Here is a 230686-nt window from a genome sequence, read left to right as displayed (position 1 = left end):
TTGGCTTCCGTCACTGGTCCTTGGCCTATTGCGACACCTGCTGCTTGGTTACTAAGCCAAGCTCTTAAAGATGTTGCTTGGCAAATACAAGCTAGTAGAGATTTAGCGAGTCGTAGCAAACGCTTTGAACAAGAGATTAAGCCTTTAATAAATCAGTTCTTTAGCTCCCTATCTTTGCCCGTTCGCTGGCAGCAAAGTGAACTTTTTTATACCTTGTTTAGTGATGAAGCAGAGGTCTTGTTTGAGTGGTTACAAGCTTTGTCCATACATGTGCGTTTGGGTGATGCTTGGATAAGGTTTGCCTTACCAGCTGATGCTGAGTTCGATTTAATTAACACGCGTGTTCAGCAAGCTTTATTAAATGGACAAGCTCAAAGTGCCAGCCAAGTGGAGGAAGTAGAGTGAAGTATTTAGTCATTGGTGGTGTGCGCAGTGGCAAGAGCGCTCATGGACAAATTTTAGCGCAAAATTTAGCAGATGCTGAAGCTAGAGAAGTGGTTTATCTAGCAACGGCTCAAGCGCTAGACAAGGGGATGCAGGAGCGCATTGAAAAGCATCAAAATAGCCGACCTGAACATTGGTTGCTGGTGGAGGAAAGTTTTGATCTTGCTTCCGTGCTACTTGCTCCAGAAAATCAAAATAAGGTGATTTTAATTGAATGCATGACACTCTGGCTAACCAACTTGATTTGCCTAGAAGATGATATTGCTTTTGATAAGCATAAGTCCGCGTTTTTAGAGGCGATTCATACTAGCAAGGCGAAACTTGTTTGTATTACAAGTGAGGTAGGTGCTGGCATTATGCCTATGAATTCCATGGCGCGACGCTTTGGTGATGAAGCTGGCTTATTAAATCAAGAGTTAGCTCGCCTAAGTGAACAGGTAGAGCTTGTCTGCGCTGGCTTGCCGTTAAAGCTCAAATGAGGCTTTAAAAGAATACAAATTAGCCAGCCAATTGGGTAGAATGCGCTCTTCATTTTATGAGGTGAAATGAAAACTTATTTCCCTTAATTGACAACCTAGATTGGTAGGAGCTAAGCATGAACCCGTATTCAAAAGATTACCCAGTGTCTTGGGATGAACTACACCGTAATGCTAGAGCATTGGCTTGGCGCTTATTAGAGCAAGGACCTTGGAAAGGCATTATTGCCATTACCCGAGGAGGTTTAGTGCCTGCTGCAATTATTTGTCGTGAACTGGATGTACGTCTAATCGATACTCTTTGTATCGCAAGTTATGACTCTTCTGGTAAGGAAGCTAACGAACAAGGTGAGCTGACAATCTTGAAAGGGGTTGAAGGTGATGGTGAAGGCATGCTGCTAATTGACGACCTAGTGGATACGGGTCGTACTGCACAAGTGGTGAGAGAGATGCTACCAAAAGCACACTTTGCCACTATTTTTGCTAAACCTGCTGGTAAACCACTGGTTGATACCTTTGTGACCGAAGTGAGCCAAGATACTTGGATTCGCTTTCCTTGGGATATGGAATACACCTTTTCAACACCTCTTGCGGATAGAAACGCGTAATATTCTGCATATTTAAACTTTCTTAGAGCCTCCTTTAGTTTCTTGTATTTTTTGATCTCGTAACTGAGTGTAAACAAAAGAGACTAAATGAGGCATCTTTCAGCTAGACTTCTACTCACCAAGACGATTAAACTGCTATTAGGTTTAAATTCTAATGGTCTTACCCTTTTTCTTTGACATTTTTTAACCTTCTTTTTTCTTCTACAAAAGGATTGATTATGTTACGTACAATCGTAAAGCTTGTGGTGTTGAGTGGTGTGTTATTAACCCTACCCATGCCTTCTTGGGCCGCTTCGATTGCGAGAGCGCAATTTACTAATGATGTTATTGAGCGTGAACCAATTGATAAGATTGGGCCTACTATCCAAGTTCAATATGGTGGTATTCAGAAGGTTTATTTTTATACAGATTTAAGAGATATGTCTGGTGATCAGGTTGTCCACCGTTGGACATTAGACGGTGATGTTATGGCTGAAATCCCGTTCAATATTGGCGGTGATCGCTGGCGTGTTTGGTCAAGTAAACGTTTATTGCCAGGTTTTGATGGCACTTGGGCGGTTGATATAGTGCAAAATGGCAGTGTGATTGAATCCCATTCATTTGAGTATATCGATTAGTTAACTTATTGTGTTGTTTCTCTATCAAGTAAGAGTCTAATAAGGCTCTATTAAAGGAATTTCATGCCCCATATACGTGTTAGAGGAATGGCATTTGAGGATCTTGAGTATATCTCTGAGCCTCTTATTAAAGCCATTTCTCATTATCTTAATATACCCGCTTCACACTTCACATTAGAGTATCAAGCTACCACCTATTTAGCTGCTGGTGGCGCGAGTACCGCTTACCCATTTTTTGATGTTTCATGGTTCGAACGCACCCAAGAGCAGAAAGAAGAGGTAGCACGTATTATTACCGAATTAGTGACACCTAATATTGCCTCAGATACCGATATTTGTGTGCTGTTTCATACGATGCAATCGGATGATTACTTCTACAAAAAAGGCACAACTTCTTAGAAATTGTGCCTTTTCTGATGAGAGGAAAAACGAGATTAAGCTTTTTGGAAGTCGTAAACAGACCCAAGTTGCATGATCTGAGTGAGCTCATCTAAAGCGGTACGTGTTTCGATTAATAGTTGAGGATCAGCAAGATCCGCTTCTAATAAACTGTCACGATAATGACTATCTACCCAAGTATTCAAACGATTAAATAGATCGTCATTCATCAAGCAAGACTGATTGACTGCCGCTCTTTCTGCTTCGTTTAAAACGACACGCAGACGCAAACATGCAGGACCACCACCATTACTCATACTTTGTTTAAGGTCGTAAACTTGTACTTCGTTAATTGGGCTAGGGCCTGCTTTTAACGCTTCAAGGTAAGCCCAAACATTGGAATTGTTTTGACATTCACCTGGTACGATAATAATCATATCGTCAGTACCACGGCTGATTAACTGGCTATTAAATAGGTAAGATTTAACACAGTCTTCAACACTGACTTCACTGCTTTTTACTTCAACAAAGTGTAGTTTGCCTGCTTTACCTGCCCACGCAGCTTCTAAATCTTGACGCATTTGCGCGCTCGAAAGGAAGGCTTCTTCATGGTAGAAGTGCACGTTACGGTTACCCACAGCAATCACGTCATTGTGGAATACACCCGCATCGATGACAGCAGGGTTTTGCTGAGCATAAACAGTATTTGTCGTATTTAAACCGTGGCGACGTACCACAGCTTGAGACGCTTCAAGCGTGTGTCTTGCAGGGAAGCGGCTTGGCTTTACTGCTGCAGCATTGAAAGCTTCTTGACCATAAACAAAGAACTCAACCCCTTGATTGCCATACTCATCACAAAAACGCGTGTGGTTAGCGGCACCTTCATCACCAAAGTGATCCATGCTAGGCAAGGCTTTGTGGTGAGCAAAGTGCTTATCGCCAGGGAAAGTCGCCTGCAAAATAGCGCCTGTTACAGGGTGCTCAATAGCACGGTGGAACTTGTTCACCAAGTTTGCAGGTGAAAAGTGAATTCTACCATCAGCGCTGTCGGCACTGGGTGATACCGTTGCCGCATTGGCTGTCCACATGCAAGAGGCAGAACTGACACCGGCTAATAGGTGAGGCGCTTCTTTGGCTGCTTGTGCCAAAATCTGAGCATCAGTGCCTGTAAAGCCAAGTGATTTTAGTGTCGGAATATGAGGTCGTTCATGAGGAGCAAGTACACCCTGAACAAAGCCCATATCTGCCAAAGCTTTCATTTTTACCAAGCCCTGTTTAGCCGCCGCTTTTGGGTTAGAGGCTTGAGCCTGATTGTTTAAAGAGGCCACATTACCAAATGATAAACCGCCATAGTTGTGAGTTGGCCCCACTAGACCATCAAAATTTGCTTCAATTGCCGACATGCTAATTACCTTTGCTTAATTCTTTTCTGTGTTTAATAACACTTGTTTGTTATGTCTTATCTGTCAAACCTGCACTGCCCTTAAAGGGCAATGCCTGGTACAAGTTTCTCTGGCACGGTCAGCGCATCTACTTCAATACTTGAAACTGGGTAAGAGCAGTAATCAGCCGCATAATATGCACTTGATCTGTGGTTACCACTGGCACCCGTTCCACCAAATGGCGCAGTACCCGCAGCACCTGTTGTTTGACGGTTCCAGTTGATGATGCCAGCACGAGAGTGCTGTAAGAACCACTCATATTCAGCTTTATCATCAGACAAAATACCGGCAGATAGACCAAATTTAGTGGCATTCGCTAAGCTCATTGCCTGATCCATATCCTCATAACGTACAACAGTTAGTAGCGGGCCGAAGTACTCTTCATCAGGTAGTTCACCTTTAGCGGCAAGCTCAGTGACATCTAAAATACCTGGAGAGATAAAGCCTGTATTCTCTTCACCACGCTCAGCTTTTAAGAGTGTGCTAGCACCAAGGCTAACTAAACGAGCAAAGGCTGTCGCTATATTGTCAGCCGCTTGAACAGAAACCAATGGCCCCATGAAAGGTTGGTCTTCAGCGTCAAAACGATCAATTTTCAAGCCTTTAGTGACCTCAACTAGCTTAGCTAGAATTGCTTCACCGTGCGCATTGTTTGGTACTAGAAGGCGACGTGCACAAGTACAACGTTGGCCTGCAGATAGGAAAGCAGACTGAACGATTTCATGAATGACAGCATCTAGGTCTTGGGTTTTATCAGATACAAGCAGTGGGTTATTACCACCCATTTCTAAGGCTAGGATCTTACCTGGGTGACCTGCATATGCTTTATGTAGAATATGTCCTACTTCTGGGCTACCTGTGAAGAATAGGCCATCAAGCTCATCATGGTTCGCTAGCGCAATACTGGTTTCTTTTTCACCTTGTACTAGGTTAAGTACGCCATCAGGTAGGCCAGCAGATTGCCATAGTTGGATGATCAAATCTGACACCGCTGGTGTCTGCTCACTTGGCTTAAGCACTATGGTATTACCAGCGATGAGAGCGGGTACGATATGACCATTTGGCAGATGCGCAGGGAAGTTGTAAGGGCCAAATACAGCAACAACACCGTGTGGTCTATGGCGTAGGTGAGCACTTACATTAGAACCGCCGATTGCTGGCATAGCCGTTTCTTTTGAGCCAGTACGTTCGTGGTAAGACTTCTCAGAAATACCCACTTTACCTATGGTTGTCGCAACTTCTGTTTTTGTTTCCCAAAAAGGCTTACCTGTTTCGCGGCTGATCAATGTCGCCAAAAGGTCTGTGTTCTCTTTTACTTTCTCAGCAAATTTTTTAATGATATCTAAACGGTATTCAAGGCTTGAATTTGCCCATGCTGGAAACGCTTTACGGGCTGCTTTAAGTGCTGCATCTACTTGTTCTGGACCTGCTGCTTTTGCTTCCCATACTAGGCTGGCATCGGCTGGATCAATCGATTGAAAAGCATTACCTGTACCTGCAACCCATTGGCCATTGATAAAGTGTTCTTGTTTCATAGTCATTATCTTAATCCTTATAAATTGTTATGGTTTAGCAGGAGACAGCTCGACAATACGAACGGCTTCTTTGTTATTAACACATAGATGTTCAGCTTCTTCTTGGCTCAGTGTTAGTGTGCTTCCAGGGGTGCTGTTGCGTTGAATCAAAATACAACGGAAGTCAGCTAACTTAGAGTTAGATACTAGGTAGTAGGTGCCTTCTTTTTCTTGTGCTTCATCTGTAATTGTCGCTAGACATAGACGACTCTCGCGTACAGCACGAATGTTTGGAACATGGGCTTCAACGGTTGGGCCACCATCAAAGATGTCTACATAGTTCTCGTAGCAGAAGCCTTCTTGCTGTAGCAAACGTAAAGCAGGCGCTGTTTTATGGTGTACTTGGCCTAGGCAGTCTTGCGCTTCTTGACTTAAGAAAGCGGTGTAAACTGGGTTACTTGGCATCAATTCAGCGATAAATTGTTTGCTACCTAGTGAGGTAAGCTCATCTGCCTTTTTAAAATCAAGGGAGAAGAAATGACGACCCAAAGACTCCCAAAGTGGTGAGCGGCCTTCGTCATCACTGACACCACGCATTTCGGCGAAAATCTTGTTAGTAAAGCGCTCAGGGAATTGTGCTAAGAACAAGAAGCGTGCTTTAGATAGCAGTTGGCCATTTTTAGAATGACGGTAGCCTTCTTCTAAAAACAAGGTGCAGATTTCACTCAAACCTGTGTAGTCATTGTTTAATACCAAGGTTGGCATTATGTTGTGCACACCAAGTTCACGTGAAGAGTGAACCAGTTTACCTAGGTGGTAGCTGTAGAAAGGCTCGTCTAGGCCGACGGTTGCTAACAGTCCACTGGTACCCACGATAGCACCAGTTTCAGTATCTTCTAGAACAAACAAGTAACTCTCGTCTGTTGGACCTTCAATGGTCTCTTTAGCAAATGATTGGTTCGATACTTCGATTTTATTTTTCAGAATCGCTTCATCAGGTACTAGAGAAGTAAAACCAACACCAGTTTTATCTGCAAGCTGGTATAGGGAATCTAGCTCTGTTTTAGCGATTGGGCGTATGACCATCATAAGATTAGGCCTCTATAAATTTAATCATGGGTTAAAAAGGGATTCGGTAAATTTTTTTATCTAAAGAAACTTTATTAAATCGGTACCCAGTGCACTTCATCTCCTTCCTTCATTTGCAAGGTTTGTTGCACCTTTGAAGAGATAGAGAGTGACTCGGTATCTTTTTGGTAATTGGCGTTTGCCAGAGTTACCTTGAATTCTTCTAGTTCACCACTGGCTATTATGTGTAAGGATGAATCATTTTTTATGACATCCGTGTTAAAGCCAGTGGACTGACTGTTACTTATGGTTCTTAAGTCGCTAGCTCTTGCTTCAACACTTGGGCCGGCGTCAAAAATGTCCACATAACCTTTAAAGCTGAATCCTTCTTCTAAAAGTATGTCGCTAGTTTTTTCTGAATCTTCATGTACAACACCTATTACCTGCTGTGCAGCATCTGGCAAGGTAGGGACATAAATTGGGTATCTTGGCATTAGATCAGCGATGAAGTGTTTATTACTCACACCGGATAAATAATCGGCTTTTTGAAAGTCCATGCTAAAGAAGTACTTGCCTAGTGAGTCCCAAAATGGAGAGTAGCCTGCTTGATCACTTTCACCTCTTAGCTCAACAAATAGCTTGGAAGTGAAACGCTCTTGGTGTTGTGCAATGAAAAGCAAACGAGCACGAGATAAAAGCGACATGGTTTCATGCGTTTGGTGCTGCTGGTCAACAATCAATGCGACTAGGCGGCTTGTTCCACTATAGTCGTGGCATAAAAAGAGAGCCGGAATACGATTGTGGATTTGTAATTGCGGTGAGGCATGGACAACTTCGTCAATACGGTAGCTGTAAAATGGGGCATCTGTTCCCACCATGGCATCGATACCGCAGACACCTACAATTTCATCATTACTGGTGTTTACCAACACAAAGCAGTAGGATTCTTCGCCCGGTTGTACCACCTCTTGTTGCATAGAACGACGTGAGGACGCTATTTTGTCATTGAGTCTGTCACGATTAGCCGGAAAATTGGTGATTCCAATACCCGCTTGTTGCGCTAATCTTTCTAATGCTGGTAAATCAGCAAAGTCGACTGGACGAACTAGGTACATAAATTTTCCTTATTGTGAAAAACAAGATCAATAGGGTAAAAGAGCAGATTAGTTATTTTATTATTGATGAAATGGCTGAAGTAAAGAAGATGGCTAATTTTGTTTTTGCGACAAAATTTTCTTAAAAAGGGACTTTTTTTGTCTTAAATACATAATTAATTGCTGAAATATAAATTAGAAGAGATTGAAAAGCATGAGTGCAGAGATTAAAGCAGGCATTTATCGTCATTATAAAGGCGCCGAGTATAAAGTGGATAAGGTGGTAAAACACAGTGAGACAGAAGAGTCACTGGTGATTTATCAGGCACTTTATGGTGATTATGGTTGGTGGGCTCGCCCTTTATCCATGTTTGTAGAAAGCGTGGAAGTGGGTGGTGAAGAGATACCACGCTTTCATTGGATTAGAGAGCTAGAAGACGAGAGCCAAGATTAACTTGTTATGAGTGACAAGGATGTCGCTTGTTAAGGAACCTGCGATTAAGTCACCTCTTCTCAGTCTGCTCTTCTAAGGTATATGGGAAAACGTATCACGCAAGGAGTTATTTTGACGTAATGTAGGTACCTTTCGAGAAGTGACAACACAGGGTGCTACTTTTTCTGAAATGCCGTTTAGGTATTCTTCAAAGACCCGAAGGGCGTGGTCTAAAAGCCCTATCTTTATGTTGAGAACCTTATCAATAGAATCACTATTAAGTTGCGCTCCTCGCCATAAATCTAGCGGCTTTTATCCACACGCTGAGGCGGAGGACTTATTCGCAGGTTCCTTAATTATCTCCTTCGGCTTTTTTTGAGAAAGTCTCACTCCCAAAATAATGAATATGATACCTAGCCCTTGCAGAACATAAGGGAAAAGCTTATCTAGACTAGCACTAAATACAATATCTAATAATACTCCCGTCACCATCTGCCCACTAATGACAAGTAGTGCCGCCTTCATCGCCCCTAGCTGATTTAAAACATAACTATTGAGTGCCACATAAAAAGCACCAATGACACCGCCTAAAAATAAATACCAGGTTTCCTTGTGCCATGCTGGTGTTAGGCTACTCAACTCAGTATCTAGGCAAATAAGAATCAAGCTTAAAAATAGAAAGCCAAAAATATGGTTATAAAATGATGCCTTAAATGGCCCTTTATGTAGGCTTAATTGGCCATTGAGGCTGCGACTTAAACCAATGCAGAGACCATTAGTTAAGGCTAAGAGGATCAATAAACTCATAAAGAATTACCTGCAAAAATGATGAGCATACTGCCGCTTAAAATGAGGAAAATTACTTTTACATCGTGCCAACCAAGCCGCCTTTTTGGGCTATTGAATAGGCCAAAACTATCCACTATTAAACTAAATAGAATTTGCCCTAATAAGGCCAAGGATAAAGTGCCAGCAAGGCCTAATTCGGAATTCACAGTAACAGCTGCAAGCATGACTGTCATAGCGCCAGGCAAACCACCTAAGTAACTGTACCATTTAGCTTTTTCGTCTTTTATTGCGCCTGCATTAAGCTTTTTTGTGCCAATGATTAGCAATATAGCGTATGCACAAAAAGCCCCTAATCCATGAGCAATCCATGATGCCTCAAGGGGGGAATTGAGTAAGGCAAGCTGTGAATTTAACTGGATCATGAGCGCTAGAAGGGCACCCGAAAATAACGCTATCGTAGCGTAAGAGTATGTTTTGTTCACCTTGTTACATCCTATGTTTGAATAGGTGAATTGTAAGTGGATTAGTAAGGTAGGATAAGCCAGAAAAGAGATAACTTACTGTTGCCATTTGGGAAACAGTAAGTCGAATTTTATATAAATTGTTAAATGTCCCTCATCATAAATATAGGGGCTTTTATCCACACGCTGAGGTGGGAGGGTTTATTCGCAGGTTCCCTAGTTAGATATGCTTTATCAGCTTGTTAATCATCCAAGGTGAGTTCTTCATATGGTTGGCAATTTTCTCTCTTAGCCATTTGTGAGACAAATCATTGTTGTTTCTTTCATGCCAACACATTTGCACTGGGTGCTGATTATCGTATGGGTCTAACTTAACTATGTCTTCTGGAAGAGGCATGAGCTTAATATCATCTCCTCTACCTGAGCTCGCCATAAAATCCATCATTAGATTGGCGGTTGCATAACCTGTTACCAAGGTCATACCATTTTTGATTGCCTTCATGGCGGCCAACAAGCTCTCCGTTTCTAGGTTTGGCATGATATCAAACCCTTGCTGCTGTAACTTTTGTAGAGTGATGGAAGGGCTCATAGCATGGCGCTGAATATGGTGCGAAGCTAACGGGTAATTCACTAAGTCTTCCGTTTCAAACTTATCCTTATGGAAAAGAGGGTGAGTTCGGCTAATTAAGATACAGCCTTCAATATGGCCAATTAACTTTGAGCGCACATTATTGGGGGTGCCGTTAATCATACCTATGCCCAAATCAACCGTAGACTGGTTTAGCTCATAAAAACTTTGTGTACCCCAATTGGAAATGGAAAGCTTAACATTGGGGGCTTCGTTATATATTTCAGATAACAGAGGCTCAATAAAACTGGCAAGCACACTTTCGTGAATATGCAGGCAAAAATGCCTGTGTAATTCAGATAAGTCTAACTTAGGTGGGCTTGTTAGAGAGGAAAGCGAATGCAGTATCGGTTCAATTTGTAAATGTAATTCAGATGCCCGGGCGGTCGGGCTAAGACCATAAGCTTGGCGAGAGAAAAGTGCATCATTAAAAACAGAGCGAAGTTTCTGCAAACTTTTACTTAAGGCGGGTTGAGTGACACCTAGACGTTCTGCTGCTCTAGATACGCTGCCTTCTTCAATAATGGTATGAAAAGCGACAAGGAGTTTAATATCTAGTTGTAATAATTCATCAGTACGCATGGCTTTCTCTTGTTTCAGCTTTAAATTAATCAGCTTTAAAAAGGTGACAATAATAGGTGGATATAAGAAGCCCAATAAGCCGTCATTGAATGCTTATTGGGCTATATCAGTCAGAATAAAGTGACTGTCTTATATAGCGCTTAAATCAGATGATTAAAGCTCTTTCATAGGACGATACTTCACTCGGAACAACATGACATAGAAAACAGGGACTGCAATCAGAGTCAAAATAGTGGCAAAGCCTAAACCGAATGAGATAACCACAGCCATACCTTCAAAGAAGGCGTCGGACAGTAGCGGAATCATACCCAAGATAGTTGTGATAGCTGCCATACAAACAGGTCTAACACGACTCACGGCTGAATGGAAAACCGCTTTATAGGTTTCAACGCCTTGGCCTAGTTCCACATTGATCTGGTCGGCCAAGACTATCCCGTTTTTGACAATCATGCCTGAGAGACTCAAGAAGCCTAATAGAGACATGAAGCCAAATGCTGTATTCATCGCCAGTAAGCCTGATGACACACCAATTAAGGCTAGAGGCACGCAGAACCAAATAACCAGCGGCACACGGACCGAGTTAAACAGAAGCACCGTGATGATGAACATGAATAGATAGCCCATAGGTAAAGCGGTAAAGATATTCGCTTGCGCATCGGTACTATTTTCATATTCGCCACCCCACTCTAGGGTATAACCTGGAGGTAGTGGAATTGCTTCTATTGGGGCACGGACACGGCCAAATACAGCCATGGCAGTTTCGCCACCTAATATCTTGTTATCAGACATAACGGTAATGGTACGTTTACGGTCATGACGCTTAATGATCGGATCTTCCCAAATCACATCAAAGCCTTTCACCAAGCTCGTTAGCGTGATGTAAGCGCCAGTGGCTGGGCTATAGATTTGTAGATCACGGATCTGATCAATTGAGCGACGCTCATTCTCAGGCGCTTTTTGTACGATAGGCAAGATATCTGCACCATCGCGATAGAGCCCAATACGTGAACCGTTAAAGTTAGCTAGTAGCACCTGATCTAGGTCGGCTTTACTAATACCAAGACGACGGGCTTGTTCTTCATCAAACTGAGGTCTTAGTACTTTAGTGCGTTGACGCCAGTCATCCTTGATATTTTCAAGGCCACCATCAGCACGGTAGATTTCTTTAATTTGCTCACTGATGCTACGTAGCACTTTTGGATCTGGGCCTGTGATACGAGCTTCAATTTTCGAACCAGAGCCAGGTCCGAGTTCAAGGCGTTGTAGCTTAGCTTCAACATCAGGGAACTCATCTTTCATTATGTAATAAGTACGTTCAATTAAGTCAGGAATGACTTCGGCATTGTCTGTACGAATAATGAATTGTGCATAACTAGAATTAGACTGCTCTTGGTTATATGTCAGGATAAAGCGTGGCACGCCTTGTCCTGTAGTCGAAGTAATAGTGCTAACACCATCTTCTTTCAATAGGCGCTGTTCTATGTTTTTTGTTAGCTCATAGCTGGCATCAATATGAGTACCAGAAGGGCCCTCAACATCTAGATAGAACATAGCTGTTGTAGAAGGTGGGAAGAAAGATTGCTTCACGAATTGAAAGGCCCAACCTGCTGTCATTAAGCTTGCAATTAAAAGCAGAACCGTTAACCAGCGATAGTGCAATGCTTTATCTAACAACCACTTATAAGCGACAAAGAAAGCACCCTTGTATGGATCTTCGCCTTCCGCTTCACCTTCTTTGATTTCTTCTTTAAAGAATAAGTCGCAGAAGAATGGGGTTAGCGTAACGGCTGTCACCCAACTTAAGAAAAGCGAAATAAGGAGTACATAGAAAAGAGAGCCAACAAACTCACCAACAGAGTCTGGCGACAGACCAATTGGTGCAAACGCTGTAATCGCAATAATGGTTGCGCCTAACAGGGGCCATTTAGTTTGGTTTACAACAGACGAAGCCGCTTCTAGTTTAGACATGCCACGTTTAAGGCCTATCAAGACTCCCTCAGTCACCACTATGGCGTTATCCACCAGCATACCTAAGGCAATAATCAAACCACCAAGCGAGATACGTTGTAGGTTAATGGAGAAGTACTCCATTATGATAAAGGTACCTAAAATGGTTAATAACAAGATTAAACCAATCAAAATGCCTGACTTAATACCCATAAATACAAGCAGTACTAAGACAACGATACCCACAGCTTCGGCTAGGTTAAGTAGGAAGTTACTAACAGAGCGTTCTACTTCTTTCGATTGGAAATAAACCGTATCTAGGTTAATACCAATAGGCTGTTGGTATTTCAGCTCATCGATACGTGCTTCGATAGATTTACCCGCTTCAACCACGTTTACCCCAGAGGCAAATGAAATGCCTAACAATAATGAGGTATGGCCATTGAAGTTAATTGGGTTAGTTTGTGGGTCTACATATTCACGTTTAATGGTGGCAATGTCGCTTAGACGAATCATTTCACCAGAAGTAGGTGTGCCAACGATTAGGTTCTCAAGCTCAGAAATGTCTTGGAATTCACCTGTCGGGCTAATACGAATATATTCGTCACCCACACGCACAGAGCCTGCGTTAGATACAGTATTTTGTGTGCTTAATAGGTTTGCTAGGCTAGAAGGGTCGATACCCATAGTTGCTAAGCGAGTACGTGAAATCTCAATTGTGATCTGTTCACTCTGCTCACCAGCCACCTGAACTTTACTCACACCATCGACAAGTACAAGCTCACGTTTGAGATAATCTATGTAGGTTTCAAGATCCTTGTAAGGATAGCCTTCACCATTAACCGCCAGCATAACCCCGTATACATCACCAAAGTCATCTACGACAACGGGTGTGGTAACACCTGTCGGGAAGTTGCCTTCAATATCAGAAACGGTTTTACGCACTTCATCCCAAATCTGCTTTAGCTCTTGCTTACGATAGGTTTCTTTGATCGTAAGCGTGACTTGTGAATAGCCAGATTTTGTGGTGGATTTAATCTCATCCACATAGGCTAAATTTTGCAGTGCTATCTCAATAGGATAGGTGACTTCTTCTTCAACCTGCTCTGGTGATGCACCCGGATAGTGGGTAATGATAAGCGCATCTTTGATAGTGAATTCAGGATCTTCTAGCTGACCTAAACCTGTGAAGGCAATCACACCCCCAACAAGCAAGATCAGGGTCAGCATCCAGCTGGTGACCTTACGTTCGATAAAATAAGCTGCGATATTCACTTATAGACCTCGCTCTCTAACCCAAGGACGAACCTTAGTTTCACTGGTCAGGCTGTGAACACCTGCTGCAATAACTTGCTCACCTTCTTCAAGGCCAGACATTATGACAATCTGATCGCCCTGTAGAGAGCCGACTTCTACTTTACGCATTACCGCTCTTTGGTTGGCATCATCATAAACCCATACTTTCTGTTCAGGTTGACCACCTGCCGCTGTGGTTTCGAAAATGGCTTCAACCGGTAATAGAATATTACGAGTTTGGTTAATCAGCAGGCCTAGGTCGATCACGACATCAGCTGTCATACCGGGTAATAATCTCGCTGAGTCATCTGCTTCACGCTCAATACCCATGGTGATTTCATAGGTCTTGGTTTCGTCATCTGGCGTGGTGTTGTATTCCTTGTAATGAGCTTTATAAACCTTGTCGTTCAACACATTGATGATGACATCAGGTTTGTAGTTAACCGCACTTGCTTGAATATTTGCGATTAAGCTTTCAGGAATAAAGAACTCAAGATCAATTGTCTTGTTGTCTTGAATATGGATCAGACTTTGAGTGGCACTGATATATTGGAAGTTCTCAGTTTCAACATCGGCAATCACGCCATCAAAAGGAGCGTATAAGCGAGTATATGCCAAGTTGTTTTTCGCTCTTTGCAAAGCGTTCTCTGCTTGATCTAGGCTAGCGCGACTTGCTTCATAGCTGGCACGGCTGCTCACTCTCTTCTCATAAGTTGCTTTGTTACGATCAAACTCGGATTTTGCAAAACGGTGATCCGCTTTAGCAAGCTCAAGGTCTAGCTCGAAATCTGTTGGGTCAAGTGCTGCGAGTAGTTGGCCTTTCTTAACTTCTTGGCCTGAAGTGACGGCTAATTCATTTAGCTGACCACCAACACGAAAGGCTAAATCTGCCTCATTACTTGCTTTTAATTCAGCTGGGAAGCTACGAATGTTTTCAGCTAGGTTTGAGGTTACCGTAACCAATTTAACTGGGCGTACAACCGCTTCAGCTACTTGGTTGGTTTCTTGTTCTGGGGAGCAGGCACTTATCAATAAGCTTGTGGCTAGGATTGCGCCAGTGCTAAATAATTTAAGAGAAGAAGAGGTCATTCAGTACTCCAATGTACTTGTTAAAGTGAACTAAGTTCAACTGTCAAAGTCTAAGTTGGCGAAATTTTATAACCAGATATTCCATATTAGAATATATGAAAGCATATGAATGATAGTCTTAAAATTCATATCTCTCAAAGGATTGATAAAAAATACCATATATCTTTGCTGTTAATATTCGACTGACAAAGATCAAACTGTTTATTGGAGTACTTTTAACTTATTGATTTTTAATTTAATTTGTTGGTTATTTCAAGTTTTAACTCTGACAAATATGTCTCTAAAACTAGGTTGCTTGATGCCCCTTTTCGAGTAATTGCAGAGAATCCAGTATCAAAGTTGAATTGTGAATCTAATAAGGAGCGCATTTTTCCGTCTTTAACCCAGACATCTGCCACATGATCTGGGAGATAACCTATGTAATTTCCTGTGAGAATTAAAAAAGCAATGCCTTCCCTGTCAGTAGCTGTTGCTGTTGCATTGAGTTGCTGTAATTTTGCTTTAATTTCAGGGGTTTGCGCATATGCAGGCACGACTGCGTCGAGTTTGAAAATATCTTCTTTGGTGATTTCTTTGTCTTCTAGGGCAAACAAAGGGTGGCTGTTGCTACAGTATAATTGAGAGTTTTCCCTGTATAAGGGCAGATATTCCAAACCGGCCAATAATCTAAGGTCTGGCACCATGCCTATGTGCAAACTACCGTCTAAAACGCCTTTTTCTATGTCATTTGGCGGTATCATGCTGATATTAATGGTTATATCTGGTCCTTTTTGTTTCAAATTACTGACCGAGTTGGTGATAACCATGCGTGGCATTGTGACTAGGTTGTCGGTAATTCCTATGTTGAGATCCCCTTTTAGCTTTTCATGTAGGCCATTTATCTGGGTTCTAAAGTCTTCAATAGAGGAGAGGAGCTGTAAGGTGTATTGATATACCTTGCTGCCTTCTTCGGTTAGGGAAAAGCCAGAGCGCCCTCTTTGACACAAACGAAAGCCTAAGCGAGTTTCTAAATCTGCCATAGAGATACTAATTGCAGCTCGGCTTATATTGAGTTCGACTTCTGCGGCTGAAAAGCCGCCGGATTCCACTACGGTTTTATAAATCCTCAATAAGCGTAAATCTGCATCACTGACTTGCCCTTTAAACTGTTTCACCTTGCCTCCCCTTATTCTTGTTTTATGGATTAAACCCTAATGGGGCAGAGTCAAGGCTGACCTAACTTGTCCCTGCATTTGGTCCAATAAAATGGTTAGCAAATGCTTAACTAAGGTTTAATAGATGAGAATTTATTTAATTTATTGTGACAGGCAAAGTCTGTCAATAAGATTTCTAATTCGGTCGTAACCAATGCACAAAAGCAGTATTTACGACACTTCAAATATAGGGGAAGCAAATGAGCTTGGTCGGACATTTAATTAATGGCAAGTCACGTGATGATGCGAAACGCACTCAAGATGTATATAACCCAGCTTCTGGAGAAGTTAGCAAGCAGGTTGCGCTAGCAAGTAAAGAAACCGTTGAAGAAGCGATTGCCGCAGCGAAAGCGGCTTATCCAGAATGGCGTAATACCCCTGCCATCAAACGTGCCAGAGTCATGTTTAAGTTTAAGCAATTGCTAGAAGATAATGCAGACACTATCTGTGCCTTGATCGGTGAAGAGCATGGCAAGATCTCCCATGATGCAGCAGGTGAGTTGCAACGTGGTATCGAGAATGTTGAATACGCCTGTGGCGCACCTGAGTTACTAAAAGGCGAACACAGTAAGAATGTTGGTCCTAATATCGATTCTTGGAGTGAGTTTCAACCGCTAGGTGTTGTTGCCGGTATTACGCCTTTTAACTTCCCTGTGATGGTGCCTTTATGGATGTTCCCTATGGCACTTGTTTGCGGTAATACCTTTGTACTTAAACCATCCGAAAGAGACCCAAGCGCTACCTTGTATATTGGCCAACTATTGCAAGAAGCGGGTTTGCCTGATGGTGTGTTTAACGTGGTTAACGGTGATAAAGAAGCGGTTGATACCTTACTTGAACACAAAGACGTAAAAGCGGTGAGTTTTGTTGGTTCTACCCCAATTGCTGAATACATTTATACCCAAGCCAATGCACATGGTAAACGTTGCCAAGCACTAGGCGGCGCGAAAAACCACGCTATCGTGATGCCAGATGCAGACATGGATAATGTGGTTAGCCAATTATTAGGCGCGGCTTTTGGTTCTTCTGGCGAACGTTGCATGGCTTTATCTGTTGCGGTTGCTGTCGGCGACCAAGCGGCAGATGCTTTAGTCACTAAGATGCAAGACGCCATGAAAAACTTAAAAGTCGGTGCAGCAACGGATGCCAATAATGATTTTGGCCCTGTAATCACTAAAGCACATCAAGAGAAGGTGTGCGGTTATATCTCTAGCGCTGAAGAACAAGGCGCTAAAGTGGTTGTCGATGGTCGTAATGTGGCGGTTGAAGGCTATGACCAAGGCTTCTTTGTCGGTGGCACCCTAATTGATAATGTCACCACTGAAATGCAGAGCTATCAAGAAGAGATCTTCGGCCCTGTGCTTCAAGTAGTGCGTGTGAATAGCATGCAAGAAGCCATGGACATGATAGACGATCATGAATACGGCAATGGTACTTGTATCTTTACCCGTGATGGCGAAGCGGCGCGTTATTTCTCAGATAACATCGAAGTGGGCATGGTAGGTATCAATGTGCCGCTACCTGTGCCAGTGGCTTACCATAGTTTTGGCGGTTGGAAGCGTTCTTTGTTTGGTGATCTACACGCTTATGGTCCTGATGCGGTGCGTTTTTATACTAAGCGTAAGACCATTACTCAGCGCTGGCCTTCGGCTGGTGTGCGTGAAGGCGCGCATTTCTCTTTCCCTTCTTAGAATTGGCTTAATAGTGAATCACGAAAGCCCCTAGGTCGTGATTCACAATGAGATAACGCTTAGTCAACCCTTAAGAAAAACGAGAAAAGTGAGACTTAGTTCGTTATATCAACTCAAACCATGACACTCTTTAATGAGTGCATGGTTTTTTTTGTGCCTAAGATATTAAGCTGTAAAATGCTGTTCACCCGCAAACTAGCCTAATAAACATGCAATTATTATGGAGCTTAGGGGTTATTCTTATGTATGTTAATGACATGGCTCTTTTATTAGGCTTTACTTTAGCGCGACACTAGAATGAATCTAGTATCCAATATCTTAGTTAAGACACCTTTAAAAGTTGTGAAAAGGATTAAGTGAATGAATTATCGTCGATTTGTTGTTGGTTTTAAGCAAATCAGCCTCTTGCTAGCCATGCTTGTATTAGCGGGTTGTGCTGGTATGGATGGACCAACCCAAAAGGCAGGGATAGCTAATCGAGATAATACGCAACTTGAAATTTATATTGAAAAGGATGTGGCATTTATATCTGGTGTATTGGGCTCTGATTTACCAGAACAGCTGAGTAACATGGTGCGCCAAAGCCCTAATATTCAAACGTTAGTCTTGGTAGATATTCCAGGCTCTATCGACCAAGAAGCAACTATGCAGGCTGCTCGACTTATTCGCCGCTTAGGCCTAAACACCATGATTGCAAGGACAGGCTATGTGCTCTCTGGTGGTGTTGATCTGTTTTTAGGTGGAGTAAAACGTAATATAGGCCCGGGTGCTGGTGTTGGTGTGCATTCATGGTATGACCAACTAGGAATAGAACCAGAAGAGCTGAACCTTGCCGACCCTATCCATGCGACGTATGTGAACTTTTACCTAGAAATGGGTGTGCCTGAACGCTTTTATTGGTTTTCTTTAGATGCTGCCCCCGCTGAGCGTATATACTTTATGTCACCAGAAGAAATTTATGATTTCCAGTTAGCTACAGATTAGCGCAGCGCATTTCACGGCTTAATGATCGTCTGATAAATTAAAATAATAGGAGACGAAAATGGAACAGATAGAATTGTTTCATGTGCAAAGTCCCTGTCGAGGCATTTGCCAATCAAGCAATAAAGGCTTTTGCAAAGGTTGCCTGCGAAGCCGAGAAGAACGCTTTCATTGGCATGAAATGCCAGATGAAGATAAGCGCAAAGTGCTGACCTTGTGTAAGAACAGATGGCAAAGGCTACTCAAAGCAAAGCAAGAAAGGCTGGCGGCAGAATCTCAGGCCAGTTTACCTTATGGTATGCTAGCGGATGATGGCCCAGAAGCTGAGCCATCGGGAGATCTTTTTGGGTTTGTCGCTAAAGACGCAGCTGAAAAAGTCCCTGTAAAAGAGTAACGCTATTTCTTAGCGCTCGAAAATGGCATCTAGTGCTTCTGAAAGCCTATCAACGCCTATTACTTCCATTCCCTCAATTTTCTTCTTCGGACAATTCCCTTTAGGCACAACCGCTTTAATAAAGCCGTGTTTAGCGGCTTCGATAATACGCTCCTGACCTGAAGGTACTGGGCGAATTTCTCCAGATAAACCTACTTCACCTAATACTACAAGATTGTCAGGTAAGGCTTGGTCTCTAAAGCTAGAAACAACTGCAGCAATAGCAGCAAGGTCACCACTGGTTTCCATGACTTTAACGCCACCAACCACGTTTAAATAGACATCTTGGTCTGAGGTTAATAGGCCTCCATGCTTGTGTAATACAGCAAGTAGCATGGCCAATCGATTGTGATCAAAGCCGACTGTGACGCGTTTAGGGTTACTAAAGGCGGAATCATCAACCAAGGCTTGCAGCTCAACCAAAAGAGGGCGAGTCCCCTCCCAAACCACCATTACCAAGCTACCTGCCGCTGGCTGTTTAGAACGGTTCAAGAAAATAGAGCTTGGGTTTTTTACTTCTCTAAGGCCATTTTCTAACATGGCAAACACACCTAACTCATTTACCGCGCCAAAACGGTTCTTCATGCCGCGCAAGGTTCTAAAACGAGAGTCTTCAGAACCTTCTAATAAGACAGAACAATCCACCATATGCTCAAGTACCTTCGGGCCTGCCAAGGTGCCGTCTTTGGTTACGTGGCCTACTAACAAAACCGCTGTTTGAGTTTGTTTAGCGAATCGAGTTAATACGGCCGCGCTTTCTCTTACTTGAGAGACACTACCGGGTGCTGATTCCACCCCATCAAGGTGCATCACCTGAATCGAGTCGATAACGATTATTTTAGGTAACATCTGCTGTGCCACCTGCATGATGGATTCAACATTGGTTTCAGATAGCATTTTCAGGTTTTGGGTTGGCAGTCCGAGACGTTTAGCACGCATGGCAACCTGCTGTAGAGATTCCTCACCTGTTACATAAAGAGCGGCTTGCTGTTGTGCTAGATAACACATGGTTTGCAATAACAGGGTACTTTTACCAGCACCTGGGTGACCACCGATTAGCACCACACCACCTGGCACTAAACCGCCACCTAGTACACGGTCAAATTCACTGGCACCAGAGCTGAATCTAGGCACATCACTTAAGTCGATATCTGCAAGGTCTTGAATCCCTGTCGTCGCACCAGCATAGCCACTGAGTTTGGCATCCTGTGTGGCGGCGACACGAGCTGACGTCTTAGAAGAGGTTAGCTTGATTTCAGATAAGGAGTTCCAAGCTTTACAGGCTTGGCATTGGCCCTGCCATTTAGCGTAATCAGTGCCGCACTCAGTGCAAACAAAGGCAGTTTTGGCTTTAGCCATCTTGGTTCTCCATAAAATTCGCGGGCGGACACAGGATATCTAGTTGTCCTCTTGAAAGGCTATTTTAGGGAAAAGAATTTGATAAGCAATTAACTGTATAAAAAAACAGTAATTTAATTAAAAATTAGAAGAGGTTGTCTGTTTTTTGATTCAACCTCTGTTAATGAATTTTAAACCGCCAAATACTGTTTGATTAAGTCATCACTGAGCTCAGACATCTTATCGCTACACACAATGCGACCTTTCTCCATGAGTCTAAATTCTTGGCCCACACGGCGGGCAAATCCCAGTTTTTGTTCTACTAGGATAACCGTCAAGCCTTCTTCTTGATTGAGTTTTAAAATCACATCACCAATTTGCTGCACAATATTAGGCTGAATCCCTTCGTTAGGTTCATCCAGAATCAGTACTTTTGGGTCCAAAACTAAGGCTCTGCCTATAGCGAGCTGTTGTTGCTGGCCACCGGATAAATCACCACCACGCCTGTGTAGCATGTCCTTTAAAGCGGGGAAGAGTTCGAAGATCTTTTCAGGAATCTGCTTAAGTTTATCTTTTCTTACTGGCAAGCCAATTTTGAGATTTTCTTCCACTGTTAACATGGGGAAAATGTCGCGACCTTGGGGCACATAACCTATACCTGAAAAGGCTCTTTTTTCGGCGCTTTTGGTATGTAATGCCTCAGGTTTATCTTGCTCCCCTAATAAAATTTCACCAGAACTAATCGGCAATAATCCCATTAAGGCTTTAAGCAAGGTGGTTTTACCTACGCCATTTCGCCCCATGATACAGGTGATACTGCCCGCTTTAATCTCTAGGTTAAGGTCCCACAAAATCTGGCTTGAAGCATAATGTTGATTGATATTTTGCATTGATATCATGCTTTTTCTTCCTTGTTGTTAATTAAGCTGACTTTGCTGATGTTAGGGGCAGAGATGGTTTTCTTTGTGGCTGGTGGCGTGGGTGTGGCAGCTTCTTCACCTAGGTAGACTTCAATGACTTCTGGGTTAGATTGCACTTCTTGCATGCTGCCTTCTGCCAAAACGCTGCCTTGGTGTAATACGGTCACTTTATTGGCAATACTGCGCACAAATTCCATATCATGCTCCACCACAATGACGGTTCGCTCGCCTGCTAATGAGGTGAGTAATTCAGCGGTACGTTCGGTTTCCTGCGGTGTCATACCTGCTACAGGTTCATCTACAAGCAAGAGCCTAGGCTCTGAGACAAGTAACATACCTATCTCTAACCATTGTTTTTGCCCGTGAGAGAGCGCGCCTGCTAGCTGATAAGCTTGCTTAGACAAACCAATAATACTGAGTACATGTTGTATTTTATCTAGCTGTAACGGCGTGAGTTTGGCCCAGAGTGTGGGTAACACAGACTTATTGGCTTTAAGTGAAAGCTCTAAGTTATCAAACACACTTTGTTGTTCAAACACGGTAGGTTTTTGAAATTTACGGCCTATACCAAGATTGGCAATACTGGCTTCATCCTGTTTGAGCAGATCAATGTTTTGGCCAAAGAAAACTTGCCCAGAATCACATTGCGTTTTGCCTGTAATGACATCCATCAAGGTGCTTTTACCTGCGCCATTAGCGCCAATTAAGCAGCGTAACTCCCCTTTATTAATATAAAGGTTGAGTTCGTTTAAGGCTTTAAAACCATCAAAGCTTAGATTTAACCCTTCGATGTAAAGGAGGATGTCCTTATCAATATTGACCTTAGATTCATCAGGCAAGAGAAAAGGCCAGACCTGATCTCGACGTAAGCCTGAGCGAATAGCCTGAAAAGGGGCGTTCAACTTGGCTTCAAAGCGTTTTAAATCGCTAAACTGGTTGGCGTTGTTTTGGCTCATGATGACACTCCTGTCTTCATTTCATCCTTTGCTTCTGGTACTGGTTTGTTGATTTTTGCTTGGATTGTCTCCCACAGTCCCATGAGCCCTTTTGGCAAATAAAGCGTGACTAGAACAAACAAGCCACCTAATGCGAATAACCAAGCTTCAGGGAAAAGGGCAGTAAAACGGGTTTTGGCATAGTTGATAATAAGGGCACCAATAATCGCGCCAATCAAGGTGCCACGACCGCCGACAGCCACCCAAATCACTATTTCGATCGAGTTAATCGGCGAGAATTCCCCAGGGTTGATAATGCCAACCTGTGGCACATAAAGCGCTCCAGCTATGCCTGCAATAATGGCAGAATAAACGAATAACCAAACTTTATAGCGTTCAGTTCGATAGCCAATAAAACGTGCTCGGCTTTCTCCATCACGTATCGCTAGAATGACTTTGCCCATACGTGAGTTCATTAAGTATTGGCTAATGATGAAAATAACGGCTAACAAAAAGGCCGTAATAGCAAAGAGAGATACTCGGGTTGAATCCGCTTGTAAATCAAAGCCTAAAATTTCTTTAAAATCTGTCAGGCCATTGTTCCCACCAAAGCCCATTTCATTTCTAAAGAATGCCAGTAACAAAGCATAAGTCAGGGCTTGGGTCATAATAGATAAATACACGCCTGTCACACGGGAGCGAAATGCCAACCAACCAAAGATGAAGGCTAATAACCCAGGAATGACAACGGCCATTAAGATGGCAAACCAAAACTGATCCATACCTTGCCAAAACCAAGGTAAGGTTTTCCAATCAAGAAAGACCATAAAGTCAGGTAAGACAGGGTCACCATAGACACCTCGATCACCTATTTGGCGCATCAAGTACATCCCCATGGCATAACCTCCAAGCGCAAAAAAGGCTCCATGACCTAGACTTAAAATACCGCAATAACCCCAGATAATATCCACTGCTAAGGCCAGCATGGCATAGCATAAATACTTACCTAACAAGGTTATAGTGTGAGTACTCACATACAAAGCAGAGCTTTCTGGTAAGAGTAAGTTAGCGCCACAGGCTAACAAGGTGCTGATTACGAGAATAGCGACAAAAGGCAGTGTTTTTTGCCCTGGCTGTTGGCGTGAATCAAGCTTGTTTTTACCTTGTCCAAATAAGGTATTTATCAATGTCATTCTGCTGCCCTCCCTTTTTGAGGGAAGAGACCTTTAGGGCGCTTCTGAATAAAGAGGATGATAAAGACCAAGACAATAATGGCGGCTAAAACAGCACCTGTCACAGGCTCTAAAAACTTGGTCGCGATGCCTAAGGAGAAGGCCGCTACTAAGGTACCAAATAAGTTACCTACGCCACCAAAGACCACCACCATAAAGGAGTCGATAATATAGGCTTGGCCTAAATTTGGGCCTACGTTGGTCAGTTGAGATAGGGCCACTCCGGCAATGCCAGCAATGCCTGAGCCTAAGCCAAAGGTCATGGCATCTACCCAGCCCGTTTTGACGCCCATGGCTTTTGCCATATTACGGTTTTGAGAAACCGCTCTCACATTCAAACCTAAGGAGGTTTTGCGTAGTAGAGTGAGTAGGGCAAAGAAGACAATTAAGGCAAATGCGAGTATGTATAAGCGGTTGAGAGTGAGCGAAAGAATCGGGTTGATTTCTAATGAGCCAGTCATCCAGCTGGGACTAAAAACTTGTCTATTAAGCGGACTAAAAACAGAACGCACTAGCTGTTGCAAAATAAGGCTAATACCAAAGGTAGCCAGTAAGGTTTCAAGAGGTCGGCCATGTAGGTGGCGTATAACACCCCTTTCTATAATGACGCCCATTAAACCCGACACCATGAAAGCCGCAGGAATAGCGACCCAAAGTGAATAATCGATATGGTTTGGCATGAGTAACTGCACCACATAAGTAGTGTAAGCCCCAAGCATGATCATTTCTCCATGGGCCATATTAATGACACCCATGACACCAAAGGTAATGGCAAGACCAATAGAGGCCAGTAAGAGTACTGAACCAAGACTTAAGCCGAAAAACAGCTGATCCACGAGTTCATATCGATTAGTGCTATGTTCTATTTCTTTTAGAGCATCAAACGCAGCTTGTTTAACGGCCGGATCAGGGCTTGTCTCAGCGACTGTTGTGAGTTGGTTTTTAACCGGGATTTCAAGGCGTGAGGCGAGTTGTTCTATGGCTTTAATTTGCAGTGCGGCTGACTCAGATTGCTTGAGTTGGTAGAGGTTAAGGGCAACATCTAATAAGTCGATGACCTTGTTGTCTGTTTCGAGTGCTCGTCTTTTCTCAATTGTTACTTGTAGGTTTGTCTCTAGGTTGCTTAATAAGCTCTGTAGCGCCGCGGCTCTTATTTTTGCGTCAGGATGGCTTAATTCAAGTTCGGCAATCGCGCTTCTCAGATAACGGCGTACGCTATTGTTGAGTTTGACTTTTTTGACAAGTTTTTTCGTTAAGTGAGGTAAGGCGGTAGCGCTTTCTAATTCAAAATAGTGTTTTTCTTTCCCTATCTTTTGCATTTGGATCAGGTGTTTACCTGACCTAACATAATACAAGCGTCCTTCTAAAAGGGTTTTAAATATAGGGAGAGCGGTTTGGGCTTGGCTACTTTTAATTTGGTCTAACAGCGGGTTCATTTGTTTTAGTTTTACTTGGGTTAACGCGACAAGTAATTCAGTGTCTGATTTCGCCTTAGCAGATTGGCTATCATTGGCAACGGCATAAACTGAAAAAAAAGCAAAACTAAAACAGGCTATTAAACCGTAAATGAGGTTCTGGAACTGCTTCAAAAAATCACTCCTTTGAAAAAGTGAAGAGAGTAAAAAAGGCCACAAGCCCACCGCAGATGGTGGTTTAAGGGCTTGTGGCTTAAAAAGCATGAATTAGGCGTTAGCCAGCATCATGACTGCTCATGCCTGTTGGTAAATTTATAGTGTCTTACCTGAGCAGGTTTTAGTTTGGACATTGTAATTGCCGCACTTAAGTGGGGCTGTCCAGTCGGAAATAAGATCTTTTGAGCCGGGTAAAAAGTCAGACCATGCGTCCCCTGCAACGGTACTGTCTGTTTCCCACACAACCTCAAATTGACCATCATCTTGGATTTCACCAATGAGTACGGGCTTGCTCAAATGATGGTTTTTATTCATTAGCGCAGTACCCCCAGTTAGGTTACTTGCTTCTTGGCCTATCATGGCTTGTTCAACTGCATTCACATCTGTTGTGCCCGCTTCTGTCACGGCATTCGCCCACATGTTAAAGCCAATATAAGTGGCTTCCATTGGGTCGTTGGTGACACGTTCTGGGTTCTTCGTGAAGGCACGCCAAAGCTCGATAAACTCATCGTTAGAATCTGTCTCGACACTTTGGAAGTAGTTCCAAGCGGCTAGGTGTCCTACTAATGGTGTGGTATCCAAGCCAGAAAGCTCTTCTTCACCCACGGAGAATGCCACTACCGGAATGTCTTCTGAGTTAAGGCCCTGATTACCTAGTTCTTTATAGAAAGGGAGGTTGGCATCGCCATTGATAGTGGAGACAACCGCGGTTTTCTTACCTTGGCTACCAAACTTCTTAATATCAGACACGATCGACTGCCAATCAGAGTGACCAAATGGCGTGTAGTTGATCATGATGTCTTCTTTGGCAACCCCAAGGCTAGTCAAATAAGCTTCTAGTATTTTGTTAGTGGTTCTTGGGTAAACGTAATCGGTGCCAGCTAATACCCAACGTTCAACTTCCAATTCATCTTTCAAGTAATTAACGGCTGGAATGGCTTGCTGGTTAGGTGATGCGCCTGTGTAAAATACATTTTTAGAGGACTCTTCCCCTTCGTATTGAACCGGGTAAAACATCAAACCATTTAGCTCTTCGATAACAGGTAATACGGATTTTCGAGAAACAGAAGTCCAGCCACCAAAGATGACATCCACTTCAGCTTCTGTGAGAAGCTCGCGTGCTTTCTCCGCAAATAAAGGCCAATTTGAAGCCGGGTCTACCACCACAGCTTCAAGCTTCTTACCCAATAAACCGCCTTTTTTATTTTGCTCTTCTACCATCATGAGCACTGTGTCTTTCAGCGTGGTTTCACTGATAGCCATGGTGCCAGATAAGGAGTGAAGTACGCCGACCTTGATGGTATCGCTTGCTAATGCATTGATCGAAAAAACACTAGAAGCAACTAAGGTTAAACTTGTGATTAGGTTTTTAACTTGCATGAGTAATACGTCCTAAGTAATTAAAAGGAAAAGAAAAACTACGTTTTAAAGCTAATAGAAGAGAGGTTAAAGCCCACCCATGAAAGCTGGGCTTTAACTTTTGTGCTTTGTGCTTTGTGCTTTTGTGAAGAGTAACCCTAATGAGGCAGAGTCACTCTAAACACATGTTGAGACTTAACTTGAGAAGCGATTAGTTCTTTGTGAACTCTGGGTAAGCTTCCATACCACATTCAGATAGATCAACACCTTCGTATTCTTCTTCCTCTGTGACACGGATACCGATAACCGCTTTGATAACGAACCAAACCACTAGGCTAGTACCAAATACCCAAGTGAAGATAGTGGCTGCACCAATTAGCTGAGCACCAAAGGTAACGCCGTCGTTTGTTAGAGGCACTGCTAGAAGACCCCAAAGACCTGCTACACCGTGAACTGAGATAGCACCAACTGGATCATCAATTTTCAGCTTATCTAGCGTCAGAATAGAGACAACAACAATCAAACCACCGACTGCACCAATCAAGGTTGCACCGAGTGCTGTAGGAGTATCAGGACCGGCTGTGATAGCAACTAGACCTGCTAATGCACCGTTTAACAGCATGGTTAAATCCGCTTTGCCGAATAAAATACGTGCTAGTAACATGGCTGCAACAGCGCCACCAGCAGCCGCTGTATTGGTATTAAGGAAAACCATGGCAACAGAGTTTGCACTCGCAATATCGCCAAGCTTAAGTACAGAACCACCGTTAAAGCCGAACCAACCCATCCATAGGATGAATGTACCTAGTGTTGCAAGTGGTAGGTTCGCACCAGGAATCGCTCGTACTTCACCTTTAGGGCCATACTTACCTTTACGAGCGCCTAGTACCAATACACCCGCTAATGCTGCTGCAGCACCTGCCATGTGTACAATGCCTGAGCCTGCAAAGTCAGTGAAGCCGATGTCGCCAAGGCTATAAAGACCGAATACAGAACCGCCACCCCAAGTCCAGTTACCTTCCATAGGGTAGATAACACCTGTCATAACAACAGCGAAAGCGAGGAATGCCCAAAGCTTCATACGTTCAGCCACAGCACCAGAGACAATTGACATAGCGGTTGCAACGAATACGACTTGGAAGAAGAAGTCAGAAGCGCCTGAGTAGATAGAGCCGCCTTCAAAGCCATCTTCACGGCCTGAGAAGTCACCTAGTGTGGCATCTACATCTACATTTTGAATACCTGATAAGAATATGTCGCCGCCGTACATGATGGCGTAACCGCAAACCAGATACATAATGCAAGAGATAGCAAATAACGCGACGTTTTTAGTTAGAATTTCTGTGGTGTTTTTTGAGCGGACTAGGCCTGCTTCTAACATGGCAAAGCCTGCTGCCATCCACATAACGAGTGCACCACAGACTAAGAAGTAAAAAGTGTCCATGGCATATTGTAAATGAAATATTTGATCTTGCATGTTTCGCCCCCCTAAAGGCTAATATAAGACTGCTAAAGATGATGCGCGGCGGTTTAAACCGCTTCTTCGCCAGTTTCGCCAGTACGAATACGGACAGCTTGTTCTAGATTTACAATGAAGATTTTGCCGTCACCAATCTTGCCTGTGTTGGCTGCATTAGTGATGGACTCAACAACTTGATCAACAATGTCGTCGGAAATCGCGAGTTCGATTTTTACTTTAGGAAGGAAGTCCACAACATACTCTGCACCTCGGTACAATTCTGTATGGCCCTTTTGACGTCCGAAGCCTTTTACTTCAGTTACTGTGATACCTTGAACCCCGATATCAGATAATGCTTCGCGAACATCGTCTAACTTGAATGGTTTAATGATGGCGGTGATAAGCTTCATAGCGTCACGCTCCTTTTTATTATTTAAAATTCGATTTGATGACTGAAAATGTTGATGGTCTATATTCAACATGTGTGCCATGTTGAGAAACTTGTTGTTTTTCAATATATTACGAAGTTTTTGCTTTTGCTTTTTGAAAATCATGAAAACTTCACTAGGATTCTTGGGTGTTATAGGGGCGTTTAAAAAAAGCACTGCTCTAATCTGGTGCTAAGGGTTATTTAGTATTTTAAAAATACTTAAAAAATAGGGTTAACCTCATGAAAAGCATCAGAATATTAAGATATGCACACTTATCGGGCAGTGTTTAATAAGAGGATAAAGTGACGTTAACTTGGGAATAAGTGGTAAACTTATGCACATATTCTTAGCACAAGCGAAAAATACCTTGTGCATAACAGGCTTGAACAATTAAAGGTATGAAGGAGAAGGTCGTGATCGATGATTTTATTAAGCAAGTAGGAAGCACCCTAGGGGAAACCGCTTCACAACTTAGCAAGTTACCGAGCAAAGAAATCCAAGCTCAAGTACAGCAACTTGCTAAATCGACATTAGACAAAATGGACCTTGTTTCCCGTGAAGATTTCGAGATTCAAGCGGCTATGTTGGCAAAATACAGAGACCGTGTGATTGAGCTAGAAGAAAGAATGAAGAAACTAGAAGAGCAGCTGCAAGACAAGTAATAGTGTCAGTCTCACAAAAAAGTGATCTTAGAATGGTTAAGATCACTTTTTAAAAATATCTTATATAGCTTGTAGAGATTAAAGAAGATTTTGAATTGAGCGGTAAATTTCCATCGCTTCAGCTCGGGTGTAATTGCCGGCTGCTGCATTTCTTCCTATTGTACTAGTGACACGGATAGCCTCATCAGAAGGCTCGTCTTCAGGTTCGTTACCATTTAGCAAACTAATGTCATCCTGCCTATTTTGTTCACGCATCTGCATAAACTTAGCCTTATCTGACAGAGACACCTCGTCTCGATTCGCTTGGCCGATACCATAAGCTATCTTCTCACTAGGCTGCTGTCTAGGTGAGAAATATTGATTCATTGAACTTGATGAAGAGTTAATTTCCATAACGCAACCTCAGGGTACACTTTTTAAGTATCGAACCTAATTGACTAAAAAACAACCAAAGAATGTCGATTAATAGTCTATTCTGGTTAAAAAACAAGCAAGAAAGTGTGTCTTAGCCAAAAAAATACCGATATGCATAAAACATATCGGTATTTTTAGTCATCAGTTTTAAGCTTTAAACGGCTTGTCCTTGTTTTGCTAAGAATTATTCTGCTAACAGCATTTGTATTGCCGCTTCATACTCTGCCACTCTCGCTTCTTGGAAGCCGACATGTTGAGCTCTAAGGCGACCTTCTTTGTCGATTAAATAGCTGGTGGGCATTCCTATTACGTTAAAAGCGTCAGGTAGTTGAGCATCTTCATCAAGTAAAACGGGAAAGTTCGCTGGAATCTTGGTTAAGAAACCAAGTGCCAGTTCAGGGCGTAAATCCAGATTAATTGCCACCACTTCAAAACCTTGGTCCTGATATTTTGCCTGCATTTCGTTCATCCAAGGGAAAGATGCACGACAAGGACCACACCAAGATGCCCAAAAATCCACTAATAGCGTCTTACCTTTATAGTCAACTAAGCGCATGCTCTTTTCAGTGAGTTTTGCGTCGGTCACTAAAGGTAAAGATACCTCCGCTTTAGGAGCCATAGGCGCGTCTGCTGCTGCAAAAACATCTGCTTTAGAAGGCGTTGCATGTAACAGCAAAAAAGCGAGTAAAGAGGTAGGTAATACTTGGTTAAATATGTTGCGTATCTTAGCGGTTAAAATCATACATACTCATTTACTGTTAATTAATTCACAAACTGTACTTTTACTATGATCCAGAATTATAAAATTAGTGCCCGAATACTGATATATATTTTATGCATTAAATTTTATTGAAACTAAATTAAGCTGTTGAATAAGTGAAACTGAACTAGCCTATTTAATGAGACTAAAAAATTTTATGAATTTAGAACTATTTCAACAATTGTCGTTTTTAGAATATTAATCTGTCTATTTGCGTCGATTAATAAAGCGAAACTGTAAAAAAATGTAGTGAGAAGACGGGAAAATAACGAAACTATTGATTAGCCTCCTTGCCTTTGTCAGACTTTTTATATCTCAAATAGATACCTGTTATTTAGGTACTTATATCCGCATTAGTTTATCTGTTAGGACTGCTTACTATGGATCATAGGAAGATTTACTTTAGGCCTGCCACGACTGAAGACGCAGAAAATATAGGTCTCTTAGTCATTTTATTAACCATTGAATTAAGTGATCTGACCAAAACAAAACGCATTGATATTAATATAGAAAGCACCTCTAATCGTTGTTATGAAATGATTAGAGCTGGCCAATATTTTGCCATTTTAGGCTTTGTAGATGGCGTACTCTCTGCTGTCGCTACCCTAAGTGAATCCTACTCTCTCAACGGAGGAGGGCAGGTTGGCATGATCCAAGAGTTCTATGTTTCACCTGTTGTCAGATCCACTGGAATAGGGGCTAAACTGATGGAAGAAGTGAAGCAGTACGGGCAACAAAAAGGCTGGTCTTGTATTGATTTCTCTGCCCCTAGAATTTCAAAGCTAAAAGAAAATCTGGGCTTTTATGAAGGCGCAGGTTTTGATGTATTGCACGCTTATAGAATGCGTCACCAAATCCAATCAATTGATTAGAGAAAAATAAATATCCTTTCTTAATTTATCTACAAATACACATGGATTGTGTTTCTGATTTAACTAAATCATTTAGATAAACCTGTATGACATTCACTATAAATTTTGTGAATTATGTGGCTAATATTTCATCATATATAATCGCCAGTTATAAAAATAAAGACGATTTCTTTGTGTTATATCAATAAGTTTAATAGCGCTTTGTCGTGGATCTAGTGGCTTTTGTCGCTATTACAATCAAGCAAATCAACTATTTAGTTAAGTATGGATAGCGCAGAAATTGATTATGGATATTATTTTAATTGCAGGTAGATAGATGACAGCTCAATCCCCACAAGAATATCGCTTTTCTGAGCAAGATAGGCTTATTTCAGCCACAGATACAAAAGGCTATATCGTTTATTGTAACGATGCTTTTGCTGCTGTCAGCGGTTATGAAAGAGAAGAATTGATAGGCCAACCACATAATCTAATTCGTCATGCAGATATGCCTAAAGCTGCTTTTGCTGAAATGTGGCGTACCCTTAAAGAGGGAAAAGTCTGGATGGGCTTGGTTAAGAATAAGCGTAAAAATGGTGATTATTATTGGGTAAGTGCCTTTGTGACGCCTGTTTACGAAGGCGATAAAGTTGTGGGTTATGAGTCCGTTCGTATTAATGCCAGTGAAGCAGAAAAGGCTCGAGCGACAAAAGTTTATAAAAGATTAAGTCAAGGTAAAGCCGCTCGCAGCCTGTTGCACAGCCTACAAATGGGATTGGCAAAAAGCTTACCTATGCTAGTGCCAGGTTTGGCCAGTGCTGGGCTTTTATATACAACTTCAGGTACAGGAGCGGCTGGCATTGCACTTGCTGGAACCTTGATCGCGAGCGTTTGGCAGGGGCTTAAAGCTAAATCTCAGTGGCAGCAATTATGTGACATGAACCAAGGTACTTATAGCAACGCTTTAGTCGCGCAAACCTACTTTGATGAAAGCGGTCACCAAGCCAGAGCCAAATTGGCTTTTGCCTGTGAAATTGCCCGTAATCGCACCTCTTTAACTCGTATAGAAGATTCAGCGGCAGGATTGGGCAAGATAGCCCACGAAGCGAAAGATCAGGTTAATCAAACCAATGTTGCCATTTACCAGCAAAACACAGCCACTCAAGAAGTCGCCAGTGCCATTGATCAAATGGCGAGCGCCATCGAAGAAATCACCAATATAGTGCAAAGCAATACGGTTAATGCCCAAGGCGCGTTGACGCATGTTGATACGGGGAGTCAGTTGGCAACCGATGCACTGCAAGTCATAGATAAACTTAGCCAATCCGTAGAAGACATCGCGATAACCATTAAAGAGTTAGCGCAATCCACAGAAGAAATTGGCGAAGCGGCAGATCTCATTTCTATGATTGCTGACCAAACTAATTTACTGGCATTAAATGCAGCCATTGAGGCTGCGAGAGCCGGCGAGCATGGCCGAGGCTTTAGTGTGGTGGCGGATGAAGTACGGTCTTTATCTCTTAAAACCAGAGAATCCACAGAGAAAATACATGAAGTTATTCAAGTACTTTCATCACGAGCACAAAGTGCTGTCACGGTTTCTCAGCAAGGTGAAGAAGTTGCCAAGCAAGGTGTCAGCATAGTGGGTGAAACACGTTCTTCTCTAAACCAAATTAATGGCGCAGTGAAAGAAATTTTGGATATGACATTGCAAATCTCAGCCTCGGTTGAAGAGCAAAGTGCCATGACAGATCACATCAACCAACAGGTAACTGATATCTCTAATGGGGCGAATCACACCAAAGGTATTGCCGAACAGACTTTAGCTTCTGGGGTTGAGTTGGAAGAAACCGTGGGTAATGTGCACTCTATTATTAGACGTTTCTCGACGCACTAGCTAAGGAACCTGCGATTAAGTCACCTCTTTTCAGTCTTTTCAGAAAAAGCGTCAAGCAAGGCGTCACTTTGACGTAATGTAGGCACCTTTCGAAAAGGGACAACACAGGGTGGCGCTTTTTCTGAAAGACCCAAAGGGCGTGTTTTAAAAGCCCTATCTTTACGTTGAGGGCCTTATCAATAGAATAACTATTAAGTTACGCTCCTCGCCATAAATCTAGGCGCTTTTATCCATACGCTGAGGGGGAGGACTTATTCACAGGTTCCTTAAATACACATACCTATTCATGTAAAAGGCACTAGATTGATCCAATCTAGTGCCTTTTTTCTTTTCTATCTTCTTTGTTATGACCTTGTCTGTCGCTTAGCTTGGATACTAAACGTGATTAGCAAGCCCTAAGGTTTGTGGGTAAGGTGCAAAGTATCTTTGCTGGCGTAAGTAGTCATTACCAAATTGTTCTATGTAGTGCTGTAGCAGAGTTAAAGGTGTAACAAGGGGCAGTTGCCCAGCTTGATACTGCTTAATCGTTCTTAAAATACTTTGCTTAGCACTTTTTGATAGCTGACGTTTAAAGTAGCCAAACACATGGAATAAGGTATTCACATGGCCTTTTCTAGGGGCCGGTCTCGATAATGCTTTCATAAACAGAGTAAAATACTCATTCACAAGTGATGCGAGTTGGTCTTTTTTAGCATTGGCTAACAGCTGCCCTAGTTGCTTATAAAGTACTTGGTTTTGAGAAAGTAGAATGTACTTATAACTGGCATGAAAACGCATCAAATTATTTAAGCTAGGTTGCTCCAGCACTTCTTTACGGAAATTGTGATGCGCGTAGACCCTCAATATAAAATTTTCGTACAAGTGGGCATCATTCAATCTGCCTTCTTCTTCAATTGGCATGAGAGGATAGGCTTCTTGCAAGGCTGCGGCAAATAAACCTTGGCTCATCTCACGCTTAGGCATGCCATTTTCCTGATATACCTTGATACGAGACATGCCACAGCTTGGTGAGTTTTTCATTAAGATGTAACCATCAAGTTGGTCAAAGCTGTTTAGTGCAGGGGTAAAACCATCGACTAGCTGCTGAGTAACATCTGAATCTGGGTCCGTGCTATAGCTTAACTTCACTGCTTTGTTTTCATCTTCTTGTAAGCGCATGGTTGGTCTTGGTGTACTAAAGCCCGCAGCGACTTCAGGACAAAAGGTCATGTAATTAAAATGCTCGCTCAAAGTATTAAGGCAAAGTTTTGATTGGGTATGGCCGCCGTTAAAGCGAACATTATGTCCTGCTAAGCAAGCGCTTAGACCTAGAGTAATCTCATGCTCTTGTGGGTGTTCAAGGGTCAAGGTTGGAATGATGTTGGAATCTGTCATCTTCTACTCCTAAGTATAAAAACTTGTACAAGAATTAATTTTATATAACTAATTTTTGTACAAGTTTGAACAATAGGCAAGAAAAAACTTGTACAAAAAAATATTTTGTACGCTTTTTAAGTTCAAGAAGACTTACTTAAGCTCGTTTAAATCCCAATCATATTCATAACTGATAGAGCCTTTATAGGCTCTTAATTTATCACCTAGGGCCTTGTCAGAATAACCAATGAGATGAGTCAATAGATCCAGGCGAGTGACACCAAAATCTTCTCTATACCATTTATAAATAGTGGATAGGACAAGTTCGCCATCCTCGTCAAAGCTTACTCCTCTTGCATGGTTGATGTAATTTCTCGCACCTTCAGCCAACTGAGTTTGGGCATTAGAGCTGGTATAAGCTGTGGCACTTAAATTAGGGCAACTGATAGAGGCACAATTGAGAGCATAATGCAGGCTGGCTTGATTATAAATGGGTCTGAGAATCCTATGTTCTATGTCATTTAAAGAGACTTCAATGTCATTAATCAGTAATACCTTGTCATCCCATGGACCTGAGCTGAACCAAGACTTACCCAGCTTTCGAATGCTCTTAACAGGGTAATTATCCAATATCAAAGACACAGTTTTAGCATTGTAGAGGTTGATCCAATAGGCCATTTGCTGCTTTTTACTCAGCTCACTTGGGTTTAACTCAACTAAGTATTGGATGTACTCATTCAGCACCTTCTTGTCGCGCTGATTTACTTTGCCATAAGACATATATGACTGATCTTTATCGTCAAAAATCAGATACTTATCTAAAAACTGCTGCCAAGCTTTATGTTCTACCGAGATATTTGAGTCGATAGAAAATGCTGTCCATCTAGGATCAAGATCCTTACTTGGGGCAGCATTTACGAGAAAACTTTGGGCATACACAAGAAGGAAGAAAAGCAACATGACAGGGGGAGAAGAGAGGCTTTTAAAACCAGTTACGAGAAAATGTATTTGGGCTTTGCTCTCAGGGCGGAGGGGGGACATTGTTCAAACTCCTGTTTTATTTGGTAACACTTAAGGTTTACGAAATCACAATTCATTTGAACTAAGGATAGGCAGATAAGTTCCATTTATTTTTGTATGAAAAGCGAACAAATCGAATTTTGTTTTTATATCTTGTACAAAAAAGGTTTGCGTATAGATAAAACTTGTACAAGAATTAGACTTGTATCATCTAGAAGTAAGATGACCCTTAAACAAGAGAAAAAGACCCTATGAAAGACACTGTAAACATTGATGACCTGTTTCCCATTCGTGAATTGAGTGCAAGAACTCAAGTGAATACTGTGACAATAAGAGCATGGGAACGTCGTTATGGTTTATTAACACCTCAGCGAACTGATAAAGGCCATAGGTTATACAGTGAGCAAGATGTGATACGGGTTGAAAAAATCTTAGCCTTGATAGCCAGAGGTGTGTCAGTAGGCAAGGTAAAAGCCATGCTCAAACAAGAGCCAGACTTATCTGATAAACAAGATATGACCTTATGGCAGCATGCAATTACTCAAATCAACATGGTTAGTCAGACCTTTCACCCCCATCAGCTAGAACATCTCATTGCTGACTATTTTGTAAATTACCCTGTGTCTGTTTGTCGTCAAAATTTGTTTGAGCCTGTGTTGCTGACATTACAAAAAGATTCGGCTAAAAATCAGGCCCAAGCGAGTTTTATTGAAAGTGAGTTATTGGCGTACACCTTGAGGCGTCTTAAAAATAGCCATGGAGATAAATCAAAAGGTAAGGGAGAGCAAAAAAACCTTATGCTGACATATGGAGATAATACGGCGATTTGGCCACTCTTATTCTTATGTTTGGAGCTAGATGATGCTCACTATGACGTACAACTTATCAATCAAAGCATTAGTTTAGAAAGCTTTGTAGAAATCAGTCAAAACACAGATAAAGATGTCTCTGTTTTTTATCAGGATGGCCTATGGCGTGATGATCAAACCGCCTTAGCGCAAAAGGCCCTTGTAGAGGATGAAAACTTAGTTATCTGTGGTACAGCAGCTATAATTTCTCAAGTAACGGGAGACCATCAGGTGTTTTCTGCTTTGTCAGAATTTGGCCAATATCTGCTAAAAAAATAGCGCTCTCACGAGAGTTTCAAGCCTGAAAAAGGTAAGGATAGGACTTCAGCAAGGACGTAAATTATTCAGCAAAAGGCTAGCCGACATCTTGATTGGGCATGCCTTTTAAGAGGTGCAATATGAAAATCTTAATGACAGGTGGAACCGGCCTAATAGGTTCTCGATTTATTAATGAATTCGAACAGCATGAATATACCGTTTTTACGCGATCGCCCTATCAAGCAAAGCAGGACTTACCGCCACAAACCAAGATCATTAATGATTTATCCAAGCTGTCTGACCTGAACGAATTTGATGCTGTTATCAATCTTGCTGGCGAGCCCATCATAGACAAACGTTGGTCACAAAGGCAAAAAGGTATGATTTGCCAAAGCCGTTGGCATACAACGGATAAATTAGTGAAGCTGTTTGCTCAGAGTGATAACCCACCGGAGGTTTTTTTAAGCGGCTCAGCAGTGGGTATTTATGGTAATCACTATGATAGATTCCTGCCAGAAACTCAAACGACCTTCTCTAAGGACTTTGCCAGTCGCCTGTGTCAGCGTTGGGAGAAAATCTCTCAAGAAGCCTCCGAGCATACTCGGGTAGTGAATCTACGTACGGGTATCGTTCTGGATGGGAAAGGTGGTGCACTAGGTAAGATGCTACCTATTTTCAAATGTAACCTTGGGGGCAAAATTGGGGATGGTCAGCAGTTTATGCCATGGATACATATTCATGACATGATAAATGCTATGTCCTTTTTACTAAGTCATAAAAACTGTGAAGGGCCGTTCAACCTTACCAGCCCTCATGCTGTCACTAACTATCAATTTACCGAAGAGCTAGCTCATATATTGGATAAGAGAGCTTACTTGCCGATGCCAAAGGCGATTTTAAAAGTCGTTATGGGTGAGGCGTCGGCCTTATTGTTAGATAGCCAAAGAGTGGTGCCAGAGAAGCTGATTGAAGCAGGGTTTCATTTTGACTTCCCAGAAATTGAAGAAGCCTTTGCCGATCTTTTAATGCCGCATCCGGTTTATAGCTAAAGGCTTTAAATATGCTAGTTCATATCATCTTGGCCTAACTTTATAAGGTTAGGCCAAGATAAAAGATGAGAAAGACGGATAAAGTAAAAGCGGCGAGGAAAGGGGAAGTTAAGGTTAAATCTGTCGATTGGCCGCAGTCTTCACATGCGTGGTATAAAGGGTAAGGCCAGTAAAGGCCAAGCCACCGACAAGGTTACCCAAAACAGTCGGCAACTCATTCCAGATAATATAATCCATAAATGAAAAGTCACCACCCATAATTAAGCCAAAGGGAAACAAAAACATGTTGACCACTGAATGCTCAAAACCCATGTAAAAGAAAAGGAAGATAGGCATCCACATGGCGATCACCTTACCACTGACATTGGTGGATATCATGGCGCCAACAACGCCTAGAGACACCATCCAGTTGCATAACATGCCGCGAATAAAGATAGTCATCCAACCTGCAAAACCATGTTCGGCATAACCTAGGGTTCGAGCCTCGCCAATACTGGCGGCTTTATCACCAACTGGTCCTGGTTCTATGTTAAAGCCATAGGTGAATATATAGGCCATCAAAAAAGCGACAGTTAAGGCGCCCGCAAAATTACCAATAAAAACCAAGCCCCAATTACGTAACACCCCTTTTGCTGTGATGCCTTTACGTTTATCAAGTAAGGCAAGCGGCGCTAAAACAAAGACGCCTGTTAACAGGTCGAACCCCATAAGGTAAAGCATGCAAAAACCAACAGGGAAGAGCAAAGCACCAAGTAAAAACTGCCCTGTTTGTACCGCAATACTAATGGCGAAAATGGCGGCTAGCGCCAAGATGGCTCCCGCCATAAAGGCGCGGATAATGGTATCTCGGGTGGACATTAGGACTTTAGATTCGCCCGCATCGACCATTTTTTTGGTAAATTCAGAGGGCGCTAAATAAGACATGCTGATCTCTCTATAATCGATAAAGTCTAATATCGAACCATTGAAATTGCCTTCATTAGGCGCAGGCTCAGATGTTCTTTATCAAGGATGTGTCATTAGTGAGTTATTCTAGAAGTGTTCTTTGAGCATTTACGGTCCGCTTAGTTTTTAATGAACGAGTAAACCGTAAATGACAAAGACATTATGATGGTTTAGACAAGCGTGCGTCGTTAGAAAGGCACGTCTGAATCTGAGTAACCATTACCTGTGTTTGAGTTATAGCCTTGATCTTGGTTTTGGTCGTAAGCTTGAAAGCCATTATCTTGGCTAGCATTCTGGATGTAATCTTGGCCTTGGTTTGGGTTAAAACCTTGACCACCAGGCGCTTCGATACGCCAAGCTTGTAGGCTAGTGAAGCACTTTTCTGGCTTACCTTGAGCAGCCCAAAGACGGCCATTTAGATTGAAATGTACATTAATTTCATCACCAATCTGGTATTGATCCATCAAGGCACACTTGTCTTTAATCAACTCTAAGGCAACATAATTTGGGTAAGCTGGATTCTCACCTTCGCCCGTTAGCTGGATCACAAACTCACGCTTGGTAAAACCGTTTTGACCGTATTCAGTCGTTGCGCCTATGCTGTGGATTGTTCCTTGGGCTTCGAAACTTTTAGACATAATCAGTACCTATAAACTTGCTTTAAAAACTTGTCAGCAGCATAGCATTTTTGAAGGAGGTTTTCTGGCTAAAGCCAAGATAAAAGCAAAAACCTTATCTGCTTTTATCTTGGTGTCACATCATGATGAATATGACAAAGGGGTTGGCAACAAAGCTTTAGTGATTAGCCAAACCAGTTAGTCGAGAAAATCGAGAGTGAGTAACAAACGTTTTTCACCGATTTCCACCGCAGGTGATCTATGTACTAGCCCTGCATTTTCATTACCCGGCCATAACTCGCCCTTTAACAGGGCAACATCACCCTCTGTTAACTGCTGAATATCTTCTTGGCTTTGATAAAGGCCAGATTGGTCACGGGCATCTTTAACCGCTCTTACACCCAAGGCAGAACGGTTAATTAAGCTATGAGGCAACCACTGAGTTGCAACACCCTTATAAGTCGTTACCAAGCGGCAAGGCACTCTATCTACATGGAATCTAGGGCACATGGCGCTATCCAAAATGGTTAAACGTAACCCAGCTCTTTCCAAATCAAATAAGCAGCAGAACATCTCAACAAGTTCAGCAATATTCTGACTCAATGGTAAGACATCATCCGTATTACCCAAGGCTTTATGTATCGTGTCTAAGGCGAGTTCTGGTGTGATTGCCATATTACGTTTATAGCCATCTTTCTCACTCAGAAAAGCATCAATCGCTTGTTGCAGTGCTGCATCTGAATCCCTTTGCCAAACCACCATGTTGGTATCTTGCTGGTAGACTTCTGTCAGTATGTCTGGCGCTTGCCCGACAATGAATTTGCCTTGCACTTGTTCCTTTAGTGCGTTTTCTTGTGCTTGCTCGTCGATAAGATTTTCTTCAAGGTACTCATCTTCACGGCTTTTTAAGGCTAATGCGCTCATTAATTCTCCTCCCAAGCTGGGAAAGGGTCTTTTAAACTGGCCCAATACGCTTTACCTTCGACTATCTCATCATCAGATAATAAGCAGTTATCTAGCGCTGTGATCATGGCTGTTTGGTTCAAACCTTGGCCAATAAAAGCCAGCTCTTGGCGCATATCACCAAAAGGTTCACACCAGTGCTCATTAATGGCTGCTAGGCTAGCTTCGTCTGTTGGCCAGTTAGACTTAGGTACCGCCTTCCAAAACATGCCAGCAAACCCATAACGAGCGATACCGCCAGCTTGGCTCCATTGGCCAGCAAACTCAGGGCGTGTTGCCAACCAGAAATACCCTTTAGAACGCAGTAACTTACCGTAGTCTTTCGTGTTGTGTAGGAAGTTATAAAATTTTTCAGGATGGAAAGGGCGGCGGGCTACATAACTAAAGCTTCCAATACCATATTCTTCAGTTTCTGGTACATGCTCACCGCGCATTTCTATCAACCAACCTGGTGCTTGTTGCGCACGTTCGAAGTTAAATAGGCCAGTTTCCAATACTTTTTCAATGTCCACTTGGCCGTTTTCAATAGGGACGACTTCGGCAAAAGTATTGAGCGATTTCAGAATCGCCTTAAGCTTCTTCATGTTCTCGCTGGAGACAAGGTCTGATTTACTCACCAAGATAATGTCGGCAAACTCTACCTGTTCAACCAACAAGTCCGCGACACTGCGATCATCATCTTCACCTAAGGATTCGCCTTTATCTTGCAGATACTGGGCTTCTTCGTAATCCTTCATAAAGTTAACCGCATCGACTACAGTGACCATAGTATCTAGGGTCGCCACATCAGAAAGAGACACACCGTCTTCATCCGCAAAGGTGAAGGTCTCAGCTACAGGTAAAGGCTCGGAAATGCCTGTGGATTCGATTACCAAGTAGTCAAAGCGACCATCTTTGGCAAGCTCAGTCACTTCTAATAATAAGTCTTCACGCAGGGTGCAGCAGATACAACCATTGCTCATCTCAACCAGCTTTTCTTCGCTGCGATTTAACGAGACTTCGTTTTGAATGATGTTGGCATCGATATTGATCTCACTCATATCATTCACGATAACCGCTACCTTCTTACCTTGGCGATTATTTAAAATATGGCTAAGTACCGTGGTCTTTCCTGCCCCTAGAAAACCGGATAAAACGGTTACAGGCAATTTTTTTGGATGTGTCATAGGATACTCTGGCTAAAAATCGGTTTATGAGAAAAACGGAATTAAAGAAATGTTATAACATAACATTTGCAAAATAAACTAAGGGAAGCAAAACAGCATGGATAGCGTCAAGACTTGTTAGTCAGAGTCTCAAATAGTGAGACTGAAGGCTTATTAGGAAAGGGATAAATTGCAGGCATAAAAAAACCACCTATTAAGGTGGTTTTGGCTATTAAAATAACAGGTTCTCTAGATAGAAGTTGTCTGCTTCATAAGTTAGGAGGTGACTTTAGTTACCATAAAAAGATCGCCATTGGCTTTTTCAATAATATTAAAACTATCGTTATTAAGTTGCTTTAAACGGCTACGCAATGCTCGTTTATAATGATTATAGGGTTCTGCTAGTTCATGCATTTCTTTTCTTTGGCACAAAAGAAGATAGCTCATGGAGGACACACGTCTTGCGTCTGATAGTAAAGAATGAACGTCAAGCCAGTTAACTTTTTCTGACGAAAGCCATCGAGTTACTTCAATAATTTTATCAATTTTCTGATTAATATATTTTATAGCTGATTGTTGATCGACGACACTTTTGTGTTTCCAAATGGGTGAGTTATGGGCGATGTCATTCCTTACTTCACGTAAAGAAGAGATATGGTGTTGGATGGTTGAATTGGTTTGTCCTTTAGGTAAGTTTGGAAAAACCATAGGGATGCATTGTGGCCAGAGCGCTTGATTATTACCATTAATTGAAAAGCACTCTCTTAATAAGTTATCCCAAAAACCGAAATCCATTTTAGCCACAAGTAAATCGTGTCTTGTTAACCCTTTAGGGGTGCTCTTTTTGCCGAGCTTCTTTTTTACTCTTACGATTTCTGATTTATGCCAGTTAATATTATCTTGGTCTCTTTTTTCTAACTTCCAACTCTTTCTTTTCTTCGTATGAAGTTTGTCATACCAGTCGGGTGCAATGGTTTTTGTTGCACTGTTATGGATAGCGTTTCTCAGAGCCACTTCTAATGTACTTAGTAAAGGTTGCAAGCTTGCAGCCACTTTTACTGACCATATATAGGCACCGTGAAGTTCTACAGGTGTTCTTGTCTGGAACACTTTTTTGTATGTTGAAAGCCGTTGGCTTGGAAGTACAGTTGAAAGAGCTGTGTATGAAATTGTGCTCGGCATTGTCTTGACCATCCTTGGTTGACAGTGGTAGTTGCTTTAATTAGTATAATTGATACAGCTTGTAGATGACCACTGTTTCAAGCCACTACATTAGCAGCCGTTTATCGGAGAAAAGCCTCGTCCTTTGGATGGGGCTTTTCATTTTGTGAAGGATCAATAGTGTCGATTAGCTGCCAATCTATTGATGGCCTTTTTGAAATGAATGGTATCTGTACCTACTTTTTACCTCCTATCACAAGAATCCTATTTTTTTATGCTGTAATCGTATCGAATGTATAAGGACTTTTATCATTTACCTTAGAGTGCCTCATGATTATTGTTGCATGTTGTTTTTATCTAAAAAGGTTGCAATAAGTTCATAGTCTTTTTCATGGCTTCTCTCAACGCTATCGCTAACGTCCAAGACTAAAGGGTGTGTTGTACCTTTTTCTAATGAATCAATAATATCCATTGTTATAATATCACCACAGCCTTTATTTTTAAGCTCAAGATAAAAAGAAGATATAGTTTCACCAAGGTTAGTTATGTTGATTTGAATTTGAGTAAAAGTTAGAGATTTAAACGCATATTCTTTATATTCTAATATTAAATTTTGTTCAGAAATGTTGTGATATTTAGAGTCCTGTTCTTTCATTTTAATTTCCTTTTAATTAATTTTGGTTTAGCTTTTTTACTTTAATAATGATTTTTAGAGCTAATTTCTCTGTAAGATTTACATAATCGGATGCCTTGACCACACAACGCGGCCGATTATGCGAAGTGTGTTTAGGTCGGATGATGGAATGACAATATCACCATAATATTTGTTATCTGAGGTGATAGCTTGCGAGGAAGTTAAATCTTGCTTAAGTTCATGTAGGTTCATCGTGCGTTTCCTTCACTTTCTATCCCTTCTTTTTTCTCTCTCGATTAGGGCTATTTATACGCCTCTCACTCTTGAATATCAATTCACCAAATTATTGTTTTGAAAGCTTATTTATTAGATTTTATAGACTAAATTTCATGTGTTAAAGAGGTTGTTTATAAGTTTAATTGGCGCGGTTTTAGTAACTGCGCCAACTAATTGAAAGTGTCTTACTTTAAAAATAAGCAACCTATGAATTGCTTTTTAAGTCTAAGTTTATAAAAAGCAACTCATATGTTGTTGTATTAGTTTAAAGCAACTAATATGTTTCATTATATTAAAAAAGCAACTTATGTGTTTACTATGATTAAGTCACTATTAGAGCAACTCAAAGAAAGGCGTTTAGCCCTAGGATTAAAGCAAACAGATATGCTGCTACGTGTGGGTGTATCTAGGCAGCAATATCAACGCTTAGAGTCCAAAGGGAACCCTCGACTCGATACTTTAGAGCTTATCGCAAAAGGTTTTAATAGTGAGCTGATGCTCATCCCTAAGGAAAAGCGCAATGCGGTACTTGCTGTGTTAAACGAAGCAGAATCGTCAAAGGCGGGAGCGATTAACGCCGAGCCAATTAATATGCAAGATAAAGGCGAAAAAACCTTATCTGATGATCCATGGCAAGGGTTGTTAGGGGACGACTCATGAGCAATAACATGAATGTGCTAGAGCTTACTTTTCAGGGTGAGCTAGTTGGTTATGTGGCTGGTTATCAAAACGGTCTCAATGTATTGAGCTTTGCTGATGAGTTTAAGCATAATCCAAATCGTCCAACATTTAGTTTAACAACTCACCCTGACTTTCCTCGCTCTGAACCATTCTTATCAGAAGGCCATGCTAAAAATCAGCGCCTTTATCCCATTCTGTCCAACTTATTACCTGAAGGTGCATTGAGAGAGTTAATTGCTCAGGGATTGAAAATTCACCCTGATAATGAGTTTCAGATTCTATCTTATCTTGGTGATGATTTACCGGGTGCTATAGTCGCAAGGCCTATGACGCCAGATGAGGTGCCTGACAGTCTATTATCCAAACATAAAAATGCGAAAGCAGTCGCATTTGAGCAAGACTTTTTTGCCATGCAAGGTCGTGAGAATAAGTTCTCACTTGCTGGTGTACAGATGAAGTTTTCCATGAAAGAAAAGGATGGTCGCTATAACTTATCCCAAGGTGATGCATTGGGTGATTGGATTATTAAAACCCCTTCGACCAAACATAAGGATGTGCCATTAAATGAATATACGGCAATGATGTTAACGTCACTTGTCGGTGTTGATGTACCTGATATGAAGCTGGTTGAGCTCGATAAACTTGATAATCTTCCACAAATCAATTTACCCAATGAAAAATTCGCTTTTGCAATTAAACGCTTTGACCGAAATACGCTGCTAACTGATAGACAGGATGAGCGTGTACATATGGAAGACTTTGCTCAAATTTTGGTTAAGTATCCCCATGAAAAATACAAAGCGGGTAATTATGAGCAAATAGCGCGCGTGCTTTATAACTTTTCAGGTAATGCGATTGCTGATGTTCAGCAATTTGCGAGACGACTGCTTGTTAATATACTGCTTGCTAATGGTGATGCACATCTGAAAAATCGGACATACCTTGGCGTTTAATTAAGCCTCACTTAGATGACACCTTGCAAAAAGCCAAACAACTCTGGCCTCAAGCGATGCAAGATTTACCTATGAGAGAAGAGCATAAAGAAAAACTAAAGCAGCATTGGGGTAATTTACATCAGGACTTTAGGTTCTAGTTAGCTAAACAGCTAAACAGCTAAACAGCTAAACAGCTAAACAGCTAAACAGCTAAACAGCTAAAAGAGATAAATCTCAGGTATAAAAAAAAGCCGCTAATAAGCGACTTCTTTTGTGTTGTCAGAATTAACTAGTTAAATTCTGGTCAACATTACAATCGATTTTCAATAAACCATTCGAAAATCAACCACTTAAGTGGTGGAGACGGCGGGGATCGAACCTTATGTTAAATTCAATAAAATCAGTAAGTTACTGATATATAAGACATGTTTTTAGGGTTCTATTGCCTTCTTTTACCTTATTTTCCATCTAGTGTGTGTCGGATGTGTGTCTATTTTACTTTAATGAAGCTTCGTAGCTTGCTTAAAATGATCGCATATGGAAGTAATGATATAAAAGAAAGCAATGCTGCTGCTAAATTCGAAAAATCATAACTACTATCAAATAGAGAAGTATTATAAGGAAGAGTGTTGATACATATTAAAGGAAGTAATATTCCAAATAACGCTGATAATTGAATGCAGTAATATATGTGTTGAAAATTAATCTTACTATCTTGGCTGTCATATAAAAAATTAAATTTATTTGTTTTTTCCACCAAAGCTTCAAATTCAGGTATTAATTTAGCTCTTGTTTCCTGCAATGTTCGGTTTATGATTGTTCGCATATCATTGAATTCTTTTTTGTAAACAGTATCTGGCTCCGTACTTTTTCTTATGAAATTGTCATAATCTTTTTTGAAGTCTTTAGTGATAATATTGAAATAATATTGAAAGTTTTCAAAGTTTAATATTATTGATTCGAATTCTTTTTTAAGGTTTTTTATATCTTTGTTTGTTGTTAAGGGAAGCTTCTCTATTGAATTAATGTTAATGAATTTTAGAAAAATAGAGCCAGTTTCTAATAAGTTAATGAACTCAAGTTCCATTTCAATGATTTCTGATTCTGAAGGTTTTTCTACTATTAATGAACGACTTAGTTCTGCATGCTTTCTATGTAAATTTGAAATGTAATCTTCACCATGATCCGATTCTTCAGATTTCATATGATCAAAAATTTTATATTCAGATAGTTTTGTTTTTAAACTTCCAAACTCAGACTCTATAGTGATTCTAAGATCATTAATTCTATCAGTGTAAAAAAAGTAGTTAGCTAAGATATAAGTAGTTAATAACCCTACACCGCCTAAATTTATCGTTATTAAAGCTATAAAAGTTCCGTTTTCTTCCATGTTATTTCCTAGCTGTTTCTGATAGTGGATTCAGCCTTGTGGCTTCTTCCAGAAAGTCGGGCGATAGGTGAGAGTATCGCATTGTCATTTTAATATCACTGTGGCCAAGTACCTTTTGTAAAGTCAGTATGTTGCCTCCATTCATCATGAAATGGCTGGCAAAGGTATGACGCAATACGTGGGCGGCTTGGCCTTTGGGTAGTTCGATTGTAGTGCGTTTAAGGGCGCGTCGAAAGCTGGATATAGAGGCTGTAAATATCTGGTTCCCCTTGGTGCCTTTGGCGTGTTCTTTTATCTCATTATAAAGCGCTTCAGTGATAGGTACGCTTCTGTTTTTTCCGCTCTTGGTGTCGGTAAAATGCACCTTCTTATTACGTACTCTTTGCACGGTTAGCCCTTCTGCTTCGCTCCATCTAGCCCCTGTCGATAATGATATTTTAGTGATCAGGTAAACGTGCGGGTTATCGCATTTTTTCGTTTCGTCTAGTAGCTCGTTTATCTGATCATGGGTGAGAAAGGCCAGTTCATTTTCTGGCACTTTCACATTATCAATATTAACAAGTGGGTTAGGATAGTGGATCTCTTCGGCTTTGATCAGCACGTTAAACATGGATGAGAGATAACCTAATTCATTATTTAACGTTTTTGGGCTGATACCGTCCTTTGATCGAGTGGCGCGCCAGCGAGTGTAGTCTAACTTGGTAAGGTTAGAGCCTGCGGGGTCTCCGAGCATTTCCGCCATGCTTAATAACTTAGCTTTACGGCGAGTACCATCACGTAAAAAGTGACCATGGGAGTTATCCCAAAGCTCGACCAGTTCAGACACACGGCGCATATCTTTAGGCTTTTCTAACCAAGGTTTAGAATCAGAGTTAGTCTCGTACTGGGCAATAGTATGGCGTTCGAACCTGTCGCATTCTCCCTTAGTGGGGAATATGCGCTTGTATGTTCGACTACCACGGCCAGCAACTCGAAAACGGACTTCATAACCAGTTGGGACTCTTTTAATGGTCATGCATTAACTCTTTTGACATTAAGTTCACCATTTAACATTGAGAAATATGCGACGAAATAAACCCCAGAAACATCTAGATAAATCGAAATAGAAATATTGACTTTCCATTTAATTAAATCTTTATCTAAATAATGAACTTCATAATCTGGGAAAAGTGTAGTTCTGTCGTCTTTATTTAAATCTCCAATATTTTTGGCTTTATTTTTATATTCATCAATATTAATTTTGATATTTGTTAGTAAAGTAATAGTTTGAAACTTATTGCATGAGTCAATAGTCTCATTTGTTGGCATGTTTTTTTCTTTATCTATTGTTTCTATATTTCTTATATCACCACCTATATTTCTAATGCTAATAATTATTATTGAATTACCATTTAGCTTAGCTTCTACTTTATCAAAGTAAGGCTTTTTACTTCGCTCTAGAGTGGCTTCTTTTTTATTGTGAATCTCTTTTTGAAAATTGAAATTATCTTTAGTAAGTTCAACGTTTTGCTTAAATTCATTAACCTGTAATTCTAAGGCTTTCCTTGAATATTCCAGCTCATCTGCCTGCTTTTCTAAACTTTTTCTATTAAGCCTTAGCTCCGAGTGCTGCATTTGATAGCCGATAATTAGCCAAAAGAAAGCTACAGGGCCAAATACGCCAGCAAGAAAGTCTCCTACTTCATTAAAGTTTTTAGCACCTTTCATCCATGTAATTGTTTCAAATCCTAGAGTCTGATATAAAAAGCTGAAATAACCAAAAGTACCTAATATGCCAATAGTTGATAAATTGTAATGGCGTTTATAAAAACCTTTTAACCAACTAAAAAAATAAGTAATGCATAGTAAAATACTTCTAAAACAATAGTTTACCCAATTAATAACCTGATTCATGAATCCCTTCCCTCTATTTTTAAATCATCGGATGCCCAGACCACACGACACGGCCAATTATGCGCAATGTGTTTAGGTCGGATGATGGGATAACAATATCCCCATAATTTTTGTTGTCTGAGGTAATGGCCACTGTGCCGTTTAGTTGTTTTTGAACACGCTTAACAAACAATTCACCATCGTAGTTGATGACATAAATCCCGCCGTCACTTGTTACAGAGTTCATGGTTTTATCTATTACAAGAGAGTCACCGCTGTAGATGGTTGGCTCCATGGAATCGCCACGGGCATACATGGCAATAAGGTCTGTAGGATTGATGCCTGATCGACGCAACCAAGACTCTTTAAAAGATAGGTGCTGGTCGATTGTTTCTGCTTCGATCAGCGTGCCTTGTCCTGCACTCGCTTCGATACTGTATTGAGGTACATGAAAATAGCCGTCATCTTCTGAAACTACTTGAATTTTTCCTTCTTTGGGTTCGCCTTTGCCTGTCAGAATCCAGTCCATTGAAAATCCAAATTGACGAGAAATATTATATATCTCTTTATAAGGAGCCATATTTCTTTTCTTCCAATTGGCTACAGTTGCTGGCCCAGTTTGTAAAAGCCTTGCAAGCTCAGCAGGGTTCTTACAATCAGTAGCGATAAGCATGCGCTCAATTATCTTAACTGCATCAATTTCCATATAACGTCCTTAAATATATAAATTTGGGAATCCTTTTCTTGACTAAAGAATTTATTTTATCTAGGATTCCCAAATAAGATTCCCAAAAGGGATAAAAAGTTAAATATCGGTATAAAACACTACATATCAGGGAAGTATAAGAATATGAAAGATACAAAACCAGACGTTACTCCACAAAACATGAAGATTAGGACTAAAGATGGAGTCCTAATTGAAGTGGAAGCGCCTTACTGCACACCTAAGGAATGGGCTAATAGAACAAAGATGACTGAAAGGGAAGTTAGAGAGGCTCTTTATGATGGTCATATTTCACGTTTTCAGCACTCACCTAGAGGCAAGCTTTTTGTCAATGTCTTAGCTGAAACTCAAAAGGTTTTAGATACCCCCGCTTGGAAATAATGGACGCGTTAAAAACAAAGGAAGTGACATGTTTAACCACGAAAATGAAAAACGTTTTTTTAAGATGCTTGATCTTGCCCCAGAACTGAAAAGGTTCTGGGATGAGAAAGAAGGCAGTATGAAGCCTAAGTCAGTGACAAGTGAACTTAAGATGGCAGATAAAAAAGAGTCAGCTTTGTTTCGCTTTTTTATCTCTGTCTGGATGGGTAATTCCGATTACGCTGATTTTGATTTTATTGAATGCGTTAAGTTGATGGATGATCGTGAAATAAAGATTGTCCGTAAATGGCTCGTTGATCCCTTCTTTTGTTAGGTGGTCAACATGATTCAAACTACTCCAACCCCTGATTGCCTTAAATGGCGTGCCGATCTTTTAGACGGTGTAAGCCCTCAAGACGTGGGCTTTTTACACTCGCGTCTTGACGAGTTAGACCAAAAGAAAGGTTATGTTGCTTCGAACTCTTGGTTACGTGGTGCCATTGACCGCTTTAAGCTTATTGCTCGCGTAGATCAAACCGGAATGCGTAACTGTGTTCTCAAAGAGGCAGAACGCAGGCAGAAACGAGACAACCAAGAAACTGCTATGGCTTGGTTAAATACTGTTGTTAATCGTCTTAAGTTTTGCGAGGAATGGATAACTGATTTAACAGGCGACAAATTAACAACGTGGGCAAATGAAAAAAGCCGTCGTTTTGAAATGTCAGCTAAGGGTTTATTAGTCGGCCAGTTTGAACACTTCTTCGATTTCATCAAGCGTGAAGCTGAGTCAGTTAATGCCCTGTTTGATAAATGGGACGATGACGATTCAGTGCATGCGCTTATGCTTCGTATGTGCACCCCAGAATGGTGGATAAGACAGGCTAAACGCCATTACCGTGTGGTTGAAAACATTCGCCGTGAATGTGGCCAAGTCTGCAATCAAGAATCTCCCTATGTTTCCCGCTGGGGTATCAATCGCTTTCGTAAGCAAAAGCAAATGAACCGTGCTTTTCTCGAAAGCTATGAAGCGGTTAACCAGCATGAACAAACCTTCTTATTATCTGAGCTAGCAGCTAAGAGCATTTCAAACCCTGCTCATACCAAAGCAGAACTAGCAGTAAGAATTAAAGGGCTTCAATACTTGGCTGTGCAATGTGGTCATATCGGTTGGTTTCTAACTATGACATGCCCGTCTAAATATCATGCTGTTCACAAAAAAACAGGTCATAGGAACAAAAAGTTTTACGACTTTGGGTGCCCTTCTCCTAGAGATGCTCAAATGTATTTAAACAAGCAGTGGGCAAAAATCAGAGCGGCTTGTAAGCGTGAATCTATTCACTTCTATGGCTTAAGAGCTGTTGAACCTCACCATGACGGCACACCTCACTGGCACCTCATTATTTTTATAGATAGCAAGCAGAGCGATAGGTTTTTAGAGATTGCTGAAAAGTATGCTTTTGAGGTAGACGGGGACGAATCAGGCGCAAGTGAAAGCCGCTTTGATAAGAAGTTCTTAGACCCTGAAAAAGGCGGTGCTATTGCTTACGTTGTTAAATACATCGCTAAGAATATCGACGGCGTAGACGCAAACGGACAAAGCGTAGGCATTGATGACGAAACAGGTCTCGACCTTGTTAAAACTGCGGAACGTACTCAGGCATGGAAAAGCCGTCACGGTATCAGACAATTTCAATTTTTAGGCTCTTCATCTGTGACAGTCTGGCGTGAAATTCGACGCTTAAAAGACTCAATACCTAAAACCTTCATTGATATTTATAACGCTGCCAAGACTAACGACTGGAAGCGTTACACCGAGCTAATGGGCATAGGTAAGCAGCAAGCTTTAAGACCATTTTATGAGCAAGGTGAAAGTAACCAATTTGGCGAGCCCACGACAAAAGTGAAAGGGCTTGTTTCTGTTGTCGCTGAGTTTCTACCTACACGTATGTATGAGTGGACGATTCAGCGGGTTGGCTCTTGTTCTAGCTCTTCGCTTTTAGGAGCGGCGCAGCCGTTCCCTAGGACTCGTGTCAATAACTGTACGGGGGGCAATTTTAGCCCCCCAAATTATCATTAAACATACATAAGGAAATCAAAATGGATCGTATTGAAAAGATAGAAAAGGGACTTGCTCAAATAGGGAAGAATATTAGAACCAATGAAACGTTGGGCGGCTTCGCTATGGGTAAGAAAGTTGAATTAGCAGAACAAAGCACCCGTTTAGCTTATGCGGTGCTAACTGCTGTTGTGGATGAATTAAAGGATTTAAAAGCCAATGAAAAACACTAGTAAAGCAGTCGTAATTGGTGAGCTTGTTTGTCAGTGTGGCCGTTGTTCTTATGTTGAGCAAACCAAGCGCAAAGGGGACTTTTTACAGGTGCGTTGTAGTCACTGTGGTGTGGATCAACGTGCTGGTAAGACTATCCAAGCTCATTGGAGAGAGACAATGAAACCAGTGGGACACTATCAAGATAGTAAGACTGTCGCGGCCTATGGTGCGGATACTGTTGAGCCTGTTGTTGATACTAAACCCGTTACTATTCCTGATAGTACCGCGAATAGTATGGAACCTATCCAAGAGCCAACACCAGAACCCGCCGCAAAGCCAGCAACGGTAAGGCGCGAGACTATTAAATCTAAGCAGAAATATAGCAACTTTAGCCCATGGGTGGGCTTGAGTGTATTGGTCGCTACTATCGGCGCGGCTGCGATAGGTTCCGAATTACTAAAAGCGAGGGGTTAAGCATGATTGATGAAATGGACGTACACACAGACGAACTATTAGACGATGAAGATAGTTTAAGCCTTGATTCACTTATTACTGAAGCTGAAGAAGAAGCCGCGCAAGAGCAAGCATTAGAGAATGCTGAGTCCGAAGAAGATGAAGCGGAACGTTTAGCCCGTGCTGATCGTCTGGCTGGCCGTTTTAATAGTGGTCTTTGGTGGTCACTTTCTAAAGTTTACCCTGCTGCTACTGTGCCAGAGGAGAAAATCGAAGAAGGCAAAGAGGCCTTGGTTCCACTTGCTGAAAAGTATGGTGAATCTATGCCTGATTGGGTTGATGACTTTATGGAAAAGCCAGAAATCAAAGCAGGGCTGTATGTTGGTGCGGCTATCATGGCGGCGCGTTCTTCTCACATTTTAGCTCTTGAAGCCGCACAGGAAGAAGCTGAAAAAGCGCAAGGGGGCGAACTTGGCCAAGAACGCTAATAAAGCCTTACCTAATGCTCACCGTTTTATCACCGCCATCACTGGCGGGGGTAAAACTCAGGCCATTATGAACCTGATTAAGTCGTCTAAAAGGGCGGCTTTTTGGGACCCTGACAAAGACCATAATTGTAAGCACTTCACAGACAAACAAGCCTTTTTAAAAGCCTTGCAAGGCGTCATGGCTAAGGGTGGTCGTATTGGTTGGGCGGGGGATGATGACGAAGCCACTTTTGAATGGTTTATGATGGCAATATGGGCCGCGCTTGATGGTACTAAACTGCTTGATGTAATTGTGGAAGAAGCCGCAGATGTAGGCCTTAAACAGACTATGCCAAAGTGGACGGGCAAGGTTTGGCGCAGGGCGCGAAAGTATGGGGGCATACTTACTGTGGGCACTCAGCGAGTGCAAGAAGTACCAAAGGCGTTTATTACTCAGGCTGGCGTTACTTATATTGGCATCCAGAAAGCTAATGATCAGCACTATATTAAGCGCCAAACAGGGCTTGCACCTCAAAAAATGGGTGCTCTTGAGCCTCTTAACTTTTACAAAATGGAGGGAAACGACACTGAAAAAGTTAAGTTCAAGTATATCGGGTGATGTTTTTTCATCTTTTTTTAGCTAATTCGATACTATCCCATAGTATCGAATAGTATACGGATACTATCAGACCACTTTTCCCCCCGTTGACAGCGATAGTATCCAACCCTCTACAGTTCCCCTGCAAATTACATAAACGTTTCCACAGGGGAAAAACATTGAATCAAACACTTACTAAGGTCAAAAGCTCTGTTGACTGGAAAACAGTTACATCTGTTGCCGTTGGCTTAATTGCTTTTGGTACTGCGGTTTATGCCGTGAAGAAATCAGGCAAGACGGGTAAAAAAGTCGCTGCTGTAGTAACGGGGGGTTAATCCATGCGCCATATGTATGAAGAATTAAACCCGTTTTCAGGTGAGCTTCAAAAAGGCAAACGCTTGTCTTTAACGCTACCAGCAAACACGGTTTTTAGAACCTTCTTGTTAATGACAAATATCCCGCCTGAATACATTGAAGCAATTGAACTTGCAAATGGTTCGGACGTGCCTTTTTCATTATCTGCTGATGAAATTTTGATGATGGAGCGACATAACAAACGCGCTGTTATTGAAAATATCATTCCATTTCACATCGCTGATATTTCCGCGAATACATTGCCAGGGCAAGACAGTTTAGAGCGTCCGAGCCATGCAAATGATGCTCATGAATTACGTGTTCGTTTGTCGTCTGCTTTGCCTGCTAGCAATGATTACTACCTTCGCGCTAATGCAAAATTCGCTTCGCCTTTGTCCATTCAACGAGATGGTGCTGGCAATATTATTTTTGATGGTGGTAATCCTGCTCTAGCCCAAAAAGTGCGAGTGAATGAGCGCCGTTTCGAGCGTCATACCATCAACAATGTGAGCAAAGGCACTATTGTTTTTGACAAGCTTTTACGCGGGCCAAAACTGCGAACTTTGTACATCAAGGGTGATGTTTCAAAAATCGAGATGGAAGCTCGAAAAGGTGGAACCGTGGTTAAGCGCATGGAAATCGAGCGCGATGTTATCGAGTTTATCCAGCAATCGGAATACGACTTAGCACCACAAGACGGTTATTTCATTTTTAACCCTGTCGGCTCTGGCTTTATGTCTGATGCGTTAAACACCTCTTATGACTCACTCCAGTTCAAGCTCTATCACGACTCTGATAACCAGACGATTGATATCTTGGCTGATGTTGATGCGCAGGTGGGCTAATGAGTAGTTGGTGGGATGACATAACAGAAAAAGTAACTTCTAGATCTATTGATTTAGTGGATGGTTATGCTGAGCGAGAAGTTGAGCGCGTCTCTCATGAACCTGATAACTCGGCAAACATGCCAACTCAAACAGCCACCGCTAGTGCTGTGAAATACAACGCAACTGCTGCAACCAATGCAGTACAAAATCAAGCTGATGCGGCCAATGCTGCTAACGCAAGTTTTATGGATAAATACGGTAAATGGCTAGCGATTGGCGGCGGTACTGTTGTTGCTCTGGGAACGCTCATCTTTGTATCCAAAGGGGGTAAATAATGGATCCTGCTAGTGCTGCTGCAATAGGAAGTATGGGCGGCTTAGACATGGGCGGCGGCTCGATTGATGCGGGTGCATCATCAAGTAACCGTGGCGGTAATAACCAAGTAGGTGGAACTGTCTTTGGTAATTACAACCCTGCGGCTAGTTCTGCTGCTTCACAGGCTTGGGTGCCATGGGCGGTTGTTGGTGCTGTTGCATTAGGTGCGTTATTCATTTTTAAGGGGGCGAAATGATTGAAATTACTCGCTGTGCTTGGGATGAAAACACACCTGATAAGTTGCGCGGTGCATGTGGTGAATGGGCTGATATAACACGCTCAAATGTTGAAAAAGGAATTGAACAACTTCACCACATCACAGGGAGCAATGTTGATGTTTGGGCTGTTACTCGGGGAGAAGTAGCAGCCCATGGAAGTGAGTTAGTCATTTGTTATGTGGGTGGCAAGGGAATGCGTGAAGCAGGTTTTGCATTAAAAAATGCAGCTATCAAACAAGGCTTTAAAACGATTCGTTACCACACTACCGAACCTGCAATTCATCGTTTGTATCAAATGTATGGCTTTGCAGGGGAAGAAGTTGAGCGTGTTTACCGTCTGTCGCTAGGAGGTGGGCATGGGTAAGGGAAACAGCTCTAACTCAACGACTAATAACACAACTAATTACAACCTTCAGGGCGTGCAAGGCCAAGCTGTTATTGCGGGAAATGGTAACACTGTAACCACGACTGACCATGGAGCGGTGCAAGCGGGTTTAACTGTTGCTAGCCAAGCTATCACAAGTAATCAAGCCGTCAATCTAGCGAGCATGGATCATGTTGTTAGCATGGCAAAAGATGCGAATTTGAGTATTCAAAATACTGCCAAATATGCAGTTGATGAAGTGGGCAGTGCTTGGTCTTCATCGTCAAAAATGGCTGTGGAAGAAGCAAATAGCGCGGCGGCTTTAGTCGTTAGAGAAAGTGCTGCTAATGCTGATCGTGTAGAGCGTATGGCAGCGGCGGTTTCAACAAATGGTCAGAACTTAATGGCTGAGAATAATTTGAAGGTGTTGTATGTGGTTGGTGGTGTTAGTGCTGCGGCGGTTGTGGGCTTTGCTTTTTTAGCGAGGTCTAAAAAATGAAACATGAACTTAGGCTAAAAGCGGGTGAACGTTGGGATGTTTCAGCGACTGGGCAGTATATCGGTTATGTCAGTGGTGCGGGTGAAATTGAGATTGAAATAGATGGTGAGCCTCATCACTTGGATGTAAACGAGGTGTATCAATCTAATGACCAATTTAGAAATTTCACGGTAAGAAATGCCACTAATGCGACAGGTGATTTTGTCATTAAAACAGGCTTAGGCAAGTTGTACATGGCTGGGGATGGGCAACTAACAGAAGTGTTAGGCATCCGTGAAACAGTCAAAACACAAATGCTAAATCCTGAAGACATCCACGCGCCCATTGTTGAAAAGCTTGGTGCTTTGATGAGCTCGGTTTTTAACATTCGACAGATCACAGAAACGCTAAAAACTCAGATCACGAATGTGGTGAATATCCGCGAAATTACAGAGACATTAAAAACTCAAATTACTGGCGTGGTAAATATCCGTGAAATAACGGAAACCTTAAGCACTGAAGAACAACCCGCTTCAAGTTTGGCAACCAGTCAAAAGACATTTTCAGCGGGTGAAAGCTTCACCATTCAAGCGAATGAAAATCGCCGTGATATCACCATATTAGCGGCAGAAGAAAACACAGGTGTCGTTACCGTTGGCGGTATCCCGCTCAACTCAGGCGAGTACATCACATTTAACAATTTTACTGGTGTCGTGCCGTGTATGGCGGTGGCAGCAGACAATATTTTAATTACAGAGGTAATCAAATGAAAGTAGGGAAGCAGTCGGTAAAAAATGATCTAGAAGCACTAGATCAAAAGATTGATCAGAAGTTTGAAGAAGCGAAACAAGTCAATGTAGAAATCGTTTCAAATCTAGCAAATGGATCAGTTTCGTCAGGTGAGTTAATGGATCAGCGACCCGATGGGATTTATCAGTTGATCGGTACAGGGGGCGGTTCAATAGAAAATGCTACTCAAATTGGAATGGAAGGTACGAATGAAACTAATGGCGTAGGAATGTTTATGTCGGGTAGTGCTACTTCTTCAGCCGTTATGCTGTTTATCTCTTGGAGCGGTAAAACTTACGCGGTTTCAAAACGTAACGGTGTTAATTACCCAAGTGAGTTGCTATCGACAAAAAACACCATTGTGGATGCTAATGGTTTTATCAAAACCGCCTAATAACTAATCAATTTTTAAGGAATGAAAATGGCAACTCTAAGAACAACTGCGGCAATTAATTTAAAAGCTGACGGCTCCATTAAAGACGCTACTCAAGCACAAATCACAGCATCAAAAATTGAACTAGGTGTATATCAAGTAAGCGGTGTTGTTGGTCTAGCTTCTGAAGGCTGGCAATCAACAATCAAAGAAAATGCTAACGGTGAAAAGACTATTTCATTAGTTTCTGAAGCAAATGAAAGTGGTGTTCTGGTGCGTACTTACGAGCGCGGCACCACTAACCCTGTCGATATTATCGACTGCCTTACCTTGCGCTTTGATTTAGATGTCGAAGTCGTTGAACCAACTGAAACAGCCGAGTAATGAAAGGGGGAAAGTGGGTAATGATCGGTAGCCTTGCCGCCGTTGCCCTCTATTTTATGACTAGAACAAAATGGACACCTCCGAGCAGTGCTGAGCCTTATCTAGCTGACATTATGGCGGCTGAGTATCGTCATAACATGCCTAAGTACCTGTTAGCGCGTTTGCTCTACCAAGAGAGCCGATATCGTCAGGATATTATTACTGGCGAAACGGTAAGTGGTGCGGGTGCTGTTGGTATAGCGCAAATTGTCCCGCGCTGGCATAAGAATGTTGATCCTAGAAACCCAATCGAAAGCATTCATTATGCAGCTCAATATCTAACGAGCTTGAATGAACGTTTTAACTCTTGGGAAACTGCATTAGCAGCTTATAACTGGGGGCCGACTGCGGTAAATAACGCAATGAAAGAACACGGTTCTAAATGGCTTAAAAATGCCCCAACTGAAACGCAAAATTATGTTTCTGAAATCTGGGGAGACGTGGCCTGATGGCAGCGTTTAATAACAAGCAGTTTTACATTCTGCTTGGTGTAGCGGCGGTTGGCGGCTTTGTGCTTTATCAATCAGCACGTAAAGCCGCCACCGAAGTGATAGAGACAACTAAGGAAGTCGGGGAAGCTTCAGTGTTCTTGGGTGAATATTACTTAGAGCAAGCCTCTGACTATGTTAGCAGTGCATTAACGCTTGATGAGTTTGACTCTAAATATCGTCACAAAATGGACAATATGAATGACGAACAATATCAACGTTGGAAAACAGCCGTTCAGGCTGGCGAAATTCAAAATCATTTTAAGGAATAATATGAAAAAGTTTTTTACGGGAAAGTTAGTTAAGTTTATAGCGAGTGCTGCTGTTACTAGTGCATTGATTTATGTTGGTGTACCTGCACCAGTAGCAACTCAGGCAGGTAACACTGTGGGTGAGCAAGCGGTCGAATTGGTGAATTAATGGATTTGGAAATGCTTAATCAACTCACTGGAACAGGGGCTAATAGCTCAGTTATATTACTAAGCTATATTCTCTGGAATTATCATGTACGCATAAAGAGATTAGAGGATCTCAAATGATTTTATTATGAACCTTTTGGAGCTAATACAAACTTTATTAATGTCCAAGCCACACCATCTCTAATTAAGAATTTAGCTTCTTTTTTACTGCACTTTCCTGTATTTAATCCTTGTGATATGGGAATTGATTCCTCTTGTGGTTGGGGAAGTTTGAACATTGGTTGGATCGATAAAATTCTATCGCTTTTTATTAGCTCTGTTTTCCTATCTTGATAAATAACAAACGTATATTTATCGAAAGAGCCGAGTAATGAGACACAATCAATTATATTGTTTGCCTTATCGATGGCTATTTTTTGTGGAATGATCTTGTTGTTGTTAAATCTTTCCTGATCTATTTTGGCTCGTAATCTTCCTACTTCACCAAGTAGCAGTAGCAGTATTATAATTAGTAATAATGCAATACAAGTAGAGAGTAATGTTAAGAGAACATTGATAATAGTATTTGGTTTAGATTTGATTCTTATTTTGGGTAGTGGAGTTTGGTTTGGTGGAATCCATGACTTTCTCCAGTTTCTCAATATAATTATTAAGCAAACAGCTACCAGCATGATAAAAATGCTTAGGTTCATTAGCCTTAGGAGCTTTTGTGAGGCAAATTGCCAAATTATACCATTTGAAACAAGTTGAGATGCATCTATAAGAAAGTTATCAAAGTAAGCATTAAAAGAGTTGATGGAAAAAAACCATGCGGCAATTAATCCAATTACAATTATAGTTCCTGAGTACTCTAAGAGTTTTACAAAAAAACTTATTTTTCTATCATTGTTATCCATAACATCATCTCAGAATTATCCATAAAAAAAGGAACCGATAGGTTCCTTTTTTTACACACTCGGTGTGTCGAATGTGTGTCGGGCTTATTTTTAAGTCTTAAAAATCCTTAAAAATCAACCGCTTAAGTGGTGGAGACGGCGGGGATCGAACCCGCGTCCGCCAATCCTCTGCCATCGGCTCTACATGCATAGTCTCTTCTATTTTTTGACCATTAACCGCCCGAAGGACAGGGTATTAACGGCGAGCCTACTTGATCTTAGAACCTTATCCCTAGGCGGGGCATCGGTTAGCATCTCGTAATTTATGATACTGCGGAGTCTCAGGCTACAAGCAACCGGAGGGCAGCACACTAGCAGGGGTTTAGGCTGCTAAAGCGTAGTTTTCGTCGTTTGCGACTATATATTTGATGCGGGGGATTTACGAGATCACGCATCACTCTCGACATGCACCTCAGGGTTTGTAACCGGCGTCGAAACCATGTCGTCCCCAAAGATGGGCGAATTTTAACGGAATCTATTTGATTTCGCTAGTTTTCTTTTTGGACTTAAGGGCTGGTTGGAGGGCTTCTGTATGCTTTTTAGTCGGTTTCCTTGCTTCTTACGCATTCTTTTTGTGCGCTTTCTTGCTCTTCCTTAACACGCTTGCGCGCTTCAGAGTTTTTTAAGAGCACTAAAAAAAACAAAACCCGCTAAGCCTAGGACAAAGCGGGTTGATGAATCAGCAAGATGCTTGCTTAGCGTGTGCTGTGTTTCATCATGCGTTCTTTATCACGAGCCCAGTCACGGTCACGGGTAGTATCACGCTTGTCTATGTCTTTCTTACCTGTTGCCAGAGCAATTTCGACTTTAATGTGGTTACCTTTCCAGTACAGGGCGGTGGCCACACAGGCTTTACCTTTTTGCTCTGTTACTTGGATAAGCTTGTCGATTTCTTTTTTGTTCAATAATAGCTTTCTATCACGTGTCGGTTCGCACACAACATGGGTAGAGGCTGTCATTAAAGGTGTGATTAGTGTGTTAAGCAGCCAAGCTTCGCCATTGCGTAAAAATACGTGCGAGTCGACTAGCTGTGCTTTCCCTGCGCGAAGACTCTTCACTTCCCAGCCAGTCAGGCAGATTCCTGCCTCGAACTTTTGCTCGATGAAGTAGTCGTGGCGGGCCCTTTTATTTAAGGCAATAGTGCCGCTGGTGTTGGATTTCTTCTTTGCTTTACTCATGGCGAGAAATTATACGGTCGAAATTGGGAAAATCCTATGCTTTTCTTGAGCTCAAGTCATTAATGTTAGAGAATTCGCGCTCGAATCTGTTTTTTATGGTTCGGCTCACTAATCGCTGGGTTTTTGTTGCTTATACTGAGTGTGTATGCTGAAACTGGCATTTATTTTATGATGTTTGTATTTCTGTAAAAGAGCAGGTGTTATGCCGAAAAATCGGTGTCTTCAAGGTATTTGGGCGAGCCCATGGGTGTTTATCTTTGCCGCAGCGGGTTCGGCTGTTGGTTTAGGGAACTTGTGGAAGTTTCCTTATATGATGGGTGAAAATGGTGGTGGTGCCTTTTTGTTTGTCTATATCTTATGCCTCTTGTTAGTAGGTTTACCTGTCTTGATTGCCGAAGTGGCATTGGGGCGTACGGTAAGATCTAACCCAATCGATACTGTTAATGATCTAAGTGAAAGACATATCGTCGCCAAAGCTTGGGTCGGCTTACCTTGGCTTGCAGGTGTGGTGGGCTTTTTAGTTTTCAGTTTTTACAGTGTTATCGCTGGTTGGTGCGTCTCTTATTTCAGGCGTGCGATTACGGGCGAGTTTAATGACATTACCTTGCCTAAATCTCAATTTATTTTTGACGAGATGCTAGCCAAGCCAGAAGAAATGGCGATTTGGAATAGTGTCTTTTTAGTGCTGGTTATTTTGGCTGTGGGCCAATCTGTAACCCGAGGCTTGGCTAAGCTCGTTAAATTCCTTTTGCCTGTTTTGGTTATTCTGCTTATCACCTTGTCTTTTTACTCTCTACAAGTGGGTGATGTACCGCAAACCATGGATTTCTTGTTTGGTTGGAAATGGTCTGATATCACTTTTGATGTGGTGTTGGCGGCGGTTGGACATGCTTTCTTTAGCTTAAGTGTCGGTATGGGTGCCATGTTTGCCTATGGCGCTTATATGAGCAAACACATGTCGATTGCTCGCGCATGTTCTATCGTGGTTGGATTAGACCTATTGGTTGCCCTGTTAGCCGGCCTTATTATCTTCCCGCTGGTCTTCTCCTATGAATTGAATGTGGCATCTGGCCCGAGTTTGACCTTTGTTTCCTTACCTATCGTATTTGGTGCCATTCAAGGCGGGCAGTTATTAGGTGGTTTGTTCTTCACCTTGATGATTATCGCAGCGCTAACATCCGCTATCTCAATGCTAGAGCTCTTTATTGCTTGGCTACATGAACGTTTTTCTATGGATAGGTTCAAAGCAGCAACCTTGTCAGTCACGGCTGCTTGGTTTTTAGGCCTTGCTGTTATCCTGTCATTTAATGATTGGTCTCATTACACCCTAATGGACATGAATTTATTCGAATTATTAGATGCGCTAACCAGCTTAGTGCTCTTACCTGTGAGCGCCATTTTATTGACCGTGCTAGTCGCTTGGTTTATTCCGCAAAATATGTGGGAGAAAGAGTTAATTACCCGTAATGCTAAGCATTTTGCTTGGTGGTATGTGACCCTTAAATATATCAGCTTGCCGGCTATGCTTTTGATCGCGGTAACTGGTTGGTTAGGAGCTTGAGTGTGACCCGTATTGAAAGATCAGCCTATGTCGCTTTTACGGCCGAGCAAATGTTCGACCTAGTAAATGATGTTCAGGCTTATCCTTTGTTTTTACCTGGCTGTAATAGCGCCAGTGTGATTTCACAAACAGAAGAAGAAATAGTGGCTTCTCTTGAAGTCAGTAAAGGCCCAGTTAAACAAAGTTTCACGACTCGCAATGTCTTAGTTAAAAATGAGCGTATTGAAATGAACTTGGTAAAGGGGCCTTTTAAAAAGTTACATGGGGTATGGCATTTTAGTGACTTGTCAGAAGGCAATTGCAAAATATCCCTCACAATCGATTTTGAATTAAGCGGCATGCTGAAGTTTGCTTTTGGTGGTGTTTTTAGCCAAGTGGCAGGCTCCATGGTAGATTCCTTTAGTAAGCGTGCAAAGGTGGTATACGGTGAATAAAACTATGCTTCGTGTGGAAGTGGCTTATGCCATGCCAGACAAACAAAAGATCGTGGTATTAGACGTAGAAGAGGGAACATCCGTTAAGGATGTGGTAATGCAGTCTAACATTGAAACCTTTTTTCCTGAGCTAGATAAAGCTAATGCTAAGCTAGGAATTTTTGGTAAAGCAGTGCGCAAACCAGAAGAACAAGAAATTAAGCAAGGTGAGCGTGTTGAGATTTACCGTGAGTTAACGGTTGACCCGAAAAGAGCCAGAGCAAACCGCGCAGCGAAAGGTTCGGAATAGTAATAAGCTTAAGAGGTTGGCAGTGATAGTGAGACTTATTCTCTTAAAACACTGGCAAGTTAGCTAAGAAGAACTAGCCTCTTGAGTAGGCTTGGTAAGAAAGTTGGATGAGACTGCATCTAGGGTTAGGCTAAGCAAGCCCAACCCAAAGCAAGAGGCTGGTAACTTAAAGGCCTTGTATCTCAATAAGTCTGCCTTGATCAAAGAACAAAACAAGTTCTGTGACTTCACTTTCAATGGTTGTTTCGTTGGCGTCGATGACACTAAAAACATATAACCATTCGTTAGGCTTGTAGAGGTCTCGTATCATGGGTGACCCAACCAAGTATTTTACTTGTGACTCTGTCATGCCAAGTTCTAACTGATTGACTTGTTGTAACTCTAGTACATTACCTTGGGCAACAGGTACCTTGTAGGCAGGTGGAAGTAGCCCACAAGCAGTCAAACTAAAAATACTAATTAATACGATAAAAAATTTATTCATTTGAATGATCCTAATTTAGATGTAGTAATGATAAAGTAAATGCAAATAAGGTTCGAATAGAGAATTACCTATGACTAGCGAAAATCAAGAATTAAAGAAAGCCGGACTCAAAGTCACCCTGCCTAGGGTAAAGATTTTGCAAATTTTGGAAAGCGCAGGTGAGCGCCACATGAGTGCGGACGATGTTTACCGTACCTTGTTGGAACAAGGCGAAGATGTGGGTCTTGCCACTGTTTACCGTGTATTGACCCAATTTGAGAATGCAGGCCTTGTTGTGCGTCATCATTTTGAAGCAGGCACAGCTGTTTTTGAAATCGCCAAAGGCGAGCACCACGACCATATGGTGTGCATGGATTCAGGTAAAGTCATTGAATTTTACGATCCTATTATTGAAAAACGCCAAAAAGAAATTGCTGCAGAGCATGGTTATGAAATCGAAGATCATAACCTAGTACTTTATGTACGCCCTAAAGACTAGGTCTTAGTCTTTTAACTTGGGGATAAGTTCACTAGTTATACCCAGGTAAAGCGTTAAGTTAAGAATATAGTGCGCCAGTCAAAGGATTGAGCTTGTTCGCCGTTGGGCAGATGGCGGATGAGGACTCATTAAAAGCCTCAGAAGATGCTCTCTTCTGGGGCTTTTTGCTTTCTGGCTTATGAGCTCGCTGTACATTGTCAAACGTCTCCTCAAAATACTCTCTGGCTTATGAGCTTGCTAATACTTCGTTAAACACTTCCTCAAAATGCTCATTTATAATTATAAACTCCGCTTTTTCGTTGGCGTTTGCCTCGTCTTAGCTTCGCTCATTGCGCCAGTGTAGGGTAAGTGAGGAACCTTTTGTTGAAACCTGATTCGACTTAGCTTCGATCGTTGCGCCAGTGTAGGGCGAAGGATAAGTGAGGCACCTTTTTGTTTAAACTTGATTCGTCTTAGCGTCGCTCATGGTGCCAGCAGGGCTGGGTGACTAGGTCATCAATTAAACTGATTCGTTATTGTGCAAGGTAGGAAGAAGGTAAATGTGTGATGAGGTTTAGTGAACAGGAAAAAGAAAGCATTCACTGAAAAGGGGTGTCAGTGAATGCTATGAAAGGTGTGCTTTGTTTGCTGTTTGTAGAAAGCTGGGCTTCTACTATTGCAGCTGGACATTGTTGAGCATTTCTCTGGCGTGAGCGAGCGTTTGTTCTGTAAGCTCAATACCGCCAAGTAGTCGGGCTATTTCTGTGGCTCTTTGATTTTCTCTAAGTTGTTGTACTTGAGAGCTGGTTTGTTTGTCTCTTACTTGTTTACTGACCATGAGGTGTTGGTTTCCTTGAGCGGCAACTTGGGCAAGGTGAGTCACGCAGAATACCTGTCCACGGGCGCCAACAGCGCGTAGCATACGACCGACCACTTCGGCGACACCGCCACTGATACCCACATCGACCTCATCAAAGATCAGAGTGGGTATGGTCGAGGTTTGAGCGGTAACAACCTGTATACCTAAGCTGATACGTGACAGCTCACCACCAGAGGCGACTTTACGAATAGCTTGTGCTGGTTGGCCTGGGTTGGAAGCTATCATGTATTCGATTTCTTCAAAGCCATTAGCGCTGACTTGTTCAAGAGGGCGACAATCAATATGGAAGCGAGCATGGGGCATGCCGAGTCCTCGTATCTGCCCTTCTACTTGTTTAGCGAGCTTGTCTTTTGCCTTAATACGTTTTTCTGTGAGTAAGGTGGCGAGATTAGTGAGGCTTTGATAAGCCTGCTCTTCTCTTTCTTGCAATTGTTCTAGGTTATCGCCATTACCGTTTAGCTTGTCTAATTCAAACTTGATATCAGCCGCGAGTTGCAGCAATTGCTCTGGTAATACCTTGTGCTTTCTCGCTGTGTCATAAATAAGCGTTAAACGCAATTCCACTTCCATTAAACGGCTAGGGTCTTGTTCTAGAGTGTCTTGATAAGACTGCAAACTGTCACTGGCTTCTTCTACTTGAATAATGGCTTCGTTCATTAGTTCTATAGATGTTGCTAATGTTTCAGGAGTGGGTTGTATCTTGGTGGCGCTTTGCAGGGCTTGATGTAGCATGCTGCGTACATTGTTGGTGTCATGTTCACTGAGAATCTGCAAGGCAAGGTAAGATTCTTGCTGTGCTTCGGCTATGTTGGATAAGAAGGCTTGCTCTTCTTCTAGTTCTTCAATTTCTTTCTCTTTTAATGCTAGTTGATCCATTTCTTGCTGTTGATAAGACAATAGCTGAATACGCGCTTCTTGATCGCTAGAACGGTTTTGACGCTCGGCTAACTCTTCTTTTAAGGCACGCCAATCCTGATAAGCCTGCTTTACTTTTTGAGTAAGTCCTGTGAGTTTGCCGAATTCATCTACCTGTAGACGTTGGGCAGATTTTTTCAAAAGAGATTGATGCTCATGTTGGCCATGAATATTAATAAGTTGAGAACTGACAAATTTAAGATCAGTTAGAGAACAAGGTCGGCCATTAATATAAGACTTAGAGCGACCTTCTTTCGTTACAACGCGACGTAGTATGCAATGTTGGTCGTGATCGGATGCACCTGTTTCTAAGTCATGCTCTTCTAGCCAGTTAATCACATTTGGATAGGCTTGAATGTCGAATGTTGCACTTATGTCTGCCTTGTTTTCACCATGCCTAACTACGCGGCTGTCTGTGCGTGCACCCAAGCAAAGTGATAGGGCATCAACCATAATAGATTTACCCGCACCTGTTTCCCCTGAAATTACCGTCATGCCCTGCTTTAGTTCTAATTCTAGAGACTCAACAATGGCAAAATTTTTAATCGCAATACTGGTTAACATGGGTCTCTCCTTGTTTAAAGCGGGTCGGTTAGGCGGATTTTGGCCTTGAATTTCAGATTTCTGCATTAAATTTGTACAAAGCATGTGTATTTATACAGTAGTTTTTGTTTTTTTGCCAAGAGAAGTAAAAATTAAAATAAGTTCATTTCTCCCTAAAATTTATGCGGTTTTACTATTGAAAGCTTTTTGAACGACCCCATATAGCTTTCAGATTAAAAAAACTTCTGTTATTTGGAAGTGAAATTAGAGCATTTATTTTAGTAATTCATCTTTATATACGGAGCAGAACGTGAGCGGTGAAGTAGATAATCAAGCCCAAGAAGGCGTGCTAGAAACAGCAGCAGAATTAGACGAAGTCTTACAAGAAGACCAAGTAGAAAACGTCCAAGAAGAGAATGCTGAACTAGTCGCAGCGTTAGCAAAAGTTGAAGAATATAAAGAAGCAGCATTACGTTCACATGCTGACGCACAAAACGTACGTCGCCGTGCCGAGCAAGATGTACAAAAAGCACATAAGTTTGGCTTAGAGAAATTTGCAAAAGACATTATCACTGTTGCAGATAACCTAGAGCGTGCTTTGGCATCTGCGGATAGCGATAACGATGCAATGCGTGAAGGTGTTGAACTAACGCTTAAATCTCTTCAAGAAACACTAACGCGCTTTGAAGTGATCGCACTTGATCCACATGGCGAACCTTTCAACCCAGAATTCCACCAAGCTATGACTATGGTGCCGAATCCTGAGATGGAACCAAACACTGTAATGGACGTAATCCAGAAGGGTTATACCCTACATGGACGCTTAATTCGTCCAGCTATGGTAGTGGTTTCTAGCGCGGCATAAAAAACTGTCAAAAAAATGACAGTATTTGCTTGAAATGCTCTAAAGCGTACCCAAATACAGAATTAACAACGAACAACTGAATTTAAAAATTTTACTGGAGAAGACAAACCATGGGCAAAATCATTGGTATCGACTTAGGAACAACAAACTCTTGTGTATCTGTTCTAGACAACGGCACTGCACGTGTAATCGAAAACGCTGAAGGCGATCGTACTACCCCATCAATTGTGGCTTACGCTGAAGACGGCGAAGTATTAGTGGGTCAGTCTGCAAAACGTCAAGCGGTAACAAACCCAACAAATACACTTTTCGCTGTTAAGCGTTTGATCGGTCGTCGTTTTAAAGATGACGTCGTTCAAAAAGACATCTCTATGGTGCCTTACAAAATTCTAGCGGCTGAAAACGGCGACGCTTGGGTTGAAGCGAAAGGTGAAGCGAAAGCGCCACCACAAATCTCTGCTGAAGTTTTGAAAAAAATGAAGAAAACAGCAGAAGACTTCCTAGGTGAAGGCGTATCAGAAGCAGTAATCACTGTACCTGCTTACTTCAACGACTCTCAGCGTCAAGCAACTAAAGATGCTGGTAAAATTGCTGGTCTAGAAGTTAAACGTATTATCAACGAACCAACTGCTGCTGCTTTGGCTTACGGCCTAGACAAGAGCACAGGTGATTCTACTATCGCTGTATACGACTTAGGTGGTGGTACTTTCGATATCTCTATCATCGAAATCGCTGATGTTGATGGCGAGAAGCAATTCGAAGTATTGGCAACAAATGGTGATACTTTCCTAGGTGGTGAAGATTTCGATATGCGTGTTATCGAGTTCTTGGCAGACGAGTTCAAAAAGCAGTCTGGCATCGATCTACACAACGATCCACTAGCGCTACAACGTTTGAAAGAAGCGGGTGAAAAAGCAAAAGTTGAGCTTTCTTCTGCAACTCAAACAGAAGTTAACCTACCTTACATCACTGCTGATGCAACAGGTCCTAAGCACTTAAACGTTAAGCTAACTCGTTCTAAGCTTGAGTCTCTAGTTGAAGAGCTAGTTGTTAACTCTCTTGCTCCAGTTCGCCAAGCGCTTAAAGATGCTGACTTAGAAGCGTCTGAAATCGACGAAGTTATCTTGGTTGGTGGTCAAACACGTATGCCATTGGTACAAACTAAAGTAACTGAATACTTCGGTAAAGAGCCACGTAAAGACGTGAACCCTGACGAAGCGGTTGCTATGGGTGCTTCTATCCAAGGTGCGGTACTAGCGGGTGATGTTAAAGACGTTCTACTACTAGACGTAACACCACTATCTTTGGGTATCGAGACTATGGGTGGCGTGATGACTGCTCTAATCGAGAAGAACACAACTATCCCAACTAAGAAATCTCAAGTTTTCTCAACAGCAGAAGACAACCAAAGCGCGGTAACTATCCACGCAGTACAGGGTGAGCGTAAACAAGCAGCGCAAAACAAATCTCTAGGTCGTTTTGACTTGGCTGAGATTCCACCAGCGCCACGTGGTGTGCCTCAAATCGAAGTTAGCTTCGACATCGATGCCAACGGTATCTTGAGTGTATCTGCTAAAGATAAAGCAACTGGTAAAGAGCAATCTATCGTCATCAAAGCCTCTTCTGGTCTAAGTGATGAAGAAGTAGAACAAATGGTTCAAGACGCTGAAGCGAATGCTGAAGAAGATCGCAAGTTCGAAGAGCTTGTACAAGTTCGCAACACAGCTGACGGAATGATCCACGCAACTCGTAAAACTTTGACTGATGCTGGCGACCAAGCAACTGCAGAAGAAAAAGAAGCAATCGAGAAAGCCATTGCTGATCTTGAAGAAGCATTGACTGCTAACGACAAAGACGAAATCGAAGCGAAAACAACTGCTTTGACTGAAGTATCTGGTTCTTTGGCTCAAAAAATGTACGAAAGTGCACAAGCTAATGAAGCAGCAGCTGGTGCAGCTGGCGCAGAAGAAGCCGCTCAGCCTCAAGACGATGCTGTAGATGCTGAATTTGAAGAAGTTAAAGACGAGAAAAAATAAGCCTGATACTAGACCTTTTAAGGACTAAATCGCGCTTTTGCAAAACACGGTCCTGTTACCGTGTTTTGCTGTTTTAACTTCTCTCAAAATGTTAATGATTGACCTTACTGCCCAGGAAATCCTGTTATGAGCAAAAGAGACTATTATGAGGTGCTTGGCGTCGAGCGTGGCGCAGATAAAAAGGAGATAAAGAAGAAATATCGCTCCTTAGCTAACAAGTACCACCCAGATAAAAACCCAGATAACGAAGAAGCACTCGAAAAATTTAAAGAGATTGCTGAAGCTTATGAAATCTTATCTTCGGAAGAAAAACGTGATGCCTATGACCGCTTCGGTCATGAAGGTGTAAGCGGCCAAGGTGGATTCGGTGGCGGTGGTCAAGGAGGCTTCAGCGATATCTTTGGTGATGTCTTTGGCGACATTTTTGGCGGTCAAGGTGGTGGTGGAAGCCGAGCACGTCGTGGTTCTGATTTAAGATACACGCTTGAGCTTGATCTTGAGCAAGCTGTTTGGGGTTGTGAAGAAAAGATTCGCATTCCAACACTAGTTGATTGTAAGCCATGTGACGGTACTGGTGCTAAGAAAGGTACTAAACCTAAGACGTGTCAGACCTGTAATGGTCAAGGCCAAGTGCGCATGTCGCAAGGCTTCTTCTCTGTACAACAGACTTGTCCTACCTGTCATGGTCAAGGTCAGGTTATCTCTGATCCTTGTACTAGTTGTCGTGGTCAAGGTCGTGTACAAGAGTACAAGACTCTGTCTGTTAAGATTCCTGCTGGTGTGGATACAGGTGACCGTATTCGTTTATCAGGTGAAGGTGAAGCGGGGGATCATGGGGCACCGTCTGGCGACTTGTTTGTACAGGTTTCGGTAAGACAGCATGCTATCTTCGAACGTGATGGTGCAAACTTGCATTGTGACGTGCCAATTAGCTTTGCAACGGCTGCATTAGGTGGCGAAATTGATGTTCCTACTTTAGATGGCCGTGTGCGCCTTAAAGTAACGCCTGAGTGTCAAACAGGTAAGTTGTTCCGTCTACGTAACAAAGGCGTTAAGCCTGTTCGTGGTGGCGCTGTTGGTGATTTGATCTGTCGTGTGACAGTGGAAACCCCCGTTAAACTGACTGAACGTCAAAAAGAATTGTTAAAAGAGTTGGAAGACACTATGTCTGATGGTGAAGAGCACTCTCATTCACCTAAGCAAAAGTCTTGGTTTGACGGTGTGAAAAACTTCTTTGATGACATCAAGAAGTAAGCATTAGCTCACGACAAACAAGCTCTCACAAAACCCGCTGTCTTTTTAGGTAGCGGGTTTTTTTATGCTCAAATCTCAAACTTTAATTTGAGCTGGAGAGGGGTATGTCGACATTAGCTGCTTTGTAACGCTTGCCTGTTCATAGGATAAATAGCGATGGATTGTATAGAGTTGTGAATACAATGCTGGGTAACGAACGAGGTGAGAGCTACGAAGGGAAGGAGTAGTACGTTGTGATTTGGTGTTTTTCAGGCAATAAAAAAGGAAGCCTAAGCCTCCTTTTTTATTCAGTGATTGCTTACTAGTTATTTTCTAACATGTAATCAATTGCACTTTTGATTTCGTCATCGCTACAGTCAGCACATGTACCACGAGCTGGCATGGCATTAAGACCGTTTAACGCGTTGCTTAGTAGAGATGCTTCACCTTTAGCTACACGAGGAGCCCAGTCATCAGCAGAACCGAATTTAGGCGCGCCAGCTACACCGATAGAGTGACAAGCTACGCAGAAAGTACCGTAAATAGATTCACCATCACGTGGGCCGTCAGAACCACCTGCAGCCGCTGCAGAAGCAACTTCACATTCTTCACCAGCAATACAAACTTGGCCAATAGGGGTAATACGTGCTGCAATTTCTTCTGAACTTTGGCCGTAAGCGCTAACAGTTGAGCTTAAAAGAGCAGAGAAGGTCGCAACACTTAGCAAAGCTAAGACCTTGCGGCTAAGAAAATTGGTTAACAAACTCACAATGGTTTCCCTCAATCAGAAATAGTGTACTTAAGAAATAATGTATTTATAGGTACATAAACGGAGGCAAGTATAGCGATAAAATGATCTGCTTGGAATAAAGCCTGTATTAGATTTGTGCAAAAGAGGTCATATATCAAAGAAAAGTATCTGAATTCTCAGCTATTATTAATGTATAACGGAAATGAGAATCATTCCATCTATTTTATCTTATCTCATTACCTTTTGTTACAGGGATTTGCTTAGGGAGAAGCTGACACCAGTGTTATAAAAATACTGAACCATGTTTCGTTTTAAGTAGTCGAAAGGCGATATATGTCATCTTTTTTAAGTACACTCAATCAAAAAGTTATATTGGCAGCCTTACTTTGCCTTCTGCCAAGCATTTTTATCTCCTTCAATAATGTGTGGAATACCTATAACACACAGCTATCAAAACTAAGGGGTGACACGGATTTCTTTGCGGAACAGATGATGAACCTCCAGCGTCAGCAGATTAACCGTGCTGAAAGCTATTTAAAGTCATTAGCGAACACTCCTGAGATTCTTTCTGGCCATACTCAAACCTGCCAAAACTTTTTAGCTCAGCAAGTTGAGTTAAACGATCTATTTTCCAATATAGGCTCGCCTCTGGTAACAGGCGAATTAACCTGTAATGGCACACCTTTAAATCGAGTGGTGAATGTAAAAGACAGGCCTTATATTCAAAAAGCCATTCAGCAAGCAAGTTTCTCTATTAGTAAGTTAATAGAAGACAGGGCAACCCATGCTTTAAGTATTAACCTTGCTCAGCCAGTATTTGATAAAACATCCGGTGAAATTACTCGTCTAGTGGTTGGGGTTTTACCTTTTGAGTGGTGGCAAAACCTGTTAAATGATGCCAATCATGAAAATCTGATGAGCTTTATTACTGATAAAGGCGGAAATGTTATCGCGCGTTTTGGGGAGAGATCCCCATTATTAGGCCAAACTTTTAATCCGGATTCAGACTTCAATAAGGACTTTGTTTTAGTCGAAAAACAGTTTGTTAGGGGAAATGCTAATCAGGATTTATCTTTAGCCTTTTGGGTGGCATTACCTAAACAGCAGGCTTATCAAGAGGCCAAAGGTGCGTTTATAAAAAGTGTTTTAATCATAATGATTGGCTTGCTTGTGTCAGGTCTTATTCTCGTTTTCTCGGCCAAGTTTTTATTTATCCGTCCTGTTTCGTCTTTATTAGACGAATTTGATTCCGGCACAAATTCTCACTCTTCAATTATGGGGATAGAAGATCTGGATGAAAGTATTAAACAAATTGCGTTAAGGCAGCAGCAAACTAAGCAGAACTTATCCTCTACTGAGCAGGAACTTATTCAGGCTTATCATAAGCAAGATATGATCTTAAAAAGCGTTTCAGTTGGTATCGTGGAATTAGATAAAGCGTTAAATGTTTTATCATTTAGTCGTCGTTGTCAGTCTTATTATCGTGTTTTAGAAAAAGATATTAAAAATTGTCACCTAGATGCTTTAAATGAATTAACTTATTTTTATCAGGTGAATGATTTCCAATCTATTTATCAAGCTTTAGAAGAGCAGAATAAAGATGTCATCGAAGTGATTAGTCGCACTGATCGTAAAATGACTCAATACAGTGATGCTAGCACCATGTACTTTAAATGGGCGATCAGTCGAGTGAACTTTGAAGGTTCTGAAGCCCACTGGGTTGCTGTGGTTGAAGACATGACAGAGCATCAACTCAAGCAGGAAAACTTAGCAGAAAGAGCCTCCACGGACTGGCTAACCAAGTTGCCAAATCGCTATGCCATTATGAAGATGATAGATGACGCTATCAGGCGAGATTCAAACACTGGTTTTACCTTGGCTTTATTTGATTTAAATGGCTTCAAACTTATTAATGATAGCTTTGGCCATGATGTAGGTGATGCGCTCATTATTGCCTTATCTCAACGGATGGAAAGCTTACTACTTGATGATGAACATATAGGTCGTTTAGGGGGAGACGAATTTTTGCTCTACCTACCAAGACGACAAGCAATCAATCGTATCCAGTTTTTACAGCATTGCTTTTTTGAACCGATTGAAGTCATGGAGCGTACCTTTAACTGTAGCGCCAGCGCAGGTATTTCGGTTTATCCTAAAAATGGCAATGATGCCCTTGGTTTGATTCGTTGTGCTGATTTAGCCATGTATGAAGCGAAGCAAAGTACCAAAAATGACAGTGTTTATTATGATACTGAGCTAGAGAAAAAAAGTATCAAGCGCTATGAAATTGAAAGTGCGATCCGTTATGCCTTATCCAATAACGAGTTTAAGCTACATTATCAACCTGTGGTGAATCCGACAAATAATGAAATTCTGAGTGTCGAGGCTTTAATTCGTTGGCACTCATTAAGCCAGGGAACCATCTCACCTGCTGTCTTTATTCCTATTGCAGAAGAATCTGGTTATATCAACCTGATTGGTCACTTTGTCCTTGAGCAGGTTCTGGAAGATTTGCCTCAGCTTAAACAGATTTATGGTGAGAAGGTTTGCATCAATATGAACCTTTCGCCTCATCAATTAAAAGATGCCATTTTAATTGAAAGGCTGACGACACTTGCTGAGCAAGAAGAGAAGGTGAACTCTTTAATCTTAGAAATTACCGAAAGCACCCTGGTTGATGAAGAGGCTGTGCTTTGCTTAAGACAGTTGCAAATATTAGGTTACAAGATTGCCTTGGATGATTTTGGTACAGGCTTCTCAAGTTTGAGCCATATTGCCAAGATGCCAATTCATATTCTGAAAATAGATCAAAGTTTTATTTCACAATCCAAACATTCTGATCGAGACCTTATATTGTTAAAAAATATTATTACCATGGCGCGAGATTTGGAATTAAAAATTATTGCTGAAGGTGTGGAATATAGTGACCAAGCAAATCAGCTAATTGAGTTTGGTTGTTTCCATATGCAGGGTTATTTGTATGCTAGGCCTAAACCCCTTGAGGAATTGGATTTGAACTGTATGAAGGGCACAGAAAATTAATTAAGTGAGGTTTGAGATCAAACAAATAGGATAAATAAACTGTCATCACTTTTTGGTGATTTTTTATTGTTTTAAATTTGCAGTGACTTTGATAGTTTTGAACATGATTGAGCTGAACAAGGATTAGCTTAATTGCATATGGGATATTAACTTTGCTAATGTAATGCATCTTTTAAGCGGTAGGAGACCCAATAAGTGCAGCTAAACTCTAAGGTAAGTAAAAAAATATTACTCGCATTATTAGTTTGTGTATTACCTGGAGTTATTCTTTCATTTAATAATGTTTGGCGTACTTATCAGTCTCATTTACAAAGCCTTAATGGCGATGCTAACTTCTTTGCCGATCAACTTATCGTGCAGCAAACCGCCAAAATACAGCAGGCTAAGTACTTTCTGACAGAGTTAAGTCAGTTCCCCGAAATTCAAAACCCACATTACTCTGGCTGTAAGGTACTGCTCGAACGGCAACTTCATCTTATCCCTATTTTTACCAGTATTGGTGTACCTACTCCAACTGGTGAGCTAATTTGTAGTGCCAGTTTAGATGGTGACCTTAATTTTTCAGCTAACAAACCTTATTTTGAAAATGCCATTCGTTATCGTAATCTCACCATCAGTAATTTAGACCGAGATGGGATTGATCACGAGCTGCATATCCACATGGCCTACCCCATTGAAGATAAAAAAGGCAATGACCTCTTGGGGGTTGCTGTTGGCTCCATGTCCTTTTCATGGTGGCAGGAAAGCTTAGCCGAATTTGAAAAAACAAATGGCCAAGTTCTTGCCTTTATTACCGATGAAAGCAATAAGGTAGTGGCAAGTTACGGGGAGTTCGCGCCGAGTGAAGGTGATGAGCTACCCAAGCAATATCAAGCATCTTACAAGCAAGATTACGACCTACTTGATGGCGCCTTGCAAAGTGTTGATATATCAGACAACCATTATATTTTTGCCCAACGTAACCTTATTAGAGCCAATGAGAACTCAGAATTGTCTCTGACATTTTGGGTCGCTTTACCAAGTGAAAAAGGCTACCAAGCCGCTCTGCATGATCTGGTGAGTGATATTACGCTAATCCTGATAGGCCTTATGGTGTCTTGCTTTCTGCTTTGGATGTTTGCGCGTTTTATCATAATGAACCCAATGGCGAGCTTATTGGCTGAGTTTTCAAACAAGTCCTCAGACAAGGGTAAACAGCTTTCTATTCATCAACTTGATGACAGTATCAGACAGATTCTCAAGCAGCAAAAAAATACCGCCAAGCATTTATCCGTCACAGAACAGCAATTGATACTGGCTTATCAAAAACAGGATCTCATCCTAAACAGCGCCTCTGTCGGTATTATTGAGTTTGATCAAGATATTCAGATTCTGTCTTATTCGCAGCGTTGTCAGGAATTCTTCCAAGTCACAGAAGAGCAAATACAACATAGCCACTTATCCGCTTTAGCTATGTATGCAGGTAGCCGCCAATGTAATGAGTTTGACCCCTTATTAGAACGTTTTGACAGTCATGGGGATAAAGACTTTATCTTGGTAACCAAGAGTTTGCGTGGCCGACAGCAAGAACCAGAAGAACTCTATTTTAAATGGCATCTAACTCGGGTTGAATCTGAAGCGTCTCAAACAAAATGGGTCGCGGTTATTGAGGATGCCACAGAGCAAGAAAATGTGAAGCGCTCACTCTCAGAAAGAGCTAGTCATGACTGGCTAACCAAGTTACCTAATCGTTATTCAGCGATGGGCTCCATCGAAGACTCAATTAAATCGCCTTATGTAGATCAGTTCTATCTTGTCTTATTTGACCTAAATGGCTTCAAACTCATTAATGATACCTTTGGACATGATGTGGGTGATGCCCTGCTAATTGGCTTGTCGGAGAGAATGAACTCACTGTTAGAACCAAACGAGCGTTTAGCTCGTTTTGGTGGTGATGAGTTTTTACTCTTTATCCCTGGCCAACAGTTATTGTCACGAATTAACTTTCTACATAAAGAGATCTTTGCCTCTATCAGAATTCAAAATAGAGATTTCCATTGTGCTGCCAGTGCCGGTATCGCGGTTTATCCAAAAGATGGTACAGATACCATGACCTTGATAAAACGTGCTGACCTTGCCATGTACGAAGCTAAGCATAAGCAGTCGATTGATTGCGTGTGCTATCGCCCTGAAATGGAAAACCAAGGGGTCGAAAGGTATGAGATGGAAAGCGCATTACGCTATGCCTATGATCATGATGAATTTAGTTTGAATTATCAGCCCGTGGTGAACCCTGGTCAAAAGCGTATTATGAGCGTTGAGGCGCTGATTCGTTGGCAATCTGCTTCTAAAGGCTGGGTTGGGCCAGATAAATTTATCACTGTGGCAGAAGAGATGGGCTTGATAAACCAGATTGGTTTATGGGTGATAAAGCAAGCACTGTCTGATCTTGAAGAGGTTAAGCGCATCTTTGGAGAAGAGGTCTGCATCAATGTAAACCTTTCTCCCCATCAACTTAAAAACTCAGCGTTAACTAATGAGCTTGTGGCATTAGCCGAACAAAAACCTAGCCTGATGAATAATCTCATCTTAGAAGTGACAGAAAACGTATTAATTAATGATGCGTCTGTAGATCGCATTTATAAATTGCGTAAAGCAGGTTATCGCATTGCGCTAGATGACTTTGGTACTGGCTTCTCAAGCTTGAGTCACATTGCCCGAATGCCAATTGATATCTTAAAAATTGACCAAAGTTTTATTGCTCGATTTGATGACAGTGAAAGGGACAGACTGCTGCTTAAAAACATAGTGGCGATGGCGAAAGATTTAGACCTTCACATAGTTGCAGAAGGCATAGAAAGTGAGCATCAGGCGAACCAGTTAGCTGATATGGGTTGTCCAAATATGCAGGGTTATTTCTTCTCTAAACCGAAAGCACTCAATGACTTCGAAGCAAGCTTTGCTTTGGGTTACTCACTTGATTCGGTTGAGCAAGGTACGTCGACTGCCCAGAGCAAAAAAGTTACACAAACGATTGAAGGTGAAGTGGAAGTTGTGGATTAAGTGCTCAAACCTAGCCGTTTAAACTGGGCTGTTTTTAGCCAGAGCTTTAAGGTTAAATGGATCTCTCAACCCTTTGTACCTTATTAGGCGATAAAATTAACCATGACTGATTCTACACATCTAGTGTGCCAAGCGTGCTTAGCCGTCAACCGTATTCCAAGCTCACGCCTTGCTGACTCTCCAAAATGCGGTAAGTGCCAGACTCCTATCTTTAATGCTAAGCCTATTGATTTAACCGCAGAAAATTACCAAAAACATTTACAGCGTAACGATGTGCCTGTACTCGTGGATTTTTGGGCGCCCTGGTGTGGTCCTTGTAAAATGATGGGGCCGCAATTTGAGCAGGCTGCAGGTCAATTAGAGCCTAAGGTTCGTCTTGCTAAAGTGAATACAGAAGCCGAGCAACAGCTAGGTGCTCAGTTGAATATTCGTAGTATTCCGACCTTGATTATTTTTAAAGGTGGCAAAGAAATCGCACGTCACTCCGGCGCTATGGTTGCTGCAGACATTATCAAGTGGACGCTAAGCTATACGGGTTAAAAACTGAATGAAATAACAAACCTAGCCAAAATGAGTGGTGCTTCTCATAAGCAGCCACTCATTTGAGAAATGACTGAATAAGTTCTGGTAACTATTAGATATTTCATTAAAATACCCTGCACTTAAGCTCATTCTCATTTAGAGTTTAACTGCACCATGCGCCCGTAGCTCAGCTGGATAGAGCGTCGCCCTCCGGAGGCGAAGGCCGGAGGTTCGAATCCTCTCGGGCGTGCCATTTTCTTAGATACAACCTTTTCCCAGCGTTTACTTTTTTAATACCTTTAGAATTAATTCAGTCAGCTCATGTAAATATTGGGTATTTGCACGATTCTTGGTGATTATCATGCGCCAATAAATCATGCTGCCGAGTAAGTCTAATATCATCTCAATATTAGTATCTTGGCTAATCTCATTGCGCTCGATCGCTCTTTGAATGAGCGTTTCACCACTTTGCCTTCTTTGTATTTGTACATTGCCTCTTATCGCTTGTGTGAGGGTTGGGTTACGTCCCATTTCAGCATGTAAATCAGGTAGGATTCGTTTAATCTTCCTATGTCTCAGTAAACGTCTAAGTTGCTTAAGTAACTGAAAAATATCTTCTTTTAAACTTCCCGTGTCGGGGATGTATATGAGGTCAGTACCTACTTTATTGACTAACTCAGTGACCAACTCGAATTTTGAAGGCCAGCGTCTATAGATGGCTGCTTTACCGACACCCGCTCTTTTCGCGACAGATTCAAGTGAAATAGAGGCATAACCTTTCTCTACCCATTCTTCGAATAGTGCTTTTTCTATGGCTAACGTAACGGACTCTTGTTTTAGCGCTGCACCACTTAGTTTTCGTTTTTTATCATCGATACTCTTGCGTTCCATCGTAAATTCACTATAGTTTATTTAATTCAATGATACGCAATCGTTCCGACGTAATGCAAGGGGAATAAAATGAAACATACTGAGCAAGTCATAGATGGCTTTTCTAGCATGCTGAAAAAAGCATTGGGTACCAAGTTAGACCCAAGCGCTAACCATTTTTTGGATATGGTGTCTGATGATATTGAAATGGAATTCCCATATGCCCATGAAGGCTGTATCAAGCGTATAAATGGGCGCTCTGACTTAGAGCGTTATCTCACAAAGGTCGCGAGTTTGATTCAGTTTGAATCTATGGGTGAGCCATTAGTTCATCATACGTTAAATGAAAATACCGTCATTATTGAATTTACCTGTAAAGGAGTAGGGGTCAAAACAGGTAATCCATACGATCAAAGCTACATTTCTGTCATTACCTTGGAACAAGGCAGAATTAAACGTTATCAGGATTACTGGAACCCACTCATCGTAGCTTCTGCATTGGGTGATGTAAGCGAACTAAGTGATATTGGAGGTGATTTAAAATGACAGTATTAGTGACAGGGGGAACAGGAAAAACAGGTAGCAGGATAGCGCAACGCCTTATCGCATTAGATCAAGATGTACGAGTTGCTTCCCGCTCAAATAGCGCTTTTAAAGGAGCGCAAAGTGTTCAGTTTGATTGGTACGATGATCGAACGTTTGCTGAGGCTGTGGAAGGTGTGCAGAGTGTCTATCTACTTGCCCCTGCGAATGAACCAGAGCCATTAGAGGCTATGAAACCTTTTATTGACTATATGCTTGCTTATGGCGTCAAGCGCTTTGTTTTACTAAGTGCTTCATCTTTGCCTAAAGGTGGTGTCATGATGGGAGCCGTGCATGCTTATCTCGAAGACGTTGCGCCTGAGTGGGCTGTTTTAAGGCCTACATGGTTTATGCAAAACTTTTCTGAACAACAGCACCTGTATACGATTAATGATGACTGTTGTTTTTATTCAGCGACAGGTGATGGGAGAGTGCCTTTTATTGATGTGAACGACATTGCAAATGTTGCGGTGGAGGCTTTAATCAGTGATGAAGCTTTGAACCGTGATCTGATTTTAACTGGCCCACGTGCGTTGACTTATGATGAAGTCGCAATGATCATTTCAAAGGTAAGTGGTAAGCAAATAATGCATGTAAAACTCTCGGAGAGTGCTTTAATAGAGCGCTTTGAGCATAACGGCATGGCTCAAATTTACGCTCAAGCATTAGCTAAAATGGATACAGGCATTTCGCAAGGGTCTGAAAACAATGTGACAAACGAAGTGGCTAATTTGACTCAGATAGCACCAAATAGCTTTGATGTATTCGCTCAATCTGTTGCTAAAGTGTGGCAATAGGTTTGCACTCTTTTATAGCAAAAAATGTACTTTTTGTTGGCTGAATAGGGTTTTTTCTAAACCGCTTAGCCTGGTTTTAGGATGATAAAAAAGTACTTTTTTGCTTACTTTGTTGCAGATATAGCTAAAATATCTCTTCGTATAATTTAATAGTCTAAAGCTGAAAATGACCGCAAAATGCCTTTCAGTCAAGCTAGTGTTATTTCTCTCCTTGCCCTTATTCATCTGGCTTGAATCTGCTATCTTACTCTTCTGAATTAACTGCTTGTTACTCATGATGATTTCTATGTCTTAGAGTCACTGAATACTTGGCTTTAAGTCAATTTTGACGCGTATTTTTAATACGAGAGAAGCGATATTTTGAGCATAAAATACAGGTGATGAACGAACCAAAATCTAGCATCGAAGAGCATCTTTTTGGTGCGAGTTAGAAAAAAATATTGAACATCCGAAACGTTTTGGTTTATATTTATCCAAATCGTTTCGGATTGATTTGAAACGAAAGAGGTTGAGATGGAAAAGAAAAAGAAGAAAGCCACATTAAAATCAATTGCACAGCATTTGAATATTTCAGTAACAACCGTGTCTAGGGCGTTGTCTGGATACAATGATGTGAATGCGCAAACTCGTCAGCAAATTCAAGAAGCCGCAGATCTCTTGGGTTATGTGCCGAACTTAGCGGCCCGTAGATTAGTGACGGGTAAAAGCGATGCAATTGGTATTTTATTGCCTGTTTCCTATGGAGACATGCGAGATCACTTCTTGAGCCATTTTTTATTGCACTTTGGTCAATCTCTTTACGCACACAATCCGAATTTAGATTTAATTGTTTCCTATGCCCCAGAAGGGGAGAAGGAGCTGGCAACATACCAACGCTTTATTGATAGTCAGAGAGTAGATGCTTTTGTCGTTCTTAGGTCTCGCATGGATGACGCTAGGGTCGAGTTATTAAAAGAGCAAAAAGTGCCATTTGTTACCCATGGTCGTACTCAATGTTCTGATGATCATAACTGGATAGATACAGATGCCAGAGCAGGTTTTGACCTTGCGACACAAAGCTTGATTGATAAAGGTCATCAAAGAATCACCTTATTGAACTTGCCAGAAAGAATGTTTACTTCTCACTTGCGAGTGGAAGGGTATGAAGATGCGATTGCACGTGCTGGATTAGAATCAAGCATACATACCATGGAAATGAATGATGAGATCCCTTACCAAGTCGCCTTAGATTTATTAAAAGCGGACAAGGCGCCGACAGGCTTTGTTTGTGCCTCAGATGTGATTGCTCATCAGGTGGTTAAAGCGGCGAAAGAGCTTGGTATTGATCCTTGTAAAGATATTCAAATTATTGGTTGTGATGATCTTCCCCTCTCACATTTAGGGGATCCAACTATCTCTACTTTGAGAACTTCTCTGGATGATCATAGCCAGGCCATTATTAAAATTTTGCAATCGGAATTGAATGGTCAGATTTTTATTCCGAGAAATAAGTTAATCAATTACGAATTAGTAGAACGCCAAACCAGCAATCAAGCATTTTCGCCTGATGGCTAGTCTGAATCTGGCTTTAACCTGAGTTAGGGCCTTTAAAAAGTCGCTTGTGCGATTTAAAGAAATGATAGGACTTTAAAAATGATAAAAAAAATAATTTTGCCAATCTTATTAGGATCTTCCATTGCTTCGGCAAGTGAGGTCGTTTTTTATTCGACTCAAGCCAATCCCTTGAAAGAAGCGGATGCCATGCGAAATGATGTACTCATCAATTTTGATGGTGACGTGAAATTCCTTCCACAAGAAGCCGGGCCATTCTTTTCTCGTATCGAAGCTGAATCTCGTTCCAACTCAGTTTCTTTGGGTGTATTAGGTGCACTGCATGGCCAGTTCCCTCAAATCCAAGGATCACTAGATTCCATTGATGATGTACTAGCCAGCGTGCCAAAAATTAAAGCCAACAACACCATGAGTGAACTGGGTAAGTTGGGCGCTAGCGAACAAAAATATATCCCTTGGATGCAAGCAACCTACATAATGGCGGCGAACAAAAAAGCCCTACCTTATTTACCAAAAGGGGCTGATGTTAACGCTTTAACCTATGATGAGCTTGCGACTTGGGCTGCTAATATTAAAGAAGCAACAGGTAAAGCGAAACTTGGTTTTCCTGCGGGTGAAAAAGGCCTGATGCACCGCTTCTTACAAGGTTATTTATACCCTTCATTTACTAACTCTGTTGTGACTGATTTCCGTGGCGACGATGCTAAAGCTATGTGGCAATGGTTCCGTGATCTTTGGCAAGATGTTAACCCAAGATCAACGGCTTATAACTTGATGCAAGAGCCGTTACTGACTGAAGAAGTTTGGATTGCCTTCGATCATACCGCACGTTTAAAAGATGCATTTGACCAAAGGCCAGATGACTTTATCGCTTTCCCAGCCCCTTCTGCTAAAGCTGGCCGTGGTTTCATGCCTGTTATTGCAGGTCTAGCGATTCCTAAAGGAACGCCAGATAGAGCGGCTTCTGCTGAATTGATTAAGTACCTGTCTGAGCCAGAAGTGCAAATCAGAACCCTTAGAGCAACCGGTTTCTATCCTATCGCTGACGTTGAGCTACCGGCTGACCTGCCTGCCAATGTAAGAATTGCAGGTAAAGCGATTGCCACTCAAGCGGGTTCACCAGATGCCTTGCCATCTATGCTTCCTGTTGGTTTAGGTGATCTAAGTGGTAAGTTTAGTAAAACCTATAAAGATACCTTCCAACAAATCGTTTTGCGTAATGCCAACATAGACAAGATCCTTGATCGTCAGGCGACAGTCTTGAAAACCATCATGGTAAGTGCCAACGCACCTTGCTGGGCACCAGACAAGCCAAGTAATGGTGTATGTCCAGTTAACTGATTTCTTAAGTAAGTTGCGATTCTCGTCTCACATTTAAATTGTTTTCTCCTCATGTTGAGGCGGGAAGGACTTTTTGCACCTTCCTTAAGTGTTTAAATAGATTTCAGGATGCCCTATGAATAGTAAGACATACCCTTATTTGCTGATTGCTCCGAGTATCTTATTTTTACTCGCTTTCTTTATTTACCCTTTTATCGAAGTCTTTTTACAGGCCTTCACCACCAGTGATGGTGAGCTAGGTTTGGCAAACTTCGATACCATTTTTAATGACTTTAATTTCTTACCTTCATTAAGCAATACCCTGATCCTTGCATTAGTGGTAGTACCGACTCAGCTATGTATGGCGGTTGGTATGTCTTTAATGATCTCTAAGATGAAAAAGGGACGCGATACCGTACTTTATATCTGGACCATCCCGCTTGGTATTTCAGATTTGGCGGCGGGTATCGTTTGGTTAGCCTTGCTTGATCAGAACGGTTTCCTGAATAGTTTCTTATTCTCTGTTGGTATTATTGATGGGCCAGAGAGTTGGCTTAACTACAATAATCCTGTGGCTATCTTTGCCGCCATAGTGTTTGCCGAAATCTGGCGTGCGACAGCGATTCTGCTAGTCATCATTGTTTCCGGTATTGGTCTGATTCCGAAAGAATACTATGAAGCAGCAGAAATCTTTGGTGCTAATGCCTGGGTGCGTTTATGGAAAGTAACCCTACCTCTATTAAGACCTAGTCTACAAACGGCTTTGATTCTACGGACCTTGTTAGCCTTCGAAGTCTTTGCCGTTGTCATGCTACTAGGCGGAACCAATATGCCTGTCTTGATGGGTGAAGCCTTCAACTGGGCGTTTGAATATCGAGATGCGGGTGCTGCTGCCGCTTATGCTGTGGTGATTTTGGGCTTATCGATTGTTTTCACTTTGTTTTATCTAAAAGTATTACATGTGCCTAAGGAGGCCCAAGTATGAGCCAGTTTGAGCAAGATGCATTGTTAGAAAAAGAAATGCTTGCCGCAAATAAACGCAAAAAAGCTTGGCGTTGGTTATTTATCAGTGGCACTGCTTTTATGGTGTCTTGGATAGTATTTCCGATTTACCTCTTGGTTGTTAGCGCATTAAGTTCTGCTGAAGTGGTAAATGGTTGGCCAAAGGCATTTGTGCCTGAGTTCGACATGGAAACCATGGCCTTCTTTATGAACTACTACGGTGTGCTAGATGCCTTAAAGAACTCCTTGATCGCTGCCGTTTTCACCATGGTGATTTCGATTGGATTAGGTACACCTGCGGGTTATGCCTTGGCTCGTTTTGAGTTTCGCGGAAAGAACACATTTAGGTTACTTATCCTATTAACCCGTGCTTTCCCTATGCCTTTGCTGGCATTACCTCTGGCCGTTATTTTTATCAATATTGGCCTTGATGACACCTTGTTTGGTTTATCTCTGGTACACGCCGCTTTGGCCTTGCCATTTGCCGTTTTGATTACTTCAAGTTTGTTTATGGGGATTCCCGTTGAGCTTGAAGAGGCGGCTTGGGTATTAGGTTGTAACCGCTGGCAAGCGTTTGTCAAAGTCGTTATGCCTTTGGCGCTACCGGGTCTGACTGCGTCTGCTGTCTTTGCCTTTGTTATTTCTTGGAATGAGGTGTTCGCCGCGGCGGTATTGACCATCAATAACCAAACACTGACGGCTTTCTTGGTACAAAGTTTGTCTTCCTCTCCCGCAGAAGTGAAGTTCGCAGGGGGGCTGATTTTGATCGTACCGGCCATTCTCTTCTTATTCGTTGTTAGAAAGTATTTATTCAGTATGTGGGGGATCGCAAACCGCTAAATGAACCGCTTTTTACCATATTGATATGTATTTTTAGGAATGACTTATGACAGCAATAGCAATTGAAAATGTTAAAAAATCCTTCGGTGATGCGCATATATTAAAGTCGGTATCACTTGAGATTAAGCATCAGGAATTTACCGTTCTATTAGGCCCGTCTGGTTGTGGTAAATCCACCCTGTTGCGCATTATTGCAGGGCTTGAGAGCCAAGACACAGGCACGATAAAAATCGGTGATCGTGTCGTTTCTCACCTGCCTCCTAAAGCACGAAATGTAGCTATGGTGTTCCAGAACTATGCGGTTTTTCCTCACATGACAGTGTTTGAAAACATTGCATTTGGTCTGAGAATGAAAAAAGCACCAGAGGCCAAAGTAAAAGCCAATGTTGAAAAGTTTGCATCACTTATGCACATAGATCACCTGCTTGAACGTTATTCTGGCCAACTATCCGGTGGCCAAAGGCAGCGTGTTGCTGTGGCCCGTGCTCTTGCAGTAGAACCTGATGTTCTCTTGATGGATGAGCCTTTATCTAACCTAGATGCACTTTTACGTTTGCAGATGCGTGCCGAGCTTAAATCTGTTTTGGCGGCATCAAAAACCACCACGGTTTATGTTACCCATGATCAGGTAGAAGCCATGAGTTTGGCCGATCGAATCGCTGTCATGAATGCCGGTCGTATTGATCAATATGATCTACCCGATGAAATTTACACAAATCCAGCGACAGAATATGTAGGTAGCTTTATTGGTAACCCGCCGATGAACTTTATCTCACCTGAATTTCAAATTGGCGATGTGCCAGCAGGTGCGACTCAGCTAGGCATTCGTCCAGAAGATTTTAACGTCTCTACCATAGCTCAAGATAATTACTGGCCAATCAAGGTACTAACCAAAGAGAGGCTGGGTTCTCACCAGCAGCTTTCTGCTGAATTAAATGGCCAGCTTTTTCGGGTAAACATTGCCAATGAAATCGATGTGGAAAGTGGCAATACCCTTTATTTACAACCTAAAGACGATAAGAAACGTTGGTATACAGAAAGTGGGAAGATCATTCTATGAGTCAAACTGAGCAGTTAATTAGCGAAGCTAAGCGCGTCCTTAAAGAAAATGACCTTGGCGGTTATACAGTACCAACGAAAGGTTTGTATCCTTTCCAATGGAACTGGGATGCTGGCATCACAGCATTAGGCTGGTTGCACATTGATGAGAAAAGGGCATGGGCTGAGTTTGAAACCTTGTTTAAAGGCCAGTGGGAAAATGGCATGGTGCCTCATGTTGTATTCCATCAAGATTCAGATGATTACTTTCCAGGGCCAGACCAATGGGGTGTTGTTGGTAACCCGCCAAGTACCTCTATTTCACAACCGCCATTATTAGCGACTATGGTCCGTATGATTTATGAGCAAAGTCAGGATAAAGACTTGGCTCAAGCAAAATTAGACACGCTGCTACCTGGTCTAATCCGTTATCACCTATGGTGGTACCGTGAGCGTGATCCAGAGTCAACCGGTCTAGTATCAAGCTATCACCCATGGGAATCTGGCATGGATAATAGCCCTGCCTGGGACGATATCTTAGAGCGAGTACCACAAGCGACTCGTAGTTATCAAAGACGCGATTTAAGCCATGTTGATAGCAACCAGCGTCCTGTTAAAGCTGAATACGATAGATATGTTTACCTAGTGGACTTTTTTAAAGATAAGAAGTTTGACTATCAGACGATCCATGATGAATGCCCCTTCCATACAAAGGATGTGAGCTTAAACTCGGTTTTACAAAGAGCGACGAAAGACTTAATACACCTAAATGGCTTGGCTACTGAGCCAGTTAATCTAGATGAAATCATTCGTGGTGCTAATAAAGCTGATGTACAAATTCAGGCTTTGTGGGATGCAGAAAGACATCAATTTTTGAATAAAGATTATGCTGAGAATGCACCTATTCCAGTAAAAACCTCAGCAGGCTTTATGCCTCTTTATGGTCATAGTGCGACCCCAGAGCAAGCTAGCATTATGGCTGAGGAGATCAAGCTTTGGTTAGAAAAAGGGCCAAAAGGCTTGGCTTCGACTTATCCTGGCGAAGCCGTGTTTGATGCCAAACGTTACTGGCGTGGCCCTTCTTGGTTGCACATTAACTGGATGATTGCCGATGGCTTATCTCATTACGGTCATCATGATGTAGCAGCATTATTACAACAGGCGTCTCGTTCTATTATTGAGCAATCAGGTTACTGGGAGTATTTTGACCCAGAAACAGGTGAAGGTTGTGGTGGTTCAAACTTCTCTTGGACAGCGGCAATTGCTCTTCATTGGTTAGTTTGACCTTGACCAAAGGCCCTGACCAATCGCGGTTGGGGCTTTTTTATATCGCTAGTAGGTAAGAAAGTGGTAAATCCAGAGAGTTTTTTAAAGGCGTTATTTAATCAGGCAGTGAAAACAGCCCACCCTGATACACACTTGGCTTCGGCCTTATCAAGTTTAGATAAAACCAGTCAGGGCAGAACCATCATATTAGGTGCGGGTAAAGGTGCTGCGGCGATGGCGGCAATTGCTGAAAACTACTTTGAAGGGCAGGTTGAAGGCTTAGTGGTAACGCCTTATCAGCATGGTTGCCCTACCAAAATCGTTGAAGTGGTTGAAGCCGCTCATCCTGTACCAGATGATGCTGGGCAAGAAGTAGCACGCAGAATCTTGGCTCTAGTGGCAGACCTTAAACCAGAAGATAGAGTTATCTTTCTTGTCTCTGGCGGTGGCTCTGCATTATTAGTTTTACCTGCTGATGGCATCGATTTAAAAGAGAAGAAGCGCATTAATAAGCAGCTTCTTTACTCGGGTGCCAGCATTGATGAAATTAACTGTGTACGTAAAAAACTCTCTCAAGTTAAAGGTGGCCGTTTAGCGCTACATTGTGCCCCTGCGACTGTTCATACCTTCGCTATTTCTGATGTGCCAGGAGACTCTCCTAGTGTGATTGCTTCCGGTCCGACAGTGGAAGATGACACCAGTATCGAAGCGGCACTTGAGGTGCTAGCGCGCTATAACATTCATGTTTCCAGTGCTGTGACGGCTTACCTTGAACAACAAGATAAACTGGATTATCGACACTTACCTAAGCGCAATAGCTTTGAGATTATCAGTACCCCGCAAATGTCTTTAGATGCAGCCGCAGAGTTTGCTTTATCTCAGGGTATTACGCCTTTGATTTTAGGCGATCTTGAAGGTGAATCCAGTGATGTTGCTAAAGTGCATGGAGGGATTGCTAGACAAGTCTTACATTATGCTCAGCCAATCAAACCACCTTGTGTCATTATCTCTGGTGGCGAAACCACGGTAACGGTAAAAGGCCGTGGCCGTGGTGGTCGTAATGCGGAATTTTTATTAGCGCTTACCTTAGACCTTAAAGGCAAAAAAGGCGTATCTGCGATTGCTTGTGATACGGACGGAATCGACGGGTCTGAAGATAATGCCGGCGCTATCATGCTGGCTAACACCTATGACAAGGCTTTGAGCAAGCAGTTGAACCCTAGAGCCTATTTAGAAAATAATGATGGTTATAGCTTCTTTGACGCTTTAGATGCCTTAATCGTGACTGGGCCTACTAGAACGAATGTAAATGATTTTCGCGCTATCTTGATTCAAGCCTAAGCAAAAGCTTTTCATCAAAGACACTGAATCAAAAAACACGCTATTAAAGAGATGGCCTTGCTCTATTTGCTGCCCTAAATAAGCAAGGTTATTTCTTTTATCCTTTCTGTATTTCACATTTCTTCTTATTCTTCTCTTTCAAGGATTCGCTGTAATCTTGGACGGCTAATTTGCAGTATTTCACAAGCCTTGCCCTTGTGATTATTTACCTGAGAGAGTACCTGTTTCACATGAGTGTATTCTATCTGCTGCAAGCTACTGTCTTGCGTATCTGGGTGAGCTTGGTAAGTATTTTCTGACAGTGTGTCATCTTGTTTATGTTCGCGTTTTTGTCTGAGTTTCTGTTCTATATCGATAAACAAATCTTCCGTAAGTAGCTCACTAGGGCACAGGGCAACGGCCTTGATTAGGGTGTTTTCAAGCTCTCGCACATTGCCAGGCCAATGGTAGTCTGTGAGTAGATCCATAGCGCTTTTAGTTATCTTGCTTATTTTTTTACCTAGTTCCCTATTGGCTCGATATAACAGGGCAGGAACAAGTTCTTTTAAATCTTCTTTGCGCTCAAGCAGAGAGGGCAATTCAATTTGAACCACTTGTAGGCGGTAGTATAAATCCTCTCTAAAGCGTTTCTCTTTTATGGCCTGATCGAAGTTTAAATTGGTCGCTGAGATGATACGCACATCCGCCTGGTATTCAGTTTTACTACCAAGTGGTGTGTAGGTTTTCTCTTGTAGAACACGCAGTAGCTTGGCTTGTATTTGCGCGGAAAGCTCGCCCACTTCGTCTAAAAATAAGGTGCCACCTTGGGCTAACGCAAACTTACCCGCTTGATCAGAGACAGCGCCAGTGAAAGCCCCGCGTTTATGGCCAAAAAGCTCAGACTCTAACAAGTTATCCACTAAAGCGGCGCAATTTAACGCAACAAAAGGGGCACCCTCTGACATACCCGCTTGGTGTATGGCACGGGCGACCATTTCTTTACCTGTACCAGATTCTCCCGTAATTAACACGCTGGCCCGAGTGTGGGCGATTTTACCTATGGTTTTATAAACCTGCTTCATGGCATTGGATGACCCAACCATAGAATTGCCAAAGTTATCAGGCACGCTCAGGGTTTCAAGTTTGTCTTGATTAAGTTGGGCCAGATGCTGAGCCAAGGCGGTATTAATTGCCTGATCAAATTCATCTAAATCTATGGGCTTATGCAGATATTCATCGGCACCGTTTTGCATGGCGCTGATAGTGCTTTGCATATCCTGAAAAGCAGTAATCATTATGATGCGGCTAGTGGGGCTGACTTGCTTAAAGCGAGGAAGCGCTTCAATGCCAGACAAGCCTTGCATGCATATATCTAAGATGATGACATCCGGTTGATAGTCTTGTGCCAAACTGATGCCGCTGCTGGCATCGGCACTGGTTTCAACCTCATGACCTTGTGATTCTAAATGAAGTTGTAGGGTACGTCGTATGCCCTTGTCGTCATCACATATGAGTAACTTGCTCATAGCTTCCCTGCTTTGAATTTTGTGAATTAAGGGGCGCCATGTGAGTGGGAAGGGCAATACATACCTGTGTTCCTTCTTCACCCATAGGCTGCTTAGTTAAGATAGGGCGTATCTTGATCAAGCCTTGGTGTAGATCAAGAATGCCTTTAACAATGGCCAAACCTAGCCCTGTACCACTGGCTTTAGTGGTGAAAAAGGGCTCGAAAGCTTGTGTGATTATGTCGCTCTCAATTGGCTTACCCGTGTTAAAAATGCTCAACATGAGATAAGCCTGCTTGGCTTGGTCTTGTTGAGTTAAGTCTGAAGTCATACCTTGATCAATTAAATTCTCATCAAGCTCATACAGAGGTTGGTCCAGTAGAAGTAAATGGCTCTTAATTCTCACCAGCCTATGCCCAGAGCTTAAGGCTGCGGCTTGGGTGCCATTAGTCATTAGGTTTTGTATTGCCTGTTTTAACTTGGTTGGATCAGCAAATAGAGTCGGTAAGTTAGGTGTCAGCTCTAATGTGATGGCAACCTTATGCTCTCTTGCTAAACGCTCTTGAGGCATGAGTACCTGATTAACCAGCTTATTAAAGTCTAGCCATTGGGCTTGGTGCTTTTCAGGCTTTGAATAGGTTAATAAGTCAGCCAATATGGCTTCCATATAAGCCACTTGTTGGAGGGAAATTTGGCATAACTCATCTTGGTTTTTTCTCTGGTACATTTGCAGCACCATCTTGATAGAGCTAAGTGGGTTCCTAAGGTCATGGGCTATCATGCTTACCACCTTGCCTATGGCGGCGAGTTTTTCGTGTTGCAGGCGTTGATTCGTTTCTTGTTCAAGGGCTTGTGCAAGCGCCTTTTCTTGGCTGATGTCCTGCTTTACTCCCACGTAATAGAGGTTGTTGCCTTGTGCGTCTTTGACAGGTGAGATGACCGCTCTTTCCCAAAATAGAGAGCCATCTTTTTTCTTATTATGTAATTCCCCTCGCCACTCATTACCTGCTAGCAGTGCTTGCCATAGGGCATCATAATCCGCATTTTTCATTTCACCAGACTGTAAGAACTTAGGACTAATCCCTAAGACTTGAGACTCTTGATAGCCTGTTACCTCACAAAAAGTTGGGTTCACATAAATGATCTTGCCAGTTAGGTCTGTGATCATGACGCTATTTTGGCTCTGTTCCACCGCATGGTTTAGCTGTAATAGCTGGGCTTGAGCTTGCTCTTGCTGGGTGATGTCTTCTCCCACTAGAGTGAGAAGGCCTAATGGCGCTTGATTGATGTGCTCTGAAGCCGTTGGCTTCTGTAAAAAAGTGGTGGTCCAAGATAAGAGATGCACTTGCCCATACTTGTCTTGAATCACATCTTTAATACTGGCTTGATGATGACCTGATACAAGCGTGTTTTGCAGGGAGGTTTGTACCTGTTCCCTTAGTTCTAATGGAATGAAAAGACGTACCCAATCTTGCCCTATCACCTCTTTTTTCTCATAGCCCATGCGTTCTAAGAAAAGATCGTTGCAAAATACCACGCGACCTTTCTGATCCAGACTCACGGCCAACAATTGGATTTGTTCTAACACTTGACGAAACTGCTGCTCGTAGGCTCTTTGTTTGTCTTTTGCAAGATGGCGACTTTGGCTAAAAACTATGTAGAGGCAAGCACAGAAAGCCAGACTATAAAGTAAGAGATAAAAGATGAGGTATTGCTGGAAAAACTGCATACGTATTTGCTTAAAATACAGTTTTGAAAACGATGAAACTAGATGCCAAGGCTTGTTATCTGGTGCCATGCTGGTGGCGAAGGTGAGGTAAGCATCGGCGTTAACCAAGCGGCCGCTTGTTTGCTTGTTTAATAGGTTCTGGATATTGCTGGGAGGGTGCTGTGACGTATTAAAAAGAAACTCATTTTTAGCGCCATTAATATCGATAAAACTGAGTAAATTTGGGTTGAGATCAAGGCTAGCATTAGGCAGAGATTGCCCGTTAAACTCTGTTCGATTAAGAGGTTGCACCATAGCCGCTGCTTCACTATTGATAATATAAAGCTGGTTAAGAAAGTAGGGGGATAAACGTAATAACTGTTTGATCAGAGGGAGAGCGCGGTAATTCAGTACTATGACGCCAGCTAGTTGGTCACCATCATAAACTGGCGCGCTCACTCGTATGGTTGGAGCGCTTGGGCGTTCTAATTTACCTGCTTCCATATTTTGATCAAGGGGGGAAATGTATACCTCACCTTGCTTGAGTGTCAGGCTTTTCTGAAAGTAATAACGTTGAGATTTGTCCTGCAAAGCCGGCTTTTCTACTACCTCAAATGTATTACCAATATGGTTAATGCGAACCTGCTCTTTTCCTGTCTGATCTAGAAACCTGATTTGGCTGTAATCACTTTGGTTTTGACTGAATTGTAAAAAGTACTGGTTTAATAATTGCTGCCTATCTGGGGCGGTCAGCGTCATTAATGAGCGGCTAATAAAGGCAAAATTTTTCGCATCGGCCGCCATATTTTCCAAGTTATCAGCTAAAGTCTGTTGGATGAGTTCAACTGTGACTTTCTCCTTGTGCAGAGCGTACTTTTGTTCGTTACTGACACTGAGATAATAATGGCTCAATAGGGAGAGAGTGATGATAAGACTGGCAAAAATGAAATAAAGTGAGAATCTGGCTAGGGCGCTTTTATCTCCATGAAAGCAGCTAAAGTAAGTCGAATAAAAGGATTTGAATGGGCCTTTAGAGGCGCCTAGATTAAGCTGAAGCATGTTGAAAATATCCCTTATTATTCTCAAGATCCAAGCTTCACATTATTTTGTGATGGGGCAAAGAAAACCCAGCTAGAATTAGCTGGGCTTATGTTTCATATCAAACTTTCGGCAAGTTTAAGAGGGCTAACCTTTAACGAGCCAGTAATTGTCCGGTTAATTGAATCGCCAGATACTGCTCCTGATTCTCAAGTTCAGGCAACTTCTTAGCCAGTAAACTCAGGCTTTTCTCCTTAGCAAAATCTAGATTTTTAGCCGCGATACTTTGGCTTTCTTCATCGTGAATAGCGCACTCAATTAAACTTACGACATCCTCTTCTTGTTCCAGGCGGGCGAGTAAAGGCAGGGCTAATTTCCTCACGCCACCAGCAGAGTCGGCTAAACAAGTTTGTAGGCTGCGCTGTATTTCAAGTAAAGGAAGTAGCGCCGAAGGCTTAACATCCATATGCAGTTTGAGCGCCTGTAGGCTGCAAATGCGCACATGTTCATCCTCATCTTCTATGCCTAGCAAAATGAGGGTGAGGGACTGGCGACTTCTCAGCTGGCCCAATAACCGAGTAGCGGCCTGTTTTGTCAAACTGTCCCCTTGATACATAACATTTGCCAAAGCCGCAAAGGTGTTTTTTAACAAGCTGGTCCCTTGCTTTTCTCCAAGGCGAGCCATGGTATTAAACAGCTCAATTTGTAATTCGGGGTCAGCGCCCGTTAGGGCTTCAATTAACAAGGGCGCGGCAAAATCATAAGGACATTTTGCTAGGCTTCGAATGGCAAGAATCTGATTTGAGATTTGAGTGCGTTTGGCAATTTTTCGACGGTTTAGATCTAACTTACCTGAGGCTTGGAAGTGCCCAGAAACGATATCGCTATAATCGTTAAAGTCTTCTTCTAGCTCAAGCAACATATTATTGATATTGCGTTCGTGATCTTGGCCTCTTTGTGCCGGATTAAGCTGAGAGAGATTTGCCTGATTACTTTGCGCAATCGCTGCTAAAGTGGAGGACACTTGAATCTTGTTGTCTTCCTCCTCTTTTTGCTGGCACAGGCTTTTTTTGGTGTTATCAGCTTCTTCCGAGTTGTTTGCTTTGTCCGTATCCAGAGGGATTCGTTGATTATCAGGGTTTGAGCTGAGTACTTGAGACTCTAAAAAGGTTTGATAAGAAGGCAGGTGAGCAAAGTGTCTGATGGCTTCAAAGCAGGCTTGGCGAATCATGACGTCATGATGTTTTTCATCTAATAAGGTACGAAACTCAGTTAATAAGGGGGCTGAGCTTGCCTGAAACTGGCCCAGTAAATGGATAAACTCTATGCGAATGGCGATAGGCGTTTCTGGGTTCTTTGCTAGTTCTAAGCTGCGTTCAAAAGCGGTTTGATAAGCTTCAGCTTTGCCCGCTTTATGGGCGAGGATACGGGCCGCACCTAAGGTTAAAGTATGGGACTTATGTTGTATCAGGCTGGTTAACCAATCTAAAAAGCTGGAGCTAACTTGTTGTGGATGTTGATCGATTAATCCCAACAAGCTCGACAAATTATGGCTTTGCTCTCTTTGTGCGAGAGACTCTAAATTAGCAAGGCTGATATCGTCCAATACATCCAATTGTTTGAGCGCTTCAAGCGCACAGGTTTGTACCCTGTTGCTATTATCGCAAAGCTGGTTCGCAAGGTCCCATTGATAGTCTTTGCTATTTCGTTGGGCGAGCGCCTTGATACCAATGATTTTGATTTCAACATCTTGGCTTTGATTCATTTGCTTAAAGAGCAATACATTGGCTTTAGGGCTTGGGTTAAGGCTAATCGCCTTGGTGATTTTTCTTGCTTGGGTCAAGCTAGGAGAGGCTTCTAATAAACTCTGACAATATTCGAGATCTAATTGGGCTAAGGCATTATAAAGCGCCATCTCAAGTTCAGGTTCTGGGTCTGTCGCCAGTAACTCTTTAAACAGAGGAATGGCATCTGTGGTGGCGACTTGTGCAAAGAGTTGAACCGCTAGCAGTTGTAGATCCCACCATTCGTCCCAGTCATTTGTCATCCCCCATGCATCATCCGGTACACGGCCTTTTGCCATGGCTTCAAATAAATCTATGATGCGTTGTTTTTCAGGATGAGAGGCATCATTAAGCAGAGTCTGCTTGCTTAAGGTTATAAGGGCTTCGTGCCTAGCATCCCCGTCTGGGTGGTTCTTAGCCACATCAATGAGGCTGGAAACATCACCTAAACCTAAATCCCCCAAGGCTTTGGTCGCATCTATGACAACGTCCGTATCTGGGTGGTAAAGACATTGGTTCAGTTGGGGCAGGGCTTCTTGGTATTGAGCCTCAGCGATGGCTTTTGCACTGTAGCAAGATTGGGCTTCGTCTCCCTGTTCAAGCAAGTTCACCAATGCTTGATAGGCTTCTTGGTGGCTGACGGGATATTGCTGAGATGACATATGTGCTCCTAGCGATGACATATCTTGAATAATTTTATTTTGATTGTGAGTGTCGATCTAAGCCTATCAATAGCGTATTTAGCGTTTTCTTTTCTTGTTTTGAATCAAGGTTAGCCCTTGTAGCAAGCGCTTTAAAAAGCCTCGTCAGGAAATTGAATGTTTCGTTAAAAGTATCAAAGAGAAATTGCACAAAGTGTTAAATCTTATCTGTGTTAGAAATTAAAGGGATTGCTTAAAGCGAGATAAATCAAGGGTTAGAGGGCTTTTAAACTCTTGGTATAGAAAATGCCTTAGGGATATCACAGCCAAGTTTTTCTCTAAATTGTGAGTAAAAACTTATTTGATGTCCCTGTTAAAGGAGCTAACCATGAAGATGCGACTGCTAGTACCGACTTTGCTCGGAGTCTCTTTGTCCTCATTGCCCTTGATGGCCCAAGATAAGATGGATTTTGGCCCCCTGCCTGAGGTGAAAATTGATAAGGCGAAAGCTGAGTTAGGTAAAAGATTATTTTTTGATAAACGTTTATCTGGCGATGCTTTATTAGCTTGTTCGACGTGCCACCAACCTGAATCAGGTTTTAGTTATCCCGCCCCTTTAGCCCCAGCTTACACTGGCAGCAAAGGCTTTCGGAATGTGCCTTCTCTGATTAATACCAGCTTAAAAGAAGTGTGGTTTCATGATGGGCGCTTAGGCACCAATCTTAATGATGTAACACGGGAAATGATCACAGAAGATTGGTTGATGAACATGGATATGAGGCTAATGCAGGAGCGTATCAAACAAGATCCTATCTATGTAGCCATGTTTAAAAAAGCAGGTTATGGGGAGCCTTCTAATGGTTCGGTACGTAAAGCCATTCCTGAATATCTCAAAATCTTAAGCTCTAACGCCAGCCCCTATGACAAAGACCAGTTATCAGCGCAAGCCGAGCAAGGACTTCAGCTTTTCAAAGGAAAAGCGGGTTGTACGGCTTGTCATAATGGACCGCTTCTTACTGACGGTAAGGCCTATAACACAGGGGTAAAAGAGAACCTAGAGATCTTCTTGGACCCAGAGCGTCACGAAACCTTTATCGCCTTTAATATGTTTATGGGCAATGAGAACTACATGAACCTCAAACGTGATGTGGGCGCACATGTACAAAGCCACAAGATAGACGGTTCAGATATGGGCAAGTTTGTTACCCCAAGTCTGCGTGAACTCACCCACACAGCGCCTTATATGCATAACGGTGTGATGGATTCCCTCGCGGATGTCGTTGCTTTTTATAACCAAGGTGGCGGGCAAGATTCCAATAAGGACAGCCGACTTAAGCCCCTTAATTTGACGAGCCAGGAAGAGCAAGCCTTGGTTGCCTTTTTAGAGTCTTTATCTTCCAAACCACTGACCAGTGAACAGCATGTTTGGACTAAAAATGACTACCAATATCAGCCAACCAAAAATTGGTTAAAGGCCAAAAACTAAGGAGGGACTTATGAAAGCTAAACCGAACTTATTTATCCGAGTGAGCCTGAGTTTGTTGGCAACCGCAGCCAGTTTTAACTCACCTTTGGCGCTTGCGGATACGCCTATGCCGAGTTTTGATGCTCAAGCAGAAATGAAAAGGGCGGCAAAAGCGGATGCCGTGGCAGCCAAATTATCGCCTGTGGTTTTAGGTGATAAAAGCTATTTGCCTCTAGCACCTTTAGGGGCAGTACCAACGCCTCTTGATAATCCAACCACAGCAGAAAAAGTTGAATTAGGTAAGTTGTTATTTTTCGATGGTCGCTTAGGAGGAGATGAGTCCTCTCCTTGTGTTGCTTGTCACTTGCCTGATACAGGTTGGGATTTTCCAACAGACTTATCGTTAGGTTATCCAAACACAGTGCATTGGCGTAATAGCCAGACTCTAATCAATTCAGCCTATTACTCTAAACTCTTTTGGGCAGGTTCTAGTAACTCGTTAGAAGCTCAAGCCAAGAGTGCTGCCAAAGGCTCTGTCGCGGGTAATGGCGAAGACGATCTGATGGAAGCAAGGCTCGCGCTTGTGCCTGAATATGTTGAGGGCTTTAAACAAGTTTTTGGTGATAACTATCCAAAAATCAGTAATGCCTGGAAAGCCATTGGCGCTTTTGAACGCACCTTAATTCAAACCGATACACCGCTAGATAATTACTTGCTAGGGGATAAGTCTGCTTTAACGACACAGCAGTTGAAAGGCAAAAAACTGTTTGAAGGTAAGGCAAATTGTATTGCCTGTCATAACGGTGCCCTTGCCAGTGATGAGAAGTATTACAACATAGGCGTACCAACCAATAAGCGCTGGGAGCAGGAAGCCATGGCGCAAATCACCTTTCGCTATGAGCTTTATGCGAAAGGTTCCACAGAGAAACAATACCGTACAGAGAAGGCTGACCCAGGTGTTTATTTCAGGGGTAAACGTGCGGATATGAAAGGTAAGTTTCGAACACCTAGTCTGCGTTATACCAAGTACACAGCCCCATACATGCACAACGGGGTGATCACTAGCTTGGCAGATGTGATCGATTTTTATAACAAGGGAGGCATTAGCAAAGATGGGCGCACGACTGGCTTCCCTCAAACTAAATCTAAGCTAATCAAACCGCTTAATTTGAGTAAGTCTGAAAAAGCCGATTTGCTGGCTTTCCTAGACAGTTTTAGTGGTGACAAGCTGGTAATGGATTACCCAGCTATCCCTGAGTCAAAACCTCTCTTTACCAAACAAGCTTTGCTGGAGGCAATAAAATGAAAGATGACCTGACCAATCTTGATCAAACAAGTCTTGACCAAACAAGAGACTCAAGCCAGCTTGATAAAGCTAAGCAAAGCCCAGCTGAACATACCCAATGTATGATGAGCAGACGTAAATTCTTAATGACCTCTGGGGTTGCGGTAGGTGGTGCGAGCTTGGTTTCTCTCACCTTGTATCCAGGTACCGCACAAGCTCAGCAAGTACAGGCAAAAGTAACTTCTTACCCAAGACAATTAGTGGGTAAGTTAAGCCAGCTAAAAGTCAATCAGCCATTGTATTTCAACTATCCAGATGAAGGCCCGAACTCTCGTGCCATGTTAGTGCGTATGGGGGTTGAAGGCGGTGGCGGCATAGGCCAAAACAAAGATGTGGTGGCCTTTTCCATGATGTGTACCCACCAAGGTGGTCCTTTAGATAATCAATACAAAGTCAGAGATGAGCATAGAGTGATTGGCCAATGTCCATTTCACCTCTCGACCTTTGATTTGCGCCGTCACGGCATCATCGTGTCAGGCCAAGCCTATGAGAGTTTGCCTCAAGTCTTATTAGAGCAAGAAGGCGATCTGTTATATGCCGTTGGCATCATGGGCCTGTTATTTGGCCGATCTGACAACCTAATCGCAGTTGCAGGAGCTTAACCATGACAACTCAATTTTATATTCCAGAAGATCATGCACCTCTACCGCCAAAACAAGCCGAAGTGATTACTACCGCTTGTGATTATTGTGTTGTTGCCTGTGGTTATAAGGTGTATCGCTGGCCTTTAGAAATGGCGAATGGAGGCATGAAAGCCAGTGAAAATGCCTTTGATTTGGATTTTCCTACCGCGCCTTTACAGGCTTGGGTGGCACCTAGCCAACATAATGTGGTGATGCATAAGGGCAAGCCCCACAACATCATAGTTGTGCCTGATAAGGACGCCACTGTGGTGAATAAAATGGGTGACTCTTCCATGCGAGGTGGCCTATTAGCGAAAAAAGTTTATAACCCATCCACAGGGACTAGAGACAGATTAACGCAACCTTTGGTTCGTATTGGTGGCAGCTTACAGCCTGTGACGTGGGAGTTTGCTTTAGACATAGCCGCCGCTGTTGGCCAGCATGTGATTGATACCCATGGTACTAATGCCTATGGGGTGAAAACCTACTCTTATCAATACATTGAGAACACTTACGCCATTACCAAGTATGCCTTGCGTCATGTGAATACGGCGAACTTTAGTTTCCATGACACTCCCTCAGATGTGACTTCAACCCCAGGCTTTAGAGATGCGGGCTTTGATAACTTTGGACCAAGTTATGACGATTGGGGGGCGGCAGATACCTTGATGATATGTGGTACTGACCCATATGAAACCAAAACCATTATCTTTACCCAGTACATAATGCCGGCCATTCAAAGGGGCATGAAAACCGTCATTCTTAATCCTAGAGAAACGGCGGGCATAGCCTATATGAAAAAGCATGGAGGGCTGCACCTAGATGTTAATCCGGGCTCAGATACCTTAGTCGTTGGTGCTATTGCTCGCATCATAATGCAGAACGATTGGCAGGATAAAGATTGGATAGAGAACTGGGTAAACAGCAAATGGGAATCTAACTCAGGGTTTGGGCAAGGTACTCGAAACACACCATGGCAATGGCGTACGACTTGGGGCAAGTTTCAAACCAATGGTTATGAAGACTACAAAAAGTGGAATCTAGCCCAAGCTGAGTATGCCCCAGACTATGCGGCAAACATGGCTGGCATAGAGGTTAAAAAGCTTTATCAAGCGGCTGAGATGTTGGCTAAACCTATTAATGGCAAACGCCCTAAAACCTCAATCGGCATCGAAAAAGGCTTTTACTGGTCTAACAACACAGGCAATACCAATGCAATTTCAACCCTAGCAACCTTAGTGGGTGCTGGTGGTCGAGAAGGGCAAGTGGTGGGCCGCTTTGGTGGTCACCAACGTGGTGGGCAATCTGGTGGTAAATTACCGCGAAATAAGTCGCCAGAGAAAGTGCCGGGACGTCGCCGTCGTGCCTTAGATACGGATAGGTATTTATTCTCAGGTCATACTCGTTTTACCCATGTAATAGGTACCACTTGGATTCAAGCCATGTGTGGTTCCCAAGGCTTACAAAAGAAATTTTGGGAGCTGACAGTGGCCAACCCTCATCAGGTTTATAGCTATGACAAGCAAGAGATTATCGACACCCTAAAAGCCCGTGCTGATTCTGGCGGCATGGTGGTTGTGAATCAGGATATCTATTTGCGAGATCCGATTGGCGCTAAGTTTGCTGATATTGTTTTCCCTGCGGCAACTTGGGGAGAAGAAGACTTAATGCGTGCCAATGGCGAGCGCCGTTTGCGTCTTTATCAAAAGTTTAATGATGCGCCTGGCCATGCGAAACCTGACTGGTGGATTATTGCTCAGCTCTCTAAACGTATGGGTTTTGATGGCTTTGATTGGCAGAACTCAAATGAGGTGGCAGAAGAAGCATCACGCTTTAGCCGTGGCAGCCGTAAAGACTTTAATATGATTAAAGTGGCCGCCCATGCAGAAGGTAAAACTCTACATCAAAAGCTAAAAGAGTATGGAACAGAAGGCATACAAGGCCCAGTTTTCTATAACTATGACACCAAAAAGCTGGTGGGTACTAAGCGTTTGCATGACACCCAAATGAGTGCAGAAACCTTAGCTGAAAAGGGTCTCACTGATGGGCCGCAAGGGGCTAACGTGCTCAAGAAGCAGCTCACAGGTTTCAACTCTCAAACGGGCAAAATTAATATGCAGAAGCATCCGTGGGGCCTCTTTAGTGACTTCTATGCTTGGATCAAACCCAAAGGGGACGAGCTTTGGTTCTCTAATGGCCGCGTGAATGAGATTTGGCAATCAGGCTTTGATGATGTGGAGCGCCGCGCTTATACGGCTCAACGTTGGCCTGAAAACTGGGTCGAAATACACCCTGATGACGCTAAGAAACGGGGGATTGAATCGGGTGATCAGGTGATGATGTATTCAGATCGAGTACCGAGCTTTAAAGATACTATCTTAGGTGTTGAAGGCGATGATTTTCAGTTTAACCAGCTGTTAGAGGCAGGCCATATTCAGCTTGATAAGGCGGCAGTGACAGCGGTAGCTATCGTCACCCCTTGTACCAAAAAAGGTGTGCTCTACGCTAATATGATAGATATGAAACAACCATCTAACTCACTAACAGCCAGAGTTGTAGACCAAATTAGTGGTAACTATAACTACAAAATGGGCGTGGCTAATATCAGGAAGATTGGTGACTCTGTGTATAAAAAAAAGTTCAGAAGTTTCTCTTTTGCACCGAGAAATATTGTTTAGTCTTTAAAAAAGGAAATAAAAAACGGGCCGATCAGGTCCGTTTTTTTATGGAGTTTGGATAAATTAAAAAGCTGAACTTAAAAGGGGTGCTTAAAAGTGTCTGCTAAGAAAAAAAGCGCATGCCTTAGGTTGGGTTACCCGTTGGCATGCGTTAATAAATTTATCTGGAGGTGTTTGTAGAAGGGCGTTTGAAAAACGCTAAGTACTGCTTTTTTAGCTGTCGCTGCTGTTATCTTTTAAGCTACGAGCATGGAAGATATAGCCTAGTAGGTTCAAAAGAACTTGTGCCGCTAAAATGCTGGTGGTGCCAGTCTGGTCATAATCTGGTGCCACTTCACATAGGTCGATACCCACAACATCGCCTTGCATAGCAACCTGTTGCAGTACTTCCATCACTTCATAATATTGGAAACCACCATGGCTTGGTGTGCCTGTGCCAGGGGCAATAGACGGGTCAAAACCATCAATATCAATGGTGATATAGTAGCTTACATCTTTGGGGATAAGCTTCATCACACCTTCTAAACCAAGGCGACGAACATCTCTTACCGATAGGATAGTAGAGCCGGCTTCTTCAGCGAGTTTGTGGTCTTTTTTATTCGAAGAAGACACATTACGTATGCCTAACTGAGTCATACCGCTAATGTAGCTTTGCTCTGAGGCACGACGCATAGGGTTACCATGGCCGTATCTTACGCCGTGGCGTTCATCGACAAAGTCCAAGTGAGCATCTATCTGGATAATATGGATAGGCCCTTTATCGGCAAATTTCTCGAAGGCCTTGATACAAGGTGCATTGACCGAATGGTCACCGCCGACTGTGACAGGTAATACACCGGCTTCAAGCATCTTTTTGACACCGTATTCGATATTGGCATGACTCTTTACTGTGTCGGTATGCACCATGTCAGCATCGCCAATATCAACAATTTTGACGCCTTCTAAGTACATGATGTCTTCTTCATAAGAATAAGCACCACCATGACCAAAAGAGAAGAGGGTTGATGCTTCACGAACAGATCTTGGTCCCATTCTCGCGCCAGAGCGCCATTGGGTTCCGCAGTCAAAAGGCGCGCCCATAAAGGCAACATCGGCCTGTATCTTGTCCCAGTCTTCGCAGGTTGGGCTTTTAGCAAAAGTACAAAAGCCAACAAAAGGTAGATTTAAGCGGCCACTTTCGTATGTGTTATTACTCATTTTATAAACTCCTATTCAGCAAATGCTGTCACTCGAACCTCGTTATTTATTGTCTGTGTGAGGTTGTCGAAATCAGTATTGCAAAGAAGTTTTTATTAAAAAATACGAAAGTTATTATGCTTATATCATAAAATTTTATGTTTAATTTTTACCTTCTTGTAGTACGTCTTGAATGTCTTGTACTAAGACTTTGACAATATTCTGTACCGAAGAGGAGGCTCTCATTGCTAGATAAAAGGGGGATTCATGCTCTAGATTAAGATGATCAATGGCACGCATCTCGCCTTTTTCGACCCAGGTTTTAGCATAGTGATCCGGTAGGTAACCCATAAACTGGCCACTGGTAATTAAGATAGCTTGGGCTTCCATGTTTGAGACATAGGCTTTGTTTTGAATGCCGGGTAAATCAGTTTGCTGCAAGTAGGCTCTGGTTGAGACTGGGTAAGCTTGTAATGTTTCCCAACTCATCTCTTCACTGGGTAAAGCAAATAAAGGGTGGTTCTTACCACAATAAAAACCATGCTCTTCTTTATCTAATAATTGATAACTTAAGGTGTTGTCGCGGCGCTGAAAAGGGCCAATACCCACATGGATATGACCATTTAATAAATCTCTTTCTAAGTCTTCTGGTGTGAGTATTTCAAGCTTGATAGACACATCATTATCCCGTTCGAAAAAGCGTTGAATGGCTTTATTGATAGGAAAGCTTGGATTGCTAATGGTGCTATCTATCAAACCAAGGCGCAATGTGCCTGTTAGTTTGTTTCTTAACTCGCCAAGGTCTGCTTCAAAGTCAGAGACGTTATTGAGCATGGTGCGACATCTGGCGTAAACCAGTTCACCTTTTTCTGTGAGATTAAAGCCACTTCTTCCTCTCAAACAAAGCTGAAACCCTAGGCGTATTTCAAAGTCTCGAATATGGGTACTTATTGCTGGCTGGCTCATACCGAGTGCGGCTTGGGCGCTAACAAAGCCACCACACTCTACGACGGTACAGAAGGTATGCATATGTTTCATTGAATACTGTGTCATCTGCTTTCTCCAAGTTTATTGAAGCGGGAAACTGACTTTAAGATACTTTAGTTTTTGTGATGTAAACATAATATCTTTTATATTTTTTAATATAACTTCCTTTGCAATACTAATTTGGAATCGAATGATTTGTAACCTTTTCCAACACCTTTTATGGGTGTGGTTTTTCAAAACAATAATAAGTGCGAATAACGAGGTTTTATAAAATGCTTAAATTAAACAAAACTTTGAAAAAGTTAGTATTGGCAGCAAGTGTCATGAGTATGACCAGTTTGCTGCAGGCAGAAGAATGGAAGTTTGCGATTGAGGAAATTCCAGGCTCAATCATGGATGCTTATGCGCAAGAATTTAAACGTAAAATTGAATTAAAAACCGATGGGGAAATCACGGTTAATGTCTTTCCGCTAGGCTCTTTAGGCTCACCAACTCAGCTGATTGAGCAAACCTCTTATGGCGTGGTGCACTTTTCCAATGTCTCAGTGGGTAACCTAGGCACTATCGTACCTGAGTCTCAACTTTTCTTATTACCTTACGCACTGCCTTCTGATTCCAGTGCTATCTCATCCATGTTGAGCTCAAGCAAGGTTATTTATGACGAGCTAGGTAACGACTTTAACAATAGAGGCCTTAAGTTACACACCATGTATTCAGAGGGGCCGCAGGTGTGGACAACCAATAAAGAAGTACGCAAACCGGATGATCTGGATAATTTCAAGATGCGAGTTATGGTGTCGCCTATCTTGTTAAAAGCCTATGAAGATCTAGGTGCTAGCCCGACACCGCTGCCATTTGGTGAAGTTTATGGCGCGCTGCAGTTGAAAATTGTTGATGGGCAGATCAACCCAGTACCGACAATCGAAGAAATGAAGTTCTATGAAGTAACGGATTATATGATTTGGGCTGGCGAGCAAGAGCTGGTGACCAGCATTATTTCTGGTAGTGATTGGTACGACACGCTTTCCCCTGCAAAGAAAACCTTAATTAGTGAAACTATGGCTGAAATGCGTGGCTTTATTGATGATGTGGTATTGCGCTTCAATCAGGAAAAACTGGCCAAAATCAAAGCCGCTAAACCTGAAATTGAGTTCGTTAAGTTAACCCCAGAAGAGCAAGCGGTATTTCGTCAAAGAAGTAGTGCTACTCACTCTGCCTTTAGTGACATAGTGGGAGCTCGTGGCCAGGAGCTACTGACTAACCTGTTGAACGAAAGCAAAAACCTTTAACTAAATTATCAGGCACCTAGGGTCAAACCGGGTGCCTGTTTTCATTTCCCTGCTTTTTGTAAATTGTCACTTGTTAGTGCTTTAACAAAGTCAGGTCTTTTCTCTTTTCCTCAAGGTGCTATTTGGGGATCAAGAGTCTGTTGATTTAAGGAGGTGCATTATGCCTCAAGCAAATTCCTTTTTTGGGCGAGTATTAACGGGTTTAGACAACATCATAGGTAAGGTTGAAAGCTTGATTTTGACTGTTTCCATCGTTGCCATGGCCACTAATTCAATCGCCAATGTCTTTGGACGTTATCTCTTTAACCAGAGCTTATATTTCTCCGACGAACTGAATCAGTTCCTCATCGTTATCATCACTTTTATGGGGCTTGGCTATATCACACGACAAGGTAAACATATCCGTATGTCCGCCTTTTACGATATTTTGCCAGCGGCCAAACGTAAGCTCTTAATGGTTTTGATTGCTTTAGTGACAGCCATTGTTATGCTGCTTCTGGCTTGGTCTGCTCTTGAATATGTTCTTAAAATTGCACAACGAGGTTGGGTTACTCCTGCCCTGCAAGTTCCTCTTTATCTTACCTATATGTGGGTTGCGCTTGGTTTGTTATTAGCCTCAATCCAATACTTTTTAACGGCGATTAAAAACCTAGATCATAAGGATCCTAAGGTATTTATTTCATTTAGTGTGGTGGACGAATATGAAGATGCAGATATCAAGGACATGATAGAGAATGCGCAATTAACACCTGCAGAAACCGCCGACAATATTAACCTTAATCAGGCATCACCTCAGGAGCCAAGACTATGACTTTAGTAATGTTAAGTGTCATGCTGGTGTTATTACTTGCCGGCTTTCCTATGATGATGCCACTGCTTTGTGCGGCTATTATCGCTTTCTTTATCTATTATCCAGACCTGAGTTTACAGCTACTGATTCAGCAGATGATAGGTGGTGTGAAACCTTCTTCTTTGATTGCTGTGCCCATGTTTATTCTTGCCGCAGAAATCATTACCCGAGGCCATTCGGCTGATCGTTTGATCGATGTGGTTATGCGCTTTATGGGGCACTTCCGTGGTGGTCTTGCTGTCTCTGTTACCGCCGCCTGCGCCATGTTTGGCGCTGTATGTGGTTCGACGCAAGCAACCGTGGTTGCTGTGGGTGGTGCCATGCGTCCAAGAATGTTGAAAGCGGGTTATAACGATTCTTTTTCCATAGGTTTGATTATCAATGCGGCGGATTTGGCTTACCTGATTCCCCCTTCGATCGGCATGATAATTTATGGGGTAATTTCAGGGACATCCATCTCTGAATTATTTATCGCAGGTCTTGGGCCAGGGTTACTCATAATTGTCCTCTTCTCCATTTATTGCATTTGGTACGCCAAGCGACACAATATTCCGGTAGAAGCCAAAGCGACTTGGTCAGAGCGTCTTTTCTCATTACGTCGTGCTATCTGGCCAGCGGGCTTCCCTGTGATAGTGGTAGGCGGGATTTATGGTGGTATTTTCAGTCCAACTGAAGCGGCTTCTGTGTGCGTGCTTTATGCCTTGATTCTAGAGTTATGCGTATTCCGCTCGATTAATGTGAAAGATGCGAGAGACATTGCGCTTTCGACCAGTGCCGTGACCTCTGTTGTCTTTATCCTGATTGCCGCAGGTGCTGCCTTCTCTTGGGTGCTATCTTATGCCCAAATTCCGCAGCAGGTTATTGCCTCTTTGGGTTTAGAAGGGGCGGGTGTCGTCGCTACCTTAATTGCCATTAATCTGGCCTTTTTTATTGGCTGCATGTTTGTAGATTCCATCGTGGTTATCCTGATTCTGGTACCTATCTTTGCACCTTTAGTAAAAGCCACTGGCCTAGATCCGGTTTTAATTGGTGTCATGATTACCTTGCAGGTTGCCATAGGGGCAGCAACACCGCCTTTTGGCTGCAACATATTCACCGCAGTGGCTGTGTTTAGACGGCCTTTTATGGATGTGATAAGAGGGATTCACCCTTTCTTATTCATCTTATTTGCTGTGACTGTACTGTTAATGAATTTCCCAGAAATCGCCCTTTGGCCAAGGGATCTCGCCTTTCGTTAACTAATCATAGAGTGCTAAGAGTACTCACAAAAAAGGGCGCTTGTTGGTGCCCTTTTTCATGTTTTGAGTCAGTCTATCTATTGCTGAATTCGCTCGTTACTGGGTGAGATGCCAAAAAAGTCACGATAACTCTTACTAAAATGAGGTGTAGTAGAGAAACCGCAGGAAATGCCCACATCGGTAATCGACATACTGGTTTGAGTCAGTAATCTATGGGCCTTATTGAGGCGAATTTTTAAATAATATCGAGACGGTGTGTCTTTCAAATGCTTGTTAAAAAGGCGTTCTAATTGACGACGAGAGACATTGATATAGTCTGAGATTGAATCCAAATCTATCACTTCTTCGGTATTGGCTTCCATCAAACTGACGGCGTTAATTAGGGATTCATGGCTACTACCAAGCGACGCCTGTAGCGGGATTTTTTGGCGTTCATTTTCACTACGAATACGGTCCGCAAGAAAGACCTCACCTATCTGAGTACTCACGTCTCGACCAAAGTCATTACGAATAATATTGAGCATCATATCCAGCGCGGCGGTACCGCCTGCGCAAGTGATACGCTTGTCATCAATTACAAATAAAGAGCTTTCGATATTCAGTGACGGATAAGCTTCACAGAACATCTCCATATGGTCCCATTGTATGGTGCAGCGAGACTGTTTAATCAGGTCTGCATGGGCCAATAAATAAGTGCCAGTGCAAAGGGAGCCTAGGGTGAGTTTTTGGTGTTTTTGCTCAATACGAGTGAGAAATTGAACCAGTTTAGGGTTAGCCTGTTTGACGACATTTATGCCTGCACACACAAAGATGGTATCAAACTGATTGAAGCTGGAACTGAAGTCAAAATCGGCAGAAATACTAATACTGTCGCTAGCTTTTACCGGTGCGCCATTATGGGTGATTGTGTACCAAGAATAGGCTTTAAAGCCTAATATTTGATTCGCCATACGCATGGCTTCTATGGCCGAAGTCATAGGCAATAGGGAGAAGTCTTCGACTAATACAAAGCCATAGGTAAAGGTCTTTGGCGGCGTTTGTGATTGCATTTGCATCGTTAATTTCTCCTTAGCAAATAAGTATTAGGCAAGGTGATCCAATATTCAATGGCGCAATATTGCTGGATCAATAAAGGTATAAAACCCCGGTTCAATACTCAAAGGTATCGAAACGAGGTACAAGATCAGCCCCTACCACCCTAAAAAAGATAGGGGCTGGTTTTTGTTTGTATAAGAAAACGCTAATTAAGCTGGGTTTTCTATTTTATTACTAGTGCTTTGTTGTGCTTGGGTATTCGTTTCACTCTCTTCGGCTTCTGCTGTTTTACAGAACCAGCCTGTTTGCGCATAGAGAATGCCAATAGCAGGGGATAACCAGCAGGCAAAAGCTAAAGGAATATAGAGTAGAGCAGAATAATCGCCTCCTGCCACACTTAAACCTAGCGCTCCCATTACAAAAGCACCACCAGCGTTCCAAGGAATCAAAGGTGAAACCAAGGTGCCGCCTTCTTCAATAGCGCGAGATAAGTTAAGACGGCTATAACCTAGTTTGTTGTATTCTGGTCCATACATACGGCCCGGCAAGGCGATAGAAAGGTAAACATCACCTGATACCACGTTAGTCGCAACCGAGGTCAAAATCGCATTAGTTTGCAGACCTTTGAAACTCTTAGTCGTCCGCATAATGGCACCAACAACAGACTCAAGACAGCCAGTACGTTCGAGTGCACCACCAAAGGCGAGGGCAAACATCATCAAGGTGATTACCCAAGTCATGGAGGTCACACCACCACGGTTCAATAGGCTATTTAATGAATCTGTGCCTGTATCTATCTTAAAGCCGCTATGAGCATAGGTCAGAATTTCATTGAAGTTGTAACCATAATTCGCCGCCGCGATAACGCCACCTAGAATAAAACCCGCAAAAAGCGCTGGAATTGGCGAGACTTTAAAGAAGGCCAAAGTCATCACAACAACCAAAGGTAAGAGTGGTAAGAAGCCAATATCAAAATTATCTGCCAAACCTTGTTTGAAGCTGTTGATCTGCTCTAGTTGAGATAGATCAGACACACTTGAGCCACCCACAAAAAGATAGATCACAAAGGCGATAATCATGGAAGGAATGGTGGTCGGCATCATGTTTTTAATGTGGTTGAACACATTCGTTTCAGTCACTGCTGCAGCCAAGTTGGTGGTATCAGAAAGTGGAGAGATCTTATCCCCAAAAAATGCACCAGAGACAACCGCACCGGCTGTCCAGTAAACCGGAATTTCAAAGGCGGAACCTATACCGATAAGTGCCAAACCGACAGTACCGACTGTGGTCCAACTTGTCCCGATAGACACAGAAACCACGGCACATAAGAGCATGCTAGCAGCTAAGAACCATTGCGGGTCAATTAACTCAAGACCATAGTAGATCAGGGTAGGTACTGTACCACTGGCGATCCAAGTACTGACTAACATACCCACGACGATTAAGGTCGCGATTGAAGGCATGGCAACGTGTAATACATGAAAAGCGCCTGACTCTATGTCTTTCCAACGGGAACCCTGCGACCAGCCAACAATGGCGGTAATGGCAAAACCAATAGCAAGGGCAATATGAGGAGTGAAGTCATCATAGTAGAAGAGTTGAATGCCGAGTAAACCTATTGTGAGCACAATAGGAATTAGGGCAACGCCTAAACTGGGGATTGTGACTGGGGTGGTAGTCTTTTGTTTCATAGGTAGCTTCCTATTTATTATTTTTAGAATACTTCAAGTCACTATTCTCAGCCTGTTCGAATAATGCGTGAGTGTTTTTATCTTACCCACTTAGATATTTGGACAAGGGGCCATGCCGCCAAAATCTTTCGTTATCACGACAAGCTTCAAACTATTTGCGACAATTTTGGTGAAAATTCATCCAGTAACTCAGTGAATTTAGATAGGTTTTAGTCGCTAAGGGTTTTCTTGAGAGGGGGATTTGACGCTAAAAGAACAATAGGGCCTAAGCTTGATATTTGTCGTTTTGTTGCTTTTATGAACACTAATTTAGGTCTTGTATATTGATTATTGCAAGCGCTTGCATTAATGTGTTTCTAGTCTTTCAATCAACCTATGTGTAGGAAGTATAAAAATAATGAAACTTCAATTATCCAATGCACCTTGTTCTTGGGGTATCGAATTTGCTGACAACCCAAGCAACCCTTCTTGGCAAACCGTGTTATCTGAAATCTCTCAGGCGGGTTATAAAGCCACAGAACTTGGCCCTTTAGGCTATTTACCAACGGATAAAACTGAGCTGGCAACTAGCCTGCAGGATAATGGCCTTGGACTTATTGCGGGAACCATCTTTAAACACCTGCATGACCCAGCCAAACGTGCTGAAATCCTTGAATACACTCACGCTACTTGTAAGTTGCTACAGGCCCAAGATGCTAAATATGTGGTAGTGATTGACCATGTTTCTTCCCCACGTACCGATCAAGCCGGTCAGATTGAAACGGCTTATCGTCTGCCTGATGATGCTTGGAATGAGATGATGACAACCATTCGTGAGCTGGCCCTTGTTTGTCGTGAATACAATATCATTCCTGTTTTGCATCCACATGCGGGTACTTTTATTGAATACCGTGACGAAGTGGATAGAGCCATGGCTGAGCTGGATAAAGATCTAGTGGGTTTATGTGTGGATACAGGTCATTGTGTTTATGCGGGTATTAATCCGTCTGAACTGATTGAAACCTATCAAGACAGAGTTGAATACCTGCACTTTAAGGACATTAACAAGTCTGTTCTTGAGGTCGTCACTGCCAATAATATTGACTTCTATACAGCCATTGGTGATGGTGTATTTTGCCCACTAGGCCAAGGTTGTGTGGACTTCTCTCAAGTGAAAAGCACCCTAGAAAAGATAGATTACCAAGGTTGGATTACCGTCGAGCAAGATGTTGATCCAAACAAGGATAATAGCTCACTTGAAAATGCTAAGCAGAGTTTAGACTTTATTAACGCAAACGTTATGGCGTAAGGCCTGATGTAAAAGAGCCATTGAAAAATGGCTCTTTTAGCTGTGTCTATTGCTTATTAATGATGAAGTATTGAGGTTGTTTTATGGCTGTAAATCCTGTGATTAATGCGTTAGGACGTAAATTAAGATTAGGTGTTATTGGTGGTGGCCCAGGCTCTTTTATCGGCATAGTGCATCGCGGTGCTGCCACGCTAGAAGAGTATTACGAAGTGGTGGCTGGTGTCTTCTCATCTAACCCAGATAAATCCATTGCGAGTGCCAAAGAGCTAGGTATAGCTCGTGGTTATGCAAACCCAGAGCAAATGATACGAGCAGAAGCCGAAAGGGAAGATAAGGTTGATGTGATCGCTATCATGACGCCCAATAATAGCCATTATGAAATTGCCTGCTTAGCCATAGAGCATGGTTTTCATATCATGTGTGAAAAGCCGTTAACCAATGAACTTGATCAGGCTATGGATCTGGTGGAGCGAGTGCAACAAAGCAAACTTGCTTGCTGTGTCGCTTACGGCTATTCAGGTTATCCCATGGTACGTGAGGCAAAAGCCTTGATTGAGTCTGGCGAACTGGGTGAAATCCGCATGGTGCAATGTGATTATGTGCAAGGTCATTTGGCTGAACTGACACCTTCTGAATTAGACAATACCAATTGGCATATGGATCCAGAGATAGCGGGACCGTCTTTGATATTGGGAGACATTGCCACTCACTGTTATCACCTCGCCTCATTTGTGACTGGTATGGAACCGAGTGAATTAAGTGCCGATGTCACAAGTCTAGTACCCGGGCGAGAAGCTGATGATTATGCCGGTATTCTGACCCGCTATTCAAATAATGCCAGAGGTCGTTTTTATATTACCCAAGCCGCCGCTGGGGCTGATCATGGTCTTTATATTCGTGTCTTTGGTAGCAAAGGTGGCATTGAATGGCATCAAGAGCAGCCCAACCAGCTCATGGTAAGAAGCCTAGATCAGGGGACTAAAATACTGCAAAAAGGTGGTGTTGGTTTGACGGATGCCGCGAATCGCGTTAGCCGCATTGCAATTGGTCATCCTGAAGGGTATCGCGAGGCTTTTGCGAATCTTTATACGGATTTGGCTGAGGTGGTTATTGCGAAAGCAACTGGGGTGGAAGCCCATCCTTTGGCTTATTCGTTTCCTACGATTGAAGAGGGTGCACAAGGGGTGAAGTTTGTGCAGGCAGCGATTAAATCGCGGGACAATAACGGAGATTGGGTAGTGCTTTAAGGCTCAATTTAATGGTAAAAGGCATACGAGCTAGGAAGCGAGTGTGCCTCTTTCGACCAGTTTACAAGGGAGTAAGCGGGTCTCAGTACCTAACTCAGGGTTCTCTATGCGGGAGATAATAATATCCACTGCGGCAAGTACCATTTGCTGGATTGGCTGTTGTACCGTACTCAGGTTGTAGGCTCCCCAAGACGCCATCAGAATATCGTTAAAGCCTAAAACACCAATTTCTTCTGGGCATTTTTTACCTAAGTCTCTAACCGTATCTAAGGTGGCAATGGCAAGAATGTCATCCCCACAGAAAATCGCATCTATGTCTGTATTCTTGCTTAATAGCTCAAGGGATTTTTGACGACCTGCCTCATAAGAGTATGAGCTACAGTGCTCGATAGCGACGAGTTCATGGCCTTGCGCTTTCAAGGTGTCTATCACACTTTGCTTTCTGTCTATGGTTGTCGTGGCATCTTCTGGCCCACCTAAAAAGGCGATTCTTTGGTAGCCTTTTTCTAGCAATAATTCAGCGCCTAATTTACCACCACCCGAGTTGTCTGCGGTAACCACATTGATAGGGCCATTGGTATTCGCGCGACCAAACATAATGGCTGCTGGCAATTTCGCCTTGGCGCAAACTTCTGCAAAAATGGTTGGCAAAACAGAGGAGATAAAGAGCACCCCATCTACTCGGTATTGTAATAAACGATCGAGTACTGCCTCAGGTTCACATTTCTCAGTCAGATTCTCTAATAAGGAACGATAGCCTTTGGCTTGTAATTCACGGGTGATGAGATCAAAGACCTCAATAAAGGCGGGATTTTCGAAATTACTCGACACTATGCCAATCAGCTTAGTGCGATTTGTCATGAGAGATTGCGCCAAAATATTTGGTTTATAGCCTAATGCTTTGGCTGCTTTTTCTATCTTCTCTTTGGTCTTAGCGGAAACACTTGCACCATCGGTAAATGCGCGGGATACAGCGGATAATGAAACACCAGCTTTTTCTGCAACCTCCTTTTGAGTTACATGTTTAAATCTATCTTCTGACATTAGCTAGTTCACCCCATTTAGACGCATTTCCATGCAAATACTCGTATAAAGTCCACAATTGTACAACATTTCCAAAATGAGTGTTATTGAAATCAAATTTTAAGTGGTTAAAGAATGAACGACTAATTTAGCTGTTTCTTATGCTCTCAAGAAAATGGTAATTATTTTTGGCATCTTTTAGGCTGGCATCAGCAAGTGGATCGCATTCTTGTTCGACGGTTGCCCAACCGGAGAAATTGGCTTTATCCATCACCTCAAATAAGGTTTTAAAATCACACTCTCCTTTACCTAAATTACAGAATAAACCTTCTTTAATGGCCTGATAAAAATTGACTCTGTCGCGAATCACTCTGGCTTTAACGTCAGGGTCCGTATCCTTGAAATGCAGATAATGAGTACGTTCTTGGTGTTTTAGATAAAAGGCAATTGGATCAAAGCCTGCGAATAGGCAATGGCCTGTGTCTATGCACAAAGACAGGTGCTTTTCATCAATGCTGTCTAGGGTGTTTTCTATCTCGTCTTGGTATTCGATAAAGCCAGCTGCATGGCCATGTAGGCAAATATCAAGACCGTATTCTAGGCTGCCAATTTTAGCTATGGTATCGATTCTATCCATCATGGACGACCAGTCTTTACCGGTTAGACGCCTTGATTCTTCTGGCCTGCCTGAGGTGAGAGCCCGTTCAGCAGAAATAGAGTCGATTAAAACCCCTGTCTTAGCGCCGTGGGAAACCAGTGCTTTAAAAGTACGGTGGGCGGCATCTAATACCTCTTCAAATGCGTTCGGATCATGAAAAGGTCGGTAAACAACACCGGCGGTTAATTGCAGCTCACGAGTCGCCAAGGCGTCACCTAAAATGCTTGGGTCTTCTGGGAAGAAACCAACAGGCCCTAATTCTATGCCTTTAAATCCTGCCGCTTTATTTTCATCCAATACCTTATGCCAGTGTGGGTTCTCGGGATTGTCTGCCTGCTCAACTCCCCAAGAACAAGGCGCGTTACCGATTTCTAACTTCATGCTTTTTCATCCCATTGTTGCCCATGTTTGATCTCATTCATAATAAGTTTTAAAAATGTTTTTGCAAGCGCTTGCAAAAATAAAATCATATTGATAGTCTGATTAAAGAGTGATCAGGCTGGTGTACTGACTTCATCGGCTTCCACTTGTTGAGACTCAATATAGGATGAAATAAAAATGATAAAAAAAACCTTATTAGCTGCCGCCGTCATTTGTTCCGCTTCAAATATCGCACTTGCTGACTCTCTGGTGATTGGTGCGCCTATGCCATCTTTCGCAGATAAATGGATGAGTTACTTGTTCGAAGGTGTGAATGAGTTTGATGATAAACATGCTGATGTTGAAATCAAAATGACAGACGCCAATGAAGATCCAAGTAAGATGCTAAATGACGTGGATAACTTTATTGACGCGGGTGTTAACTCCTTACTCGTAGTACCAACCGATGTTGCCATTGTTAAGCCTATCTCTAAAAAAGCAAATCGCGCTGGCATTCCTCTTGTCATAGTTAACCGTTTACCAAGTGAACAAACCATGCGTAAAGTCGACGCTTATGTAGGTTCTGAATCTATTCAAGCTGGCATTATCCAGGGTGAAAGTGTGGCAGGCATGCTAGATGGCAAGCAAGGTAATGTGGCTATCTTATTAGGTGCTTTAGGTCATGAAGCACAGATACAGCGTACTGCTGGTAACAAACAAGTTTTCGAAAAATATTCCAATATCAAGGTGGTTGCTGAACAAGAAGGCCGCTGGGATAGAGCTAAAGCCTTGCAGATTGTAGAAGATTTATTGCAAGCGCATCCTGAAATTAATGTCATCGTAGCCAACAATGATGAAATGGCGATTGGTGCACTCCTTGCCGCACGTAAAGCCGGTAAAACCGATGCTGACATGATCATCTCTGGTGTTGATGCCACTCCTGATGCCCTTGAATACCTAGGTTCAGGGTTAGACTCAACGGTTTTCCAAAGCGCACGTGGCCAAGGCTACGGTGGTGCTGAGATTGCGTACAAGCTAGCGATGGGTCAGCAAGTTCAGAAAATGAACTGGATTGATTTTGAGTTAGTCGCAGAAGACAAAAAAATGGAATACCTAATGAAATACGCTGCTAAGCAGTAATAGGTAAGCGTGAGCTTCCCTAAGTAAGAGATGTACCAAAGAGTAGAGGGCGGTTACAGAGGTCGCCCTCTATTTAAAATGACTGACACCAATAAAAATAATATTGCTTATGACTAACTCCGACAGCATTTTAGAAATGATCAATGTGAGTAAGACTTTTCCTGGAGTCAAAGCGCTTGATCAAGTCAACCTGACAATCCGTAAAGGCAGCATCCATGCACTCATGGGTGAAAACGGAGCAGGCAAATCAACCTTAATGAAAATTTTGTACGGCCTATACACACCAGACGAAGGTGGCGAAATCTTATTTGATGGCCAGCCTTTTACCCCTAAGGTGCCGATTGATGCGATTCGCACTGGATTGGCCATGGTACCTCAAGAAATCAGCCCTTCAGGTAACTTATCTGTGGCGGCAAACTTTTTTCTTGGCCGCGAGTTAAGAAAAGGCTTTTTGATGGATCATCAAGCCATGAATAAGGAAACCGCTAAGGTCCTAGATGAATTAGGTATTCCCATGAAAGTGGAAACCTTGATGCAAGATGTGTCAGTGGCTAAAGCGCAATTATTAGCCATAGCAACGGCTGTTTCTTATGACGCCAAACTCATCATCATGGATGAGCCAACCACAGCTCTAACCGAATCAGAGGTACAACAGCTTTATAAGATAGTGCGTAAGGTGCAAGAAAGAGGCATCTCTATTATCTATATCTCCCATAAATTAGGGGAAGTATTCGAGCTGTCCGATGAAGTATCTGTCATTCGAGATGGGGAATATATTGGCACTAAACAAACCTCAGATATCACCAAAGAAGAGCTAATCAATATGATGGTTGGCCGTGAAATGGATGAGATGTTTGAGCGTGAACGAGTCGAAATCGGTGAAACCCTATTAGAGGTAAATAACTTGTCTTTGCCAGGCAAATTTGAAGACATCAGCTTTGATGTGAAAAAAGGCGAAGTCTTTGGTATTGCAGGCTTGGTTGGTGCAGGCCGAAGCGAAGTGGTAGAAGCCATCTTTGGTTATAAAGCGGCTCAATCGGGTGATATTTATCTACACGGCAAAAGAGTCGAAATTTATAAACCTATGGATGCCATTAAGCAGCGCATTGGTTTTGTCACAGAAGATAGAAAGCTTACAGGCCTGATGCTCAATATGAGTGTTACCGACAACATGATCATGCCTGAGCTTGGTCCTTATATTCAATCCGGTTTGATTTCTGATGAGCTGGCTTCCCATGTGGCTGAAGACATGAAGAAGCAATTGCGCATCAAAACACCCACGGTAGATACCATTATCGACAATTTGTCGGGTGGTAATCAGCAGAAGGTTTTGATTGCTCGCTGGCTACTACTTGAACCTGAGGTGCTGATTTTAGATGAGCCAACTAAAGGGATAGATGTGGGCGCCAAGGCCGAAATTTATAAGCTTATTGTTGAGCTGGCTAGACTGGGTAAAGCCATCATTATTGTCTCTTCTGAAATGCTAGAACTCTTGTCTTTGAGTGATCGCATCATGGTCATGGCTGAAGGGCGTGAGATAGGCATAGTGGACAGAGAACAAGCTACACAAGAAGTTATTTTAGAAATGGCCGCAGGTGGTGAAGTACCAAGCGAACAAACAATAGACACATCAGACTTGCGCATAGAAGGGGTTGCCTAATGGATTCTCTAGCAAATAAACGTTTAGCAAAAACCAATTACACAGAATTTCTCAACAAATACGGCATGCTCATTATCTTGGTGCTTTTGTTTGTTGCCTTATCTTTAAAAATAGATGGCTTTGCCTCTGTTCGTAACGTGCTCTCTATTTTAGAGCAGGTTTCCATGTTCGGTATTATCGCCATAGGGGTGACCTTTGCCATTGTCACAGGGGGCATTGACTTATCTGGTGGCTCTATCGTGGCGTTAGCCTCTGTTGTCGGAGCAAGCATAGTCACAGGGTCAGAAGGTTATGGCATGACCATTTTTGCCTTTGGTGCCGCTTTATTTGTTGGCAGTGTCTGTGGACTTATTAATGGTTCGATTACCGCATATGGACGTATACCACCCTTCATCGCCACTTTAGGCATGATGACAATGGCCCGTGGTATGGCGCAACTATTCAGTGATGGTCGCCCTGTTGATGCAAGCTCAGATGCTTTTACTTCCATTGGTGATGGCACAGTATTTGGTATTCCTGGCTTGGTAATCATCTATGTGCTAGTGGCCGTTGTGTGTCACGTCATGATGAGCCGTATGACCTTTGGTCGTCATGTATTTGCCATAGGCGGAAATGTTAAAACTGCCAGAATTTGTGGTGTCAATGTCGAGATTACTTTAGTCAAAGTCTATGTTTTAGCAGGTGCTCTAGCAGGTTTAGCAGGGGCTATGTTGGCGTCACGAGCTTATGCAGGTAACCCAACGTTCGGCAACATGTGGGAGCTAGATGCCATAGCCGCCGCCGTTATCGGTGGTACTTCTTTAGCCGGTGGAGTGGGTTCAGTTGGTATGTGTATTGTCGGTGCTTTGATTATCGGTGTGATGAACAAGGGCCTAAATATGATGGGTGTTGATCCTTACTGGCAGCAGATTATCAAGGGCATGATCATTATCAGTGCCGTGTTATTAGATGCACAAAAACGTAAAAAAGCTTAGTGGCTTAACTTTAATTTGGGCTCAGTCCAGACCTTATTAATATTGAAAAGAGACATGATATGAAAACGGTTCGCCTTACACTCGCCGAAGCATTAGTGAAGTATTTAGTTGCACAGAAAATTGAAATCAATGGACAGGTTGAGCCTTTATTTGGCTGTTCTTTTGCCATATTTGGACACGGTAATGTGACCTGTTTAGGCCAGCAGTTAAAGAATGCTGAAGACGAGCTGCCGACTTGGCGTGGTCAGAATGAGCAATCTATGGCCATGGCGGCTGTGGCTTATGCTAAAGCCAATAAGCGTCAAAAAATTGGTATCGCCTCAGCATCTATTGGCCCGGGTGCGACCAATATGATTACCGCAGCAGGTATTGCTCACACCAACAGACTGCCTTTGTTGATGTTCGCAGGGGATGCCTATGTGAGCCGTTTGCCTGATCCTGTGTTGCAGCAAACTGAGCATTTTCATAATCCATCGACCACAGCGAATGATGCTTTCAAAGCCGTGACTCGCTATTGGGACAGGATTATCCACCCAGCTCAAATCTTGCAAACCTTGCCACAAGCTCTTGATACCTTGTTGGACCCAGCAGATTGCGGCCCGGTATTTATCGGTTTACCGCAAGATATTCAAGGTGTGGCTTATGACTACCCAGAGCAATTCTTCGCAGAAAAAGTGCATAGAATTCGTCGCCCTGAACCTGAACTGCGCGACCTAGAAGAGGCGGTTAAGTTACTGAGCCATGCAGAGCGTCCTTTAATTATCAGTGGTGGCGGTGTGCATTACTCGCATGCGACCGATGAACTAGCACAATTTGCAGAAAAGCATAATGTGCCAGTGATAGAAACCATTGCTGGGCGCGCCACCATGTTGCAAGACAACCCATTAAACGGTGGTCCAATTGGGGTAACGGGTTCTAACTCTGCCAACTATCTAGCAGCCCATGCGGATGTGGTTGTGGCGATAGGGACGCGTTTACAGGATTTCACCACAGGTTCTTGGTCTGTGTTTAGAAACCCTGATCTTAAAATTATCAGCATCAATGTGGGTCGACATGATGCGATCAAACACTTATCCATGCCGATTATCGCCGATGCCAAGGTCACCATGACTAAGATCAGCCACTTGTTAGCGGATTGGCAAGGTTCGAGTGATTGGTCAAGCCAAGCTAAAAAACATGCTGATGATTGGAAAGCCCTTTGTAATGACAGAATGGCGGTGGTTGGGGATGAAATGGCCTCTTATGCACAGGTTATCGGTGCCGTGAACCGTTTATCTGAAGCGGGCGATACCGTATTGACGGCGGCAGGTGGATTACCTGCTGAGCTAAACATGAACTGGCAGAGCAAGCAGATTGGCAAGTTTGATATCGAATTTGGTTTCTCTTGCATGGGGTATGAAATTGCGGGTGGCTGGGGCGCGAAAATTGCGAACCCAGACAATGATGTGGTGGTCATGGTGGGCGATGGCTCTTACATGATACTTAACTCAGACATCTACAGCTCGGTTTTATCAGGCCACAAGATGATCATTGTTGTCTGTGATAACGCAGGTTTTGCCGTGATTAACAAGTTGCAAAACAACACAGGTAATGAGTCCTTCAATAACCTATTAAAAGACTGTCGTCGTGAGAATCCAGAGACAGAATTTGCCCGAGTGGATTTTGCTAAACATGCAGAAGCCCAAGGCGCTATCAGTGAAAAAGTCGGCTCTATGCAAGACTTTGATGCGGCCTTTGCCCGTGCCAAAGCCGCCGATAGAACGTCAGTTATCGTGGTTGATATCGACTCTACCAAATGGTCTAGCTGTGATTGCTGGTGGGAAGTGGGTTTACCAGAAGTGACTCGCGATGAAAGAACCGAAAAAGCCGTATCAGATTTTAGTGCAGGGCGTACACATCAACGTCCTGGCGTGTAAGAGGAAGTGACAATGTTTAGTGAAGAAATAAATAAAGCAGAAGCGTTACGTTGGGCCATGGTCGGTGGTGGTCGTGGATCACAAATCGGTTATGCCCACAGATCCGGTGCTAGCCGTGATGGTCACTTTAAATTGGTTGCCGGTGCTTTTGATATAGATGCGGATCGTTGCCGTGATTTCGGTATTAATTTGGGGCTGGATGCAGACCGTTGTTATGCGGATTACCAAGTCATGTTTGAGGCAGAAGCCAAACGTGAAGATGGTATCCAAGCTGTCTCTATCGCAACGCCAAATGGCACTCACTACGCTATTTCTAAAGCCGCTTTGTTAGCTGGCTTACATGTGGTTTGTGAAAAACCTGTGACCTTTACCGTGGCAGAAGCCCAAGAGCTTAAAGAGATAGCAAGCCAGCATAACCGCATCTTTGGCGTTATGTACGGTTACACGGGTTTCCAAATGATTCATCAGGCGAAAGAGATGATTCAACGTGGTGATCTGGGTGAAATTCGCGTTATCAATATGCAGTTCGCCCATGGCTTTCATGCTACCGAAGTGGAGAAGAATGATCCGGGTGCTAAATGGCGCATGAACCCAGAAGTCTCTGGCCCGACTTATGTTTTGGGTGATGTGGGTACGCATGCCTTCTACCTAGCCCAATTAATGGCGGGATTAACGGTCGATTCTTTGTGCTGTACTCGTCAAAGCTTTGTGAAATCTCGTGCGCCGCTAGAAGACAATGCTCATGTCATGATGCGCTTTACCAATGGTGCTGTGGGCACACTTTGGGCAAGTGGTGTAAATGCGGGTTCTATGCACCAGCAGAAGATACGTGTGATAGGCGAAAAGGCCAGTATTGAATGGTGGGATGAAAGACCAAACCAGCTTAGCTATGAAGTACAAGGCGAACCAGCTCGCGTATTAGAGCGTGGTATGGGCTATCTACATAATGATGATCTTGCGGTGAGCAGCAACCGTATTGGTGGTGGTCACCCTGAAGGCTTCTTTGAGTCTTGGGCCAACCTCTATAGCCGTTTTGGCATTGTCATGAAAGCCATGAATGCGGGTGATTTAGAAACAGTGAATAACACCTGGTACCCAGATATTGATGCGGGTATCGAAGGGGTTCAACTCTTAGAACGTTGTGTTGAATCAGCCGATGACAATGCTAAATGGGTTGATTTTGCATGATGGATTTTAACTTTCCTCAAGATAGGCCGATCGATGTGATCTGCCTTGGTCGTGCCGGTGTCGACCTCTATGCCAAGGAGGAGAATGCCGACTTCCTTGATGTCTCTGGCTTCGACAAGCATGTGGGTGGTTCTCCTGCCAATATCGCTGTGGCCTTGGCTCGCTTAGGGGCGAAACCCGGTTTGATTTCTTGTGTTTCTGACGATGGTTTAGGTCGATATGTATGCGATTACCTAAACCGCGAAGGGGTGGATACAAGCGGTGTTGTGCTGGATGCCTCCGGCACACGTACCAGTTTGGCCATTACCGAAATGAAGGCAAAAGACTGTGAAGTGGTGATCTATCGTCATAATGCGGCGGACTTATCTCTTACCGCAGAGCAAGTAAGCCAGTCTTATATTGCCAGTGCCAAAGTCTTGTTAGTGACGGGGACGGCCTTGTCATCTAGTCCTTCTCGCGAAGCCTGTTTAGTGGCAATTCAATATGCTAAAGCCGCTGGCACAAAAGTGGTGTTGGATGTGGATTACCGTGCTTACTCTTGGGCGTCGCCAGAAGATTCAGCGACCTACTATCAGTTGGTTGCATCCATGTCAGACATAGTCATAGGCAACCGTGAAGAGTTTGATGTGATGGAGCACCTTGTCGATCAAGGCAATAAAGACGATGACAAGACAGCACAGCGCTATCTCACTGGATCAACTCAAGTGGTCATTATTAAGGCCGGTGAATTTGGATCCAAGGTGTACACACGAGACGGCGAGTACTTCGCACAGGGTATATTCCCAGTTGAAGTGAAAAAGCCTTTTGGCGCGGGTGACTCCTTTGCCGGAGCACTGCTGTATTCACTGCTTCAAGGGGATACCTTGGAAAATGGTGTGAAGCTGGGTTCGGCTGCCGCTGCGATTAATGTCTCTCGTAAAACCTGTACAGATGCTATGCCAACCAAACAAGAACTATTGGACTTTATCGAACAAAGAAATGTTGCAGCCTAGCGGGCTCTGTTAACCACAGCTTGGCGTAAAAAAGACTATAAAAAATTATAAACGAATACTCTGGAAGGATAAGAATTATGGGAAAGCATATTGCTGCTTATAACAATGAGAACAAACCAATTATTGATGTGAATGACGACACCACACCACTGATTTATTTTAATCAGGTGTTTTTAGAACAAGGTGAAAGTCACACTTATCAGTTAGATGAATATGAGACAGCTGTCGTACTTGCGGGCGGCACTTGTAGCATCAAGGTGAATGACGAAGTGTTTGATAACATCGGCAAACGTAAAAATGTCTGGGATGGTAACCCTGCGGCGGTTTATGCGCCATTAGGTGCGACGGTTGTGATTACCTGTGTGTCTGAGAATGCTGACATCATGGTTGCTGGTGGTAAGTTTGAAGAAACCCTTGAGCCATTTGAAGTGAAACCAGAAGACAGCGACCAAGTGCAGTACGGCAGTGACGACACCAAAACACACCGTAAAATTAAGCACATCCTAGGGCAGAAAAATGCGGGTCAAAGAGGACGTTTGCTAGTGAGCGAACTCTTTACCGTCGGCGCAGGCGGCTGGTCTGGTTTCCCTGCTCATAAACACGATACAGAGCGTCTACCAAAAGAAACTCGCTACGAAGAAGTGTATCAGTTCCGTTTTAATCCTGATCAAGGTTTTGGTGCCCAATTCCTATATGAGCACGAAGACGATATTGGCCCTGTTTACCATATTAAAAACCGCAGTGTGATTGCTATTGATAAGGGCTACCACCCTTGTGTTGCCGCGCCTGGTTATGAAATGTATTACTTCACCATCATAGTGGGCGAACACTCTAAGTCTCTCATTCAACACTTTGATCCGCACCATGAATATCAGATACATACTATCCCTGGTATCAAGGACATGATCAGCAAATTCAAGTAATGGAGTAAAACATGCTAGTTAGCTTGAATGATATTTTGCCAGATGCAGCGAATGGGAGTTCTGCCATTCCTTGCTGCAATGTATTTGGATACGAAGAAGGCCGTGCCATTGTTGCTGCGGCCGAAACCTTAAAGCGTCCGGTCATTCTGGCGGCAAATAAGGACATGGTCGATTTTATGGGAGTGGAAGCACTGGCTAAAATGCTGCTTTCTCTTGCCCATAATAGCTCTGCCAAGGTGTGTGTGCATTTGGATCATACCTATGAAGAAGAGATAGTGTATCAGGCTATTCACCATGGTTTTTCTTCTGTCATGTTTGATGGCTCTCAGCTTCCGCTAGAAGAGAATATTCGCCGTACCAAGCAAGTAGTGCAGGTTGCGCATGCCATGGGTGTGAGTGTCGAAGGTGAGATAGGGTCGGTTGCCTATAACGAGGGTCGTGACCATATAAAATCTATCAGCACAGTACCAGAAGAGGCAGCAGCCTATGCCAATGAAAGTGGCTTAGATGCCATGGCGGTTGCTGTGGGTAATGTTCACAGGCTAACCACACCAGACTCAGTGATTGATTACCCTAGGCTTGAAGAAATTGCCGGTTTAGTGGGCGATATTCCTCTGGTGATTCATGGCACTACAGGTATTAAAGAAGAAGATATTCTAAAGCTTAAGCAAACCAGAGTGTCTAAATTTAATATAGGGACATCACTTCGTATGGTGACAGGTGAGAACCTCAGACGCCTGATGAATGAAGAGCCTAACAAGTTCGACAAGATGTACTTTATGCAAAAGGTCATGCCTTTTATACAGGCTGAAGCAGAGAGGATTATACGCCTCTTAGCTTAGGACTCGTGATTGATTTCCTCTTTTCCGTTCCGCGTTAGTTTTCAATGATTGAAAACCTTATTCATCATACTGCTTATCTGGCGCCAGATAGAAAGCAGATGAGACAGTATGATGAATAACTATTTTCGTTTTCCTTAGGGCTTTTTAGTCTTTGCCTATCCAATAAAGCGGCCATTTGGCATCTGCTTTAGCATTGTTGATCACAGCTGCCACACCTACCAAAACAATACTGCCTAATAAAACCGGTAATAATAGAAAATCAAAACCTGCACTGCCTGCCATTAAAATGACCAAAGGGTTTGCCCCAGCGGGTGGATGTACTGCTCGAAAAAACTGCATGGCTGCAATGGCAGTTGCCACCGCGAACGCCATCACAATAGGGCCTTGGCCAAAAAAGTAAAGAGCAACTAAGCCTACTAAAGCACTGATAAAGTGACCGCCTATGACATTTCTGGGTTGTGCAAAAGGTGCTGCGGCGACGGTAAATAGAATGACGCAGGTTGCGCCAAAAGGCGCCATAAGTAGTGGATAGCCAGACCAACTTGTAAGTAAGGCTAGGCTTAATATACCCACAAAACCACCGATAAAACCTGTCGCAATGGCTTTTGCATCTGGCTTTGGAACTAGCTTGCCACCCCCTGAGAATCTCCCCATCTTTGCACCTCACCGTGTGTGCTTTGAATAAGCACACTAACAATTATTTTTAAGACCTGTATGCTATGATACAGATCTGTACTATATGCAACTGTACAGATCTGTACCATTTTATCAAGACTTAAAAGAGTTAGCTGAAAACCTGAGCAAACCCTAGGGAAAAACATGAGCACCAAACACGACATTTTAGATTGCGCTGAATCCTTATTTAATCAGCAAGGTTATACGGCTGTGGGGGTTGATTTGATTCGAGACACAGCAGGTGTTTCTAAAACGACGATTTACCGCCACTTTGGTGGTAAAGATGGCTTGATAGAAGCGGTACTAGAGAGGCGTCATCAACGTTTTGAAGAAGGGTTATTTGATAAGGTAAATGCGGCTAATCAAGCCATGGCAGAGGCTAAACTGGATGCTGAAATGGCCAGCTACCAACGCTTATTAGCCATCTTAGATTGGCATTATGTTTGGTTTATGTCCGATCATTTTCAGGGTTGTATGTTCATGCACGCCCTGTCTGAGTTTAAACAAAATAACAGAAAAATCAGCCAGATAGCCTTAGATCATAAAGCTTGGTTAGGTCAGTTAATACAGGGTGCCTTGGATCACAGCTTGGCAGATATAGAGGAAAAAGCAGAAATGCTACTCACCTTTATTGAAGGTCTGATCATACGGGCTGAATTCGCCCAAGATGAGATGACAAAACTAGTCGCAAAGCGCCCCCAACATGAGGCGCTTATCTTATCCCTATTGGCTTAATCAAACTGATAAAGGCGCTTTGGGTTATCCACTAAAATTTGCTTGCGTAGGCTTTCATCAGGCACCCATTGCACGAGTTCGTTTAACAAATCTGTGGTGTTTGGCATGGCTTTATCAAAGTGAGGATGAGGCCAATCTGAACCCCAAACACATTGCTTGGTATTGGCATTAACTAGTGCTTGGGCAAAAGGGGTTACATCGCTAAAAGGGGTGCAGGCTTGGGTGCTGGTACGATAAGCGCCTGAGAGTTTAACCCAAACTCGGCCTTCTTCTAATAGGCTTAATAAGTCTTGAAAAGCAGGGTGATCTAGCCCCAAACTTGTGTCCATATGCCCCATGTGATCTATCACCACAGGCACGGGGAGTTGGCGTATCTTGTCGGCGAAACCATCAAAATTCGCGATATCAATTAAGAACTGTAGATGCCAGTTGCGTTTGGCGAGGCGCTCGGCTAAATGGCACACATCGTCCCATTCTATTCCACCTTTAAAGAGTAGATTCATGCGCACACCCACATGGCCAGATAAGGCAAGTTTGTCTAACTCTTCATCGCTAATATTGGCATCGACAACGGCAATACCCTTGTAGTCTTTACCTAGCTTTCGTAAGTAATTCAGTGTGTCGGTTTGTAGGCTGTTATCTGTGCCGTACACACTCGGTTGTACTAATACACCATGGCTAATGGATAATTGGCTATGCATGTGTAAGTAAGCGCCTACTGGCGCATCAGGTGGTGTATAGCTTCTGTTCTCTGTGTAGTCGTATTTATCTAGTGGACCAAAGACATGGGCATGACAATCAATAGAACCCAGAGGTAGGTCAAAATCTGGCTTGGTAATAAAAGGGTCAGGGGCATCACATAAAGGCAGTGTGAATTGAGTATTTTGATTGTCAGTCTCTTTCATTTTAACGATCACCTTGAAGGTTATGCTTAAGGCCATTTTAGGCTTAATGTGGCGCTAAGCATCTAATAAAAAACAGGGCCTTTTTCTGAGGGCATTAAGCTAACAGAAAGAGACCCTTAAAAAGCAAGAGGATGTGGTGAGCGCTTAGTGCTGCTCAGCAATCCAGTTAGCTATGTGAGTTGAGAACTCAATGAATCTTTCGTCTTCATCAAGCATCCACTCAGTGTGTCCACCATTCGCTAGCAAGAACAAAGATTTAGGGCCTGGGTAAGCCGCATAAAGTGATTTTGCTTCTGTCACTGGGTGCAGGTCGTTTTCAGCACCATGAGCGATCAATAATGGAATGTTTGAGAAACGCTCGTCTAGGTTAGCTTCTGGGTTAAAGCTAATCAGAGAGTCAGCGAAATCAAAATCAGATGTCACACCATAGCCAGGTGCTTTAACAAGTTCTGTGAACACGTATTCACGGCTTACTGGATCAAGCGGGTAAATTTCAAAAGGATCTATACCTTTCTTCTCGCCGCCTTTCGCTAGGCGTAGACGTTCTTCGGCCATGAAAGCTTTGAATGCTTTCCAACCGTGCTCGCCACGTAGAGCTTTCTGTACACGTACTGAATTGAAAAAGCCGTTCATTGAAACTAGGCCGTCAATTTGACCTTCACAGATACGTAGCGCATCTAGAATTAGGCCGCCAGCCATGCCCCAACCTGCAACAAAAACCTTACGATTTTCAGCTTGGGCACGTTCAGAAACGATAGCAACAGCATTGGCTATATCACGAACTTGTTCTTCTAAAATAACGCGCTCACGTTCGCCTTGTGAATCGCCAAAACCACGATAATCAAAACCGAAAACAGTGAAACCTTTTTTAGTCCAAGCACGGGCATAACGCTCTGGGTGGATGTTTTTTTGGCCAGTAAAGCCAGAGCAAACGATCACAATTGGCAGTGCTGGATTGTTATTTGATTCGTCAGTAAAGAAGGCGCCATCTAGGACAAGACCATCGCTGTGAAAAGAAACTTTTTGTTCGATCATGAAGTAAAACTCCCAAGTTTTAAATAGTGTAAATAAGGACAGATAGAGCCTTCACTAACAGGTAAAAAGAAGCGAATGCAGCCAGACTGTGATTAGTATGATGGCGAAAAAAACTTGCAATAAATGAAAATAATGCGACATTATTGGTGATAAATGCGACTTATTGTCTGTATTTTTACTTTGATTAAGTTTTTTGAATTGATTGTTCATGGGTGAATTTATGCTAGAGAAAAGCAGTAAAAGTATTGAGCATTTTGGCTTTTTTTTAGTGCCAGATTTTTCCATGATCTCCCTCGCTGCTGTAGTCGATCCTCTGCGTATGGCGAACCGCATTAGTGGACAAACACTCTATTCCTGGGACTTTTATTGCCACCAAAATAAAGCGGTTTTTGCCAGTAATGGTTTGCCCGTCGCACCCACACGACAGCAAGATGATGTGACAGACTTAGACACACTTTTTGTGGTCGCAGGCATAGGCGCACAAGAAGCAAATGATGCAGCTTTGTTTAGCTGGTTAAGAGGTTTAAAACGTCAAAAAGTGAATTTAGGCTCGACTTCAACAGGCAGCCTTTTGCTTGCTCAAGCAGGGATTCTTAAACAACAAAAATGCACCATACATTGGGAGAATAAAGAAAGCCTTTCTGAGCAGTTTCCTGACTTGCAGGTAACAGGTGAGCTTTATGAAATAGACCGAGATGTGATGACCTGTTCTGGCGGGTTGGCTGGGCTAGATTTGATGCTACAGCTGATTGCTTTAAAGCATGGGGAAACACTGGCGAAAGATGTGGCAGAACAATGTATTCACCCAGCGATTCGACCCGCCTATGAAAAACAAAGGATGGATTTACAGTTACGCCACCATGCTCATCACCCAAGATTGTTAAAAGCCTTAGAGCTGATGCGCAGCAATATTGAAGAGGTGCTGACATGCAAAGAAATTGGTGATCTTGTGGGCTTGTCTGTGCGCCAGATGGAACGCTTATTTAAAACCTTTTTATCTAGCACGCCCGCCAACCATTATTTGCAATTACGTCTAGAGCGAGCACGTCATTTGGTGCTGCAATCAAATCTATCCATGTTACAAATTAGCACCGCCTGTGGTTTTAGCTCCACGTCTTACTTTTCACGCTGTTATCGCAAACAGTTCAATTGCACTCCAAGAGAAGAGCGTGCCAAGCCGAGTTAGGCTTGGCGTTTATTCAAGTGTTTTAATAATGCTTGTAAAGGGTGAAGCAGGGCTTTTTGATCAAAGCGTTTCACCTGACTACGACAAGAATAGCCTGTTGCCACAATGCGATCTTGCAAGGTTTTGTCATTTATCTTGCCTTTCCAAGACAGCTCATAAATACCTTTTGAGGTTTGCAGGTTTGCTGTTTCATGGCCATAGGTGCCTGCCATACCACAACAACCGACATTTTCAATTTTTAAGTCTAAACCCAGTAAAGAGAAAACCTTAACCCAATCTTGGATAGAGCCTGCCGCATTGGTTTTTTCCGTACAGTGGGCCAACAAGTGATAAGTTTCATTGCTATTAGCAAAAGGTTGGCGCTTAAGATTAAGGGAAGAAAGGTGCTCACTTTGTTCTGCTAACCATTCTTGTAGCAAGTTCACGGTTGGAATTTCGCGTTTATCGCCAATGACTTTTGGATATTCTGAGCGGAAGCTTAAGGTCATGGATGGATCGACCCCCACAAATGGAATCTTATAAGCCGCTAACTCTTCTAACATGTCTAGATTTTTATTCGCTGCTTTCTCAAACGCCTTGAAGAAACCATGTACATGCAAGGGCTTACCGTTAGGTTTATAAGGTGCTAAGAAGGCCTGGAAGCCTAAACGTGTCAGTAGCTCCATGGTGTCCAATACCAGTTGAGTCTCAAAATAACTGGTAAAAGCATCTTGAACTATGATGACGGCCTTGCCTTTCCCAAAGGAGTGTCTTTTATCTAGGCCAATCGACTTGAGATTGTTAGGCGTCGCGAAGCGAATGCCACGCTTATCCATCTCTTTTTTGATATTGAGCTTAGACAGGGTCGGGCTATCTGTGATGCCTAAATAGTTAGCGCTCAAGCGATTGATCCAAGCTTGCTCCATCATCCAGTTATAAGGGTTTGGGTACTTGGCTAAGGTCGGCATAATATATTCCATCGAGCCCACCACATAATCTTTTACGGGGCGCAAATAGCGAGAGTAATAGATCTCTAGGAACTTGGCTCTAAACTCAGGCACATCGACCTTAATTGGGCATTGGCCTACGCAAGATTTACAAGCGAGACAACCCATCATGGACTCATGCACTTCGTTGGAGAAGTCATAGTCACCGCGACGCTTTTTCAAGGTGTTGTTCAGGCGTGGGAAGAAACTAGATATGAAACTCACTAGATAACCAGAGTCTTTTATCTTGTCACTGACAGCTTGAGTGTCGACTCCTTGCTCACTCATGCCCCTTAGCCATTCACGCATTAAAGACGCACGGCCTTTTGGTGAATGAATACGCTCGCGTGTCCCTTTGTAAGAAGGGCACATGGCATCGTTAGGGTCAAAGTTATAACAAGCGCCATTACCATTACAGTACATGCCAGCTTGGAATTGATCGCGGTTAACCAAAGGGATCTGTCGATCAAACTGGCCTCTCATCGGCACTTGATCAATTTTAAGAAGCTCGGCTCCTTTTTCGGTGCCCTTTGCTTTAGCTAGCTCAAATGGGGTGGCGATTTTGCCTGGGTTTAACTGGTTATGTGGATCAAACGCGCCTTTTACCTGTTGAATCACAGGGTAAAGCTCACCAAAGAATTCGGTCGCGTATTCAGAGCGCACCCCTTTACCGTGTTCACCCCATAAAAGACCGTCATATTTTTGGGTAAGGGCAACCACTTTATCTGTGATGTCACGAATCAAGCTTTCGTTCTTTTCATCTTTCATGTCGATAGCAGGACGTACATGTAAAACCCCGGCATCAACATGGCCGAACATGCCGTAGCTTAAGTCATGGGCGTCGAGTACGGCACGAAACTCCATAATGAAGTCAGCTAAGTTTTCGGGCGGTACTGCCGTGTCTTCAACAAAGGGAATCGGGCGACCTTCGCCTTTGGCATTACCTAAAAGGCCAACCGACTTTTTGCGCATGGCCCAGATCTTTTTCACATTCTCATGGCCTTGGGCCAAGGTGTAGCCCAGTATCTTGCTATTAGGCTCACCGAGCGCGGCATCTAATAAATCCGTCAGGACTTTAATTCGATTGTCTACTTCAGTTTGGTCGTTACCTGTGTACTCGACCAGATTCACCCCTTGAAGCTCTTTACCCGCATTATCTCCACTTTCATCAGGGAAGAAAGCAGCCACTGAGTGCCAAATGATGTCGTCTTTAGCAAGACCAAGTACGCGAGAGTCTACCGTTTCAATTGAAGTGGGCGCCGCGTTTAGCAGATCCTTAGCGTGACGTAACGAACCCTCAAAACTGTCATAACGAATGTTGACTAAGGTGGCGAAGGTTGGGATTTTAAGTAGGTTAACTTTGGCTTCTACAATAAAACCTAGGGTGCCTTCAGAACCACAAAGTACCGAGTTTAGGTTGAAGGCTTTGTTTTCATCGCGTATGTGAGCTAAGTCGTAACCCGTAAGGCAACGGTTTAACTCAGGGAAAACTTCATCGATTTTTACTTGGTTGTGGTTAAAGGCATCGTCCACCACACGATGTATATGACCCGCATAATCTTCACGCTGTTTCTCTTTAGCCAGCTTCTCATCAGAGATAGGGCCTGAGCTAAGAAGTGTGCCATCAAGTAATACGGTATTAAGAGAAAGGACATGATCACGGGTTTTACCGTACATGACAGAGCCTTGACCGCTGGCATCCGTATTTATCATGCCGCCTATGGTCGCACGGTTACTGGTGGAGAGTTCTGGTGCAAAGAAAAGTCCATGTTCTTTTACTGCTACATTTAACTGATCTTTTACCACCCCGGTTTGGACTCTGGCCCAGCCTTCTTCGGCATTAATTTCAAGCACTTGATTCATGTGCTTAGATAAATCCACAATCAAACCATCGGTTAATGACTGACCGTTAGTACCCGTACCGCCGCCTCGTGGACTTAAGACAATGGATTGAAATTCTTCAAGGTGGGAAAGGCGAGTCAATAATTGAATGTCAGCTATAGACTTGGGGTAAATAACACCTTGAGGTAAGACTTGGTAGATGGAGTTGTCTGTGGATAACACCACGCGGTTGGCATAGTCAGGGTTAGTCTCACCAGCAAAGCCATCGGCGTTTAGGCGCTCAATAAAACTTAGATAGAGAGACTGGGTAGGCGTGATATTAGACAACTTAGGGATCATGATTCGACTCTAAATGAAGAATAAGAGGTGATTAGAAACCATGTCTTGGCTCCGTATTGCTTAATACAGAGCCAAGACAAGCTTAGTTAGCTGTGAGTGAACTTAGCTAACTCTGAGTAAGCTTAGGAATTGCTTTAATTGCTTGTGGTCAAGGGCGGCCATATTGTCACACATGCTAAAGATAAGAGACTGCTGATCAGAACTAAGGCGAGTACTTGATAGCCTGAAGAACTTCTCTTTTATCTCTTGCTCAGTAAGCGGATTTTCTGGATTACCTTTGGCAATTGAGCCGGGTGACGTTAGCCTTTCTCCATTTTTTAAAGTGATAATGGCATGGGCCCAACGCTCGGCTGGGAACACAGCGTTATAGTCATCACTCTCACTGATTTGTACCTTTTCACTCAAGGCAATTCGCTCTGGGTTAAAGAGACCAAGGTCAGTTTCGCTAATGGATTCTGGACTAACCTCGTTATCCATAATAGCCGAAGCAACCGAGAAGGGCAGGCTATATTGCGCTTGTTCTGTGGTACTGGGATTAGTCACATGCAGGCGTTTAGCCTGATGGAAGGAGACGATTTCTATGCTTTCAACCTGAGTGTGATCTAAAGGGGTTTCTGCTTGTATCGCGCGCACTGCTTCTACCGCAGGTTGTGCCCAACGACACACAGGATAAGCCTTGAAATATTGCTCTTCTATGTACCAGCGACTGCCAATATCTTGCCATATTTCGGCGACAGCGTGTGCTTGCTCTGGTGAGTTTGATAGGGTATCTGCATCTAAGGTGATTGCTGGTGCGCCAGTAAAGTTTGCCTTGGCTAAGAGGCTACTGGTTATCCCAGCTAATGCGCCCCAACCAGAGCCATCTTTGACCATGGTTGGGTAATCAATACAGCGCATCATTTGGCTTCTTGGGCCATGAAACTCAGCAATCCCTAAGGCTTCGCGGGTTTGGTTTTGATCCAGCTTTAGTAATCTGGCGCTGACTGCCGCGACACCAATACTGTTCCAAGCCCCGGAGGTGTGATAATCCAACGCCGTGGCATGTAGGGCGATACCCGCACGGGTGGCCACTTCATAGCCTATTACCAAACTGGTAATCAGTTCCTTGCCATCAAGGGTTTGGCCTTTTTCGATCTCGTCAGAGATGAGCGCTAGCAAAGGCGGTAAGATAGCTACACCCACATGACCCTTGGTTAAGACTTGGCCGTCATGGGCATCGATACTGTCAATTAAGCTTGCGCCAAAGAGGCTAGCACCACTGACACTGGCATTTTTATCAGAAAACAGCAGGGGCACAGAACCTGCCATTTGATCACTGACAAAGGCTTCCATGATTTTGGCCAGCTTGGTGTCATGGCCTGCTGCAGCAACCCCAAGTAAATCAATCAAACAATCACTGGCTTGTTTAATAAGAGGCTGACTTAGGTCTTCGAATCTTAAGGTATGGATGAACTGATTAATCTGTTCCATAGGAATACACTTTTAAATCTTTCAGTTTGATTGAGTTTTTGGACTAGGTCTTTTTGTCTATGCTTTTTAGCGACGGGGCTGGATCATCTTGAGCCAGTTATCTATTTCTCGCATACGCATCTTAGGCGCAAGATCTGAAGACTTGATTCCCAAAGCAGCGACTGATTCGCTTTCACTGTCTTGTGCCACCTTGTTTAGGTGCTCAGCAAGTTCTGGGTCGGTATTAAACAAACCTTCTCCTGCGACGAGTTCGGCAATGCGCTCTGGGCTTAACTCTGGGTGATATTGCATACCCCAAAACTGAATGCCGTCTCTTTCATAGACAAAGGCTTGCACGGGGGAGTGTTGATTCCCTGCTGTGAGTATGGCGCCAGGTGGCAATTTAGATACTTCATCCCTATGGACACAGCTACAGGCATAATCATCTTCGCGGCCTTGATGAATCGGGTGTTTGGCACCTGCATCAGTCAGCTTAATGTTTTTCGCCATGCCCAACTCTCTACCATTAGGAGAGCTGGCTACTTCACCACCTAGTACCACAGCCCCGAGCTGCATGCCGTTGCAAGAACCTAGGGTAGGAATGCCATTGGCAAAGACTTTTTTCATGGTCTCTCTTAAAGGTGCTGCTTCTGGTTCATCCACAGACCAGTTAACGCTAGAGCCGGTAAAAACCACTCCATCATATTGACTAAGAGAGAGCGTGGTGAGATCTGAATCAGCATGATATGGTTGGAAAAAATCTATGCTCAAGTCTGGTTGGCAAGCCTGTAACGCGGCCGAGTAAGATTGTGAATCACTCAGTTGATCTGCTTGCGCCATTTTCTCTAATAACTCAGGGCTATTGCCTTCGATGATAAGAAGATGTGTCATAAAAAGAACTCCGTTTTCGCGCTTATCTTATTAAACGCGAGCTTTGGCAGAGTGTGGTTAAACCTCTGCATTAGCCTATTAAGGCTGGCTAATGCAGAGCTCTTTTCTCTTTCTTTTTTAGCGTTTCGCTTTAGCTTTCTTTAGCACTGATAAAAGCGCTTATTGAATGCCAACACCTGCTAAGAACTCTTTTGCAGTTTGCTCGATTGGCATACGTAGCACATCAACACGCGCGTTTAGGTCACGCATAATGTTGTCGTCAATCATGCCAGAAAGCTGGTTTAAAAGGCCTTCTAGTGTTGGGTTAGCCGCTAGCGTATCCGCACGAATAACTGGGGTTAGGGCATAGTTAGGGAAGTAGTTTTTATCATCTGCTAAGGTTACAAAGTTAAAAGCTTGGATACGGCCATCTGTAGCAAATACCAAGGCAATATCGACTTGCTCTTCTTTTAGTGCCGTGTAGGTAAGGCCTGAGTCCATGCGTTTGATGTCTTTACGCTTCATCTTAAAACCATAGGCTTTTTGCAGAGGTTTAAAGCCGTCATCACGGGCATAGAATTCAGCGTTTACCGCAATCTTCAAGCCTGCATCACCGTTTACCGCATCAGCAAGGTCGCTCAAGCTTTGAATGCCAGCCTTGTCTGCATCGGTTTTACGCATCGCTAGGGCATAAGTATTGTTAGCAGAAGAAGCGTTTAACCAAACCAGACCTTTTTTCGCGTCTAGTTCTTTTACCTTTTGATAAACCTCATCAGGGTTTAACTTGCCTTTGAACTTGTTGTAGTTCAACAAAGAGGTGCCTGTGTATTCCCAGTAAAGATCCACTTGACCATTTTCCTGTGCTTTACGCAGCACAGTACTGCCCATGCCAGCACGCTTTTCCACATCAAATCCTTTGATCTCTAGGTATTGGGTGGTGATCTCAGTGAGAAGTTGTTGCTCGGTAAAGTTTTTACCACCAATGACAATCTCAGATGCGTTAATCGAGCTTGCAGCCAAAACAGGCAGCGCTAGGGTTAGGGCAAGTTTTTTTACGATTTTCAACATGGACTCTATCCTCGTTTGTTTTTTTGTTGTTTTACTTTTCTTAATTGATAAGTGTGAGGCGGCTATTTAATAGAGAAGGCTAATCGAAATGCTTGATAGCAATCCTCTAATGGCAGCCGCCTAGTGACTAACGTCTTAAGGGATTTACTCCTCTTGGTACGATCAAAAAGGCGATGGCTGCAATTAGCACATCGACAAGTACAGCGAGCATGGCAACCGGTATGGCGCCTGCTAGCATCATGAAGGGTTCATCTAGGTCGATACCGGTAAAGATAAGCTCACCTAGGCCACCACCACCGATTAAGAAAGCCAATGGTGCTGTACCCACATTGATTGCCAAGGCGGTACGAATACCGGCAAAGATGACAAACAAGGCATTGGGTATCTCAACCTTGATGAGCATTTGGCTGGCTGTCATACCTATGCCAGCAGCGGCTTCTTTAAGGTGTGCAGGGACTTCGTTTAAACCGATATAAGTGTTGCGCACTATGGGCAATAAAGAGGCGATACACAGACCAAAAATGGCTGGTAGTGTGCCTATCCCTAAAAAGCTCATGGCTAAGGCAAGGATGGCCAATGTCGGAATGGTGGTACCAATATTGAGCAATTGCATGGCAGACTCAGCCACCTTGGCAAACCTTGGGCGGCTTAAAATAATGCCGATAGGAATCGCCAAGGCAATCGCAATAATTCCAGAGATCAAGACCATTTCGATATGCTGACCGATAAGGTAAACCACATCTTCTTGATACTCCCAAAGCTCTTCGAAAATCGCATTGGCTTCAAATACCGAACCAAGCCAAAAGGCGATCAAGATGCCAAAGAAGTAGCCATACCTTTTCATAGATAGCTGTTTCATAGCTGTCTGTTTCATCTGTGGCACCTCTTAGGCTTTGATCGCAGTGGCAAGGTCATCACCCAGAGGGGCTTGCTCTGCGCTGGCTTGGTAACCATCACGACGGTAAGTCGCCCCTAGATAATGAGTAATGCCTCTTTGGGTAATTTGCCCAACCATGCGGCCTTCTTTGTCGACACAAGGCATCCAAGTGATGTCATGGGTAAACATTTTTGATGCGACTTTTCTCAAGTCATCATCAACACTGATAATGGATTTAAGTCCAAGGTAGTGCTCGCCACATTGCCCTTGCCTTGTTTGAGTTGCTTCTTTGCTGACAAAACCAATAGGTTGTTTCGCCTTATTGACCAGCGTGATGGCATGGTAATAACCACAGGCTTCCATCTTGTTAAAAGCATCACTCAAGCTGTCGGCTTGTGACACATAAATAGGCGGCTCCATTACTTGCTCAACATTAACTAGACGTAAGCGTTTTAGAGCTCTGTCATCACCCACAAAGTTTTTCACAAAGTCGTCTTTCGGGTGAGCCAAGATATCGTCGGGAGTATCGTATTGGATCAGCTCACCGTCTTTGAAAATAGCGATACGGTTCGACATTTTTACCGCTTCATCTATGTCGTGGCTCACAAACATGATGGTTTTCTTCAAGACTTTTTGCATCTTCAAAAATTCGTCTTGAATCACTTCTCGGTTGATCGGGTCGATAGCGCCAAAGGGCTCGTCCATTAGCATAACTGGCGGATCAGCAGCCAAAGCGCGGGCGACACCAATACGTTGTTGTTGGCCACCAGACAGCTCTTTGGGGTAACGTTTTAGGAAAACGGACGGGTCCAGTGCCACCATGTCTAAAAGCTCAGCGGCACGTTTTTTATAGCGGCTGGCTTCCCAACCTAAAAGCTTAGGGACGATGGCGATGTTCTCTTCGATCGTCATATTAGGGAAGAGACCAATTTGTTGGATGACATAACCTATGTTGCGACGCAGGCTAACCGTGTCTAGGCCAGTCGTGTCTTCACCATTGATGTAAACCTTGCCTGATGTGGGCGGCACGATACGGTTGATCATCTTAAGTGTGGTGGTTTTACCGCAACCAGAAGGGCCAAGCAGGACACAAATTTCCCCTTCAGGGACTTCCATTTGAATATTGTTCGCGGCGGTTACTGGGCCGTTAGGGGTGTCAAATATCTTGGTTAAATTATCTATTTTTATCATTTTATTTAATCTCAATAAGCGATGAAGTCAGGGATTAGGCTTGGGCACTCTCTCTTGGTGTCAGCTTCTTCTGTAAAAACATGAGGGAGTAATCAGCGATAATCGCCAACACACTAACGGCGATAGCACCGGCAATAAGCTGTCTTGGATCACTCTGTGATATGCCTCGGCTAATCAATACGCCTAGACCGCCAGCACCGATATAAGAGGCAATGGCCATAACCCCTATGTTCATCACCACAGCGATACGAATACCCGCCATAATGACAGGCGTCGCTAAGGGGATTTCGACCATTCTTAAACGCTGCATAGGGTTCATGCCGATACCGCGAGCGGCTTCTCTCAAGGCAGGATCAACATTGTTTATCGCCGTATAGGTATTGCGAATAATAGGTAGTTGCGAATAAAGCAGAACCGCAATCACAGCAGGCAGATAGCCTATCCCTTGGCCGATAACGGACAATATTGGGATCATCAAACCGAACAAGGCAATAGATGGAATCGTGATTATGATGGAAGCAATATAGAGGACTATATTGGCCATTTTTTCATTTTGAGTGATGGCGATACCGATAGGTACACCCGTGACAGTAGCCAGTCCCACTGCGACAGCGACCAAGGAAATATGCTCAATCGTTAACTTAAGCAGTAGTTCTTGGTTTTGAAATAGAAAATTAATTATTTCCATGCTCTTCCTCAGAATAACTAGCGATCGTTATATAAGACTGAAACCCGTTCAGTCATAACCAGATTAGGGGAATTAACCGCCATTTTTTAAAACTAATACGACATTTTTGATGAAAAAAGCGACATCAGTTTTACGAGGCGCACATAATACCTAAGTTAAGCTTAGTTGCTAGTTTTTCACTTGAGAGGGAAGAGTAAGAGCGGGTGGTTGGGGTTGTTGAGTCGCTAGAAATAAGAAATGAAGAAGAGAAAGTCTTGAGAAAGAAATTTACTCAAAGAAGGAGTATTATTTGCCAACCTTAGGTTCAAGAAGAGCCTATTAAATATCGTATAAAACAGGGAGGTCATATCATGAAAGATCAAACTTCCTTTGTAAAATAAAGCGGCCACTCAAAGGGGGCCTATCATCATGGCTTTGCTGTGCAGTGAGCCTAAATTGTTATGTGATAAGCACTCACTCAGGAAATTAGGTATTTTATGCTTAAAGAAGTAAACGGACAGCTAGTTCAAGTAAGGGCCACAGGGCTTGGGAAAATTCTTCGTATTGTTGTACTGCAAGCTTATGAGTGGGCCGAAGATTTTAAATATTTGGTACAAAAATATACACCAAATGAGATACCAACCGATCAAATTGATATTGATTGCCCTAACTGGAGCGGACGCTGGTTGATTTCCCAAACTTTTACTGCAATGGCTCTTGAAGCATTCTATTACGATTATATTCTTGAGAAAGAATCAAAAAATAAGGCTGAGAAGCAATCCTCTCCAGTCTCAAGGTTTGAATACCTTGCTGAAAACTATCTAGGTCAATCCAACGTGACAGAAAATGATCTTTACCACCAACTAAAAGCATTAAACACCGTGAGGCGACACTGGGTACACAATAAAAGTACAGAGTTCGGAAAATACAAAACTCCTGAAGAGCATTTCAGTCCATCTCAATGTTTAGCTTTACTTGTTAATGTCTTTCTATTCTTTGAAGTCAATGATGAATCATGCACAGCAGCAAAGGTCACTAGAGAAATACTCCAGCAGGAACAACAAAAAATAAAACAAATAATTGAGTCAATCTAATATGAAAATTATATAAAAGAGCCCGCTAGAGGTATCAGAAACTCTGATTACATCTTATTTTTCTCAGCACCTAATTGCGGCATTTTATTTAATTAAAGTTCAGTAAGGATTAGAATGGACCTTCAAACCAAACTTAGTATTGTGAATGCACTGTCAACTTTTCTTGCTGTTGTAGTTGCTTTAGTTTTAGGTGTTTCTCCAAGTGTGTTGAGAAAAGTGAGAGAAAGGCGGCTGGCCATTAAGCGAAGCCATAAACTACTCTCAACTATAAAAATGGTAGTGAAAAACTACCGATTCTATAACCCTCAAAAAGTCATACAGGATGGAGTCACTCAATATCAGTATGATGTAAGTAACATTAAGGGAATGTCTATAAACATAGACTTATATCAAGAAGTGCAGAACTTAAACCTGCTTGCAGAGAACTTACCACTTAATCATAAGTTGGTAGTAACTGAAACTATTGATCTGTTGGTGGCTATAACATCTGGTTTTCCATTCAGTGAGAGTGAGTGGAATCACCTTGAGGAGTTGATTTCTAAATCATTAGAGTCTCTGGAGAAATAGTGTATAAAATTTTATCGAGATATCCTAACAATTAAGTTTTGTCTTAAGAAGGTTTTGAGTTTTGTTAATTGAGGTGATATCATTTTTTTGCTTTTAATAGTTGCTTTAAGTAATTGATTAAAAGGAACTTAACAGGTTGTCAAGTCTAATCGGAAAGCCAAGCAAGCTAACTGAGAAGAATGACAGCAATACATTGAATAGAGTCGTCACAGATGTCTCCAAAGTTATAGTTACAGTATAATTCATATCTAACATGACGTGGCTGAGTCTTCGGGCTTGATGGTTGTCTTAACAACTTGGTTAAGCCGGGGTAAGGCGTAGGGAATTGCCACAGTTCTAAGTCTGCCTCGGTTTTGCTAGGGAAAATAAATGCCTTCAGTTCCTCCCAAATGGTTTCGTAGTAGGGGATATCTTCATTTTGACCTTCCTGTAGGTTATAAGAAAGCTGTAGCTGTTGTTACAAATCCTGATATCGTCGCTAGACATGCCTTCTACCCTTTTATTAATTATACAGTCAAATCAAAAAAAATTAATAAAGACAAAATAACTAACGAATTAAATATATCGTTTAAAGAACGCCCTATTGCATATTCATCTCATATGGATAGTCATATTTATGCTTATTACACAAAAATTCTTAGCAAAAAATATGAAGATAAAATTAGAAATTCAGGCTTAGAAAATTCAATTTTAGCTTTTAGAGGGCTCGGTAAAAGTAATATTGATTTTGCTTACGATGCTTTTGAAAAAATAAAAAAATCTGGAGAGTGCAGTGCTGTCGCACTTGATTTTTCAAAGTTTTTTGACACATTAAATCACAAGTTTTTGAAAGATAGTTGGGCAAGTCTATTAAACTCTTCAAAACTTCCTGCAGATCACTTTAACGTCTATAAATCTATTACAAAATTTTCAACTGTAAATAAACTAGATCTTTATGAGAAATTCGAAATCTCAATTAATAACCCTAAAAATGGTAGAAAACGTGTATGTACTGCAAAAGAGTTTAGAGATATTGTTCGTAAAGGCAATTTAATTGTACCTCATAAAGCTCCGTTTGGTATCCCTCAAGGATCTCCAATAAGTGCCTTGCTTTCGAACATATATATGTTCGATTTTGATATCAAAATGAAAAACTATGTAGATGAGTGTGGCGGTGAATATTATCGTTATTGTGATGACATGTTATTTATAGTACCCACTGAGTTAAGGGATGAAGTCGCAGGAATTGCACAGGAAAAAGTTAAAGAACTAGGGTTATCAATTAACACTGATAAAACCGAATTGCGGACGTTTAAATATGAAAACAGGCAATTAAAAGCTGATCAAATGTTGCAATATCTTGGCTTTATTTTTGATGGAGAAAACATTTATATACGATCATCATCTTTGGCTAGGTATTCTGAAAAGATGAAAAGAGGCGTTAGTTTAGCTAAGAAAACAATGAAAAAATATAATGCTATAAGGGATAATAAAGGCTTATCTAGAGAGTCTCTTTATAAACGCAAGCTTTATAGTCGATATACGCACTTTGGTGGTAGAAACTTCATTACTTATGGACTCAGGGCTGCTAAAAAAATGAATAGCAAAACGATTAAGCATCAATTAAAGCCTTTATGGCGAAGGTTTAATGATGAAATTGAAAAGTTTTAATAAGAAATTTAAAATGAGTTTTCTACTCGTTCTCATACAAAGCATGAGAACGAGTCTGACTCAAAGTTCGAGCGAAGCAAAAACTAAACTGTGGCGTGAATTTCTGCGACAAAGTCATAACAATCACCCGGGAACCAAGAACGGGTAAACTCTACCGGTGTGCCTTCGGCGTTAACCCCGGTTCGTTCGATGTAAAGGGCGGCATCATGTGGGTTGATTTCGAGTAGCTGAGCACGCTGTTCATCTATGCTGATGGCGCGTAAGCGTTGGAATGCGCGGGTCGGTCGGCAGTTTTGCTGTTGTAGCAAGTCGTATAAAGAGCCTTCCATCGCAAAAGGGTTAAGTATGTAGCGACTTGGAATGGTGGCTAGTTCTAATCCCATAGGTTTACCGTCGGCGATACGAAGGCGGTAAAAGCGAACCACTTCTTCATTATCATCGAGTTTCAGGGCTTGGCACTCTTCTGGCTGAGGCATACCAAGGGATCTATCAATCCATTTGGTCGAAATGCTTTTGCCTCTGTCTTTCATGATTTCGGTAAAACTACGCAGGTGGTTTAACGGCTGCTCGACGCGATCGCTAACAAAGGTGCCTGCTCCTTGTCTTTGGGTGAGCACATCTTCTTTAACTAGCTCATCTATGGCACGTCTTACGGTTACACGTGAAACATCTAGGTATTTTGCTAGGTCCCGTTCAGGAGGGAGCGCATCACCTGGGTGTACTCTGGCTTCTTGAATCGATGATTGAATCACCTTCTTCAATTGCATATACAGGGGGACACCTGTCTTTTTTAAGTCATCTCCAAGGCCGAAAAGTAAATTTACGCGATGTTGACTCATACTCTGACTTCCTAAACGGGTTACTAACAGTGGTTTGCCCTTAACACTTTGCTAAGGGATGACCATTTTTCTTTTTAACGCTTATGCTTTGTTAAGCCTTGGCAAGGCCATACCTGCTTTATCAAATAAGTAGGTATCTGCTGCGGCGACGGCAAAACGAATACTATCGCCAGCTTGATACTGGCAATCGCCATCTAGCTTAATGACAATATCTGATTCAGCATTTTGGCCTGTATTCACATAGACATAAGCAAGCTCACCTAGGTTTTCGACTAGTGATACTCTACCTTGGAATTGATTTTCTTCATCTGTGGCTAGTACAAAATGTTCTGGTCGCACGCCTAGTTTCACCTTGTCGGCGAGTTTCAGCGTTTGGCCGTCGATAGCGGCACGAATTGTCGGGCCGGATTCTAACATAAGTTGTACAGAATCTGATTCAATTGATGTGACCTGAGCCGAGATAAAGTTCATCTTAGGGGAGCCAATAAAGCCTGCAACAAACTCAGTTTTAGGATGGTGATAGAGCGAAAGTGGTGTGCCAGCTTGCTCTATACGTCCTTGATTCATTACGACTATTTTATCGCCTAAGGTCATGGCTTCAACCTGATCATGGGTAACATAAACAATAGTAGCGTTAAGTTCTTGATGCAGTTTACCCAGCTCAACTCGGGTTTTAACCCTTAATGAAGCATCAAGGTTAGACAGGGGTTCATCAAATAAAAACACCTTAGGATCACGTACTATGGCACGGCCAATGGCAACCCTTTGTCTTTGTCCGCCGGATAGCTCCCTTGGGAGGCGTTCTAGTAGGTGATCTATTTTTAGTTTCTTGGCGGCTTCTTCTACCTTTAGTTTTACGGCTTGTTTATCTTGTCCGGCAATCTTGAGGCCAAAGGCCATGTTTTTATACACACTCATATGCGGATAAAGCGCATAAGACTGGAATACCATGGCGATGCCACGCTGGGCTGGGGATTGGTGATTCACCCTTTGCCCATCGATATGCAGGTCGCCTTCTGTTATTTCTTCCAAGCCAGAAAGTAGGCGTAATAGGGTGGATTTACCACAGCCTGATTCGCCAATGAGTACCACGAATTCGCCGTCTTTAATGTCTAGATCTATGCCGTGTAGTACTTGCACATCACCAAATCGTTTTTGAATATTATCGAGTTTTACACTTGCCATGAGTTAGTCTCCAACGGTCAAAGTTAAAATGAAAAAGTTTGCGTTATTTGACCGCTCCGCTGGTTAAGCCGCGGATTAGCTGTCGAGAAAAAATGGTATAGAGCACGAGCACAGGCACTATGGCCATGGTGAGTGCAGATAATACTGAGTTCCAATCTGTCACGTATTGGCCTACAAACTGTTGTACTCCTAGGGTGATGGTGCGTGTCTCTTCCCCTGGTGCCAGAATGAGCGGGAACCAAAGGTCGTTCCAAATGGGAATCATGGTAAACACGGCCACAGTCGCCATAGCAGGTTTTAGCAAAGGCAAGATGATGCAGAAGAATATCTTGTATTCACTCACCGCATCGCAACGGGCGGCTTCTTTTAGCTCTTTGGGTATGGTGCGAATAAATTCGGACAGTATATAAACTGCTAAGGGCAAACCTTGGGCGATATAGACGAGCACCAGCGCGGTGAGCGTATTGACCAAATTCAAATCCACCATAAGGCGTAAAATACTCACGGTACCTAATCGGATCGGGATCATAATGCCCATGGCAAACAAGAAGGTAATCAAGAGGTTAGTGCGAAACTTATATTCGGTTAACGCCCAAGCCGCCATGGCGCCTAGTAAAAGCACTAGACCAACCGCAAGCAGAGTCACCACTAGGCTATTCCATGAATAAAGGCCAAAGTCTGAACGCAGTAATACCTGCTCAAAGCCCACTAAGGTGAAGCTGTCCATAGTCGGCATAGCTAGTGGGTCACGGAAGATGGCACGACGTTCCTTAAAGGCGTTAATTATCACCACCAAGATAGGAAACAGGGCAATCACAGTGTAGGCCATTAAGACTCCATGAATGGCAACACTCTTAGGGACTGAACGCCCCAAATTAAAGTTTTTAAATGCTGAGATCATCATGGTCACCTTAAAATTGGAAGCGCTGAATGCGACGTTGAACAAAGAAAAGGAAGAGCATGATGCCAACCAAAATAATGAGGAACATCAAGGTCGCTACGGCGGCACCCATGGTGGCGCTGCCTTCTTGTAATTGGAAACCAAAGAAGGTGCGATAGAAGAAGGTTCCCATCAAATCTGTCGAGAAGTTAGGGCCAGCTAATGCGCCTTTTACCGCATAAATGAGCTCAAATGCGTTGAAGTTGGCAACAAATGTCAAAATGGACACCATAGCGATAGTCGGCAAAATCAATGGCAGTTTGATGTACCAGAAGGTCTGCATTGGGTTAGCCCCATCCACCACACTGGCATCCACTATGTCATCTGGAATGTTTAATAAGGTGGCATAAATAAGCATCATAGGGATACCGACAAATTGCCAAACAGAGATGAAGCTTAAGGTAATAAGGGCTGAGCTTTCTTTACCTAACCAAGCATCAAAATAATGGTCTAAACCAAGGTGATAGAGGAAGTTCTCAGAAATCCCCCAAATTGGGCTTAATAATAGCTGCCAAACAAAGCCGATTATGACTACAGATAACATGGTTGGCATAAAGATAAAGGTGCGATAGCTGCCTGAAAATCTTAACTTAGGCGAGCTTAATAAAACCGCTAATAACAGACCAATAGGGTTCTGTACCAACATGTGGATGATAAAGAATTGGAAGTTGTTAGCCAGGGCATTCCAAAACGCGGATGACCAATTATCGTCACTGATAAGCGTGATAAAGTTTTGTAATCCAACAAAACTACTTTGCCCTTTTTGTTCGTCATAAAGACTGAGAATAAGGGTGTCTAGTAAGGGATATACGCTAAAAGTTAGGTATATCAGAAGGGCAGGCCCTAGAAAAAAAACAATATGCCAAGGGATAGGTTTTTTTTCTACGGCCGACTCTGGGGTAGATTTTGATTTCGGTAAGGTCATACGCCTGTCTCATATTGACGGAAAACCTTAGGGGTTTTCCGTCATTGTTATTGTATTACTGAGTCGATCTTATTGCTGTGGTGCGTACCATGCTTGCAAGCCATCCTGTGCTTTTTTCGCTGCCGCCTCTGGGCTCATGGTGCCATTAATCACCTGAGCGCTGACATTCCATAGGGCATTCTCAAGGTTTGGTGTACCACGAGATAGAATCTGGTAAGAGTTACGTATGGTCGAGTTACACTGGTCTCTCCAGCTGACAAACTCTTGGGCAACCGGATCATTGATCGCAACCTTGTGGTTAGATAATGGGAAGAAGCCAGGTACTGCATTCGCAAACAAGTTGGCAAACTCTGCTGATGCCATCCAGTTTAATAGGGCTTTGGCAGCTTCTTTATTATCTGAATTGGCATTGATACCAATACCAATATCCGTGTGGTCACTGATGTAACAAGCATCGCCTGCTTTTACGACTGGAGGTGGGAAAGCACCAAATTCGAATTCAGCCTGATCGTTAAAGGTTTGGATATCCCAAGAACCAGCTGGGTAGATAGCAGCACGTTCTAGGGTAAAGAGGTTTTGCGAGTCAGAATACTTTTGTGCCTGATAACCACGGCCTAAATAGTCCTTCCATTTCGCCAGCTCTTGCCAAGTTTCAAGATACGCCTTATCCGTTAGCTTGCCTTCGCCTGAGATTAAGGCTTTACGGCCATCTTCTCCTTTCCAGAAGTTAGGGCCGACATTTTGAAAGCCCATGGTTGCTGCTTCCCATTGGTCTGCGGTCCCCATAGAAAGTGGAATATAACGGCTTTCAGATTTAATGGTATCTAGCACCTTATAAAACTCATCTTGAGTCGCGGGTACTTTTAGGTCGAGCTCTTTAAAGATGGCTTTGTTATAGATAAAGCCGTGAATAACTGAGGCAAGTGGTAAGCAGAATTGCTCTTTACCATCATCTGTTACCCAAGCACTTTTTGATACATCAGAGAACTCATTTAAACCATCCAGACCTGCTAGGTTTTCAAGATGACCATTTTGATAAAGGCTTAATGAGGTATCGAATGGGCGACAGGTAATCAAGTCACCCGCTGTACCCGCTTGCAGTTTGGCTTGTAGTGCTGAGTTGTACTCTGCTGGTGGTGTTGGTGCAAAGTGAACCTTGATATCTGGGTGTGATTGGTTAAAAGCCGGAAGGATCACATCGCTCCAAATATTGGCATCATCACTACGCCAACTTTCAATCGACAAACTGCCGCTTGCCTGTACGCTTGTGATAGTGGCTGCAACCAAAGTTAGGCTTATGGCGCTCTGTTTTAGTAGGGTAACGGGTCTAGCTTTTAACATGGCTAACGCTCCAATTTTTAGGTTTAAACCTGAGTTTTTTGTTTTTATTGGTATATGTTTGGTATCTAACTTCGGGTAAAAATTAGCACCAATCGTGCTTGTTGGCAAATAAATAACCGATAAAAATGAAAAAAATTTGGCCTTTTGCTCAAAATGGACTTATATTGGTATCTAAATTAATTGGAGATAGGTATGCGAATTATTATTTTGCCTAATGCCAAAAAAGTAGCCCAGTATGCTGCTGATCGTCTGGCTCAACAGATATCAATAAAGGCAAATAGTGTGTTGGGTTTGGCGACAGGGTCGACACCTCTGGCCTTATATAGAGAGTTAATAAACCGTTACCAGAAGGCAGAGTTAAGTTTTAAGCAGGTTCAAAGCTTTAACCTTGATGAGTACATAGGTATCAGTGCTGAGCATAATCAGAGTTATCGCTATTTTATGAATCATCATTTGTTTGAGCTGCTTGATATACAGCCAGACAATACTCAGGTGCCAGCAGCGAATCTGGCTACCAAATCTGAGCTAGTGAAAAGTGCGGCTGACTATGAAGCACAGATTGCAGCAGCAGGGGGAATTGATCTGCAAATATTAGGGATTGGTATCAATGGTCATATTGGTTTTAATGAACCTAGCTCCAGCCTCGCTTCTCGTACTCGGGTAAAGACCTTATCGCAATCGACAGTCGAGGCGAATAAACGCTTTTTTGCTGAGGGTGAATTTCAGCCTTATCTTGCTTTAACCATGGGAATCGGCACGATTCTAGAAGCGAAAGACATACTCTTATTGGCAACGGGTGAGAATAAAGCCAGTGCGATAAAGGCAATGGTAGAAGGTCCTCTCTCTGCCATGGTGCCTGCCAGTGCTTTGCAACAACATACCAATGTGACTGTCATCATTGATGAAGCGGCTGCGGCTGAATTAAGTCTGAAAGAATATTATCAATGGAGTGAGAAGCAGCAAGACCTGTTAGCAAAGAGTACTTTAACGAAAGACAGGCTAGCACAATCTGAATTGGGAAAAACACATGAATAGCAGTTTGTATTTAGGCGTTGATGGGGGCGGCACCCATTGTCGCGCGCGCTTGGTAAATAGTGATGGCTGCTTTCTAGGAGAAGGCGTGTCTGGCTCTGCTAATCCAAGAATTGGGATTCAGGCTGCGTGGCAAAATATTATGGATGCTTGCCAACAAGCCTGTGACCAAGCGGATTTAAAAGAATCTGATTATTCAAGAGTGCATCTGGGCCTAGGTTTAGCGGGAGCGAATCAAGCATTAGAGCAAGATATTGTTTTGTCTCAGGCTCATCCTTTTGCGGCGGTTTACCTGTTAAGTGATGCCCATACTGCTTGTTTAGGCGCGTTCTCAGGAAAGAATGGCGGCCTGCTGATTTTTGGTACGGGCAGCTGTGGGCTTAATTATCATGATGGTGAATTTGATGTCATAGGTGGCTGGGGATTTCCTGTGTCTGATCAGGGCAGTGGCGCACGTATTGGTTTGTCGGCATTGGAAGCCTCATTAGCGGCCTTGGATGGCATTGGTAGAGAGTCTTCATTGACGCAAGAAATTAACCAAATGTTTTCAGATGATGCCTCTCAATATGTTTTGTTCCTTAATCGCCAACCCTTACCCAGAGAATATGGGGTGTATGCGCCATTAGTGTTTAGACATGCGGCCAATGGCGATGAGGTTGCCTTAGCCATAGTGCAAGAGCATAGCCTTTGGGCCAATCGTTATCTTGATTGTTTGTTGGCGAAAGGGGCTGAAAAAGTCGTGTTAACAGGCGGTGTGTCTACTGCTTTAAAAGCTTATTTACCTAAGCAGTACCTGAATTATTTGGTCGAAGCGGAAGGTGATGCAATGGATGGTGCCATTTATATGGCAAGGCATAAGATAGGGAGGAGTGCAGTATGACACGATTCTTAGTAAATAAGCTGTTTGATGGGGAGCGCTGGTTAAAGCATCAAGTGGTTGAAATTGAAGGGCAAAGAATTAAACGCATTTCCCCAAGAGCAAGTCAGGATGATGGCATTGACCTTGATGGTATTGAGGTAGATAAGTTAGTACCGGGTTTTATTGATGTGCATGTTAATGGTGGTGGCGGTGCCTTGTTTAATCATGAGCCTAGTTTGGTTTCTCTAAATACTATGATTCAGGTGCACGCCCAATATGGCACAGTGGCCATGATGCCGACTTTAATCTCAGATGATTTTAGTATCATGTCTGCTGCCCATAAGGTGATTAATCAAGCGATAGAAAGCGAGATGCCGGGTATTCTGGGTATACATTATGAAGGCCCTTATTTGAATCCTGTACGAAAAGGCGTGCATGACGAAGGTAAGCTGCGTTCGCCTACGGAAGACAAGGTCGCATCATTATTGAGTTTGCCTGAATCGGGTAAGTTAATGGTGACCTTAGCGCCAGAGCAAGTACCTGCGGACTTTGTGAGTTGGCTGGTGGCCCAAGATGCCATTGTTTGTATTGGTCATTCGGCGGCAACCTATGAAGAAGCTATGGCAGCGGTCAATAACGGTGCCCGTGGTTTTACCCATTTATTCAATGCTATGAGTGGGCTAACGTCTCGTGAGCCGGGTGTTGTAGGTGCTGCCCTGCAAACAGGTCATGATACCTGGTGTGGTTTGATTGCCGATGGTCACCATGTGCATCCTGCTGTGATGAAAGTAGCGCTTGCGGCTAAAGGTAGCGAGCGAGTCATGCTGGTCACAGATGCGATTCAAAGTGTGGGTTATGAAGCCAGCGAAATGGCGTTATTAGGTAAAAAGGTGATACGTCATCAGGGTAAAGTAACGACAGAAGACGGCACCCTAGCAGGGTCTGATCTTGATATGGCTAGCGCGGTACGTAATGCGGTAAAACTGATCGGTCTTGATGAAGCCAGTGCCTTGCAAATGGCATCCCTAAGGCCGGCTGAATTTTTAGGTTTAGATGAAGAATTTGGCCGCATTCAAGTTGGATATCGTGCTAGTCTTGTGGCGCTAGATGATGACCTTTTTGTACAGCAAACTTGGATTGATGGGGAGATAGCTTACCAAGCAGAAACCGTTCAAGTTTGACGACTTTTATCCTTAAGTTTATCTGTACTCTTTAGCCATGCTGTTAGAAAAAAGAAGCATTAGAAAGTAGAGTCTCTTGAAATTAGAGTGATTAGAAACTGAACTCTAAAAGATAAGCCAGATATTTGCCCTTAAGCAATGGCTGGTATAGGTATAGATAAACTCAGGATACGTTATGTCGACCCCAGTAAAACTCATTAGCTTTGCCATTGCATTTGCTTGCATCTTATTAGCGCTTAACTTTGGTTTGCGCTCTTCCATGGGCTTTTTTATGGCCCCGATTTCTACCGAATTTCAATATGGCCGAGAAGTATTTGCCTTCTCTCTTGCTCTGCAAAACCTCTGTTGGGGGCTGTTTCAGCCAATTGCCGGTGCCTTTGCGGATAAATATGGCACGGTAAAAGCTGTGGTGATCGGTGCCCTTGTTTATGCTTTGGGCTTGTATGTCACCGCTAATGCCGATGGTGTCTTTGGGCTTAATCTAGGCGCAGGCCTTTTGATGGGGATGGGGATCGCAGCCACTGGCTTTGGTGTGGTATTACCGGCTATGGCGCGAATGGTGAGCCCTGAAAAACGTGCTTTCGCCTTAGGTTTAGGTAGTGCAGCTGGATCTGCTGGACAACTGTTAGTGATTCCTGTGGCACAAGGTTTTATCGAAGCGTATGGCTGGAGCACGGCGCTTCTACTAATGGCAGCTTCGGCCTTCATGATGGTGCTTTTGGCCTTTACCTTTAAGGGTATTAAAACATCAGAGCAAAGTACGGATGATCAAGACAAACAAACCATGTCTGAAGCCTTAAAAGAGGCGAGCCAACATGCCCATTATTGGTGGTTAGTGATTGGCTTTTTTGTCTGTGGTTTCCAGCTCGCGTTTATCACGGTACATATGCCTGCCTTTTTAACCGACCAAGGTTTTGACGAAAGTATTGCGGTGGCAAGTCTGGCCTTGATTGGTTTATTTAATATCTTTGGCTGTTTGTTATCTGGTTCTTGGTCGGGCAAATATTCTAAGAAAATGTTGCTGACCTATATTTATGCTTTGCGTGCAATATCCATTGCCGCCTTCATGTTGCTGCCTATGACGGCTATGAATGTGTATGCCTTCTCGATTGTCACTGGGCTTTTATGGTTGGCGACGGTACCGCCCACTTCTGGTTTGGTGGCGCAGATGTTTGGTCTTAAATATATGGGCATGTTGTATGGCATCGTCTTCTTGAGCCATCAGTTAGGTTCATTCAGTGGTGTTTGGTTGGGTGGTTATCTTTATGATGCGACCGGCTCTTACGATGTGGTTTGGTGGATGGCCGCTGGCATCGCCTTATTAACCGCTGTGATCCATGTTTTGATTGATGAAAGGCCTGTGGCGCGAGTGCGGGCTATGCTGGCGAGCTAGTAGAGAGAATGAGATAAGGGTAAATAATTTAAGAGAAGTAAGAAAGTGTTGGGCGCTATTCGCTTTCAGCACTCTCTTTTTTATTTTTTAGGTTTTTATTCTTTAGTCTTTCTGCTTGAGGTTTTCTTCTTTTAGCCTTTCTTCCTTAAGACTTTTTTCCTTCAGACAAGTGCTGCAAATACAATCTAATTCAAGCTGGGGGCTGAGTAGTTGATAGTCAGCTTCTTTGACTTGCTCATTAAGCTCTTTGACTAGGGCTTGGGCTATGCTGACTTCTTTCACGCTTTGGCAGTTACGACAAATGAGAAACTGAGAGACTTGGTGGGCGCAGTCTTGTTTTATATGGGAGCAGGCAATAAATTTATTTTGTGAGCCAAGCCTGTGAATAAGCTCTTGCTGTTCTAGAAACTCAAGAATGCGATAAACCGACATAGGCGGCATGGATTCTTGGGTTTGCTCTTTATAAAGGTCTAATACTTCGTAGGCTGATAAAGGTATTTTGCTGGCAAGTAGGACTTTTAAAATCTCTTCCCTTTTTACGGTTAGGCGTCCGCCTGAATCTTTACAGCGGTTGGCTGCACTTGCCACTATGTCCTTATAGTCTGAATGTGTCACGCTCACGTTAACCCTTCCTCTTTTAGACAACTTCTTTTAGATAGCACTGTTAAACGGCCTTGGTTAAATGACCTCTACTAAAAAACGGGCTCATTGTACCTGAGCCCTGATAACTTTTGTTTATCTATTCGTTATCTGTTTTTTAGCGATTGCTTAGCGGTTGCTTATCTATTCTCTGGCTTTTTAGGTATTGCTTAGAGAAACCTCTTATTTTGGACCCTGTTTAAATTGCGGCCTAAGACCTGATTGGCTCACATCAGGTAAAACCTGAGCAAAGGCGTTATGGGCGTGTAGGCTTTCCAAGTGTCTTACTTGAATTTCTACCGCTTCATATTTTTCTTTTAATACCTTGCCGAGTTTACGGCTGATATCTTCAACAAAAATCAGATTGCTGCCATTGAGTTCGGCGAAGGCAAGTTCATCCGCTCGTTTGACACTGGTTTGCACAGGTGTGGCGATAATAGTTTCAACTTCTTCGATCAAGGCTACAAGATTGAAGGCGCCTGCTGCTTCGTTAAGTGGCAAGGTGATAAGCGCTAAACTGCGTTGGCTATGAGGTGTCGCTAGGGTGCCATTTTGTTTAAGCCATTGCGCAACTTCTTGAGTCGGAATAGATTCTTGATCTGCAAAGTTTTGGCTAAACTGGTTGGACAAAGTCTCTCTGACAAGGGCGGCAGAACAAGGGCAAGTTGACGAGTATTGGAACTCAGCTTGTAACGACAAGCTAAAGCCCGAGTCTTTACTCAGTTGTGCGCTTAATACCATAGGGTAAGCACGCCATCCCGCTGGGCTCCCACTAACCAGTGCTGGGCGTTGCCATAATAGGTCAAAGGCAAGTTCTATTCTAACGACACTTGAGTCCAAATCACTGTGGCTTGCCAGTACTTGCTCTAAACAATGTTTCAGCGTTTCTGGTTTGAGTGGCTGCTGGGCGAGTTCATTCAGTAGAAAGTAAAGGCGTGACATATGAATGCCCTTAGCTGCATTTTCTCCACCGGGTAGATCAACCGCTATGCTGGCACATGCTTGGCTAGGTAGCTGTTTTCCGGCTTCTTCTAAGCTAATAGGCAGATAAATGTCGTCCATGCCAACCCAATTTATTTTGGGTTGCTGACTGTTAACTTGAGTGTGTGCAACATCAGGCAGTTGATCGATCAAGGTATCTCCTAAATATTTTATCTATTCACTTTGAGGCCTTTGCATGGCTGTTTTGGTCGCGACTTACTGCAAGGGCGTCACTTTAATTGTTTACTTTATAAAACCTTGAATGATATGTTATATCATAACGTAAATAATTAGAATGATTAAATTATGCCTTTTTACTCTCTTGGCTTTGTTGCGCGCTTTGTTCCGCTCGCTTTATTAAGCCTAGTTCTCATCCTTTTAAATGTTGGGTTGTTATAAATTATGTCTGCCATGATCACTTTGGAGGGCTTGAGCATTGGTTATCAAGCTCAAAGCCCATTAGCGACTGATATCAATGTAGAAGTACAGTACTCAGATGTGCTGGCCTTGGTGGGCTTAAATGGTTCGGGTAAATCTACCCTGCTTAAAACCATTATGGGTTTAGTAAAACCCCTAAGTGGTAGTGTGAAATTAGATGTAGTGCGTTCCCATGATATTGCTTATTTACCGCAACAGGCGCGAATTGAAAAAGGCTTTCCGATTGATCTAAAAGAATTTGTAAGCACTGGCCTTTGGACTCAGACAGGCTGGTGGCGCTCAATGCGAAACTATGACAAAGAAGTGCATGAGGCCATAGAAAGAGTGGGCTTGAGCGATATGACCAAGGTGCATCTGAGTGAGCTGTCAGGCGGTCAGATGCAAAGGGCTTTGTTTGCTCGCATGTTGCTGCAACCCAGTAAATTGTTATTGCTTGATGAGCCTTTTAATGGCGTGGATGAAGCCACCATTTCTGTTTTGCTAGAACAACTTAAATATTGCCAAGAACAAGGGGCAACCATAGTGGCTGCCATTCATGATCTTGAATTGGTGAAACAGCATTTTGATCAGTGTTTGTTATTCCATCCGAGTGGTCTATTGCAGGGTAATAGTAAGTCCCTGTTAGACGCATCGAATGACAATGCGATAGAGCAAGCACCATTAGAAGTGACGACAGATTCGAGGTTGGACCTTTTAGATCATGCTTGACCTGTTTCCATTCAACCTGAATACATTGTTAGTTGCACCTTTTACAGATTATCAATTTATGGCTAGAGCCTTATTAGGATGTGTGACCTTATCTATTGGGTCCGCGCCTATTGGTGTGTTTTTGATGTTACGTCGCTTGAGTTTGACCGGTGATGCCATGGCGCACGCCATATTGCCAGGCGCCGCAATAGCTTATTTGTTGTGTGGTTTGTCTGTGATCGCCATGACACTGGGTGGTCTTATGGCAGGACTTTTGGTGGCCATGTTATCCAGTGCCACAGCCCTTAAAACTAATTCAAGTGAAGACAGTACGTTAGCCGCCTTCTATTTAGGCTCTCTGGCATTAGGTGTGATTTTGATCTCGGCTAAGGGCAGTAACATCGACCTTTTGCATGTGTTATTTGGTACCGCATTGGCCCTTGATAATGTGGCTTTGATTCTATTACAGCTGACTTGTGTGGTGAGCCTTGTGGTATTGGCGATTATTTATCGACCCTTGGTGCTTGGCTCGTTAGATCCAGATTATTTAGCCAGTTTTGGTAAAAGCGGTAATTGGGCTCACCTAGCCTTCATGTTTTTAGTGGTTGCCAATTTAGTTGCTGGTTTCCACGCACTTGGCACCTTAATGGCGGTGGGATTAATGATATTGCCTGCTTGTATTGCTCGTTTTTGGGCCCGTCGTTTAGAGCCGATTATTTTACTTTCGATTGGAATGAGTGCGCTCTCATGCTGGGCGGGCTTATTGCTTTCTTTCCATTTTGGTTTGCCGACTAGCCCAAGCATAGTGCTTGTTTTGGTGATCTGTTATCTCTTTTCAATTTTATTTAGCCCGTTAAATGGCTTGTTTTGCTCTGTGTTAGCAAGGCCGGCCCAACCCTCTATTAATAAGGATCTGTGCTCATGAAATCCAGATATCTGGTAAATGTTTTCGCGTCTGCTCTCTTGTCTATCCCGACATTAGGTTTGGCCGCTGAACTTAAAGTTGTGACCAGCTTTAGTGTCTTAAATGACCTAGTGCAAGAAGTCGGTGGTGAGCATATTAGTCTCACTAACTTGGTTGAAGCTAATGGTGATGCCCATGTTTATCAACCTTCGCCAATGGATGCTCAAGCTGTGGCTGAAGCGGATTTATTGGTTGTAAATGGCCTAGGATTTGAAGGCTGGATGGAACGACTAGAGCAATCAGCTGGTTTTAAAGGTGTCAAAATTGCTGCGACTGACGGAGTAAACCTGATTCACCTTGGTGAAGAAGATGAGCACCACGAAGAAGCAGGCCATCACGACGAAGACGAGCATCATGACGAAGACGAGCATCATGATGAAGAAGGTCATCACGATGAAGACGAGCACCATGATGAAAAAGGTCATCATGACGAAGATGGTCACCATGATGAAGAAGAACATCATGACGATGAAGAAGCGCACCACGCAGATGAGCACCATCATCACCATGGGGAATTCGATCCACATGCTTGGCACAGTGTGACTAACGTACTTGTGTATGTTGAGAATATTCGCGCAGCACTCGTTAAGCTGGCACCTGAACATGCGGCTGAATTCAACCAAAATGCTAAGGACTATGTGAAGGCGCTTAAAGCCCTTGAGAAAGACCTAGCTCAAAAAATGAGCCAAGTGCCTGAGAATAAGCGCAATGTGATTACCTCACACGATGCTTTTGGTTATCTGGCCCGTGAGTATGGTTTTAACTTTACTGCCCCTCAAGGTATGAGCACAGAAGCAGAAGCTTCAGCAGCTGACGTGGTGAAAATCATCAAGCAAATCCGCAAAGATGATATTCAAGCGGTATTTGTTGAGAAAGTTTCTAACTCTCGCCTAATTGAGCAGATTGCCCGTGAAACGGGTGCCAAGATTGGTGGTGAGCTTTATGCCGATGCTTTGTCTAGCCCTAACCAAGCTGCAGGAACTTATATTAAAATGATGGAACATAATATAAGTACCCTAGTTAAAGCGCTTAGCAATTAATGCTGAGCCATAACAAGGGAAAGAAATAATTCAGCGTAAAACAAAAGGGTAGGCGTATGTCATCAGTAATTAAGTTAGTTTTTTTACCTCTGGTATTTGGCTTAATGTCCTTATATGCACACGCCCACCCTCACGCTTGGATAGATGTTCAAACCTATGTTGATGGCGAAGATAAAAAGGTCTACGGCATCAATATGGTTTGGCGCTTTGATCCCATGACATCGGTTTATCTTTTAGAAGGTAAAAACTTAGAAAAGCAGGAACAGGTCACCAGCCTTGAGCAGGTCGCCAAAGGACTGATTGATAATTTAAAGCGTGACTCTTTTTTTACCCAAGTGAGTTGGAATAAAGAAGTTTTAGCTAATTTAGATGCCAGTTTAGAGCGAGTCACCCTAGATGGCATAGATGTCGTGTTTAGTTTTTATCTGGGTTTTGACGAACCTTTGTTGCTAGATCAAGGCGAATTGGGGATTCAGGTGTTTGATCCAAGTTATTTCATTGAGATGTCTTGGCCTAGCGCTAATGACCTACAGCTTAGTGATGCTCTAAGCAGTGTGTGTAAAAGGCAGGTAGTGGAATCTGAGCCAAGTATGGAGCAAATCAGTCAAGCTTGGGCTATGCCGATAGATGCTAGCCCTGACCTAACGCTAGGGGCGGTTTTTGCACAAGAAAGTCAGATTGCGTGTCAATAACGTCATCATGATTATCAATCCTGTAACGAAAAGGATGAGTGAAATGTTTACCCATTGGGTAGGTAAAGGACAGCCTAAAAGGGTGATGGTATGACCCGCTTTTATCCTTATGTTTTAGCCTGTTTAGGACTGCTTTTAGCCAGTGGCTTTTATCTCTATGTATGGCCTTTAATGCCCTATGTATTTATTGAGTTACAAGCTTGGCAAAGAGACCTAACACGCAGTATTAGCCAGCTACTTAGCTTGGCCCATGAACACCCATTAAAAGCTGTGTTTTATGTGTCTGCAGCCAGTATCAGTTATGGCTTTTTACATGCCATAGGGCCTGGGCATGGCAAGGTGATTATGGTGAGTTATTTAAGTACTCACCCGACGAAAGTGAAAACCAGTTTAATACTCTCTATCAGTGCTGCCTTGTTGCAGGCGTTGGTGGCGATCGTTTTAGTAAGTGCATTGCTATTTGTCTTAGAGACAAGTATGCGAGAGGTAAATAGCAAGGCGAGTTATCTGATAGATGCGAGTTTTGTGGCCATGATTTTATTGGGTTTGCATCTGGCTTGGAAAAGTATTCGAGACTTTCTCAAGCAAAAAGCGAACGCTAAAGCCCATAACCATGAACACAGTCATGAACATGATCACAGCCATGAACATGATCACAGCCATGACCATAGTCATGACGAGCATAGTCACAGCCATAGCCAGGATCACGATCATAGCCATGAGCATGACCATGCCTGTGGTTGCGGCCATAAACATCATGCAAGCCCTGATGATATTGATCAGGCAAAAAACCTTAAAGACTATCTTGGTATTGTCTTGAGCATAGGTATTCGCCCTTGTAGTGGCGCCTTACTCGTGCTGATTTTTGCTAAATCATTAGGGATTTATTGGTTAGGGATGATAGGGGCTATTGCTATGGGCATGGGGACTGGCGCGGCCATCTCTTTCTTAGCATTTGTGTCTATTAAGGGCGGTGCTTTGTTGCGTCGCTTTTTAAAGCCTGCAAGCAAAGGTTCTCATTGGCGAGAGCTCATTTTAAAGCTTGGGGCAGCGAGTTTTATTTGTGTTATGGGAGTCATCATGATGCAGGGGACAAGTCTCTTATTCTCCCCAGTGTTGTAAGGCTTGGTTAGTTTTATAGGTTTAATCTCGCTTTGATGGAGGTTAAGCCCGTTTAAAAGTTTTAGCAGGACCTGCTAATGAGAGCGTTCCCTTTTTATTGGGGTGGCCTTCAAGAAAAAGTTCAAAAGCCTGAGCTCTTTTGAATCCCTCTCTTGAAAGGTTTCCAATATTCTTTGCTCTAGGGTTGGCCCACAGCAATTAAGGCTTCTATGAGGCGTTTAAGTTGTGGGCTGACTTTCTTTTTTCCTTGATCAAGCTTTTATATTTTCTAAAGATGCTATCCAAGCATCAAAGCCAGAGCACATTTCTCTTAGTTTATTAACGCCTATAGCTTCGGCAATATTTGGGCCATCAATGACTTTGCTATAATCAGTATCTTTTTCTAGGCGTTTAGATGGGGCTGTTTGAGGTGAATTGTTAATTGCTTCAGGATTATAATTAAATTCTTTTAGAATGTTATTTGCCCAATGTTCAAGTGTCTCATCTATGAGCTCAATTGATAATGTTTGGGGGCAGGAAAATAAAATTCCTTCAAACTCATACATCTGCACGTAGGGTATGACTTTATGTGCAATATCAGGATTGATGGAGGCTTTAATTCTGTTCTCTAGAGATTGTTTTGTTTCCTGAACTTCTTTCCTTTTAAAGCCATAAAAATCATATAATGACGTTACATAATCATAGTTGTGCGCGAGTTTATTTATCTCATTAGCAATACGATCAATGCTTACGTTTCCTTTTAGAGATATCGGTGTAGCGTAAATATTGTGCGACATTAAATAAGGCATTAATACTTGAGACACGAATTTTTCTTCTGTTGTTCCTTCAACAGAAATTGCAAGCCTTACCATTCAGGACGTCCCCCGATTAGATTTTTATTCCAAATATCTCCCATATCATACTCTTCTAGCCATGCTTCTAAGTCTTTTGGATTGAGCCGTTTATAACTTGAGACCCCTTTTTTTTGATCAACAACAATGAAGTTTTCAGGAGCAAATTGATTTGCAAAAGTAACAGATTGAGTTGAACAAATGACCTGACAGCTTTTTGAGGTATGTTTAACAATATCTGCAAGTACTTCTAGAGAAGCTGGGTGTAAGCCTAGTTCTGGTTCATCTAAAACAATTGTTTTAGGGCGGAAAAATTCAGGTTGAAGAAAAAGAGTAACCATACAAATAAAGCGAGCTGTTCCGTCAGATAGCTGATTTGCTGAAAATGGGTCCTCGTGTTCTTTATGGATCCATTTTAAAATGATTTTCTTATTTCCCTCTGGTCCTAATGGCTCGAGGTAAAAATCATGGAAAAAAGGGGCAACAGTTTGAATCGCTTTTATTATCTTTCGATAACTTTTTATACAATCACTGTCTGAGGAATTTTTAAGATAATAAAGAAATGCTGCAATGTTACCCGCATCTGAGTATAAGTAATCTATAGCATTTAAATCTGAAGCTCGTTTAAATGCGGCTGTTGGGCCTGTGTCGTGGAAGTGATAAACTCTACATTGATTCAAATATGCTCTGGTATATTTACTCACATATTCACTGTCAACATTGCTCCCTGGTAATAGACCGCTTTCACCTTTTGAGCCCTTTATAGAAAAAGTTTTTTTAGATCCTTCGTAAGTACAATGTTCCTGAGAAAAAGTAAGAGAGTCGAAGTAAGGGGCATACTCTAAATCAGCATTATAAGAGTTAGCTCCAATTTTAATATCTAAGTGAATTCTATTTGTATGCTTCGGCCCAAAATGGAAAAAGTTGCTAGCGAAGCCATTTTGTTCAACGTAGTTTTGTAATTTACCTTCTGAAAGGTGTCTTAAGAATGTGAAAAGTGATATGAGATTAGATTTACCTGCACCGTTTGCGCCAATTAAAATGGACAAAGGGCCAAACTCTAGCTCTTGACTTAGTATAGATTTGAACCCTTTTATCTTTATTTTGGCAAGGTGCGATATGTTAAGGGTATTCATGAAATCACCTTGTTATGAATTGTCATTATTGTCTTTGCCAGATTAATATATTTGTACCTATTTATAACATTACAGTCCACTTCTTTAAATGTAATCTATAGCTTTAACATAACTCCTATATGAATATCTAAGAATCATGTAGGAGTTAAAATGCAAATTAAGGTTTGTTCTGAGTTAGTAAGTACTCGATCAGTAGCTTTAGTACTGAGCTGACTTTCTTTTTCTTCTCTTCATCCAGTTGGTAAATCCCTTCTTTGAAAAGCGCATCATCTAGGTAGGTTGCTTGAGATAGTTCCAATTGAATTGCGTGAATACCTTGTTCTGGCTGACCAAAGGAGCGAGTAATATAGCCTCCTTTAAAGCGACCATTAGCGACATGGCTATAGTCTGTTTCAGCAATGATCTCATCTAGCTGAGTCAAAAGCCTTACATCGCAAGCGGCACCATCATTATTACCAAAGTTAAAGTCAGGCAAGGTGCCTTCAAATAGCATGGGCACTTGTGCCGCAATACTGTGTGCATCAAACAAAATAGCATAACCAAACTTGGCTTTTATGCGTTCAAGCTCTTTAGCAATTTTACCGTGATAGGCTTGCCAAATATCCTCTTTGATTTGCGCCTTTAAACTATCTGTGTGGTTTTTACCTTGTAAAAAGACGGGTTCATCAGCAAATAAAATATCAGGAAAAAGGCCTGTTGTTTTAGTGCTGTATAAAGGTTTGTCATCCACTGGACGGTTTAGGTCCACCACATAGCGTGAGTAGTTTGCACTGATCACAGTGACATCTAATTCGGCCAGAAAGTCGTAAAGCTCAGGGATATACCAGTCAGTATCAGGTAAAGGTTTAGCCGCTTCGCTTAAGGTCTCTTGCATATGATCTAACAAGGCAAGTCCAGAGTGAGGCATGCTCACCAAGATAGGGCTTTCGCCTTGATGAAAGTTAAAGGGGTTAGCAATCTTAGACATTAGCAAGGGCTCCAGATTTAATGCGAGATTTCATCAGGTTACCACCTAACCAATAACTTAGCTCACCAGGGCTCTCCACATCCCAGCAAACAAAGTCAGCCAGTTTGCCCACAGCAAGTTCGCCATGACTTTCTGCTAAACCAAGTGCCTTAGCCGCATGTATGGTTGTGCCGGCGAGGGCTTCTTCTGGTGTGAGACCAAACAGGGTGCAGGCCATATTCATCATAAGGCGCAAAGACAGGGCTGGTGAAGTGCCTGGGTTTGCATCTGTGGCGATTGCCATAGGGACTTTGTAACGGCGTAATAAATCAATTGGCGGCTTTTGTGTTTCTTTGAGGGTGAAATAAGCGCCGGGTAAAATGACAGCGACTGTGCCTGATTCTGCCATGGCGGCCACATCATCTTCAGTAATAAACTCTAGATGATCCGCAGATAATGCCTGATAACGCGCTGCCAATGTGGTGCCACCTAGGGAAGAGAGTTGCTCCGCATGGAGTTTTACGGGTAAGCCTAACGCTTGAGCAACTTTGAAGTATTTCTCAACCTGAGCTGGATTAAAGCCTATGCCTTCACAAAATGCATCAACCGCATCGGCTATGCCTAATTCTGCGATTTTAGGCAGGACTTCTGAACATAAGTGCTCTATGTAATCATCACTGCGGCCTTTGTATTCCGGTGGTAACGCATGGGCTGCGAGACAGGTGGTTTTGATATCAACGGGGAAGGCTTCTGCAAGTTCTTTAGCGACTTCCAACATCTTCACTTCATGTTCTAGGGAAAGACCATAACCTGACTTAATTTCTAGGCTAGTGACTCCATCTTTTAACAGGGAAATAAGACGGCGTTTGCCACTTTCAAACAATTCTTGGTGGCTTTCTTCTCGGGTAGATTTTACCGAAGAGGCGATACCACCACCTTGGGCTGCGATGTCTTGGTAGCTGACACCGTTGAGTCTTTGCTCGAATTCATTGGCGCGATTACCACCAAAGACGAGATGAGTATGGCAATCTATTAAGCCGGGTGTGACCCAACCACCACCGAGATCATGGCTCTCATCACTGCTGTAATCTGTGAGGTCGGCATGCTTTCCTATCCAAGCTATGTGTTCACCGACGACGCCAATCGCAGCGTCTTCTATGTTGTGATACTGGCCTTGATGCATGGTGGTAAGGTGAAAACCATGCCAAAGAGAATCGAATTTGAATGCCTGAGTCATGACAACCCCTTGTTGTTATTGTTAGGCCTAATGTTGAGGCCTGTTATAAAAAGATAGGCCAGTACTTTAAAAGTCTGGCCTATTTTTTTGCTAGCTGGGCTGGGTATTACTTCGCCCTAATGACACTGTTTATGCATAGCCTAGGCATTTGCAGGTGTCGGGCCACAGCTTGGTAGTAGACCTGCTGGCATCAAGCTATTGTGTACCGCTTCTGCTAGTAGGTCATTGGCTTTTTCAATGTCAGCCGCAAAGTATCTGTCTTTATCATAAAAAGGCACACGGGCTCTTAATTCTGCTTTCGCCTGCTCAAGTAATTCAGTGGACTTAAGTGGTGCACGGAAGTCTAGGCCTTGTGCTGCAGACAGAATTTCAACGGCCAAGATACCACGGGTATTTTCTGACATATCTTTTAGGCGACGTGCCGCAAAGGTTGCCATAGAAACATGGTCTTCTTGGTTAGCGGATGTTGGTAAACTATCTACAGAGCCTGGATGAGCAAAGGTTTTGTTTTCACTGGCAAGCGCTGCTGCGGTGACTTGAGCAATCATAAAGCCAGAGTTAACACCGCCATTATCAACAAGGAAAGGGGGTAGCTTGCTCAAGCTGCTGTCGATCAGAAGTGCCATACGACGTTCTGACAAACTGCCGATTTCAGAAATTGCTAGGGCTAGGTTATCCGCTGCAAATGCCACAGGTTCTGCGTGGAAGTTACCACCAGAAATGATGTCCCCTTCAGCTGCAAAGACTAATGGGTTATCGGATACCGAGTTAGCTTCAACCAAAAGTGTGTTTGCTGAATTACGGATCTGGTCTAGGCAGGCTCCCATCACTTGTGGCTGGCAACGAAGTGAATAAGGGTCTTGTACTTTCTCGCAACCAACATGAGATTCGCCCAAATCACTGCGATCAGTCAGTAGATGACGATAAGCCGCAGCGGCATCAATTTGTGTTTGGTGGCCACGCACTTGATGGATTCTATCGTCGAATGGACGACGGCTACCTAGGGCTGCTTCAACAGACAGGGAACCACACACAATGGCAGACGCGTATAGGTCTTCTGCATGGAACAAACCTTCTAATGCAAAGGCTGTTGATGCTTGAGTACCATTAAGCAATGCTAGACCTTCTTTTGGTGCCAAGGTAATTGGCTCTAGACCTGCAATGGCAAGGGCAGCTTGGCCTGACAAGACTTCACCTTTATAGCGAGCTTGGCCTTCACCTAATAATACAGCGCTCATATGAGCCAAAGGCGCTAAGTCACCCGATGCGCCCACAGAACCTTTTTGTGGAATGCATGGGTAAACTTCTTTGTTGATCAGGGTGATAAGGGCTTCAATCACAGATAAACGAATACCAGAGAAACCACGCGCTAGGCTATTCACCTTAAGCGCCATGATCATTTTGACCGTCGCATCGTCCATTAGCTCGCCAATGCCAGCGGCATGGGATAGGACAATACTGCGTTGTAGTTCTTCTAAGTCTTCGGCGGCAATACGGGTATTGGCCAATAGACCAAACCCAGTATTGATACCATAAACAGTGCGGTCTTCAGCGATTACATCATTCACAACCTGAGTGCTGGCGTGAATGTCTGCAACAGCGCTTTGGTCAAGGGTAATCTTGACGTGGCGACGGCTGATCTGGCGTAGGTCTGCCAGGGTGATCTTTCCTGGAATTAGGGTAAATTCAAACATGAATTTGCTTCTCCGCAAGGTTTATTATTTTGTTTTATTTGTTTGTGTTGCTTCAACCATAGGTAGGTTCAAGCCTTGTTCTTTGGCGCAGTTGATGGCGATATCGTAGCCTGCATCTGCGTGGCGCATAACACCTGTACCCGGATCATTGGTGAGTACACGAGCAATACGTTCTGCTGCATCATCACTACCGTCAGCCACGATTACCATGCCTGAGTGTTGTGAGAAGCCCATGCCTACGCCACCACCATGGTGTAAAGAAACCCAAGTTGCACCAGATGCTGTGTTTAATAGAGCATTCAATAGTGGCCAATCAGATACGGCATCTGAACCATCCTGCATGGCTTCAGTTTCACGGTTAGGGCTGGCAACTGAGCCAGAATCTAGGTGATCACGACCGATAACAACCGGTGCTGATAATTCACCAGAGCGTACCATTTCATTAAAGGCTAGCCCGAGTTTTGCTCTTTGACCAAGACCTACCCAACAAATACGTGCTGGTAAGCCTTGGAACTGAATACGCTCGCGGGCCATGTCTAACCAGTTATGAAGATGAGCATCATCAGCAATTAATTCTTTTACCTTAGCATCTGTCTTATAGATGTCTTCTGGGTTACCAGACAGTGCTGCCCAACGGAAAGGACCAACACCACGACAGAAAAGAGGGCGAATATAAGCAGGAACAAAACCAGGGAAATCAAAGGCATTATCTACCCCTTCTTCCAAAGCCATTTGGCGGATGTTGTTACCATAGTCAAAAGTAGGAATGCCCATTTCTTGGAAAGCAAGCATGGCTTTAACGTGTTCAGCCATAGAGACTTTCGCCGCTTTTACGGTTGCTTCTGGTGCGCTAACCGCTTGTTCACGGTAAGTTTCCCAGCTCATGTTTTGTGGCAGGTAACCGTTTAGTGGGTCATGGGCTGAGGTTTGGTCTGTCACCATGTCAGGGCGAACACCACGACGAACAAGTTCAGGCAGTACATCAGCCGCATTGGCACATAAACCAATAGAGCGAGCTTCGCCTAAGTCTGTGTATTTTTTGATGCGAGCAAGTGCGTCGTCTAGATCTGTTGCTTGCTCATCTAGGTAACGAGTGTTTAGACGGAAGTCGATACGGCTTTGTTGGCATTCGATATTAAGAGAGCAAGCGCCTGCTAGGGTTGCGGCCAATGGCTGAGCGCCACCCATGCCACCAAGACCTGCGGTCAGAACCCAACGGCCTGCAAGTTCGCCATTGTAGTGTTGACGACCCGCTTCAACAAACGTCTCGTAAGTCCCTTGGACTATGCCTTGGCTACCAATATAGATCCAAGAGCCAGCTGTCATTTGGCCATACATAGCCAAACCTTTGGCATCTAGCTCGTTGAAATGCTCCCAGTTTGCCCAGTGTGGTACTAGGTTTGAGTTTGCAATCAGCACTCTAGGGGCATTTTTGTGTGTTTGGAAAACACCAACAGGCTTACCTGACTGTACAAGTAAGGTTTGATCTTCTTCTAGATCGGTGAGTGACTCAACAATCTTGTCATAGCACTCCCAGTTGCGAGCTGCACGGCCAATGCCGCCGTAAACAACCAGTTCTTCTGGGTTTTCAGCAACCTCAGGATCTAGGTTGTTCATTAACATGCGCATAGGCGCTTCAGTTAGCCAAGATTTAGCGGTTAGTTCTGTTCCTGTTGCTGCTTTAACAGTGCCAGCACGAAAGCGATTTTGTTCAGTCATTTTTATCTCACCTACATACATGTCTATACAAGTTGTTATAAACAATAAGAGCAAAGCCTAGAGAGCGCAATACCCTCTCTTAAAAAAAAGCGAAAAAAAAGCAAGACTGAATAATCTTGCTTGTCTTTTGTTGCTTAATATAAGGGATTCAAATGCCTGATTAGTAAGAGAAATTTAACCGCTTAAAATACGCTTAGCGACCAAAATGACCGAATAATTGGAAACGGGAGCCAGGAGATAAAAGTCTAGCAGTGGTGACAAGTTTATCTTTTGACCAGGTGCGACGCTTAATTTGCAAGCAAGGTTCACTGGCATTGATACCTAATAACTCACACTCAGATGGGGTTGCTATGACAGCTTCAACTAGGTGCTCACCTTCTGTCATTGGGGCTACTTTCATAAGGTAATCGTAAGCCGTATTCAGTTGGAAGTCTTGTTTATCATAGTCTGGCGCTAAACTGGCGTTAACGACCCTTTCTTCTATCTGAATAGGAAGTTCATTCTCAAAGTGCAAAATAGTGGCGCGAAAAATACTGTGATTAGTGCGTACTCCTAGGTTCATCGCCTCTTCCATATTGGCTTTAGCGCGTGTTATTTCAATGAGTTGCGCCTTATGTGTGTGGCCACGGGCAGCGATTTCATCGGCAATGTTATGCACTTCAAATAGTGCTGAATGAGCCTTTTTTTGTGCCACAAAGGTGCCGACACCTTGTTGCCTTACCAGTATGCCTTCGTCCGTGAGTTCACGCAGGGCACGGTTCACTGTCATGCGGCTAACACTCAGCGCTTTTACCATTTCTGATTCAGAGGGAACCCTTTGGTCAGCCTGCCATTCGCCGCTATTAATCTTTTGGCAGATAGCCTGCTTAACTCTGGCATAAATAGGTGCGGGCGAATCTTCGATTGTCTTAGATAAGCTGTCCATCATGCTGGTGGCGGTATCGACCATGTTTAAACCTTAGTAATTGCGTAAAAGCTGTGCGAATGAATATGTTAGCTTGAATTATACCCAGATATTTAAAAACTGGTATAGGGTAAAATTATACTTGTATAGACAAGTTTGTTTCCGCTACACTGAAAACGACTCATAAATTGATGCTGGAGACCCTGATGACACGCCAAGTCTACTTTGCCGAACAGGCTTTATTTCCCCAAGGTTGGAAAACAAATGTCCGAATTGAAGTAGAAAATGGCCTGATTCAGAGCCTAAGTAGTGATGCGAACCCAGAAGGTGCGACTCTGCTTTCTGGTCCCACTTTACCTAGCCTAGCAAACCTTCATTCCCATGCTTTTCAGCGCGCTATGGCGGGTATGGCAGAAGTGAGCTTGAACCCCAATGACAGTTTTTGGAGCTGGCGTGACCTTATGTACAAGATGGTACATAAACTCACCCCTGATGATGTGCGCATTATTGCGACTCAGCTTTATATTGATATGTTGAAGGTAGGTTACACCCAGGTGGCAGAGTTTAATTATTTGCACCATGACCCAAAAGGGCAGACCTATCATCAGTTAAATGAAATGGGATTACAGCTAGCTCGGGCTGGTGATCAAGCAGGGCTTGGTGTCACCCTATTGCCAGTACTTTATAGCCATTCTGGCTTTGGTGGCCAAGCGCCAAATGAAGGTCAAGCCCGTTTTATTAATAGTACAGAGCAGTATTTGGCTTTACATCAAGCAAGCCAAGACTCTCTAGCTGGCCATAAATTGCATAAGATGGGGGTTTGCTTTCACTCTCTTCGTGCCGTGACTCAAGGACAAATTCAAGAGGTGTTGGCCGAATTGGGTCGGGCTTCTAATAAGACAATGCCTATCCATATTCATATTGCTGAGCAGCAAAAAGAAGTGCGAGACAGTATTAATTTTAGTGGCCAGCGCCCTGTGCAGTGGCTTGCTAATGAGATAGGTTTGGATGAGCGTTGGTGTTTAGTACATGCGACTCATCTTGATCAAAATGAAGTAACAGCCATAGCAAAATCTGGCGCTGTAGCTGGCTTATGTCCAACAACAGAAGCCAATTTAGGTGATGGTATTTTCCCTGGGGTGGACTATATCGCTCAAGGTGGACGTTGGGGTATAGGTTCAGATAGCCATGTTAGCCTCTCTTTAGTGGAAGAGCTGAGAACATTGGAATATAGCCAACGCTTTAGAGACGAGCAGCGTAATCGTCTTTATAAAGAGGGTGAGCACCATGTGGGGGATTACCTGTTTCAAGCGGCTAGACAAGGGGGTAATCAAGCTTGTCAGGTAAATTTAGGGCTAGAAATAGGCAATAGAGCAGACTTTATGGTGTTGGATAATCGCCATCCTTTTATTTCAGCAAGTAAGAATGAAGACCTGCTTAATCGCTGGTTATTTGCTACTAATGAGAACCTGATTCGTCATGTGTATGTGGCGGGTAATCAGGTCATCAATGATTTTAAACATCAGGCTGAAGCCCAATCAAACCTTGAATTTACCGCCTTGTTAAAACGACTTTTTAACTAAATAGGCGTTAAATAGGAACTCATTTATGTCTCAAGAAACATTGATTATTCAGGCGCAATTTCACCGTATGCCTTGGAAAAATGGCAAGGGTGAAACCTTAGAGCTGCTTAAGCTTGAAGATGAGAAAGGCGTGAAATTTCGTATTAGTCAGGCGGCTGTCTCTGACTCGGGTGTATTTTCGGACTTCTCAGGTTTAGAGCGTCATCTAGTCTTGATAGCAGGTAAGGGAATGCGTTTAGAGCATCAATCAGAGCAAGGCCATGTGACCCATGATGACTTATTGCATGATTTGGATATAGCGACTTTTTATGGTGGTGATATGACTACCTCAGAGTTGCTCGATGGGCCTATTGAAGACTTAAACATCATGGTGCGACGCTCTGATACCAAAGCACTTGTTCAGGCTTTATATGCCCCATGTGATGCTTTGAGTAAGCCCGGCCAACAAACTTATTTTTATGCGAATCAGGTATCGAATATCTCAGTCGATCAAGGGGCGAAAGATTTGATTATGCCTAAGGATAGTTTCTTGATTATGGATAAGAACACGCGTTACCACTTGCGCAAAGGTGAAGGTGTGCTGATCGAAATTAGCGATCTTTGATATCCCTTGCTGATGGCTATTGTGATTAGACTGTTGCGGTTAAAGCATTGTAATGAGGGAAAGATAAATAGAAAGCCCATTAAGGGCCTTCTATTTAGAGAAAAGATGAAAATATCAGTAAGAGTAATCTAGGTTTTCAGACACCGCTTGAATGGCTTTTTCCTGTAGCCAACTGGGATGATTAATAAAAGCGGCTAACGCTTCTTCGGTGAGCGGCTTGCTGAATAAGTAACCTTGGCAAAGATCACAGCCCATGTTTTTAAGCACCTGCGCTTGTTCTGCTGTTTCTACCCCTTCCGCCACAGATCTCACATTTAAGACCTTGGACATTTGTAGAATTAGGCGTGCGATTTCCACATCATTGTTATTCTCTGGCATATCTTGCACAAAGGATTTATCAATTTTTAAGGTGCTTACGGGCAAGGTCTTCAGGGATGAGAGAGAAGATTGGCCAGTGCCAAAGTCATCGATAGAGATAGACACTCCGAACTCTTTTAACTGAGTAAGTTGCTTAAGCCCATCTTTTGATAAGTTCATGATGGCACTTTCCGTAACCTCAATTTCTATCCATTGAGGCTTACACTTAGTTTGTTGCAGAATCTCTTTAACTGTCTCAAACATGTTTTGTCGTGCGATTTGAATGCGCGAGACATTGACCGCAATTCTTTGTATCTGACAACTTCTTTGCTGCCATTGCACCATGGTGCGACAGGCCGTTTCTAATACCCAGTTACCTATGTTGAGAATGCCGCCAGTTTCTTCTGCGATAGGAATGAACTTGTCTGGTGAAACCTGCCCAAGCTTAGGTGTTTGCCAACGTAGAAGGGCTTCTACCTTCACAAACTTCTGTTGTCTAAAGTCATAGATTGGCTGGTAAGCCAAGGTCATTTCTTTATATTCGAGAGCCTTAGCTAGGTGACTCTCAATTGTCAGTCTTTCTTGTGCTTGTATTGTCAAAGCACTGGCATAAAATTTATGCATAGCACGGCCCGCTTCTTTGGCGCTGTATAGGGCGGTGTCTGCATGCTGGAATAATAGCTCTGAGCTGGTGCCATCTTGTGGATAAAGGCTGACACCAATACTGGCGCAAGTCATGATTTCTTTGCCATCTAGGTAAACCATTTCTTGGATCTTTTGATTGAGCAGATCTAGTCTGGTCCCTAGGGCTTCCAAGCCATCACTTGGGTCTAGGATTAAGATAAATTCATCACCGCCAATTCGAGCGACAACTTCATTTTCTTCTAGTTGGTTATACATGCGTCTGGCAATAACCCTTAGTAGCTTGTCGCCAAACATATGACCTAAGGTGTCGTTGATATTTTTGAATCTATCTAGGTCTAAAAAGGCGACGGCAAGCTGTTTTTCGTTCTTTCTTGCTTGGCTGATCATGCCGGAAAGTTTTTGAGTTAAGAAGGTTCTGTTTGGCAGGCCGGTTAAGGAGTCGTGATGAGCCAAATGTTGTAATTTACTTTGAGAACGTTTTAGCTTGCTAATGTCTGAGAAAGAGGCAACAAAGTGGCTGATTTGCCCCATTTCGTCTAATACACTGGTCGCTATGACCCAGCCAGGCTGAGATTGCTGGGTTAAGGTAATGTATTCCATTTCACCTTGCCACTTACCGACATTCTTCAGATCGATACTCATATTGCGATAGGCTTTATAGGAAGAGTTTGCTAGCACTTTACGAAAGCTGCTGCCTATCAGTTGTTCTGCACTAAAGCCCGTCATGCTAATGAGTGCTGGGTTAACCGTTAAAATCCGTCCCCGTTTGCTAACAATGACCATGCCTTCAGAGGACTGTTTAAAAAAGGTCGCTAATAGTCTGTTTTCTTCTTGTTGTTTATAGGATTGAGAAATATCCCTCGCAATGCTGATAATGCCAGTGAGTACGCCCTTATTATTGTAAAAAGGGGTTTTGATAATATCCAAAATAGCACTGTCACCTTGTTCAAGCGCTATATATTCGGTGCAGCGTAATTCCTTGCCTGTTTGTACTACCTTGCTATCCATAGGGTGGAACAAGGAGATAATCTTGTTTTCAAATAGGTCATGGTCTGTATGGCCGATTAACTTACTCTTTGATAGTTGTACAAAGTTCTCAAATGCTGAATTGGAAACCTGGTAACGGTAGTCTTTATCTTTATAAACAATATGATCTGGGATGGTATTTATGATGCCAGCTAGTAGGGCCTTTTCCTGTAGCAAGTCTGCCTCTGCTTGGGTGCGTCGACGTACCTGTAAGGTAAGATAGGTAACAGCAACGATTAGACAAATCACAATAATGCTGATGAGTAAGATAATGACCCAAAGATTATTAAGTAAAGACTTTGTTGGGTTGATAAAGCTGGTGTCCGCAGGTAATTGAGATAACTCTATTTGGTGTTTATCGAGCTGTTTTAAATCAAATTCGTTGCTATTAGGGCTGTTATAAATAATAGGGAGTAAGGACAGGCTGTTACCCTCTAAGATGACTTTTGCATAATCGGCAGCAGCTTGGGCATGCTTGGCCGGATTAATCATATGCCCGCCTAAAATCCCTTTACCTAGCCCATGTGACCAAAAGGTGATGATGGGAGAGTCACTGTTATCAATAATGCTGTTTAAGCCCTGAAAATAGCTTTTTCTTTCACCATTTTTATCAACAAAGACTGAGACTAAAACAATGGGTTCATTTTCGGGTAATAAGGCGAGGCTTTGTTCGAATTGTTTCCAGTTTAGGTCTTCAAGTGATATTAGATTTAAGTGTTTGTCTAGGTTGAGTGAACTGGCCGCTTTTATTAGTTGTTTGGTATTGGCACGGCTACTTGTCGAAGCATCGTTTATCAGGTGTATGGTATTACTATCAGGGAATAAACCTTGAGCATAAAGTAGGTTTTCTTTAAATGAAGGCGCTTCGTAAAAGCCCGTAAAGAAGGTTTGATCTTTCGCCCAATTGAGCTTGCTAACATCATTTACTCCCATAAAAACAACAGGGATATCTTGATATAGGCTGGTGTGGTTCTTTCTCACAAAGTCTAAGGCATTGTCATCGACACTAATGATAAGGTCGATTTTTTCATTTGAGAGCGCTTGTTTTTTAGATAAGAAATCTCCCATTAAAGCCTGATAATCGTGAGACCAATTGTTCTTACTGTTTAAATATTCGTAGCTGAGATTATGTTGGCTTAAAGATTGGCTAAAGGCTTTAGTAATACTAGGGTACGAAGGGAAATCTGTAGAGTAAGATAAAATAATGAGAATATTTTTAGCTCGAGTATTCGCATGGGTTGAAAAGCTTAAGAGTAATATTAGGCAAACCGTAAAATATTTAAAATATCTACTTATTAGATGCAAAATGAAATTCTCTTAGTTAATGTGTCGCCAAATACTAGGAGGAGTGAGCTATTTACCTTCCTAAACATAAGTTGAAATGCTTTAAATTAGAGGCCTTGAGCCTTTTATTAACCAACAAAGATACTGTATTTTGCGAGTTTAGGCAAAAATCATATACATTCAATTACTGTAAATTAACCTAAAGTTACATAGTCTGTGATTTAGATCTGACTTTCTCTAAAAAATGGTGAAAATGCAGGCTGTTGTGTTCACGTCTTGTTACAAAGCTGGAGATCAATGGGAGGCTTGAATTAAATGTCTTTTTGTTGATTTTTACGGATGTGATGGGGCGAAAATATAGAGTTAACTGAGTTATATTCAATAAAAAGCCCACGAGAAAATATCAAGTGGGCTTAATTTTTATCTTAATTGTCTTACTTAGTGGTTAGATTTAAACTCACTAACAAGCTTTTCAAGATCTGTTGCCAATACGGTTAGCTGCTCTGCGGTTTCTTCAACATTCTCAGATAGGCCTTTAGCATTGGTCGCTCCGTCATGAATATCAATGATATTACGGTTGATCTCTTCACCTACTAGGTGTTGTTCTTCTGCCGATGCTGCAATCTGAGTTGTCATATCACGTATGGTAACGACAGATTCCATGATGGCTTCAAACACAGTGTTGGTTTTTTGAGTCGATTCAACTGTCTCGGATGCATGGTTAATACTGGCAGATAGTTTGCCCGCCACATTTTCAGTTTGGCCTCGAAGGCGACTCAACAAACGATCAATCTCTTCGGTTGATTCTGCTGTACGGCCTGCTAAGGTTCTTACTTCATCGGCTACCACGGCAAATCCACGACCTTGTTCACCGGCGCGCGCTGCCTCAATGGCGGCGTTAAGAGCAAGTAAGTTAGTCTGCTCTGCAATGCCACGAATAGTATCCAAAATAGTGGTAATGTTTTGCGACTCTTCTGACAGAACTGTCATCGCAGAGTTAGATTCGTTCAAAGCGGTTTCTAAGTGGCCAACTGAATCCACCGTTTTCTGGATAAGCTGATTACCTTCTTGAACATGCTTTTGGCTAGTATCCGCAGCCGCTGCAGCTTGAGTACAGTTAGTTGCAACTTCGTTTGCGGTAGCTACCATCTCGTTAAAGGCGGTCGATACCATATCTGTTGCACTTACTTGATGTGTCACCACATCATGCAATTGAGTTGAAAGGTCACGAGATTGTTGTGCAATATCTTTAACCCCTTGGCTTGAGTTCTTAATCTTGCCAACCAAGATGCTGATGGATTCCACAAAGCGGTTAAAGGCATTAGCCATGTGGCCAGACTCATCTTGAGATTCAATATCAAGACGGCGGGTAAGATCCCCTTCACCAGAAGCAATATCTTCTAAGCCATTAGTAATGATGGCCATAGGTTTAGCAACAACGGCAACAATGGCATAACCAATAAGGGTAAAGATAATCGCCATCACGATGGCAATCATAATAATGTATTGGGTTAGGCTGTTGGCACTTGCATACACTTCGCTTGCTGGTACCAGACCAATAAACTTCCAGCCTAAAGCAGGTGACTCATATTTATTGGCAAACCAAGTCTCGCCTTCAAACTCAACATGAGAAAGGCCGTATGCATTGTCAGCAAGGGTTTTATGGGAAGCGCTAACTTCAGTCAGCTCTTTAAAGTTGTTCTCTGGGTTTGAAGGGTCAGCAAGTACCTTACCTGTGTCTTCAATCAGCATGACATAGCCTTCTTGACCAAACTTAACGGACTTGACCATGTCAGTTAGTTTGCCAAGAGTTACGTCCACACCAATAGCGCCAAAAGCACCGTTTTTGCCTTCGAATCTAACGAGATAATCCTGTAAAGGCGTATTAGTTTGAAGGTCGGCATAAGCTGGCACGCGAACAGGGGTGTTAGAGTTTACAGATACTTGATACCAAGGGCGTACTCTTGGGTCATAATCTTCTCCATTGGTACCAATTGGCCATTGGATATAACCACCATGCCCCATACCTAAATAAACATAAGCAAGATCAGGATGAGATTCACCAAACTCTTTCATCATTTGATAAGCGGCTTGTTCCACTTCTGAATTTTGATCTGGTGTCATCATGCCAGAAGGTTTGCCCATATAAGTGGCCACACTAGTATCGAGGTTACGTATGGTTTCACTGTTAGCGAGATAGCTGGCGTCTTCTGCTAGGCCATTTAAATAAAGACTAAAAGCCGTATCTATATGGGCAATTTCAGCTTGGCTATTGTTTTGAAATGTTTCAAGTGCATTATCTCTAACATTATTAATTACAAGCGCAGAAATAATGGTAACAGGTAATAAAACACTGGCAATGAGGGCAATTAAAAATCGCGTTTTAATAGTCATTGGGTCTCCAGGGACAGGTAAAAATGTAATTGTTTTTTAATGGGTAATTTCAAAGTGACTATATTAGTTAACCATTGCAAAACAAATCTTAATTAAGTAACTAATTGTTTTTTAGTTACCGGTTTTAGTAACAAAAAAATAGGCTATAAACTCTGTTATTGATTGATTTCATTGGCTTAGTGCGAGATTCAGTTTCTTTGCTGAAAAACGCACCAAAATGTAACAATATTCTCTGTGTTATAAAGAATAATAGTCCAACTTAGCTTAAATTTTTCTTAAACTTGTAAGCTAATGTATTTTCTTAAAATACAAAAAAAGGTTAGGTCTAATTAAAGAGCCTAACCTTTTGTGAGATTTACATTAGCTTTAGCTTGGTAAGAATTCTTTACCCCAACCTAAACCTGCAATTTTACGTTCCAACATAGATTCAATTTCGTCTGCTTTATAACCTAAATCAGCCAATACTTCTCTGGTTGAATGACCAAAAGCCTCAGTCGGTGTTGCCGCCAAGATTTTTGACTCAGTCGGACGGATTGAGTACTGATCAATTTGAGTGATGCAATGACCACTTGGGTGATCTGGGTAGATAGAAAAAGCAAAGCTTCCTTTATCTGTTCCTACTTTATTGTCTGCTACGCGGCTATTGTCTTCTCTTAAGTTTTCGATCGCCATAGGCTCAGCAGCGGCAATGTCTGCTTTGATGAAAACATCGACCCAGTAAGAGGTTGGTGCTTTTACTAGGCTTTGTTTGATGAAGTCAGCTTTATCTTGGCTTTGGATAATGCCTTCTAGTCCTTCAATTTGATTAAGTTTCTCTATTTCACCTTGGTTTGAATCAAGGAAAATCCAGCCATTACTGGTTTGATAGAAATGAGATAAAGCATTGTTACCGAGTGCTTCACGACCTGATGGTTCATCAAACTCACCGCGACCTTCATAATCAAAAGCAAATGGAATTTGTGCCAAGTTAGTCACAGCAGAAAGAGATGTTCTTGAACGACTGACTTTACCTGTCCTTTGTTTATGGAAAAGGGAGACAGCCATGCCTAGCGCAGCAGCAAAACCACAGTTTACATCCAGTGTACCTAGGTGAGCGTGTTCTTCCGGTGTTTCAGGACGACCGAAGCGACTCATAATGCCACTGTTTGCTTGAATGATGTCATCATAGCCAATGTAATTCTTTTTGCTTCCTGTGCGTGGAGCACCAAAACAATCAAGACGGCAGAAAAGAACGTCTGGATTAATGGCTAGAAGTGTTTCTTGGTCTAAACCTAGCGGTATCATTTGGCGCTCAGGTGCGTTAATTACCACCATATCGACATTTTTAACTAGCTGTTCGAAGATGCTTCTGCCTTCATCCGTTATGATATCAACTAAAGCACTTTGTTTACCAACCCCTGTTTGGAAGGTGAAAAGTGTGCCGATTAATGGGTCATACAAAGGTGTAACTGGGTCAAGTTTGGTGATAGTAGCACCAAAACGCGCTAAGAAAGCTGTAGAGTGTGGGCCTGCGATGACGTTAGTTAAATCCAGAATACGCAGGTCTTTTAGCCAACCTTCACCTGTTGCCGCTTGAATGTCTTGCCCTTGTGGACGCGTTGATTCGTATTCTTGTGCGCACTGTGTTAGTTCTGCAAGTGCGTCTGTATAAGAGACGTCTTTTCTTGGTCTTGGTGTCAGCATGGCTTCGGCTTCGTTTTCTAACCAAGCAATAGGGCCTGGTTGTTTCATGGTGCCGAATTCTGGATCATTTACTTCAACAATAAGACCGGATTCGTTTGAGTATTCGCTGTTTACCCACTCTTTTGTGGTGCGGTGTGGTGCGCCAGGGATCTGCCCTTCACCAAAGATAACACCCCATTCGTCAGAGGTTTTCTGCAAGAAGGCTTTTTTCATCTTCTCAGAAATAATATCTGCCCATTTTTTAGGAAGTGGATAGACACCAATAGAGGTTTCGCCTTCCCATTCTGCTAATGGCATATGTAGATCTTTAACGTCAGGTAGGCCTTCAGCCATTAGCTCGTCATAGATTCCTAATGCTTGTAGTGCACGCTTGGCGTGATTGCGGTGAGACGGGCAAACGCAGTAGAACATACGGCCATCGGCACAGACATAAGTACGGTAGAAAGGGTCTAAATATTCTTGTAGATCTTCGTAGCTAAGATCCATTTCGATATTGTTTTCTTTACGGTGCTCTATCTCTAATTCACGCATAGTTTTGTAGCGTTCTGGTAGCTGATCTATCACGTAAGAATTGTAAGATAGACCTTCCATTAGCGCGGCTGCCACTGGTACTTCGATTTGATCACCACGGCCCGTTTTTTCACGTTCAAAAAGTGCGAGTACAACAGAGCTTGCAGCAAGGGATGTTGCGTAAGAAGAGCCTAGTGGTAAAGGTGAAAAGCTTGGGTTAACCCCCATAAGAACACGGTTGAAGCCCATATCTGTGTAGGCTCCTGAGGTTGCAGCAACCACGGCTTCAGTGGCTTTCCAGTCACGACGTAGTTCGTCATTGCTGGCAAAACCTGGAATAGAAAGGGTAATTAAATCTGGTCTTTGTTGACGTAGTGCAGCGAAGTCTACACCTAGCTTTTTCATAACGTCAGGGCGGAAGCTTTCAATCACCACATCAACGTTAGCAATCAAATTTAGTGCTTGCTCAAGGCCTTCTTCTGTTTTGAGATCTAGGCGTAAGTAAGACTTGTTACGATTTAAAATGGCGTTAGCTGGATGTTGCCAGCTAGGCCCTTGTGGTGGATCGATGCGAACGACAGTCGCACCTAAATCCGCTAATACCATGGCGACAGCAGGCCCAGCAATTTGTTGTCCGAAGTCAGCAACTCGAACACCCGCCAAAGGCAATTGATTATTTTTGTTCATATCAACTTTTCCTAATTAACCTAGTTCCAGCACGTCCAAGTTCGTGTGTTGGGGCTGGAATCATTTGTTTTTGTTATACCGGTGATGCCGGTCGTATTTAGGTTTTACGATGCCAATTGCAGAGATGGGCGTGCCCAGAGCATCGTTGAAGGGCATGTTAGGAGTGAATTAATTAGCGAACCAGCAATAAAAAAATGACCTGAGATATCATTTTTTTTATGGCTAGGTGAATTTTTCTACTAATAGAGGGCGTAAGTTACTGATTAAAAATCGAGCTATAAATTTTTTGGGGTCTTAGCATGTTTTTTTATTGCTTCTCAGTTTCGTGAGGATTCATAACAATGACTTCCGAATCAATTTACAGCATGACTTCACTGTCGAAAAAGCCGCTTAGGTTTAGGTGAGGGAGTTGTCTTAAAAGATCACAATAAGAACAAGAAGTGAGAATTGAATTATGAATAATAAGAGTAAAACCAATCTCATCCTATCCCAGTCATATTGGGAGCTGATGATGGATATCAGGTTAACGCAGGGACTCGCTCGCAAAAATGGGGGTCAAACCCTATGAATACTAAATCATATGTATTACCTAAGGCTGGATTGTTTGCGGGTGCTCACCCAATAATGGCAGTCGGCTCAGCTATTCTTGTAATGGCATTTGTACTTTTCACCGTTATAGATCCTGAAAATGCGAGCTCAATCTACTCTGCCGCTAAGGGTTTTATTGCTTCTGAACTTGCTTGGTACTATATCGGTCTGATTAGTTTCTTCTTATTCTTTGCGGTATGGCTGACTTTCAGCCGATATGGGGATATCCGCCTAGGTAAGGATACAGACAGACCTGAGTTTACTAATTTTGCTTGGTTCTCCATGTTATTTGGCGCTGGTATTGGTATCGGTATTCTATTCTGGAGTATCGCTGAGCCTATTTACCATTTCCAAAGCAACCCACTTATTAATGAAGCGCAGCAACAAACGGTTGAAGCGGCGCAAGTGGCAATGCGTATCTCTATTTTCCACTGGGGATTACATGGTTGGGGCTTGTTTGCTGTTATCGGTTTGATCTTAGCTTACTTCTCTTATCGTAAAGGTTTGCCGCTTTCTATTCGTTCAAGCTTGTACCCAATTTTTGGCGATCGTATCTATGGTCCGATTGGTCACGCGGCGGATTTACTAGCCGTTTTCGGTACAGTATTTGGTATTGCAACTTCTCTAGGTCTAGGTGCGCAACAGATGAATGCTGGCCTTTCTTATCTAGTGGGCATTGATATCTCAACGTCAAATCAAATCATCTTGATTGCTGTGCTTTCTATTATTGCTACTGCATCTGTTTTGACAGGTTTGAATAAAGGGATTCGTATTTTAAGCGAATTGAACATGCACCTTACTATCTTGGTGCTTGTGTTATTTATCATCTTTGGCCCTACCGCCTATGTACTGGGTGCTTTCTTTACTAATGTGGGTGATTACCTTTTCCACGCGGTTGAACTAGGTTTATGGGTAGATCCTGATCCAGAAGGTCAATGGCAAGGTTGGTGGACTATCTTCTATTGGGGATGGTGGATTGCTTGGGCGCCTTTCTGTGGTGTCTTCATCGCACGTATCTCTAAAGGTCGTACTATTCGTGAATTCGTACTAGGTGTTTTGGTTGCACCAACTGCACTGGCTGCATTTTGGATCACCATCTTTGGTAATACCGCTATGTTCATCGAGTTGTTTGGCGCAGGTGGTATCACAGAAGCGGTAAATGCAGATACAACTATGGCTCTATTTACCACCATTGAAGCAATGGATGCGGGCAGCTTTATTACGCTGGCGATTTCGGGCATTTGTACTCTGATGTTGATTACCTATTTTGTCACATCTGCTGACTCTGCCACCTTGGTAATTTGTACTCTGATCTCTATGGGTGATGAGCAACCACCAGCTAAATATCGTGTCTTCTGGGGCTTTGCTATTGGTGCTGTTGCAGCGGTTCTACTTTATGCCGGTGGTTTAAAAGCTTTGCAAACGGCCTCTATTGTGGCGGCATTGCCTTTCTCCTTTATCGTGATTTTGGCCACTTACGGCTTGATAAAGTCATTGAGAGCAGAAGCACTTCCAGGCAAAGAACTGAAATATACACCTCGTGCTAAAAGCGCTGAATAACGACGCTTAGTTAGATTGAGCTAGCTTGACCCTGATGAAGGCAAAGGCTAGCGAATAAAGAAATACGTTAATCATATTAGTGGTCCATAAGGTTTTAATTGTTAAGGAGACGATATGTCTACTCAAATTATTCTTCCGCGCATGTTACAAGTTGGCGAAAATGCGAGTCATGCTACGCCAAATATTTTGGCAAGTTTAGGCTGTCGTCATCCTTTAATCATCACAGATAAGATGATGGTGCAATTAGGCTATGCTGAAAAAATTCAGGCTGTTTTGGCTGAACAAGATATGCAAGCTGACATCTTCGATGACACTGTACCTGAGCCAACCGTTGCTTCTATTCAAGCAGGTGTTAAGCGCATCCAAGAGGGTGACTACGACAGTATTATTGCTCTCGGTGGCGGTAGCCCAATTGATAGCGCTAAAGCTATGAGTATTCTGGGTAAGTTTGGTGGCGAGATGCGTGACTATAAGTTTCCACGTGTAGTGACTGAATCTGGATTACCTATCGTAGCGATTCCGACGACAGCAGGTACGGGTTCTGAAGTGACTAAAGTCACCATCATCACTGATGAGAAAACAGACGAGAAAATGCTCTGCATGGGAATAGGTTTTATGCCTGTTGCTGCCTTGGTTGATTACACATTAACGCTATCTTTACCTGCTCGTATCACAGCGGATACAGGTATAGATGCGCTTACTCACGCGATGGAAGCTTATGTGAGTAAAAAAGCCAGCTTATACAGTGACTCGCAAGCGCTTGAGGCGATGCGTTTAATCGCGCCTAACTTACGTCGTGTTTATCATGATGGTGGTGATAAAAAGGCCCGTGAAGAAATAATGTTAGGTTCGACTCTTGCCGGTGTTGCTTTCTCGAATGCTTCGGTTGCGCTTGTTCATGGTATGAGTCGCCCAATTGGTGCTGCTTTCCATGTTCCTCATGGATTATCTAATGCCATGCTACTACCAACTGTGACTGAATACTCGATTCCTGCTGCGGTTGAACGTTATGCTCAATGTTCTCGTGCTATGGGTGTTGCGACTGAGCAAGATGATGATGTGACAGCAAACAAAAAGTTGTTAGCTGAGCTAAGAGCGTTAAATGATGAGCTTAAAGTGCCAACACCAGAGCAATTTGGTATCGATAGGGAAGAGTTCATGGGTCTATTAGAGACTATGGCAGATCAAGCGCTGGCTTCTGGCTCACCAAACAATAACCCAAGAGTGCCAAGTGCAGATGAAGTGATTGAGCTTTATAAGCAACTTTGGTGGTAAGCCTTTAGGCGATATAAGTTTTAAAAGTTAATGCTATTGGCCCTATGCCAAACCCTCGGCATAGGGTGTTTTTTATTCTAACAAGGTGTGAAAACAAAAATTACACCGACATTTTGGTTTGAGGAAAAAGCAATGAACACAGTTGGTCAGTTGATTAATGGTAACCTTTTTGTAGAAGGTACTCGCCAGCAAGCAGTATATAACCCATCTACTGGTGAAGTGAGCAAGCAGGTTGACCTTGCTTCTAAAGCAACAGTAGAAGAAGCTATCGCAACAGCAGAAGCGGCTTTTCCAGCTTGGCGCAATACGCCACCGATTAAACGTGCGCGCATCATGTTTAAGTTCAAGGCCCTACTAGAAGAGCACGCTGAGACTATCTGCAGAATGATAGGTGAAGAGCATGGCAAGATCAGCCATGATGCAGCTGGTGAATTGCAACGTGGTATTGAAAACGTTGAATACGCTTGTGGCGCACCAGAATTACTAAAAGGTGAACACAGTAAAAATGTGGGCCCTAACATAGATTCTTGGAGTGAGTTCCAACCGCTAGGTGTCGTTGCGGGTATCACCCCATTCAACTTCCCAGCTATGGTGCCATTATGGATGTTCCCTATGGCGCTGGTTTGCGGTAACTGCTTTATTCTTAAGCCGTCTGAGCGTGATCCAAGTTCGACTCTGTTTATCGCGCAATTGCTACAAGAAGCTGGCTTGCCAGATGGCGTTATGAACGTAGTAAATGGTGATAAAGAAGCGGTCGATACCTTGTTGCATGATGACCGTATTAAAGCGGTAAGCTTTGTGGGTTCTACACCGATTGCTGAATACATTTATGCAACAGCTAATGCCAATGGTAAACGTTGCCAAGCACTAGGTGGCGCTAAAAACCACGCAATTGTAATGCCTGATGCAGACATGGATAACGCAGTTAACCAACTTGTTGGTGCAGCATTTGGCTCTTCTGGTGAACGTTGTATGGCGCTTTCTGTTGCTGTTGCCGTAGGTGATGCTGCTGCAGATGCCTTGGTTGAGAAGATGCAAGCGGCGATGAAAGGCCTAAAAGTGGGTGCTTTCTCTGATGCTAACAACGACTTTGGCCCTGTGATCACTCAAGCTCATAAAGAGAAGGTTGTTGGTTATATCAATAGTGCACAAGAGCAAGGTGCTAAATTAGTCGTTGATGGTCGTGATCCTCAAGTGGCTGGTTATGAAAACGGTTTCTTTGTTGGCGGTACTTTGATCGACAATGTCACTCCTGAGATGCAAAGCTATCAAGAAGAGATTTTTGGCCCTGTATTACAAGTTGTCCGTGTTGATAGCATGCAAGCGGCGATGGATTTAATTGACGCTCATGAATACGGTAATGGTACTTGTATCTTTACCCGTGATGGTGAAGCAGCACGTTACTTCTCTGATAATATCCAAGTGGGCATGGTGGGTATTAACGTACCGCTACCTGTACCTGTTGCTTACCATAGTTTTGGTGGTTGGAAGCGTTCTTTGTTTGGTGATCTACATGCTTATGGTCCTGATGCAGTTCGTTTTTACACTAAACGTAAGACAGTGACACAGCGTTGGCCTTCTGCTGGTATTAGGGAAGGTGTTGAGTTCTCTATGCCAACAATGAAATAAGCTTTTTATTAAGCATTGAAGCTAATTTTGCTAATTAGCTTCCTAAGCCATGACTCTTGAAACAAGAGTTGTGGCTTTTGTTTTTATGACAAAATAATATCGACAATAAAAATATACTAGTATCAATATGATAGGGAAATTTTGACAGACGGACTTGAGGCATAAAAGGATGTTTGTCGGATTTTGAAATGTGTTACTGGTAACTATGTTGAGTTTAAAAACATGAAAAAAAGATTACCGCCACTGAATTGGCTACGTTCATTCGAAGCATCCGCACGACACCTGAATTTTACTCAGGCTGCCCATGAGTTAAACCTAACCCAAGCTGCAATTAGTCAGCAGGTGAAAGGATTAGAATCTCAACTTGGTACCAGTTTATTTAAACGCTTGCCCAGAGGGTTGGCTTTGACTGACGCTGGTCTTGCTTATATGCCAGCGGTACATGAAGCCATTGGCCGTTTAGCTGCCGCAACCGATGAGTTATTTGGTAAAGGTCAAAGTCGCCAGTTAACTGTGCGAGTTAATCTTGTGTTTTTTACTACCTGGCTAGCTCCAAGATTGTCACGTTTTTATGAACAATACCCAGATATTAAAATTCGCTTTACCAGTAATATTTGGCTAGATGAAAAAAATAAAGATACTGACCTAGATATACGTTATGGACATGGTGTTTGGCCCGGACTTAAGTCAGACAGATTGACTTGGGATGAGCTTTTCCCTGTGTGTAGCCCAGACTTTATTAAGGTCGATGACGAACCTGCCCCAATTGATTTATTAGCAGAGAAAACCCTATTGCATGTCATTGGATATGAAGAAGGTTGGGGCTATTGGTTAGACCAAACTGGTGCTTATTATGGTGATGCCAGTGATGGTATTCAGTTTGATACCTTAATCTCTGCATTAGAAATGGCAGTATTGGGCCAAGGTATCGCTTTAGGCAGAACCTCTCTTGTTGCTGATATGATTGCCAGTGGCAAATTGATCGCGCCTTTCGAAGAGAAAATAGAAACCTCGGAAGCTTTCTTTCTCACTTCATCCATACATCAATATTTACATCCAAGTGCTGAAATCTTTAGTCAGTGGATTTTACAAGAGTCACAAGCCCAGTTTTACCCGGAACTCTAGCCTTTAGATTCAATAAAAAACACCCCATGTATTGCATAGGTACATGGGGTGTTTTTAATCTTATGTCTTACATAGCTAGGTTTAATTATTGCTAATAAAGTCTAGTCTAGCGTTTAGTCAAGACTGGCAAAGGCTTCGCGACTTAAGTTGCGTGTACTTGTTTTACCTATGACTAAATTATCCTCTATACGAATGCCACCGAAAGGTTTCAGGCTTTCGATCAGTTCAAGATCACAACCATGGTCTTCAACCTCAGCAATCATTTTTTCCAGCAACATAGGAATAAAGTAGAGGCCTGGCTCTATGGTTATCACCATATTTTCTTCCAATACACGGGTTAAGCGTAAGAAAGGAGCCTGTTTAGCGGGTGATTTAATCTTACCTGACTCATTCACCTGATGGCCGCCTAAATCATGCACTTGCAAGCCAAGTAAGTGCCCTAAGCCATGGGGGAAGAAGACCTGCGGAATACGTTTTTCTAACTGCTCTTCCACGCTTAAGCGACAAAGCTTGTGCTCATGTAAAATCTTCGCCACACCTATAACACACTCTTGGTGTAGGTCATTAAAGTCAACGCCTGCAATGGCATGCTCGCATAAGCTAAGTTGTAGGCTTTCCATACTGTCTAGCATGGCTTTAAATAACCCTGTGTCTTGGGTGAAAGTACGAGTGATATCACTGGCATAACCAGATTGGTTAGCACCCGCATCGATTAGAAGGGTATTGCTTTTCTTAATGCTTTGATGAGATTTCACATCATAATGCAGTATGGCTGCATTTTGATTAAGGGCGACAATACCTGGATAAGGTTCATTCACAGAGCCTTGGTTGCTAGCATTCAAATAGTCGTGATAAATCGCTAATTCACTCTTACCCTGAATGAAAGCCTTTTCTGCTGCTTTGTGACCGGCTGCTGCAGTTAAGTTAGCTTGATAAATTGCGTCTATTTCAAAGTCTGTTTTATAGGCTTTTTGATAGTTAATCGCTGCTTCAAGCTCGGCTTGTTGTGAAAACGCTAGATTTATATGGTCTGGTTTTGGGCCAACCCAAGCGTGCTTTTTACCAAGATGTGCCAGAATGTCGTAATCCACTCTCGCTTCTATAGTTTGCCATAAACCGGACCAATCACCTTCAGGTAAGCTGTTATCAGAATGCCAAAAATCATCCCTTTTTGGCCAAAATAATAAGGGCTTATCTTGTTCGTTTATGAGGATGTAAACATCACTGCATAAACTAAATGGTAACCATTGTTGTGCCCCAGAAAAGGGGTGGAAAGTATGACTATAGTCATCTTGGAAGTAGTAGGTTTTGTGACCACTACTGATAATAATTGAGTCAAGGTCGAAGGTTTTCATGACTTTACGATAACGAGTGACAAGTATCTCTAGGTGTTGAGAATAAAGCTTAGGCATGGAATTTCCCTACATAACTGATGTTAACAATAGTTTTGCTATTGCATTGAACAGACTCATTCGTCAATGAGCTGCCAATGTACCTTGTTTGAGTCAACAAGCGAAGGGGTGGGAAAAGAAATCTAGTGGCCTTTATCTATTTGCGACCTTTTTCTTATTTTATTGGTAAGTATAACTCGGTAATAAAATGACTAGGGTCGCTGTTATTATGTGGGCCTGTTTGAAACACTTCAAAATGAGGTCGGCTTTTGTCCCATTTATAGTGATGAATTCGGCTGTGTTTGATTGCCACATGCCAAGCATAAGAGAGTTGCTCGTAAGACCCAGTAAAACGTAGCGAAAAGAAATCCCCATAGTTTCGGACCAATTCAGGGTGACATTCACAAATATCGAGATTCTGAATAGGGATACCAATTTTTCCACAAAAAAAGTTGTGTTCTGGTTCTGCCTGATCATATTGAGCGAAAATCGCACCATTAGGGCAATTGTTTGGACCAAGTTGGGAATGGAGCTCGCTGTAACCAATTTCCATTTGTTCGAAAATTTCAGGTGTTGAGCCAGAAAAAGGACGGGTTACGGCTTCGATAGGAGGTAAGGGTTGAATCCCTAAAAACTCAAATTTAGGCTCATTCATATGACTGAGCTGCCCTGATAAACGAGCAAGGGCAATATCATAATCCTTGTTAAATTGTGTCTGTCTTTTGCCAAGGAAAAAGCTAAATAGATAAGGCAATCTTGTCGTCATTGACCAATGAAGTTGGGTGCCAGATTCGGTTTCTTCAAGTTGGAACTCGATACTGGTGAGAGTTGAGATATAGCGCTTTTGTTTGAGCTCGAAAATGAGCGAATAGGGAGTAACTTGAGAAACTAAGGTTAAAGTACCATGACCTATATAAGGACCATGCCAGATCAAACTTGAACCGACTTCCCCCAACTTGCCTTGATATTTTAGGCTAGGGTCTTGGTCATGATGTAGCCAAGGGCTCCATTGATGCCAGCTTTTGACACTGCGAATACGATCGTACACTTTGTTAATTGGCGCTTTGATAAGTACGGTGCGCTCAACTTGGTAATGCCCTTTTACGGTAATCATATAGATCAAAACTAGGGCGGTAATAATAGCTATTATCCAAATTAGTAACATGCCTGTTTCCTCTAATTGCTAAGATAAAAACTTAACTTTCTTTGGTGTACAACTGTTATCAATTAGTCTGTATAAAAGTTTAGTATATGGGGCCTTACTCTAATGTTGTTTGATAGGGGCAAATTTGTGTCGAAGCGTTACCAGCAAAGGCGATTGCCTAAGAATTAAACAGTTTTGTATTAACTGAGTTGCTGTTCACCTTTTTACGTTACGCTATTCTGAGTAAAAAGGCTAACTTGGTGGCAAATGGGGAGGCTATCTATAAGCTCTCCCACTTCTATATCTTGATAAGGAGTGTATTTAAAGGGCGTTCCCTTGGGAGCCTAGCCGCTTTTATCCGCAGGCTGTGGCGGAGGACTGATTCGTAACCTCCCTAGCCTAAGAGTGCAACGATAATAACGCTTAGAATAATTAAGCTGCCGCCTATCCACTCTTGTTTTGATAAGGCTTCCTTAAAACGGTACTTCGAATAATAAAGTGTGCCTATTACCTCAATTTGCCCCAAGGTTTTCACCAGCGCAGGGTTGATTAAGGAGAATGCGGTAAACCAGCCAATCGAACCTAGGGCACTTAAACAACCCACCTTGTTACTGAGTAGAAAGGCTTTTTTAAAAGGAATAAAGAGGCTTTTAGTTTGGTAAATTTGAATCCCCCACAATAAGACCGATTGCAGAGCGAGTACATAGGCTAAGGTGAAGGCTGCACGAGTAAAGACTGGGCCTTCTAGCATGCTACTGGCATAACCTGCACTGACAGAAGTAAGGGCAAAACAAAAACCTGAGGCGAGCCCTAATAGACTGGCTTTATCTAATAGCTGCATTTTCTTATGACTATGTTTAAAGCTTAAAACTCCGATACCAATAACGCCTATGGCGATGGCTAACCAAGCACCCCAAGAAAGTTTATCACCTAAAAAAGCCGCAGCAAGTAGGGCGGCCAATAAGGCTTCTGTTTTGGCAAACAAGGTACCACTGGTAAAGCTGGCTTGTTTGAAAAGATACAGCATTAAATAGGTTGCTAGGATCTGAGCTAGCGCACCAAGGCCTGCAATTAGGTAAAAAATTTGGCTAATCTCAGTGGTTAAAGGGCCAAAGAGAAAATAGCAAAAGCCGCCATAAACAAGTACAAAAGGAAGGCCGAATAAGGATCTTGCTAAGGTAGCATGTAAGGTGCCTTCTTGCTTTGATAAGGAATTTTGGTAGGCGGTGCGCATCGATTGAAACCAAGCGGCGAGCAGGGTAAACGCTATCCACATAAAGCTGTTTCCTTAATAGAGTTGATTAGAAGCTTGAACTTAAATTGCAGGGCGTGCTCAAATACGCAACGCCAATGCCTGCTAACTTAATGAGACAGGAAAGAAAAGTAAAAGGAATAAATAGAATAGTTCGGATTCCTCACAGGAATGAGAATTTAGAACGAGTTTCTTAAGGTGAGATGATAATCAATCATGAAAGAGATTAAAGCTTGGGATCTTTATATTAGACTGAACCATTGGCTTATGGTTTTACTGTTCACCGGTTTGGTAGTGACGGGTAAATCAGAAGAAGATTATATGCAATGGCATTTTTATATGGGCTACTTACTATCAGCTGCGCTGATAACACGACTCCTCTATGGTTTCTGGGGAGCAAAGCTCGCTCGATTTTCTATGTTCTTAACAGCACCAAAAAATATCTATTATTACGCCAAGCAGCTTGTAAAAGGACAAGCTCCCCATTATTTGGGTCATAACCCTTTGGGTGGCATTATGGTGCTAGTACTGCTTATAAGCTTGGTGCTTCAAATAGTATCAGGGCTGGTTAACTCTGATGAAGTGTTTTGGTATGGCCCCATGTATGAATGGGTCAGTGAGGATTTACAGGAGTGGTTAGCCGATTGGCATGCTGAATTAGCCGATATCTTACTGGCTTTAGTCGCCTGTCATTTGCTTGCAGTTTTGGTCCATGAGTTAGCGTTAAAAGAGCGTTTAATCAAAGCCATGTTTAATGGTAAAAAGCCAATTTCATCAGGGCCTTATGCAGACCAGTCTGGTTTTGATCAAGAAACAAAAGCAGTGAGAAAGACGGTAAGAAAACGCCTTGTTATCATGCTAAGTCTGAGTCTTATTTATTTGTACTGGTTATGGCAATTGCCAATCTAGAAGGCCATTACTTTATAGAACGAATATGTTAGAAAGTATGGTAAGACAGCCAATTAGTGTAAAGCTAATTGGCTGAGACATGCTTTTTGTAGAGGCATGCATTTAAGCCGCATCAATTAGTTCTTCATCGATTAAATCTTCGATATTGTCGTCTTGGTCCATATCTAAGGAGAGTTCATCAACCTGATCATCGTCCTTTTCAATCACGAGATCTTCCAAATCTTGAGAATTAGACGCAGCTTCTAGAGGGATCTGGCTTTCATGTGTTTGGTTTGGTTTTGTACTTGTTTTAGCTTTACGCTTGCTACCAAGTGCTTGTAATAGCTGCTCTTTATTTTGAGCAAGATACATGGACAGGGCATCAATTTGACTATCTTTTTCGATAAGTCGGCTATCTGTTAGGAGTTGAGAGATATCATCTGCAGTATCTAACAGTTTATCGTAAGCGTCTGCTTCAGCTTTGGATGCAAAAGTCATTTTTTCTATTCCATCACGTTCAACAACATATTTAATAATTACAGGCATGATTCACCTCAGATAAAATAATACTGTACAAATATACAGTATTATTTTTTGATTTGTCTAGCTGAAATTGAAAATAAAGCTTGTTTGTCAGTGTTCGAATAAAAGAGAGCCTCTAATTATGGCTTCTCTAGAGAAAAGGGACGATAATGGTGCAACAGAACATGATTGAGGAAAAAAAATGTCTATCAAGGACAATACAGTAGTGCAATTTCACTACACACTACGTGAAGGCGATGCGCTAATTGAAACATCTGCTGGCAATGATCCACTTGCATACCTACATGGGCACAGCAATATTATCCCTGGTCTACAGGCTGCGATGGAAGGCAAAGCAGCTGGTGATGAGTTTGAAGTAACAGTTGCCGCAGCAGATGCTTATGGTGAACGTAAAGAAGATCATCAGCAACAAGTGCCAATCAAACACTTACAAGGTGCTAAGCGTTGGAAAGTAGGTATGACTGCAATTGTTCAAACAGATAAAGGTCAACGCCAAGTAACCGTGGTTAAAGCGGGTCTTAAGCATGCGACTGTAGATTTAAATCATCCGTTAGCAGGTAAAGATCTTACTTTTTCTGTTGAGGTGGTTGATGTGCGCGATGCAACAGAAGACGAAATTGCTCACGGTCATGCACACGGTGTAGGTGGACATCATCACTAAGTTGATGCGTATCCTGACCAAATAAGCCTCTTTTGAGGCTTTTTTTATGTCTAAGGAAACTATTAATAAACGCAAAGTGACATCTTGATTGACGTTTTTCCCCCATACACTTTAAAAGAGCAGACTGGGAAGAGGTGACTTAATCTTAGCGCCTTAAAGCAAAAGCTATGATTTAGAGGCGTTTGTGGATAAAGTGTCCACTTACTCACAGCCCATTAAAAAGGCGATATTTATGCAACATGACGAACAAGCTCAATGTTTTCGAATTGAGCAAGATGGCGAAATAGCCCTACTTGAGTATGTGTTTTTAGATGATCCGGCAAACCTAAAGCAGGTTATTGATTTTAAAAGCACTTTTGTTCCTCCAGCATTAAGAGGGAAAGGCATTGCTGAACAATTGGTCAGAGCCGGTTTAAGCTGGGCTAAAGCGCAAGATTATCAAATTACGGCGACTTGTTGGTATGTGGAGAAGTTTTTAAAAAAGAGATGAAATGAAAGTTTGTTAACACTTACCGCTTAGGCCGCTATTAGGGTAACAACGAAGGATTCAAAGCCCTTAATTTCGATAAGATAATCTTTTTTCTTTTCCTTTTTGGTGCGATAAAAACCATCAATTTTAGCGAAAGGCTTAGTGATGAGATTAGATTTTTTAAACACTAAGGATTCTATGCTGCCACTTGGCATAATAAACTTATCTAACACACGAAAAAAATGATCGCAGAGTAATGCTCTATCCTGCTGACTATTTAATGCTCCTGGGTGTAAGCTCGAAAATACTGTGCTGATCTGTTTAATAGCAGGCTGCTTTAGTATGCAAATGGCTTTCACTTGGTCTTTGCCTAAAGGTGTCATCATGCCAAGAAGGTAGGGGTATTGTTGAGATTCATATTTCTCAAAGCTTTTTGTTGTCACTCTTACATCCCTAAAAAAGACTTCTGCTAAAGCATCTTCTAATTCAGTTTCTTCAGGTAGATTTAAGGTGTTCTTATCCAGTTTGATATTGGTTTTTTGCGCCGGCATTTCAGGTGTAGCCAGTAGCGGTTTATCTGTTGGTAAAAACAATTTAATTTTTTGAAGCAGCTCAGTGTCATTAAAGGGTTTATTGATAATAAACTTAACCCCACATTGTTTTACCTTTCTTAAGCGTGAGTCATCCGTTTCTGTAGTAATTAAGCCGACATTTAATTTAAGCATTTGCCTATTTATTTCGGTTAATAATTCTATACCTGACATTTTTGGCATATGTAAATCAGATAGAACAAGGTCTGGGTGCCAGTCTTCTAAAATGGCTAATGCTTGAATGCCTGAGCTGGCAAGCTTAGTTTCTAGGTTTTCTATATTGCCTTTTTCAAGTGCTCTTCGAATGATGAGTTGAACGGCTCTACTGTCATCAATGATTAGTACTTTCAATATAATTACCTAAGAAAATTAAGAAATTGAATGGGTATATATCTATCTAGAAATCTTATTATAACTTGGTTTTTTCTATCATAAAGTGCATTTCGAGTGGAGTTTAGGCGCTTTATGTCAGCTCAATTGTACTTTCTGCTCTATTTAAGTGTACTCTATTGCTTACATCATTTGGGCATTTTATCCTTATGTTTTCTTTTGTAATATCTTAGACCTTAACGAGGAGAGATTTTTGACAGACACTATTTTAATCTTAATCCTTGAAGCGGCTGTTATTTTAAGCTGTGGTCTGGTTTTGTACTGCTTATATATTATTAACGGTTTAAAAACTGCAAATAAGATATTGGACGTTAATATAGAAGATAATGATAAAGAAATTCAGTACCTTCAAGATGCTGCAGATCTTGGTAGTAAAAGTGGTGCAAACCTAGTCGCAACCGAAGAATCTTTTGCTAAGTATCGTGGCCAGACTAAGATTATGATGCAAAAAATGAAGCTGCAAGATCAGGAAATTAACCAGCTTCAAAACCGTTTGAATGATGCGAATAATCAGAATGCTAAGATAGTTAAGCAACTTCAAACTGTGATGAAACAATCCCCAGAACTGGCTAAAAGCATGAGTGCGCCTCTAAAAGAGGTATCTCAGCAACCAAGCGAAGAACAAAAAATGATGACTGAACTTAAAAATCATAAAGTTCGCTTAGAAGCTAAAACCAAGGTGCTAGAGCAGAGATTGAGACAGACAATTGTCGAAAAGGATTTTATCGAACAAAGGTTTGTTGAGTTTGCTGAAGCAGATGATTTACCCCAAACTGAAAGCTTGGGGTCTATTGATAAAACGATGGGCTATCAAGGCCGCACAAATACGACAATGCAATAAAGCGACTGGCTCGTTAATCAAATTTAAATTGTGCTGGTGGCTTTTTCTTGGGTGTCTTAGGCTTTTCTCTGAGTGGTTCAACGAGAGATTCAAGGCCGTTAACTTTTACTTCTAAAGCGAGTTCTAGCCAGTTACCTAGTTTGCCTTCTGGCCAACCTTTATTCTTAAGCCAGATTAAATATTCTTCTGGTACATCAATAATCAGCTTACCTTGATACTTGCCAAAAGGCATGGTTTCGCGCGCGATGCGTATCAAATCTGTTTCTGAAATCATTGTTTTTTCTACCTTACTTTATTCTGCACTGTCTAATGGGCTGGATTCTAGCAGATGAAGTAATCTTTCATCCATTCATTGTTATAGGCGATTCGTTAGCGCCTGTACGGAAGGAGTCGATTAAATGATCACAGAGTAGCTTTAACTTAGGAGATTGTTGGCGAGCTTTGGGATAAACCAGCCATACGCCTGTATAAGGGTATTGATACTGGCTTAATATCGGGATGAGTTCACCACTGGCTATGTATGACGCTACATAATAATCGGGCAGTTGAGCGATTCCTAAACCTTTGAGCGTAGCATCTAGTAATGCTGGGCCTGAGTTGCTGCGCCAATTGGCGTTGATTTTGACTTCTCGCTTTTGTTTATCCTGCATAAAGGTCCATACGTCTTTAGAACCTTGTAAACATTGGTGTTTACTCAATTCAGATAAGGTATGAGGCATGCCGTAACGGGCGATGTAATGAGCCGAGGCGCATACATGTTCCACTCGATCGCATAGGCGTCTGGCGAGTAAGCTGGAGCTTTTTAATGTGCCTAAGCGAATTGCAAGGTCATAGCCTTCATCAATCAGGTCTACCTCACGATTTGTTAGGTGCAAATCTAATTGAATTTTTGGGTGGGTGAGTAAAAAATCATTTACCCTGGGGGCAATAAAGCGTTCGCCAAAGGTAGTGGCGCAACTGATACGAAGATGCCCGACAGGCGATTGGTTTAAACTAGTTACCATCTCTTCGGCACTATCAATGGAGTCGAGTAATTGGCTACATTGTTGGTAATAGAGAGAGCCTGCTTCACTCAGTCGAATACTTCGGGTCGTACGAAATAAGAGCGTTGAATCAAGACGCTTCTCTAATTGAGAAACTAAGCGGCTAATATGTGACGCTGATACGTGGAGTTTTTCGGCCGCCGCAGAGAAGCTACCTTGACGTACGACTTCGACAAAAGCTTCTATTCCATCCCAATGTTTCATAATCATCTCTTTCGATTGTTGCTGTACAGCAATAATAACTTACTTCTTGTGTCATTATCTTATTAATTAAATAGGGCTACACTCTGTATTAAGCAATGACAAAAGTACTCAGCCTGTGTGCTGGCTTTTGTGACTTATTTAATTAAATAGATAACTTTTTGGAGTTTACATGAAATCTCGTGCTGCAATTGCATGGCAAGCAGGCCAACCACTTGTTATTGATGAAATCGATGTTCAAGGACCAAAAGCGGGTGAAGTGCTCGTCCGTATGGTAGCAACGGGTGTTTGTCATACAGATGCTTTTACTCTGTCTGGTGCTGATCCAGAAGGTATTTTTCCTAGTGTATTAGGCCACGAAGGTGCGGGTATTGTAGAAGAGGTTGGTGCAGGCGTAACAACACTTAAGCCTGGTGATCATGTTATCCCGCTTTACACAGCTGAATGTGGTAAGTGTAAGTTCTGCTTGTCTGGTAAGACTAACTTGTGTCAGGCAGTACGTGAGACACAAGGTAAAGGTCTGATGCCTGATGGCACTAGCCGTTTTAGTATTGGCGGCAAAACACTTTATCACTACATGGGTACATCAACTTTCTCTGAGTACAGCGTTGTGCCAGAAATTTCTTTAGCAAAAATCCATGTGGATGCGCCTCTTGAGAAAGTGTGTCTGTTAGGTTGTGGTATCACAACAGGTATTGGTGCAGTTTTGAATACAGCTAAGGTTGAGCCGGGCTCAACGGTGGCTGTATTTGGTCTTGGTGGTATCGGTCTATCTGTTATTCAAGGTGCGCGTATGGCGAATGCTGCTCGTATCATTGCGATTGACACTAATGAATCAAAATTTGAAATGGCGAAGCAATTCGGTGCAACTGATTTTGTTAATCCAAAAGACTTCTCTGATCCAATTCAGCAGGTGATTGTTGATATGACGGATGGTGGTGTGGATTACTCTTTTGAGTGTATCGGTAATGTTCAAGTGATGCGTCAAGCACTTGAGTGCTGCCATAAAGGCTGGGGTGAATCGATTGTTATTGGTGTTGCTGGCGCAGGGGAAGAAATCTCTACCCGCCCATTCCAACTGGTAACAGGTCGAGTATGGAAAGGTTCTGCTTTTGGTGGTGTGAAAGGTCGTAGTCAATTACCAGGTTATGTAGAGCAATACATGAAAGGCGAAATAGAAATCGATCCTTTCATTACTCACACTATGGGTCTTGAAGACATTAACCATGCATTTGATTTGATGCATGAAGGTAAGAGTATTCGTTCTGTTATTTTATTTGATAAATAACATCTAAGCCCTACTTTTTTGTAGGGCTTTGCTTTTTATGGATCATTTTTACTAAAGGAAAATAACATGAGTCAACCAGAACTGCTCTCTAGTACAAAATCTTATGGTGGTTGGATAAAACGTTATCGCCATCAAAGTGAGTCGGTAAAAGGTGATATGATTTTTGCCATTTATTTACCGCCTCAAGCTGAGACAAGTAAGGTACCTGTGCTTTATTGGTTATCTGGCCTTACCTGTAATGATGAAAACTTCATGCAAAAATCCGGCGCTCAGCGTCTTGCTGCTAAATTAGGCTTAGCCATAGTGTGTCCCGATACTAGCCCAAGGGGCAGTGATTACCCTGGTGAACATGAAAGCTATGACTTTGGCAGTGCCGCAGGTTTTTACCTTAATGCTACTCAAGCGCCTTATGACCAGACTTATCATATGTATGATTATGTTGTGTCTGAGCTACCTCAGGTTATTCAAGCAAACTTCCCGGTAACGGATAAGAAATCAATCAGTGGTCACTCTATGGGTGGGCATGGTGCTTTAGTTTGCGCTTTGAAGAATCCGGGCGCTTACCAATCGGTTTCTGCTTTTGCACCTATTAGTAATCCGACTCAATGCCCTTGGGGAAAAAAGGCTTTCACTGGGTATTTAGGACACGATGAAAAGCTTTGGGAAGAATGGGATGCGAGTCTTTTGATTAGTCAGGCAGAAGAGAAGCTAGCCATCTTGGTAGACCAAGGTGATGCCGATGACTTCCTTGCTGAGCAATTAAAACCGGATGCTCTAGAGCTTGCCTGTGATGTGAATAACCATCCTCTGACGATGCGTCATCAAGTGGGTTATGATCACAGCTACTTTTTTATAGCAAGCTTTATTGATGATCATCTTGAACATCATGCTAAAGCATTAAGCTAGTTTTGTAATTACATAGGTTTATCGCTTAAAGCCCTATCATGACTTGACAGGGCTTTTTTGTTTTGGCATTTAGAGAAGGTATTCAGGTAAGCTATGGCCAACTTTTTTACTAAGGCATGTCATGCAAAAATCAATTTTAATTACGGGGTGTTCGACTGGGATTGGTTTGTGCGCCGCGCAAACTTTGCAAGATAGAGGTTGGTTAGTCATAGCCTCCTGTCGTCAGTTTAAAGATATTAATACGCTTGAATCATTAGGTTTAAAACATGTGATTCAGCTGGACTTGTCTGACGATGCTTCAACTGAATCAGGGTTTGAAAAAACGCTTGAGATTGCTGGTGGTAAATTAGATGCCGTTTTTAATAATGGCGCTTATGGACAACCAGGTGCAGTGGAAGACTTAACAACTCACGCGCTGCGCTTGCAGTTTGAAACGAATGTCTTTGGTACACATACCCTAACAGGCTTGGCAGTAAAGCATATGTTAGAGCAAGGGGAGGGACGCATTGTACAAAACAGTTCTGTATTAGGCTTGGTTGCTATGCCATTTAGAGGGGCTTATAACGCGTCTAAATTTGCCTTAGAAGGGCTAACGGATACTTTGAGATTGGAGTTGAAAGGCACACAAGTAAAGGTTTCGCTCATTGAACCTGGCCCAATTGAAACCGCTTTTCGAGCGAATGCTTTAATTGCGCTAAAAGATAATGTTGATATTAAAGCGAGCCGACACAAGGAAGGTTATGAAGCGGCTATGAGCCGGTTAAGTGCCTCAAAGTCTAATTCTAGCTTCACCTTACCATCGGACGCTGTGGTGAAAAAACTGATTCATGCACTTGAGTCGGATAAGCCAAAAGCTAGGTACTTTGTGACTTTTCCTACCTACTTGATGGCGTTTTTAAAGCGTATTTTTCCTATTGCTTGGTTAGATGCTGTGCTAATAAAAGGTGGCAGTTAATTTATATTAAGTGCCGAAGGTCTCGCTGGCCAAGTAAAGAGAATAGAGGTGCCTCTTTCATTGCTTAAGATAATGGTGAGTTTACCCTCATAAAGGCGAGTGATTTTTTTCGCCATATTTAAGCCAATACCTATATTCAATAATTGCGGGGTATCGTTCAGCGTTTCGTTAGATTGTATTGCCGCTTGCAATGGTGCTGATATGCCAGGGCCATTGTCTGAAATCTTGAAGTGGTAATAACCTTCTTGTTCTTCGACTTCGATACTGACCTGTGCCTTAGGTGAAGGGTTATGCTTGAGCGCATTATCAATCAAGTGGCGCATAACTTGCTCAAATGGCGTACGGTAGGTGGTGAAAATAGGGAAGTCACCATTTAAAGTTAAGCTGTTTTCTTTATCATGCTGCGCATTCGAGAAAACGCTTTGGCAGAGTTTTTTACTATCAACAGGGGCGAGTTCGTGGCCTTTTTTACCTACTTTAGAATAACCTAGCATGCGCTCTAAGATGGCTTCCATGCTATTTACTCTTTGACTTAAAAGCTGAATCTTATCACTAGCTTCTGGGCGTAATTTATTGCCTAACTCATGGCTTAACCATTGGGTTAGCAGGCTAATCCCTCTTAGAGGTGACTTGAGGTCATGGGAGGCAATATAAGTAATATTGTCTAACTCTTTATTAGATTGCTCTAACTCTTTTACGTTTTGTTTTAGTTGTTTGTTTAGGTGGTTGAGCTCGTGCTTTTGAGTGCTGGAGGATTCAATCAACTGACTTAATGTGCCACCTAGCTCATCATATTCTTTAATCACACTTGTCTGTGTTTGCATGGCTTCATTTTTATCAATGGCTTGTCGAGCGGCGGCAATAATCTGCATTAAAGGCCTGATTGCTATGCCAATCACAATCAGTGAGGCAACAATGGCAAAGGTAAAGAGGGTGATTAAGAGAAAGCTCGCTTGATACTTATATTCTGTATTTAAGGTGTCAAAGGAAGAGCTTGATAAAAGGGTAATAAATTCTAACTCAGATTCTAGGTTGGCTATGATAATAGGATAACGACCAACAAAGTGATTTTTATACTTGCTAAGTTGTGGTTTCAATTCTGCAAGCTCTTCTTCTGTTTGAGCTTTAGGTGTCAATAAGGCATTGACATGATCGCGGATGATCAAGCTACCCTTGGTGCTTTCTGCAAGAATTTCATTATTGTACCTTAGGGCAACACTGTCGATATCCACATAGCTTCTAGCTTGGTTAAGCATGGCAATACGGCCACTTAATACGATACCGCCTGCTAAATAGCCTAAAATTTTCCCACTCTTAGGCGAAATTAAAGCTTCTTTTTTAAATAAAATGACTTGTTGCTTGCTAGCCATGTTCATAGGAACAAGTCGCCATTTATACATGTTGGTGGGTGTTTGGCTTAACTCACTTAGGCTCTGCTCATCACTAAAGAAAGGGGAGCTGGCATCATAAAGAACTTGATTGGTTGGGCTGATAATAAACAGTAGTTCCATACCAGAATTAGGTTCTGAGTTATAAAGAGAGTTGAGGTTTTGCATGATAGCTAATGAATCATTGTCTTCTAATGATTTTAATAGCTGAAAGTTAACAGCAGAGCTTTGCAATAAAAGCTGGTTACGCTGTAAGACGTTATCGAAGAAGAGTTGTAAGCTGGTGTGAGTTTGACGGGTGAAGCTTGAAACTTCCTTATCAATTATCGTATCGGCAATACGAGAAACAGAACGAACTTGAATGGCAGCCGCCGCCATAAACAAAATCAACATGATAGTTGAAATAGCAACAAATAAAGGTACCTTGTAGAGAGAACGAACCTTGTTCATTAGTTTCTTCCTAATGTTGCCTATTTGTCATCGACGCCTGAATAGCGAAACGCTTGTTGTTTGAGTGATTGAATTTTAGCAGGACTAGACTCTTTTGTAACAACAACATAATCACCACTGTAAATCACGGGCACCTTTTCTTCATTACCGCCTAAATCTAGTTTAATTGCTTCTGCCATAGCAACGCCATTATCGTCGTTCATACGCATGACAGTTACGTCTAATTTACCTTTTTCTATGGCAGCTAACTCAGCGCTTCCGCCACCCCAGCCATTCACCAATACTTTATTTTGTAATCCTTTTTCCGAAATTGCATCACTGACACCTAGAGCGATGTCGGTAGAGCTCGCATAAATAAAGCCAAGGTTGTTGTGCTCTTCAAGTAGGTTTATTGCGTTAGAGTAAGAATTTTTCCTAGTAGAATCTGTATAGTAACTGCTAACTAACTTGTAGTCAGAATTTACTCCTGTATATTGCGCGAAACTGTCACCTCTTACTTGGCTAATATAGCCTTTCGGGAAATGGAGTAAGCCATATTCATTGCTATGTAACTTTTGATCTTGGTACCAATTAGAAAGAAGTTGTGTGCCTTTTACATGGTCAAAGCCAACATATAAGAAAGGTTGCTGGTTGTCCCAATCCTTAATGGGTGTGGTGATATTCTGCAAAATAACTTTTGTTTTTTTATCAGAGATAAGGCGTTCTATGATGGATTTGTGTTGCTTCTTATACAGGGTCAGGATTAGGTAATCTGCGCCTGAATTTACGGCGGTTAAGATCTCTTTAGCTTGCTCATTAAGGGAGTTGTTATTGGTTGTTTGAGTTAAGAAGGATTGTATTTCATACGGAATGTCGAGCTCTTTTAGGCGAGCTTCAAAAGATCGTATGCTTCTCAACCAGTAATCAGATATTTGATTTGCAGGATAAACCACGGCAATTTTGACTGGTTTCAGTGGGGGGACACTCAGAGGAATAGCGGGTTTTCGGACTAATTCAGAGAAAGATTGGCTAATTGGCTCTTGTGCAGGGTTCATCTCGATAAATTCGTCAACTAGCCAAAAGTCTCGCTCATTAGCCATACTTAGCTGGCTGAATAACATCAAGCTAGCTAGGGTAAAAAAATACTTTAAGCAATGCATTATAGGGGTCCCGTAACAATAATGAATGTTTAGTAGTGGCTAGAGAGTAAAAAAGTAAAACTCATTATGCCTATAAATTAAATAATACAAAACAATCAGATAACTTTAGTTTAACTGGAAATAAAGGTGCTTGCTTGAGTTTATTTACAACTCAGCTCATTTTTCAAATTTAATGAAATTGAAAGTTAACCAGTGTTTAATTTTGTCTAAATAAGTTAATCGAACATCAATTGGTGATAAATAAATGTCATGAAAACCCTTGTCTATAATCGCTATGTCTAGTTCTGTAAAAATACATTTTGCTTTTGCTTCCATGTTCTCAACATCTAACACGCCATCTCCTTGCTTAATCTCTGCCACATTTGGGCTTTTATAAGTGCTTTTTGAAGAGCGGCACAATAAAGTTGGAATATCGCACTGGGTTTGTAAGCAAAGCGCTTGTTCTTGAATGATTTTATGCACCCAATTAAAAGATAGTGGGGAGCCTTGGCTAGGCTTCCAATCCAACCTGTAGCCCCATTCGCCAGCTAGGCTTTCATGTAAGGTTTGAGCATAAGGTGTTGCCGTTTTTGCTGGAAGGCTTATGTGAGTCAATGCTTTACTAATGAAGTTATATAAGGGTAAGCGCCACTTTTCTTCGTTTAATGGCATAGGCAGGCTTAAAAATGGGCTGTTGAGTATAAGGCCTATTATGTTAATTGAATCTGATCTTGATGAATATTCGTTTGATAGATAACGGCTAACAATAAGCCCACCAGTGGAATGACCAAGAATAACACAACGTTTTACGCCTTTTGCTGCCATTGTATTAAGGCAGGCATCTAGGTCGTGATAATAGTTCGAAAACTGGTTTTTATTGTGGTCAGCTTGGAAAGGGCGGATAGATCTGCCATAACCGTGCAGATCCACTGCATAAAAGTCACAACCAAGTTCTGCGAAAAACTCAGCTAACCCTGCTTGATAAAAGTAATCCGTATAACCGTGAACATAAAGAAGGGCAATTCCAGCGGGTTCTATATTAGCCTGAGCTTGATAATGGATTAAGGTACAAATTTGCTGCTCAGCTGGCTTAAGGGTAATGGCCTTAAAGTCTGAGCCCAAAATATCATCTTCTTCACTGACAATGAGGTTTGCTTGTCTTAGATCTACATCCATAAATTGCTCACTTATAGACAGAATATGTTTTGTACCTTATTTGATGATTAGCTAAAAATGCGATCACCCTGTTGGTCTATCATCATTTTAGCTTTGCGTAATGTAATGCTAATACATTCATCTCTGTTTGGAATCAGATCTGAACGAATGAAGTTGTGAGTTTTAACTTCATCTTCACTGACGGTTTGAGTAATTGTCGCAGCAACGCGATATTGACCACCTTCTGACATTGGCGCCGGAATGATGTTGAAGCCTTTATACTCGACTGCTTCTTCTGCTTTTACTTCTGCTTCGCCAGATCCACTGAATAGATTTTTAATGCCAGAAAAAATGCCCATGAGTCTCTCTTATTGATAAGGTGAAATAATGATGATTTAAGCCTAACATACTTTATTGTCATACAAGGAGTTTCCCTGCTGCAATAAAACGTCAGTGAGGAGGAATTTTAGTTAATAAAAAACCCAACCTGCAAAACAGATTGGGTTTTTATTTAGGTTCGAAAAATTAAGCGTTTTCTGCAATTACAGCAGCAACGGCTTTTTCGAATCTTGCTAGACCTTCTTTAATATCTTCTTCTGGGATAATTAGAGAAGGTGCAAAACGGACAACATTTGGACCTGCAACAAGAATGAACAGACCTTCTTTTGCTGCCGCTTTAATGAATAGTGCGGCTTTACCTGCATAAGCATCAACAACTTCAGCGCCAACTAGAAGACCCATGCCGCGAACTTCTTTGAAAAGGTTGTGTTTTTCATTGATGGCGTTAAGGCCTTCAACGAATAGCTGACGACGCTTCTCAACACCCTCTAATACTTCTGGAGTATCTACGATATCGATAACTGCTTCAGCAATAGCGCATGCCATAGGGTTACCGCCATAAGTACTACCGTGAGTACCAAATGCTAAGCTCTTAGCTGCTTTTTCAGTTGCTAACATAGCGCCAACAGGGAAACCGTTACCTAATGCTTTTGCAGAAGTTAGTACATCTGGCTTAACACCTAGTTGCTCGTAAGCGAAGAAAGTACCCGTACGGCCAACACCTGATTGCACTTCATCAAATACTAATAGTGCGTTGTGCTCATCACATAATTCACGTACTTGTTTAGCAAACTCAACGTCAGCAGGGATAATTCCGCCTTCACCTTGAATTGGTTCCATTACAACAGCACAAGTGCGATCAGAAATAAGTGCTTTTAGTTGATCAATGTTGTTGTAATCACAGTGGCTAATGCCGCCTGGAGTTGGTTCGAAACCTTCTTTATATTTAGCTTGGCCACCGACAGATACTGTGAAAAGTGTACGGCCATGGAAAGACTTATTAAAAGCAATGATTTCGTGTTTTTGCTCGCCATAGTGGTCAAAAGCATAACGACGTACTAGTTTAAATGCCGCTTCATTCGCTTCACCACCACTGTTACAGAAGAAGACTCTGTCAGCGAAAGTTTTTTCAGTTAGTTTTTTAGCTAAACGCAGTGCTGGTTCGTTAGTCATTACGTTTGCAAGGTGCCAAATTTGACCCGCCTGTTGACGCATAACGTCAACGAGTTTCGGATGTGAATGGCCCAATGCTGTTACTGCAATGCCGCCTGCAAAATCAATGTATTCATTGTTTTCAGTATCCCACACTCGAGAGCCCTCACCACGCACTGGGATGACAGCGGAAGGTGCATAGTTTGGTACCATTACTTCGTCAAATGTTGCTCTCGTTACTTGTTCAGTCACTTTATTTACCTCGTAAAATTGGCCACCGGAAGTCCGGTGGCCCAGTCAGTTTTAGATTAAGTTTCTTAACTCCCGGATTGCCACTGATACCATTGCTAGTGTCAGTTCAGTTTCCGCTTTAATTTCGTTAAAGGTCACCTGATAGTGCTTGATATTATCACCGTTCAGCTCGTGCCAATGTTCTAGGCGCGCACCAAGGTCATTAATATCAGTACTAGACTGGATAACTTCTTGAGTTAGTGTTCTTAAGCTATTGTCGATTTCGTCACCTAGTCCAGATTTAGCCTTACGCTGCCAAACATCATCAGTATTCAGGTTATGAACACTGTTACGTAGCCAATGTAGGTCTAAGTTCATTTCTAGGGCAAAATAAGTTTGTGCTACATCAATCACTTCTTTCTGCGTATTTGCAGCAACACGGATAATGTCTAGTCCGTAGAAGTGGTACTGAAGGCCAGCCACTTGCTGTGCAATTACTTCAGGAATGCCTTGTGCAGTTAAATCGCTTACTACGCTTTGCAAGTGATCTTGGCTTGTTTGCGTCAAGATAGAATCAATTTGCTGGCGAATAATTTCAACACCTGGACGATAAGTGTCAGTTAGCTTCTGAATCGAAAGTTCTTCACGTGTGTTACGTAGTAACCAAAGCGTTGCTTTTTCAAGTAAGGCTTGAACACTGATTAGAAGTTTAGATTGCAGTGCGTTATCAATCTTAAAGTCCAGCTCATTGATCGCATCCCAAAGTGCTGGGATAGAGAAAATATTCTCTGCGGCCATGTAAGCTCGTACTAGGTTTAGCGCAGAAGCACTTGTTTCTTCCTGTACATAAGTACTGAAAGTTGGGCCCATACGGTTACCAATGTTATTAGTAACATGACCTGCAACAATTTCCTGTGCTAGCGGGTGGCTTGCCATGTGCTCGCCAAAACGCTCTGTCAGTGGTTTCGGGAAGTAAGCGTGGATTTCTTTTACCAAATCCGCATCTTCACCAATACCATCATCAACCAATTGCTCAGATAGCTTGATTTTAGAGTAAGCCAAAAGAACAGAAATCTCAGGGCGAGTTAGGCCTTGGCCTTGGTTCATGCGTTTCTTAATCTTAGAAACACTTGGCAAGAACTCGATTTCTCTATTTAGGCGACCTTCACGTACTAATGACATCATTAGACGTTGGTGGTCAGCAACTCTTTCTACCGCTTGAGAGTTAGCAAGTGACAGTACATGGCTTTGACCTTGGTTATGGTGCAGAACAAGTGCGCCAACCTCATCTGTCATTTCAGCCAGTAGCTTATTACGTTGCTTCTCTGTCATATCGCCATCTTCGACAATACGGTTAAGCAAGATCTTAATATTTACTTCGTGGTCAGAGCTATCAACACCTGCTGAGTTATCAATAGCGTCAGTGCTCATTAGACCGCCGCTTTGTGCAAACTCGATACGGCCAAGTTGAGTAAGACCTAAGTTACCGCCTTCACCTACAACGCGACAGCGTAGCTCGTTACCGTTTACACGTAATGCGTTGTTACCGCTATCGCCTACTTCTGCATGCGTTTCGTTTTCAGACTTAACATAAGTACCGATACCACCGTTCCAAAGTAGGTCTACTTTAGATTTCAGGATGGCAGAGATTAAGTCCATAGGTGCCATGGCTTTAACATTGCCTTCGATGCTTAGGGCTTTACGTATGTCTGCATTCAATGGGATTGATTTAGCAGAACGGTTGAAGATACCACCGCCTTTAGAAATCAATTCCTTGTTGTAATCTTCCCAAGAAGAACGAGGCAAGTTGAACATGCGCTGACGCTCTACAAAAGAAGTTGCAGAATCTGGTGTCGGGTCAATGAAGATATGCATATGGTTAAAGGCCGCAACTAGGCGAATGTGCTTAGATAGCAACATACCATTACCAAATACGTCACCAGCCATGTCACCGATACCAACAACAGTAAAGTCAGTGTTTTGGCAATCTAGACCTGTTTCTTGGAACTGACGTTTAACCGACTCCCAAGCACCGCGAGCTGTGATACCCATTTTCTTATGGTCGTAACCATTAGAACCACCTGATGCAAATGCATCGCCTAACCAGAAACCGTATTTCTCAGAAATGCTGTTTGCAAGGTCAGAGAAGGTCGCTGTACCTTTATCGGCTGCAACAACCAGGTACGGGTCATCTTCGTCAAAGCGCTGTACAGATGTTGGTGGAACAATTTGGTTTTGTACCAAGTTATCTGTGATATCTAGAAGACCACTGATGAAAGTGGTGTAACAGCGAATAACTTCAGCTTGTACTTCATCACGTGAAGCAAACTTCTTAAGTTGCTTAGCAACGAAACCACCTTTCGCACCTGCTGGTACGATAACGGCGTTTTTAACCATTTGTGCTTTTACTAGGCCTAGTACTTCGGTACGGAAGTCTTCCATACGGTCAGACCAACGTAAACCACCACGAGCAACTTTACCGCCGCGCATGTGGACACCTTCAACCCAAGGTGCGTAGACAAAGATCTCAAACTTAGGACGAGGTAATGGAACCGCTGGAATTTGATTTGGATCCAGTTTGAAGGATACATAATCTTTAATCGCGCCATTTTCGTCTGCTTGGTAGAAGTTAGTACGCAACATAGCGTGAATAACAGACAAGAAGTGCTTCAAGATTCTGTCTTCATCTAGGTTAGCTACTTGATCTAGTGCTTCTTCAATCTTCTCTTGAAGCTTCTCGCACTTAGCGTCACGGTTAGCATCTAGCGCTGGATTGAACTTCTGCTCGAACAATTGAACCAGAAGACGAGCAATACTAGAGTTTTTCTCAAGAGTCTGTTGCATATAAGACAGAGAGAAAGGTACTTGTAATTGAATCAAGTACTTAGTGATTGCACGTAGCATGGTAACTTGACGCCAAGTTAGAGAGGCTTCAAGTACAAGTGCGTTGAATCTATCATTTTCAACACGACGCTTAATAATCTGGTTAAAAGCATCCTGGAAAGCTTCACGTTGTGCTTTTTGTTCTAGGTTGATGTTTTCATCAACAGAGATGGCAAACTCAACGACCCAAGTATTGGTTTCTTGTTGATCTAGTTCGTATGGTCTCGCTTCTAATACACGAAGACCCATGCATTCCAAGATAGGCAATACATCAGAAAGAACAAGAGAAGTACCCGTACCGTATACTTTAAAGAAATGAGCGCCTTTTCTCTGACCGACCTGACGATACAGGTGAGTGGCAATTGCGCCTTCCTCTGTCAAAGTATCTAGGCGTTCAATATCAAGTACTGCTGTGTTGTGAGAAAAGTCTTCACGGTATGCGGCTGGCAAGTGCGGAGCATACTTATGGAACAGCTGGTTACCTGCTTCTTCACCATGGTATGTATGAAGTGCATCAAGTAATTTGTCATCCCATGAACTCATCGCGTCTTGCATCTTGCGCTGAATTTCATTTTCAATCACAAGGTCAAGGTCGTTATCTTTCGTGGTTTGAATCGTGAAGTTAACACGAGCCAATACCATTTGAGAGAACTGTACGTTGAACTCTGCGCTAGTACCGTCACAAGATTCCATTAGGATTTCTTGCAGCTTGTATCTTAGCTCTGTGTTGTATCTATCACGTGGAACGTAAACGATGGCATTGATAAAGCGGCCGTAAAGATCTTTACGTAAGAACAGGCGTAACTGACGACGCTCTTGAATTGCCAAGATATCAAGGATAGTTTCTTTCAGTTCTTCTGCAGATGCTTGTAGCATCTCATCACGTGGATAGCTGTTAAGAATGTGCTTAAGGTTTTTACCTTTGTGGCTATCAGGGTGAAGCTCAGTACTCTTCACAATTTTCTCTAGCTTCTTACTGAGTAGCGGAATATCTTGCAAACGAGCAACATAGGCAGCAGAAGAATAAAGACCAAAGAAACGCCATTCACCAATGACTTCACCTTTAGCATTGAAGCGTTTGATGCCTAGGTAATCTAAGTGAGCTGGACGGTGAACTGTCGAAAGTGCAGTAGACTTAGTTAGAACCAGAAGGTTGGTGTTGTTTACGGCAAGCTTAGTAAGCTTCTCGTTAAGAACGATATGCTTCTTCGATTTTTCTTTTTTATTTTCGCGGAAAGTACCTAAACCTGAGTTAGGCACTAAACTTAAATGTGCTGCGTCACCTTTAACTTCAAGGTCGTAAGAGCGAAAACCAATAAAAGTGAAGTGGTTGTTGGCAATCCAACGTAAGAAATCAATATTTTCTTTGTGCTCAGGGTCGTTTTTCAAATGTTTAACTTTTGTCGACTCTGCAATGATTTCTTTCATGCGATCTTGCATGGCTGGCCAATCATCAACTGTGTTTTTTACATCAGCTAAGGTATTTAGCAAGGCAGAAGCAGTGGCTTCAAATGTGCTTGAGTCAGATTGACGGTCAATTTCAAAACGCATCAAAGATTCGTTATTAGCGCTTTCTGACTTTTCAAGTAGGCCTGTGACTTCACCGCTTTTGTTACGAGCTAGGTTTAACAAAGGATGTGAAGTTTTGTGAATAGTATGGCCAAGACGCGCAATAGCCATATTCAAAGATGAAACTAAGAATGGCATGTCATCAGTTAGGATTTCAATAACTGTATGGGTTGAGTGCCAGCTATGCTCTTCGTAATTTGGGTTGTAAACACGAATTGTAGGAGTGTTCGATTTTCGTTGTTTTATAAAATCCCAAAGGCAAAGAATGGTGCCATATAAATTTTCAATTGGCTCACTGACCATATCTTCAGTGAGGGAATCCTGAAAGTATAATTGTGCGAGATGAACAAGGTTTTCAGCTTCTTTGGCTGAATGATTTTCCTTTAGTTCTAGTTTGACTCGATTAATTAACTCTGTCTTTTGGTTATGCGTCATTTGGAACTCATCCTCGAGAGTGGTGTTCTTTTAATGCTAATTGTAGTTATAAGAATGAAAAAGCGTTGTTTCAGGACTATTATCGATTATTAATAAAACTTTCCTCCTTCGAAAGGTGTTAAATTTCAGATTAGCGACATTTTGTTCTTGAATTGGGACAAGGATAGTAAATAAGGCTTGAACCCTATTCAAAAACCCTTTGTTATCCATTCTATCGGAAATAAAACACTAATAAACGCACTTATCACAGGATAATAATTTGTACGAGCGCGGTTTTGCATCAAGAGAACTCATGCAGGCAAGTGGCAAGCCTCAAAAGTATGGTTTTTTATTACTACCACACTTTTCAATGCTCGCCTTTTCTTCGGCTATTGAGACCCTACATATGGCTAATTGGATTAGTGGTAAAGATCTTTATCGCTTCTGTACAATCAGTGCCGATCAGGGGCCATCTCGCGACAAAACCACAGGACAAAATTTATCTGACGCAAAATGCAAAGAGGTTGTTTCGAGTGTAGGTGCGGTGACAGTTGCAGATTATGTTTTATCTGATGCACCATCTGATCTTGATGCTGTGTTTATTTGTGGTGCATCTCCAGCCATGCCAGAAGAAAATTTAATGTTAGAGGCTTGGCTAAAACGTCTTTCCAAACGTAAAATAGCGCTTGGTGGTATTTGTACAGGGAGTTATTTACTCGCACAGGCTGGCCTTCTAGATGGCTATCGAGCGACAATTCATTGGTGGAGCATCACCAACCTAAGAGAAACCTTCCCTAATACCATAGTATCAAATCACCTTTTTGAAGTTGATAGAGATAGGTTTACCTGTAGTGGCGGTACCGCCTCTATGGATATGATGTTATTTCTCATAGGCAAACAACATGGAATGAAACTTGCTGGTAGCATTTCTGAGCAGTTTGTTTGTGAGCGCATAAGAACTAATGAAGATCCGCAACGTATTCCATTGCAAATTCGACTGGGTACCAGTCAGCCCAAATTGGTTGAGGCTGTGCAGTTGATGGAGGCTAATATTCAAGAGCCCTTATCGCCAGATGACATTGCTTTTCACGTGGGTGTTTCAAGAAGGCATTTAGAAAGGCTCTTTAAAAATAACTTGAATAACGTACCATCGCGATATTATTTAGAATTGAGATTAAATCACGCCAAACAGTTACTCACCCAAACAGATAAACCAATTGTGCAAGTGGGAACTGAATGTGGTTTTTCATCTGCTCCTCATTTCAGTACAACGTACAAGGGGTTTTTTGACTTAACGCCAAGAGAAGAGCGTAAGCAATCTGTACCTACAGAGCGTGTAAATGAGTCGGTTGACAGGAAAAAGCGCCAATTATGGCAAAAAAAGTTTTGAAATCTGGCCCGAATAGATGATCATGGCGCAAATATTTCAAATTAGAAAAAAGATATATAACTAATAACTATAAATACAAGAAACTTGATACGAGTCTCTTAAGAATAATAACTCATTCGAGAAAAGGGTATAACACATGTCAAAAGTCCCAGCGCTAGAGCTGAATGATATTCATAAAACCTTTGGCGATGCCGAAGTCTTAAAAGGTATTTCATTAAAGGCCTATGATGGCGACGTTATTTCAATTTTGGGCTCTAGTGGATCCGGCAAAAGTACCTTTTTGCGCTGTATCAACCTATTGGAAAACCCAACTAAGGGCGAAATTCTTTTCAATGGTGAAAAACTTGGCTTAGAGCATGGTAAGGGACCAGATCTGTATCCTACAGATATGGGTCAGCTTACTCGTATGAGACAGCAGGTCGGTTTCGTGTTTCAAAGCTTTAATCTTTGGCCTCACATGACAATTTTAGAAAATGTGATGGAAGGGCCTCTAAATGTCCTTAAGCGACCGAAAAAAGAAGTGCTCGAATATTGCGAGCACCTGTTAAACAAAGTCGGCATCGCTGACAAGAAACATATGTATCCAAGTCAGTTGTCAGGTGGCCAGCAGCAACGTGTTGCGATTGCTCGTACCTTGGCAATGGACCCTCAGGTTATTTTGTTTGATGAGCCAACATCAGCGCTTGACCCTGAGTTAGTGGGAGAGGTTTTGGGTGTTATGCGTGGTTTGGCTGATGAAGGCCGCACCATGTTAATTGTGACGCACGAAATGAACTTTGCGAAAGAGGTATCTAGTGAAGTGGTGTTCTTACACCAAGGTCTAGTTGAAGAAAAAGGGACGCCACAAAAAGTATTTGAAGCGCCAGAATCAGAACGTTGTAAGGCGTTTATTTCAAGTACTTTTTAAATTTCAACAGACATACAAATTTGAAGAAGTTATTTCTTTAGAGTTTGATAAAATAAAATAATTACAATCATTAAAAGGGTTAAATCATGAAACTTAAAAAACTTGCTCTAGGCTCAGCACTAGTATTAGGTGCTGCTCTTACTTCTGTATCAAGTGTTGCTGCCGATAAAGTTCGCCTTGCGACAGAAGGTGCTTGGGCGCCATTTAACTTCATTGATTCAGCTGGTAAACCACAGGGTTTTGACGTTGATGTTGCTTGGGCACTTTGTGCAAAAATGAAAGCAGATTGTGAAGTAGTTACTCAGGATTGGGATGGTCTTATTCCTGGTCTTAAAGTACGTAAATTCGATGCTATCATCGCTTCTATGTCCATTACAGAAGAGCGTTTGAAAGTGGTTGATTTCACTAATAAATACTACTCTGGTGGCCTGCGCTTCCTAGGTCTTAAAGGTGAAGCGTTTAATGTTGCAGATCTTAAAGGTAAAGTAATCGGTGCACAGCGTGCAACACTAGGTGCTCAGTACCTAGAAGACAACTTTGCTGATCTAGCTACTTTGAAATTCTACGATAACCAAGACAATGTTTATCTTGACCTTGTTGCTGGTCGTCTAGATGTTGTTTTATCTGATGAGCTACCTACTTTTGATTGGTTGAAAACATCAGGTAACGGCGATAAGTTTGAATTTAAGGGTGATGCATTCTTAAAAGAAGACAATATCGCGATTGCTGTACGTAAAGGCGATAAGCTGAAAGACAAGCTAAACAAAGCTTTGGATGAAATTTTAGCTGATGGTACTTACCAGAAAATCAACGCTAAATACTTCCCGTTCTCTATCTATTAATTTATCCGTTTAACGTATAAATAAGATGGTGTTAGAAGGCTCGAACCTAGGAGTTTGAGCCTTCGTTTCCTTGTACATCTCGAATATTCAGAGATCGACCTGAGAACAAAATATGATTGATCTATCCGGATTCGGAAACCAGTTACTCATTGGTGCAGCTGTTACTGTTGAATTGTCGCTAGCCTCACTCGCAGTTGGACTAGTATTGGGCTTACTTGGAGCGTCTGCAAAACTGTCTTCAGTCAAGACATTACAGTGGATTGCGAATGGTTATACCACCATTATTCGTGGTATTCCTGAACTGCTAACTGTCCTCATTATTTATTTTGGCGCCACCACTGTGCTTATGGCTGTAGCGGGTTTATTTGGCTACGATGAATACATAGAAATTGGTCCTTTTGCGGCAGGTGTTACCGCTTTAGGTTTAACCTTTGGTGCTTATGCTACTGAAGTGTTTCGTGGGGCCTTACAGTCTATTCCTAAGGGGCAAAATGAAGCGGCTGTTGCTTTAGGAATGGGGCGAGTTCGTACCTTCTATCGTATTATTTTACCGCAAGTTTGGCGTATGGCTTTACCTGGCCTTGGTAACTTGTTTTTAGTCTTGCTAAAAGATACGGCATTAGTATCTGTCGTTGGACTTGATGACATTATGCGTAAGGCAAACATAGCGGTGAGCAGTACCAAAGAGCCATTTTTATTCTATTCAGCTGCGGCTGTTCTCTATCTAGGCCTGACCATAGTTTCTATGGGAGTTGTCTATTTCTTAGAAAAACGCGCGAATCGCGGTATAAAGAGGGCTTAAGATGGATTTCTCAGTAGTTGTTGAGTACTTTCCAAAATTAATGCAGGGAACCTGGGTTAGTCTGCAGTTAATTGCTTTATCAGTGGTGTTAGGCGGTATATTCGCTTTGCCTATTGCTTTGGCTAGAATCTCTAAAAATCCACTTGTTAGTGGTTTGCCATTTGCCTATATTTTCTTCTTTCGAGGAACGCCTTTATTAGTGCAAATATTCTTGGTCTATTACGGCGCTTCACAGTTTGAAGTGGTTCGAGAAAGCTTCTTGTGGCCTATTTTAAGAGAACCTTTCTGGTGTGCCATTATTGCATTTACCCTTAATACTTCAGCTTATACAGCCGAAATATTTCGTGGTGCAATTCAAGCCATTCCAGTGGGTGAGGTTGAAGCCTGTAAAGTTGTCGGTATGACTAAGGTGCAAATGTATCGTCGTATCTTGCTGCCAAGAGCTTTCGGTATTGTTTTGCCTGCTTACGGTAACGAGATCATTCTGATGCTTAAAGGTAGTGCGCTAGCAAGTACCATTACTATTCTCGATTTAACGGGAATGGCGCGAACTATCATAGCGAGAACCTATACGCCGATTGAGATTTTCTTGGCTGCTGGTGTGATTTATTTGGCAATCAGTATGGTAGTAATCGCGATTTTCAAACAAGTTGAAAAACGTCAGAACCGCTATTTAGGGCCAAATCCAGTGAAGTTACCAGACGATGTCTGATATACGACACTAATTAATAACATTCTGTTATGTTTTAAAAAGGGCTTTAGATTAATCTAAAGCCCTTTTTTATGTTAAGAAAAGTGCACTTAGCTTGATAATTAGATAAAAGGGAACCAGTATTAATAAAGCAAAGACAATAACTTAGGAAGAGTAAGGAGGACGATCATGCAGTATGAAGATCGTGTTGATGCGCTAGTAGCACCTAAAGGCGCATTGGAAATGTTATCTCAAGATGAAATTGCTCGTATATCCGAAGATTCGAGCCAACTCCATGAGCTATTTCGTCGTTGTTCTTTAGCCATACTAAATTGTGGTAGTGACTCTGATGACCCTCAGGCGGTATTAGAGGAGTTTCATGACTTTCAAATTTCAATTGTTCAGCAAGAACGTGGTGTAAAACTACAGTTGCTCAATGCTCCAAGTAGCGCGTTTGTTGATGGTAAAATGATACAAAGCGTTCGTGAAATGCTCTTTTGTGTTTTAAGAGACATTATTTTTACTCACCATGAATATGATCTTGAGAGCTCCCTTGAGAATGCCTCATCGGATAAGATCACCAATACAGTATTTAACCTACTACGTAATGCTAACGTTTTTAGGCGTTCCCCTGAGCCAGATCTGATTGTTTGTTGGGGTGGTCACTCAATTGCACGTCATGAGTATGATTACACTAAAGTTGTTGGGCACGAGCTGGGCTTAAGAGAGCTTAATATCTGTACTGGCTGTGGACCAGGTGCTATGAAAGGGCCAATGAAAGGTGCGGCCATAGCGCATACTAAACAGCGTTTAACGGATGGTGTTTATTTAGGTTTAACTGAGCCGGGTATTATTGCGGCTGAATCGCCTAATCCTATTGTGAATCAGTTGGTGATTCTGCCTGATATTGAAAAACGTCTTGAAGCCTTTGTGCGAGCTGGGCACGGTATTATTGTGTTTCCAGGTGGTGCAGGTACCGCTGAAGAAATTCTATACTTATTAGGTATTTTATTGCACCCAAATAATAAAGAAGTTCCTTTCCCGTTAGTGTTTACTGGACCAAAAGAAAGCGCGGCTTATTTTGAGCAAATAGATGAATTTATCGGCACTGTTTTAGGTAAGGAAGCGCAGGATAAATATCAAATCATTATTGATGATCCTGTTGCTGTAGCCCGTACCATGAAAGAGCAGATGGAAGATGTAAGAGGTTTTCGTAAGAAGCATCATGATGCTTTTTATTATAATTGGAAACTGTTTATACCTGAGGCATTCCAGCATCCATTTGAACCAACACATGAAAAGGTAGCAGCGTTGAATTTGCACTTTGATCAGGAGTTGCATGATTTAGCTGCAAATTTACGACGAGCTTTCTCTTCAATTGTGGCGGGTAATGTTAAGGCGCAAGGTGTGGCATACATTAAGGCTCATGGGCCGTTTGAAATTCATGGCGATAAGGCTTTGCTGGCTAAATTGGATGCTTTACTTAAAGCCTTTGTTGAGCAGCAACGTATGAAACTACCAGGCACAGAATATATCCCTTGTTATAAAGTCATTACTTAAAATGTAAAATGAGATAAAGAAAAGGCCCCAAGTTTATCCTTGGGGCCTTTTTACTTGGCGTTAATTTTTAACCCACTAAAGCGATTAAAAAACAGACCAGCCAATTTTTTGCGATAGGGTTTCTAGTACTGCCATGCCTGCTAAGGAGTTTCCTGCTTTATTTAGTTCTGGTGACCAAACACAGACAGAAAATTGGTCAGGTACTATGGCCACTATGCCGCCACCGACACCGCTTTTTCCTGGTAAACCAACACGATAAGCAAAATTGCCAGCTTCATCATAAAGTCCGCTTGTTGCCATCAGGGCGTTGACTTGTTTAGTTTCTTGCTCAGTCAGAACTTGCTCACCACTGTGGCGGCAATAACCCTTGTTAGCTAAGAAGCTAAATGCCTTAGCAAGGTCAACGCAACTCATGCGTATGGCACAATTACTAAAATAGCTTCTGAGTACTTCTTCCACATCATTATCAAAGTTGTCGAATGATTTCATAAGATAAGCCATAGCAGCATTGCGAGAGCGGAATTCATACTCCGAATTAGCGACCTTATGATCGGATTGAACTTCTTGGTTACCAGATAGACGGCGTACAAAGGTTTTCATAGCGTAATGGGGAGATACAAAGCGAGATTGGTTCATATCACTTACAACGAGTGCGCCAGCATTGATGAAAGGGTTTCTTGGAACGCCTGATTCGTATTCAAGCTGCACTAGAGAGTTGAAAGGTTGACCAGAAGGTTCGCGTCCAACTTTATTCCACATGTCTTGGCCATAATGCTTCATGGCTAGGGTGAGGCTAAATACTTTAGAGATGCTTTGGATTGAAAAGTTTGTGTGTGCGTCGCCAATGGTGAATAGCTCACCTTTGTTACTGTAAATGGCAATACCAAACTGCTCAGCAGGTACTTTGGCGAGAGCGGGGATGTAATCCGCTACTTTACCTTGCCCTATTAGTGGCAAAGCAAGAGATTGAATTTCTTTTAGTATTTGGTCCATACCTTGTCTCTATAATGCTGTCGAAGTGCGCCAGCATTATAGATGAGCAAGGGTTGAGAATAAATTGCTTCTTTTAGCTCTTTTTTTCAGACTTTATGTGTTTGATATGATCGACAATGATTTGCCCTGATATGGTAGCTGTCGATGGAATCTCGGGTAGGGCATCTATTTCAAACCAGTCTGCCTCATCAATTTCACCTGGGGCAGGTGTGATCTCTCCTGAATCATATTCAGCTAAGAAACCTGTCATTAATTGGTGAGGAAAAGACCAAGGTTGACTAGAGTGATAAGTGACATTCTTAACCCTGATGCCAACCTCTTCTTCTACTTCGCGAGCAACCGCTTGTTCTAGCGTTTCTCCAGCCTCAACAAAACCTGCAATATTGGAATAACGACCAGGTGGAGACATCATGCCACGAGCTAATAAAATACTATCGCCCTTCCTTATGGATACTATGATGCAGGGGGATATTCTAGGATAGCTTCTGTGATTGCACTTAGGGCAAATCTTGGTGTGCTCTCTATCATGTTTGTTTTTTAATGGGGTGCTGCAGCGTGAGCAGTATTGGTGGTCTTTGTCCCAGGTGGCGAGTTGTCTAGCACGGCTAATAAGTAGATAGCCAGCTTCGTCCTGATTAAATAGTAGCTCTCTTAGATCTATTTCTAAAAAGCCTTTTGGTACCTTAGTTAAAAGGCAGACAAACAGATCTTGCTGTTGCCATTGGCCACAATATACAGCGTTAGTGCTAGCATCGGGTTGGAAGTCGTAAAGGGTGTGTTGGTACTTTTCTTGGCCTGCTTCGTGTTCGGATTGGCTAATGAGTACATTGCCTTTGTGGAGTAATAAAAAAATAGCGTCTTGGTGTGGGCTAGGGTGAGTCTGGGTGCCTATCTCTAACATTAAATCTTCCTTAGCGTGCAGTATTCGAAACGATTGAGGCGGGTATAGCCTCAATCTTTCTTGCTCAAACTACTGCCAGTCTAAGATTATTTTTCCTGACTTACCAGATGCCATTGCATCAAAGCCAGCCTGAAAATCTTGGATCTTATAGTGATGGGTAATGATGGGGCTAATATCCAATCCTGATTGCAGCATGGCTACCATCTTATACCAGGTTTCAAACATTTCTCGGCCATAAATGCCTTTGATATTAAGGCCTTTGAAAATGACCTGGTTCCAGTCAATGACAGTATCTTTGCTTGGAATACCTAGCATGGCGATATTGCCGCCATGATTGAGAACTTCAAGCATGCCGTTAAGAGCCTGTCCGTTACCAGACATTTCTAAGCCGACATCAAATCCCTCTGTCATACCTAAATCTAACATGACATCACTAAGGGCTTCTTTGCTGACATTGACGGTGCGAGTAGCGCCTAACTCTTTGGCAAGCGATAGTCTGTAGTCATTGACATCTGTAATCACCACATTGCGAGCACCTACATGACGGCAGATTGCTGCTGCCATTGCGCCAATTGGTCCTGCACCTGTGATAAGAACATCTTCACCGACGAGATCAAAAGACAAGGCTGTGTGCACAGCGTTGCCAAAAGGGTCTAGGATTGATGCCATATCATCAGAGACTCCATCCGGAATTTTAAAAGCATTACTAGCAGGAATAACCAGATACTCAGCAAAAGCGCCAGTGCGATTAACGCCGACGCCTACCGTTTCACGACAAAGATGGCGACGGCCTGCGCGACAATTTCGACAATGGCCACAGGTAATATGCCCCTCACCTGAAACTCTATCGCCAATATTAAAACCGGATACTTCAGGGCCAATTTCTGCGATTTCACCCACAAACTCATGGCCAACTGTCATAGGTACAGGGATGGTGCTTTGAGCCCAATCATCCCAGTGATAAATGTGCATATCTGTACCACAAATTGCCGTTTTTTTGATTTTAATGAGGACATCATTGTGCCCACATTGTGGCTTTTCTGACTCAGTCATCCAAATGCCAGGCTTATTTTGTGTTTTGGCTAAGGTTTTCATCTTTATTTTTATCCTAAAATTTTGAGTTCTCGGCCAACTTGCTCAAAAGCATCTATGGCAATATCTAGCTCTGCTATTGTCATTTTAGCAGACATCTGAGTACGGATTCTGGCTTGCTCCATAGGGACCACAGGGTAAGAGAAGCCAGTAACATAGACACCACGTTTAAACATTTCAGCAGCCATATCTTGAGCCAACTTAGCATCCCCAAGCATGATTGGGATAATAGGGTGATCACCGGGTGTTAGCGTGAAGCCGATTTCTGTCATACGTTTGCGGAAGTGTTGGCTATTAGCAGCAAGTTGCTGTCGAGCTTGACCACTTTTCTCGATCGTTTCCAGAATATGTAAACTGGTTGCGACAATCACAGGTGCAAGTGAGTTGGAGAATAAATAAGGACGAGAGCGCTGACGTAACCAAGTGACAATATCTTTAGAGGCACTAGTGTAACCACCAGAGGCCCCACCTAGTGCTTTACCTAGGGTGCCAGTGATGATGTCGACGCGGCCCATGACGTCACAGTATTCATGGCTGCCTTTTCCGTTCTCCCCTAAGAAACCTACCGCATGAGAGTCGTCTACCATAACTAGGGCTTCATATTTGTCAGCAAGGTCACATACAGCTTTTAAATTGGCGATTATGCCATCCATAGAGAAAACGCCATCAGTGACGATTAGCTTGGTTTTGACACCGGCTTGATCTGCACTTATTAATTGTTGCTCTAGGTCTGCCATATCATTGTTCTTGTAGCGATAGCGCTTTGCTTTACAAAGTCGAACGCCATCGATAATGCTGGCGTGATTTAACGCATCGCTAATTACCGCATCTTCTGCTGTTAGTAAGGTCTCAAATAAACCACCGTTAGCATCAAAACATGAAGAGTAGAGTATGGTGTCTTCCATACCTAAAAAGTTACTAAGTTTATTCTCAAGTGTTTTGTGAATGTCTTGAGTGCCGCAAATAAAGCGCACAGACGCCATGCCATAACCATGCTCGTCTAATGCTTTGTGCGCTGCTGTGATTACACTCTCATCACTGGCAAGGCCAAGATAATTGTTAGCACATAGGTTAATAAGTGGCTGTTTTTCTTGTCCTAGAATTTGGCTAGCCTGAGGTGACATTAACATTCGCTCTTCTTTATAGAGGCCTTGTTTTTTAAGTTGCTCTAATTGATTGGCTAAGTTTGAGAAAAAGTCCTGTTTTTTCATCGTGTGTCTCCTCATCTATTGAAAGTATTTAATTAGTGTAAGCTGCTTTATCCGCTTCAAACAGATGCAGTGACATAGCAAAATGGGCATAACAGTTGAGGGTTGAATGGCAAGATTATTAAGCGGGCTCACTATTAAGGTTTTAAGTGGATAGATAGCAAGACTGGTGAAACTCTGCACAGTTACGTAGTATGTGGCCCAAGTTATATTAAGGTGTCTTTATTATGAAAAAATCAATTTCTCTCGCTTTATCCTCTCTAGCAATAGGCTTGGGTTCTGGTGGGCTTGCTGCTCAAGATCACTTACCTATCCTGCAATATCATCATGTGGGAGAAAAGACACCGTTTTCGACTTCAGTGACACCGGCTCAGTTCCAAGAGCATATGGATTATCTTGATGATGCAGGTTTTCAAGTGATCGATTTAGCTAAAGCTCTGTCAGATATTAAGCAAGGTATCGCGTTGCCAGAAAAATCAGTGGCTATTACCTTTGATGATGCTTATTTAAATATTTACCAATCAGGGTTCCCTATATTAAAAGAGAAGGGCTTTCCTTTTACTATCTTTATTAATACCCAGCCTGTTAGACAAAAAAATAAGAACTTCTTGAGTTGGGATAATATGCGAGAAATGCAGCGTTCAGGTGCAAGTTTTGCTAACCATACCGACAGCCATCCTTATATGTTGCGTCTAGTGAAAAAAGAAACCCCTGAAGAATGGCAAAAAAGGATGCGTAAAGAAATTGATTATGTGGAATCTAGGTTGATCGCAGAGTTGGGTGAAAGTCCGAATATGTTAGCTTATCCCTATGGTGAGTCTAATGCTTGGTTAAGACAGTATTTGAAGCAAATTGACATGATTGGTTTTGGCCAGCAGTCAGGCGTTGTAAATAAAGATTCTGACTTTTCAAACTTACCGAGATTTCCTGCATCAGGTGCTTATGCCAAGCTGGGTGGTTTGAAGACTAAATTAGCATCTTTGCCTATGCCACTAGTCTCATTCCAAAATGGTGGCGACTTTGCGGGTAAAGAAGCTGTTTCGCTTGATTTAGAATTTAAGGCAGGTAAATACCGTCTTAAAGAATTGGCTTGTTATGTTTCTGGGCAAGGGCAGGCTAAATTGGAATGGTCATCAGCAACAAAAGTAAAGGTTGTTGCAGAACAAGCGTTTAAATATGGTCGAGGCCGTATCAATTGCACCATGCCAAGTACAAAAAGTGGTCAATATCACTGGTTTTCTAACGTTTGGATACGTGCAAAGGCAAAACAGGGCTATTTAAACTAAATAATTCACTTTTTTTTAAAAAAACAGTTGCATGAGCGTTTGAAATCCGTAATATACACCTCGCTCCACAACGGAGGGGTGGCAGAGCGGTTTAATGCACCAGTCTTGAAAACTGGCGTAGGTTAATAGCCTACCGAGAGTTCGAATCTCTCCTCCTCCGCCATTTATCTCCTTGAGATAAATTGTTGTGAAGCAAGATAAATTATTAGTTCCTCGATAGCTCAGTTGGTAGAGCAAATGACTGTTAATCATTGGGTCACTGGTTCGAGTCCAGTTCGAGGAGCCATTCGGAGTATAGCGCAGTCTGGTAGCGCGCCTGCTTTGGGAGCAGGATGTCGGGGGTTCGAATCCCTCTACTCCGACCATTAATTTATCGTCATCACCTTGTAATGGTGGGCGTAGCTCAGTTGGTAGAGCTCCGGATTGTGATTCCGGCGGTCGTGGGTTCAAGCCCCATCGTCCACCCCATTACAGATGATAGTTGGGTCGTTAGCTCAGTTGGTAGAGCAGTTGACTTTTAATCAATTGGTCACTGGTTCGAATCCAGTACGACCCACCAACTATCTCATTTAGAAATGCGCAACAAAATCAGTTAGCTACATTTCATCCAGAATTCGGTAATTCCTCGATAGCTCAGTTGGTAGAGCAAATGACTGTTAATCATTGGGTCACTGGTTCGAGTCCAGTTCGAGGAGCCATTCGGAGTATAGCGCAGTCTGGTAGCGCGCCTGCTTTGGGAGCAGGATGTCGGGGGTTCGAATCCCTCTACTCCGACCATTAATTTATCGTCATCACCTTGTAATGGTGGGCGTAGCTCAGTTGGTAGAGCTCCGGATTGTGATTCCGGCGGTCGTGGGTTCAAGCCCCATCGTCCACCCCATTACAGATGATAGTTGGGTCGTTAGCTCAGTTGGTAGAGCAGTTGACTTTTAATCAATTGGTCACTGGTTCGAATCCAGTACGACCCACCAACTATCTCATTTAGAAATGCGCAACAAAATCAGTTAGCTACATTTCATCCAGAATTCGGTAATTCCTCGATAGCTCAGTTGGTAGAGCAAATGACTGTTAATCATTGGGTCACTGGTTCGAGTCCAGTTCGAGGAGCCATTCGGAGTATAGCGCAGTCTGGTAGCGCGCCTGCTTTGGGAGCAGGATGTCGGGGGTTCGAATCCCTCTACTCCGACCATCGAATTCCAAAAAATAATTTTTGAGCGGGTCGTTAGCTCAGTTGGTAGAGCAGTTGACTTTTAATCAATTGGTCACTGGTTCGAATCCAGTACGACCCACCACTTACTTATTATAATTTCTTTCTTGATAGCCTCTTACTTTCCTGTATTTTTAGAATTCCTAATTCCTAATTCCTAATTCCTAATTCCTAATTCCTAATTCCTAATTCCTAATTCCTAATTCCTAATTCCTAATTCCTAATTCCTAATTCCTAATTCCTAATTCCTAATTCCTAATTCCTAATTCCTAATTCCTAATTCCTAATTCCTAATTCCTAATTCCTAATTCCTAATTCCTAATTCCTAATTCCTAAAGTGCTGAGTCTGAAATCTGGCTTGTGCTGTTGTGTGCAATTCTTTAGAGGATTTAATGTGTTTTTGAGTGTGTTAGTTTGAGTTTTGTTTGTGGTTTTTTCTTGGGTTTGTTGTTGGTTTTTATCGAGGTAAAGAGGGGTGAAATTGCTTGAGATAAGTTTTGTGTACTTTGATAGGGTGGTTTTGTTCTTGATATTTTTGAGTGTATTCTAAGGTGTTTTGTTTGCTAAGGAATTAGCTGAGATATTAAAGCAATGCTTTAAAAAAGAGAAATGGTGGAGGGAGGTGGATTCGAACCACCGAAACTTTCGTGGCAGATTTACAGTCTGCTCCCTTTGGCCACTCGGGAACCCCTCCACAAGTGCGGAGTGAATAATATAGATCCACACCAGCCTTGTAAACAAAAAAAACAACTATTTTTAAAATTTATTACCGGTCAGTTTTGCAAGCTTGAGTTTCATGCGTTCTTCTGAGCTAAGGTCTTGATATTCATCATTATCATTGGCTGTTTTTGATGAGGTATTAGGTGTTTTTGTTGGCTCATTTTGAATTTTTTGAGCTTGGTTATTCTTGCCCTTGTTTGGCTTGATTGGTTGTCCATCTAAGCCTATTCGATCTGACGTCTTTTTCAGGCATTTTTTGTATCGGTTTGAGCGAGTGTAGGCTGCTAGGGCGCGTTTTAGTTTGCTTCTAGTCAACTCCTCATCCAGAGTGATGTCTTGATCTATGCCTATTTTTAGAGGTTTTGGGTTACTCCAGTTAAATGCTTTTGGATAGCGACTCTCTAACAATTTTACTAGACGTAGGTTGTTTTTCTGATTTTTATTACGTTGTTGGTTGTTTGTGTTGGAAGATCTGTCTGCATCGGCATCGGCATCGGCATCGGCATCGGCATCGGCATCGGCATCGGCAAATAGATCGTGAATCAGGTTTTTGCTGCCTAAGTCGAAGCTGAGCTGTTCTTCATTGTCTAGTGTTGGTTTGCTTTGGTTTGGTTCAGAAAGGTCAAGTGAGTCTGCAATGTAAAGCTGAAGTTGGTCAGCAGCAGGAAGTCCTTCCATGCTTGTGATAAGCGGGTCAACAGCGGATGTCTGTTGTGGCTCTTGCGCTAGCTGAGAGCGTAATTGACTAATCTCTTGTTTGGCTGAGTTTAGTTGATTAACAAGGGAGCTAATTTTTTGCTCTAGTTGCGTGATTAGTTGATCCATACATGAAAGCCTGATTATTGCAAAGGGGGCAAGGGAGTTGCCTTAACTCCCGTTAAACCATACATCTGTTTTAGTTGTTCTGGTGTTGGCTCGACTATTTCTATCGTCGGGTTGTTTTGTATCTGTATATAAAGATAAAAACCAAGACAGCTAAGAGTTAGAAATATTAGTTTTTTCATCTAAAAGCTAAGTGCTAAACCAAATGTAACGTGATCGCCATAAGTGCCACCTGATCCTGTGTAGGCTCTTAGGTAAATATCTAGGCGAGTATTATCAGAAGGGAGTAAACGAACACCAACTTCAGGATAAAGGCTGGTATCACCTAAAAGCATTATGCCTGCACCGCCATAGGCATAAACAGGTGCGCCATCAAACATGACAATTGCGCCTTGGCTATATGCACGGGCGCCGGCGTTTAGTGATAAATCGAAACTATCTCTCATGACCAGACTTAAGCCGCCGTAAAAAGAGAAATTGGTTGGTGTCACCATCTCTTGGCCAACATTAATAATAATATTTGTGTCTGAATTGCTTGGACCAGTAATGCGTGACTCGTAGGCAACAAGGTTAGACATGGTGCCTGCTTGATCGGCGCCACCCTCTGCTGCGCCAAAAGGGGTGGCCGCTGGGTCTTGTGTATAAAAGCCGTCTATAGGTTGGGCGTAAGGTTGTAACTGTATTGGCTGGCCTTGAATTGGTTGCGTTAAAGGCTGCATGTTTTGAGGGTTGGTATCAACAATTGGGTTGTTAATGCCTGGAATCTCTTCTGTACTTTCTTCTTGAAGTACTTCATCACCGGTAAATACTATTCCTTCAGCTTGGGCCGAAAAGGCTGCGAATACTAATGCGCTAGTAATTAGGTATTTAATCATTCTGTGCCGTCCAACTGATTGAGGTTATTTAGCATTTTGTTGATAGAAGTTTCCCAGCTGTTTTGCTGTTCTTGATGGCTATAAACTTTTTGCTCTAGTTCGTTATTATCTTCGCTTAGTTGGGTGTTTTGAGCTTCTAATTGTGCAATTTTTTGGCGTAATACGCTGATTTCATCTACCGCTTGGTTAATGCGTTGCTCAAGATGATGTAGTAATTCGTTGTTCATGTTTTTTCCCTTGCGAATTTTTTAATGGTTGTAGGTTTGATTGTATTGATTTACCAAGCAATAACAACGTCTTGCTGCTGAACATTTAGTATTCGAGCGTCAATATTGAGCTCACCAATGGAAAAGTTCGGTTGAACTTGTTTTATGGTGATATTGATGTTGGCGTTATTTAGCTGGGTGAGTGGGTTTTGTAGTTGATTGAATACTTCGTAGCGGCGATAAATGCCAAATGTATCGTTCAACTTTACGCCTGCTATAGAGCCTGCGTTTATATGAACCCTATTTCCTTCAGTGCGAAAAATATTTGCCATAAATGGCTGGCAGCGAAGTCGAGAGCTGGTATCTAGTGCAGCTTGCCACAGGACTTGTTGTGCTATTTTTCCAAAATTTGTATTTTTAAATCTAGGGCTGCCATAACCTGTGCGTATCGATTTATCTAAATCCCATTCGCCAGTTTCAAAGTAGCTTTGCTCAAAAAGCAGGGCGCCACTAAAGCCATCATATAGATATAGGTCGATAGCTAGGTTGCGAAGGCCGCTGGTTTTGTTTTCTTCGTGCTTGAAGTTCTTGAAGACATTGGCTTTATTTGGTTCAAGTTCGTTAACTGGGCCTATGTCTCTAATGACGCCCGTGACAACATATTGTACTCCTAAGTCTTCGCCAATGCGGGCGACATCAGTTAGAGAGCCATCTGGGTTGGTGGAGGTAGGAGCATTTATAAGGTCTGGGTAAATTTGTATGTTGGTGGCTGCTAAAGCATGCAAGAAGCCTTGTTTGTTTATTTCGTTTACGAGATCTCTTGGCATGAGTCTAGGGACGTTGTGAATCGAACCTAGATTAGCTTGTTGTGGTGTTTGTAAAGCAAAGCTGGTGACACCAACAGACTTTCTGTAAAGGTTTGTCGCGCCATTACTACATATGTGTTCAGGGGTGACTTCAGCTGCAACAACAACGGTGAGTATGTCATTTTTGCGCTCTTCTTTAATAATGTTTGTGCTTTGGGTGATCCCCGTTCCTCGCACAGAACTTGCTGACTCAACTTCTCCATTGGTGAGAGTGTCTTCGCTAATGACCCTAGCGTTTGCTTGTAAGACGGCTTGTTTTAATGCTTGCTCAGTTGCTCTGTACCTGGCATCCGCTAAATCTTCGTTGTAGATGATGGCTTGCCCAGTTGCTTCAATCATTTGTGAGGAAGCAAGCTGGGAGTAGATCAAAAAGCTGGTCGCAATAATCTTTTTAAACATGGAGTGGACTACTCAACAGAATAAAAGTTGGTCGTCGTTGATCTCACTTGAGGGCTGGTTTGGCTTTGATATTGGCTAATGCCATTATTCAAATTGCTATAGCCCATTTGACATGCAGGGTTGCTGGAAATGGTTGCTGGGTTTTGAACACATTGCTGGAAGTTTTCTTGTAGTGCCATTTCTACAATGGTTTCAAAGCTGCCATCTTCTAGTTCTCTTTGGGAAACAACTTTGGCACCCATTAGGTAGGCATCAACAAAGGTTTGTAATTCATCGTGAGCTGTCATCATGCTTCTTAGGGAACTTGAGCCTCTTAATTTAAGGCCGTAAACACGTTCAGATAAGTTTCGGTAAGCATCGACTTTTGAGCCGCGTAAAGTCAGTAATCTGATTTGTGGGCGAGATAACTTTTTACTCACCATAGGCGCGGCATAGCCTGTTGCACTAATTACAATTGGCTGCGGCGCTTGTTGTACTACAATTTGCTGTGGTACTTGTGCTGATGCAAAACCACTATTTGAATATGTTGGTTGAGCAAAGTTATTTGTTGCAGCGGGTGATGGGTTGCTGGCATTACATGGAGCTATGCCTGAACATGAGCCAGCGCTCGATACTCGACAGCCTGCCAAGATAACACAGGTACCGATTAATGCCGCATAGAGCAGACTAGATCTCATTCTCTTCTCCTAATTAGTGCTTTTAATCTGAGTGACCTTAATTTTTGTTAGCCACAACACTTAATGTTTAAATTTGTTTTTACCCTAATGCATTAATTATGCCTAATTAATTTTAAATGGTGAACTCTTGATACTGCTTGTCTTACAGGTGCTTCTGCTGTGTGTCAGTATGTATGAAAGAGTATTACTTTTTTGCTGGCTTGAATTTTTGTAGGTGCTCTTTCATAATGCTGTATAAATATACAGTTAAATGGTGTTTCTATGCGTAAAATTATACATATAGATGCAGACTGCTTCTTTGCTGCGGTGGAAATGCGTGATGACCCGGCACTTAGAGAGGTTCCTTTGGCAATAGGCGGACAAGCAAATGCCAGAGGGGTGATAGCCACAGCAAATTATGCGGCAAGGGAATATGGTGTTCGTTCTGCTATGTCTTCCGCTAAGGCGGTAAGTTTATGTCCCAATTTAGTTTTGATAAGAGGCAATATGGAAAAATATCGCCTCGCATCGCGGCAGATGCATGCCATCTTTCGGGATTACACTTTGAAAATTGAGCCACTGTCTTTAGATGAAGCGTATCTAGATGTGACAGATTGCAACCACTGTTATGGTAGTGCCACCTTAATTGCGGAAGAAATTCGTCAGCGAATATATGAAACAGTAGGGATAACTGTGTCGGCAGGCATTGCTGTAAATAAGTTTTTGGCAAAAGTGGCTAGTGATTGGAATAAGCCTAATGGCCAGTTTGTTGTTGAGCCAAGTAAGCAGGAGGACTTTGTTCGTTCAATCCCAGTAAAGTGTATCCATGGAGTGGGTCGGGTGACCCAAGAAAAATTGTCAAAACTAAAAGTAGAAACTTGTGATGATCTACAAAAAGTAGATTACCTTTTGTTGTCTCAGCAGTTTGGTAGCTGGGCATATCGTTTGCAGCAACTTTCTTATGGCATTGATGAAAGGCCAGTTAAAAGCCACTCTGTGCGTAAAAGCATTTCAGTGGAAACAACCTTTGCTGAGGATTTAAAAGGCGTTGCTGCTTGTGAGGCTAAATTGCCAGACTTATTGCTTGAATTGGCGCGGCGAATAAAAAACAAAAAAGGGATAGCACAATTTGCTAAGTATTATCTAAAACTTAAATTCTCTGATTTTCAGCAAACGACAATTGAAACTGCTTATGTTGCAGGTGACGAGCTTGCTTTTTTTACTGACCTTTTAGTGGAGGCTTATGCAAGGCGTCAGATGCCAGTAAGGTTGATCGGCGTGGGGTATAGATTAAAAGCGGTTTCAGAAAGGCAGTTGACCTTGTTTTAGTTTTAAATATCAGTGTCTATTCTAACTGAGCTTGTCTCAAAAAACTGGGAAAAAAGAAGAGAGCGTCTATAGTTTATCAAGGATGATACGAACACACCCTGAAGTTCATTTGTCTTAATCATAAGATTTGATAATAGGTTTGGATTTGATTTATTTGTCTAAGCTTTTGATTTTATAAATTAACTTTAAATTTTTTGTTAACTGGATTTGAATGGGTGTTGGTTAATCGTGCTGTCCCTAACCTTTAGGAGGTGGTTGATGATGAATATACAGGCCTTAACCTGGAACCAGTTGCAGCAAAGTGTTTTTACCACTGATCAAGCTTCTCTCATTCATAGATTGCGTTTTGACGTTGAGCAAACCTTAAAGTCTTTATACGCAGATGTTTCTCTTAGTGATCACTTGGAGGATTTATATTTACCTTTTGCCCACTGGATTGCCCAGCTTGCCCAACCAAGATCTCATCCTTTAATAATAGGTATGGGCGGTGTGCAGGGGTGCGGAAAAACTGTATTTACAACAGTGCTGAGCCACGTTTTATATAAGGCGTATGATAAAAAAACCATAGTATTAAGTATTGATGATTTTTATAAGACGCGAGTAGAGCGTGAGCATATGGCTCGTGATGTACATTCTATGTTCATGACTCGTGGTGTGCCTGGTACACATGATTTAGCTTTGATAAATAATATTTTAGACAGATTGGCAAACCTTAAAGCTGGTGAGGTGATGCGCTTGCCTTGTTTTGATAAATCCACGGATGAAAGGCGTCATGTTAAAGATTGGCAGGAGGTTGAAGGGCCAATTGATGTCATTTTGTTTGAAGGTTGGTGTGTCGGTATGCCGGAACAAAAGCAATCTTTAGTGGATCCTATTAATCAGCTTGAAACTGAAATGGATGCTGAAGGTATTTGGCGTCAGCAAGTGAATCAGTATTTAGAGGAGGATTATAAGCAACTGTTTGCGCGTATTGAGTTGATGTTATGGATGCAGGCACCTAATTATGAGGTTGTTTATGATTGGCGTAATAAGCAAGAGAGGTTGCTGGAAGAGCACTTACTCGATATTCATGGTGATGGTTTAAATAAAATAGATCTCACTGTTATGTCTGATGATGAGCTTAAGTCTTTTATGCAATATTATGAGCGACTTACTAAGCATATGATGTCTGTAATGCCTGATAAGGTGGATGTATTGCTCAAGCTTGATGAAAAGCAAACAGTGACTAAGGTGCGTTTTCCTACTCATCACTAAAACTTTTTTATTGCTTAGAGGGTTTTAAAGTAAATTATGCTAGGCTATCGAGCTTTGTTCGATAGCCTTTTTTATTGTTTTATGGAGACTTACCTTGTCTAAAAAGCTTGAGTTTTTAACGTTAGAAACAAGTCAGCAAGCGGATGCAGCTGTGATCTGGTTACATGGTTTAGGGGCAGATGGTAATGACTTTAAAGCAATTGTACCTTCTTTGAATTTACCTCAGAGTGCTGCTATACGTTTTATCTTTCCGCATGCGCCAATGCGCCTTGTAACGATTAATGGTGGTATGCCGATGCGGGCTTGGTACGACATTATAGAGATGTCACTGGAGCGTAAAGTGGATATGGCAAATATTGATGAGTCTGTAGTGCAGGTTACTCAATTGATTGAACAGCAAATAGACGCTGGTATTTCTTCAGAGCGTATTTTAGTGGCGGGTTTTTCACAAGGTGGAGTAATTGCTTATCAGGTTGGTTTGTTGGGTAAGTATAAACTTGCTGGTGTGATGGCTTTATCGACTTATTTGGCTGATGCTAATTTGATCCCAATGGCGACAGACTCTATAAATGGGCAGGCGCCTCTGCTTATTCATCATGGTACTCAAGACCCTGTAGTTCCTTATGAATTAGCTGTTCGAGCGCATGGCGAGTTAGAAGCAAAAGGTTATCAGGTTGAAAAAGCATCTTATCCTATGCCGCATTCTGTGTGCCCAGAGCAGGTCGTTGATATTTCTCGCTGGATGCAAAAAGTACTGGCAATTAATTAATGAACCTGTGAATAAGTTCTCCCGTTTTAGCGTGTGGATAAAAGCCGTTAGATTTATGGTAAGGATCGCAATTTCATAGTAATTCTATTGATAAGGTCCACAACCTAAAGATAGGTGTTTTAGATCATGCCCTTCGGGTCTTTAAATAATGCCTACTCGGCATTTCAGAAAAAGTAACACCCTGTATTGTCGTTTCTCGAAAGGCATCTAGATTACGTAACAGTAGTGCCTTGATCAGTGCTTTTTCCCCATATGCCTCAAAAGAGCAGATTGAGAAGAGGTGACTTAATCGCAGGTTCCTTACGTCTGATTTGCTCTTGTGAGGTTTTCTGATTTAAATCAAGAAAGCGCTCGGATGCCTCTTTGGTCAAAAAAACAATTGATTTATGTCATTAACTGTTTAGAGGATAGGCACATAATTGCTCTTAATTATTAAGGAGAGCAGTTATGTTTTTAGACTCTGTTGTTGTTTCAGGTTTGATTATTGTTGGACTAATGGTGGCATTTTTTGCTGGTTTTGGTTATGTCGGATATAAAAAATATAAAAAGGAAGTTAAGTGATCAAGCCTTAACGTCTTATTTCAAAATTAGAATTCAGTTTGTGATCAAATGAATTGTTTGATTAATAAAATTGAATTCTAATTCCCTTCCCTGTTTTAATTCTTGTTTTCTAGATTGTCGGATTCTCTTGATTACCTCATAATATCGCCTTTAAAAGGCGCTTGGTGCCTGTATCACCCTTTCTTGAGGCTAATATGTCTACTACTAGTTTTATTCTTGCCATTGTTGTTGGTGTTATTGTTATTGTGGCGCTTGCCTTGGTTATTTCTCGTCAGCTTAAATTAGATAATAAGCGCAAATTAGAGATGCAGGAGGCTGAAAGAAATATCTTGGAAGGCCGTAAAAAACGAATCGAAAGTATTCATGTCTTGCTTAAGGTGGTTGGGTCTGAAGATTTAGGTTGGATGGAAGCAAGTATAAGGGTGAAAACCTTGTTGGATCAGTTGAGCCTTGATTTATCTGAGCATGAAATCATTGGTGTTTTTTATAAAGTGTATGCAGAAACTGAGCATATTCCGACTCATGACGGTTGGAATAACCTACCCAAGGATGCACGTAGAAAATTTAGAATGGAAATGATGAAGTGTGAAGCGCGATATCAAGATGAGTTAGAGCAAGCTAAAGTTGCTCTGCTTGAGTATCCTTTGAAGTAGTTTCAAAGAATTAGGGGGATAGATGTTCGCCTTTGTAGGACTTGTTCTTATTGTCTTTAGTTTATTTTCCTTAGTTTTTTACTTCTTTTATAAGTTTAGATCCAGCATGCCCTATTATCGAGTTGATAATAGTTACTGTTGTTTTTTGCTACAGCACGCAATTGCTGGAGACCTTCCTTGCACTGACTGGTACTTATTTATTGGTGCCATTAACCTTACCTCAGAAGATTTAGAGGTGCTTCGTTTAGCTTGCATTGAAATAGATGAGGATTGCTCAAGGGAAAGTGTAATGGTTAATGGTAAGGCATGTATGCGATTTAGCTCTGAGGGCAAGCAAGCATTAGCTAACTTATTAAAAGGGATTAGTGATTAAAGCTGTTTGCTTGAGTTATTGTTAGTTTAATTAATGTTTGTCTAAATTCTGGAAGTTTTCATGTCTCGATATCGCCCGCCTATGCCACCTAAATCTGCTTATATTACGAAAGAAGGAGCGCAAAAACTGACTGCAGAATTGAAGTATCTATGGAAAGAGAAGCGCCCTCAGGTGACAGAAAGTGTACGTGAAGCTGCAGCTCAAGGGGATAGGTCAGAAAATGCTGAATATATTTATGGGAAAAAGCAGCTAAGAGAAATTGATAGAAGGGTGCGCTATTTAGAGAAGCGTCTTGAGGCTTTTACTGTGGTGGATAGGTTGCCTGAAGATCAGTCTAGTGTTTATTTTGGTGCTTGGGTGACACTAGAAGATGATGATGAAAATATTAAGTTTTTTCGTATTGTTGGTCCTGATGAGTTAGATCACGATGCTAGTTATATAAGTATCGATTCGCCTATGGCAAAAGCCTTGTTGAAAAAACAAGAAGGCGATGAAATTGAACTTAAGTTGGCAACTGGCCTAGTGAATTATACGATCGAAAAAATAGAGTATAAGGCAATCCTGTAATGCAATTACGCTTTGGTATGGCGCAATGGCAGCACCCAGCTTGGGTGGCTTGGTTATATTCGCATCAAGGTGCAAGTAATCGGCGCTTAAGTGAATATGCAAAGTTCTTTGATACGGTTGAGGTCGGGAGTAGTTTTTATGCTGATTTAACACAAGATCAACTGCAAGTTTGGTTTGATCAGGTGCCTGATAATTTTCGTTTTGCATTTAAATTACCTCAATCCATTACGCATCGACTTGGTGTTTCTGATGAGGGTCAAGTGGTTAATAGTCTTACTAACTTCTGTGAATTATTAAGGCCGTTTTCTACCAAGTTGGGTCCTTGTATGATGCAGTTTCCCGAAGAAGTATCCCCTCTTTACTTTTCTAAAATTGAAGCTCTATGTCGAGCTTGGAATTTACCTACATCTTTGTCAGTTGAGGTTCGTAATCAAGCTTTTTTTAATAAATCTGAAGAAGAGACTGGTTTTCTTAGGTTGTTATCTGGAAATCAACATGATCGCGTTATTATGGATTCTCGCCCTGTATTTTCGACAGAAGCTTATTGTGAGAGCCTGTTAGATGCTCAGAAGAAAAAGCCAAGGGTTCCATGTCATCCCGTTGCAACTGGTCAGAATCCTATGGTGAGGTTTATTGGGCATCCAGACCTACCTCTAAATGATGCTTATCTTGATCAGTGGGCTAAAAAGTTAGTGCAGTGGCTACAGGAAGGGCGTGAACCTTATGTATTTGTTCACTCGTCTGATAATGTTGCAGCGCCTTTGCTAGCTGAAACCCTTGAGCAAAAAATAGCAGCGTTATTGCCTGCTTATGCCCCAAGACTTAGCTTACCAAGTAAGCCTGAGCAGTCTTTACTGCTTTGAGTAAATAAATGAACCTAGGAAAATAAGTTATGTACTCTCTTGTCTTTTATGTGCCTGAATCTCATCTTGAAGAAGTGAAAGAGGCTTTGTTTGATGTTGGTGCGGGGGCAATTGGAGACTATGAAGCCTGTTGTTGGCAAGTGAAGGGGCAAGGGCAGTTTCGGCCTAATGCAAATGCGAACCCTTTTATTGGAGTGAAAGGTGAGTTGGAAACCTTAGCTGAATATCGAGTCGAGATGGTATTGGAATTGTCTCTTAAGGAAGTTGCGATAAAGGCATTAAAAGCAGCTCACCCTTTTGAAGAGGTGGCGTACCACCTGATCAAAGTAGAGTCTTAAAAGGTTTTAAGTGGCGGCAAGAAATCTATCATAAGGGTTTCTTCGTGAAAGCCAAAGCTGCCTTTTTCTACATCCTCAAGGTAGAGCTTTAAAGTGCGAGTTATACTGTTGAAAGCCAACTCTTTCCAGGGAATGTCTTTGATGTCAAATAGCGCAACTTCTGAGCTTTCTTCAGTGGTATGAAAATCAGCTTTTGGTAAATCAGCGAGATAGAAAAGATGTACCTGATCTATTTGAGGTATGCTGATCATACTAAAGGCTTGTCTGCATATTGCATGAGAGCCGCATTCTTCTAGTGTCTCCCTTAAGGCGCCGCTACTAGTGGATTCCTGGTTTTCCATGAAGCCTGCTGGAAGTGTCCAATAGCCCCGTCTTGGCTCTATGTCTCGTCGGCAAAGTAGAATTTTCCCTTGGTAGATAGGGATGGTGCCTGTGATTAATCTTGGATTGTCGTAATCAATGTGGTGGCATGCTGGACAAACTGCTCTTGGTCTATTGTCACCATCGGGAATAGAGAAGTTAACCTGAGTGCCACATTGTGGGCAAAAACGCTTTTTCTGTGTCATAGTATTAAGCTTCTCTCGCCGTATCCATTTGCTGATTAAATGTGTTTAAGTAGCCTGGCGTATTTAACGACTTTGTCTTCTATTTCTTGGATTTCAATAATATAGTCACCCACTTTTAGACTCATCTGGTTTTCTGGAATAAATTCCAGTGTTTCTATGATTAGGCCATTAAGTGTTTTCGGGCCATCAGTTGGTAAGGACCAATCCAATGTTTTGTTGATTTCGCGTATATGGATTGAGCCATCAATGCGAAAAGAACCGTCATCTTGAGAGACTATTTCGTCTTCTTCATCTTGAGTGGGTTGGGTGAACTCACCAACAATTTCTTCGAGAACATCTTCAAGAGCCGCAATACCTTGTACATCTCCGTACTCATCTACCACTAGTCCCATTTGTTGGTGCTGCTTTTGGAAGTTAAGTAACACTGTGTTCAGTGACGTGCTTTCTGGGATAAAGTAAGGTTCAACGGTCGCTTTTAGTAGGGCGGCTTTGGACGGGTTAGGGTCGCGTAAAAACATAGCGGCATGCCTTGCGTGAAGAATGCCGATTACCTTATTTATTTCGCCATTATATACCGGCATACGTGTATGACGCGTGCTGCAAATTTGAGTAATGATCTCGTCAATGGAGTCTTCAATATCAATTCCGACTACTTCGTTACGTGGCACCATGATGTCTTCTACTGATACTTTCTCCAAGTCTAGAATCGAAATGAGCATCTCTTGGTGAGCGGGTGGAATAAGC

Annotated in this window: 212 protein-coding genes, 14 tRNA genes and 1 other RNA gene (2 of these 227 only partly in view); 127 read left to right on the top strand and 100 right to left on the bottom strand. The window is 42.4% G+C overall.

Going from position 1 to position 230686, the window contains the following annotated elements:
- The 5 genes from OA91_RS09730 to OA91_RS09710 form a co-directional block, all read left to right on the top strand.
- On the top strand, positions 1-405 hold the final stretch of the coding sequence (locus OA91_RS09730) for an aminotransferase class I/II-fold pyridoxal phosphate-dependent enzyme (protein WP_063338069.1). 702 nt of this gene lie to the left of the window's left edge; only the last 405 of its 1107 coding nucleotides appear in the window; its start codon lies beyond the left edge, outside the window; its stop codon occupies positions 403-405.
- Positions 402-923: a bifunctional adenosylcobinamide kinase/adenosylcobinamide-phosphate guanylyltransferase gene (gene cobU / locus OA91_RS09725; protein WP_063338068.1), complete on the top strand. Its 522-nt coding sequence runs from the start codon at positions 402-404 to the stop codon at positions 921-923. The genes OA91_RS09730 and cobU overlap by 4 nt, the downstream gene beginning before the upstream one ends.
- Before the next feature lie 116 nt (positions 924-1039).
- Entirely contained in the window at positions 1040-1528 is a 489-nt protein-coding gene (gene gpt / locus OA91_RS09720) for a xanthine phosphoribosyltransferase (RefSeq protein WP_046015707.1), read from the top strand.
- 218 nt (positions 1529-1746) lie between these two features.
- Entirely contained in the window at positions 1747-2145 is a 399-nt protein-coding gene (locus OA91_RS09715) for a DUF2914 domain-containing protein (protein WP_063338067.1), read from the top strand.
- Positions 2146-2208: 63 nt separating this feature from the next.
- Positions 2209-2544: a DUF1904 family protein gene (locus OA91_RS09710; protein WP_063338066.1), complete on the top strand. Its 336-nt coding sequence runs from the start codon at positions 2209-2211 to the stop codon at positions 2542-2544.
- A gap of 35 nt (positions 2545-2579) precedes the next feature.
- Here the strand turns inward: OA91_RS09710 and astB are convergent, their stop codons facing one another.
- The 4 genes from astB to OA91_RS09690 form a co-directional block, all read right to left on the bottom strand.
- Positions 2580-3926: an N-succinylarginine dihydrolase gene (gene astB / locus OA91_RS09705; RefSeq protein ID WP_063338065.1), complete on the bottom strand. Its 1347-nt coding sequence runs from the start codon at positions 3924-3926 to the stop codon at positions 2580-2582.
- Between the two features lie 80 nt (positions 3927-4006).
- Entirely contained in the window at positions 4007-5500 is a 1494-nt protein-coding gene (gene astD, locus OA91_RS09700) for a succinylglutamate-semialdehyde dehydrogenase (RefSeq protein ID WP_197477785.1), read from the bottom strand.
- A gap of 27 nt (positions 5501-5527) precedes the next feature.
- Positions 5528-6568, bottom strand: coding sequence for an arginine N-succinyltransferase (gene astA, locus OA91_RS09695; RefSeq protein ID WP_046015712.1), 1041 nt, complete (start codon positions 6566-6568; stop codon positions 5528-5530).
- A 74-nt stretch (positions 6569-6642) separates the two neighbouring features.
- Complete coding sequence (locus OA91_RS09690) at positions 6643-7662, bottom strand: arginine N-succinyltransferase (protein WP_046015713.1); 1020 nt, start codon at positions 7660-7662, stop codon at positions 6643-6645.
- A 193-nt stretch (positions 7663-7855) separates the two neighbouring features.
- Here OA91_RS09690 and OA91_RS09685 point away from each other — a divergent pair, with 193 nt between their 5' ends.
- On the top strand, positions 7856-8095 hold the full coding sequence (locus OA91_RS09685; protein ID WP_063338063.1) for a DUF1653 domain-containing protein: 240 nt from the start codon (positions 7856-7858) through the stop codon (positions 8093-8095).
- Positions 8096-8386: 291 nt separating this feature from the next.
- On the opposite strand, the gene OA91_RS09680 is transcribed toward OA91_RS09685, so the two are convergent.
- From OA91_RS09680 to OA91_RS09655, 6 genes are all read right to left on the bottom strand, one after another.
- A complete protein-coding gene (locus OA91_RS09680) occupies positions 8387-8881 on the bottom strand; it encodes a DMT family transporter (protein WP_063338062.1) in 495 nt (164 codons plus the stop codon).
- Positions 8878-9345: a DMT family transporter gene (locus OA91_RS09675; RefSeq protein WP_063338061.1), complete on the bottom strand. Its 468-nt coding sequence runs from the start codon at positions 9343-9345 to the stop codon at positions 8878-8880. Before OA91_RS09675 ends, OA91_RS09680 begins: the two co-directional genes overlap by 4 nt.
- A gap of 199 nt (positions 9346-9544) precedes the next feature.
- Positions 9545-10534: a LysR family transcriptional regulator gene (locus tag OA91_RS09670; protein ID WP_063338126.1), complete on the bottom strand. Its 990-nt coding sequence runs from the start codon at positions 10532-10534 to the stop codon at positions 9545-9547.
- Between the two features lie 153 nt (positions 10535-10687).
- A complete protein-coding gene (locus OA91_RS09665) occupies positions 10688-13756 on the bottom strand; it encodes an efflux RND transporter permease subunit (RefSeq protein ID WP_063338060.1) in 3069 nt (1022 codons plus the stop codon).
- Positions 13757-14866, bottom strand: coding sequence for an efflux RND transporter periplasmic adaptor subunit (locus OA91_RS09660; protein ID WP_063338059.1), 1110 nt, complete (start codon positions 14864-14866; stop codon positions 13757-13759).
- A gap of 230 nt (positions 14867-15096) precedes the next feature.
- On the bottom strand, positions 15097-16020 hold the full coding sequence (locus OA91_RS09655) for a LysR family transcriptional regulator (RefSeq protein WP_046015719.1): 924 nt from the start codon (positions 16018-16020) through the stop codon (positions 15097-15099).
- Positions 16021-16259: 239 nt separating this feature from the next.
- On the opposite strand from OA91_RS09655, the gene OA91_RS09650 reads away from it, so the two are divergent.
- The 3 genes from OA91_RS09650 (at position 16260) to OA91_RS09640 (ending at position 19125) form a co-directional block, all read left to right on the top strand.
- Positions 16260-17750 (top strand): CoA-acylating methylmalonate-semialdehyde dehydrogenase, encoded by a 1491-nt coding sequence (locus tag OA91_RS09650; RefSeq protein ID WP_063338058.1) that lies wholly within the window; start codon positions 16260-16262, stop codon positions 17748-17750.
- 360 nt (positions 17751-18110) lie between these two features.
- Positions 18111-18734 (top strand): alpha/beta hydrolase, encoded by a 624-nt coding sequence (locus tag OA91_RS09645; RefSeq protein ID WP_046015721.1) that lies wholly within the window; start codon positions 18111-18113, stop codon positions 18732-18734.
- 58 nt (positions 18735-18792) lie between these two features.
- Positions 18793-19125, top strand: a complete 333-nt coding sequence (locus tag OA91_RS09640; RefSeq protein ID WP_063338057.1) for a DUF1289 domain-containing protein — start codon at positions 18793-18795, stop codon at positions 19123-19125.
- A gap of 9 nt (positions 19126-19134) precedes the next feature.
- Here the strand turns inward: OA91_RS09640 and radA are convergent, their stop codons facing one another.
- The 8 genes from radA to glnK form a co-directional block, all read right to left on the bottom strand.
- Positions 19135-20523 carry a DNA repair protein RadA gene (gene radA, locus OA91_RS09635; RefSeq protein WP_046015722.1) on the bottom strand — a complete coding sequence of 463 codons (1389 nt, stop codon included), beginning with the start codon at positions 20521-20523 and terminating at the stop codon, positions 19135-19137.
- Between the two features lie 170 nt (positions 20524-20693).
- Entirely contained in the window at positions 20694-21401 is a 708-nt protein-coding gene (urtE, locus tag OA91_RS09630; protein ID WP_063338056.1) for an urea ABC transporter ATP-binding subunit UrtE, read from the bottom strand.
- Positions 21398-22378, bottom strand: coding sequence for an urea ABC transporter ATP-binding protein UrtD (gene urtD, locus OA91_RS09625; RefSeq protein ID WP_063338055.1), 981 nt, complete (start codon positions 22376-22378; stop codon positions 21398-21400). Before urtD ends, urtE begins: the two co-directional genes overlap by 4 nt.
- Positions 22375-23550, bottom strand: a complete 1176-nt coding sequence (gene urtC, locus OA91_RS09620; RefSeq protein ID WP_063338054.1) for an urea ABC transporter permease subunit UrtC — start codon at positions 23548-23550, stop codon at positions 22375-22377. Before urtC ends, urtD begins: the two co-directional genes overlap by 4 nt.
- Positions 23547-25178 (bottom strand): urea ABC transporter permease subunit UrtB, encoded by a 1632-nt coding sequence (gene urtB, locus OA91_RS09615; RefSeq protein ID WP_442919124.1) that lies wholly within the window; start codon positions 25176-25178, stop codon positions 23547-23549. Before urtB ends, urtC begins: the two co-directional genes overlap by 4 nt.
- A gap of 138 nt (positions 25179-25316) precedes the next feature.
- Positions 25317-26600, bottom strand: coding sequence for an urea ABC transporter substrate-binding protein (gene urtA, locus OA91_RS09610; RefSeq protein ID WP_063338053.1), 1284 nt, complete (start codon positions 26598-26600; stop codon positions 25317-25319).
- Between the two features lie 190 nt (positions 26601-26790).
- Entirely contained in the window at positions 26791-28056 is a 1266-nt protein-coding gene (locus tag OA91_RS09605; RefSeq protein ID WP_063338052.1) for an ammonium transporter, read from the bottom strand.
- A gap of 53 nt (positions 28057-28109) precedes the next feature.
- Positions 28110-28448 carry a P-II family nitrogen regulator gene (gene glnK / locus OA91_RS09600; RefSeq protein ID WP_046015906.1) on the bottom strand — a complete coding sequence of 113 codons (339 nt, stop codon included), beginning with the start codon at positions 28446-28448 and terminating at the stop codon, positions 28110-28112.
- Positions 28449-28882: 434 nt separating this feature from the next.
- On the opposite strand from glnK, the gene OA91_RS09595 reads away from it, so the two are divergent.
- Positions 28883-29131, top strand: a complete 249-nt coding sequence (locus OA91_RS09595; protein WP_063338051.1) for an accessory factor UbiK family protein — start codon at positions 28883-28885, stop codon at positions 29129-29131.
- Between the two features lie 78 nt (positions 29132-29209).
- Here the strand turns inward: OA91_RS09595 and OA91_RS09590 are convergent, their stop codons facing one another.
- The gene (locus OA91_RS09590; protein ID WP_046015730.1) at positions 29210-29524 is read right to left on the bottom strand and encodes a hypothetical protein; all 315 of its coding nucleotides are present in this window, start codon (positions 29522-29524) and stop codon (positions 29210-29212) included.
- 205 nt (positions 29525-29729) lie between these two features.
- Positions 29730-30287, bottom strand: a complete 558-nt coding sequence (locus tag OA91_RS09585) for a TlpA disulfide reductase family protein (protein ID WP_082827862.1) — start codon at positions 30285-30287, stop codon at positions 29730-29732.
- A gap of 398 nt (positions 30288-30685) precedes the next feature.
- Between OA91_RS09585 and OA91_RS09580 the strand changes: the two genes are divergently transcribed.
- Both OA91_RS09580 and OA91_RS09575 read left to right on the top strand, forming a co-directional pair.
- A complete protein-coding gene (locus OA91_RS09580) occupies positions 30686-31177 on the top strand; it encodes a GNAT family N-acetyltransferase (protein WP_052701824.1) in 492 nt (163 codons plus the stop codon).
- 316 nt (positions 31178-31493) lie between these two features.
- Positions 31494-33053 (top strand): methyl-accepting chemotaxis protein, encoded by a 1560-nt coding sequence (locus OA91_RS09575; protein WP_063338050.1) that lies wholly within the window; start codon positions 31494-31496, stop codon positions 33051-33053.
- Positions 33054-33428: 375 nt separating this feature from the next.
- On the opposite strand, the gene OA91_RS09570 is transcribed toward OA91_RS09575, so the two are convergent.
- Complete coding sequence (locus tag OA91_RS09570; protein WP_063338049.1) at positions 33429-34427, bottom strand: YbgA family protein; 999 nt, start codon at positions 34425-34427, stop codon at positions 33429-33431.
- A gap of 132 nt (positions 34428-34559) precedes the next feature.
- The gene (locus OA91_RS09565) at positions 34560-35447 is read right to left on the bottom strand and encodes a DUF547 domain-containing protein (protein WP_082827861.1); all 888 of its coding nucleotides are present in this window, start codon (positions 35445-35447) and stop codon (positions 34560-34562) included.
- Between the two features lie 230 nt (positions 35448-35677).
- Here OA91_RS09565 and OA91_RS09560 point away from each other — a divergent pair, with 230 nt between their 5' ends.
- Together OA91_RS09560 and OA91_RS09555 are read left to right on the top strand one after the other, a co-directional pair.
- Positions 35678-36553 carry a MerR family transcriptional regulator gene (locus OA91_RS09560; protein WP_063338048.1) on the top strand — a complete coding sequence of 292 codons (876 nt, stop codon included), beginning with the start codon at positions 35678-35680 and terminating at the stop codon, positions 36551-36553.
- Positions 36554-36672: 119 nt separating this feature from the next.
- The gene (locus tag OA91_RS09555) at positions 36673-37581 is read left to right on the top strand and encodes a TIGR01777 family oxidoreductase (protein WP_063338047.1); all 909 of its coding nucleotides are present in this window, start codon (positions 36673-36675) and stop codon (positions 37579-37581) included.
- A 114-nt stretch (positions 37582-37695) separates the two neighbouring features.
- Here the strand turns inward: OA91_RS09555 and OA91_RS09550 are convergent, their stop codons facing one another.
- The 6 genes from OA91_RS09550 to OA91_RS09520 form a co-directional block, all read right to left on the bottom strand.
- Positions 37696-38505: a formate/nitrite transporter family protein gene (locus tag OA91_RS09550; RefSeq protein ID WP_063338046.1), complete on the bottom strand. Its 810-nt coding sequence runs from the start codon at positions 38503-38505 to the stop codon at positions 37696-37698.
- A 209-nt stretch (positions 38506-38714) separates the two neighbouring features.
- Complete coding sequence (locus OA91_RS09545) at positions 38715-39164, bottom strand: DUF3127 domain-containing protein (RefSeq protein WP_082827860.1); 450 nt, start codon at positions 39162-39164, stop codon at positions 38715-38717.
- A gap of 177 nt (positions 39165-39341) precedes the next feature.
- The gene (locus tag OA91_RS09535; protein WP_082827859.1) at positions 39342-40067 is read right to left on the bottom strand and encodes a DUF1826 domain-containing protein; all 726 of its coding nucleotides are present in this window, start codon (positions 40065-40067) and stop codon (positions 39342-39344) included.
- The gene (gene zigA, locus OA91_RS09530; RefSeq protein ID WP_063338044.1) at positions 40067-41272 is read right to left on the bottom strand and encodes a zinc metallochaperone GTPase ZigA; all 1206 of its coding nucleotides are present in this window, start codon (positions 41270-41272) and stop codon (positions 40067-40069) included. The genes OA91_RS09535 and zigA overlap by 1 nt, the downstream gene beginning before the upstream one ends.
- A gap of 255 nt (positions 41273-41527) precedes the next feature.
- Positions 41528-42433 (bottom strand): Abi family protein, encoded by a 906-nt coding sequence (locus tag OA91_RS09525; RefSeq protein ID WP_063338043.1) that lies wholly within the window; start codon positions 42431-42433, stop codon positions 41528-41530.
- 313 nt (positions 42434-42746) lie between these two features.
- Complete coding sequence (locus tag OA91_RS09520; RefSeq protein ID WP_063338042.1) at positions 42747-43067, bottom strand: hypothetical protein; 321 nt, start codon at positions 43065-43067, stop codon at positions 42747-42749.
- A 573-nt stretch (positions 43068-43640) separates the two neighbouring features.
- Here OA91_RS09520 and OA91_RS09515 point away from each other — a divergent pair.
- Both OA91_RS09515 and OA91_RS09510 read left to right on the top strand, forming a co-directional pair.
- The gene (locus OA91_RS09515) at positions 43641-43982 is read left to right on the top strand and encodes a helix-turn-helix transcriptional regulator (protein WP_063338121.1); all 342 of its coding nucleotides are present in this window, start codon (positions 43641-43643) and stop codon (positions 43980-43982) included.
- Positions 43979-44956, top strand: coding sequence for a type II toxin-antitoxin system HipA family toxin (locus OA91_RS09510; RefSeq protein ID WP_197477780.1), 978 nt, complete (start codon positions 43979-43981; stop codon positions 44954-44956). The genes OA91_RS09515 and OA91_RS09510 overlap by 4 nt, the downstream gene beginning before the upstream one ends.
- A 472-nt stretch (positions 44957-45428) precedes the next feature.
- On the opposite strand, the gene OA91_RS09505 is transcribed toward OA91_RS09510, so the two are convergent.
- Genes OA91_RS09505 through OA91_RS09490 form a run of 4 tightly spaced genes read right to left on the bottom strand, consistent with a single transcriptional unit; the run spans position 45429 to position 48906 of the window.
- The gene (locus tag OA91_RS09505) at positions 45429-46328 is read right to left on the bottom strand and encodes a hypothetical protein (RefSeq protein ID WP_063338041.1); all 900 of its coding nucleotides are present in this window, start codon (positions 46326-46328) and stop codon (positions 45429-45431) included.
- A gap of 1 nt (position 46329) precedes the next feature.
- A complete protein-coding gene (locus OA91_RS09500; RefSeq protein WP_063338040.1) occupies positions 46330-47343 on the bottom strand; it encodes a phage integrase in 1014 nt (337 codons plus the stop codon).
- Positions 47340-48221, bottom strand: a complete 882-nt coding sequence (locus OA91_RS09495) for a hypothetical protein (protein WP_063338039.1) — start codon at positions 48219-48221, stop codon at positions 47340-47342. The genes OA91_RS09500 and OA91_RS09495 overlap by 4 nt, the downstream gene beginning before the upstream one ends.
- Positions 48222-48240: 19 nt before the next feature.
- Positions 48241-48906, bottom strand: a complete 666-nt coding sequence (locus OA91_RS09490) for a LexA family transcriptional regulator (protein WP_063338038.1) — start codon at positions 48904-48906, stop codon at positions 48241-48243.
- A 144-nt stretch (positions 48907-49050) separates the two neighbouring features.
- Here OA91_RS09490 and OA91_RS09485 point away from each other — a divergent pair, with 144 nt between their 5' ends.
- From OA91_RS09485 to OA91_RS24285, 19 genes are all read left to right on the top strand, one after another.
- Positions 49051-49305 carry a hypothetical protein gene (locus tag OA91_RS09485; RefSeq protein ID WP_063338037.1) on the top strand — a complete coding sequence of 85 codons (255 nt, stop codon included), beginning with the start codon at positions 49051-49053 and terminating at the stop codon, positions 49303-49305.
- A 28-nt stretch (positions 49306-49333) separates the two neighbouring features.
- The gene (locus OA91_RS09480; protein ID WP_063338036.1) at positions 49334-49618 is read left to right on the top strand and encodes a hypothetical protein; all 285 of its coding nucleotides are present in this window, start codon (positions 49334-49336) and stop codon (positions 49616-49618) included.
- 9 nt (positions 49619-49627) lie between these two features.
- Positions 49628-51361, top strand: coding sequence for a replication endonuclease (locus OA91_RS09475; protein ID WP_063338035.1), 1734 nt, complete (start codon positions 49628-49630; stop codon positions 51359-51361).
- A gap of 20 nt (positions 51362-51381) precedes the next feature.
- A complete protein-coding gene (locus OA91_RS09470; protein WP_063338034.1) occupies positions 51382-51573 on the top strand; it encodes a hypothetical protein in 192 nt (63 codons plus the stop codon).
- Positions 51560-52027, top strand: coding sequence for a hypothetical protein (locus tag OA91_RS09465; protein WP_063338033.1), 468 nt, complete (start codon positions 51560-51562; stop codon positions 52025-52027). Before OA91_RS09470 ends, OA91_RS09465 begins: the two co-directional genes overlap by 14 nt.
- A gap of 2 nt (positions 52028-52029) precedes the next feature.
- Entirely contained in the window at positions 52030-52494 is a 465-nt protein-coding gene (locus OA91_RS09460; RefSeq protein ID WP_063338032.1) for a hypothetical protein, read from the top strand.
- Positions 52478-53092 (top strand): hypothetical protein, encoded by a 615-nt coding sequence (locus OA91_RS09455; RefSeq protein WP_063338031.1) that lies wholly within the window; start codon positions 52478-52480, stop codon positions 53090-53092. Before OA91_RS09460 ends, OA91_RS09455 begins: the two co-directional genes overlap by 17 nt.
- Before the next feature lie 158 nt (positions 53093-53250).
- The gene (locus OA91_RS24290; protein ID WP_157203817.1) at positions 53251-53406 is read left to right on the top strand and encodes a hypothetical protein; all 156 of its coding nucleotides are present in this window, start codon (positions 53251-53253) and stop codon (positions 53404-53406) included.
- A 3-nt stretch (positions 53407-53409) separates the two neighbouring features.
- Complete coding sequence (locus OA91_RS09450) at positions 53410-54270, top strand: major capsid protein P2 (protein ID WP_063338030.1); 861 nt, start codon at positions 53410-53412, stop codon at positions 54268-54270.
- A complete protein-coding gene (locus OA91_RS09445) occupies positions 54270-54587 on the top strand; it encodes a hypothetical protein (protein WP_063338029.1) in 318 nt (105 codons plus the stop codon). Before OA91_RS09450 ends, OA91_RS09445 begins: the two co-directional genes overlap by 1 nt.
- Positions 54587-54823: a hypothetical protein gene (locus tag OA91_RS09440; protein WP_063338028.1), complete on the top strand. Its 237-nt coding sequence runs from the start codon at positions 54587-54589 to the stop codon at positions 54821-54823. Before OA91_RS09445 ends, OA91_RS09440 begins: the two co-directional genes overlap by 1 nt.
- The gene (locus OA91_RS09435) at positions 54820-55209 is read left to right on the top strand and encodes a hypothetical protein (RefSeq protein WP_063338027.1); all 390 of its coding nucleotides are present in this window, start codon (positions 54820-54822) and stop codon (positions 55207-55209) included. The genes OA91_RS09440 and OA91_RS09435 overlap by 4 nt, the downstream gene beginning before the upstream one ends.
- Positions 55202-55708 carry a hypothetical protein gene (locus OA91_RS09430; protein ID WP_063338026.1) on the top strand — a complete coding sequence of 169 codons (507 nt, stop codon included), beginning with the start codon at positions 55202-55204 and terminating at the stop codon, positions 55706-55708. Before OA91_RS09435 ends, OA91_RS09430 begins: the two co-directional genes overlap by 8 nt.
- Positions 55705-56457, top strand: coding sequence for a hypothetical protein (locus OA91_RS09425; protein ID WP_063338025.1), 753 nt, complete (start codon positions 55705-55707; stop codon positions 56455-56457). Before OA91_RS09430 ends, OA91_RS09425 begins: the two co-directional genes overlap by 4 nt.
- Positions 56454-56870: a hypothetical protein gene (locus OA91_RS09420; RefSeq protein ID WP_063338024.1), complete on the top strand. Its 417-nt coding sequence runs from the start codon at positions 56454-56456 to the stop codon at positions 56868-56870. Before OA91_RS09425 ends, OA91_RS09420 begins: the two co-directional genes overlap by 4 nt.
- A 27-nt stretch (positions 56871-56897) precedes the next feature.
- Positions 56898-57233 carry a phage tail fiber protein gene (locus OA91_RS09415; protein WP_063338023.1) on the top strand — a complete coding sequence of 112 codons (336 nt, stop codon included), beginning with the start codon at positions 56898-56900 and terminating at the stop codon, positions 57231-57233.
- A gap of 20 nt (positions 57234-57253) precedes the next feature.
- Complete coding sequence (locus OA91_RS09410) at positions 57254-57721, top strand: lytic transglycosylase domain-containing protein (protein ID WP_063338022.1); 468 nt, start codon at positions 57254-57256, stop codon at positions 57719-57721.
- Positions 57721-58032 carry a hypothetical protein gene (locus OA91_RS09405; RefSeq protein WP_063338021.1) on the top strand — a complete coding sequence of 104 codons (312 nt, stop codon included), beginning with the start codon at positions 57721-57723 and terminating at the stop codon, positions 58030-58032. Before OA91_RS09410 ends, OA91_RS09405 begins: the two co-directional genes overlap by 1 nt.
- Before the next feature lies 1 nt (position 58033).
- Positions 58034-58180 carry a hypothetical protein gene (locus tag OA91_RS24285; protein WP_157203816.1) on the top strand — a complete coding sequence of 49 codons (147 nt, stop codon included), beginning with the start codon at positions 58034-58036 and terminating at the stop codon, positions 58178-58180.
- A 124-nt stretch (positions 58181-58304) separates the two neighbouring features.
- On the opposite strand, the gene OA91_RS09400 is transcribed toward OA91_RS24285, so the two are convergent.
- From OA91_RS09400 to smpB, 3 genes are all read right to left on the bottom strand, one after another.
- A complete protein-coding gene (locus OA91_RS09400; protein WP_063338020.1) occupies positions 58305-59075 on the bottom strand; it encodes a hypothetical protein in 771 nt (256 codons plus the stop codon).
- Positions 59076-59202: 127 nt separating this feature from the next.
- Positions 59203-59564, bottom strand: a transfer-messenger RNA (tmRNA) gene (gene ssrA, locus OA91_RS09395).
- Between the two features lie 245 nt (positions 59565-59809).
- Complete coding sequence (gene smpB / locus OA91_RS09390; RefSeq protein ID WP_009834026.1) at positions 59810-60292, bottom strand: SsrA-binding protein SmpB; 483 nt, start codon at positions 60290-60292, stop codon at positions 59810-59812.
- A 202-nt stretch (positions 60293-60494) separates the two neighbouring features.
- Here smpB and OA91_RS09385 point away from each other — a divergent pair, with 202 nt between their 5' ends.
- The 3 genes from OA91_RS09385 to OA91_RS09375 are packed head-to-tail and all read left to right on the top strand — an operon-like array spanning position 60495 to position 62576.
- Complete coding sequence (locus tag OA91_RS09385; protein WP_063338019.1) at positions 60495-61853, top strand: sodium-dependent transporter; 1359 nt, start codon at positions 60495-60497, stop codon at positions 61851-61853.
- A gap of 2 nt (positions 61854-61855) precedes the next feature.
- The gene (locus OA91_RS09380) at positions 61856-62287 is read left to right on the top strand and encodes a type II toxin-antitoxin system RatA family toxin (RefSeq protein ID WP_063338018.1); all 432 of its coding nucleotides are present in this window, start codon (positions 61856-61858) and stop codon (positions 62285-62287) included.
- Complete coding sequence (locus OA91_RS09375) at positions 62280-62576, top strand: RnfH family protein (protein ID WP_082827857.1); 297 nt, start codon at positions 62280-62282, stop codon at positions 62574-62576. The genes OA91_RS09380 and OA91_RS09375 overlap by 8 nt, the downstream gene beginning before the upstream one ends.
- 166 nt (positions 62577-62742) lie before the next feature.
- On the opposite strand, the gene OA91_RS09370 is transcribed toward OA91_RS09375, so the two are convergent.
- On the bottom strand, positions 62743-63060 hold the full coding sequence (locus OA91_RS09370) for an outer membrane protein assembly factor BamE (RefSeq protein ID WP_046015738.1): 318 nt from the start codon (positions 63058-63060) through the stop codon (positions 62743-62745).
- 70 nt (positions 63061-63130) lie between these two features.
- Here OA91_RS09370 and fur point away from each other — a divergent pair, with 70 nt between their 5' ends.
- Complete coding sequence (gene fur / locus OA91_RS09365; RefSeq protein ID WP_046015739.1) at positions 63131-63538, top strand: ferric iron uptake transcriptional regulator; 408 nt, start codon at positions 63131-63133, stop codon at positions 63536-63538.
- A 652-nt stretch (positions 63539-64190) separates the two neighbouring features.
- Here the strand turns inward: fur and recN are convergent.
- Positions 64191-65876, bottom strand: coding sequence for a DNA repair protein RecN (gene recN / locus OA91_RS09360; protein WP_063338017.1), 1686 nt, complete (start codon positions 65874-65876; stop codon positions 64191-64193).
- A 289-nt stretch (positions 65877-66165) separates the two neighbouring features.
- Here recN and grpE point away from each other — a divergent pair, with 289 nt between their 5' ends.
- From grpE to dnaJ, 3 genes are all read left to right on the top strand, one after another.
- Positions 66166-66720, top strand: coding sequence for a nucleotide exchange factor GrpE (gene grpE / locus OA91_RS09355; protein ID WP_063338016.1), 555 nt, complete (start codon positions 66166-66168; stop codon positions 66718-66720).
- A 110-nt stretch (positions 66721-66830) separates the two neighbouring features.
- Positions 66831-68756: a molecular chaperone DnaK gene (dnaK, locus tag OA91_RS09350; RefSeq protein WP_046015742.1), complete on the top strand. Its 1926-nt coding sequence runs from the start codon at positions 66831-66833 to the stop codon at positions 68754-68756.
- 126 nt (positions 68757-68882) lie between these two features.
- Positions 68883-70010, top strand: coding sequence for a molecular chaperone DnaJ (gene dnaJ, locus OA91_RS09345; RefSeq protein ID WP_063338015.1), 1128 nt, complete (start codon positions 68883-68885; stop codon positions 70008-70010).
- 301 nt (positions 70011-70311) lie between these two features.
- Here dnaJ and OA91_RS09340 read toward each other — a convergent pair whose 3' ends face one another.
- Positions 70312-70758 (bottom strand): c-type cytochrome, encoded by a 447-nt coding sequence (locus OA91_RS09340; protein ID WP_231870346.1) that lies wholly within the window; start codon positions 70756-70758, stop codon positions 70312-70314.
- Positions 70759-71073: 315 nt separating this feature from the next.
- On the opposite strand from OA91_RS09340, the gene OA91_RS09335 reads away from it, so the two are divergent.
- From OA91_RS09335 to OA91_RS09320, 4 genes are all read left to right on the top strand, one after another.
- Positions 71074-73782 carry a bifunctional diguanylate cyclase/phosphodiesterase gene (locus OA91_RS09335; RefSeq protein ID WP_063338014.1) on the top strand — a complete coding sequence of 903 codons (2709 nt, stop codon included), beginning with the start codon at positions 71074-71076 and terminating at the stop codon, positions 73780-73782.
- 195 nt (positions 73783-73977) lie between these two features.
- The gene (locus OA91_RS09330; protein ID WP_063338013.1) at positions 73978-76824 is read left to right on the top strand and encodes an EAL domain-containing protein; all 2847 of its coding nucleotides are present in this window, start codon (positions 73978-73980) and stop codon (positions 76822-76824) included.
- Positions 76825-76926: 102 nt separating this feature from the next.
- A complete protein-coding gene (gene trxC, locus OA91_RS09325; protein ID WP_063338012.1) occupies positions 76927-77364 on the top strand; it encodes a thioredoxin TrxC in 438 nt (145 codons plus the stop codon).
- Positions 77365-77522: 158 nt separating this feature from the next.
- A tRNA-Arg gene (locus OA91_RS09320) sits at positions 77523-77599 on the top strand.
- A 29-nt stretch (positions 77600-77628) separates the two neighbouring features.
- On the opposite strand, the gene OA91_RS09315 is transcribed toward OA91_RS09320, so the two are convergent.
- Entirely contained in the window at positions 77629-78237 is a 609-nt protein-coding gene (locus tag OA91_RS09315) for a TetR/AcrR family transcriptional regulator (protein WP_063338011.1), read from the bottom strand.
- Between the two features lie 69 nt (positions 78238-78306).
- On the opposite strand from OA91_RS09315, the gene OA91_RS09310 reads away from it, so the two are divergent.
- The 9 genes from OA91_RS09310 to OA91_RS09265 all read left to right on the top strand — a co-directional run bounded on the left by OA91_RS09310 (position 78307) and on the right by OA91_RS09265 (position 87953).
- Positions 78307-78762: a nuclear transport factor 2 family protein gene (locus tag OA91_RS09310; RefSeq protein WP_082827855.1), complete on the top strand. Its 456-nt coding sequence runs from the start codon at positions 78307-78309 to the stop codon at positions 78760-78762.
- Positions 78759-79595 carry an ergot alkaloid biosynthesis protein gene (locus OA91_RS09305; RefSeq protein ID WP_063338010.1) on the top strand — a complete coding sequence of 279 codons (837 nt, stop codon included), beginning with the start codon at positions 78759-78761 and terminating at the stop codon, positions 79593-79595. Before OA91_RS09310 ends, OA91_RS09305 begins: the two co-directional genes overlap by 4 nt.
- Positions 79596-80108: 513 nt before the next feature.
- Positions 80109-81149: a LacI family DNA-binding transcriptional regulator gene (locus OA91_RS09295; protein ID WP_063338008.1), complete on the top strand. Its 1041-nt coding sequence runs from the start codon at positions 80109-80111 to the stop codon at positions 81147-81149.
- A gap of 78 nt (positions 81150-81227) precedes the next feature.
- Positions 81228-82487: an ABC transporter substrate-binding protein gene (locus OA91_RS09290; RefSeq protein WP_063338007.1), complete on the top strand. Its 1260-nt coding sequence runs from the start codon at positions 81228-81230 to the stop codon at positions 82485-82487.
- Positions 82488-82602: 115 nt separating this feature from the next.
- Positions 82603-83451, top strand: a complete 849-nt coding sequence (locus OA91_RS09285; RefSeq protein WP_046015753.1) for a carbohydrate ABC transporter permease — start codon at positions 82603-82605, stop codon at positions 83449-83451.
- A complete protein-coding gene (locus OA91_RS09280) occupies positions 83448-84308 on the top strand; it encodes a carbohydrate ABC transporter permease (RefSeq protein WP_082827854.1) in 861 nt (286 codons plus the stop codon). Before OA91_RS09285 ends, OA91_RS09280 begins: the two co-directional genes overlap by 4 nt.
- 46 nt (positions 84309-84354) lie before the next feature.
- Complete coding sequence (locus OA91_RS09275) at positions 84355-85368, top strand: ABC transporter ATP-binding protein (protein WP_063338006.1); 1014 nt, start codon at positions 84355-84357, stop codon at positions 85366-85368.
- A complete protein-coding gene (locus OA91_RS09270) occupies positions 85365-86630 on the top strand; it encodes an MGH1-like glycoside hydrolase domain-containing protein (protein ID WP_063338005.1) in 1266 nt (421 codons plus the stop codon). The genes OA91_RS09275 and OA91_RS09270 overlap by 4 nt, the downstream gene beginning before the upstream one ends.
- Before the next feature lie 63 nt (positions 86631-86693).
- Positions 86694-87953: a glycerate kinase type-2 family protein gene (locus OA91_RS09265; RefSeq protein WP_063338004.1), complete on the top strand. Its 1260-nt coding sequence runs from the start codon at positions 86694-86696 to the stop codon at positions 87951-87953.
- 125 nt (positions 87954-88078) lie between these two features.
- Here the strand turns inward: OA91_RS09265 and OA91_RS09260 are convergent, their stop codons facing one another.
- The 3 genes from OA91_RS09260 to OA91_RS09250 form a co-directional block, all read right to left on the bottom strand.
- Entirely contained in the window at positions 88079-89458 is a 1380-nt protein-coding gene (locus OA91_RS09260; RefSeq protein WP_063338003.1) for a sigma-54-dependent transcriptional regulator, read from the bottom strand.
- On the bottom strand, positions 89436-92204 hold the full coding sequence (locus OA91_RS09255; RefSeq protein ID WP_082827853.1) for a PAS domain S-box protein: 2769 nt from the start codon (positions 92202-92204) through the stop codon (positions 89436-89438). The genes OA91_RS09260 and OA91_RS09255 overlap by 23 nt, the downstream gene beginning before the upstream one ends.
- 133 nt (positions 92205-92337) lie before the next feature.
- Positions 92338-94629, bottom strand: a complete 2292-nt coding sequence (locus OA91_RS09250) for a HEAT repeat domain-containing protein (protein WP_063338002.1) — start codon at positions 94627-94629, stop codon at positions 92338-92340.
- Positions 94630-94996: 367 nt separating this feature from the next.
- On the opposite strand from OA91_RS09250, the gene OA91_RS09245 reads away from it, so the two are divergent.
- Genes OA91_RS09245 through OA91_RS09230 form a run of 4 tightly spaced genes read left to right on the top strand, consistent with a single transcriptional unit; the run spans position 94997 to position 100719 of the window.
- Positions 94997-96094 carry a cytochrome-c peroxidase gene (locus OA91_RS09245; protein WP_063338001.1) on the top strand — a complete coding sequence of 366 codons (1098 nt, stop codon included), beginning with the start codon at positions 94997-94999 and terminating at the stop codon, positions 96092-96094.
- A gap of 10 nt (positions 96095-96104) precedes the next feature.
- Positions 96105-97379, top strand: a complete 1275-nt coding sequence (locus tag OA91_RS09240; RefSeq protein ID WP_063338000.1) for a cytochrome-c peroxidase — start codon at positions 96105-96107, stop codon at positions 97377-97379.
- The gene (locus OA91_RS09235) at positions 97376-98020 is read left to right on the top strand and encodes an arsenate reductase (azurin) small subunit (RefSeq protein ID WP_063337999.1); all 645 of its coding nucleotides are present in this window, start codon (positions 97376-97378) and stop codon (positions 98018-98020) included. Before OA91_RS09240 ends, OA91_RS09235 begins: the two co-directional genes overlap by 4 nt.
- A 2-nt stretch (positions 98021-98022) precedes the next feature.
- Positions 98023-100719 (top strand): arsenate reductase (azurin) large subunit, encoded by a 2697-nt coding sequence (locus OA91_RS09230; RefSeq protein ID WP_063337998.1) that lies wholly within the window; start codon positions 98023-98025, stop codon positions 100717-100719.
- A gap of 213 nt (positions 100720-100932) precedes the next feature.
- Here OA91_RS09230 and speB read toward each other — a convergent pair whose 3' ends face one another.
- Positions 100933-101916 (bottom strand): agmatinase, encoded by a 984-nt coding sequence (speB, locus tag OA91_RS09225; protein WP_063337997.1) that lies wholly within the window; start codon positions 101914-101916, stop codon positions 100933-100935.
- Between the two features lie 141 nt (positions 101917-102057).
- The gene (locus OA91_RS09220; RefSeq protein ID WP_231870345.1) at positions 102058-102948 is read right to left on the bottom strand and encodes a LysR family transcriptional regulator; all 891 of its coding nucleotides are present in this window, start codon (positions 102946-102948) and stop codon (positions 102058-102060) included.
- Between the two features lie 206 nt (positions 102949-103154).
- Here OA91_RS09220 and dctP point away from each other — a divergent pair, with 206 nt between their 5' ends.
- The 3 genes from dctP to OA91_RS09205 all read left to right on the top strand — a co-directional run bounded on the left by dctP (position 103155) and on the right by OA91_RS09205 (position 106259).
- Positions 103155-104171 carry a TRAP transporter substrate-binding protein DctP gene (gene dctP, locus OA91_RS09215; protein WP_063337996.1) on the top strand — a complete coding sequence of 339 codons (1017 nt, stop codon included), beginning with the start codon at positions 103155-103157 and terminating at the stop codon, positions 104169-104171.
- Positions 104172-104331: 160 nt separating this feature from the next.
- Entirely contained in the window at positions 104332-104982 is a 651-nt protein-coding gene (locus tag OA91_RS09210) for a TRAP transporter small permease (protein WP_063337995.1), read from the top strand.
- The gene (locus OA91_RS09205) at positions 104979-106259 is read left to right on the top strand and encodes a TRAP transporter large permease (protein WP_046015781.1); all 1281 of its coding nucleotides are present in this window, start codon (positions 104979-104981) and stop codon (positions 106257-106259) included. The genes OA91_RS09210 and OA91_RS09205 overlap by 4 nt, the downstream gene beginning before the upstream one ends.
- Positions 106260-106336: 77 nt before the next feature.
- On the opposite strand, the gene OA91_RS09200 is transcribed toward OA91_RS09205, so the two are convergent.
- Entirely contained in the window at positions 106337-107314 is a 978-nt protein-coding gene (locus tag OA91_RS09200) for a GlxA family transcriptional regulator (protein WP_052701841.1), read from the bottom strand.
- 189 nt (positions 107315-107503) lie between these two features.
- Positions 107504-108985 (bottom strand): Na+/H+ antiporter NhaC, encoded by a 1482-nt coding sequence (nhaC, locus tag OA91_RS09195; RefSeq protein WP_063337994.1) that lies wholly within the window; start codon positions 108983-108985, stop codon positions 107504-107506.
- Positions 108986-109382: 397 nt separating this feature from the next.
- On the opposite strand from nhaC, the gene OA91_RS09190 reads away from it, so the two are divergent.
- Both OA91_RS09190 and OA91_RS09185 read left to right on the top strand, forming a co-directional pair.
- Entirely contained in the window at positions 109383-110273 is an 891-nt protein-coding gene (locus OA91_RS09190; protein WP_063337993.1) for a TIM barrel protein, read from the top strand.
- An 83-nt stretch (positions 110274-110356) separates the two neighbouring features.
- Positions 110357-111520, top strand: coding sequence for a Gfo/Idh/MocA family protein (locus OA91_RS09185; RefSeq protein ID WP_063337992.1), 1164 nt, complete (start codon positions 110357-110359; stop codon positions 111518-111520).
- A gap of 30 nt (positions 111521-111550) precedes the next feature.
- Here the strand turns inward: OA91_RS09185 and OA91_RS09180 are convergent, their stop codons facing one another.
- Together OA91_RS09180 and OA91_RS09175 are read right to left on the bottom strand one after the other, a co-directional pair.
- Positions 111551-112564, bottom strand: a complete 1014-nt coding sequence (locus OA91_RS09180; protein WP_046015785.1) for a LacI family DNA-binding transcriptional regulator — start codon at positions 112562-112564, stop codon at positions 111551-111553.
- A 127-nt stretch (positions 112565-112691) separates the two neighbouring features.
- Positions 112692-113582, bottom strand: coding sequence for a TIM barrel protein (locus OA91_RS09175; protein WP_063337991.1), 891 nt, complete (start codon positions 113580-113582; stop codon positions 112692-112694).
- Between the two features lie 177 nt (positions 113583-113759).
- Here OA91_RS09175 and OA91_RS09170 point away from each other — a divergent pair, with 177 nt between their 5' ends.
- The 8 genes from OA91_RS09170 to OA91_RS09135 all read left to right on the top strand — a co-directional run bounded on the left by OA91_RS09170 (position 113760) and on the right by OA91_RS09135 (position 123196).
- Entirely contained in the window at positions 113760-114701 is a 942-nt protein-coding gene (locus tag OA91_RS09170) for a substrate-binding domain-containing protein (protein WP_157203815.1), read from the top strand.
- A 109-nt stretch (positions 114702-114810) separates the two neighbouring features.
- Positions 114811-116361, top strand: a complete 1551-nt coding sequence (locus OA91_RS09165) for a sugar ABC transporter ATP-binding protein (RefSeq protein ID WP_063337990.1) — start codon at positions 114811-114813, stop codon at positions 116359-116361.
- Entirely contained in the window at positions 116361-117335 is a 975-nt protein-coding gene (locus tag OA91_RS09160; RefSeq protein ID WP_063337989.1) for an ABC transporter permease, read from the top strand. The genes OA91_RS09165 and OA91_RS09160 overlap by 1 nt, the downstream gene beginning before the upstream one ends.
- 59 nt (positions 117336-117394) lie before the next feature.
- Positions 117395-119251 carry a 3D-(3,5/4)-trihydroxycyclohexane-1,2-dione acylhydrolase (decyclizing) gene (gene iolD / locus OA91_RS09155; RefSeq protein WP_063337988.1) on the top strand — a complete coding sequence of 619 codons (1857 nt, stop codon included), beginning with the start codon at positions 117395-117397 and terminating at the stop codon, positions 119249-119251.
- 12 nt (positions 119252-119263) lie between these two features.
- Complete coding sequence (locus OA91_RS09150; RefSeq protein ID WP_063337987.1) at positions 119264-120439, top strand: Gfo/Idh/MocA family protein; 1176 nt, start codon at positions 119264-119266, stop codon at positions 120437-120439.
- On the top strand, positions 120436-121431 hold the full coding sequence (gene iolC, locus OA91_RS09145; protein WP_063337986.1) for a 5-dehydro-2-deoxygluconokinase: 996 nt from the start codon (positions 120436-120438) through the stop codon (positions 121429-121431). The genes OA91_RS09150 and iolC overlap by 4 nt, the downstream gene beginning before the upstream one ends.
- 77 nt (positions 121432-121508) lie before the next feature.
- Entirely contained in the window at positions 121509-122354 is an 846-nt protein-coding gene (locus OA91_RS09140) for a 5-deoxy-glucuronate isomerase (protein ID WP_063337985.1), read from the top strand.
- Between the two features lie 11 nt (positions 122355-122365).
- The gene (locus OA91_RS09135) at positions 122366-123196 is read left to right on the top strand and encodes a class II fructose-bisphosphate aldolase (protein WP_063337984.1); all 831 of its coding nucleotides are present in this window, start codon (positions 122366-122368) and stop codon (positions 123194-123196) included.
- A 144-nt stretch (positions 123197-123340) separates the two neighbouring features.
- On the opposite strand, the gene OA91_RS09130 is transcribed toward OA91_RS09135, so the two are convergent.
- Entirely contained in the window at positions 123341-123850 is a 510-nt protein-coding gene (locus OA91_RS09130) for an HPP family protein (protein ID WP_063337983.1), read from the bottom strand.
- A gap of 165 nt (positions 123851-124015) precedes the next feature.
- On the opposite strand from OA91_RS09130, the gene OA91_RS09125 reads away from it, so the two are divergent.
- Positions 124016-124606, top strand: a complete 591-nt coding sequence (locus OA91_RS09125) for a TetR/AcrR family transcriptional regulator (protein ID WP_063337982.1) — start codon at positions 124016-124018, stop codon at positions 124604-124606.
- On the opposite strand, the gene OA91_RS09120 is transcribed toward OA91_RS09125, so the two are convergent.
- Both OA91_RS09120 and OA91_RS09115 read right to left on the bottom strand, forming a co-directional pair.
- Positions 124603-125511 (bottom strand): amidohydrolase family protein, encoded by a 909-nt coding sequence (locus OA91_RS09120; RefSeq protein WP_063337981.1) that lies wholly within the window; start codon positions 125509-125511, stop codon positions 124603-124605. The genes OA91_RS09125 and OA91_RS09120 overlap by 4 nt on opposite strands.
- A gap of 144 nt (positions 125512-125655) precedes the next feature.
- Positions 125656-126546, bottom strand: a complete 891-nt coding sequence (locus OA91_RS09115; RefSeq protein WP_009833984.1) for an alpha/beta hydrolase — start codon at positions 126544-126546, stop codon at positions 125656-125658.
- A gap of 220 nt (positions 126547-126766) precedes the next feature.
- Between OA91_RS09115 and OA91_RS09110 the strand changes: the two genes are divergently transcribed.
- Positions 126767-127732, top strand: coding sequence for a GlxA family transcriptional regulator (locus OA91_RS09110; protein ID WP_063338117.1), 966 nt, complete (start codon positions 126767-126769; stop codon positions 127730-127732).
- Here the strand turns inward: OA91_RS09110 and ydiJ are convergent.
- From ydiJ to OA91_RS09075, 7 genes are all read right to left on the bottom strand, one after another.
- Positions 127729-130878, bottom strand: coding sequence for a D-2-hydroxyglutarate dehydrogenase YdiJ (gene ydiJ, locus OA91_RS09105; protein WP_063337980.1), 3150 nt, complete (start codon positions 130876-130878; stop codon positions 127729-127731). The genes OA91_RS09110 and ydiJ overlap by 4 nt on opposite strands.
- A 102-nt stretch (positions 130879-130980) precedes the next feature.
- Complete coding sequence (locus tag OA91_RS09100; RefSeq protein ID WP_063337979.1) at positions 130981-132348, bottom strand: MmgE/PrpD family protein; 1368 nt, start codon at positions 132346-132348, stop codon at positions 130981-130983.
- A 66-nt stretch (positions 132349-132414) separates the two neighbouring features.
- A complete protein-coding gene (locus OA91_RS09095; RefSeq protein ID WP_063337978.1) occupies positions 132415-133218 on the bottom strand; it encodes a type 1 glutamine amidotransferase in 804 nt (267 codons plus the stop codon).
- 159 nt (positions 133219-133377) lie between these two features.
- On the bottom strand, positions 133378-134265 hold the full coding sequence (locus OA91_RS09090) for a glycine betaine ABC transporter substrate-binding protein (protein WP_063337977.1): 888 nt from the start codon (positions 134263-134265) through the stop codon (positions 133378-133380).
- A gap of 127 nt (positions 134266-134392) precedes the next feature.
- Entirely contained in the window at positions 134393-135139 is a 747-nt protein-coding gene (locus tag OA91_RS09085; protein WP_082827850.1) for an ABC transporter permease, read from the bottom strand.
- 12 nt (positions 135140-135151) lie between these two features.
- Complete coding sequence (locus OA91_RS09080; protein ID WP_063337976.1) at positions 135152-136333, bottom strand: ABC transporter ATP-binding protein; 1182 nt, start codon at positions 136331-136333, stop codon at positions 135152-135154.
- A gap of 34 nt (positions 136334-136367) precedes the next feature.
- A complete protein-coding gene (locus OA91_RS09075; protein ID WP_009833974.1) occupies positions 136368-137021 on the bottom strand; it encodes an ABC transporter permease in 654 nt (217 codons plus the stop codon).
- A 476-nt stretch (positions 137022-137497) separates the two neighbouring features.
- On the opposite strand from OA91_RS09075, the gene OA91_RS09070 reads away from it, so the two are divergent.
- From OA91_RS09070 to drt2, 3 genes are all read left to right on the top strand, one after another.
- On the top strand, positions 137498-138094 hold the full coding sequence (locus OA91_RS09070) for a hypothetical protein (RefSeq protein WP_063337975.1): 597 nt from the start codon (positions 137498-137500) through the stop codon (positions 138092-138094).
- Positions 138095-138208: 114 nt separating this feature from the next.
- Complete coding sequence (locus OA91_RS09065; protein ID WP_063337974.1) at positions 138209-138661, top strand: hypothetical protein; 453 nt, start codon at positions 138209-138211, stop codon at positions 138659-138661.
- 369 nt (positions 138662-139030) lie between these two features.
- Positions 139031-140311, top strand: coding sequence for an antiviral reverse transcriptase Drt2 (drt2, locus tag OA91_RS09060; RefSeq protein ID WP_063337973.1), 1281 nt, complete (start codon positions 139031-139033; stop codon positions 140309-140311).
- Between the two features lie 83 nt (positions 140312-140394).
- On the opposite strand, the gene OA91_RS09055 is transcribed toward drt2, so the two are convergent.
- The 5 genes from OA91_RS09055 to OA91_RS09035 form a co-directional block, all read right to left on the bottom strand.
- Entirely contained in the window at positions 140395-141150 is a 756-nt protein-coding gene (locus OA91_RS09055) for a GntR family transcriptional regulator (protein ID WP_009833970.1), read from the bottom strand.
- A gap of 81 nt (positions 141151-141231) precedes the next feature.
- Entirely contained in the window at positions 141232-142335 is a 1104-nt protein-coding gene (locus tag OA91_RS09050) for an ABC transporter ATP-binding protein (RefSeq protein ID WP_063337972.1), read from the bottom strand.
- Between the two features lie 43 nt (positions 142336-142378).
- Positions 142379-143236: a carbohydrate ABC transporter permease gene (locus OA91_RS09045; protein ID WP_046015811.1), complete on the bottom strand. Its 858-nt coding sequence runs from the start codon at positions 143234-143236 to the stop codon at positions 142379-142381.
- Positions 143237-143246: 10 nt separating this feature from the next.
- Positions 143247-144200 carry a carbohydrate ABC transporter permease gene (locus tag OA91_RS09040; protein ID WP_063337971.1) on the bottom strand — a complete coding sequence of 318 codons (954 nt, stop codon included), beginning with the start codon at positions 144198-144200 and terminating at the stop codon, positions 143247-143249.
- A gap of 69 nt (positions 144201-144269) precedes the next feature.
- Positions 144270-145541, bottom strand: coding sequence for an ABC transporter substrate-binding protein (locus OA91_RS09035; RefSeq protein ID WP_063338115.1), 1272 nt, complete (start codon positions 145539-145541; stop codon positions 144270-144272).
- 192 nt (positions 145542-145733) lie between these two features.
- Here OA91_RS09035 and nagB point away from each other — a divergent pair, with 192 nt between their 5' ends.
- The 4 genes from nagB to OA91_RS09015 all read left to right on the top strand — a co-directional run bounded on the left by nagB (position 145734) and on the right by OA91_RS09015 (position 150006).
- Positions 145734-146576, top strand: coding sequence for a glucosamine-6-phosphate deaminase (nagB, locus tag OA91_RS09030; RefSeq protein WP_063337970.1), 843 nt, complete (start codon positions 145734-145736; stop codon positions 146574-146576).
- The gene (locus OA91_RS09025; protein ID WP_063337969.1) at positions 146569-147453 is read left to right on the top strand and encodes a BadF/BadG/BcrA/BcrD ATPase family protein; all 885 of its coding nucleotides are present in this window, start codon (positions 146569-146571) and stop codon (positions 147451-147453) included. Before nagB ends, OA91_RS09025 begins: the two co-directional genes overlap by 8 nt.
- Positions 147450-148613, top strand: coding sequence for an N-acetylglucosamine-6-phosphate deacetylase (gene nagA / locus OA91_RS09020; RefSeq protein WP_063337968.1), 1164 nt, complete (start codon positions 147450-147452; stop codon positions 148611-148613). Before OA91_RS09025 ends, nagA begins: the two co-directional genes overlap by 4 nt.
- A 175-nt stretch (positions 148614-148788) precedes the next feature.
- The gene (locus OA91_RS09015; RefSeq protein WP_063337967.1) at positions 148789-150006 is read left to right on the top strand and encodes an MFS transporter; all 1218 of its coding nucleotides are present in this window, start codon (positions 148789-148791) and stop codon (positions 150004-150006) included.
- Between the two features lie 102 nt (positions 150007-150108).
- On the opposite strand, the gene OA91_RS09010 is transcribed toward OA91_RS09015, so the two are convergent.
- On the bottom strand, positions 150109-150627 hold the full coding sequence (locus OA91_RS09010) for a Fur family transcriptional regulator (protein WP_231870344.1): 519 nt from the start codon (positions 150625-150627) through the stop codon (positions 150109-150111).
- A gap of 201 nt (positions 150628-150828) precedes the next feature.
- On the bottom strand, positions 150829-151779 hold the full coding sequence (folE2, locus tag OA91_RS09005; protein WP_063337966.1) for a GTP cyclohydrolase FolE2: 951 nt from the start codon (positions 151777-151779) through the stop codon (positions 150829-150831).
- Positions 151780-152028: 249 nt separating this feature from the next.
- On the opposite strand from folE2, the gene OA91_RS09000 reads away from it, so the two are divergent.
- From OA91_RS09000 to OA91_RS08980, 5 genes are all read left to right on the top strand, one after another.
- Entirely contained in the window at positions 152029-152772 is a 744-nt protein-coding gene (locus OA91_RS09000; RefSeq protein WP_063337965.1) for a metal ABC transporter ATP-binding protein, read from the top strand.
- A complete protein-coding gene (locus OA91_RS08995) occupies positions 152765-153676 on the top strand; it encodes a metal ABC transporter permease (RefSeq protein WP_046015819.1) in 912 nt (303 codons plus the stop codon). Before OA91_RS09000 ends, OA91_RS08995 begins: the two co-directional genes overlap by 8 nt.
- The gene (locus tag OA91_RS08990; protein WP_063337964.1) at positions 153673-154755 is read left to right on the top strand and encodes a metal ABC transporter solute-binding protein, Zn/Mn family; all 1083 of its coding nucleotides are present in this window, start codon (positions 153673-153675) and stop codon (positions 154753-154755) included. The genes OA91_RS08995 and OA91_RS08990 overlap by 4 nt, the downstream gene beginning before the upstream one ends.
- 56 nt (positions 154756-154811) lie before the next feature.
- Positions 154812-155447 carry a DUF1007 family protein gene (locus OA91_RS08985; protein ID WP_063337963.1) on the top strand — a complete coding sequence of 212 codons (636 nt, stop codon included), beginning with the start codon at positions 154812-154814 and terminating at the stop codon, positions 155445-155447.
- 90 nt (positions 155448-155537) lie between these two features.
- Complete coding sequence (locus tag OA91_RS08980) at positions 155538-156569, top strand: nickel/cobalt transporter (RefSeq protein WP_063337962.1); 1032 nt, start codon at positions 155538-155540, stop codon at positions 156567-156569.
- Positions 156570-156820: 251 nt separating this feature from the next.
- On the opposite strand, the gene OA91_RS08975 is transcribed toward OA91_RS08980, so the two are convergent.
- The 7 genes from OA91_RS08975 to hutC form a co-directional block, all read right to left on the bottom strand.
- A complete protein-coding gene (locus tag OA91_RS08975; RefSeq protein ID WP_063337961.1) occupies positions 156821-157420 on the bottom strand; it encodes a DUF4276 family protein in 600 nt (199 codons plus the stop codon).
- On the bottom strand, positions 157414-158535 hold the full coding sequence (locus OA91_RS08970; protein ID WP_063337960.1) for an AAA family ATPase: 1122 nt from the start codon (positions 158533-158535) through the stop codon (positions 157414-157416). The genes OA91_RS08975 and OA91_RS08970 overlap by 7 nt, the downstream gene beginning before the upstream one ends.
- A 157-nt stretch (positions 158536-158692) precedes the next feature.
- Positions 158693-159502 carry an N-formylglutamate deformylase gene (gene hutG / locus OA91_RS08965; RefSeq protein WP_063337959.1) on the bottom strand — a complete coding sequence of 270 codons (810 nt, stop codon included), beginning with the start codon at positions 159500-159502 and terminating at the stop codon, positions 158693-158695.
- On the bottom strand, positions 159495-160718 hold the full coding sequence (gene hutI / locus OA91_RS08960) for an imidazolonepropionase (protein WP_063337958.1): 1224 nt from the start codon (positions 160716-160718) through the stop codon (positions 159495-159497). The genes hutG and hutI overlap by 8 nt, the downstream gene beginning before the upstream one ends.
- Positions 160719-160858: 140 nt before the next feature.
- A complete protein-coding gene (hutH, locus tag OA91_RS08955; protein WP_046015825.1) occupies positions 160859-162412 on the bottom strand; it encodes a histidine ammonia-lyase in 1554 nt (517 codons plus the stop codon).
- Positions 162413-162436: 24 nt separating this feature from the next.
- The gene (gene hutU, locus OA91_RS08950) at positions 162437-164131 is read right to left on the bottom strand and encodes a urocanate hydratase (RefSeq protein ID WP_063337957.1); all 1695 of its coding nucleotides are present in this window, start codon (positions 164129-164131) and stop codon (positions 162437-162439) included.
- 193 nt (positions 164132-164324) lie between these two features.
- Positions 164325-165080: a histidine utilization repressor gene (gene hutC / locus OA91_RS08945; protein WP_046015827.1), complete on the bottom strand. Its 756-nt coding sequence runs from the start codon at positions 165078-165080 to the stop codon at positions 164325-164327.
- A 161-nt stretch (positions 165081-165241) separates the two neighbouring features.
- On the opposite strand from hutC, the gene OA91_RS08940 reads away from it, so the two are divergent.
- Together OA91_RS08940 and OA91_RS08935 are read left to right on the top strand one after the other, a co-directional pair.
- A complete protein-coding gene (locus OA91_RS08940; protein WP_063337956.1) occupies positions 165242-166618 on the top strand; it encodes a formimidoylglutamate deiminase in 1377 nt (458 codons plus the stop codon).
- Between the two features lie 25 nt (positions 166619-166643).
- Positions 166644-167222, top strand: coding sequence for a HutD/Ves family protein (locus tag OA91_RS08935; RefSeq protein WP_063337955.1), 579 nt, complete (start codon positions 166644-166646; stop codon positions 167220-167222).
- Between the two features lie 114 nt (positions 167223-167336).
- Here OA91_RS08935 and OA91_RS08930 read toward each other — a convergent pair whose 3' ends face one another.
- The 3 genes from OA91_RS08930 to OA91_RS08920 form a co-directional block, all read right to left on the bottom strand.
- Positions 167337-170555: an EAL domain-containing protein gene (locus tag OA91_RS08930; protein ID WP_157203813.1), complete on the bottom strand. Its 3219-nt coding sequence runs from the start codon at positions 170553-170555 to the stop codon at positions 167337-167339.
- A gap of 417 nt (positions 170556-170972) precedes the next feature.
- On the bottom strand, positions 170973-172928 hold the full coding sequence (locus OA91_RS08925; protein ID WP_063337953.1) for a methyl-accepting chemotaxis protein: 1956 nt from the start codon (positions 172926-172928) through the stop codon (positions 170973-170975).
- A 366-nt stretch (positions 172929-173294) separates the two neighbouring features.
- Positions 173295-175808: a CoA transferase gene (locus OA91_RS08920; RefSeq protein WP_063337952.1), complete on the bottom strand. Its 2514-nt coding sequence runs from the start codon at positions 175806-175808 to the stop codon at positions 173295-173297.
- A gap of 564 nt (positions 175809-176372) precedes the next feature.
- Here OA91_RS08920 and OA91_RS08915 point away from each other — a divergent pair.
- The 4 genes from OA91_RS08915 to OA91_RS08900 all read left to right on the top strand — a co-directional run bounded on the left by OA91_RS08915 (position 176373) and on the right by OA91_RS08900 (position 181985).
- A complete protein-coding gene (locus OA91_RS08915; RefSeq protein WP_063337951.1) occupies positions 176373-177956 on the top strand; it encodes a BCCT family transporter in 1584 nt (527 codons plus the stop codon).
- Positions 177957-178070: 114 nt separating this feature from the next.
- Positions 178071-179231, top strand: coding sequence for an iron-containing alcohol dehydrogenase (locus tag OA91_RS08910; protein ID WP_063337950.1), 1161 nt, complete (start codon positions 178071-178073; stop codon positions 179229-179231).
- A gap of 132 nt (positions 179232-179363) precedes the next feature.
- Complete coding sequence (locus OA91_RS08905; RefSeq protein WP_063337949.1) at positions 179364-180860, top strand: CoA-acylating methylmalonate-semialdehyde dehydrogenase; 1497 nt, start codon at positions 179364-179366, stop codon at positions 180858-180860.
- A gap of 222 nt (positions 180861-181082) precedes the next feature.
- A complete protein-coding gene (locus tag OA91_RS08900) occupies positions 181083-181985 on the top strand; it encodes a LysR substrate-binding domain-containing protein (protein ID WP_046015932.1) in 903 nt (300 codons plus the stop codon).
- A gap of 113 nt (positions 181986-182098) precedes the next feature.
- On the opposite strand, the gene pepQ is transcribed toward OA91_RS08900, so the two are convergent.
- From pepQ to OA91_RS08885, 3 genes are all read right to left on the bottom strand, one after another.
- Positions 182099-183397 (bottom strand): Xaa-Pro dipeptidase, encoded by a 1299-nt coding sequence (gene pepQ / locus OA91_RS08895; protein WP_063337948.1) that lies wholly within the window; start codon positions 183395-183397, stop codon positions 182099-182101.
- 154 nt (positions 183398-183551) lie between these two features.
- Complete coding sequence (locus OA91_RS08890) at positions 183552-184541, bottom strand: SRPBCC family protein (RefSeq protein WP_063337947.1); 990 nt, start codon at positions 184539-184541, stop codon at positions 183552-183554.
- A gap of 373 nt (positions 184542-184914) precedes the next feature.
- Complete coding sequence (locus OA91_RS08885; RefSeq protein ID WP_063337946.1) at positions 184915-185796, bottom strand: DMT family transporter; 882 nt, start codon at positions 185794-185796, stop codon at positions 184915-184917.
- Positions 185797-185988: 192 nt separating this feature from the next.
- On the opposite strand from OA91_RS08885, the gene OA91_RS08880 reads away from it, so the two are divergent.
- Positions 185989-186681: a cytochrome b/b6 domain-containing protein gene (locus tag OA91_RS08880; protein WP_063337945.1), complete on the top strand. Its 693-nt coding sequence runs from the start codon at positions 185989-185991 to the stop codon at positions 186679-186681.
- Positions 186682-186783: 102 nt separating this feature from the next.
- Here OA91_RS08880 and OA91_RS24845 read toward each other — a convergent pair whose 3' ends face one another.
- Complete coding sequence (locus OA91_RS24845) at positions 186784-187206, bottom strand: YebG family protein (RefSeq protein WP_063337944.1); 423 nt, start codon at positions 187204-187206, stop codon at positions 186784-186786.
- Between the two features lie 178 nt (positions 187207-187384).
- Between OA91_RS24845 and OA91_RS08870 the strand changes: the two genes are divergently transcribed.
- Entirely contained in the window at positions 187385-187864 is a 480-nt protein-coding gene (locus OA91_RS08870; protein WP_063337943.1) for an FKBP-type peptidyl-prolyl cis-trans isomerase, read from the top strand.
- 184 nt (positions 187865-188048) lie between these two features.
- A complete protein-coding gene (locus tag OA91_RS08865) occupies positions 188049-188354 on the top strand; it encodes a GNAT family N-acetyltransferase (RefSeq protein WP_331709777.1) in 306 nt (101 codons plus the stop codon).
- A gap of 26 nt (positions 188355-188380) precedes the next feature.
- Here the strand turns inward: OA91_RS08865 and OA91_RS08860 are convergent, their stop codons facing one another.
- Positions 188381-189274 carry a response regulator gene (locus tag OA91_RS08860; protein ID WP_063337942.1) on the bottom strand — a complete coding sequence of 298 codons (894 nt, stop codon included), beginning with the start codon at positions 189272-189274 and terminating at the stop codon, positions 188381-188383.
- Positions 189275-189506: 232 nt separating this feature from the next.
- Here OA91_RS08860 and OA91_RS08855 point away from each other — a divergent pair, with 232 nt between their 5' ends.
- Positions 189507-190154 carry a hypothetical protein gene (locus OA91_RS08855; RefSeq protein WP_063337941.1) on the top strand — a complete coding sequence of 216 codons (648 nt, stop codon included), beginning with the start codon at positions 189507-189509 and terminating at the stop codon, positions 190152-190154.
- Positions 190155-190167: 13 nt separating this feature from the next.
- Here the strand turns inward: OA91_RS08855 and OA91_RS08850 are convergent, their stop codons facing one another.
- Entirely contained in the window at positions 190168-190428 is a 261-nt protein-coding gene (locus OA91_RS08850) for a DUF3820 family protein (RefSeq protein ID WP_046015843.1), read from the bottom strand.
- A gap of 67 nt (positions 190429-190495) precedes the next feature.
- Positions 190496-191401: a LysR family transcriptional regulator gene (locus tag OA91_RS08845; protein WP_063337940.1), complete on the bottom strand. Its 906-nt coding sequence runs from the start codon at positions 191399-191401 to the stop codon at positions 190496-190498.
- 169 nt (positions 191402-191570) lie between these two features.
- On the opposite strand from OA91_RS08845, the gene OA91_RS08840 reads away from it, so the two are divergent.
- The 3 genes from OA91_RS08840 to OA91_RS08830 all read left to right on the top strand — a co-directional run bounded on the left by OA91_RS08840 (position 191571) and on the right by OA91_RS08830 (position 194547).
- Positions 191571-192686, top strand: coding sequence for an S-(hydroxymethyl)glutathione dehydrogenase/class III alcohol dehydrogenase (locus OA91_RS08840; protein ID WP_063337939.1), 1116 nt, complete (start codon positions 191571-191573; stop codon positions 192684-192686).
- A 66-nt stretch (positions 192687-192752) separates the two neighbouring features.
- The gene (gene fghA / locus OA91_RS08835) at positions 192753-193592 is read left to right on the top strand and encodes an S-formylglutathione hydrolase (protein WP_063337938.1); all 840 of its coding nucleotides are present in this window, start codon (positions 192753-192755) and stop codon (positions 193590-193592) included.
- A gap of 121 nt (positions 193593-193713) precedes the next feature.
- Complete coding sequence (locus tag OA91_RS08830) at positions 193714-194547, top strand: SDR family NAD(P)-dependent oxidoreductase (RefSeq protein ID WP_063337937.1); 834 nt, start codon at positions 193714-193716, stop codon at positions 194545-194547.
- On the opposite strand, the gene OA91_RS08825 is transcribed toward OA91_RS08830, so the two are convergent.
- From OA91_RS08825 to OA91_RS08800, 6 genes are all read right to left on the bottom strand, one after another.
- Positions 194544-196385 carry a LuxQ periplasmic sensor domain-containing protein gene (locus OA91_RS08825; RefSeq protein WP_063337936.1) on the bottom strand — a complete coding sequence of 614 codons (1842 nt, stop codon included), beginning with the start codon at positions 196383-196385 and terminating at the stop codon, positions 194544-194546. The two genes, OA91_RS08830 and OA91_RS08825, sit on opposite strands and share 4 nt — an antisense overlap.
- 20 nt (positions 196386-196405) lie before the next feature.
- The gene (locus OA91_RS08820; protein WP_063337935.1) at positions 196406-197524 is read right to left on the bottom strand and encodes a substrate-binding domain-containing protein; all 1119 of its coding nucleotides are present in this window, start codon (positions 197522-197524) and stop codon (positions 196406-196408) included.
- A gap of 156 nt (positions 197525-197680) precedes the next feature.
- A complete protein-coding gene (locus tag OA91_RS08815) occupies positions 197681-198679 on the bottom strand; it encodes an alpha/beta hydrolase (protein WP_063337934.1) in 999 nt (332 codons plus the stop codon).
- Between the two features lie 47 nt (positions 198680-198726).
- A complete protein-coding gene (locus OA91_RS08810; protein ID WP_063337933.1) occupies positions 198727-199017 on the bottom strand; it encodes an HlyU family transcriptional regulator in 291 nt (96 codons plus the stop codon).
- Positions 199018-199183: 166 nt separating this feature from the next.
- Complete coding sequence (locus tag OA91_RS08805; RefSeq protein WP_082827846.1) at positions 199184-200401, bottom strand: aspartate aminotransferase family protein; 1218 nt, start codon at positions 200399-200401, stop codon at positions 199184-199186.
- A gap of 51 nt (positions 200402-200452) precedes the next feature.
- On the bottom strand, positions 200453-205267 hold the full coding sequence (locus OA91_RS08800) for an NAD-glutamate dehydrogenase (protein ID WP_063337932.1): 4815 nt from the start codon (positions 205265-205267) through the stop codon (positions 200453-200455).
- A 292-nt stretch (positions 205268-205559) separates the two neighbouring features.
- Here OA91_RS08800 and OA91_RS08795 point away from each other — a divergent pair, with 292 nt between their 5' ends.
- The 6 genes from OA91_RS08795 to ppnN all read left to right on the top strand — a co-directional run bounded on the left by OA91_RS08795 (position 205560) and on the right by ppnN (position 211438).
- Positions 205560-206636, top strand: coding sequence for a GlxA family transcriptional regulator (locus tag OA91_RS08795; protein ID WP_063337931.1), 1077 nt, complete (start codon positions 205560-205562; stop codon positions 206634-206636).
- 136 nt (positions 206637-206772) lie between these two features.
- Complete coding sequence (locus OA91_RS08790) at positions 206773-207543, top strand: ABC transporter ATP-binding protein (RefSeq protein ID WP_046015852.1); 771 nt, start codon at positions 206773-206775, stop codon at positions 207541-207543.
- A gap of 86 nt (positions 207544-207629) precedes the next feature.
- Entirely contained in the window at positions 207630-208385 is a 756-nt protein-coding gene (locus OA91_RS08785; protein ID WP_046015853.1) for a transporter substrate-binding domain-containing protein, read from the top strand.
- Between the two features lie 112 nt (positions 208386-208497).
- Complete coding sequence (locus OA91_RS08780; RefSeq protein ID WP_063337930.1) at positions 208498-209187, top strand: ABC transporter permease; 690 nt, start codon at positions 208498-208500, stop codon at positions 209185-209187.
- A 1-nt stretch (position 209188) separates the two neighbouring features.
- Positions 209189-209899: an ABC transporter permease gene (locus OA91_RS08775; RefSeq protein WP_046015855.1), complete on the top strand. Its 711-nt coding sequence runs from the start codon at positions 209189-209191 to the stop codon at positions 209897-209899.
- Between the two features lie 168 nt (positions 209900-210067).
- A complete protein-coding gene (ppnN, locus tag OA91_RS08770; protein ID WP_046015856.1) occupies positions 210068-211438 on the top strand; it encodes a nucleotide 5'-monophosphate nucleosidase PpnN in 1371 nt (456 codons plus the stop codon).
- 84 nt (positions 211439-211522) lie between these two features.
- On the opposite strand, the gene glsB is transcribed toward ppnN, so the two are convergent.
- From glsB to OA91_RS08750, 4 genes are all read right to left on the bottom strand, one after another.
- Positions 211523-212431: a glutaminase B gene (gene glsB / locus OA91_RS08765; protein WP_046015857.1), complete on the bottom strand. Its 909-nt coding sequence runs from the start codon at positions 212429-212431 to the stop codon at positions 211523-211525.
- 73 nt (positions 212432-212504) lie between these two features.
- A complete protein-coding gene (gene nudC / locus OA91_RS08760) occupies positions 212505-213332 on the bottom strand; it encodes an NAD(+) diphosphatase (protein ID WP_063337929.1) in 828 nt (275 codons plus the stop codon).
- A 69-nt stretch (positions 213333-213401) separates the two neighbouring features.
- Positions 213402-214427: an L-threonine 3-dehydrogenase gene (gene tdh, locus OA91_RS08755; RefSeq protein ID WP_197477779.1), complete on the bottom strand. Its 1026-nt coding sequence runs from the start codon at positions 214425-214427 to the stop codon at positions 213402-213404.
- Between the two features lie 8 nt (positions 214428-214435).
- Positions 214436-215635 carry a glycine C-acetyltransferase gene (locus OA91_RS08750; RefSeq protein WP_063337928.1) on the bottom strand — a complete coding sequence of 400 codons (1200 nt, stop codon included), beginning with the start codon at positions 215633-215635 and terminating at the stop codon, positions 214436-214438.
- A 224-nt stretch (positions 215636-215859) separates the two neighbouring features.
- Here OA91_RS08750 and OA91_RS08745 point away from each other — a divergent pair, with 224 nt between their 5' ends.
- The 13 genes from OA91_RS08745 (at position 215860) to OA91_RS08685 (ending at position 218210) form a co-directional block, all read left to right on the top strand.
- Complete coding sequence (locus OA91_RS08745; RefSeq protein WP_063337927.1) at positions 215860-216918, top strand: polysaccharide deacetylase family protein; 1059 nt, start codon at positions 215860-215862, stop codon at positions 216916-216918.
- A 72-nt stretch (positions 216919-216990) separates the two neighbouring features.
- A tRNA-Ser gene (locus tag OA91_RS08740) sits at positions 216991-217081 on the top strand.
- A 47-nt stretch (positions 217082-217128) separates the two neighbouring features.
- Positions 217129-217204: transfer RNA gene (locus OA91_RS08735), tRNA-Asn, on the top strand.
- A 2-nt stretch (positions 217205-217206) separates the two neighbouring features.
- A tRNA-Pro gene (locus OA91_RS08730) sits at positions 217207-217283 on the top strand.
- 27 nt (positions 217284-217310) lie between these two features.
- Positions 217311-217386, top strand: a tRNA-His gene (locus OA91_RS08725).
- Positions 217387-217401: 15 nt separating this feature from the next.
- Positions 217402-217477 (top strand) — tRNA-Lys (locus tag OA91_RS08720).
- Between the two features lie 63 nt (positions 217478-217540).
- Positions 217541-217616 (top strand) — tRNA-Asn (locus tag OA91_RS08715).
- A gap of 2 nt (positions 217617-217618) precedes the next feature.
- Positions 217619-217695, top strand: a tRNA-Pro gene (locus OA91_RS08710).
- A gap of 27 nt (positions 217696-217722) precedes the next feature.
- Positions 217723-217798, top strand: a tRNA-His gene (locus OA91_RS08705).
- 15 nt (positions 217799-217813) lie between these two features.
- Positions 217814-217889: transfer RNA gene (locus tag OA91_RS08700), tRNA-Lys, on the top strand.
- 63 nt (positions 217890-217952) lie between these two features.
- A tRNA-Asn gene (locus tag OA91_RS08695) sits at positions 217953-218028 on the top strand.
- A gap of 2 nt (positions 218029-218030) precedes the next feature.
- Positions 218031-218107 (top strand) — tRNA-Pro (locus OA91_RS08690).
- Between the two features lie 27 nt (positions 218108-218134).
- Positions 218135-218210 (top strand) — tRNA-Lys (locus OA91_RS08685).
- A gap of 525 nt (positions 218211-218735) precedes the next feature.
- On the opposite strand, the gene OA91_RS08680 is transcribed toward OA91_RS08685, so the two are convergent.
- The 6 genes from OA91_RS08680 to OA91_RS08655 form a co-directional block, all read right to left on the bottom strand.
- A tRNA-Tyr gene (locus OA91_RS08680) sits at positions 218736-218819 on the bottom strand.
- 62 nt (positions 218820-218881) lie between these two features.
- Positions 218882-219670 carry a ProQ/FINO family protein gene (locus tag OA91_RS08675; RefSeq protein ID WP_063337926.1) on the bottom strand — a complete coding sequence of 263 codons (789 nt, stop codon included), beginning with the start codon at positions 219668-219670 and terminating at the stop codon, positions 218882-218884.
- 179 nt (positions 219671-219849) lie between these two features.
- On the bottom strand, positions 219850-220542 hold the full coding sequence (locus OA91_RS08670; protein WP_063337925.1) for a hypothetical protein: 693 nt from the start codon (positions 220540-220542) through the stop codon (positions 219850-219852).
- Positions 220539-220769 carry a cell division protein ZapB gene (locus OA91_RS08665; protein ID WP_046017819.1) on the bottom strand — a complete coding sequence of 77 codons (231 nt, stop codon included), beginning with the start codon at positions 220767-220769 and terminating at the stop codon, positions 220539-220541. Before OA91_RS08665 ends, OA91_RS08670 begins: the two co-directional genes overlap by 4 nt.
- 50 nt (positions 220770-220819) lie before the next feature.
- Entirely contained in the window at positions 220820-222013 is a 1194-nt protein-coding gene (locus tag OA91_RS08660) for a flagella assembly protein FlgT (protein WP_046017820.1), read from the bottom strand.
- An 8-nt stretch (positions 222014-222021) separates the two neighbouring features.
- The gene (locus OA91_RS08655) at positions 222022-222690 is read right to left on the bottom strand and encodes an LPP20 family lipoprotein (protein ID WP_046017821.1); all 669 of its coding nucleotides are present in this window, start codon (positions 222688-222690) and stop codon (positions 222022-222024) included.
- A 261-nt stretch (positions 222691-222951) separates the two neighbouring features.
- On the opposite strand from OA91_RS08655, the gene dinB reads away from it, so the two are divergent.
- The 9 genes from dinB (at position 222952) to OA91_RS08615 (ending at position 229376) form a co-directional block, all read left to right on the top strand.
- A complete protein-coding gene (dinB, locus tag OA91_RS08650; protein WP_046017822.1) occupies positions 222952-223998 on the top strand; it encodes a DNA polymerase IV in 1047 nt (348 codons plus the stop codon).
- 258 nt (positions 223999-224256) lie between these two features.
- A complete protein-coding gene (locus OA91_RS08645; RefSeq protein WP_063337924.1) occupies positions 224257-225252 on the top strand; it encodes a hypothetical protein in 996 nt (331 codons plus the stop codon).
- Positions 225253-225346: 94 nt separating this feature from the next.
- On the top strand, positions 225347-226021 hold the full coding sequence (locus OA91_RS08640; RefSeq protein ID WP_063337923.1) for an alpha/beta hydrolase: 675 nt from the start codon (positions 225347-225349) through the stop codon (positions 226019-226021).
- Positions 226022-226468: 447 nt separating this feature from the next.
- Positions 226469-226582, top strand: coding sequence for a cytochrome c oxidase subunit CcoM (gene ccoM, locus OA91_RS24795; RefSeq protein ID WP_046017825.1), 114 nt, complete (start codon positions 226469-226471; stop codon positions 226580-226582).
- A 194-nt stretch (positions 226583-226776) separates the two neighbouring features.
- Complete coding sequence (locus tag OA91_RS08635) at positions 226777-227235, top strand: DUF2489 domain-containing protein (RefSeq protein WP_063338112.1); 459 nt, start codon at positions 226777-226779, stop codon at positions 227233-227235.
- Between the two features lie 22 nt (positions 227236-227257).
- Positions 227258-227608: a hypothetical protein gene (locus tag OA91_RS08630; RefSeq protein ID WP_063337922.1), complete on the top strand. Its 351-nt coding sequence runs from the start codon at positions 227258-227260 to the stop codon at positions 227606-227608.
- 60 nt (positions 227609-227668) lie between these two features.
- The gene (gene greB, locus OA91_RS08625; RefSeq protein ID WP_063337921.1) at positions 227669-228175 is read left to right on the top strand and encodes a transcription elongation factor GreB; all 507 of its coding nucleotides are present in this window, start codon (positions 227669-227671) and stop codon (positions 228173-228175) included.
- Complete coding sequence (locus OA91_RS08620; RefSeq protein ID WP_063337920.1) at positions 228175-229038, top strand: DUF72 domain-containing protein; 864 nt, start codon at positions 228175-228177, stop codon at positions 229036-229038. Before greB ends, OA91_RS08620 begins: the two co-directional genes overlap by 1 nt.
- A gap of 29 nt (positions 229039-229067) precedes the next feature.
- The gene (locus tag OA91_RS08615; protein WP_063337919.1) at positions 229068-229376 is read left to right on the top strand and encodes a hypothetical protein; all 309 of its coding nucleotides are present in this window, start codon (positions 229068-229070) and stop codon (positions 229374-229376) included.
- Here OA91_RS08615 and OA91_RS08610 read toward each other — a convergent pair.
- Positions 229373-229942, bottom strand: coding sequence for an NUDIX hydrolase (locus tag OA91_RS08610; RefSeq protein ID WP_046017841.1), 570 nt, complete (start codon positions 229940-229942; stop codon positions 229373-229375). The genes OA91_RS08615 and OA91_RS08610 overlap by 4 nt on opposite strands.
- A 35-nt stretch (positions 229943-229977) precedes the next feature.
- Positions 229978-230686, bottom strand: partial view of an HlyC/CorC family transporter gene (locus OA91_RS08605; protein WP_063337918.1) — the 3' portion only. Its footprint extends 548 nt past the window's final position; the window shows 709 of its 1257 coding nt (coding positions 549-1257); its start codon lies beyond the right edge, outside the window; the stop codon is at positions 229978-229980.

This window comes from Marinomonas sp. SBI8L (assembly GCF_001624705.1).
Classification (GTDB): domain Bacteria; phylum Pseudomonadota; class Gammaproteobacteria; order Pseudomonadales; family Marinomonadaceae; genus Marinomonas.
The sequence above is the reverse complement of the archived record's forward strand: the minus strand, read 5'-3'. Positions and strand labels throughout refer to the sequence as shown.

What these genes read in the sequence shown, in the direction of transcription:
- gpt (WP_046015707.1), top strand. Translation starts at nt 1,040, where the DNA reads ATGAACCCGTATTCAAAAGATTACCCAGTGTCTTGGGATGAACTACAC.
- OA91_RS09715 (WP_063338067.1), top strand. Translation starts at nt 1,747, where the DNA reads ATGTTACGTACAATCGTAAAGCTTGTGGTGTTGAGTGGTGTGTTATTA.
- OA91_RS09710 (WP_063338066.1), top strand. Translation starts at nt 2,209, where the DNA reads ATGCCCCATATACGTGTTAGAGGAATGGCATTTGAGGATCTTGAGTAT.
- astB (WP_063338065.1), bottom strand. Translation starts at nt 3,926, where the DNA reads ATGTCGGCAATTGAAGCAAATTTTGATGGTCTAGTGGGGCCAACTCAC.
- astD (WP_197477785.1), bottom strand. Translation starts at nt 5,500, where the DNA reads ATGAAACAAGAACACTTTATCAATGGCCAATGGGTTGCAGGTACAGGT.
- astA (WP_046015712.1), bottom strand. Translation starts at nt 6,568, where the DNA reads ATGATGGTCATACGCCCAATCGCTAAAACAGAGCTAGATTCCCTATAC.
- OA91_RS09690 (WP_046015713.1), bottom strand. Translation starts at nt 7,662, where the DNA reads ATGTACCTAGTTCGTCCAGTCGACTTTGCTGATTTACCAGCATTAGAA.
- OA91_RS09685 (WP_063338063.1), top strand. Translation starts at nt 7,856, where the DNA reads ATGAGTGCAGAGATTAAAGCAGGCATTTATCGTCATTATAAAGGCGCC.
- OA91_RS09680 (WP_063338062.1), bottom strand. Translation starts at nt 8,881, where the DNA reads ATGAGTTTATTGATCCTCTTAGCCTTAACTAATGGTCTCTGCATTGGT.
- OA91_RS09670 (WP_063338126.1), bottom strand. Translation starts at nt 10,534, where the DNA reads ATGCGTACTGATGAATTATTACAACTAGATATTAAACTCCTTGTCGCT.
- OA91_RS09660 (WP_063338059.1), bottom strand. Translation starts at nt 14,866, where the DNA reads ATGACCTCTTCTTCTCTTAAATTATTTAGCACTGGCGCAATCCTAGCC.
- OA91_RS09650 (WP_063338058.1), top strand. Translation starts at nt 16,260, where the DNA reads ATGAGCTTGGTCGGACATTTAATTAATGGCAAGTCACGTGATGATGCG.
- OA91_RS09645 (WP_046015721.1), top strand. Translation starts at nt 18,111, where the DNA reads ATGAATTATCGTCGATTTGTTGTTGGTTTTAAGCAAATCAGCCTCTTG.
- OA91_RS09640 (WP_063338057.1), top strand. Translation starts at nt 18,793, where the DNA reads ATGGAACAGATAGAATTGTTTCATGTGCAAAGTCCCTGTCGAGGCATT.
- radA (WP_046015722.1), bottom strand. Translation starts at nt 20,523, where the DNA reads ATGGCTAAAGCCAAAACTGCCTTTGTTTGCACTGAGTGCGGCACTGAT.
- urtE (WP_063338056.1), bottom strand. Translation starts at nt 21,401, where the DNA reads ATGATATCAATGCAAAATATCAATCAACATTATGCTTCAAGCCAGATT.
- urtD (WP_063338055.1), bottom strand. Translation starts at nt 22,378, where the DNA reads ATGAGCCAAAACAACGCCAACCAGTTTAGCGATTTAAAACGCTTTGAA.
- urtC (WP_063338054.1), bottom strand. Translation starts at nt 23,550, where the DNA reads ATGACATTGATAAATACCTTATTTGGACAAGGTAAAAACAAGCTTGAT.
- urtA (WP_063338053.1), bottom strand. Translation starts at nt 26,600, where the DNA reads ATGCAAGTTAAAAACCTAATCACAAGTTTAACCTTAGTTGCTTCTAGT.
- OA91_RS09605 (WP_063338052.1), bottom strand. Translation starts at nt 28,056, where the DNA reads ATGCAAGATCAAATATTTCATTTACAATATGCCATGGACACTTTTTAC.
- glnK (WP_046015906.1), bottom strand. Translation starts at nt 28,448, where the DNA reads ATGAAGCTTATCACCGCCATCATTAAACCATTCAAGTTAGACGATGTT.
- OA91_RS09590 (WP_046015730.1), bottom strand. Translation starts at nt 29,524, where the DNA reads ATGGAAATTAACTCTTCATCAAGTTCAATGAATCAATATTTCTCACCT.
- OA91_RS09585 (WP_082827862.1), bottom strand. Translation starts at nt 30,287, where the DNA reads ATGATTTTAACCGCTAAGATACGCAACATATTTAACCAAGTATTACCT.
- OA91_RS09580 (WP_052701824.1), top strand. Translation starts at nt 30,686, where the DNA reads ATGGATCATAGGAAGATTTACTTTAGGCCTGCCACGACTGAAGACGCA.
- OA91_RS09575 (WP_063338050.1), top strand. Translation starts at nt 31,494, where the DNA reads ATGACAGCTCAATCCCCACAAGAATATCGCTTTTCTGAGCAAGATAGG.
- OA91_RS09570 (WP_063338049.1), bottom strand. Translation starts at nt 34,427, where the DNA reads ATGACAGATTCCAACATCATTCCAACCTTGACCCTTGAACACCCACAA.
- OA91_RS09565 (WP_082827861.1), bottom strand. Translation starts at nt 35,447, where the DNA reads ATGTCCCCCCTCCGCCCTGAGAGCAAAGCCCAAATACATTTTCTCGTA.
- OA91_RS09560 (WP_063338048.1), top strand. Translation starts at nt 35,678, where the DNA reads ATGAAAGACACTGTAAACATTGATGACCTGTTTCCCATTCGTGAATTG.
- OA91_RS09555 (WP_063338047.1), top strand. Translation starts at nt 36,673, where the DNA reads ATGAAAATCTTAATGACAGGTGGAACCGGCCTAATAGGTTCTCGATTT.
- OA91_RS09550 (WP_063338046.1), bottom strand. Translation starts at nt 38,505, where the DNA reads ATGTCTTATTTAGCGCCCTCTGAATTTACCAAAAAAATGGTCGATGCG.
- OA91_RS09545 (WP_082827860.1), bottom strand. Translation starts at nt 39,164, where the DNA reads ATGTCTAAAAGTTTCGAAGCCCAAGGAACAATCCACAGCATAGGCGCA.
- OA91_RS09535 (WP_082827859.1), bottom strand. Translation starts at nt 40,067, where the DNA reads ATGAGCGCATTAGCCTTAAAAAGCCGTGAAGATGAGTACCTTGAAGAA.
- zigA (WP_063338044.1), bottom strand. Translation starts at nt 41,272, where the DNA reads ATGACACATCCAAAAAAATTGCCTGTAACCGTTTTATCCGGTTTTCTA.
- OA91_RS09525 (WP_063338043.1), bottom strand. Translation starts at nt 42,433, where the DNA reads ATGCCGAGCACAATTTCATACACAGCTCTTTCAACTGTACTTCCAAGC.
- OA91_RS09520 (WP_063338042.1), bottom strand. Translation starts at nt 43,067, where the DNA reads ATGAAAGAACAGGACTCTAAATATCACAACATTTCTGAACAAAATTTA.
- OA91_RS09515 (WP_063338121.1), top strand. Translation starts at nt 43,641, where the DNA reads ATGATTAAGTCACTATTAGAGCAACTCAAAGAAAGGCGTTTAGCCCTA.
- OA91_RS09510 (WP_197477780.1), top strand. Translation starts at nt 43,979, where the DNA reads ATGAGCAATAACATGAATGTGCTAGAGCTTACTTTTCAGGGTGAGCTA.
- OA91_RS09505 (WP_063338041.1), bottom strand. Translation starts at nt 46,328, where the DNA reads ATGGAAGAAAACGGAACTTTTATAGCTTTAATAACGATAAATTTAGGC.
- OA91_RS09500 (WP_063338040.1), bottom strand. Translation starts at nt 47,343, where the DNA reads ATGACCATTAAAAGAGTCCCAACTGGTTATGAAGTCCGTTTTCGAGTT.
- OA91_RS09495 (WP_063338039.1), bottom strand. Translation starts at nt 48,221, where the DNA reads ATGAATCAGGTTATTAATTGGGTAAACTATTGTTTTAGAAGTATTTTA.
- OA91_RS09490 (WP_063338038.1), bottom strand. Translation starts at nt 48,906, where the DNA reads ATGGAAATTGATGCAGTTAAGATAATTGAGCGCATGCTTATCGCTACT.
- OA91_RS09485 (WP_063338037.1), top strand. Translation starts at nt 49,051, where the DNA reads ATGAAAGATACAAAACCAGACGTTACTCCACAAAACATGAAGATTAGG.
- OA91_RS09480 (WP_063338036.1), top strand. Translation starts at nt 49,334, where the DNA reads ATGTTTAACCACGAAAATGAAAAACGTTTTTTTAAGATGCTTGATCTT.
- OA91_RS09475 (WP_063338035.1), top strand. Translation starts at nt 49,628, where the DNA reads ATGATTCAAACTACTCCAACCCCTGATTGCCTTAAATGGCGTGCCGAT.
- OA91_RS09470 (WP_063338034.1), top strand. Translation starts at nt 51,382, where the DNA reads ATGGATCGTATTGAAAAGATAGAAAAGGGACTTGCTCAAATAGGGAAG.
- OA91_RS09465 (WP_063338033.1), top strand. Translation starts at nt 51,560, where the DNA reads ATGAAAAACACTAGTAAAGCAGTCGTAATTGGTGAGCTTGTTTGTCAG.
- OA91_RS09460 (WP_063338032.1), top strand. Translation starts at nt 52,030, where the DNA reads ATGATTGATGAAATGGACGTACACACAGACGAACTATTAGACGATGAA.
- OA91_RS09450 (WP_063338030.1), top strand. Translation starts at nt 53,410, where the DNA reads ATGCGCCATATGTATGAAGAATTAAACCCGTTTTCAGGTGAGCTTCAA.
- OA91_RS09445 (WP_063338029.1), top strand. Translation starts at nt 54,270, where the DNA reads ATGAGTAGTTGGTGGGATGACATAACAGAAAAAGTAACTTCTAGATCT.
- OA91_RS09440 (WP_063338028.1), top strand. Translation starts at nt 54,587, where the DNA reads ATGGATCCTGCTAGTGCTGCTGCAATAGGAAGTATGGGCGGCTTAGAC.
- OA91_RS09435 (WP_063338027.1), top strand. Translation starts at nt 54,820, where the DNA reads ATGATTGAAATTACTCGCTGTGCTTGGGATGAAAACACACCTGATAAG.
- OA91_RS09430 (WP_063338026.1), top strand. Translation starts at nt 55,202, where the DNA reads ATGGGTAAGGGAAACAGCTCTAACTCAACGACTAATAACACAACTAAT.
- OA91_RS09425 (WP_063338025.1), top strand. Translation starts at nt 55,705, where the DNA reads ATGAAACATGAACTTAGGCTAAAAGCGGGTGAACGTTGGGATGTTTCA.
- OA91_RS09420 (WP_063338024.1), top strand. Translation starts at nt 56,454, where the DNA reads ATGAAAGTAGGGAAGCAGTCGGTAAAAAATGATCTAGAAGCACTAGAT.
- OA91_RS09415 (WP_063338023.1), top strand. Translation starts at nt 56,898, where the DNA reads ATGGCAACTCTAAGAACAACTGCGGCAATTAATTTAAAAGCTGACGGC.
- OA91_RS09410 (WP_063338022.1), top strand. Translation starts at nt 57,254, where the DNA reads ATGATCGGTAGCCTTGCCGCCGTTGCCCTCTATTTTATGACTAGAACA.
- OA91_RS09405 (WP_063338021.1), top strand. Translation starts at nt 57,721, where the DNA reads ATGGCAGCGTTTAATAACAAGCAGTTTTACATTCTGCTTGGTGTAGCG.
- OA91_RS24285 (WP_157203816.1), top strand. Translation starts at nt 58,034, where the DNA reads ATGAAAAAGTTTTTTACGGGAAAGTTAGTTAAGTTTATAGCGAGTGCT.
- OA91_RS09400 (WP_063338020.1), bottom strand. Translation starts at nt 59,075, where the DNA reads ATGGATAACAATGATAGAAAAATAAGTTTTTTTGTAAAACTCTTAGAG.
- smpB (WP_009834026.1), bottom strand. Translation starts at nt 60,292, where the DNA reads ATGAGTAAAGCAAAGAAGAAATCCAACACCAGCGGCACTATTGCCTTA.
- OA91_RS09385 (WP_063338019.1), top strand. Translation starts at nt 60,495, where the DNA reads ATGCCGAAAAATCGGTGTCTTCAAGGTATTTGGGCGAGCCCATGGGTG.
- OA91_RS09370 (WP_046015738.1), bottom strand. Translation starts at nt 63,060, where the DNA reads ATGAATAAATTTTTTATCGTATTAATTAGTATTTTTAGTTTGACTGCT.
- fur (WP_046015739.1), top strand. Translation starts at nt 63,131, where the DNA reads ATGACTAGCGAAAATCAAGAATTAAAGAAAGCCGGACTCAAAGTCACC.
- recN (WP_063338017.1), bottom strand. Translation starts at nt 65,876, where the DNA reads ATGTTAACCAGTATTGCGATTAAAAATTTTGCCATTGTTGAGTCTCTA.
- dnaK (WP_046015742.1), top strand. Translation starts at nt 66,831, where the DNA reads ATGGGCAAAATCATTGGTATCGACTTAGGAACAACAAACTCTTGTGTA.
- dnaJ (WP_063338015.1), top strand. Translation starts at nt 68,883, where the DNA reads ATGAGCAAAAGAGACTATTATGAGGTGCTTGGCGTCGAGCGTGGCGCA.
- OA91_RS09335 (WP_063338014.1), top strand. Translation starts at nt 71,074, where the DNA reads ATGTCATCTTTTTTAAGTACACTCAATCAAAAAGTTATATTGGCAGCC.
- trxC (WP_063338012.1), top strand. Translation starts at nt 76,927, where the DNA reads ATGACTGATTCTACACATCTAGTGTGCCAAGCGTGCTTAGCCGTCAAC.
- OA91_RS09315 (WP_063338011.1), bottom strand. Translation starts at nt 78,237, where the DNA reads ATGGAACGCAAGAGTATCGATGATAAAAAACGAAAACTAAGTGGTGCA.
- OA91_RS09310 (WP_082827855.1), top strand. Translation starts at nt 78,307, where the DNA reads ATGAAACATACTGAGCAAGTCATAGATGGCTTTTCTAGCATGCTGAAA.
- OA91_RS09305 (WP_063338010.1), top strand. Translation starts at nt 78,759, where the DNA reads ATGACAGTATTAGTGACAGGGGGAACAGGAAAAACAGGTAGCAGGATA.
- OA91_RS09295 (WP_063338008.1), top strand. Translation starts at nt 80,109, where the DNA reads ATGGAAAAGAAAAAGAAGAAAGCCACATTAAAATCAATTGCACAGCAT.
- OA91_RS09290 (WP_063338007.1), top strand. Translation starts at nt 81,228, where the DNA reads ATGATAAAAAAAATAATTTTGCCAATCTTATTAGGATCTTCCATTGCT.
- OA91_RS09285 (WP_046015753.1), top strand. Translation starts at nt 82,603, where the DNA reads ATGAATAGTAAGACATACCCTTATTTGCTGATTGCTCCGAGTATCTTA.
- OA91_RS09280 (WP_082827854.1), top strand. Translation starts at nt 83,448, where the DNA reads ATGAGCCAGTTTGAGCAAGATGCATTGTTAGAAAAAGAAATGCTTGCC.
- OA91_RS09275 (WP_063338006.1), top strand. Translation starts at nt 84,355, where the DNA reads ATGACAGCAATAGCAATTGAAAATGTTAAAAAATCCTTCGGTGATGCG.
- OA91_RS09270 (WP_063338005.1), top strand. Translation starts at nt 85,365, where the DNA reads ATGAGTCAAACTGAGCAGTTAATTAGCGAAGCTAAGCGCGTCCTTAAA.
- OA91_RS09260 (WP_063338003.1), bottom strand. Translation starts at nt 89,458, where the DNA reads ATGAGCAAGTTACTCATATGTGATGACGACAAGGGCATACGACGTACC.
- OA91_RS09255 (WP_082827853.1), bottom strand. Translation starts at nt 92,204, where the DNA reads ATGCTTCAGCTTAATCTAGGCGCCTCTAAAGGCCCATTCAAATCCTTT.
- OA91_RS09250 (WP_063338002.1), bottom strand. Translation starts at nt 94,629, where the DNA reads ATGTCATCTCAGCAATATCCCGTCAGCCACCAAGAAGCCTATCAAGCA.
- OA91_RS09245 (WP_063338001.1), top strand. Translation starts at nt 94,997, where the DNA reads ATGAAGATGCGACTGCTAGTACCGACTTTGCTCGGAGTCTCTTTGTCC.
- OA91_RS09240 (WP_063338000.1), top strand. Translation starts at nt 96,105, where the DNA reads ATGAAAGCTAAACCGAACTTATTTATCCGAGTGAGCCTGAGTTTGTTG.
- OA91_RS09235 (WP_063337999.1), top strand. Translation starts at nt 97,376, where the DNA reads ATGAAAGATGACCTGACCAATCTTGATCAAACAAGTCTTGACCAAACA.
- OA91_RS09230 (WP_063337998.1), top strand. Translation starts at nt 98,023, where the DNA reads ATGACAACTCAATTTTATATTCCAGAAGATCATGCACCTCTACCGCCA.
- speB (WP_063337997.1), bottom strand. Translation starts at nt 101,916, where the DNA reads ATGAGTAATAACACATACGAAAGTGGCCGCTTAAATCTACCTTTTGTT.
- OA91_RS09220 (WP_231870345.1), bottom strand. Translation starts at nt 102,948, where the DNA reads ATGACACAGTATTCAATGAAACATATGCATACCTTCTGTACCGTCGTA.
- dctP (WP_063337996.1), top strand. Translation starts at nt 103,155, where the DNA reads ATGCTTAAATTAAACAAAACTTTGAAAAAGTTAGTATTGGCAGCAAGT.
- OA91_RS09210 (WP_063337995.1), top strand. Translation starts at nt 104,332, where the DNA reads ATGCCTCAAGCAAATTCCTTTTTTGGGCGAGTATTAACGGGTTTAGAC.
- OA91_RS09205 (WP_046015781.1), top strand. Translation starts at nt 104,979, where the DNA reads ATGACTTTAGTAATGTTAAGTGTCATGCTGGTGTTATTACTTGCCGGC.
- OA91_RS09200 (WP_052701841.1), bottom strand. Translation starts at nt 107,314, where the DNA reads ATGCAAATGCAATCACAAACGCCGCCAAAGACCTTTACCTATGGCTTT.
- nhaC (WP_063337994.1), bottom strand. Translation starts at nt 108,985, where the DNA reads ATGAAACAAAAGACTACCACCCCAGTCACAATCCCCAGTTTAGGCGTT.
- OA91_RS09190 (WP_063337993.1), top strand. Translation starts at nt 109,383, where the DNA reads ATGAAACTTCAATTATCCAATGCACCTTGTTCTTGGGGTATCGAATTT.
- OA91_RS09185 (WP_063337992.1), top strand. Translation starts at nt 110,357, where the DNA reads ATGGCTGTAAATCCTGTGATTAATGCGTTAGGACGTAAATTAAGATTA.
- OA91_RS09180 (WP_046015785.1), bottom strand. Translation starts at nt 112,564, where the DNA reads ATGTCAGAAGATAGATTTAAACATGTAACTCAAAAGGAGGTTGCAGAA.
- OA91_RS09175 (WP_063337991.1), bottom strand. Translation starts at nt 113,582, where the DNA reads ATGAAGTTAGAAATCGGTAACGCGCCTTGTTCTTGGGGAGTTGAGCAG.
- OA91_RS09170 (WP_157203815.1), top strand. Translation starts at nt 113,760, where the DNA reads ATGATAAAAAAAACCTTATTAGCTGCCGCCGTCATTTGTTCCGCTTCA.
- OA91_RS09165 (WP_063337990.1), top strand. Translation starts at nt 114,811, where the DNA reads ATGACTAACTCCGACAGCATTTTAGAAATGATCAATGTGAGTAAGACT.
- OA91_RS09160 (WP_063337989.1), top strand. Translation starts at nt 116,361, where the DNA reads ATGGATTCTCTAGCAAATAAACGTTTAGCAAAAACCAATTACACAGAA.
- iolD (WP_063337988.1), top strand. Translation starts at nt 117,395, where the DNA reads ATGAAAACGGTTCGCCTTACACTCGCCGAAGCATTAGTGAAGTATTTA.
- OA91_RS09150 (WP_063337987.1), top strand. Translation starts at nt 119,264, where the DNA reads ATGTTTAGTGAAGAAATAAATAAAGCAGAAGCGTTACGTTGGGCCATG.
- iolC (WP_063337986.1), top strand. Translation starts at nt 120,436, where the DNA reads ATGATGGATTTTAACTTTCCTCAAGATAGGCCGATCGATGTGATCTGC.
- OA91_RS09140 (WP_063337985.1), top strand. Translation starts at nt 121,509, where the DNA reads ATGGGAAAGCATATTGCTGCTTATAACAATGAGAACAAACCAATTATT.
- OA91_RS09135 (WP_063337984.1), top strand. Translation starts at nt 122,366, where the DNA reads ATGCTAGTTAGCTTGAATGATATTTTGCCAGATGCAGCGAATGGGAGT.
- OA91_RS09130 (WP_063337983.1), bottom strand. Translation starts at nt 123,850, where the DNA reads ATGGGGAGATTCTCAGGGGGTGGCAAGCTAGTTCCAAAGCCAGATGCA.
- OA91_RS09125 (WP_063337982.1), top strand. Translation starts at nt 124,016, where the DNA reads ATGAGCACCAAACACGACATTTTAGATTGCGCTGAATCCTTATTTAAT.
- OA91_RS09120 (WP_063337981.1), bottom strand. Translation starts at nt 125,511, where the DNA reads ATGAAAGAGACTGACAATCAAAATACTCAATTCACACTGCCTTTATGT.
- OA91_RS09115 (WP_009833984.1), bottom strand. Translation starts at nt 126,546, where the DNA reads ATGATCGAACAAAAAGTTTCTTTTCACAGCGATGGTCTTGTCCTAGAT.
- OA91_RS09110 (WP_063338117.1), top strand. Translation starts at nt 126,767, where the DNA reads ATGCTAGAGAAAAGCAGTAAAAGTATTGAGCATTTTGGCTTTTTTTTA.
- ydiJ (WP_063337980.1), bottom strand. Translation starts at nt 130,878, where the DNA reads ATGATCCCTAAGTTGTCTAATATCACGCCTACCCAGTCTCTCTATCTA.
- OA91_RS09100 (WP_063337979.1), bottom strand. Translation starts at nt 132,348, where the DNA reads ATGGAACAGATTAATCAGTTCATCCATACCTTAAGATTCGAAGACCTA.
- OA91_RS09095 (WP_063337978.1), bottom strand. Translation starts at nt 133,218, where the DNA reads ATGACACATCTTCTTATCATCGAAGGCAATAGCCCTGAGTTATTAGAG.
- OA91_RS09090 (WP_063337977.1), bottom strand. Translation starts at nt 134,265, where the DNA reads ATGTTGAAAATCGTAAAAAAACTTGCCCTAACCCTAGCGCTGCCTGTT.
- OA91_RS09085 (WP_082827850.1), bottom strand. Translation starts at nt 135,139, where the DNA reads ATGAAACAGACAGCTATGAAACAGCTATCTATGAAAAGGTATGGCTAC.
- OA91_RS09080 (WP_063337976.1), bottom strand. Translation starts at nt 136,333, where the DNA reads ATGATAAAAATAGATAATTTAACCAAGATATTTGACACCCCTAACGGC.
- OA91_RS09075 (WP_009833974.1), bottom strand. Translation starts at nt 137,021, where the DNA reads ATGGAAATAATTAATTTTCTATTTCAAAACCAAGAACTACTGCTTAAG.
- OA91_RS09070 (WP_063337975.1), top strand. Translation starts at nt 137,498, where the DNA reads ATGCTTAAAGAAGTAAACGGACAGCTAGTTCAAGTAAGGGCCACAGGG.
- OA91_RS09065 (WP_063337974.1), top strand. Translation starts at nt 138,209, where the DNA reads ATGGACCTTCAAACCAAACTTAGTATTGTGAATGCACTGTCAACTTTT.
- drt2 (WP_063337973.1), top strand. Translation starts at nt 139,031, where the DNA reads ATGCCTTCAGTTCCTCCCAAATGGTTTCGTAGTAGGGGATATCTTCAT.
- OA91_RS09055 (WP_009833970.1), bottom strand. Translation starts at nt 141,150, where the DNA reads ATGAGTCAACATCGCGTAAATTTACTTTTCGGCCTTGGAGATGACTTA.
- OA91_RS09050 (WP_063337972.1), bottom strand. Translation starts at nt 142,335, where the DNA reads ATGGCAAGTGTAAAACTCGATAATATTCAAAAACGATTTGGTGATGTG.
- OA91_RS09045 (WP_046015811.1), bottom strand. Translation starts at nt 143,236, where the DNA reads ATGATCTCAGCATTTAAAAACTTTAATTTGGGGCGTTCAGTCCCTAAG.
- OA91_RS09040 (WP_063337971.1), bottom strand. Translation starts at nt 144,200, where the DNA reads ATGACCTTACCGAAATCAAAATCTACCCCAGAGTCGGCCGTAGAAAAA.
- OA91_RS09035 (WP_063338115.1), bottom strand. Translation starts at nt 145,541, where the DNA reads ATGTTAAAAGCTAGACCCGTTACCCTACTAAAACAGAGCGCCATAAGC.
- nagB (WP_063337970.1), top strand. Translation starts at nt 145,734, where the DNA reads ATGCGAATTATTATTTTGCCTAATGCCAAAAAAGTAGCCCAGTATGCT.
- OA91_RS09025 (WP_063337969.1), top strand. Translation starts at nt 146,569, where the DNA reads ATGAATAGCAGTTTGTATTTAGGCGTTGATGGGGGCGGCACCCATTGT.
- nagA (WP_063337968.1), top strand. Translation starts at nt 147,450, where the DNA reads ATGACACGATTCTTAGTAAATAAGCTGTTTGATGGGGAGCGCTGGTTA.
- OA91_RS09015 (WP_063337967.1), top strand. Translation starts at nt 148,789, where the DNA reads ATGTCGACCCCAGTAAAACTCATTAGCTTTGCCATTGCATTTGCTTGC.
- OA91_RS09000 (WP_063337965.1), top strand. Translation starts at nt 152,029, where the DNA reads ATGTCTGCCATGATCACTTTGGAGGGCTTGAGCATTGGTTATCAAGCT.
- OA91_RS08995 (WP_046015819.1), top strand. Translation starts at nt 152,765, where the DNA reads ATGCTTGACCTGTTTCCATTCAACCTGAATACATTGTTAGTTGCACCT.
- OA91_RS08990 (WP_063337964.1), top strand. Translation starts at nt 153,673, where the DNA reads ATGAAATCCAGATATCTGGTAAATGTTTTCGCGTCTGCTCTCTTGTCT.
- OA91_RS08985 (WP_063337963.1), top strand. Translation starts at nt 154,812, where the DNA reads ATGTCATCAGTAATTAAGTTAGTTTTTTTACCTCTGGTATTTGGCTTA.
- OA91_RS08980 (WP_063337962.1), top strand. Translation starts at nt 155,538, where the DNA reads ATGACCCGCTTTTATCCTTATGTTTTAGCCTGTTTAGGACTGCTTTTA.
- OA91_RS08975 (WP_063337961.1), bottom strand. Translation starts at nt 157,420, where the DNA reads ATGGTAAGGCTTGCAATTTCTGTTGAAGGAACAACAGAAGAAAAATTC.
- OA91_RS08970 (WP_063337960.1), bottom strand. Translation starts at nt 158,535, where the DNA reads ATGAATACCCTTAACATATCGCACCTTGCCAAAATAAAGATAAAAGGG.
- hutG (WP_063337959.1), bottom strand. Translation starts at nt 159,502, where the DNA reads ATGTCTAAGATTGCTAACCCCTTTAACTTTCATCAAGGCGAAAGCCCT.
- hutI (WP_063337958.1), bottom strand. Translation starts at nt 160,718, where the DNA reads ATGACTCAGGCATTCAAATTCGATTCTCTTTGGCATGGTTTTCACCTT.
- hutH (WP_046015825.1), bottom strand. Translation starts at nt 162,412, where the DNA reads ATGTTTGAATTTACCCTAATTCCAGGAAAGATCACCCTGGCAGACCTA.
- hutU (WP_063337957.1), bottom strand. Translation starts at nt 164,131, where the DNA reads ATGACTGAACAAAATCGCTTTCGTGCTGGCACTGTTAAAGCAGCAACA.
- hutC (WP_046015827.1), bottom strand. Translation starts at nt 165,080, where the DNA reads ATGGTCGATACCGCCACCAGCATGATGGACAGCTTATCTAAGACAATC.
- OA91_RS08940 (WP_063337956.1), top strand. Translation starts at nt 165,242, where the DNA reads ATGACACGCCAAGTCTACTTTGCCGAACAGGCTTTATTTCCCCAAGGT.
- OA91_RS08935 (WP_063337955.1), top strand. Translation starts at nt 166,644, where the DNA reads ATGTCTCAAGAAACATTGATTATTCAGGCGCAATTTCACCGTATGCCT.
- OA91_RS08925 (WP_063337953.1), bottom strand. Translation starts at nt 172,928, where the DNA reads ATGACTATTAAAACGCGATTTTTAATTGCCCTCATTGCCAGTGTTTTA.
- OA91_RS08920 (WP_063337952.1), bottom strand. Translation starts at nt 175,808, where the DNA reads ATGAACAAAAATAATCAATTGCCTTTGGCGGGTGTTCGAGTTGCTGAC.
- OA91_RS08915 (WP_063337951.1), top strand. Translation starts at nt 176,373, where the DNA reads ATGAATACTAAATCATATGTATTACCTAAGGCTGGATTGTTTGCGGGT.
- OA91_RS08910 (WP_063337950.1), top strand. Translation starts at nt 178,071, where the DNA reads ATGTCTACTCAAATTATTCTTCCGCGCATGTTACAAGTTGGCGAAAAT.
- OA91_RS08905 (WP_063337949.1), top strand. Translation starts at nt 179,364, where the DNA reads ATGAACACAGTTGGTCAGTTGATTAATGGTAACCTTTTTGTAGAAGGT.
- OA91_RS08900 (WP_046015932.1), top strand. Translation starts at nt 181,083, where the DNA reads ATGAAAAAAAGATTACCGCCACTGAATTGGCTACGTTCATTCGAAGCA.
- pepQ (WP_063337948.1), bottom strand. Translation starts at nt 183,397, where the DNA reads ATGCCTAAGCTTTATTCTCAACACCTAGAGATACTTGTCACTCGTTAT.
- OA91_RS08890 (WP_063337947.1), bottom strand. Translation starts at nt 184,541, where the DNA reads ATGTTACTAATTTGGATAATAGCTATTATTACCGCCCTAGTTTTGATC.
- OA91_RS08885 (WP_063337946.1), bottom strand. Translation starts at nt 185,796, where the DNA reads ATGTGGATAGCGTTTACCCTGCTCGCCGCTTGGTTTCAATCGATGCGC.
- OA91_RS08880 (WP_063337945.1), top strand. Translation starts at nt 185,989, where the DNA reads ATGAAAGAGATTAAAGCTTGGGATCTTTATATTAGACTGAACCATTGG.
- OA91_RS24845 (WP_063337944.1), bottom strand. Translation starts at nt 187,206, where the DNA reads ATGCCTGTAATTATTAAATATGTTGTTGAACGTGATGGAATAGAAAAA.
- OA91_RS08870 (WP_063337943.1), top strand. Translation starts at nt 187,385, where the DNA reads ATGTCTATCAAGGACAATACAGTAGTGCAATTTCACTACACACTACGT.
- OA91_RS08850 (WP_046015843.1), bottom strand. Translation starts at nt 190,428, where the DNA reads ATGATTTCAGAAACAGATTTGATACGCATCGCGCGCGAAACCATGCCT.
- OA91_RS08845 (WP_063337940.1), bottom strand. Translation starts at nt 191,401, where the DNA reads ATGAAACATTGGGATGGAATAGAAGCTTTTGTCGAAGTCGTACGTCAA.
- OA91_RS08840 (WP_063337939.1), top strand. Translation starts at nt 191,571, where the DNA reads ATGAAATCTCGTGCTGCAATTGCATGGCAAGCAGGCCAACCACTTGTT.
- fghA (WP_063337938.1), top strand. Translation starts at nt 192,753, where the DNA reads ATGAGTCAACCAGAACTGCTCTCTAGTACAAAATCTTATGGTGGTTGG.
- OA91_RS08830 (WP_063337937.1), top strand. Translation starts at nt 193,714, where the DNA reads ATGCAAAAATCAATTTTAATTACGGGGTGTTCGACTGGGATTGGTTTG.
- OA91_RS08825 (WP_063337936.1), bottom strand. Translation starts at nt 196,385, where the DNA reads ATGAACAAGGTTCGTTCTCTCTACAAGGTACCTTTATTTGTTGCTATT.
- OA91_RS08820 (WP_063337935.1), bottom strand. Translation starts at nt 197,524, where the DNA reads ATGCATTGCTTAAAGTATTTTTTTACCCTAGCTAGCTTGATGTTATTC.
- OA91_RS08815 (WP_063337934.1), bottom strand. Translation starts at nt 198,679, where the DNA reads ATGGATGTAGATCTAAGACAAGCAAACCTCATTGTCAGTGAAGAAGAT.
- OA91_RS08810 (WP_063337933.1), bottom strand. Translation starts at nt 199,017, where the DNA reads ATGGGCATTTTTTCTGGCATTAAAAATCTATTCAGTGGATCTGGCGAA.
- OA91_RS08800 (WP_063337932.1), bottom strand. Translation starts at nt 205,267, where the DNA reads ATGACGCATAACCAAAAGACAGAGTTAATTAATCGAGTCAAACTAGAA.
- OA91_RS08795 (WP_063337931.1), top strand. Translation starts at nt 205,560, where the DNA reads ATGCAGGCAAGTGGCAAGCCTCAAAAGTATGGTTTTTTATTACTACCA.
- OA91_RS08790 (WP_046015852.1), top strand. Translation starts at nt 206,773, where the DNA reads ATGTCAAAAGTCCCAGCGCTAGAGCTGAATGATATTCATAAAACCTTT.
- OA91_RS08785 (WP_046015853.1), top strand. Translation starts at nt 207,630, where the DNA reads ATGAAACTTAAAAAACTTGCTCTAGGCTCAGCACTAGTATTAGGTGCT.
- OA91_RS08780 (WP_063337930.1), top strand. Translation starts at nt 208,498, where the DNA reads ATGATTGATCTATCCGGATTCGGAAACCAGTTACTCATTGGTGCAGCT.
- OA91_RS08775 (WP_046015855.1), top strand. Translation starts at nt 209,189, where the DNA reads ATGGATTTCTCAGTAGTTGTTGAGTACTTTCCAAAATTAATGCAGGGA.
- ppnN (WP_046015856.1), top strand. Translation starts at nt 210,068, where the DNA reads ATGCAGTATGAAGATCGTGTTGATGCGCTAGTAGCACCTAAAGGCGCA.
- glsB (WP_046015857.1), bottom strand. Translation starts at nt 212,431, where the DNA reads ATGGACCAAATACTAAAAGAAATTCAATCTCTTGCTTTGCCACTAATA.
- nudC (WP_063337929.1), bottom strand. Translation starts at nt 213,332, where the DNA reads ATGTTAGAGATAGGCACCCAGACTCACCCTAGCCCACACCAAGACGCT.
- tdh (WP_197477779.1), bottom strand. Translation starts at nt 214,427, where the DNA reads ATGAAAACCTTAGCCAAAACACAAAATAAGCCTGGCATTTGGATGACT.
- OA91_RS08750 (WP_063337928.1), bottom strand. Translation starts at nt 215,635, where the DNA reads ATGAAAAAACAGGACTTTTTCTCAAACTTAGCCAATCAATTAGAGCAA.
- OA91_RS08745 (WP_063337927.1), top strand. Translation starts at nt 215,860, where the DNA reads ATGAAAAAATCAATTTCTCTCGCTTTATCCTCTCTAGCAATAGGCTTG.
- OA91_RS08675 (WP_063337926.1), bottom strand. Translation starts at nt 219,670, where the DNA reads ATGGATCAACTAATCACGCAACTAGAGCAAAAAATTAGCTCCCTTGTT.
- OA91_RS08670 (WP_063337925.1), bottom strand. Translation starts at nt 220,542, where the DNA reads ATGATTAAATACCTAATTACTAGCGCATTAGTATTCGCAGCCTTTTCG.
- OA91_RS08665 (WP_046017819.1), bottom strand. Translation starts at nt 220,769, where the DNA reads ATGAACAACGAATTACTACATCATCTTGAGCAACGCATTAACCAAGCG.
- OA91_RS08660 (WP_046017820.1), bottom strand. Translation starts at nt 222,013, where the DNA reads ATGTTTAAAAAGATTATTGCGACCAGCTTTTTGATCTACTCCCAGCTT.
- OA91_RS08655 (WP_046017821.1), bottom strand. Translation starts at nt 222,690, where the DNA reads ATGAGATCTAGTCTGCTCTATGCGGCATTAATCGGTACCTGTGTTATC.
- dinB (WP_046017822.1), top strand. Translation starts at nt 222,952, where the DNA reads ATGCGTAAAATTATACATATAGATGCAGACTGCTTCTTTGCTGCGGTG.
- OA91_RS08645 (WP_063337924.1), top strand. Translation starts at nt 224,257, where the DNA reads ATGATGAATATACAGGCCTTAACCTGGAACCAGTTGCAGCAAAGTGTT.
- ccoM (WP_046017825.1), top strand. Translation starts at nt 226,469, where the DNA reads ATGTTTTTAGACTCTGTTGTTGTTTCAGGTTTGATTATTGTTGGACTA.
- OA91_RS08635 (WP_063338112.1), top strand. Translation starts at nt 226,777, where the DNA reads ATGTCTACTACTAGTTTTATTCTTGCCATTGTTGTTGGTGTTATTGTT.
- OA91_RS08630 (WP_063337922.1), top strand. Translation starts at nt 227,258, where the DNA reads ATGTTCGCCTTTGTAGGACTTGTTCTTATTGTCTTTAGTTTATTTTCC.
- greB (WP_063337921.1), top strand. Translation starts at nt 227,669, where the DNA reads ATGTCTCGATATCGCCCGCCTATGCCACCTAAATCTGCTTATATTACG.
- OA91_RS08620 (WP_063337920.1), top strand. Translation starts at nt 228,175, where the DNA reads ATGCAATTACGCTTTGGTATGGCGCAATGGCAGCACCCAGCTTGGGTG.
- OA91_RS08615 (WP_063337919.1), top strand. Translation starts at nt 229,068, where the DNA reads ATGTACTCTCTTGTCTTTTATGTGCCTGAATCTCATCTTGAAGAAGTG.
- OA91_RS08610 (WP_046017841.1), bottom strand. Translation starts at nt 229,942, where the DNA reads ATGACACAGAAAAAGCGTTTTTGCCCACAATGTGGCACTCAGGTTAAC.